Source organism: Hyphomicrobium sp. DY-1 (assembly GCF_047497105.1).
Taxonomy (GTDB): Bacteria; Pseudomonadota; Alphaproteobacteria; order Rhizobiales; family Hyphomicrobiaceae; genus Hyphomicrobium_B.
In genome coordinates this window covers 3,358,631-3,585,607 of record NZ_CP134870.1, presented here as the reverse complement: position 1 = coordinate 3,585,607, position 226,977 = coordinate 3,358,631, and the positions used below count along the sequence as shown (strand labels likewise).

Sequence of the window (226,977 nt, the reverse complement as noted above, 5' to 3'; positions counted from 1 at the left end):
GTCTTTGAGGCCAGGGATGTTGTCCATCAGGATAGGAAGAACGCCGTGTGCGTCTCCCTCAATCACGAGCTGCTGCATCCCTTGGGCCGACAGCAGGTCCCGCGGGGCGCCTGTCAGCGGCCCTGTCGGATCAGAACCGTGCAGAAGCCAGCGATGGACAGCGTCCTGATTTGACATGGCTCGCAAATCCCGCCCTGTTGCGAGTTTTCTCGTAATCTGCGCCGTAAGGCGAGCTGCATCTGATGGCGCGCTCGTCATCCACAATCCTGCGATGAGCTTTCGCGCGGAACGGCGGTCTCGTGAAGATTTTAGCTCATCTTTGACCATGAGACTATCGAACGCATGCAGAAGATAGCTATGCCGTTTCCCAGCCTCATACGAAACCAGCGCGGCTTCGGCCAGATCCGCAAGAACAGAAGAACGTTCCGCAGCCGAAAGATGCAATTCTTCAAGATGCTCCAATTTTAAATTAGAGACGCCCTCGACCGGGTCCGGAAACCCGGCTCGTCGGCGCTTCGCAGAAAATCTGGCGATATGAGCCGCCAGTGCCTGCTCCCAACGTCGCGTGGTCGAGACGTTCTTATCATGCACGCGAAACTCGAGCAGCACGTCCGGCAGATTGCTGATCTGATGGTGCTCGACGAGCCGGAGCCACAAGTCGAAATCTTCCGCAAAATCGAAGAGAGGCCGATATCCCCCAACGGCGAGTGCCGCATCGCGGCGCATCGCAATCGCGGGATGCGCTACAGGCGCGTTTCCCCGATCGAGCGCCACCATCGCCTCATCCGGCGTTGTGGGATATGCGGCGGTCGAAAGCGGATTTCCGTCGATGTCGATAAAGCGAATTGCCGAACCCACGACAGCGATGCCGGGATTGTCTTTCAGAAATGCGACTTGTCGCTCGAGGCGTTGAGGGAAAGACACATCGTCTGCATCCATGCGCAAGATGATCGCGCCTTGCGCAGCCGCGAGCCCCTCGTTCAGACAAGCGACAATACCCCGATGTGGACGACCAATCAAACGGGTGCGCTCATCGCGCCTTTGCCATTCCAGAAGACGTTCGTACGAGCCGTCCGTGGACCCGTCGTCGATGATAAGAAGTTCAAAATCCGAAAATGTCTGGCGCAGAATGCTGTCGATTGCGGCGTCGAGATAACGTGCACCGTTATAAACGGGCATCACGACCGAGACACCGCAAACACTTTGAGTCTGCAAAGCGGCCATGACACCTGTCCCCGTGACCTCGAAACAAACTATTCGCCGCCACCTCCGACTTACGGCTACCCTAAAAGATGGATGTCCGTGACACTACGTCCGCTACAGAAAATTCTGTGCGCAATCGAGACAGACAAGCAAAACAACCGCAGGCCCGACAACGCTTCTAGGGGGACATCGCTGGTCTAAGTCATCTGTACTTGAACATGCTGTCAAAATTGACCTGTTCCAGCGAGAACGCTTGCGGGACTACAGAGCAAGCAGACCCGAGACACGCGGGCACGATTAAAGCGTTCGGCTCCGCTTCGAAGGGGCGACCTGTCCTCACGGACAATTCGTAACCCGGAGCGGTTCGCCTAAGCTCGAGAAAATCAGCGAATTTTTTTAATCAGCTGCAATTGTAAGACTTAGCTTGCTGAATTCACGCGAAATATCTTTGATTGGTGGGTGATGAAGGACTCGAACCTTCGACCCGCTGATTAAGAGTCAGCTGCTCTACCAACTGAGCTAATCACCCGTACCAACACCGCCTGCATATCGGAGGCGCGAGCCTCCAAGGACGGCGAAGGGGCCCGAACGGGCCCCGAGACCGGAGCGCATAGCATCGCTGGCGGGCTCTGTCCACCCCCCTCCCTCACATTCGCCACGCGGTTGAGAAAATGGGGCTTTTTGACCGCCCGCCAGACGACCGGACGGGCAAGGTCTGCCGCTTTCAGCGCCGTCCGTCGCGCCCGTGCACATAGGCCGACATGGCAATGCCGAGCCCGATCATCAGCGTCGTCATCGACGTCCCGCCGTAAGACACGAGCGGCAGTGGAATGCCGACGACCGGCACGAGCCCCGTCACCATCGCCAGATTGATAAAGACGTATATGAAGAACGTCATCGCCGAGCCTGCGATGGCCAAGCGCGCAAAACGGTTATCGCACCGGCGCGCCATCAGCATCATCATCAGAATGAGCGCCGCATAGATGGCGATGAGCAGCATCATGCCCGTGAAACCCCACTCCTCGCCGATGATACTGGCGATGAAATCCGTGTGCTTCTCCGGCACGAAATCGAGCTGACTCTGCGTGCCGTGCATGAAGCCCGAGCCAGCGATCCCGCCTGCGCCAAGTGCGATTTTCGACTGCATGATGTGATAGCCGGCGCCGAGTGGGTCCATGCCTGGATTGAGAAAGACCTCGATGCGACGCTTCTGATAGCCGTGCATGCCCGACCAGATCGCCGGCATCGCCGCAACGGCCAGGATCGCGCCCAGCGCGAAATAGCGCAGCGGCACACCTGCGAGAAACATCAGCGACAGCCCCAGCACCAGAAACAACGCTGCCGAGCCGAGATCCGGCTGCTGCAGCGTCAGCAGCACCGGAATGCCGATCATGGCCAGAGGAATGAGAATATAACGCACGCGGCGCACGTCTTCCTGCGGTAGCCACATGTAGTAGCGCGCCAGCGCCGCCACCAAAGCGAGCTTCATCAACTCGGAGGGTTGAAACGAGATCGCGCCCGCCCCGATCCAACGTTTCGCGCCGAGCGCCTCGACACCGACGAACGGCACGAGGGCCAGCGTCAGCAAGGCCACCGCATAAACCGGATAGGCGAGCTTCATCCAGACTTCGAGGCGCACAGTCGCCATGATGACGACGACGGCGAGCATGACGAGGAAACGCAGCGTGTGCCGCTCCGCCCACGGGACAAACGAGCCGCCCGACACCGAATAAAGCGTCGCCGTTCCGATTCCCGCGAGCAGACACACCGTGGCAATCACGGGCCAATGGATACGCAACAGCTTGGCGCCGATGCGCAGCGGCTGGCCGGTATTCCACGCGGTATAGATCGTCTCCATTACCCCGCCTCCTCCGCGCGCTTACTCAACGGCGGAACCTCGCTGCCATCGGCACCCGATTTGCTGCGATCGTGATCGTCACGGTCAATGACAAGCGCAAGGACATCGCGCGCTAGCACCGCGGCTACCGCGCCGTCACTGGCATGCTCGATGACGGCCGCAAGCGCATAACGCGGCGCATTCTCGGGCTCGTAGCCGACGAACAACGCATGATTTCGTCTCGACCGATCAGCGCTGTCCGTCCCACGCGCGCCGACCTCGGAAACCCCTGACTTACCCGCAACGGGCCCCTTACCCCCACCGAGACGCGCCGCCGTCGCCGAACCCTTCGCGTCGTTGACGGCGGCCGACATGCCGCGGCGCACCGCGTCAAAATCTGCGGATCGGAAAGGCAGGTCGGCCAACGCAACCGCTTGCGTCGTCGCCGGATTGTCAGGCCTGCGCAGAACCGGAACGACGGTGCGTCCGCTCGCCATCCGTGCCGCGACGACGGCAAGTTGCAGCGGCGTGACTTGCAGATAACCGCGACCGATGCCTGTCAGCAACGTCTCACCGCCGAGCCAACCAGCATTGAGATTGCCGCGTTTCCAATCGCGATCCGGAACGATGCCGGGCTTTTCATCCGGCAGTCCGATGTTGTTCGTCGCGCCCAAACCCATCGCACGCGCTGCACGCGCGATGCGCTTGATGCCGAGCCGCGCCGACATCTCGCAAAAGAACACCTCGCACGACGCACTGATGGCCTCCTGCAAGGTGATCTTGCCGTGGCCGTTCGGATTGGAACAACGAAAGATTTGTCCGCCATATTCGTATCGACCGCTGCATGACACGTGCTCGTCGAGTGAAACGACGCCGGCTTCGAGCGCCGCCAAAGCCGTTACGATCAGGAACGTAGAACCCGGCGTATAAAGACCGGCGACCGCCCGGTTGAGCAGCGGCTTGTCGTCCGACGCTGAAAGCTTCGTCCAATCGGCTTCCGAGATGCCGCCTGCGATTTGCGCCGGATCAAAGCCCGGCACCGAGGCCATGATCGGGATCGCACCCGTTGCGATGTCGAGCACGACGACAGAAGCCAGTCCATCGCGCTGCATGCGATCGACGACGCGCCGCTGCAATTCGCTGTCGAGCGTAAGATGCAGATCGCTCCCGGCAACCGGATCGACAGTCTCGATATTCCGCACCACACGCCCGCGCGCATCGACTTCGGATTTCTGCGTACCTGCCGTGCCGCGAAGATCAGCGTCGAAACCAAGCTCTGCGCCGCTCTTGCCGATGCGAATATCCGGAATGCGGATCACGGCGTCATCATCGATGCCGAAGCGCTCGACGCTGCCGACGAAGCCGACGACATGGCTCAGTGCCGCACCGTCGCGATAGCGCCTGCGCCAGGCGAAATCGGTCTTGATGCCGGGAAGGCTCGGCGCATAAAGGTTGATCTTCGCCACCTGATCGAATGACAAATCCGACGCGACGGTTGTCGGCAGATTGCGGTTTTGCTTGCGCGCGCGGGCAATGATCCGCGCGATACGATCGTCCGTCAGCGGCACGATCTGTCCGACGCGCTGCAGGACGGCGCCGACGTCCTTCGCCAGCGCCGGCGTGATCGTCACGCGAAACAGTTCTTCGTTGTCGGCCAGCACGCGTCCGAATGCATCGAGAATACGACCGCGTTTCGGCGTCAGCACCTGCACGTTAAGGCGATTTTCTTCCGCCATCGGCGCGTAGCGGCGCGCATTCGCCACCTGCAAGTCATAGAGACGCCAGCCGATCAACCCAAATCCCGCCGCCTGCCCGCAGCCAAGCAGCACCGACCGCCGCGTGAACTGGTTCTTTCGCCTCAGATCGTCGTCAGGCTTGTCCGCCATCAGTCCCCCCGCGTCAGTCGAACGGGACGGGCGGGTGCTCCGGCGGATCGGGCAACGCGGCGCAACAGCGTGATAAGAGCGGCAGCAAGCACCGCGACACCAGCGCCGCGCACATAGGGTTCAGCATCGAGAAACGCCATGAAATACGCCGACGCGGCAAGCCACGCGAAGAGCGTTACGGTGATGATCGCGCCGGTGAAAAGCGCCAGCCTCTGCGCCGTGGTATCGACCTCGAAGCGCGAGCAGTAAACCGCAATGACATAAGCGACGAGATAGACAAGCGCCCAATAGCCGAGCGGCCCCTGCGTCAACACATCGAGCAGCAGACCTGCCAGGAAGATGCTCCATTCCGGCAGCCATGCGTCGCGATCGAGCGTCCAATAATAAATGGCGACGACGGGCAGCAGCGGCAGCACGAAGCGATCCACCGTCGGCATTCCCCAAGGCAGGATCGCAACGATCGTCAGCGCTGCGACGGAAGCGACCGGCATCAGGAACCGCAGCCACCTCATGGACCCGCTCTCTCGGAAGATTGAGGAGTTGTCCCCGCGGCGTCGCTCGCGCCCTTGCCGCCCATGAGATCGTCGGTCAGATGCGCGGACGGATCATCGTAGAAAAGCACGCTGACGTAATCGAGCCTGTCGAGATTGGCGCGCAGTGCGACTCGCGGCTTCGCACCCTCAGCAACGACGCCGAGACGCAGCCCGATTGGAAATAGCCCGCCCTGCCCCGACGTGGAAACATCATCGCCTGGCGAAATCTTCGCGCCGTCCGGAATGTAGATCAGCCGCGGCCGCGAGCTGTTGTCGCCCGCCATGATCGCGCGCACCGCCTTTGGCCCGACCACAACGGGAATACGGCTGTTGAGATCCGTCGCCAGCAGAACGCGCGCCGCATTGGGGCCGATATCGACGACGCGTCCGATCAGCCCGTCGGCATTGACGACCGGATAGCCGCATTTCACTTTGCGCACGCGCCCGGCGTCGATGGTGACGTTATGCACGAACGCGCCGCTCGAGTCGGCGATCACCCGGCTGGTGATGAAATCGAGCTTCTGCTCCGGGACAACTTTCGCAATGGCTTCGAGACCGGCAAGCTTCGCTTCAAGCTGGCGCGCCCGCCACTCCCAACTGCCGAGTTTCTGGTTGTCTTTCCGCAGCCGGTCGACTTCGTCTTGCAGCGACACTTGCGTCGAGATCGCGTGCCCCATCTCGCGGATCGGCTCGACCGGTATCATCGCGGTCTTGAATACGGGCGTCATCCACGACGCGATCTGCCAGCGCACATCGCCGAGCATGCTGTGATCGAGCCGGCTCAGCAGCATCAATGCCGTTGAAACGAAAACGAGCAAAAGCAGCAGCGGACGCAAACGCCGTCGCGACGCCGTGCCATCGCCGCGCCCGAAGTAAACATGACCTTCCTTGAGGCGCGTCATAAGGGTTTCCGCTGCTCTCAAATTCGAACGTCGATCAAACTCAAGGCTTGATCAAAAGATGCTCGCGCTCCTTGAGCGCTTCCAGAATAGCGGCCGATCCGGAGATCACACACTGCTCCGGCTGTTCGGGTACATGAACTTTGACGCCGATCCGCCGTTCGAGTTCCTGATCGAGCTTTGCAAGCTTCGATCCGCCTCCCGACAGGTGAATGCCGCGCTCGCAAATGTCGGTCGAAATCTCGGGCGGAAGATCCTCGATTGTGTGTTGTATGAACTCGGCAATTTTCTCGATCGGCGGCTCCAGTGCCTCCGCGATATCTTGCGGGCTCAGCGTGACCGTCTTGGGCTTGCCCTCGCGAATCTCGCGGCCGCGAATGACGATCTCCGCTGTCTCGCCGTTGACGACGCGCGACGCCGACCCTGCCTCGATCTTGATGCGCTCAGCGTTCGCTTCGCCGATCAGCAGTTGATGACGGCGACGGACATAGCGCACGATGGCTTCGTCCATCGCATTGCCGCCGCAGCGGATCGAGCTGGCCTGCACGACGCCGCCCAGCGACAGCACCGCGACATCCGTCGTACCGCCGCCGATATCGACGACCATCGAGCCCTTCGGCTCGTCGATCGGCAGCCCAGCGCCGATGGCCGCTGCCACAGGTTCTTCGACCAGGTAGACCTTCCGCGCCCCCGCCAGCATCGCGGTTTCATAGACCGCGCGCCGCTCGACGGGCGTCGCGCCGGCAGGCACGCAGATCAGAATGCGCGGCCGAATGAACTCGACGAGGGATTTCGTGCGGCCGATGAATTGCCGCAGCATTTCTTCCGTGGCGACGAAATCGGCGATGACGCCATCGCGCAGCGGCCGAATCGTCTCGATGCTTTCCGGCGTCCGCCCAAGCATCTGTTTCGCCTTCTCGCCGACTGCCAGAACTTCGCGAACGCCGCCGCGCGAGCGAATGGCGACCACTGACGGCTCGTTCAGGATCACACCGCGTCCGGCAACGAAAACGAGCGTGTTGGCCGTGCCGAGATCGATGGCAATGCTGTCGGAGAAAGCTCTTTTGACACCTAAACCAAACATCCCGTGAATCCGGCCCACTTCATGTCGCCCAGCTTATGGGACGTACGGCGTTTATCAAGGTCACCCGCCATCGAGGCGAGTTGAGTGCCCGAATGGTTACCGGTCACGGCATGTTCATACACAGACAAACGCCGGCGGGGTAGCATGCTACGAATGTGGCACGCTGCCCCGACCAAAGTCCGACGAAATTCGGGCTTTTTACTTAGAACGCCTGCTGTGCCTGCGCCGTTTTCTGGCGTTTGACGACGAGCTTGTTAAGCGCAGCCACGTAAGCCCGCGCCGAGGCGACGAGCGTGTCGGGATCGGCCGACCGCCCCGTTACAGCCCGGCCCTCTTCTTCGAGCCGCACCGAAACTTCAGCTTGGGCGTCCGTGCCCTCGGTCACCGCGTGCACCTGATACAGTGCCAAGCGCGCGTTATTCGGCAACAGTTGCTTGATGGCGTTGAAAGTTGCATCAACAGGTCCATTGCCGACAGCCTGCACCGTCTTCGACTGGCCGTCGATATCGAGCGTCAGCGTCGCCGTCTGGGGTCCCATCGTTCCGGCAATGACCGTCAACGCCGTCACCTTCACGGCATCGTTCATGTGCGCGACGCCCTCATCGACCAGCGCTTCGATATCCTCGTCGTAGATGTGCTTTTTTCGGTCGGCGAGCGCCTTGAAGCGATTGAAGGCGTCTTCCATGGCGTTATCGCCGAGATTGTAGCCCAGTTCCTTGAGCTTCGACTTGAACGCTGCGCGGCCCGAGTGCTTGCCCATGACGAGCGACGACTTCATGACGCCGACGGACTCGGGCGTCATGATTTCATACGTCTCGGTATTTTTCAAAACGCCATCCTGATGGATGCCGCTCTCGTGCGCGAAGGCGTTCCGGCCGACGATGGCCTTGTTGTACTGCACGGGGAAATTCGTGACTGCCGACACGAGCTTCGAGGCCCGCGACAGCATCTCCGACTTGATGCCGGTGTGATAGGAGAGCAGATCGTGGCGCGTGCGGATCGCCATGACGATCTCTTCCAGCGCCGCGTTGCCTGCACGCTCGCCGAGACCGTTGATCGTGCACTCGATCTGTCGCGCACCCGCGCGAATACCTGCCAGCGAGTTCGCCACCGCGAGGCCGAGGTCGTCGTGGCAATGGGTCGAGATCACAACCTTGTCCATGCCCGGAACGCGCGTCTTCAGCATCGTGATGAGGTCGAAATATTCCTCCGGCAGCGCGTAGCCGACAGTGTCGGGAATGTTGATCGTCGTCGCACCGGCTTTGATCGCTGCTTCGACCACACGGCACAGATAATCGTGCTCGGTCCGCGTGGCGTCCATCGCGCTCCACTCGACGTCGTCGGTGTAGCCGCGCGCCCGCGTCACCGAAGCGACGACGCGCTCATAGACCTGTTCTTGGCTGAGCTGGAGTTGGTGCTGGCGATGCAGCGGCGACGTGCCGATGAAGGTGTGAATGCGGCCACGCTTCGCTGGCTTGATCGCTTCGCCCGCCCGATCGATGTCGTTGAAGTTCGCTCGCGCCAGGCCACAGATGACCGACTGCTTGGCAAGCTTGGCGATTTCCGTCACCGCCTCGAAGTCGCCTTCCGACGCGATCGGAAAGCCCGCTTCGATGATGTCGACACCCATGGAATCGAGAAGCTCGGCGACTTGCAGCTTCTCCTCGAACGTCATCGTAGCGCCGGGGCACTGCTCACCGTCGCGCAGAGTTGTATCAAAAATGATGATCTTGTCGTCATCGCGCTGCTGTTCGGGCGCAGCGCCTTTGCTTGGGGACGTCATTGTATTCATCCTTTGCCGGGCGACCTCTGGGGCTCGCCACTGATCGCTCTCAATCTCGAAGTCCTGGCCGTCCAATCCCCTGGGCACCAACCCGGCGGACAGCCGGGCGTCATGCGGCCCAGGGGCCGGTAAGGAGAAGCGAAAGCAGGAGCTTGGGCGCAAAAGATCCGCCGCGCGTGCTCGAAAGCGGCGCAAAAGAAACGGCGATGTCGGTCGCGCAAGCCATAACGGCAATTAATCCAAGAAAACCGGCCAAAGGTCCAGTCCGGCGTCAATAGCCGATCTGCCCCCCGAAAATCAAGCTGCCCTACCGTCGCGCCGCTGAGGCACGCCAAACGGGCGCCGAGACGGATTTTGCCGGCTTTGCCGTTTCATAACCTCAAGCCATCCAATTTTGAAACGTTGCCAACATTGATCAGCCTCAATTCGGCCCGAGCGCTTATATGCCGGTGTAGTCCAACAGGTTTCGTGGAGAATTTTTCGTGACCGTCGCCACAAATTCATCTGTCAACTCTAGCAGCTACCCTCCGACAGCGATCGCACTGCACTGGATCATGGCAGTATTGATCGCGGCTGTATTCACCGCCATCGAACTGAAGGGCTACTATCCGAAGGGCAGCGAGACACGAGCTCTTCTTGCTTCAATTCATATGATGCTAGGCATCACGGTGTTGCTGCTGGTCATCATCCGCATCGGCATTCGCTCGCACAACGGCACGCCGCCGATCATTCCTCGCCCGGCAGTATGGCAGACCGCCATCGCACACCTGACCCATTTGATCCTCTACGCCGCAATGATCGGCATGCCTCTGCTTGGCTGGATTATGGTAAGCGCGGCCGGTCACTCCGTGCCCTTCTACGGGCTTTCACTTCCGCCAATAGTCGGTGAGGATAAAGCCCTCTCCCACAATCTGGAAGAAATCCACGAGTTCATCGGCAACGCTCTTTACTATGTAATCGGCCTCCACGCCGTTGGCGCGCTGTTCCACCACTACGTGCTGAGGGACAACACACTGATCCGCATGGTGCGGACGAGCCGCTGATGTAATCTTCTATCCCGCTGGGGAGAGGAGATTGCGATGGCAGGTATCGCCGCCCATCACTGTCATCCTCGGGCTTGTCCCGAGGATCCCTCGGGCATCGCCACCCCCATCAAAATGGTCCTCGGCATAAAGCCGAGGATGACAAGGCGCTCAGAGCTTGAGCACGCCCTCGGCCACGCGCACCGCGTAGCCGCCAATGCGAACGCCATCGAGCTTGCCACGCGCAATCGACATCGTCAGCGAAATGGCGCTTGGCCGGCCCATCTCGAAGCCCTGCTCGATCGGGCGTTTGTGCATGCCGTCGGGAAGCGCGTCGAAGCCTTGGACAACATAGGCAAAGCTTGCAGCCGCCGACCCCGTCGCCGGATCTTCCGGCACGCCGATGTCCGGCGCGAACATCCGCGCATGAAACGCCGATTGCGTACGCACGCACTGCCGCGTGTAGAGGTAGACGCCCAAAATCCCTCGATCGCCGAACGCCCGCGCCCAGTGTTGCGGCGCGACGCGAACCTTAGCCATTGCTTCGAGATTGGCGACGGGAATGTAGGCAAACGCCGGAACGCCACGGATTAGCGTCGGCTTGTGATTTTCAAACCCGATCTCCGCCGGAATGAGCCCGACCGATGCCGCGATCTGCTCCGGTTCGGAAAGCGACTCGATCGGGTTCGTCATCTTCGGCGCGTCGAACTCGCCGAACGACGCCCCACCGCCCCGCATCCGCACGCCGACGCGAATGCTGCCGACTTCCTCTTCGAGCGCGATGATCGCATCGCCATGGCCGTTGCCGAGCGGCGCACGCAACTCGGCCAACAGGATCGCCGTTCCGATCGTCGGATGACCGGCGAACGGCAGCTCACGCGTCGGCGTAAAGATGCGAATGCGCGCCGTGTGACCGGGACTCGTCGAGCTCAAAACGAAGACCGTTTCGGAGAGATTGAACTCGCGCGCAATGGTCTGCATTTCCGTGGCGCTCAAATGATCGGCGCCAAGAACCACCGCAACCGGATTGCCGCCGAACGGCCGCTCCGTGAAAACATCAAGAACGTGATAGTTAAGCGCCACGCGCCGGTCTCCCCGCTGTCGGCTGCGCAGCCAAACCCCGCGCGAGCGGCGGCACCATGCGGCAAGGTTTTGCCTGCGCCAAGCCCTTTTTTCCCATTCGAAAGCTCTTTAGCGCGCGACCAAAAGTGCTTCGAGTAACGCACGCGCATGCGGAAGAACCTTGAGATTTGCGAGATCGTCGAGGTGGCCGACCGGAATGACGCTCTCGATTTCGGGATCGTCCGTCGTCGCATTGTGGCGCGCAACCTGCGAGACAAACTCTTCCGACGTCATCGGAAGATAGAACGGCACCGCAAAGCACAGGTGTACGCCTGCCCGCGCAACGATGAAGCCTTCTTCGCGCTTCAAGCTGCTTCCGGCTTCCCCGATTTCCTCATCGACCTCGCGCTCGACGCTGCGGCCTATATCAATCGTTCCATCGGGAAGAACGTCGTTCTGATCGATGAAGCCCGACGGCAGATAGGCGAATCCGTGATTGACGTTCCCCGGCCGCTGCATGATCAGCATGAAATTCCCGTCGGACGAGCGAATCAGCGCCGAACCAAAGCCGTCGATAACGCCGGATTCTGGAAATCCCTGCCCGCGCCAATAGAGATAGCTTTTGAAATCGGTCCGAATGAGCGTGGCGTGAATTTCGCTGCCGACAGAGCGAGCGTCTTTCGTCAGGTAGACGATGCCGTTGAAATAATTTGAATTGAAGGCTTTCGCCTTTTCCCAATTGGCCTCGATCTCCGCTGCATACTCTTCGGCAAATGGCCAAGGCGCGTCGATCACCTTCAGCATGCAATTCGATACGACTTTCACGCCATTTTCGTGCGGAAAGCCGCCTTCGGACATATCTTGCATTCTCACCTTCATCATAGGCAGCGCGGAGAAAAATCCCCGCCGCATCAGCCACAATTAAGTCTCGGTTTGATTAAAACCGAAAATCGCCAGCACCGTGCAAATTCAAATGCTCAACATGCCGATATTCGGATCGATTTCGGCTCCGGACTCTTTTCGCAGATTTTCACGTCAGCCTTTTGTTGAGCCAAGTTTGGTCATGACGCGGCCAAGATTCGACAGCCATATACCGTTAACGACAGCGTCGCTGGGGGGCGACAGTCAAGATCTCCCAGCACCTCTGAGCCGGTTTCAAATCCTGGTGTTGCGCCAGGGTTGTAGAGCGCGATGAGGTGCCAATGGGATCATCTGCCGCCCGATGGAAACTCCATCGGGCTCACGCAGCGGTCGCGCTGCGTTAGAGCCCCTTCAAATCCGAAGATGCCGTGTATGCGGCAGTATTCGGAAACGGGCGGCAGAGGTCCCCGCTCCTCTGCCGCCCGCGTTAGTCCCGGCCTGCGCCCGCAAGGGCCAAGGCTGGAAATGACGTGGACCGCCCGCGCTGCCGCACGTAAACCCTCCCCAAGAGCGCGGCAGTGCGGGTTGGTTCCGCGTTATCGCTGACAGTCTCCCTCTATCCCTGTACTTTGGACCTAACGTCATCGGCAGCGCAGCCGGGATGCAGCCGCATGGTAGCTCTCCCGAGATCACGCCGCGGCCCGCCCGACGAATTGCTGGCGGCCGCAAGCTTTGCCGCTCAATGGAAACGGACGCTTGGGCCGAGCCCCAGGATGACACTTTCACCTGAAATCAAATGCACAACAAAAAACGCGGCAGCCGGGATGGCCACCGCGCTTTTTTGAAACTCTCCCCGCGCGCCAAAGCGCGTCGCGGATCAGTTCTTGCCCTTGTCCACAAGCTTGTTCTTGCCGATCCAAGGCAGCATACCGCGCAGCTTTGCGCCGACTTCCTCGATCTGGTGCGCGTCGTGCAAGAGGCAAAACCCGCGATGAATGCTCAATATTTGTAGGTCAAGCTGGTCGTAATCGTACGGGCCTCCCCGATGAAGCAGTCGCCGCGCGCGAGGCACGTGCTGTAATACAGCTTGTTTTCGAGGTTCTTGCCGTTGAGCTGCCAGCGCCAATGTTCGGTTTCATAAGCGATCATGGCATCAAAAAGCGTCACATCCGGAACTTGTATCGTGTTCGTTTCATCCCACGAAGCGCCGATGTAACGAACGCCGCCGCCCATGGACCAGCCTTTAAGACCAGGCTGATCGAAATCCCAGACCGCCCAAAGCGACGCAACGTTTTTGGGGATCGATTCGATCTGGTTGCCCGCGTACTCGTAATCGCCAGCGTATTCAGCTTGCGTATACGAATAGCCAAGAACGCTCTTGAGATTTTTCGTCAGCCTACCAACCAACTCGATTTCGAAGCCTTTGACTTCGGCCTCGCCGATCTGAGCAGAATAGTTCGGATTGATTGGGTCCGCGACCAGACGGCCGGTATCGTTGATGTCGTAGATCGCGCTATTGATGGAAAAATATGAACCGACTGGCTGATACTTGAAGCCGACCTCATATTGGCGGCCCTCTTGCGGATTGAATGCAGCGCCTGTTCGGGCAAAGCCAACGACCGGTATGAATGACTCCGCATAGCTGAAATATGGCGTGAAGCCATTCGAAAACTCATACATCAGCCCGGCACGATATGTCGTCGCCTCGTCCGCTTGGCTTGAGCCGTTTGTCGTGTTGTCCACCCAGTCGTGGCGCAAACCAAGCACCGCGAGCCAGTTACCGAGACGAATTTGGTCCTGACCATAGAGCCCGGTCTGGACAACCGACTGCCGGTCGCAAGCTGGTGTCTTAGGCGCGGCCGTAAAAGCATACGACTGCCCCGCACAATTGTTTCCTACCCAATTCGCGTCTCCGTAGACCGGGTGATAAATATTGAACGGCCTCTGGGAAAAATCGGGATTCGCATCGTACGCATAGTCCCAGCCCTGGGTCGCATGGAAGTGTGTGAAGTCGATGCCAGCCAGCACTTTATGCTCCAGCGGACCGGTTCCGAACTTGGCTTCGAGGTTGGTATCCTGGTTGAAGACCTGAGTATCGGTGATCGACATCCAGCGATACCGCGATAGCTCCTCCTGCGCCGCATCGAGATAATCCCAATTAACGGCGACGGCGCTGTAGTCATTGTGGATATCGGCGTAACGCGAGGCATGCTGCAACTTCAGCCACGAGTTAAACTTGTGCTCGACGAGCACTGTGCCCGCCATAGCGTCGGTGTCGTAGTGATCGCCCGGCTCCCCAGCAAACGTGTCCCACGTGATGCGCTTACCATTCACGTTGGGGAAGATCGTGCCTATATGCGGAAAGAATTGCGCGGTCGAACCCGTGCGATCGCGCTGGAAGTCGCCAATGACCGTGATCGTAGTGTTATTATCCGGACGGTAGCTGATCGCCGGAGCCAGAGCATAGCGGTCGTTAGGAACGTACTTCACCTGGGTATCAGCATCGCGTGCAACGCCGGTTAATCGATACGACCACTTGCCGTCCGTGGTCATTGGTCCGGTCAGATCGAAATTGACCTGCTTGAAGTCGAACGAGCCATATTGCACGCCGATCTCGCCTGCGGTTTCAGACTGCGGTCGCTTCGAGACGGAATTGATGATGCCGCCGACCGCCGCTTGTCCGTAAAGCACGGATGCCGGGCCTCGAAGCACTTCAATGCGTTCGAGGAAATAAGGCTCAAGCCGGTAATTGTAGGTGTAATAGCCGAAGGTGCGGCGCAAGCCATCTAGATATTCGGGAACTTCGGTGCTGCCGCGGATAATGGGACCGTCGGTGCGGCTATCGAGGCCGTAGCCATCTGCCACCACGCCGGGAACATAGCGCAAGGCGCCCTGCACGCTTTGGGCATCCTGATCCCGGATCTGTTCGGCACCCACCACTGAAATCGATTGCGGTATTTCGTTAAGCGGCGTGTCGGTCTTCATGCCGGTTTCGGTAGCCGCAGCAAGATAATCTGTGACAGGGCCGTACGGTGTATTCCGCCCGGCTCTTGAATTGATGATGCCCGCTGGCTTTGGGGCGGCAGATGGCTGTGACGTCGTCACCGCCTGTACCGGCTTGGCCTTCGCTTTGGCTTTCGAAACCTTTTTCTTCTGCACCTTTCCCTCTACGACCATGCTCGGCAGCACGTCCGGGGTCGGAGGCGAATCGGAAGGGGGACTATCAGGCGTGCCGACTGAAGGCGATCCGGCAGCGGCTGAAGGATCGGTTTCCGCAGTCTGTGCAAAGATCGGCGATGAAGACGCGACGGAGCTGAAAACGACGGACGCGGCAACACCCACGTACTTCGATCGAGACATATACGTATCCTGTAGTCTGTAAGTCTGCGGCGTCAGCCGGTGCATCCCCCGCGAAAACAAGCCCGGGACGCGCTATTATATACCAAATCGGTATAGAACAAACCGTCATCGCCGCATCATGGTCACTCCATCGTCACGAAGTGACACATAAGCGACAGTTGTGATGCACGGCATTCGCCTGTTCAGACCATGAGGATCTAAGAACAGCAAAAAAAACGGCGGCCTCGAAAGGCCGCCGTGTGTCTGTCGAACGAAACCTTCTTGCGCGCCAAAGCGCGTCGCGGATCAGTTCTTGCCTTTGTCGACAAGCTTGTTCTTGCCGATCCAAGGCATCATACCGCGCAACTTCGCGCCGACTTCCTCGATCTGGTGCGCGTCATTGATACGGCGCGTCGCCTTGAAGTTCGGCTGGCCTGCCTTGCACTCGAGCATCCAATCGCGTACGAAACGGCCCGTCTGAATGTCGGCGAGCACGCGCTTCATCTCCGCCTTCGTCTCCGGCGTCACGATCCGCGGACCGGTCTTGTATTCACCGTACTCGGCCGTGTTCGAGATCGAGTAGTTCATGTTGGCGATGCCGCCCTCGTAGATGAGGTCGACGATCAGCTTCACTTCATGCAAGCACTCGAAATACGCCATCTCCGGCGCGTAGCCCGCTTCGACCAGCGTTTCGAAACCAGCGCGGATCATCTCGACGAGACCGCCGCAGAGCACGGCCTGCTCGCCGAACAGGTCCGTTTCGCACTCTTCCTTGAAGGTCGTCTCGATCACGCCCGAACGGCCGCCGCCGATCGCCGACGCATACGAGAGGAACAGGTCGAGCGCGTTGCCGCTCTTGTCCTGATGCACCGCGACGAGGCACGGCACGCCGCCGCCCTTCTGGTATTCGCCGCGCACCGTGTGGCCGGGACCCTTCGGCGCGACCATGCCGACATCGAGGTCTTCGCGCGGCTCGATCAGGTTGAAGTGCACGTTGAGGCCGTGGGCGAACAGCAGCGCCGCGCCCTTCTTCATGTTGGCTTCAAGATGCTCTTTGTAGATATCGGCCTGCAGCTCGTCGGGCGTCAGCATCATGATGACGTCTGCCCACTTCGCAGCGTCCGCGACTTCCATGACCTTGAGACCGGCCTGCTCCGCCTTCTTTGCCGAAGGCGAGCCCTTGCGCAGCGCGATGACGATGTCTTTCACGCCGGAGTCTTTGAGGTTCAGCGCGTGCGCATGGCCCTGGCTGCCATAGCCGACAATAGCGACCTTCTTTGATTTGATGAGGTTGATGTCGGCATCACGATCGTAATAGACGCGCATGGGCGGCCTCTCGGGTTCCCCGGTCGAAATCGACGTTCGGGCTGGGTTGAATGCAATGGCGGCCCGGATGGTTCTGAAACCGGGCGCCCTGAAATCTGGGCGGAACCTACAGACATCGGATCGAGGATTCAACGGCCCGCGGACACTGCCGGCAGGCCGAAACTCGGATATTTCACCGCAGCCTTTCGCCCATGCTGCATAGCGAAATTAACCCAAAATGCGTCCTCCAACCTTCAGATCATCTCCTTCACGATAGGCCATAGCGACGCGACGAGCGCGACGGCCATGACGACGTTGAAAATACGCATCGACCGCTCATCCTTGAGAAGCGGACGCAGCGATGTGCCAAAGAACGCCCAGCTCGACGCCGAAACGGTCGACATGATCGTAATGACGGTCGCAAGCGTCGCGATATCCGCCCAAGGGTTATCCGGCGTGATGTAATTGGCCGCAATGCTGAGGCAAACCATCCATCCTTTCGGATTGACCCATTGGAATAAGGCCGCTTCCAGAAAGGTCATAGGCCGCGCATCCTCGCTGGCGATCGGATCGGTCGCGCCGGCGGTTCCAATACGCCAAGCCAGCCAGAGAAGATAAGCAACGCTGACGATGCGAAGAACGGAATAAAGACCGGGAACCAGAACGAGCAACCGCCCCACGCCGAGCGCAATCGCCAACAGCAGAACGGTAAAGCCGATCACGACCCCGAGAATGTGCGCACGCGTTCGGAAAAAACCGAAGTTCACACCGGACGCGAGCAACATCGTATTGTTCGGTCCCGGCGTCATCGCCGATACGAACGCAAACGCAACGAGTGAGAGGAAAAGTTCGTGAGACATGTCTCTTCACCAGCACGGTGAACCGGCTGCGCGTCCCGATCTAGAAAGGAAACTGCCGCCGAAGGAAAGAACTCAGCTTGCGGCGCCCCGGCCGATCGCCGCGATGCCGGTACGGGAAACCTCAACGAGGCCCAGCTCCGACATCAGTTGAATGAACGTCTCGATTTTCGAGGACTTGCCGGTGACCTCGAAAACGAAATGCTCCGTCGATGTATCGACGACCTTCGCCCGGAAAATCTCGGCCAGCCGCAGCGCCTCGATGCGCTTCTCGCCTTTACCGCCGACTTTCACGAGTGCCAGCTCTCGCTCGATCGAAGCGCCCTCTTCCGTCAGATCGCGAACGCGATGCACCGGCACGAGGCGTTCAAGTTGCGTTTTGATCTGCTGAATCACCGCCGGCGTGCCGTTGGTCACGATGGTGATGCGCGACAGATGCCGCTCATGCTCGACCTCGGTCACCGTCAGCGACTCGATATTGTAGCCACGCCCAGCGAACAGACCGATGACGCGCGCCAGCACGCCCGGCTCGTTGTCGACGACGACGGACAGCGTCCGCGACACGATCTCCTGCGAACGGGAGGGGCTCGGATAGTGCGACTGCTTTAAAGGTTCGGACATCGTCGGTCTCAGCGTTCTCAAACAAAACTTTCAACGAGGGTGTGGCCGGCAGCATAATCGGGAATGCTCCACGGCTCGGCGAGGGCTGCGTCGCGCCAAGCAACGAACGACGGATGCGCCAGCATCGCATCCATATACGTTCGCGTCGCTTCGCGGACGGGAATTTGATAGCTATCGAAGCGCGTGACGACCGGCACATACATCGCGTCCGCCGCCGAGAACGCCCCATAAAGGAATGGCTGTCCGCCGCCGAAGCGATTGCGGGCCTCCGACCAAATGTCTTCGACCCGATCAATGTTGGCCTGCAAAGCCTCGGTGATCGGTGGTGTTGCGAAGCGCGCTCCGAGGTGCATCGGGCACGCTTGCCGCAAGGCCTGGAAGCCCGAGTGCATCTCATTGGAAACCGCACGCGCATGCGCCCGCGCGTTGCCGTTCCGCGGCCAGATCGCAAAGTCCGGAAATTTCTCCGCGAGATACTCGATGATTGCGAGGCTTTCCCAGACAGTCACATCGCCGTCGATAAGCGTGGGGACTTTCCCCGAGGGAGAAAACTCCAGCATCCGCCCGCGGCTCTCCGGCATCCGCAGCGGAATGATTTCTTCCTCGAACGGAATGTCAAAGTGGGACAGCACAAGCCACGGCCTGAGCGACCACGACGAATAGAGCTTATTGCCAATGACGAGCTTCAACATCGTTATTTGCCGCTGCCCGTCGTGTCGTCACTATCGGCCTCGCCCGGCTTCCTCGGCGGAAACACAGCCTTCAGAAAGATCGGCATGCCGTCCTTGTCGATCATCTTCTTGAGAGCCTCGGCTTGCTTCGTCGAAATCTTGTATTGCCGGAACGCCGCGACGAAGCGGGCACCCATACCGCGCGCGATATCTTCCGGCGCCGGAGTTCCCATGCGCACGCGGTCTGCTTGTGGAATACGCGCATAGATCTGCGCCAGCACCTGGCTGTGCATGTAGTCCTGCGCCAAGCACGACTCGAGCCCCGGCGAATACTCGCTGGCAAGCATCTGCGTCCGGTAGCAGGCGTCGAGAAACTTCAGAACGCCTGCCGAGCCTTCACGCTGATGCAGCGCCCCAAGCCGCCGCGCTGCATCTTTGATGTTGGCGACGTGGTCCCAGGTTTGTTTGGCGGCCAACGTCCCCGGCATGACGAGGAGTGCCATCGCGAAGACCGCGATGACGGCGCCAAAAATTCCGAAACCTGTTCCCCCGTGCTTTGTCAAACCAGCACCTTTCCTGCTTCGCCGATCGCATTCTCGACTTCGTCATCCGTGATGTTCTCGCCGAGAAGCATTTCGTTGTGGGCCTTCCCCGATGGGATCATCGGGAAACAGTTCGCAAGCTTGGCGACCCGGCAATCGAAGATCACAGGGCCTTTCGTGTTGATCATCTCGTTTATAGCATCATCGAGATCGGCGGGATGCTCGCAACGCATGCCTGTCCACCCGTAGGCTTCGGCAAGCTTCACGAAATCCGGCAAGGCTTCGGTGTAGCTTTCCGAAAGGCGATTGCCGTGCAGAAGCTGCTGCCACTGCCGCACCATGCCCATGTACTCGTTGTTCATGATGAACACCTTGACCGGCAAACGGTACTGCACCGCCGTCGAGCACTCCTGAATGTTCATCAGGATCGACGCATCGCCCGCAACGTCAATGACGAGCGACTTCGGATGCGCAAGCTGTACGCCGATCGCGGCGGGCAATCCATAGCCCATCGTACCGAGGCCTCCCGACGTCATCCAGTGGTTCGGCTCATCGAAGTGGAGGAACTGCGCCGCCCACATCTGATGCTGCCCGACCTCCGTCGTGAAATAGGTGTCGCGATTCTTCGTCAGTTCGTTGAGCCGCTGACACGCATATTGCGGCATGATGATGTCTTTGGAGTTCTTATAAGACAGCGATTTTTTCGTCCGCCACCCGTCGATCTGCTTCCACCACGCCTTGTGCGCAGCCTTGTCGAGGATCGGCGCCTTCGCCTTCCACACGCGCAGCATGTCTTCGAGCACGTAAGCGCAGTCGCCGATGATCGGAATATCGACCATGATGTTCTTGTTGATCGACGACGGATCGATATCGACATGAATCTTCTTCGAGTTCGGCGAAAACGCATCGACGCGTCCCGTGATCCGGTCATCGAAGCGCGCGCCGATGTTGATCATCACGTCGCAATCATGCATCGCGAGGTTGGCTTCGTAGGTGCCGTGCATGCCGAGCATGCCGAGCCACTGCTTATCCGAGGCCGGATAAGCGCCAAGCCCCATCAGCGTCGACGTGATCGGATACCCGGTCAGCCGCACGAACTCGCGCAACAGCTGACTCGCCTTCGGCCCGGAGTTGATAACGCCGCCGCCGGTATAGAACACCGGGCGCTTCGCATTCGCGATCAGATCGACCGCTTCGCGCACCGCCTGCTGCTCCGGCTTCAGCTTCGGCCGATAGGTCTTATGCTGGATGTTGGAGGGCCCAACGTAGTTGCCCGTCGCAAATTGCACATCCTTCGGGATATCGACCACCACCGGACCCGGACGGCCCGTGCGCGCGATGTGGAAGGCTTCGTGCAGAACACGAGCGAGGTCGTTGATGTTCTTCACCAACACGTTGTGCTTCGTGCACGGACGCGTAATGCCGACCGTATCGCATTCCTGGAACGCATCGTTGCCGATAAGGTGCGTCGGCACCTGGCCGGTGATGCAGACGAGTGGAATCGAATCCATCAGCGCATCGGCGAGGCCCGTCACCGCATTGGTTGCGCCGGGACCCGACGTCACGAGGCAGACGCCGACCTTCCCCGTCGAGCGCGCATAGCCTTCAGCCGCATGCAGCGCCCCGCCTTCCTGGCGAACCAGGATGTGCCGAACCTTCTCCTGCTGGAAAAGCTCATCATAAATCGGAAGAACGGCGCCGCCCGGATACCCGAAAACGAACTCGACGCCTTGGTCAGCCAGCGCAGTCAACACCATTTCCGCGCCGGTCATCGTGCGTGCCATCGTCAAACTCCTCTACAGGCTTGCCGCCTGCCAACATTTCGAAATTGCGGGGAACCTAGGCGCACGATCCTAATTGGTCAACGCTAACGGTGAATAAATGCGAAAATTTCACGCAGTGAACTTTCCATATATTTCGTCTGAACTGTCACCCAAGAAATCATATGACTTTTGAGCCAAGTTTCCTGTCGTTTGATGTACTGACGAGTCTCCGCCTGCGAGGCCGCCACCGCCTCCTCGACGCTTATCTCGCCCCGCCAAACTCCGATCAGCGGCCGCACGCCGATTGCCCGCATCGCCGGCAACCCAGCATCGAGTTGCATCTCGGACAAAGCTTTAGCCTCATCGGCCGCCCCTTCGCGCATCATCGCAGCGAAACGCGCATCCGCACGAGAGTGAAGCTCAGCCCGGTCGACACGAACCACCAGACGCACAGTCTCCGCTTCGTTCAAGACGGGCGCGCCCTTCAGGGTTTGCCACTCGGCCAGCGACCGCCCCGTAGACTCCAGAACTTCGAGCGCACGCACGATCCGCTGCGTATCCGCGGATTGAAGCCGCCCCGCCATGACTTCATCCCGCGCCGCAAGCTCTGCATGCATCGCCTCTGCACCGCGCCGTGCCGCCTCCGCTCGCCAATGCGCGCGCACGTCTTCATCGATCTCGGGAACAGGTGAGAGCCCTTCGAGCAGTGCCTTGAAGTAAAGCCCCGTGCCCCCGACGACGATAGGCCGCCGTCCTTGCGCCTGGGCGCCCGCAATCGCCTCTGCCGCATCGCGGACGAAACGGCCGGCCGAATACGCTTCTTGCGCCGGCACGAAGCCATAGAGCGCATGCGGCACCCGCGCTTCGTCAGCCGGCGTCGGACGCGCCGTCAGAATGCGCAGCTCCCGATAGACCTGCATGCTGTCGGCATTGACGATCGTGCCGCCAACCTGCTCCGCAATTGCCATTGCGAGCGCCGACTTGCCGCTGGCCGTCGGGCCTGCAATCAAAATGGGGCGCAGGTCTGTTTCTGTGCTGCTCATGAAAAGGCCTCCTAGCGCTGTGGCACTAGGAGGCGCAAGTCAGACGGTAGAAGTCAGATTAATAATTGAGCGTGGTCCGGACGCCGAACACGGCCGCATCTTTCTCCGGTACGGCCGGATTGTTCTCGCTCGGCACCCGACCGCCGGGGTTCCAGATATACTGGAAATCAGGCGCAACCGAGAAGCCGGGCGAGATCTTCGCAGTATAGTTCAGTTCGACCACCGACTCGTAGTCGGAGATGACCGTCTGGCCATCATCGAGCTGAGCCTGCTGCAGCTTGTCCGAGACATGGCCATAGGCAAAGGCGGCGCCGAATGAATCATCCTTGCGCCCCGGCACGAAGCCAGTGAACACGATGCCGGTATCGACGTAGGTGTTGATCAGGTTCTGCTTATCCGGCGAGCCACCGAGGCGAACGAATGCGCTGACCGCTTCATCATGCGCACCCTTCCAGATCTGCTGGTCGATGATGCCGTAGACGCCGGAGCTGGTATCCAGCTCGTCCGGATTGAGGAATTCCGGCGCGTAGTGGTTGAACTGCTTCCAGCCGCCGAACTTGAACGTGCCGGGCAGGCCGATGTTGTATTTATATTGCGCTTCGACCATCAGCAGCGGCGCATCCTGCAGACGGAAGTTCACGCCATGCGGGTTGTCGGCCTGCGGATCATCCGCAAATGGGTCCGCCGGGCTGCCGTTAAACACGGCAGCGAGAATGTTGAGATTATCCGTCGGCTGATACTGGACACGCACGCCGAGCGACGCCAGCGGATATCCTGGACCACCGGCAGCCATGTTGTTGGCTGTCGCGGCCGACCAGCCGAACGTGCTGTTGAGAAACACAGCAGCGGTATCGCTGATGAAGAATTCGCTATCGGCCGCCAGCGAACCGATACGCACCTTCACCTTGTCATCCAGCAGCGACTGCTCGAACCACAACTCGAACAAGCGCAACCGCTCGTCGCCTTCGATGTTGCTCGGTGGGAAGATATTGCCGATGCGCTGCGTCGCCGGACCGACACCGTTCAGGTAATAGGCGCTGGCGTGAATAGTCCCGCCCTTCCAGCCGAACATCTTGTCGAGATCGAAATCCGTAAACGCGGAAACCAAGCCGTCGTAGTTCGAGCCCTGCGAGTTGCCGCCCTTGGCGACATTCCAGTACTCGCCGATATACCCCACACCGTAGAGGATGCCCTGCTTAGCCAACGAGGCCCGCATCGGATCATCCCAATCGTGAGCAATCGAATCCTCCGGCACGCCATTGGCAGAAGCGTCGTCGGCCTTGGCGGCTACGGTGGACACGAGAGTGCCCAGCGCAAAAATCGGCAAGATGCCGACCACGAGTTTCGATCTCATCGTCATTCCCCCAAACGCCGGACACCGTGCCTCGACGGTCCTGGCTATTGAACCCGTTGCCTCCCGGCCCAATGAAATGAACAGAAGATACTTGACGCGACCAGTCAACATTGGAGTTCAAAAACGGTATCCTTCCCCCGCTGCCTGCTGGGGGATGTTGCCATTTTGCAATCATTGGCAACGCAGATCGGGTCCGACATGTCGCAGAGCGGGAGCTTTTTTGAACCGTCAGCGGGCGTTTCATCTCCCGGTGCGCAGGCGGGGCCCCCGAATCACTTCGAAGAAAGATCGGCACTTTTGCGCGCCGCATCGGAAAAGGGCAGCTCGCGCCCCGTCCATCGCCGCCAGACCGCCGCAACCCGCGGACGTGCTGCGGCCCAGGCCTTCCGGACCTCCGCCATCGCCCGCGCCTTGACGACGCGACCATAGCGCCAGACCCAAGATGCCCGGATCTGCGCATAAAGAGCATCCTTCCACGGCATGAACCAGTTGAAGAGCGCCGCAAACCATCCGATCCGCATCAGCGCCGGTTTCACCAACAGGAAGACGCGCGCGATAAGCGCCGTCGACGCGATCTTGGCCCCGACGAACAGCAAGGTCGCCGACAGAAAATGCTCATTTGCGAGCAGCCAGATCGCCACGAACTTCAGCGGCAGCAACAGGGAAGTTGGTAACGCCAGCGCAATGAGCGCCGCATAAGGCGGCAGACGTGCCAGCAGCCGCTCGATCGCCGCGATCGGCGCGAACGCTGCGAGCCTCCCGAGCAGGTTCGAAAGCGGGCGCCATCCCCACTCTTCGAAAAGGATGATCAGCGCGGCAGTGATATTAAGCGCCGTTATCAGCGGCCCGCGCACGATGCTCCAGGCCGTCCGCAGAAGTTCGCGAAGTGTCCAGATCGCAATGACCGTACCGCGCCAGAGAGCGCCGAGAACCGTCTTAACCGTCTGCCGAAATCGATCCGTACTCAACCGTTTCTCGCTCTTTCAAAACCATGCTGGCGACCGAAGCGAATTGTATCATCCGCTGCTGAACCGGGGATAAGTGTTTCCGCCCCCCCATGCGCCGCGCGTCTTTTTGGCAGCGCCCGATATGCGCGTTCCGGCCGGGAGTCAGACGCGCAAACTAAAGAGCGCGGCAAAACGGCGCTTGAGAAGCCCGCGATCCTATTCTATACGTTTTCAGTAAACAAAAAGCCGGGGCGAGGAAACACATGAAGCTAACCCATCAAATTCTGATGGCGGGGGCCATCACCCTGTCTGCAGTCTCCACTCCGCATGTCGCCAGCGCTGCCGAGCACATCATCGAAATGCGCAACAAGGACGACGCCGGCAATCTCATGGTCTTCGTTCCAGCCTTCGTGAAGGCCGAAGTCGGCGACACCATTAAGTTCGTCCCGACCGACAAAGGCCACAACGCTCAGAGCGTACCGAACATCTGGCCGGCAGACGTACCGGAAGTGAAAGGCCCATTTAGCAAGGAAGTCGTCTTCAAGGCCGAGAAAGATGGCCTCTACGTTTTCAAATGCCTGCCCCACTACGGCATGGGCATGGTCGCCCTCGTCCAGGTCGGCAAGCCCGTCAACCTCGACGCGGTGAAGTCATTCGTCGCAACGGGCAAGGCAAAACAGCGTCTCGACGCCGAAGTCGCGAAGGTGACGCCGTAACGGAATCGAGTAGAGCCCGAGGTTGTCCTGGAAGGGCCGAAGGCTAAGCTCGTGCTAACCCCGAGATGGGTCTCCCGGCCCCAGATCTCGGGGTTAGCTTTTTCATTTCAGGGTCTCGCAATGATCAAACGCAACGCGACTTTTGCAGGCTTTGCGTTATTCTGCCTCTGCTGAAACGCGAGGATGATTGTCCATGGCTTATTTGCTTGAAGAGAAGCGGCGCGACTTGGTCGCGTCGGGCAATCGCCACACCTATCTCGGGAACGGCGACGTCTTCGTTGGCCGCCCGCTCGCCATCCGTTTCGCCACCCGCGACGAAGCCGAAACGAAACGCGCGAAACTTCCAAATCCCGACAACTGGATCGTCGTCGAAGACTGATGATACTTGCGCCGTGATGCCAGTTCGCAGTCCGCGTCATTTAGAACACTGATCAGAATTCATCATGCCCTAAACCGATCGGATTGGATGGTTGCAGATTGCAAACATCTCTGCACAAATTAATTGTGCTCAACCGTGCGTGTCGGGGCCGTCGTGAAAATTGTCCTTGGTTTCTTGGCTATTCTCGCTTCCTGCGGCATTTGCCATGCCGGTCCTGTTTGCACGCCCAAAGACAGCAACGCGCGTATTCTTAGTGCGCCATCGCCGATGGCAATCGATCCGCAATGGACAGGGGAAAGCCACATTGGCGCCGGCTGGTCTTTTGACGTGACCGAACGAGTTAACTCCGCAACCGGCGCTTTCGCTAAGGGCAATTTGCATGGAACGCGAGGCGGCATCGCACAAAGGGACGTCTACGTTTTACTTTCCGAGTGGACCTGCAATGAAGCGCGCGCTGAAGGCATCGAGCGCGTAGATGGAGATGTTCCGGTCGACCCTCTCCCCAAAACTTTCTGGGTGCGAACGGAGAGCGGAAGGCTTGTCAGGCTCGTCATTACGAGTCACGGGCGGATTGTGCCCACGAGCAAAAATTTCACCGGAGTAGAAACAAAAGACACTGAGAACCAGAACGTTCGCAGCTATCACCTCAACTACAAAATAGTGCCAGTCGATAAAGTTGTGAAAGAAGATGGCCTTATCGTCGGATATGAACTGCTTATTCCCCCGCTGCGGCGAAGGGAGGCTCTCATAGTCACCTACGCGACGCAAAGGCCGTTCGAAGTTGCCGAAGGAGGTACGGGCTACGAAGACATAACATTTACCTGGAAATACAATCACGCCGATTCTGGCCGGACACGCGTGCTCTTTTCCGAGTTCAATGGCCCGCAGGAGATGAATCACCTGGGCACATGGCAGACGGATCTAGTGGTGAACGGCAATGTTCTCGTTTCTCGCCACTTCACACTGCTCGACGCTACTGGCAAAGACCATTCGAAGGACGGGCTGGAGAACACCTCCGCAACCGCAAATCCCTTCGAAGATTTTATCGGCACCTGGGCGCACACAGTCGACGATTGCAAAATTCAGTCTGCTGAAGGTCTAGATAATGTCACACGGCGCCAATCCGGAATGGTCGGAATTTGTGGCAACGAGGTCGACCTGCTTTACGAGGCCTTTCGCTGTACGGCTGAAAATATCAATAACAATGGACAGCTCATGGATGTGGACTTCTCCTGCCAAACCAAGGACTACGATCCAGAGAAACAGCACGTTCAGCTGAAGGCCAGCAACACAAACGCGCTACAATTCATGACCCCAAATTTCGGCATTGTTGGCAATTATGTGCGTTGCTCGCAGACTTACTCATGCGATCGGTGAAGGCACCTGAACTTCCAGCGCCCGGCATCGACTTGAAGGCGGCCATCCAAGGAACGAGCGACTACTCCTGCTCGGCGCGCTCCAGCAGCGACGCGTCGCTCGAGCCAATCCGCGGCGGCAGCTCGCCGGCTTCTTCCAGCGCATGCGCGAGATCCTCGCGCGCCTTCTCCGCTTGCCGCTGACGCGCCCAGAGGCTCGCGTAAAGCCCATTCTTCGCAATCAGCTCAGCGTGCGTTCCCTGCTCCGCGACGCGTCCATCTTCGAAGACCAAAATCATGTCCGCATGCACGATGGTCGATAGCCGGTGCGCGATGACGACCGTCGTCCGATCCTTCGACACCCGGTCGAGCGCGTCCTGAATTTCCTTTTCCGTATGACTGTCGAGCGCGCTCGTTGCCTCGTCCAGCAGCAGGATCGGCGGCGACTTCAAAATCGTCCGCGCAATCGCAACACGCTGCTTCTCGCCGCCCGAGAGTTTCAGCCCGCGCTCGCCGACCATCGTGTCGTAGCCGTCGGGGAGCGCCCGCACGAAATCGTCGATCTGCGCTAGCTTCGCCGCTGCGTAAACCTCTTCGTCCGTGGCGTCGGCACGGCCATACTTGATGTTGTAGAAAATCGTATCGTTGAACAACACCGTATCCTGCGGCACCACGCCGATTGCCGCCCGCAGCGAGGCTTGCGTCACATCGCGCAAGTCCTGCCCGTCGATCAGAATGCGCCCGCTCGTGACATCATAGAAACGCAACAGCAGCCGCCCGACCGTCGACTTGCCCGCACCCGACGGCCCAACGATAGCGACCATCTTTCCCGCTGGCACTTCGAACGATATGTCTTTCAGAATAAAGCGCTCAGGATCGTAGCCGAAGCGCACATGATCGAACCGGATCGCGCCGCCCGAAACATCGAGCCGCTTCGCGCCCGGCCGATCCGCAACTTCCGGATTCTGCTCCAGCACCTCCATCATGCGCTCGATGTCGGTCAGACCCTGCTTGATCTCGCGATAGACCATGCCCATGAAGTTCAGCGGCATGAAGAGCTGCAACATCAGCAGGTTCACCATCGCGAAATGCCCGACGGTGTCCTTGCCGGCGACGACATCGTTCGCCGCCATGACGAGGCAGATGGTCAGCGCAATCGTGAAGATCACCGCTTGGCCAGAGTTCAATACCGCGAGCGACGTATAGGTCTTGATGCTCGCCTTCTCGTAAGCCGCCATCGACTTGTCGTAGCGTGCGGCTTCGCGCCCCTCGGCACCGAAGTATTTGACCGTCTCGTAATTCAGCAGACTGTCGATCGCCTTGGTGTTGGCGTCGGTGTCGCTCTCGTTCATCACGCGGCGGATCGACAGCCGCCAATCAGTCGCTCGGATCGTGAACCACAGATACGCAGCGATCATACCGACGATGGTCACGATGTAGCGCCAGTCGAATTCATACGCACACACCGCGATGATCATGAAGAACTCGACGATCGTCGGGATCAGCGTCATCAGCGCCATGCGGCTGATATTTTCGATGCCGGTGCGTCCGCGTTCGAGTACGCGTGTCAGACCGCCCGTCTTGCGTTCGAGATGAAACCGCAGCGACAGCCGGTGCATGTGCTCGAATGTCGACAAGGCGAGCTTGCGTACCGCGTGCATTGCGACGCGCGCGAACATGCCTTCACGGACCTGCACCAACAGCGCCATCACGATACGGGCGATGCCGTAGAACAGCACAGCCAGCACCGGCGCGCCGACGAGCCACGGCAGCGTCTGGCTCGATGCGACATGGCCGCCGGACGCAGCGACCAGAGCGTCCGTCGCCCATTTCAACGTAAACGGTACGCCGACCGTCACCGCTTTTGCGATAACGACGATGACGAACGACCACACCACCGTGCGCCGCAGATCCGGGCGGTCCTGCGGCCAGACATAGGGCCACAAGGCCCTCAAAACCCGAGATGTTTCGGTGGACGGAATAAGGCGCGCCAAAAGCCCGCTTCTGGGCGCGCGCATGCTGACGGAAGTTCTTTGCATTCGGCCTGAAATAGGGTCAACCGGCCGGAAAGTCCATCACCCCCGCTTTCGCGGCAGATAAATGGTCTGGCACGGATAGATCCGGTTCGGATTGCGAATCGTGTCGCGATTGGCGCGATAGACGCGGATGTAATAGAGGCCGTTGCGGTAATGGCGGAGCGCGATCCGCCACAGCGTATCGCCGCGCGCGACGACGTAACGGCCCGGCACGAACGCCTTGCGCCCGGCATATCGGCATTGGCCTTGGGCTGCCGGGCGGATGTGCGCACGACGCACCCAGCGCTTGACGACCGGGCCGTGCGCAACGTGGGCGTTCCGGGCCTCTCGGATGACATGCGCCTTAGGCGTCTTCGCCTCGACGGCGGGCGTTTGGCGGTCGGCGACAGGCGGTGAAGCCGCGGCAGTCTTCGCCTCGGCAGCCTTCGCCGCAGCCACCTTCGCAGCTTCTTCTTCGGCGATACGCTGACGGTCCGCCGCCTCCTTTGCCGCAGCCTCTTGTTTGGCCTTGTCGTCGGCGCGCTTAGCAGCAGCGGCTTTTGCAGCCTCCTCCTCAGCGAGACGCTGCTGTTCGGCCGCAACCTTCGCGGCAGCCGCCTTCGCCGCTTCTTCGTCTGCGAGCCGTTGCTTTTCCGCTTCGGCTTCCTGCCGAGCCTTGACTTCAGCCGCCTTTGCAGCGGCCTCCTGCTGGGCTTTTTCTTCCGCTGCTTTTGCGGCAGCAGCTTTGGCCGCAGCTTCTTCTTGGGCGAGGCGCTGCTTCTCGGCGGCTTCCTTTGCGGCAGCTTCCGCCTGAGCTTTTTCCTCGGCCTCTTTCGCGATGCGCGCTTTCTGCGCTTCCTCTTCCGCAACGCGCTGCCTTTCGGCGGCGGCACGGGCGGCGGCTTCCTGCTTGGCTTTCTCCTCCGCAGCCTTCGCAGACGCGGCCTCGGCCAAAGCACGCTGATGCTCTTCTTCCTCACGACGGCGCTGCTCGTCGGCGAGTTCGCGGGCTTTCGCTTCCTGAGCCTGACGCTCAGCTTCGGCTTTCGCAGCCGCCTCGCGCGCCGCAGCTTCGTCGGCGGCTTTTTCCTCGGCGTCATGCTGCGCCTGCGCCGCCAGACGCGCCGCTTCGAGACGCTTCTGCTCGTCGGCCTTGCGCTGCTCTTCCGCCTGTCGCTGTTGGTCCTCGATACGTTTTGCTTCGGCCTCGAGACGCTCGCTCTCGCGACGCCGCTCCTCGGCCTGCGCCGCCGCTTTGCGTTTCGCTGCCTCGTCCTCGGCCTTCAGTTCAGCCTCGGCTGCGTCAGCCTTGCGTTTCGCTTCGTCCGCCAGCTCCTGGCTATGCTTGATGTCGGCTGCCCGCTTCGCCTGTGCCGCGAGGATGGCCTCCTCTGCATGCTGCCGCGCCGTTTCGGCGTCTTCCTCTTTTACCTGTTCCAGCTTGCGCGCGATGTCGTCGCCGCCCCCGCCCGGAGGCGCGACCGACAATCGCCGGATGATGACGCCCTGAAACTCACGATTGGCACGCGCCAGCCAATCCTGCAGGCGATCGACCAATCCTAGCTCGCGCGTTTGCCACGGCGTTTGCTTGTCGCTCGGATCAGGCTGCGCCGGAGTGTCCGTCTGGGCCTGAGCCTCATCCGGAGCATCCTGCGCCACCACGCGCTGCGCGGCCTGCGCCGCCTCGAGCGTGTCCTCGTCATTAAGAGCGACCACAGCGCGAAAATTTCGGTCGATAACCGGCAGCGATAGCCCCCGCTCCGCGTCGGGCCGGTCACTGGCAGCATCGAGCGGCAACGCCAGCAGCGCCGCCGAGACGAGAAGGCCCGCAGCAGCGCCAGTTCGAGCGTAACGAAACGCCGTTTTCACTGCCGTTTCTGAAGGTTCCCCGTCCTTCATAACATCGCCTTGTAGCCCCTATATTAAGGGACCTAAGCACACGTCTTGTAGCGGCGCCATGCTTCCCGGCTTAAAGACCGTGGATTGATTCGGAAGCGTGACCGGATGCTCACAACGGTCACATGAGACATCTGAGGGTGACACCCTCCGGCGCACCTGGGCAGGGCCGTGCGGCGACACTAAATAATGCAGACAGATCGTCTGAGATCGGAATACTTATGAACGAAATGACAAAAATGCCGGTCACGAAGCCGGCCGAAAGCAAGACCATCCAAAATTCAGCTCTGAAATCAGAAACGCCCGCCAAGATTGAAGGCGTCTGCGTCTACTGCGGCTCGGGCAAGGGCCTCGATACCGCCTACACCATCGCAGCGCGAAAGCTCGGCAAGACGCTCGCCGATAACGGCATCCGCTTGATCTATGGCGGCGGCAGCCTCGGCCTGATGGGCGAAGTCGCGCGCGCCGCGCTCGGAGCGGGCGGCAAGGTGACGGGGATCATCCCGGAATTTCTCGGCAGCCGCGAGCACATGCTGCAGGACGTCGATGAATTGATCGTCGTCGAGAACATGCACGTCCGTAAGCAGCTGATGTTCGACCGCGCAGACGCCTTTGTGGCGCTCCCCGGCGGCGTCGGCACGCTTGAAGAACTCGTCGAGCAATTGACGTGGTCGCAGCTCGGACGCCATTCCAAGCCCATCGTCGTTGCCAACATCAACGGCTTCTGGAACCCATTCCTGAACCTGCTCGATCACATGAAGGCCGAAACCTTCATTCGCGCCGGACTGGATGTTCATTTCTCCGTCGTCGATACGGCAGAAGAGATCCTGCCCACCATCCTCGGCAAGGCTGCCCCGACGTCCGAGAGCAAAGAGCAGGAGGTACTGCGGAAGTTCTAGAGGCGGCGACCGGCCATCTCCGAAGAAAAGGCGCTGTCGACTGTTCGACCAAAGCCCATCGCATCGGGCGCAAAGAGCTTCGGATAGAAGCTCGCAAGCTCAGCGAGCCCGTCGGCGTTGAGGTGATTTGCGTCCCGATAGAGCGGACGTCCTCTCTTGCCGTAGCGGCAGGCCAGTTCATCGCAGAGAAGCAGATGCGGATAGAGGACTCGAACATTCGGCATCGCGTCGAGCTTGGCTAACACCGGCAAAACGTGCCGCTCGCGTTCGAAGAAATCGGATAATGCTGTCTCCTGCGGCAGAGGCTCGTTCCAAGCGCGATGACGAGCAAACGCTAGGCTGGCATTGAAAACATTCTCCGGGACTGGCCCGATAATCACGACTTCGATGCCGATTGCGGTGAGCTCCCTGACCGTCTCCTCCATCTGCGCGGCAAAAATTGCGGCGTTGCGCGATATACCGTCATTGCTCAGATACACTGCGGCACCGCCGTCGTCGTCTCCCCGCAGTCCCTCTGCGTAAAGCCCCCAACGGGCCGCCAGCACGACACGCTTGATATCGCCCGCGCGAGCTCGTCGGATGACCGTGTCGTTGAACTCAGGGCATTTGACGCTCCGGGAACGACCGTAAAGTGTCACGCCGACTAAAGGCGGACATCCACCGTACGTCTCGACCAGAACCGAATGATTATCTGCTTCGCCTGACGCAGCAATTCCTGCAGTCAGTCGTTGAGCATGGCTATCTCCCCAAATGATCGTATCGAGCGATCCGTTGCGGCCGAGGCGGCAGGTCCTGCTGGGCCATCCGATTGGATTGGGTTGCCGCTTGCACTGGTCCAAGCCGCTAGCAGAAGCCGACGCAATGTCGGCAAGAACTTCCGGCGGCCAATGTTGAAACCATCCCGGCTTGTGGCCGGCAGCAAATGACAACAACACCAGAATAGAGACCACAATGCCGCCCGATGCGAACACAAGCCGCGGCGTCTCCGTCCGCAGGCGACGAAAAGGTTGCTCGATAAATCGCCACGACAAAGCGCCGACCCCGATGCTCGCCAACATCAGTAGTGCTCTGATCGCGACCGACTGGACTCCGTCTCCATCCCATAGTTGGGGAAATCGGTACTTAAAAAATACGATCATCGGCCAGTGCCAAAGATAGACCGAGTACGAAATGATCCCTAGCGCGATGACAGCAGGCTGCGAGAGGCAACGCGCGACCACCGTCGGTGCGGATCCTTTCGCAACGCCGGAGTGGATGAGAAAGGCCGCGCCAAGGCAAAACGGCACCGCTGCGATGCCTGGAAACTCCGTTGCATCGCTATAAACGGCATAAGCGCCCGCAATCATGCCCGCGCCGAGGAAACTCACACCCTCTCGCGCAAACCGGCTTCTCAGTTCAGGTACTGCGCCGAAGGCAAGAAGAGCGCCGGTCAGCAATTCCCAGATCCGCCCCGCCGTCGAGAAGAACGCTTGCTGAGGATGCAGCTTCACATCGCGAATACTGTAGGCCAGAGACGAAATGGCGATGGCCAACAACACGGGCACAATAAGCTTTCGGCTTCGCGCGAAGAGAAGCATCAGCAGTAATGGAAATGCCGCGTAGAATTGCTCTTCGACGCCCAACGACCAAGTATGCAGAAGCGGCTTGTCAGTTGCTGGACCTTCGAAATATCCGGTTCCCCTCATGAAGTAGAAGTTTGATGTCGAGGTGGCGACCGCGAATAGGCTCCGAGCAAACCCCTTGAAGTCAATCGGGAACAATAGAAGTGCAGCAAACACGGTTGAAACCAGCGCACACGCCGCCAGCGCCGGCAAAATCCTGCGGATCCGCCGGACATAGAAATTCGCCAGCGAAAAAGTGCCGGCCTCGAGCTCGGCTTTGATGATGCCTGCGATCAGAAAGCCCGAGATCACGAAGAAGACGTCGACGCCACCGTAGCCGCCAGGAACACCCAGGCCGAAATGGTAGGCAAGCACACCCAGAACGGCGACAGCGCGCAATCCGTCGATATCGGCACGATACTGAGATCCCGACCCGGCATGTGCCGGTGCGGCTGCCCGGCTGACGTTTGACACCCGTCTCACTCCCCCATTCCCCTGTTGGAAGGGAACGTTGCATAGGACGTCCGGGAATGCACGCCCCCGCCTGTGGAGGAAGCGCGCTACCGCCCGCCAAAACATCCTAACCGTTGCCTTCCGGCCGCTTCCCTCTTATCAGCGCTTATGGCCAAGACGACCGCAGAACCACCTCCCCCAGCCGCCCGCATCAGGGACGCCGATATCGCCGGTTACGTTAACCGCATGCGGGCCGGCGAGCGCCGCGCCATTGCGGCCGTGATCACCGAGCTCGAACGCCTGTCGGCAGCAGCGCCGGGCTTGCTTCAGGCTTTGCAGCCGCATCTGGGCCACGCCCTCGTCGTCGGCTTCACCGGACCGCCGGGCGCGGGCAAATCGACCCTGGTCAACGCCGTCATCGCGCATCTGAGACAGCAGGGACGTAGCGTCGGCGTCATCGCGGTCGATCCGTCAAGCCCGATCTCGGGTGGCGCCATTCTCGGTGACCGCATCCGCATGACCGCCGCACTCGATGATGACGGCGTCTTCGTCCGCTCGCTCGCCTCACGCGGCTATCTCGGCGGCCTGTCGCCGGCCGCCGTCCGTATCGTCGATGCCCTCGACGGCGCGGGCTTCGACATCGTACTTCTTGAAACCGTCGGCACCGGCCAGAACGAAATTGACGTCGCGGAGGTCGCCGACATTCGCGTCGTCATCGCAGCGCCAGGCCTGGGCGACGATATCCAGGCGATGAAGTCGGGCCTGCTCGAAATCGCCGACATCATCGTCGTCAACAAGGCCGACCGCCCAGGTGCCGAACAGACGATGCAGCAGTTGATCGGCGCGCTGTCGATCCGCGCGATGCAAAACGAGAAGGTGCCGGTGCTGAAAACGAGCGCCATCAACGGCGACGGAGTGGGCCAGCTAGTCGACGCCTTCGATACCATCGGCAAGCGCGTCGTCGCGGGTGGCGCGCTGCATCGCCGCCGCCGCCGCGCGCGCTATCTCATCGCCCGCGCCGCCGCCGACATCGTCGCCGCCCGTATCAAGGCCGGCGGCAAAGACGGCCTCGACCCTCTCGCCGACGCCGTTCTCTCCGGCACCATGTCCCCCGACAAAGCCGCCCGGCGCTTGCTCGAGTCATAGCTCACGCTGCCAGCACGCCCGCGGCCCACTAGTCTACAAACACTCCGTCATCCCAGCGCAGGCCGGGATCCAGCCAACTCTCTACAATGAGAATTTGGATGCTTGTCTGGGTGTCGACCTCCATCGGCATGACGGTGTTGATAATGCTGTGCCCCGATTGGCGGCCGGCGCGCGGAACGCGTGTCGCCGATGCCAATCATCAAAGCCACCTGCGCCGCTTGAAGTAGAGGTATGGCAGGATCGCTGAGACGACCATCATCGCCAGCGCCCACGGATACCCGAACAGCCACTTCAATTCCGGCATGTCCTCGAAGTTCATGCCGTAGATTGACGCGACGAGCGTCGGCGGCAGAAACACGACAGCCGCGACCGAGAAAATCTTGATGATTTGGTTCTGCTGCAGATTGATCAGCCCAAGCGTCGCATCGAGAAGGAAGTTCACCTTGCTCGACAGGAACGTGGCCTGATCGGTCAACGCGACGACGTCGCGATAGAGCACTTTCGTGCGCGCCTTCGCTTCCTTCGTCACCTTCTTGTCGACCTGCTGATCGACATTGGTGTGATACGTCAGCACGCGGTTGATGCTGACGAGACTTTCGCGAACCTTCGTCAGCAGATCGCCGTCCTGTCCGATGCGCTCGATCGCGAGCTGCAGATCGTCGCTCGATGGCGCCGTCTTCATCTTGCCTTTGCGGAAGACCTGCCGCGAAACCTGATCGATATTCGTGCCGACCCGCTCCAGCGCGTCGGCCATACGGTCGAGCAGCGCCTCGATCAGGCCCATCATGATCTGCTCACCGTTGGCGACCGGCACGTTGTTGGGACGCTGCGCGCGTGTCACGAAATTGGCGAACGCCTTGGGCTCGGCGTAGCGCATCGTCACCAGCGTGCTGCCCTTCAGCACGAACGTGATCGGCGATGTCATCGGCTCGTCGGTTTCGAGCTGCGACGCGGCCGTCAGCGTCATGAACTCCGCACCGTCCTCCTGATAGAGCCGCGCCGAAACCTCGATCTCCTGCATCTCCTCGCGCGTCGGCAGATCGATCGATAAAAGCTGCTCGACGAAGCGATTGTCCTGCGGTGCGGGATTGTAAAGATCGATCCAGACCGCTTGCCCTGGAATAGAAGCCACGTTATCGGCCGGAATACCTTCGTGCTGCAGGACGATGTGTGAATTTTCGCGGCGATAGCTGCGCAGCATCGGGCTCTCTTTCGGTTGACGGCCACCGCGCAGCCGACCGAGCCACCTATGCCATCAGGTGCGTCTGGAGGATGCTGGCGAAAGCGAAGCGTCACTGCGACTGTCGCAGTCCATTGTCGATTGTCCTTGGTATCGGCCCGGGGGCAGCGTGAAACGGCCTCCCGGCAGCCGAGTCGCCGCGACCCTACCTCCGGCGCCGACGTTTTTCCAGTCGGCGCCGCCTGCGGCGGAAGGGTTTTTATGTGACTATTCGATGACGCCTTAACCCTATGCGGCCGCGAGGCGGCTGTGTCTGATCGAATAGACGAAGTAGATGATCAGACCCAGCGCCAGCCAAACGATAAAGCGCAGGTGCGTTTCAAACGGCAGGAACGCGATCAGCGCTCCGCATGACAGCACGCCCATGACCGGCAGAATAATGCCGCCCGGCATCTTGAACGGACGATCCAAATCCGGATGCGTCTTTCGCAGCGCGATTACGCCGGCGCATACCAGCACGAAGGCCGCAAGCGTGCCGATATTCACGAGTTCGGCCAGGACACCGAGCGGAATGAAGCCCGACATGATGGCCATGCCCAAGCCTGTAATGACCGTCGTCCGCACGGGCGTGTGGGTCTTCTCGTTGACGACCGAAAAATACGGCGGCAGTAAACCGTCACGCGACACCCCCACAATGATGCGGGTCAGCGCGTAGTAGAGCACCAGCATCACCGTCGTCAGGCCCGCGATCACACCGGCCGCAACCAGCGCCGACGCCCAGTTGAAACCGATCTTCTGCAGCGCGAACGCCACCGGCGAAGACACATTGAGCTCAGTATAGTTGACGATGCCCGTCAGCACGCCAGACACCACGATGTAGATGATGGTGCAGAAGATCAGCGATCCAATCAGCCCGCGCGGGACGTCGCGTTGCGGGTCTCGCGCTTCTTCCACCGCTGTCGATACGGCGTCGAAGCCGACGTAAGCGAAAAACACGAGCGACGCGCCCGCGAGAATGCCGACCGGCTTGCCATCCACATGCTCAAACCAGCCGAACGGCGCAAACGGCGTCCAGTTCGCGGGGTGAATGTTGAACAGCCCGACGGCGAGAAAAACCGCAATCGTCGCGAGCTTCACTGCCACCATGGCGGCGTTGATACGCGCCGTCTCCCGCACGCCCATGATCAGCAGCAGCATCAGAATGATGACGATCCCAAATGCCGGCAGATTGACGATCCCGCCCGCGAATGGCCCCTTCGTTAATTCTTCCGGCAGCCCCAGCCCGATCGCCGTCAGCGCGTTGTTGAAATAGCCCGACCAGCCGTTGGCGACTGCCGCGACCGAGACACCGTATTCCAGGATCAGGTCCCAGGCGATGATCCAGGCAATCAATTCGCCGAACGCCGCATAGCTGTAGCCGTAAGCGCTACCGCAGCCGCCGACGCTCGAGGCCAGCTCGGCATAGGACAGCGCCGCAAAACCGCACGCAAAACCCGCGACGACGAAGGACAGAACGACCGCAGGCCCCGATTGAGTTGCCGCAGCCACGCCCGTCAGCACGAAAATACCGGTACCGATGATCGCACCAATGCCGAGCAGCGTCAGATCGAGCGCGCTCAAGACGCGCTTCAGGCCGAACTCGGCGTCGTCGTAGCCGACAGCTTTCTTCCGGAAGAGATCGGACATGCGAAATGGTCCCCTCATGTGAACGTCCCCCGCGCCAGTCGAGGTCCGGGCTGCAATTGCGTTGCTCCCATCGTGAAAACCCCTCGCCGCCCGCCAAGCTGCCAAGCCGCCCCGCTTGTCCGGTCGAATGAGATCTCCCCGCCGGCGCCGAGCTTCGCCCAGCCATTGACTGTTGTCCACCGCCGGGCTGCCGAATAATTTTGCCCGCCCAGATGATAGGCAGCGCCGACGACCGATGTCAGAAATTCAGCCTATTCCGCGTCCAGCTGTAGCCTTGCCCCGCACGCTCAAACCTTATAGCGAGTCTAAACTTCGAACGAGCCAGGGGGCTTGAGCCCCCGAGCCAATAATGGAGCATGCCATGTCCGACGAGGCCGTCGTCGCCCAAACGAGTCCTTTCCAAGTCGAGCTGACGGAAGGGCAGGAATATTGGTATTGCCGTTGCGGCCGCTCCAAGACGCAGCCGTTCTGCGACGGCTCGCACGAGGGGACATCTTTCGAGCCCTTGCGTTTCGTCCCGGACCGAACCGGCACATTCAATCTCTGCGGCTGCAAGGCCACCGACGACGAACCCTATTGCGACGGCACGCATAACGTCCTGTGATCTCAGCATCTTTTAGCTGACGGGCCGTCTTCTTGCAGGCGCAGACCGCTGCGGTATCACCGCAATCACGGAGGCCTGGTAGTGACGCTCGACGATCTCGGACCCCGCATCTGCATCATGGGTCCGTCCAACAGCGGCAAGTCCTCCCTCACGGCCGCGATCGCGCGAGCGCGCGGCCTTGTCCCCGTCCATCTGGATCAGCTTCGCCATCTGCCCCAAACGGATTGGCAGGAGCGGCCCGACGAGGAATTCAAAGTCCTGCATGACGCCGCCATCCTGCAGGAGCGTTGGGTCGTCGATGGCAACTATTCCCGCTTGCTGCCGCAGCGCCTCGCGCGGGCGACAGGCGTCATCCAGCTCGACGCCTCCACCCTCACGAGCCTGTTTCGCTACTTGCGCCGCTCATGGTTCGAGCGCGAACGCGTGGGAGCGCTGGAGGGCAGCCAGGACAGCGTGAAATGGGAGATGATCCGCCATATCGCGGTCACCACCCGAAAGAACCGCCAACGCAACCGCGCGACGTTCGATGCTATCGACCTGCCGAAGATCAGGCTGGCATCGCCCGAGGGCCTTGCCCACTTTTATCGAACGGAAGGGCTCGGCCACCGTCGGGACCGCGCCGCGGCCAAGGTCAGCCCGCAAAAGGAGCCATAAGAAAAGAGGCCGCCTCACGCGAACACTCGCGCCAGTCAGCCTCGATCATTTCCAAATGTATTGACCAAATGAAATTGAGAGCAGGTTCTCTCGGACCTGCGATGCGACGTCCCTCACCGGCCTTGCGAGGCCAGCATGCATTCCGTCATGAAGCGCCTTTCGAGCTTCTTCAATTCGTCCGGAACGGCACGACCTGAATCCCGGAATTCGCTAATTCTCTCTTTGACAAGCGCATAGCACTGGCGCGGATCGTCTTCCGATTGCTCCATCTGATGGACCAATTCAGCAAGATCCCCGCTGCCCATCTGTTCCGACATATCCGTTTAGTCTCCCGCTTTTGATTCTTTCCGAAGCGCAGGGGGCTTTTCCAATCCGCCTGAAAACGCCTCGACTCATTACTTCCTTGGGCCTTCGAATGTAGGCGCACCCATCTGCGAAAAGAACGGCAGATTCGAACGTGCACCGACGATTTCTGCGAGTGTGACTAATCTGCCCTGAATACAGCCTGAACAAGAAACAGAATTGCCACCCTCGTAATCCGTCGATTAGCCCAGCAATTCGTGGCGGCACGCGGGCGACTTTTGGATAACTCTTCACGAATTGTTGCAAAGCGTTAGCTGCGAAGCAGCACGCGAGATCTCAGCATGAATCGCGCGGCCCTCACCCCCAGACGGCGGCATTGGGCGGCCTTGAGATTGATGCGCCGTTGCACGTCTGCTACGCCTCCCGCGTTGCATCAAGGATTTAGCTCAATGATTCCCCGCTACTCCCGCCCCGAGATGACCCGCATCTGGGAGCCCGAAACCCGTTTCCGTATCTGGTTCGAAATCGAGGCCCACGCCGCGACCGCCAGCGCCAAGCTCGGCATCATTCCCGAGGCCGCGGCAAAAAAAATCTGGGAAAAAGGTTCGGCCGCCGTCTTCGACGTGAAGCGCATCGACGAAATCGAAGCGGTCACGAAACATGACGTGATCGCCTTCCTGACCCACCTCGCCGAGCACGTCGGCCCGGAAGCCCGGTTTGTCCACCAGGGCATGACGTCGTCTGACGTCCTCGATACCTGCCTCAACGTGCAATTGGTCCGCGCCGCCGATCTGCTGCTCGCCGATCTCGACCGGCTGCTCGCTGCGCTGAAGACCCGCGCCTTCGAGCACAAGAACACGATCACGATCGGCCGCAGCCACGGCATCCACGCCGAGCCGACCACATTCGGCATCAAGCTCGCCTTCGCCTATGCGGAATTCCAGCGCGCGCGTGAACGCCTCGTCGCCGCCCGGAAGGAAGTCGCGACCTGCGCCATCTCCGGCGCCGTCGGTACCTTCGCCAACGTCGATCCGCGCATCGAGGAATACGTGGCCGAGCAGATGGGCCTCGTTCCAGAGCCGGTCTCGACGCAGATCATCCCGCGTGACCGCCACGCGATGTATTTCGCCACCCTCGGCGTCATTGCGTCGAGCATGGAGCGCCTCGCAATCGAAATCCGCCACCTGCAGCGTACCGAGGTGCTGGAAGCCGAAGAATATTTCTCGCCGGGCCAGAAGGGGTCGTCGGCCATGCCCCACAAGCGCAATCCGGTGTTGTCGGAAAATCTGACGGGTCTTGCCCGCATGGTCCGCGCCTACGCCATTCCGGCAATGGAGAACGTCGCCCTCTGGCACGAGCGCGACATCTCGCATTCGAGCGTCGAACGTATGATTGGCCCCGACGCAACGGTGACGCTCGACTTCGCGCTCGCCCGTTTGGCCGGCGTCATCGAGAAGCTCGTCGTCTATCCCGAGAACATGAAGAAGAATCTCGACAAGCTCGGCGGCCTACACAATTCGCAGCGCGTGCTGCTGGCCCTGACGCAGGCTGGCCTCAGCCGAGAAGACTCCTACGCCCTCGTTCAGCGCAACGCCATGAAGACCTGGGAGCAGGGCAAGGACTTCCTGGCCGAGTTGAAGGCGGACAAGGACGTGACGGCGAAAATCCCGCCCGCCGACCTCGATGCTATGTTCGACCTCGACTACCACACCGCCCACGTCGACACGATCTTCAAGCGCGTGTTCGGATCGGCTTGAAGTGGCAAGAAAAGCACCTCTCCCTAATAAGGGAGAGGTGACCTGAGATACGGCGAGCCGCGCATTTGCCATTGTCACCAATCCGTAATCAAACCGACATGCCTCTGACACGCCGACTGATAACGGTGCCCGCAGTTTTGGGGGAACGTCAGGACCGTCGGGGATGTGGGCGCCAAATTTTGCGTTCGATTGGCATGAGCGTGGCGATGATAGTGACGAAACCGTTGCCCGGCCGCCCGTAACGGCAACGGCTATGCTCCGCGGCGCGCTGACGATCGGCGCACTCGCGATGATACTGTTCGTATTCGCACCCGATATCGATCTCGTCGTCGCTCGCTTATTCTACGTCGGCGATCGCCACTTCATCGGCAATGAGCTCGACGTGTTTCTGCTACTCCGCATGGGGTTTCAGATCTTCTTCTATCTGGTTTGCACACTGACGGTCGTCGGCCTGGTGATGGCCGCTCGCTATGCCAGACCGTGGCTCGACCTTTCAATGCGGAACTGGCTGTTCGTCGCGCTCTGCCTGGTCTCCGGACCGCTTGTCGTCACCAATCTGGGCTTCAAGGATCATTGGGGCCGCGCCCGCCCGCGCCAGATCATTGAGTTTGCCGGCTCGAAGGCCTTCACGCCGCCGTTCCCGCCCTCTGGTCAATGTGACTATAACTGCTCGTTCGTCTCGGGAGAGGCCTCCGCGATCTACATCGTCATGTTCGCTGCCGCCCTTCTGTTCAAATCGCGTTCGCGAAAATTTGTCACGTTGGGCATCGTCTTTGGCAGTCTCTCCGGCCTGACGCGAATGGCACAAGGCGGCCATTTCCTGTCCGACGTCGTCTTCGCCGGCGTTCTAATGGCGATCACAGCCGCCTGTGTTCAAATCGTTTTTGAGGCGCTCGACGCTGAACGCCTAAGACCGATCGAGCAGGGCACGGCCTAGGCCAATTCGCCTTTGAAACGCTTCCGCGTGACATCTTGAGACCGAAAGTCTAAGCGAACCTCTGACGGAGGGGCGGGGAACCCGATGAGGATCATGACAGCACAATCCGGATTGGGACGACAGGAGCGAGACGCCCACGGCAATATCGTCTCCATCCTGCTCTGGGGTGCGCTGATCGTCGCCATCGTAGCGGGTCTGCTGTTTTGCCTGTACCCGCAGCTCGATCTCGCAACATCCGGATATTTTTACCTCGGCAACGGCGTCTTTTCCGGCAAGGGCGGCGGTGTCTTCGCCGGTGGCGCACCCAGGACTTTGGCCGACTACGTCCGCCTCACCCTCTATTTTTCCTTTATCGCCGTCTGCGTCGTGAACGTGATCGGCTTGATCGCCTCCTCCGTTCTGAAGTCTGACGTGTTTGGCCTCGGCTTCGTGCGATGGCTTTTCCTCGCCGCCTGCCTCGCGCTCGGACCGGGCCTCGTCGGCAATGTAATGCTGAAGGATGGCTGGGGCCGCGCTCGCCCCGTTCAAATCAAAGAGTTCGGCGGCTCGAAAAAGTATTCCCTGCCGATCGTTCGGTCGGATCAATGCCGCCGCAATTGCTCGTTCGTCGCGGGCGAAGCATCGATGATGTACGCAACATTCTTCGCTTCCGCCTTTATTTTTCCTGCTATCGGTGGCGCCCTCGTCGCAGCCGGCGTCGCCTTCGGACTGCTTGCGGGCTTCATTCGCATCTCGCAAGGCGCACATTTTCTGTCCGACGTGATCTTCGCCGGCGTAACGATGGCGCTGACGGTAGCAGCCATTTATCTTGTCTTTCGGACGATCGCACGAAAGCGCGACGCCCGGCGCGGCGAGAAAATACAAGATCCTTTGACGGGACAGCGCCTGTGGTGATGACTGAAGCGCAGACAGAACGCCCACTCCGCGCAGCGAATTTGCCCGCGCGCCTACAGCTGTCGGTCGTTGTGCCGACATACTGCGAAGCCGGCAATATCGCGTCGATGATTTCGGCGCTCGATGCCGCGCTCGCCGGCATCAACTGGGAAGTCATCTTCGTCGACGATGATAGTCCCGACGGTACGATGAGCACCATCCGCTCAATCGGCGCCCACGATGGCCGCGTCCGCGCGCTGCGTCGCGTCGGCCGCCGAGGACTGGCGGGTGCGGTGATCGAAGGCATGCTGGCGTCCGGCGCCGACATCGTAGCCGTGGTCGATGCCGACCTTCAACATGACGAAAAGCTCCTGCCTGAGATGCTGCGCGATATCGAGACGGGCAAATCCGACATCGTCATCGGCACACGCTATGATCAGACCGGCGATGCCAGCGAAGGCTTCTCGGCGACGCGTCGCGTATCGAGCATGCTCGCGACGACGCTGACAAACATGCTGCTCAAGACCAACGTCAGCGACCCGATGAGCGGCTTCTTCATGTTGAAGCGGAGCCTTATCGATACCATCGCCCCTAAACTCTCTCCCGGCGGCTTCAAGCTGCTGCTCGATATTCTGGCGTCCGCTCCCTCAGGCGTGCGCGTCTCCGAAAAGCCCTACGTGTTCCGTCCGCGCAAGGTCGGCCAGTCGAAGCTCGATGGTCTCGTCATCGCCGACTTCCTTGGTCTTCTGCTCACGAAAACGACCGGCAACCTCGTTCCCCCGCGCTTCTTCCTGTTCGCGCTGGTCGGCGCAACGGGCCTCATCATTCATCTCGCGGCGCTGCGCAGCGCCATCGTCTTGGCCCATGCCTCATTCAATGAGGCGCAGATCTTCGCCGCGTTCGTTGCCATGACCTTCAACTTCTTCTTGAACAATGCCCTGACGTTCCGTGATCGCCGCCTTTCAGGTGTCGACATAATAAGCGGCCTGCTGACGTTCTATGTCGTTTGCAGCGTCGGCACGCTGGCGAACATCGGCGTCGCCGATCTCGTCTACAATCACGATCCGAACTGGTGGCGCGCAGGCATCGCCGGCGCACTGATGGCCGCAGTCTTCAATTACGCAGCAAGCTCAGCGCTGACGTGGCGGCGCTGATGGACGTCGCGGCCTCGCCAGCGCCGAGCAGAATTCGTCCGGCCGCAGGACCGCGCAACGGTCTGGCCGCGAACAATGTCTTGCTGGCCGTCCTGCTCGGCTTGACGGCAGTGCGCTTCGCTATCGCAAGCTTCACAGGCCTCGTCGACGATGAGGCCTACTATCGGACTTGGTCGCTCGCCCCGTCGCTCTCTTATCTCGATCACCCGCCGATGATCGCCTGGGTCATCGGGGCCGGACGCGCCATCGCAGGTGACAGCACGTTGGGTATCCGCCTGCTTGCACCGATCATCCTGCTTCTGGGCACCGCGGTTCTCTGGCGAACGGCCTTTCTTCTCTACGGCCCCGACATCGCCCGCCGCGCCGTCTGGTTCCTGCTCGCTATGCCCCTGCTCGCCGTCGGTGGCATCATCGTCACGCCGGATTTGCCCAGCGTCCTTTTCGCCGGTCTCGTCGTCTGGGGGTTAGCCGAACTCGACCGCAGCCGTAACGCCAGGTGGTGGCTTGCCATCGGCCTGTTCGCCGGACTTGGTCTTGTCTCGAAATACACCAACCTCTTTCTCGGCGCGACGATCCTGCTCTGGCTTCTCGCCACGCCCGACAATCGGAAATGGTTTCGTGCGCCCGAACTTTGGATCGGCGGCATCATCGCGGCACTGATCGCGAGCCCGGTCGTGATCTGGAACGCCGAGCACGGCTGGGTCTCCTTCATCAAGCAGTTCGGCCGCGTCGGCCGCGAAGGTAAAGCGGGTGTCGGCTACCTCGTCGAACTGATCGGCGGATTCGCGCTGCTGGAAAGCCCGCTGATCGCTCTTCTCGCGCTCGTCGGCTTCATCGGCGTCATGCGCCGAGCGATATCGGATCGCAGCCGAAGCGATGTTCTGCTGGCCGCGGCCATCCTGCCGATGCTGCTCTATTTTTGTATTCACGCGCTGCACGATCGTGTGCAGGGCAATTGGCCCGGACCGCTCTATCCATCATTCGCCATCTGCGCGGCGCTCGGTGTGGCAGCGCTTCCCGTCGCGTGGCGCCGCACCGCGTTTGTCTCGGCACTCGCGCTCGGTTTTGCGATGACCGCCGTGATCTACGTCCACGCGTTGCACCCGTTATTCAGTTCTCCGAAAGACCCGACGGAACAGATGCGCGGATGGCCCGCGCTCGCTGACACCATCGAAAAGAAACGCGAGGAAACCGGCGCAGCGTGGCTGGCAACATCCAGCTACGCCACGACAGGCCAACTCATGTCCGCCATCAAGAGCCGCAGTCCCGTCGCGCAGCTCGACGAGCGCATCCGCTACGCCTTTCTACCTTCGCTACCCGAAACCGTCGTCAACCGGCCCGCGCTCTACGTCGAGCTTGAACGCCGCGTCGATCTTCCGCTGCTCAAGAGCAAGTTCGGTAAGATCGAGAAGATCGGCACGCTGACCCGCCACAACGGCAGCGGCGGCGCGACCTACGTTCTCTATCTCGTCTCCGACCCCATCGCGCCGCCGCTCGCCATGGACGATAAGTTCTGACCTCTCGCGTTCCATCGCGGTTGGTGTAACGCTATCGCTCCCGTCACGTCAGGAGCACAAATGACTGATCCCCGACAAAACAAGGCAACCGCGATTGCGTTCTATGAATTGATGTTCAACGCGTGCGAGCCGCGCGAAGCGATCGCACGTTTTTCCGGCGCCGAATACATCCAGCACAATCCGCATGTGACTACGGGCAAGCAGGGCTTCATTGATTATTTCGAACGCATGGCGCACGAATGGCCCGGGAAGCACGTTGAGATAAAACGCGCCGTGGCTGAAGGTGATCTCGTCGTCTTGCATTGCTTCCAGCACTGGCCGGGAAGCGCCGACTACGCGGGCATCGACATCTTCCGCTTCGACGCCGACGGTAAAATCGTCGAGCACTGGGACGTGCTCCAGGTCATGCCCGAATTGTCCGCCAATTCCAACGGCATGTTTTGAACTTCGACATCAGCGCCTACGCTTTCGTCTCCGCTCGGGGAACATAAGAAAAGCCTCTCCCCGAAGAGAGAGGCTGATCCAGTACGACGTCGGAAAAGAATTTACGCCGCTTCCTTGTTGAGTTTGCTTTCGGCAAGCTTCGTCAGCTTGTCGTCGGCTGCATATTCTTCCTTCAGCGTTTTTTCGAGAATGGTTGCGAGATCTTTGTGGCCGAGCAGCTTCGCCCACGACACGAGCGTGCCATAGCGCGTGATCTCGTAATGCTCCGCCGCCTGCCCCGCCGCGATCATCGCCGCGTCGCGCGTATCGGCATCCTTGATCTCCGACATCAGCTCCTCGCCCTCCGCCAGAATACCCTTGATCGCCGGACACTCCGTCGCCTTCGGCTTGCGGCCGAGCTTCGTGAACACCTCTTCCAGACGCGTGACATGCTCTTTCGTCTCTTCGAGATGTCCCATGAAGGCTTTGGCAAGCTGCGCCGAATCCGCTGCCTTGGCCATCTTCGGCAGCGCCTTCACCAGCTTCGTTTCGGCGAAGTAAATGTCTTCGAGCGTGTGATTGAATAGGTCTTCGAGGTTTTCGACTTTCATGGGGGGCGTCTCCTCACGGTACGGATTATGTGTCCCCGGGCAACGTCATGCCTGCCGTCCGGTTCCCAGCGCGAGTGCCTTCCGATTGCCCGATCACGCGGAAAAAATTCCGCGCATTCCCGCTGCACCGCGGGAACCCGTTTTCGGCCTCTCCGCCACTCTTCCCTCCGGCGGCGCTCTCGGTTAATCAGAGCCGCCCATGAAAACATCAGAAATCGACATTCTCATCGTACCCGGCTGGCAGGATTCCGGCCCCGATCACTGGCAAAGCCGTTGGGAGCGCAATCTCAAGACGGCGCGACGCGTCATCCAACATGACTGGGAGAACCCGGACGTCGAAAGCTGGGGTGACAGGATCGCGAAATTCGCTGGCGGCGCCACGCAGCCGGTTGTCGTTGTTGCCCATTCCGTGGGTGTGCCGGCCGTCGTCTTTGCAGCCGACAAGCTCAGAAAGAACGGCGTCATCGGCGCCTTTCTGGTGGCGCCCGCCGACATCGATCACGCCGATTTCTGGCCCGACACCGGCGGCAAGCGCTGGCCGCCGGAAAAAGGCACGCGCGGCTTCGAGACGATGCCCGAACGGAAATTACCGTTTCCCGCGCACGTCGTCGTTGCCAACAACGATCTCTATTGCAGCTACGCCCGCGCCGAGCACCTCGCGAACAAATGGGGCGCAACCATCAGCGATGCGGGCGAAAGCGGTCACATCAACATCGCCTCCGGCCATGGCCCCTGGCCGGAAGGTCTTTTGCAGTTCGGACAATTCTTGAAAAAGCTAGGCTAGCATCCGCGCCCGGCGGCCGGCTTCCGGAACGGGAGTCGCCGGGCGCAAACTAAGACTTCAACCCTTCGCCGACTCGAGATCGGAAACAGCTTTCGCCAAAGCTTCCGACATCATCGAGCGAAGCTCTGTGTCGTCGACCGCGATGCCCTTCGCCGTAAGGTCAGCCTTGACCTTGCGGAAGACATCGTCGTCGCCTTTCTCGAGAAGGTCGGCCTTGCGCACCTCTTTGACGTACGCGTCGAGCGCATCACCGGTCAGACCGAGCTTCGCGCCCGCCCATTCAGCGACGGCGCGATTGCGGCGCGCTTCCGCCTTGAAGCGCAGCTCTTCGTCGTAAGCGAATTTGTTCTCGAAGCCCTTTTCGCGCTCGTTGAAGGTCGTCATGTCCGTTTGCTCCCTGATCTCCCGAGCGCCCCGCGGCGCCTGACCCTTGGTTGTATTAACTCTATTTCCACAAGCACTACGAGCATTTCTGCTGCCCGCAAAACGCATATCTACGGCAGCGTTACCGTGCGCCCTGAGCTAAATCAACGGCTTGGCGTTTAGTCACCATAAGCACCGCTGCGGCTCATGGTCTACATTGTGTCGCCCCCCTCGTTCGGCTAGTGTCCGCCCAAGACATCCGAGCGCGAAAAAGGTGCGCCCTTCCTTTCCCGACATGAAGAAAACCCGTTGGAAAATCAAGGCGTCAGCGTCAGCGTACGAACTCGTGAGAAGATCTGTATACCGCAATGAGTGAGAGCAATCTGTTGATCCTCAGAGGTCCAGGAATGAACAAGCGTCGGCGCATCTACGAGGGCAAGGCGAAGGTCCTTTACGAAGGTCCGGAGCCCGGCACCCTTATTCAACATTTCAAGGACGACGCAACGGCCTTCAATGCGAAGAAGCACGCATTGATCGAAGGCAAAGGCGTACTCAACAATCGTATCTCCGAATACATCTTCATGAAGCTCGGTGAGATCGGCGTGCCGACGCATTTCATCAAGCGCCTCAACATGCGCGAGCAGTTGATCCGCGAAGTTGAAATCGTGCCGCTCGAAGTTGTCGTGCGCAACGTTGCAGCCGGTTCGCTGGCAACGCGCCTCGGTCTCGAAGAAGGCACGCAGCTGCCGCGCTCGATCATCGAGTTCTACTTCAAAAAGGACGAATTGAACGACCCGATGGTCTCGGAAGAGCACATCACGGCGTTCGGCTGGGCGACGCCGCAGGAAATCGACGAGATCATGCAGCTCGCGCTGCGCATCAATGATTTCCTCGTCGGCCTCTTCCTCGGCATCGGCATCCGCCTCGTCGACTTCAAGGTTGAGTTCGGCCGCTTCTACGACAACGAGCAGGTGCGGATCGTTCTTGCCGACGAGATCAGTCCCGATTGCTGCCGCCTCTGGGATGCCCAGTCGGGCGACAAGCTCGACAAGGATCGCTTCCGTCGCGATCTCGGCGGCGTTCTCGAAGCCTATCAGGAAGTTGCCCGCCGCCTCGGCGTTCTGACCGAAACGCCGCGTCCGCGTGGTGCAGGTCCCGTGCTTGTCGCCTCGAACGCAACGTCGAACGGCCCGGTCGCGCCCATCAACGGCAAGCCGAACTAAACACCTGTCATCCCGGACGGCCGAAAGGCCGATCCGGGAGCCACGCTCACTCAAAATGTGCGAGAGTTCATCGTCTGGGTCCCGGCTCTTCGCTACGCTCGGCCGGGATGACAATTTGGAACAACGATGAAAGCCAAAATCAAAATCACACTGAAGAACGGCGTGCTCGATCCCCAGGGCAAAGCCATCGAAGGCGCCATCAAGGGCCTCGGCATCTCCGGCGTCGGCGACGTGCGGCAGGGCAAGTATATCGAAGTCGATCTGTCCGAGACCGACCCTGCCAAGGCGAAAGCGCTCGTCGAGCAGATGTGCAAGGACCTGCTCGCCAACACGGTCATCGAAAACTACAGCTACGAAATCGGCTGACGATGCGGGCAACGCTCGTGATCGCGTTGGCCATCGCAGCGCTCGGGTCCAGCCCGGCGCTCGCTCAGCCTGCGGCCGCACCCGATCTCGATTGCCAAATGGGCTTCAAGGCGCTGCGCAACTGGTCAGCATGGCTGCCGGGCGCCAAACAGGAAGCCGCCAATCCGAATGTCGTCACAGTCGAGAACCCGGACGTCTGGCGTGTCGAAATCACCTTCACAGAACCCGGCCAGCCCGCGCACCCCGCCATCGTCCTGCGCAAGTTCGTAAAACAGGTCACCGGCGTCTGGACGGCGCAAAGCAAGGAATGCGGCTACGGCAATCAGGTCGAGTTCATGGCCCTTGTCGATGCGATGAAAGCCGAAGACACGCGGCTGACCAACGCTTCCCGCGCCGAAGTCGAAAAGCAAAAGCGTGAGCAGTCGCCGCTCGGCGGCCCTTAAGCGCCTTAAGGGCTGTGACAGCCCCGCAAGTGGACTTGCGGCCGGAGTCGCATTACTTCACTGCTGTCAATCATTGACACCTATCAGCGATCGAAATCGCCAACCGAGGCTATCCAGGATGCTCCGCGCTTCCGTCATCGTCTTTCCCGGCTCCAACTGCGACCGCGACGTCGAAACCGCGATCACGCGGGTTACGGGCTTTGCGCCGAAGATGGTCTGGCATGGCGACGCCAGCGTGCCCTCATCGGACGTCATCGTGCTGCCGGGCGGCTTCTCTTACGGCGACTACCTACGCTGCGGCGCGATGGCGGCCCACTCTCCAATCATGAAGGACGTCGTCGTGAAAGCGAACGCCGGAACGCCCGTCATCGGCATCTGCAACGGCTTCCAGATCCTGTGCGAGTCGGGCCTGCTTCCTGGCGCCCTCCTGCGCAACGCATCGTTGCACTTCATCTGCCGCGACGTGTTCCTGAAGGTCGAGAACGACACCTCGTTTTTCACCAAGTGCTACCGCAAGGGCGAAGTCATCAAGGTTCCGGTCGCGCACGGCGAGGGCAACTATTTCGCCGACAGCGAGACGCTGGACCGCCTCGAAGGCGAAGGCCGCGTCGCTTTCCGCTATTCCGATGGCGAAGGAACCGTCAGCGCCGAGACCTGCCCGAACGGCGCCCAGCGCAACATCGCCGGCATCACCAACGAAACCGGCCGCGTGCTCGGCATGATGCCCCACCCGGAGCGTCTTTACGAAAGCGCTCTCGGCGGCACCGATGGCCGCCGCGTGTTCGAAAGCATCCTGCTCTCGACCCTCGAAGCCGCGTAATTTTCTGGGTATCATGCTGGGGCTTGTCCCGAGCGTCCACCAATGCACAGAGCTAACTGATGGAGAAGCGCACTCTCCATCCCAAACGTCATCCCGGCGCAGGCCGGGATCCAGCCAAGCTGCAGCACAGAAAATTTTGGACGATGCCGCAGAGGCCGGACAAACTTGAACCGCAGACCTGCGGATTATGAGATCGCAGCTCTAACGGCGCCGACGGAACTGGTAGCCGCGCTACCTTGAGGTGGTAGCGCGGCTACCGTGCGAGCCAACTAATCGCAGACGCGGACGCGCGACCAGCGCCACCTGCCCTCATAGTCATCCCAGTAGCGGCGACCACGTTCCCAATGGCACGGACCGCCATAACCACCACCGTAGTAGTATGCAGGCGGCGGAGGCGGCGGCGGATCGTAGTAATAGGGCCGAGCCGTCGAGCCGATGATAGCTCCGGCTGCGAGACCACCAAAAAGCCCGGCAGCAAAGTCACCACCACCGGCGTGGGCGGGAGCCACCAGCCCCGTCATCGCGACTGCGGCAACAGCCGCGCCAAAAATGCGTTTCATGATCGAAGTTCCCCTTCGTCCCTCGAAGCGCAATTCTGATCTTCGATCAATGAACCGCGCTTGAACGGCTTGTAAGCCAGCTTCGGGGTAATTCTGTGATCCTAAACAATTTGCGAATAAGTTAAAAACTCAACGATTTCTGGCAGCAGGCGAGCTTCAGGCCGACATCGCAAGATATGCTGAAACAGTTAGAACAGAGATCATTGTCGAAACGAGAATCACGCGCGACGTAACGGCCGCCTCGCGCGCATAAAATTCCGCGAGCATGAAAGGCCCGGTTCCCGTCGGCAGCGCAGCGAGCAAAACGACGGTTCGCGTCAGCGTCGGCGACAGATGAAAGACCATGCTCGCCAAGACCCACGCAATGATCGGATGCAGCACAAGCTTCAATCCGACGAGCATTGCGGTCGAGCGCGTTACGTCGGCTTCCTGCTCGGTCTTGGCGGCGAGGAACAAGCCGAGCGCCACCAGCGCACACGGCGACGCCGCGCCTCCGAGCATCTTCAGGAACGTTTCGACGGGCACCGGCACCGTCAATCCGCTCGCGGGAAAAAGCGCGCCGAGCGCCGGCGCCACCAGCAGCGGATTGCGCATCAACGACAGGCCGACCTTGCGCGCAAGATGCAGAGCCCGCGCCTCACTCTGCAGCCCGACCTCGATCAGCACGATCGCAATGGCGAACACCACGCAGACCGTAATGATCGACGCAATCGTCGTCGGCGCCAGCGCCTGCTGGCCGAGCACTGCAAGCGTGATCGGAAAGCCCATGTAGGCCGTATTCGCATATCCGGCATTGAGCCCATCGATCGCGGCGTCGGCCAGATGCCGCGGCGAGCGCAGACGCGCGGCAACCGTCACGGTAAAGATCAGCAGCGTGCTGATCCCGAATACCGCGATGAAACCCGGCTGCCAGAGATCGCTCCAATGCGCGTGGCTCGTGATGTCGAACAACAGGGCCGGTAACGCCAGATAGACGACAAACCTATTGAGCTCCGTCGTCGCGTTGGGCCCGAGCACGCCGATCCGCCGCGCGAGCCACCCGGCAAGCACCAGCGCGAAAATCGGCAACACGACGAGAAACGTGGAAAACATGAAACGCTCACCAAGAAGGATAGGTCGCCATTCCTATGGTTGCGCCGCGACCCAATCCAATGCGGTTTATTGAACCCGTTCCTGGGTTTCGCCGCTGTCGCCGCACAATTGTGATCTTTCGGTGGCATTTGCGGGCGGCCACTTGCGCCCCACACAAGCGCACCTAAATCATTGGGAGATTGCGGGGCCGGGCCCCTCTGGCATGCACCAAAACGGTGCTGCGATGTCGGACCGCATCGGGTGTGCCCGGTGCCGTCTTTTTTTTTTCAACCGGACATACCTCCAACATTCCGAACCGGAGGAAAACTATGTCCCGTCGCTTCTTGGTCCTTCTCGAGCGAGCCGCCCGCATTCGCGAGTTGATCGACCGCGAACAGCAGTCATCGGCGCCAAACGCCATTCGGCTGATGCGTATGAAGCAGGTCTATCTGATGATTTCACGTCGGCTCAGAAGCCTGACGGAGAAACGGATCATCGCGATGGCGTCCGCCCCCCGCCTGCGCCCGGACGTCGTCTTCCGCAACGTCCGCTCCGCCCCCGCCCTCTCGGGCCATTGGTGAGATAGGGGCCTGTGCTTGGCGGCCGGCGCGGAACGCGTGTCGCCGAGCACCTCCGAAAAACTTCGGCCGGCTCCCCGCAGGGGAGTCGCCTGGGCTCAGCAACGGCTTTCGCAACATCCCCGTGCGCGACGGCCGGCTCGCGGAACGCGAGTCGTCGCGCATAAACAAAAAAGGGGCTCTCTGGCCCCTTTTCCGTGCAGTCAAACAGTCCGCTTGATTAGCGGCTGTTCCCGCGCCGCTGGTTTTTGCGCGTCGGCTGAGAGCCGAACGACAGCGAGTTGAACACAGCGAACACGATGGCCTTCATAGTAGCACCTGTTTTGAGCTAGCCAGCGGGAGAACCCCGCCTAACTCCCGGGATTAGCCCCCGGGTCGCTTTCTTCTACAGTGTAGATAGGTGATCCGTGTGCGTTGCGCCAGGGGGGCGCCGAGCAGCTCTATCATGCGCGCCCAGCAGCGCGGCTCTGTCGCGGGGGGTGTCGCAAAAACTCAACGATTACAGTAACTAAAGTGCGAATAAAAAAAGGGAGAGAGTTGTAACTCCCTCCCTTCGCTCGAACGACTTGCAAGCGTGGACTTGGAAGCGTCGAAGCAAACCCGCTGCCGGATTTCGCAACCGCGAAGGCGCTACTCTGCGAACGAACCCTCAATTCCTTCCGACGACCCTGAACTGCGAGTTCGCGGGCCGCCGGCATTGATCGATGTTCAAGTCCGCACTACGGCTGATGGACGTAGCGCCACGTTTCACGGAATTACATAACCATCTGAGCTGATTAGAAAAATACCCTATACCCGCAAGTCCGTGTTGCGCCTTTTGCAGCGCGAAACGGTCACAGTACGAACGGGTAGGACGGAAAGTGCCAACCTGCACCATAACTGGGCAACTGACCTTCGCCGAAGGCTGATTTGCGACGCAAAACCGTCCGCCAGCCCACAAATGCCCCGAGCCGGCAAAACGCCGCACGATTCCACGTGACGAAATCGCTCAAGCGGCCTGACGATAACGCCGGATGTCGGCTGCCCGTCCGGGCTCACCAGCAACACTTGCCTCAGAGGCAAAAGGCTGCCCCGGCGCCGCAAAGCGTGAAGCGTGCGCGATTTCGAGCGCCGACGGATGCTCCCCATGACCGCCGAGTTGGTGATACCTGGCAGCGCGCCAAACATCCGCGAACGAAACACCCGCGAGCAACGATGCGCGCCTCTCGAACTTCCCCGACGACATGAGTGTAGACCTTCTGACCCATCATATGCGCAGCTGAGGGAGATCCAGTCGCTCCCTGCACTGCCGATTTGACGAGCATATAGGATGCAGAATCTGCCAAATAAAATGGCATCTCGCCGCAATGCTGAAATGCGCCGTCAGCAGCGCTGAGCCGCCGCGGCATAGGGTGCAGCCGGTTCATATCGCATTCAGAAATTTTGAAGCGATCCGCACGGAGCATTTCTCGAAGCCGGCGGCCGCGACAACACCGCGATGCGCCGCTATAGAGTGCGTCCGACTACGACAGTTATTTTATCGCCGGGCACGCCCATATTCGGCTCGACCGTCAATCCAAACGAGGAGGACACTTACCCCGTGAAAACCATTGCCGGACTGCTATGCCTCGGTTTCTTCCTCATGACGCCTGCCATGGCGGAAGACATGGACATGAAGTCCATGGATCACATGAACACGGGCGGCCAAATGAAGATGGACATGGGCACGTCCGCCGACGCCGCTCCGTCGTCCAAGGCTTTCGAGGCTGCAATGCAGAAGATGCATCAGGGTATGATGGTCGGCTACACCGGCAACGCCGATGTTGACTTTGTGAAGGGCATGATCCCGCACCACCAGGGTGCCGTCGACATGGCCAAGATTGAGCTTCAGTACGGCAAGGACCCCGAGCTTCGAAAGCTCGCAGGGGACATCATCAAAGCCCAGGAAACCGAAATCGCGTTCATGAAAACCTGGCTCGCCAAGCGCAGCCGGAAGTAGGTCTCAGCACCACTGTAATGCTCAGAAGCTTTTAGCGGAGGATGCAGAAAGGGAAGATACTGGCAAGAGGGCGTGCCAGCACTTGGTCCTTTCCTGTCCTATTTTCTAGGCGCAGGCGTGACTGTGGTCGTCCAATGACCGAGCGCATCTTTCGACTTGCCCCACCAGTTGTATTCGTATTGCAGCACAGCACCGATGGCGGTCACAGTAGCAATAACAATTGCTGCAAACTTTAGACTAAGTACTTGAGCAATCGTATCAAGTACGGTTTTATAGACCAGTTCACCGCAGAATTTCTTCAACACTGGTATGATTGTCGTATAGAGCGCCGATTTAGTCGGCGGCTCAGGCGGCAACACTATTTGTTTAGGCAGCTCTTTCTTACGCGCCTTCTTTGGCGTTTCGATCGGGTTGCCAAAAAGGTCTCGCACGAACTCGTCGCAGGAAACCATGCTTTCCATTTTCGGGACTTCGCTCATTCAAATCATCTCCTTTCTCGAAGGACAGGATGAGTGATTTGGTATGAGGCTCGGAAGGCGGATATCCACAGGGGCCAAAACTATCCCCACAATTCACAAGGATAACTTTTTGGCTTGCGAAGCAGAAAACCGTAGCAAACAGAGCGCACTTCTATTGTGGACAATTGGCTGTCCACAACGGGATGCGCTTATCCACAGATGAGCAACCGACACGGATCTCAGCTTTAACGGCTATGTTTCAAATCCGAAAAACGCGACGTTTGGCCATCGAGCCGATCATCCCCCTGGGGCGACAAAGCGGCCTTGACCCCATATAAGCGGTCGCAAATCAAGCGCCGCAAGACATTTGCCCGAGATCCTGAATGACCGAGACGACCACCGCACGCAAGATCACCCCCCAAGTCGTAGCCGAGCACGGTCTGAAGCCGGACGAGTACGAGCGTCTGCTCGAAATCCTCGGCCGGGAGCCGTCGATCTGCGAGCTGGGCATTTTCTCGGTCATGTGGAGTGAGCACTGCTCCTACAAATCTTCGCGCGTCTGGCTGAAGACGCTGCCGACGTCAGGCCCCCAGGTGATCCAAGGTCCCGGCGAGAACGCAGGCGTAGTCGACCTCGGAGATGGCGATGCCGTCGTCTTCAAAATGGAGAGCCACAATCACCCCTCCTACATCGAACCGTTTCAGGGCGCGGCAACGGGCGTCGGCGGCATCATGCGCGACGTCTTCACGATGGGCGCACGCCCCGTCGCCAACATGAACGCGCTGCGCTTCGGCGCCCCCGATCATGCCAAGACCCGCCACCTGGTTTCAGGCGTCGTCGCCGGCATCGCGCATTACGGGAACTGCACCGGCGTGCCGACCATCGGCGGCGAAACGAATTTTGACGAAGGCTACAACAACAACATCCTCGTTAACGCCATGTGCGTCGGCCTCGCGCGGACGGACAAGATTTTCTATTCCGCCGCCAAGGGCGTCGGCCTCCCCGTCGTCTATGTCGGATCGAAAACGGGCCGCGACGGCATCCACGGCGCAACAATGGCGTCGGCCGAGTTCGACGAGAAGTCCGATGAGAAACGCCCGACCGTGCAGGTCGGCGATCCTTTCACCGAAAAGCTCCTGATCGAAGCCTGCCTCGAACTGATGGCGACGGACTCGATCATCGCCATTCAGGACATGGGCGCGGCGGGCCTCACCTCATCGACCTCGGAAATGGCCGACAAGGGCGGCGTCGGCATCGAACTGAACCTCGACCTCGTGCCCCAGCGCGAAACCGGCATGACCGCTTACGAGATGATGCTCTCGGAAAGCCAGGAACGCATGCTGATGATCCTGAAGCCCGAGCGCGAGGCCGACGCGAAAGCGATCTTCGAGAAATGGGGCCTCGACTTCGCCGTCATCGGTCACACGACCGATACCCAGCGCATGATCATCAAGCACAAGGGTGAGGTCGAAGCCGATCTGCCCGTGCCGGTGCTCGCCAACTCCGCGCCGATGTACACGCGCCCGCATGTCGAGCCGAAGAAGCCCGCGAAGATTTTGCCCGAATGGGTGCCCGCACCGAACGCAATCCTCGGCACGCTGAAGGATCTGATGGCAGGCCATCACCTCGCGTCGCGCCGCTGGATCTGGGAACAATACGATCACATGGTCATGGGCGACACCGTCGGTCGCCCCGGTGGCGACGCGGGCGTCGTGCGCGTCCACGGCACGAAGAAAGCCATTGCGGTTGCCTGCGATGTGACGCCCCGCTACGTCACCGCCGATCCGGAAGAAGGCACCAAGCAGGCCGTCGTCGAAACCTGGCGCAACCTGACCGCCGTCGGCGCCGATCCGCTCGCCATCACTGACAATATGAACTTCGCCAATCCCGAACGCCCCGAGATCATGGGGCAGTTCGTTGCAAGCTGCCGCGGCATGGCGGAAGCCTGCAACGCGCTCAGCTATCCGGTCGTCTCCGGTAACGTCTCGCTTTACAATGAGACGAACGGCGTCGGCATTCCGCCCACGCCTGCTATCGGCGGCGTCGGCCTCGTGCCCGATTCAGCGAAGCTCGCCGATATTCGCCTCAAGAACGAAGGCAACGTGCTGATCGTCATCGGCCGGGAGGAAGGCCACCTCGGTCAGTCGCTCTATCAGCAATACGCGTCTGGCAAGTTCGAAGGCGCGCCCCCGCCGGTCAACCTCGAAGATGAGATTAAGGCCGGACGTTTGATCCGCTCGCTGATCCGCGAAGGCCGCGCACTCGCGGTGCACGACTGCGCCGACGGCGGACTGCTCGTCGCCATCGCCGAAATGGCGCTTGCGGGCGGCAAGAACGGTCTGTCGCGCGAAGCATCAGGCCTCGGCGTCGAACTGTTCGCCTATGAGGGCAAACTTCCCGCGCACGCCGTCTGGTTCGGCGAGGATCAGGGCCGCTACGTTGTCGAGGTTACGCCGCAGAAGGCCGAGGAAGTTCTGGAACGCGCGCGCCTGCTCGAATTGCCGGCCCGCATCATCGGCCGCGTCGGCGGCAACGCCATTGCGCTGAAGGGTGAAGGCGCATTGCCGCTGTCCGAACTCCGCACCGCCAACGAAGGTTTCCTGCCGAAGCTAATGCAGGGTGAGTTGGCTAGCTGACACGGAAGGAAAGTACGGACCATGGCGACCGGCGATAACCCGCAATCCCAGCAGGAACTCAGCGAAATCAAGGGCGCCCTCGACGTACTCTTTACGCTGCGCGAAGAGTTCGCAACATGGGTCGAGGAAGCCCAGGACGGCGTGCGCAAAGAAGAACTCGACAACGTCTATCAGCACGTCCTCGCCATGGAGGAAGAATACCAGCGTCGCCTCGTCGAGCTGCAGAAAAAGGTCGAAGCATCATCCTAATCGGGCAATACTGTCTTCCAAAGCTGACAACGGGGTGAACTCAGCAAATGAAGGACGTCCCGCCAATTTTTGGAATACCAAACTCCGATGGCAAGCGGCTTGCCGTTGATGAGGAAGGCAACACCTGTGAAATTTTAGGGGTTGCCAGGTATCAAGTAAGAGGCTCCGAGGACCTAATTATTCAATCGCCACAATCACTGTTGGATGCTTCCGAGCTCGACATCATCAAAAACATTCTTAGACAAAAAGATATTTTTGCTTGGTTTTTCGATTTCATGCTTGATGCAGCTATCGGGCCTCACCCGCGCAACAGAGAACTCGACATATTATGTGCACTTCCAAGATCAGCAGTTGGCCTTGACCCTAAGGAAAAGCCCGGCGATTTCGATATTGTTATTTTGCCGAGAAGTTCTCGAGGCTACTTTCTCAAAGAGATTATGGCTCTTGAAGTAAAAATCCTTAGATCGCGGCAACACGGACGCGACAACCATCCAAGACCTTCCGGACAAGCCCAAGCAAAAGGATTGTTGCGAGATGGCTTTCCGTTTGTCGGAATGCTCCACATCATCGTCTGTGAACCATCACCTAAAGACAGCTGGCAACCGATGAACAAATTCCAAATTTTAAACGACAGATATGAAGCAGACAAACTGTCCGACGCAGAGCCCATGGACACTATCAACATTGACACCACGGAACGGCATTTTGGAAGAATGCAGCGTTACGTTGACGGAACTTCAATTGGCGCGATGACGATATCTTTGCTGTTGGATCAATCCGGAACGAAGATAATCGGCCGCGATCTATTTTCCCGAGAAATTCGACCGACGAGAAATGAAACAGTCAACTTAGAAATGTTAAAAATTCTCTGTCACATCGCGATGGACACACATGCCGCCACATGAAAAAATTATCAGTTCTTCGGCTCACCGCGCCGGCATTGGTCTGATTGTCGCCCTTGCAATAGCATTTGGCTTTTTCTCTACCGCAATCGCACAAACGCAAGGAACATCCATGACCACCACACCGTCCGGCCTCCAATACGAAGACACCGTCGTCGGCACCGGCGCGACGCCCGAGACCGGGCAGATCTGCGTCATGCACTACACCGGCTGGCTCTATGTCGACGGCAAGAAAGGCTCGAAGTTCGACTCGTCTGTCGATCGCGGCCAGCCGTTCGAATTTCCGATCGGAACCGGCCGTGTCATCAAGGGCTGGGACGAAGGCGTTGCCGGAATGAAAGTCGGCGGCAAGCGCACGCTCATCATTCCGCCGCAGCTCGGCTACGGCGCACGCGGCGCTGGCGGTGTCATCCCTCCGAACGCCACGCTGATCTTCGACGTCGAATTGCTCGGCGTGAAATAACCTTATGCGGCGGAGGTCGCCAACACCGGGGCCTCCGCCGGATATTGATGCCGGGCCACCCGCGAAACGACGCCGGAAAGGTCCGAGCAGCGCGGCCGGTGGAAGCGTTCGATGTTGGTCAGAAAGCGCTCCTGCGTGACCATATTCGGATGCTCTGATCCACGCGCCTGCCGTTCTTCCGGGCTCATCTTGGTCTTGATCTGCATCTTGCGGGAAATGCCCTTCTCGTTGAGCACCGCATAGCCGTAATAGAAGATCGCCAGATCGCCGAGCGTCGGCATCTGATACCAATGCCGCCCGCCCTCGCGCGCATACGCGACGGGGTAATTGTGGATGCTGCGGCTGGCCCGCAGTCCGAAATTCAGCTTATCGCACGGACGCGGATCCGTTTCGTAATAGCCAAAGCGCACCTGCTCGTGCAGCGGCCTGCTGTGATCGAGCGGCGCCGGATAGCCGCCCTGCGGTTGGACGAAAACATAGTTGCCGATGAAGTGCTGCGCCGGCACCGTGATTTTATCGAGCTGCGCCACGTTGCCATAGAGGAATTCGGTTACGTTCAGCGCCATCCGCCAACCGCTGCAGGTCCGCTCGTAGTCTTCCACTTCGCGGTCGATGCAGGCGCTGTCGAAGTAAGCATTCCGCGTCGGATAAATCTCCCACTCCGGACACATCTTCTTGATGATGTCTCGGCTCGCATCTGTCGAATTGTAGTCGATCATGATGCCGTGATCGAAAATCCGCCGATGGTGGGCGAGCCACCAAGGCAGCAGATATTCCTCGTTGAAGAAGTGGCAAACAACCGTCCGCATCTCAGCCCCCAAGCGAACAAGCACCGCCCGCGCTGCGGCATCCACAGCCATCAGGCGCCATGCGTTTGATCCCGGTGGAAAGATATGCTGCGATTCGATCAATCGCTGAAGCAGACAGACTGGCTCACGTTCACTTGATCTAGGCCAACGTCGTCGTCGCAAAGCCCAGCAGGCGCCGTCTCTTGTCGGCGTAGCCGCGATACTTGTAGATCAGCCCCGGCGGGACAATGAATTCGCCGTCCTTCAGGGCCGCATCGTCGAATTGACCGTTGCTGAGGCGCGGCGCAACGCCCGAATAGGCAAAACGCCGCCCGAACTCATCCAACACGAATTCCGAAAAATCGCGCCCATCGAGCCGGCCGATCACCGGACCTTCCGGTGTCGTGTTGTGAAGCACGGAATATTCCAGGATATGCGCGTGATGCCTCATCGCGTGCATGGAACAAGGCCTTCCTGCTAATAGCGAATGCCATCGAGCTGTTGCGTCGGCGCGGCGTTGGAAACGGTCTCGTCAGGTTCGCTGTTGGCAGCGATGATAATTCCGAGCGCCGCACAAGCGCCGATCAGAAGCGCAAGAATAAGCGGTCCTTCGCTTTTTTCGCGCTTCTTGGCCGGGACCGTCTGTACCGCTTGCCCGATGCGCTGTTTGGATTTGAGTAAATCGCTGGACATGGTTCTAACCGTTTCTGTGTGCGTTATCGGCACACAACAGAAACGTAAGCACCTACCCATAAAGTTTCGACGGGAGACCCGGCGCAAAGATATAGCCGTCCCATAAGGACTGCATGGCGCGACGGAAGCTTAAGGTTGTCGCAATCGGCATTCTGCTTTCTGCCGCTTCCGCTTAGCAACCTCAGGCGGCATGCGGCCGAGCCTGTTTACGTATCGCCACCTCCCCCAAAAAAATATTTCGGCCCGCGGGTGGAACATTCAAGATTGCGCGCAATCGTCATGAAACACGCCCGCCCGAAGGCAACCGGAGGTGCACATCAGCGTTTAAAATTTGAGATTACGCTCGCGAACGCGTGAAGATGTCCCCAAACACCCCCGTAAACGGGAACGACGACCGTCAGCACGCAGCTGGGGTCGTCGCTCCCATGGAAATTTGAATGTAGACCGAACGTTATTTATGAGCGCCGGCGTTCTGCTCCATTTCAGCGCCAGCAAGAGAGCCGTCCTCGGGCTTGGCATTCGGCGTCGCCGTCTTGCCGGTTCTATCGCTGTTGACGCCTGGCTGGCGCTGCATCTGGGCTTCGGACAGGCTGCCGGAGTTCGGCTTGGCCGTCGGCGAAGAAGTCGAACCGCCATGCGTGCCGGGAAGATCTTTCATCGCTTTAGTGGTGATATTGCCGTCCTCTGCGAGCGCAACCGAACCGGAAAGGGCCAACAGCAAAGCTGCAAAAATCGTCGTTTTCATCGTACAAGCTCCTGATCTAAAAAGTTAAAAATTGTTCAGTCCAGAGCGCGACCGGAACGCAGTACGGTGTAACGCTCGACCGCCGCATCGAGCTGCGACTGTTTCTCGCTCTTGCATGAACGGTACGTCGGGCTTTTGAGGTTCGTTTCAGGCGCTGGCGGAGAAAGTTTCAGCGAAAGTCTGGGCGAAAGTTTCCGCGGCGGACATTAAGGAATGCGAGGAGCCCACGACCGTGCCGATAGCCGTTTCGATCATTGTGTTCCGGGAGGAACTTCCGGTTCGGATGATCCAGGGCACAACGGCAGCAACATCGGTTATCCAGAGCAAACCTGATCTTACGAAAAGGATCTTGTCATGCGGATCATAAAATTGATTGCCCCTGCCGCGATCGCCCTGTCGCTGGCGCCGGCGACGTTCGTCAACGCATTTGCCGGCTCCGATCCGGTCGGCGTCTGGATGGACGACACCGGCCGCGGCGCCGTCGAGATCAAGCCGTGCGGCAACGCGCTGTGCGGCAACGTCGTTTGGGTGAAATCGTCGACGGATAACGATGGCTGCGGCAAGCAGATCATCGGCAACGTCACGCCCGCGGGCAGCGGCCACTGGGACAACGGCTGGATCTACTCGCCGGAAAAGGGCCGCAAGTACGATGTCGAGCTGACGCCGCTTTCCAACGGCAATCTCAAAGTTGTCGGCTATGCCGGCCTCAAATTCCTGTCGCGGACGATGATCTGGACGCCAGCGCCGACCGACCTTCAGCTTTGTGTCGACACATCGCCGAACAATGCCGACAACGGCGGCGCGACCAACGCATCCGTCCCGCCTACGATCACCCCGAACGCCAATACTTCAGGCAAGAACGCGGTGCCGTCACCAGGCGCAGGCAACGACGCCAACGCCGCTGCTCCGGCGACCAACGCAACAGCCAAGGCAAAAGAACCTTCGGCAACACCCGATCAGGGAAAGACACCGCCCAAGGAAACTGCCAAGGCTGACGAGCCGCCGCCCGCAAGAGACAGCGACACGAGCGGCAGCGACCTGAGCAAAATGAAGATCGGCGGCACGGAGCTGGACAAGGTCTTCACGAAGACGAAGGACGGCAAATGCAAGCTCGACCTTCCGTGGGTGAAGGTCACGCTCGACTGCGACCGCTGATCGAAGAAAGTTCGCTCGCGCCGAGGCCTCCCCCCGTTCTCGGCGTTTCAGAGACGCTCGCTGCACCTGCAGGTGGCGAGCGTCTCACCCCTTTTTGAAAGCCCCGAGAAGCCAACAAAAGAAAACGCGGCGGCAGGGTTTCTGCCACCGCGTCCGAATTCAAATCGCGTCAATCGACTTAGATGAGGTCGATCTCAGCCGGAAGGTACGACGTCACTTCGAGGCCGACTTCCTGCTCGCGAACTTCAGGCTTTGTCCAGGTCTTCATGGTGTCCTCCATTAGACTTTTAGGGAGTTTCTCACTCCACGTAACGTATGAGATAGGCCTGATCTCCGATAACGTCCAATCGCAATCACGTGAGAATTCCATAAGATTGCCTGATCGAAGGCCTTGCCGCAGCTGATCGGAAGCGCCATAGATCAGAAAACCCTCCAGATCATGATCAAAACCGGGAGTTCACCACCAATGCCGATGGCCGCGGCCGATATCGAGAAGATGATCAAAGCCCGTTTTCCCGACGCCGAAATCCACTTGAAGGATCTCGCGGGCGACAACGACCACTGGGCGGCGCACGTCGTCTCGGCGGCCTTTAAGGGCAAGAGTCGCGTCCAGCAGCATCAGATGGTCTACGACGCGCTTGGCGGCCGCATGGGTGGCGTTCTGCATGCCCTGCAGCTGACAACCGCCCTGCCGCCCGAATGACCGGCGCGCCAGCTAAAGCGTCCGATTGACTATCGGACAACTCTCGCCCACATCTCAACCTTTCACGGGTGCGCCGCTACGGCCGCCCCGGCACGATAGGAGCCCCGGAATGGCCTCTGACACCACCACCGCCAATGACGTGATTGCCAAGACGATCGCCGACAACGACGTCGTCCTGTTCATGAAGGGAACGAAACAGTTCCCGCAGTGCGGTTTCTCCGCTACCGCCGTGAAGATCCTTGAGCACCTCGGCGTGCCGTTCAAAGATGTGAACGTGCTCGAAGACCAAGGCATCCGCGAAGGCATCAAGACGTTTTCGAACTGGCCGACGATCCCGCAGCTTTACGTCAAAGGCGAATTCGTCGGCGGTTGCGATATCATGCGCGAGATGTATTCCGCAGGCGAACTGCATGACCTCATCTGCGAAAAAGGCATCGCCCACAGTCACCACCACGGCTGAGTTTCGCAATCAGATATGAAATTCCAAGCGGGGCTGTTTCAGCTCCGCTTTTGTTTTTTGCGGTCCCGTCATCCCCGTCGAACGTCTCCAAAAACAAAACATACACTCCGTCACGCCGGCAGAGGCCGCGCCCAGACAAGTATCGGCACAGAAACTGTTTCTGTCTGACTGGATCCCGGCCTGCGCCGGGATGACGATGCGAGACGAATGAACGCTCGCTCCCCTTACCGCGGCGGGAAGGACTGCGGCTGCGAACAAATTCAAACATCCGTCCATGACGCAAACGTCGCCGCCTGCCCACGATTTGCCCCGTCGGCGTCGATCAACTGCCACACGATCCCGTCGTCGATCCAGAACCGGCGGCCCGACTTTGAAATCCGCACGCCGCGATAGCCGCGCACGAACCCGTCGCGCGCAACAGCTTCCAAAATCCGCGCGCGCTCCTCGCGATTCGGCGCTTCCGCCGACAGCCGCGACGGCAACGTGATGAACTCGTCCCACGGATATTCGAAACACGCCTGCGCCCGCTTGTTTGCATAGACGAAGCGCGGATCGGCATCCGTGTTATGCGCCACGACGACGAATGGCGCGTCCTCGTAAAGCCATTGCGCGTTTGCGCCCTCCGGCACCAGCGGCGCGCCGACGAGCCGCGCATAACTGCCCGTCAGCAGTTCGAAGAACGCTGGATCGCTCCGCAAATCCGAACTCATCCGACGACCAGCGTCTTCAGCTTCTCGGTGTCGATCGCCTTGACGAGACGACCGTGCTTGCCCGTCGTCGTCTCGGCCGCGAGCATCGCATTCAACACCGCTTCCTCCACGCTTTCGACCACGGCCAAATAAACCGTATCGAGATCGTCGTTGCTGACGGCCGTGAACGTCAACGCGGCAGGTTCCGGCAATTGCCCCGGATCGTTCGCCGTCGAAAATGCCATGAAGATATCGCCCGACGAATTGCCCGACGGCGTGCCGCCGCGTCCGATGCCGATCGACGCCCGCCGCGCCAGGCGTTCGAGTTGCCCCGGCAACAGCGGCGCATCCGTCGCGATGATGACGATGATCGAACCCTTCTCCATCGAATAGACGCGCTCGCCCGGCAGCAGATCGCCGACCGGCTTCCCGCACACCGTCAGCCACGGTTTGATGCCGTGGTTCGCCTGCACCAGCACGCCAATGGTGTGTTCGCCGAGCCGCGTCGTCGCGATCCGCGACGCCGTCCCCGTCCCGCCCTTGAATTCATAGGCGATCATGCCCGTGCCGCCGCCGACGCAGCCTTCTGCCACCGGCCCTGGCTGCGCGCCATCAATCGCCGCCATCACATGCGCTTCGGTGACATGAAACCCCGAGATGTCGCTCAGAAATCCGTCGTAGGTTTCGGCTGCGACCGGCAACGCCCAAAGATCCTCCCCCAGCGCCGAGAAGCGCTTGGCCATCCACTTCAGCGTCGCGTGATGCGCAAGCCCGACCGAGAATGTATTCGTGATCGTGATCGGCCCGGTAAACCAGCCCGCATCGCGGATCCAGTGCGCGCCCGTCATCTCTCCGTTGCCATTCATCGAAAACACGCCCGACCACAGCGGATGCGCCAGGTTTTCCGGCGCGCGCGGCAGGATCGCCGTCACACCCGTGTGCACGTTTCCGCCGTCATTGCGGAGCGTCGTGAAGCCGACAGTCACGCCGCCGACGTCTGTGATCGCGTTCAACGGCCCCGTTACACCCGGCATCGGCAATCCGAGCCCCCGCGCCCGCGGCTTGCCTGTGGAACCGAATTTCGCGGGATCGCGCGTCGTGCTGCTGTCCGTCATGCTCTCACCTGTTCTGCTCTCCCCTCCCTAGCCTCCAAATGCGCTTGCGACTTGACCCGCAGTGTCTCAATTTTGCCCTAACCGGATGCTGCCTCGATGGCATGGCAGAGCATGGCCCGCTTCGCCGCGAAAGGAGACCGATCGTGCAGGTCATGTGGCTGAGCGGCAGGCGCTTCTTTCTTTCGCTGACCATCTTGACAGCCAGCGTCTGCCTCGCGCTCGGCATCACGCTGCCGATCCTGAAACTGACGAGCTTCGGCATCTGGACGACCGAGCATTCGCTGCTCTCGACCGTCGACGTGTTGCTGAAGGACAACCAAACCTTCCTCGGCCTCATCGTACTCGTCTTCTCGATCCTCCTGCCCGTCACCAAGTTGCTTTACCTGCTGCTCGTCTCGACATTGCCGCCCGCCGAAATCGTCCGCCACCAGACGCGGCTGCGCGCCCTCGAATGGCTCGGCAAATGGTCGATGCATGACGTGCTCGTGCTGGCGCTGACGATCTTCTTCATCAAGAGCCAGGAGGTTTACGACGCATCGAGCCTCAACGGCGTCTATTTCTTCACCGCCGCCGTCGTGCTGATGATCCTTGCCTATGCCTGGATCAGAACAGACGGCATGGCCGCCGCGCCCGAGCTTGTCCCCGTGCTGCCGCAGCCCGACGTCGGCCAGAAGGAAACGCGGCCCGCGTGGCGCAACTTCGCGCTGAGCTTCCTGATTATTCTCGCGACGGTGTTCTTCGCACTCGGACTGATCATGCCGTCGATCCGCTTCACGACCATCTACGTCTGGACCAACGAGCACTCGATCCTGACGATCATCTACGCGCTGTTCGAGAACAACGAATACTTCCTCTGCTCCGTCGTGTTTGCGGTGTCGGTGTTCTTCCCGTTCCTGAAGCTCTTCTATCTGTTGACGCTCATTACCGCGCACGACATGCCGCAGGAGTTTCGGCGCAAATCGTTCGCGACGATGGAATGGATCGGCCGCTATTCGATGACCGACGTCATGGTGCTGGCGCTGATGATCTTCTACGTGAACTCATCGGGCTACACCGAAGCCCGCGTGCTGCCGGGCGTCTATTTCTTCGCCGCGTCCGCGCTGATGACGATGCTCGCCTACGCCTGGGCCAACGCTGAAACACCGTCACGACGCCGAAGCAAACGCGGCGACGGCGGCGGCCCGGCCATCACGCCCAACCCCGGCATCTCGATCGCCTCGAGCTCTAAAACTCGACGCCATAGAGCCGCTTGATCGTCTCGCTCAATTTGTCAGCCGCGGCGAGCGATTGCTTCCAGCAACTCAGTCGTTGCAAGACGGGCACGGGAATGCATCACCTCTTCTGAAGCGCCAGCAAGCCCCAGTAACACACGAAAAGAATCGACACCGATGAGACGGTCAATAAAATCGCCGGCTAGTTTTCGGCGAAAGACATCGTCGAATCCGGCAAACTCCGGTCTATGAGCGAGAAACTCGTCCAGAACGGCCAAATGCGAGCCAATCAGGCCGCGATAGGCCAACTCGCCCAAATGCGGAAAACGCACGGTCTCCGCCATAACCGCTCGAAACAATGCCGTGGTGGTTTTGTCTGCCACCCTCTGCTGAAACATGATGCCGACGAAGACGAGCAAGTCTGAAAGCGGCTTCTTAAGTGCCTCAGCGATTTCTGCCGTCTTGCTTTCATCCTCAGGGTGACAGGCGCTCTCAATGACGGCGGCAAAAAGATCGTCCTTTCCCTCGGCGTGGCGATAGAGCGTCATGATCGAGACGCCCGCCGCAGCCGCAATCCCTTCCATGCTGGTCCCCTCATAGCCGTGCTGAAGGAATGCATTTCGAGCGGCATCAAGAATAGCCGTCCGCTTGCGCGCCATCAGCTTCGCTTTGGGATGATCGGCGGCCCAGTCTTTCACGTACGCATTGACTCCATATGATAATAACCATTATCGTAGCGAATCGATAGGATAACATCCATTATCGAAACGGACAGAATTTGCCATGTTTCAGCAAACCTTGCCAATCAAGACCTCCTCGCATCGCGCATTGAACATTGTCGTCTGGACCGCCCAGGCACTCTTATTCGCGAGCTTCGTTTGGGCGGCATGGATGAAGATCACAACGCCAATCCCGCAACTCGCCGCCATGTGGAGCTGGACCGGGGATCTGCCGTCGCCATTGGTTCGCATTCTGGGAGTTGTGGATCTGGCAGGCGGCTTAGGAGTGTTGTTGCCATCGCTGACACGCATCAGGCCAAGCCTGACAGTCCTAGCCGCAGCAGGATGCATTTTGCTCCAGGTTTGCGCCATGATCTTCCACATTGCGCGAGGCGAAATCTCCGTCACACCCGTCAACGGAGTGTTTCTGAGCCTTGCGGTTCTCGTCTTCTGGGGACGCCGTAAAATCCCAATCGCATCTCGTTAAATACCAGACCCGTCGTCTTCGACTGCGGCCCGCTCGACCACAATGAGCAACAAAAAAGGCCGCGCGAACGCAGCCTTTTTCGAAATCCCTAACCCATTTCGGCCAAAGGCCAAGAGCCCGACCGGGCGACGGCGCGAGCGCCGCCCTCGCGGAGGTGGCCCGCGCGTTCCGCGCGGAATGGCCACCGTGAGCGACATCGAAATCCGCCAAACAAAAAAAGGCCACCTCGAAAGGCAGCCTTTTTGAAACTCGATCCACTTCGGCCAAGGGCCGTGGTGAAATACGTCCGTCGCTTCCGGCCGGCTCCGCGAAGCGGAGTCGGAAGCGACAAACAAAAAACTACCGCGAATAGAATTCGACGACGAGGTTCGGTTCCATCTGAACCGGATACGGTACGTCCGACAGGGCAGGAACGCGCGTCAGCGACGCCGTCAGCTTGCCATGGTCGGCGTTGACGTAATCGGGAACATCACGCTCAGCGCTCTTGATCGCTTCGAGCACGAGCGTCATCTGCTTCGCCTTCTCGCGAACTTCGATGACGTCGCCAACCTTCAGGCGGTAGCTCGGAACGGTGACGCGCTGGCCGTTGACCGAAACATGGCCGTGGCTGACGAACTGGCGCGCAGCGAACACGGTGGGCACGAACTTCGCGCGATAGACGAGCGCGTCGAGACGGCGCTCAAGGAGGCCGATCAGGTGCTCTGACGTCGAACCCTTGAGGCGCGAAGCTTCATCGTAAGCGGCGCGGAACTGGCGTTCGGAGATCGAAGCGTAATAGCCTTTGAGCTTCTGCTTGGCTTTGAGCTGCTGGCCGAAGTCGGACAGCTTGCCCGAACGGCGCTCGCCGTGCTGGCCCGGACGGCTCTCGCGGCGGTTGAGCGGGCTCTTCGGACGGCCCCAGATGTTCTCGCCGAGGCGGCGGTCGATCTTATGCTTGGCGCGAATGCGCTTCGTCATCTTCTAGCACTCCATGAGTTATGGTCCGGCCGAAGGAGCCGGAGCCGATTGGAGCGCCCCCTCCTCTAACCCCTCTCGGGGTTTGACAGGCATGGACCTTCGACAGTCCCGCCACGGGTGCGCAGAAATCAAACGCGGGCCCGAAGGCCCGCGAAGGTTGTGCTTGATAACGGTCATCGAGAGCCGCGTCAACCGCCCCGAACCGCCTCGAAAGCCTATTTCTTCTCGACCGTCGTCTCGCTGACGGACGTCGACCCGGTCGAAACGGGCGCACCGGCTGCAGGAGGAGCCCCGGCCGGCGGCTTCTGGCCCGCCTGAGCAAAATTCGGCGGCGGACTGCTGGCGACGTACGCCTCGATCAGCTCCTTAACCTTTTCCTTTTGCTCGGGCGTACACGTCTGCGGCGGCGATTTCTTTTCGTCGACAACGACTTGCTTGTCGCCTTCCTGCTCGACCAGCTTGATACGGCCGGTCATCAGCATCAGAGTCGTCAGATGCAACTGGCTGATGTAAACGAGTTGCTGCTGCGTCCACTTCCGTGTCGCCTCTTCCCGGCGCATCAGCGCACGGTGGTTCTGAACCTGCTCGTCGCGCAAGTCGCAAATCTGAGCATGGGCCGAAAGGCGGCCAGCCATAATCACCCGGCGCGCAACATCGAGCGGGACCTCGACCTGCGCCTTCTTATTCTTGTCGATAACGATGACCGATCCGTCCGGCTTGGAGAACTGCTGCGGGGTAAGCGACCACGCATACTCCATGAATGATCTTACGGCATGCTCACTGAGTTCCTGCGCGCCAGCCGACACTGTGGATCCCCACAGCGACAGCGCTGCCACGCCCGCCAACACAACCCCCGCCCTCGTGTTCATCCACATCTCCAGTTGAGCCTCTGCGTTTTTTATCTCGTTGCAAAAATACGTTTCGGGCGCGACCCAATGGGCAGCCGCGTTGCATATCGCGAGTATGCCTCTCGGCTTGGCATCGCTCGGCCCAAAACTTGGCCATATGAAGGCGCTTAATCCCCCCCTTTTCGGGCCTTTCCTTTGCCCTGTGCGAGCGTTGCAACTATGCCACGAAGGGTGCGGACTTCTTGCTCCGTCGCGTTCATTCTGGTCAGCAGTGTGCGAAGATTTTGCGACACGACCGTCTTGCGGTGGGCTGGATTGAAAAAACCGTTCGCTTCCAGCTCCCGTTCTAAATGTTCAAATAGGCCAATGAGTTCCTCTTTCGTCGCCGGCCTGTCCCGGCCCATGTAGAGGCCCTCGGTAAGAGGCTTCTCGTACGTTGTGACACGGCCGAGACTTCGCCCAGAATCCCCCCTCATCCACTCGTATCCCGTTAGCAGCACAGCCTGGGCAAGGTTAAGGGACGCAAACCGGGAATTGACAGGAATCATGATCAGAGCGTCTGCATGGGCAACTTCGCTGGTCTCCAGCCCATTACGCTCACGCCCGAACAAAATCCCGCACCGCTCCCCTCGGCCGATCCGGGTGCGCATCTCGGCGATCGCCTGCTCCGGCGTCAGGACCGGCTTGCGCAGATCGCGTTGCCGCGCCGTCGTCGCCGCGATCCAGTTGAGATCCGAAATGCTCTCGTCGAGACTGGAATAGGCGCGCGCATCGTCAATGATGTAATTGGCGCCTGACGCCGCAATGCGTGCTTTCTCGTTCGGCCAGCCGTCGCGCGGACTGACGAGCCGGAGATCGTCGAGACCGAAATTTGCGCAGGCGCGCGCCACCATGCCGATGTTGTCGGCAAGCTGCGGCTCCATGAGAATGACCGATGGCGTCTCGCCCTCGCCCGCCACCGGCTCGCCGCGCATATTCGCCCGCCGCAAACCGTGACGCAGCTTGCGAATGACACGCCGCGCCCAGAACCAATAATTCTCACCCGACCATTGCTTGGCGAGAGTTTCGAGACACGGCGTCGATACGGTTTCCGTCCCCTCGCCCTTCAGGCGCACGCGCCCATCCCCGACGATCACTTCTTTCTTACTGAGAACGAATTGATCGAGCGTCTCGATGCCCTGAACTTCCGTGCGCCGCTTGCAGCCTGGACACGTCACCTCGTCCGAGATGCACGTGAGGCTGGCGCAGTATTGCAAGACGGGTTCGAGCGTATCGCGCGTCAGCCCTGGAATGGCGAGCTTTTCAAGCCCTTGATCGATCGAGCCGGCGTGACAGGCGTGAACGACCTCGCAAACGCGCGTCGCCCGCGGTCCGAGCACAGGCTCGCCGCTGCCGACCATGATGCGGAGCGCATCGCCTGCCGAAGTCTCAGTCTCGACGTTCAATCGTTTCCTCCAGGTGGGTCTCGGTACCTCGACCGGCGTCCCGCATCGTCTATATGCCAGGACAGGGTGTCATTCCGGAGCGCACGTCAAGGGCCCAGCGCGACACGCCTGCGGACAGGCAAGAACGCTCCGGCGTCCTCCGGCACAAACCACGCCGCGCAGGTGGAACGACCTTGGCGCCGCCGAGCAAGACTTGAAACGCGTCTTGATCTGACGCACCACTTCGCCGAAGGTTCTCTTCGCAAGTGCGTGATGAGCGATTAAGCTTTGCGCACCTGCGTCATAGAACAAGATCCACCGTCCTCAAATCGCTCCGCGAGACATCCAATGCAGAAAATCAAAGTTGAAGGCACCGTCGTTGAACTCGACGGCGACGAGATGACCCGCATCATCTGGAAGCTGATCAAGGACAAGCTGATTCATCCCTACCTCGACGTTAACCTGGAATACTACGACCTGAGCGTCGAAAATCGCGACAAGACCGCGGACCAAGTGACGATCGACGCCGGCAACGCCATCAAGAAGCATGGCGTCGGCATCAAGTGCGCAACGATCACGCCCGACGAAGCGCGCGTCAAAGAATTCAATTTGAAGGAAATGTGGAAAAGCCCGAACGGCACCATCCGCAACATCCTCGGCGGCGTCATCTTCCGCGAACCGATCATTTGCAAAAACGTCCCCCGCCTCGTCCCTGGCTGGACGCAGCCCATCATCGTCGGTCGCCATGCCTTCGGCGACCAGTATAAGGCGACCGATTTCAAGTTCCCCGGCAAGGGCGTGCTGACGATCAAGTTCGTCGGTGAAGACGGCAATGTCATCGAGAAGGAAGTATACAAAGCCCCCGGCGCCGGTGTCGCGATGGCGATGTATAACCTCGATGAATCAATCCGCGAATTCGCACGCGCCTCGCTGAACTACGGCCTTTCGCGCAATTATCCCGTCTATCTCTCCACCAAGAACACGATCCTGAAGGCCTATGACGGCCGCTTTAAGGATCTTTTTCAGAAAGTTTACGACGCTGAGTTCAAGGAAGAATTTCAGAAGCGCAAGCTGACCTACGAGCACCGCTTGATCGACGACATGGTCGCTTCCGCACTCAAATGGTCGGGCGGTTACGTTTGGGCCTGCAAAAACTACGACGGCGACGTGCAGTCGGATACGGTTGCGCAGGGCTTCGGATCCCTTGGCCTGATGACCAGCGTTCTGATGACGCCGGACGGCAAGACGGTTGAAGCCGAAGCCGCGCACGGAACGGTCACGCGCCATTACCGCGAACATCAGAAGGGTAAGGAGACGTCGACGAACTCGATCGCATCGATCTTTGCGTGGACGCGCGGCCTCGGCCATCGCGCCAAGCTTGACGACAACGATGCTCTTCTGAAATTCTGTCAAACGCTCGAGAAGGTCTGCATCGCAACGGTCGAAGCAGGCTACATGACGAAAGACCTGGCGCTTCTCGTCGGACCGGAGCAGAAATGGTTGTCGACCACAGGCTTCCTCGACAAGGTCGATGAAAACCTGAAGGCAGCGATGGCAAAGTCAATATAATCGTAACGCGCGAGATACGATGATGCGTCGAAAAGGAGGAGAGCAAAGTGGCCGGCGTCCGCTCGTTTCTCTCGTCCGTGTTCACGCTGCTCGCCGGACATGGGGCTTCCGCGGCTGTTCCCGACTACGAAGAGGCCTTCACCCGCGCCTTCGACGCGACGTACCGCTTGACGGTCGACGAGGCCGATGAAGGCAAGCCTCCACGTCTTCATCCGACGTCCTTTCGCACCCTCGAACTCGGCAATCTAAAGATCGTGAGCGGCCGGATCGCCGCTTGCGATCCGTTCGTTTCGATCGACGCGCGGCTGCCGTTTTCCGAGCCGGTGCCGAACGGGTCGTTTCCGGTCCGCCTCGCGATTGCGGTCGGCGGCATTAACGATGGCCGCATCGCATTCGCTCGCATCGACTTCGCAGACACTCCGGCAGTGAAATGGAAAATGGCCGTGACCGACGGCCAAGACGCGTCCACGCTCGCTGGCGGCGAAATCTTCGGCTATCCGGTCGATGCCGGAACCGGCGCCTTCTACGATCCAAAAGCCGCCGAGACGCTGACATCCGTCCTTAAAGCGAACCCCGACGCCTGGGAGGAGTGGCAGGACAAGGGCGAGGCCAACGGTAAGGCCGCGCACCTCAAACCGAACTTCTTCCTGATGCTCCCTGCCGGCGAGACGAACGTTGCGATGTTCGCCAGCGGCTGGGGTGACGGCTTTTACGCGTCCTATTTCGGCTACGACAAAGACGGGCGCGTCGTCGCCCTCATCACCGACTTCGCCATCATCGACTGGGAAAAGGTGAAACGCTGACGACGCCCTTGGAGAAACATCAAACGCCATGACGTCGGACGCGGCGAACATCATCGCTCTTTACGAAAGACACGCCCACACCTGGGACGAGGTCCGATCGCGAAGCCTGTTCGAAAAAGAATGGCTCGACCGCTTCCTTGCGTCGATCGCTGCCGGCGGCTCCATTCTCGACATCGGCTGCGGATCAGGCGAACCGATCGCAGGCTTCTTCGTTCGCGCAGGCTATCGCGTTCACGGCGTCGACAGTTCGCAGGCGATGATCGCGCGCTGCAAAGCCCGCTTTCCGCAAAGCGACTGGCTCGTTGCGGACATGCGCACCCTCGCGCTCGGCCAAACGTTCGACGGTATTCTTGCTTGGGACAGTTTTTTCCATCTGACCCAGGACGATCAACGCCGCATGTTCGCGATTTTCCGCGCGCACGCAGCACCGGGTGCGGCTCTGATGTTCACGAGCGGAACGGAGAACGGCGTGGCGATGGGCACATTCGGCGGTGAACCGCTCTATCACGCGAGCCTCGCGCCGGAGGAATACCGTGCTTTACTCGTTGCACAGGGGTTCGAGGTCGTCACTTACGTTGAGAACGACCCGACTGCCGGCGGCCACACGATCTGGCTCGCCCGCAGCAAATAAACACTCACCGCGCTCGGCGGCCGGCTCCCCGCTGGGGAGTCGCCGAGTGCAAACGTAAAAATTTAGCGCGCGCGGAACGCGTGTCGCCAAGCAGAAAAGTAAAACTATTTCTTCTGCCCGGCGATCTGCTGATCGACCTGCGCCTGCATCTGCGCGTTCATCACGTTGAAGTCGTTCTGAAGCTTCGCGCAGGCATCACCGTTGCCATCGCAGACGACTTTCATCGCGATCACGAGGTTGTCGCCCTTGTGTTCGACCTTGCGGCAGACGGCGGCGGGGTAAGCCGGATTCTTCTTGGTCGTAAACGTGTACATCACCGTGGCGTTCTTCGGATCGTCCGAATACGCGAGATACTGATCGCTCTCGTACACTTTCTGCAGGCCAGCCTTCGACGTGTAGCGCGAAATCAGCTCTTCCGCCTTGCCTGACGCGTCGCCGCAGAATTCCTGCGCGGCCGTCATCGTCGGTCCGGCCGAAGGCGCTGGCGTTGCCGGAAGCTTTACGATGGAATCGTCGGCTAAGACCGGAGAAGCAGCGATGAAAAGAGCGGCGAAAGCCAGCGAACCCATGCGAAACATTTCAAAATTCCTCGTTGGCGAAAGCGGGCCGTATATACCCAATTTTCCCGACGGTCATTAGTGAATTGCCTGCAAGGTAACGGGAAAAGGCTTCCGCACCGCAACATGGGCCGACACCGTCATCCCGGCGCAGGCTGGGACCCAGACAAATTTCAACACCTAGAAGTATGGGTGCTCGTCTGAGTGCCGAGCTGCGTCGCCATCGTGGACTTAGGAACGGCCAGAGTAGTTCGCAGTCGTCAGCTCGCGAGCCGTTCTTCGATGGCCTTCAGCGCATCGCCCGCTTTGGCGCCGTCCGGTCCGCCCGCCTGCGCCATGTCGGGACGCCCGCCGCCGCCCTTGCCGCCGAGCGCTTCCGCACCGGCCTTGACGAGATCGACCGCGCTCCACGTCTTGACGAGATCGTCCGTGACGCCGACCGCGAGGCCCGCCTTGCCGTCCTCCGTCACGCCAACGACGGCAACGATGCCCGAGCCGACCTGCTTCTTGCCGTCATCAATGAGGCCGCGCAGGTCCTTCGGATTGAGCCCCTGCACCGTACGCGCGAGCAGCTTGACGTTGCCGACGTTGCGGATCGCTTCGCCATTCGTTGCCGCGCCATCCGCACCCGCACCGCCGCCAAGCGCGATCTGGCGCTTCGCATCGGCAAGCTGCTTTTCGAGATTGCGGCGTTCTTCCACGAGATGCTTCAAGCGATCAACGAGATCTTCCGGCCGCGTCTTGAGCACGCTCGCCGCTTCCTTTACCCGCGCATCCTGCTCGTCGAGATAGGCGCGCGCACCCTCACCCGTCAGCGCTTCGAGACGGCGGACGCCGGCCGAGCTGCCGCTTTCTGCGACGACGCGAATGAGACCGATATCGCCCGTACGCGAAACGTGCGTGCCACCGCACAACTCGACCGACCACGCCTTGTTGGCGCCGGGCCGCGTCGACCCCATCGACACGACGCGCACTTCGTCACCATACTTCTCGCCAAACAGCGCCATTGCGCCCGTCGCACGCGCATCGTCAAGCGCCATCAGCCGCGTGACGACCGGCGTGTTTTCGAGCAGCACGGCGTTCGCTATGTCCTCGACCTGCTTGATCTCGTCCGCCGACATCGGCTTCGTATGTGAGAAGTCGAAGCGCAGACGATCGGGCGAAACGAGCGAGCCCTTCTGCGCGACGTGTGTGCCGAGCACCTGCCGCAGCGCCTCATGCAGAAGATGCGTCGCGGAATGGTTGGCGCGCGTCGCCGAGCGCCGCCCATGATCGACTTCGAGCTCGACCGCTTCGCCGACCTTGAACGCTCCGCTCTCGACCTTGCCGAAATGCACGAACAGATCGCCGAGCTTCTTCTGCGTATCGGTCACGCGGAACAGCGTGCCTTTCGGACCTTTGATGACGCCCTGGTCCCCGACCTGACCGCCGCTCTCGCCGTAAAACGGCGTTTGGTTGACGATTATCGCGCCTTCCTCACCGGCTTTGAGTTCGGAGGCCTCTCTGCCACCCGCCACGACGGCCGTGACGATGCCTTCCGCACTCTCTGTGTCATAGCCGAGGAACTCGGTCGCGCCGGTCTTGTCCTTGATTTCGAACCAGAGGCCTTCTGTTGCCGCTTCACCCGAACCCTTCCAGGCGGCCTTGGCGGCATCCTTCTGCTTCTTCATCGCCGCATCGAACGCGCCGGTATCGACGGTGATGCCGCGCGGCTTCAGCGCGTCTTCCGTGAGATCGAGCGGGAAGCCGTACGTGTCGTAGAGCTTGAACGCGACGTCGCCGGGGAATACCGCGCCCTTCGTGAGACCAGCCGAGCTTTCGCCCAACAGCTTTAGGCCGTTGTCGAGCGTGCGCTTGAACTTGGTCTCCTCAAGCTTCAGCGTCTCCGTGATGAGCGGCTGCGCGCGCACGAGTTCCGGATAGGCGTCACCCATCTCGCGCACGAGCGACGGGACGAGCAGATACATCAGCGGATCGGTGCAGCCCATCTGGTGCGCATAGCGCATGGCGCGGCGCATGATGCGGCGAAGCACGTAGCCGCGGCCTTCGTTCGACGGCAGCACGCCGTCGGCGATCAGGAAGCTCGTCGAGCGCAAATGATCAGCGATGACGCGCCGCGCGACGTGATCGAAATCCTTCGTCGCCGTGCTTTCCTTCGCGCCGACTTTCCCCGCCTCCTGGCGGATCGCCTGGATGAGATGCTGAAACAGATCGATGTCGTAGTTGTCGTGCTTGCCCTGCAGCACCGCCGCGATGCGCTCAAGCCCCATGCCGGTGTCGATCGACGGCCGCGGCAGGTCAACGCGATCCCCCGGAGCGCGTTGCTCGAACTGCATGAACACGAGGTTCCAGATTTCGATGAAGCGGTCGCCGTCCGCATCCGCCGAGCCCGGAGGGCCGCCCGGAATCTTGTCGCCATGATCGTAGAAAATCTCCGAGCATGGACCGCACGGCCCCGTGTCGCCCATCTGCCAGAAGTTATCCGACGTCGCGATGCGAATGATCTTGTCGTCGGAGAAGCCGGAGATCTTCTTCCAGATGCGATAGGCTTCGTCGTCGGTGTGATAGATCGTGACGAGCAGCTTGTCTTTCTGGAGACCGAAGTCCTTCGTCAGCAGGTTCCAGGCCAGCTCAATCGCGCGCTCTTTGAAGTAGTCGCCGAACGAGAAGTTGCCGAGCATCTCAAAGAACGTATGGTGGCGCGCAGTATAGCCGACGTTATCGAGGTCGTTGTGCTTACCGCCCGCGCGGACGCACTTCTGCGACGTCGTCGCCCGCGGAATAGCCCGCGTCTCCTGCCCCGTGAAAACGTTCTTGAACTGCACCATTCCCGCGTTCGTGAACATCAGCGTCGGGTCGTTGCGCGGAACGAGCGGCGACGACGGCACGATCTCGTGTCCGTTCTTGCCAAAGAAATCGAGAAACGAAGCGCGGATTTCGCTGACGCCAGCCATGTGGTGCTTTCGGCCTGATCTGGATAAAAAACATGTTCCGGGACACAGCCCCGAAACGGGTTAAGGCCGCCGTTGTAGCGGCGGCCCTGAGGCATGTCTAGGAAGGGGCGGTCCTTGCAGCAGGCCGTCCGCCTGCGGCGGAACGACAGGCGCTGGCGGCCTCCATCTGCACCATCCGGCCGGCTTCCCGAAGGGAAGTCGGATGGCGCCACTCAAAGCCCTACCGCTTCGCCTTGGCGACTTTCTTCCCCGATTCGTCGGGGAGAACCCCGTCCTCGTCGGGTTCTTCGCCATCATCCTCGCCGGCTTCCGGATTGGCCAGCATCTTCTCGACGATGAGGCCGGCATTGGCCCGGATCGCCCGCTCGATCTCCGCCGCGACGCGGGGATTTTCCTTCAGGTACGTCTTAGCGTTTTCCCGGCCCTGGCCGATGCGGTCGCCATTATAGGACAGCCACGCACCCGACTTCTCGACCAGCCCTGCCTTGACGCCGAGATCGATCAGCTCACCGACCTTCGAGATGCCTTCGCCGTACATAATATCGAATTCGACCTGCTTGAAGGGCGGCGCCACCTTGTTCTTGACGACCTTGACGCGGGTCTGGTTGCCGACCGTCTCTTCGCGCTCCTTGATCTGGCCGATGCGGCGAATATCGAGGCGAACGGAGGCATAGAACTTCAGCGCGTTGCCGCCCGTCGTCGTCTCAGGGTTGCCGAACATGATGCCGATCTTCATGCGGATCTGGTTGATGAAGATCACCATCGTATTGGACTTCGAGATCGAGCCCGTGAGCTTCCGGAGTGCCTGGCTCATCAAGCGGGCCTGCAGGCCCGGCAGACTGTCGCCCATCTCGCCTTCGAGTTCGGCCTTCGGCGTCAGTGCGGCAACCGAGTCAACCACGAGCACATCGACGGCGCCCGAACGCACCAGCGTATCAGCGATTTCCAGCGCCTGTTCGCCGGTATCCGGCTGCGAAATCAGAAGATCCTCGACCTTGACGCCCAGCTTCTTGGCGTAGCCCGGATCGATCGCATGCTCGGCATCGACGAACGCACACGTGCCGCCCTTCTTCTGCGCTTCCGCCACAACTTGTAGCGCCAACGTCGTCTTGCCCGAGGATTCAGGTCCATAGACTTCGATGATGCGTCCCTTCGGCAATCCCCCGATGCCGAGCGCAATATCGAGTCCGAGCGATCCCGTGGAGATCGCTTCGATATCCAGCTTTTCGTTGGCGCCGAGCCGCATGATCGACCCCTTGCCAAAGGTCTTGTCGATCTGCGCGAGTGCCTGCTCCAGCGCCTGCTTCTTGTCCATCTTGCCCCCTTCGAGCACAGTCAAGTCCGGCCGTTCCATGTCGTCACCCTCAATCCCTTATGGCAAGCGCCGCGCGCCATCAATTAAGGATAAACGTACACTTTTTGTTCCGCTTCTGTCAATCACGTTTTGTTCTCGTTGTGGAGTCCCCGCGCCGAATTTTCTCACTCTTGCGCACATGTTTCCTTAGGGACAGCGCGTCGCGGCCTCTCGCGGCACTCTCCTGGCAACCCAAGCCGAAGGAGACAGCCCGTGTCCAAGTTGCTCGCAGTTCTGATTTCCATCGCCGTCGTCGCCGCGTCGTTCACATCAGCCGCCGAAGCCGGCCCCGGCCGCCGCCTCGGATTCTTTCTTGGCGGCATGGCGGCCGCCAGCATGCTCGCGCACGCCGCCGAAGAGCGCCGTCGTGAGGAAGCCTACGAGAGAATGCGCGCCCGCCGGGAAATCGCCGCCCGCGAACGAGCCCGCCAGCGCGCCATCGCCGCCGCGGCCGCCAAACGCGAACGCGCCCGCCAGATCGCGCTGCAGAAGCAGAAAGCGGCCCAGATCGCCGCTGCCGAGACTGCATCCCAATCCACGACGAGCGACGACAAGCCCGCGCTCAAAAAGGGCGACCGGCTGACCTCGGGCGACAGTACGCCTGCATCCACAACGGCCGACAGCTCAGCGCAGACGACGACGGTTGAAAAGACACCGTCGAACGCTATCGAAACGTCATCGACGACACCGAGCGCTCCGGCCGCCACGACCGTCACCTGCCGCAAATATTCGGCAGCTGCCGATAGTGTGATCGAGGCGCCCTGCCAGTAATTCTCATTCGCCCTTCACTCAAAAAACGCGGCTCGCCGTCCTTCGGCCGGGCCGCGTTTTTATGTTCAACACCCCAGCACGATTTGCAGACGTGTTCCGTCCGAAACAGCGGGAAAAATCGCGCTACTCCAAGATGCCTCCATCGCAAATTCGTGGGAGGCACCCATGCTCAAGATCTCGACCCTCATCGCCGTTCTGGTCGTCGCCAGCACCGTCGCATCGAACGCGGAAGCACACGGCATGGGCTCGTTCTACGCCAGCCCGTTCTTCCGCAACCAGGGCCGCCAGCCGGCCCAGCCCTGCGAGAAGGACAAGCGCCGCAATCTCGAAGAAGCCTTTGCGAGAGCGCGTGAAAAGCGGCTCGCCGAATTACGCGCCGAACGCGCACAGGCTGCGGCCCTTGCCTCAAAACGCGCCCGTCTCGCAGCGCTCGCCAAAAAGAAAGCTGCAGCCGCAAAGCAGGCTCAGACGCTTGCAGCCACACGAACGAAAACGATCGCGCAGCAAACGGCATCGACGGGCACCACAAACATCGCCAAGAAAAGCGATCTGCTGCCCGTCTCGACGGCCTCAAACGCAACCGCGACCGCAACGAAAACAGCAGCAGCCGCACCGCAAGTCTGCCGCCGCTATTCCGCCGCCACCGACAGCGTCATCGAAATTCCCTGCGACTAGCGCGTGCGATTGCCCCCCATCGCATCGCGACCGTGAGACGCGCCATAACCAGAACTTATGGCGCGTCTCTGGCCACTCTGGTTTAAGCCCACCCCGTGCGTCGGCTTCGGCGCTCAATTGATAACCGAGCACAAGGTGGTGACATATGAGCATTGCATCGCGCCCGTCGGGGCGTTTTGGCATTCGCGTCGGCGAAGCCCTCGTCGCAGGCGGCCCTCCGGGAACGGCAGCGGAACCCGAAGTCGCGATCGGCGAAATGGACGGCCCCTTCGGCACCGCCTTCGCGACGCTTCTCGGCGACCAGGTAAAGGGCCACAGCCGCGTGCTGTCGCTTCTGAACACCGACGTGATGGTGCGTCCGCCAACGCTGTGCGTCAGCAAGGTGACGGTCGACAACGAGCGCTACACCAACATTCTGATGGGCACAGTGCAATACGCGACCGCGATGGGCGTCCTCGACGCCGTACGCGCCGGCGACCTGCCGAAAGACAAAGTCGATGATCTCGGCATCATCGTTTCGGTGTGGCTGAACCCCGTCGTCTCGACGATCGACAAGCTCGATCACAAGATCCTATTCGACATCCATCGCAAGGCGACCGCGCTCGCCATTCACAAGGCGATGAACTTCAAGCCCGACATCGACTGGCTGCTCGAAAACCAGGACAAGATCATTCACAAATACTTCGAGAAGGGCCTCAAGGGCGAGGTGTGATCCAAGCCTCGCGCCGGGCGGCCGGCTCTCCGGAGGCGAGTCGCCCGGCGCAATCAAAACCTACTTCGCGAGTTCTTCCTTCACCTTCGCGGCGAGCTGCGGCAGCGAGAATGGCTTCGGCAGGAACGCGAAGTCGTCCGAGCCCATCGACTCGCGGAACGCTTCGTTTGGATAGCCGGAAACGAAGATCACCTTGATCGACGGATTGCGCTTGCGCAGCTCCTTGAAGAGCGACGGCCCATCCATCTCCGGCATGACAACATCGGACACCACGATGTCGATCATGCCTTCGTTCTCGGCCATGATCTCCAGCGCCTCGACGCCATCGGTCGCTTCCAGCACCTGATAGCCCTGGCGCCTCAGTGCGCGAACGGCAAACTGGCGAACTTCGACTTCGTCCTCGACGAGCAGCACGCGTCCGGTGCCGGTCAGGTCGGTTGCCTTAAGCTGCTTCTTCGCGGCAGCAATCGACTCCGGCATCGCGTTCGCGACTTCCTCGCCTTCTTCCACGAAATGCCGCGGCAGGAAAATTTTGAAGGCCGTGCCTTTGCCGATCTCGCTTTCCGGTTGGATGAAGCCGCCCGACTGCTTGACGATACCGTAGACCGACGCGAGACCAAGACCCGTGCCCTTGCCGACGCCCTTCGTCGTGAAGAACGGCTCGAAGATCTTGGCCATAACTTCCGGGCTCATGCCAGTGCCGGTATCGGCCACTTCGACCAGCACGTATTCGCCCGGTGTAAAGCCGACGACGTCGCGCATCTTCTGGCTTTCGCGTTCCGTGACGTTACGCGTGTTGATCGTCAGCTTGCCGCCGTTCGGCATCGCGTCGCGCGCGTTGCGAACGAGATTGAGAATGACCTGGTAAAGCTGGTCGCTGTCGGCCCGCACGTACCACAGGTCGCGCTCGGAATGCGTCTTGAGCTCGATCTTCTCGCCGCACTGCGTTTTCAGCACCGGCAGCATGTCGGACGTCAATTCGCCGACATTGAAGACCGAGACCCGCTGCGTCTGCTTGCGCGAGAAACCGAGCAGCCCCTTGACCAGACCAGCCGCGCGATTGGCCGCCGACTGAATGTTCTTGATGTCGCGATAAGCCGGATCGCTCGGGCGATGCGTCTGCAGCAGCAAATCCGAGAACCCGATGATCGCCGTCAGCACGTTGTTGAAGTCGTGCGCGATGCCGCCTGCAAGGTTGCCGACCGCTTCCATCTTCTGCGCTTGCGCCACGCGGCTTTCGAGCGTCTTCTGCTCGGTCGCGTCCATCACATAGAGCGCAGCAGCCGCACCGCCTTGCACCGCTGCCAGCGGCGACATGTAAAGGCGGCGCGTGAACTGTTTGTTGTCGCCCGCCGTGATCTCGATCGGCTGAATGTTGCCGCGTCCGGCGAGAACCTCCGCGAGACCCGCTTCGATCTTGTAGCGCTCATCCGCCTCCGCCGTGCGGCTCAAGGCTTCCGATGCCAGCACGTCCTGCGCCGGCTTGCCGTCGAGCACCATCTGCATGAAGGCGGTGTTGCAGTTGGCGATGCGGCCCTCCGCGTCGAGCGCTGCAATGCCGAACGGAGCCGACTGGAAGAATTGCGATGCTCTGACGTCCTGGTGACCACGCTCGACGAGCCCGGTCGTCTGCCGGTTGATCGCCGTGATCGTAAAGCCCTGCTCAGCGTTTCCAGCGACGGGCTCGACGAGGAGTGTCAGCGCCACAATGCGGCTGTCCTTGCGAGTCAAATCGAGATCGATGATGCGCTGATCGGCTTCAGGAATAGCCGCCATATGCTTCAACAGGCGCAGGCCTTCCGCGCCGGCGAGTTCGGCAAGCCCGAGCGACCGCGCTCTCAACGCGCCGGCCGGATAGCCAAGCCACTGCTCAAACGCGGCGTTGACGTGCACGATCGCGCCCTCGCCCGAGACCCACATGAAACCGGCGGGCATGGCGTCGAATGCGGCAAGCGATGCTTCGAGCCGGCCGATGCGTTCGGCCTCCTGGCTCTTCTCATTCGTAACGTCGACAATCTGCCACGAGACGAGCCGCGATTGTCGCAAGCCACCTTCGAGCAAGCCTTCCGGACCAGCGAACGGCCGCACGGTGATCCGCGCCCAGGAAACGTTGCGATCCGACCCGAGCCGCAACCGCACATCTTCCGATCTCGGCTCGCCGCGCTCGGCCGCCTTCGTCAGGCGGAAGAACGCCTGCGTGCCCTCCGAGTCGCCTGCAAGCGACGCTTCGAGCGCTGAGAACGGCCCCGCCTCGTGCTGGCCCAGAACTTTATCCACAGCCGCATTGGCGTACAAAATCGTGCCGTCATCCTCGGCGATGATTTGCGGCTCATCGTCGGAATCCAGAGACGCCTTGAGAATATCCCCCGGCACCACGCGAGCACCAAAGCGCAAATGTCCGGCAGCAATCGCAAAGAGCATAAAGGCGCCGAACATGGCGAGCAGCGCGATGACGGTCAAAAGCAAGGGTTCGCCGGATCCGCTCGCGAGCAGCCCGAACAAAACTGCGCCGCCCGCAGCCGCGATTATGATCATGGGGAGGAGGCCGCCGAACCCTTCCGCTGAGTTCAGCGGATCGATCGGGGCGGCATCGATCCTCAACGCCTCGCGATCCTTCATGGGCCGAGAATCTAGCTGATTCTCGAAAATCGAAGCGGGGGATTGGGGCATGGATGTGGAACTCAAACGCAACTGCAACTGTGCCGCAACGGTGCGGCGAGACTCGATTGGATAAGACTTCGCTTAAGAGAGTTAACATGCAGTCAACTCGAAGCTATCGATTGGTTGACGTGCGAGAGTTATCGGCACAGCCGGCAAGTCCGGCCGCGGGGAAAACATGGAAAGCTATTTCTTCTGGACCTTCATGCTGGCCGTACTGGCAGTCCTGAGTGCCGGCGCCGTCGTATTCGTGCGGGCCTATTTGACCGGCACGTCACCGTCCGCCCTTCTTTTTAAGCCCAAGGGCGAGCGTCGCCTCGAAGTCATCGACCACGCCAGCATCGATAGCCGCCGAAAACTGATCCTCATCAGACGCGACGACGTCGAGCACCTGCTGCTGACGGGCGGCCCGGTCGATGTCGTGGTCGAAACGGGAATAAAGGCGACCGCCGCGCGCCCAGTCCCTGTAGTGCAGAACGAAGTCCCGCCGCCCGTCCGCCGCGCGCCGGTGTTCGGTCACGGCCCCGAGGTAGCGCCTGCCCTCGTCCCGCGCGAGCGTAACGTTTAAAAGCGCTGCGTTCAGCTCACGCACAAAAACAAATTGGGAAGCTTGCGAGGCTGACCGAGCAAGGCCGCAACGCCTAGCGTTCGACGTCGCCGAAATCGGCCAATGTCAGCTTGCTGAGATCGAGTTGCCGCGTCGCGCTGGCAACCTCAGCCGAAGGCCGTAGCAAACGGCGGCGTTGCGCCGCCGCGGCAGAAGCCGGTTTCGCCTGATTATACGTGAAGCCAGTGTGCACGAAGCCCGCGCGATTGAGCATCTCGGAGCTGCTCTCGCGGCTGCCAAATCCGACGGCAGCGACGGCAATACATGCCAATCCGAAAAAATGTGCTCCAACTCTCACGACGGGACCCTCGTCAGCGACGCCGATAGGCGAACGCACGAGAGTGTCGGAGCAAAATCTTAAGAAGCAATGAAGGGCTGTCCCGGAACGCGCCTAAGGCAACGCATCCCGGAAAGCCAAAGCGTGTCTTACTCCTCGCGATAGACGCGTTCGCGACGCTCGTGACGCTCCTGCGCTTCGACCGACAGGGTTGCGATGGGTCGGGCATCGAGCCGCTTCAGACCGATCGGCTCGCCGGTGTCTTCGCAGTATCCGTAGGAGCCGTCTTCGATCCGGCCCAGCGCCGCGTCGATCTTGGCAATCAACTTGCGCTGACGGTCACGCGTTCTCAGCTCCGTCGCGCGGTCAGTTTCGGACGTCGCACGATCGGCGAGATCGGCATGTTGCGCAGAATCTTCGTGCAGGATCGCCAGCGTCTCACGCGTCTGGCGCAGGATCTCATCCTTCCAATCCAGAAGACGCTTGCGGAAATAAGCCTTGTGCATGTCGTTCATGAAAGGCTCGTTTTCCGAAGGCTTATAATCCGGCGGAAGAACGATATCTGCAATCTTTACGCGGGCAGCCATCTTCTTAATCGTACCCTCTGACTTTTTCGACGCTGTCGACTTTGCAACAGCCAATGTTCGCGCCGGTACTTTCGCCGGAGTAGCTTTCTGCGGCAGTACCTTGCCAACGGCCGCCTTATGAACGATCTGGCCGATCTTCCCCGTCGCGGCTTTCGTCGGCGTACCCTTTGTAGCGGTCTTTGCCACCTTAATTTTTGCTGCAGCCGGCTTTGCGGCCTTGGCAGGCGTGGACACGCCGGCTGGAGAAGCCTTGTTCTTGGCCCCATTCTTGGACGGCCCGCTGCTCTTGGCGGCGGATTTCTTTGCGGCCGCTTTCGACTTCGCGGCCCTCGTTCCGATTGCCTTGCTCATCGTCCGCCTCTCCAGAGGCTGCGTTCGCTCGAGCCGATCATCCTCCGCCGAAGGTCTGACCTGAGTCGGCCTCATCCGGCCGACCCTTATCTATGCGCGAAGGCCTCCGAGTCAAGCACGAGACGAAGCCTTGATAAATTTTGATATGTCCGACTTTTTCAAGTAAAAACATATTGTTACGTCACATCAGTAGACGCCCGACTGTCACCCGCTCCCCACAGTCCGATGCCGAGGAGTGCGCTTCGGTCACCTTGCCCGCGCGCCCGAACCCCGCCAAGACAGGATCATGAACTTCGAAGGCACCTCCGCATACGTCGCAACGCCCGACCTCAAGGTCGCCGTCAACGCCGCCATCCGTCTCGAACGGCCCCTCCTCATCAAGGGCGAACCGGGGACCGGCAAATCGGTGCTCGCCGCCGAAGTCGCGCAGGCGCTCGATGCGCCGCTGATCGAGTGGCACATCAAATCGACGACGAAAGCCCAGCAGGGCCTTTACGAATACGACGCTGTTTCGCGCCTGCGCGATGGTCAGCTCGGTGACGAACGCGTCAAGGACATCGCCAACTACATCAAGCGCGGCAAGCTCTGGGACGCATTCGCTGCGCCGAAGCGGTCCGTGCTGCTGATTGATGAAATCGACAAGGCCGATATCGAGTTCCCTAACGATCTCCTGCAGGAACTCGATCGAATGGAGTTCTTCGTCTACGAGACGGGCCAAACGGTGAAGGCTGAAACCCGCCCGGTCGTGCTCATCACGTCGAACAACGAGAAAGAGCTTCCCGACGCCTTCCTGCGCCGCTGCTTCTTCCACTTCATCAAATTCCCCGACGCCGATACCATGCGCCAGATCGTGGAGGTGCATTTTCCGGGGCTGAAAAACCAACTCGTCAACGATGCGCTACGCGTTTTCTACGAACTGCGCGACGTCCCGGGCCTGAAGAAAAAGCCGTCGACGTCGGAGCTTCTCGACTGGCTGAAGTTGCTTCTGCACGAGGACATTGACCCGTCCCTGCTGCGCGAAAGCGATCCTAGAAAGCTCGTGCCGCCTCTGGCCGGAGCGCTGATAAAGAACGAGCAAGACGCGCACCTGCTTGAACGTCTGGCGTTCATGCCCCGCCGCCGCGGCGAATAACTCCCAATGATCAGAAATTTTTCGGCCATCGCAGCGGTGAACACATAGCGGACAGTGTTTCGTGCAACCCTGACGCGCTCCGGCTAACCATGAACCGCGATCACGGAGCAACATGAACGGACGATAGTTGGAAAAAGCAGTGTATCTGCTGCACAAATCGCGCGGGACAAATTGCAACCGCCGCTTTCTTTCACCCCACGGCCTGTATGCTAACACTTCGCATTAGGCCGCCTAGCCTAGGAAAGTCTCGCGACGCGCGTATTTGTCGCGAATGGTAACCACCATTGCGCACCGGACTGGCAATATAGCTTCCGGCGCGGCAACTGATTAACGTCGGCGCCTTAGAATTGCAGCGCGTCTTCCGATCCGGCGGTTTGGGATAACGCGAAGATCCCTATATCTGCCCGACGGCAGCAGCAAGCCGCCAGACCATCTGCAGGACCTTGGACCATCCCATGTGTGGCATTTTCGGAATTATCGACCTCAAGAGCCGACGCTCGGTACCGCTATCGGTATTGAAGCGCGCCGCCGATGCCATGCTGCATCGTGGCCCGGACGAAGACGGTTATCTTCAGCGCCCCGGCTTCGGGTTCGCCTCGCGCCGCTTGAGCATCGTCGGCCTCGCCGACGGCCAGCAGCCTGTCTTCAACGAAGACAAATCCATCGCTGCCGTCTTCAACGGCGAAATCTTCGACCATGATGATTGGCGCCAGCAGCTTCGCAGTCTCGGCCACACGCTGACGACCCACTGCGATACCGAACTCTTCCCGCACATGTGGGAGCAGTACGGTGAGGACATGTTCGAGAAGTTCAACGGCCAGTTCGCCGTCGCGCTGTTCGACGAGCGAAAGCAGAAGTTTATTCTTGCCCGCGATCGTTTCGGTATTTGCCCACTCTATTGGACACGCACGACGCGCTTCGGCACCGATTGGCTTGTCTTCGGTTCCGAAATCAAAACAATTCTTGCCACCGGCCTCGTCGAGCCGAAGCCCGACCCGCGCGGGATCGATGCCCTTTTCAACTATCTCGCCATCCCGGGACCGGCGAGCTGCTTCGAAGGCATCAACATACTGCCGCCGGGAAAGTTCCTGACAATTTCGCGCGGCCGCGTCGGCGAAGAGTCGACGATTGATGAGCGCACCTACTGGCGGATGGACTTCCCCGACATGGGGAAAGAAACGCGTTTTGCCGATGAGGAAAAGCTCGTCAACGATTTCGAACGCGTCCTCTACGATGCGGTCAAGCGCCGTCTCCGTGCCGATGTTCCGGTCGCCTCGTATCTTTCAGGCGGCGTCGACTCGAGCACTGTCGTCGCGATGGCGAAAGACATTCTCGGCGCCGCACCTACGACGTTCACCGTCAAGATCCGCGACCCGAAGCTCGACGAAACTGAACAAGCCGCCATCATCTCGAAACATCTCTCCGCCGATCCTTACGTCGTCGCCTGCGGATCGGAAGAGATCGTCTCGAACTATCAGCGCCTGCTCGTCGCGACCGAAGCACCGGTCACCGATACGTCGTGCACCGCCCTGATGATGCTCGCAGCGAAAGTGAAAGACACCGGCTTCAAGGTCGCGCTGACGGGCGAAGGCTCCGACGAATGGCTCGCGGGTTACCCATGGTATAAATTCCAGCGCATCATCGAGATGATGGGCAGCGTTTCGGGTGGCAAACTTCCTCCGAAGATGACGCGTTATTTTCATCGTTGGCTCGGCTGCGACGACGATGCTGTCGCCTACCTCGACAAGTGCGCCGAGAGCGCAGGCGGCATGCACGCCTTCCAGCGCTTCTACGATCTCCTTGGAGCGTCGCGTTTCCGCTTCTACAGCCCCGGAATGATGTCCGGTCTCAGCAGCCACGACCCGTATTTGTCGATTGATCCGGACGCCGGCCGCTCGGCCAAATGGCACCCCGTTAATCGCAGTGTGTACTGGGCGGGTAAGATCCATCTTCCCGGCCAGCTCCTGAGCCTCAAGGGCGACCGCATCGCGATGAGCCAGTCGGTCGAAATGCGCTATCCGTTCCTCGACAATAACGTCTTCGACTTCCTTGCGGGCATCGATCCGAAATGGAAGCTCAAAGGCCTGACGGAGAAATATCTGCTCCGCCGAGTCGCTGAGAAGTGGTTGCCGAAGTCCGTCGCATGGCGGCCGAAGGGCATGTTCCGCGCCCCGCTCGATGGGTTCTTCCTGGAACAACGCCTGCCCTACGTCGATGAGCTGCTCAGCGATGAGTCGATCAAGAAGGCCGGATACTTCGATCCGAAAGCCGTCGCGAAGTGGCGCAACGAATACAAGGATCTCTCCTGGTGGGGCTACCAGCGTCAGTCGGGTGAGCTTGGGCTCGTCGCCGTTCTCGCGACCCAGCTTTGGCATCACACCTATATCGACCCGACGCTCGCCAACCTTCCCGATTGGCGCTCGATCGCAGGCGTACCGTCGGAATGGAGCGATCTCGATTTCGCCGAAAAGAGCGGAGTTGAAGAAAGCGTCGCGTGAAGCGGCGGACGCCCCGCCTCTTCCACCGCGGGCCTCAGTCAAATTTAGCTACGCGGCGTTGTTTGCCGCGTAACCCTTCATAAACAGCGTTACACCAGACGCGACGTTCTTCTCGACTTCCTCGATGGCCGGCGGTTCTTTCAGCACGCCATAGAGCCGCGCCTTGAACAGCGAACCTGGGATCACTTCAAGCAGCTGCGCCGCAGCAAGCCGCGTGTCAGGAATGTCCAGATGACCGGCTTTGACGTGATGATCGAGATAATCTGCCAACGCTCCGATGACGCGCACCGGACCGGCCTCATAGAATTCCGATCCAATTTCTGGCATCCGTTCCGCCACGCCGATCACGATACGATGTGCGGCGACGACAAACGGCTGGGACATCGTCGTCAGAATTTCCACGCCAAATCGGTGCAGCACGGCGACGATCGGTAGATTGACGTCAAGCAGAGCGATCTTCTCCGCAATCTTGCGATCACGTTGCTCCGCGCAAATCGCGGTGAAGAGGTGTTCCTTGTCCTGGAAATAGACGTACAGCGTCGCCTTCGACACCTTCGCCTCACGCGCAACGTCGCTCATGCTCGTCGCATCGAACCCGAGTTCCGAAAAGATCCGCCCCGCGCCCTCCAGAATCTGCCGACGCTTTGCCGGATCGGTTCCCGCCGCAGGACGGCCGCCGCGCCGTTCCTCTTTCCGTTCTGACCCTGTGAACTGAGAGCCTTCCATCGCCTTCACCCCTGCCCAAACCGAACCTTAAGTTCAGTAAATTTATATTAACAAACGAACCAAACGGTTCAGTTTCTACTTGCTATCCACATTTGAACGCTGTATGTCAAGCACAAAGTGAACCATACGGTTCAGTATAACGGCAGTTGCTCCTGGAACGAGGCGGGCGTGATGGGCAGGAATAATTTGAACAGTGTTTTGGCTATTCAGCGTGAGTTTCCCGAACACCCGGAGTCCACGACAACCGTTGACGAGCAGAGTCAAACACCGGTGTCTAGCGTTCAGAACCGGACCGCGGCAAAACAGGCGGTCGCAGAAAAATCCGAACAGACGCCATTCGAGCGTTCCGCCGAAGCACCGGCCGCACGCGAGAAAGGCTCTGAGGCCCCTGCCAAAGGCGCAGCCCCCACCAAAAGCTCGCGCCGCAAACCGATCTTCATCGGGCTAGGCGCGGTTGCTCTGCTGGCCGCTGCCTACTTCGCATATCAATACATCACCGTCGGTCGTTTCATGATCTCGACCGACGACGCCTACGTCGGCGCCTACATGTCGATCATTTCGCCGAAGGTCTCCGCCATCGTTACCGAGGTCCCCGTCGTCGACAATGAGGCGGTGAAGGAAGGCCAAGTGCTCGTCCACCTCGATGAAGGTGACTATCAGCTTGCCCTCGATCAGGCGCAATCGAAGCTCGCCACACAGATGGCTGTCATTAAGACTTTCGACGCACAGATCAAAGCAGCCGAAGCCAACGCCGCGCAAGAGCGCGCCCAGCTCGACGCCGCGAAAGCCAACGTCATCAAGACCAAGGCAGACTATGAGCGCACTCAGGCCCTGACCGCCAAGGACTACGCAACGCAAGCCGCACTCGACGCCGCTATCGCATCGCGCGATTCGGCTATCGCACAGGTGAAGGCGAACGAAGCTGCGATCCAGTCGGCGGATGCCAACGTGGCTCTGCTGCACGCCCAGCGCATACAAGCAGAAAAGACGGCGAAAGAACTTCAGGTCGCAGTCGATCAGGCCAAGCGCGATCTCTCGTTCACCACCATCCGCGCCCCGTTTGACGGCGTCATCGGCAATCGCGGCGGCGTACAGGTCGGCGACTACGTCACGCCCGGCAAGCGGCTGATGGCCGTCGTGCCTCTCGACAAGGTCTTCGTTGACGCGAACTACAAAGAAACCCAGTTGCCGCCGATCGCAGCCGGCCAGACGGCGACGATCTCCGTTGATGCGCTCGATGGCGAAGACTTGAAGGGCACGGTGCAAAGCGTGTCGCCCGCATCAGGATCACAGTTCTCTCTGCTCCCCCCGGAGAACGCCACGGGCAACTTCACGAAGATCGTGCAGCGCGTGCCGGTCCGCATCGCGATCCCTGCCTCCGAAGCAAGAGGCAGATTGCGCCCCGGCCTCTCGGTCGTCGTCAGCATCGATGCGCGCACGACACCCAAGACCGAGAAAACGGCGCAGAAATAGCGCCGTCCGCAAACCTATTCGGAAGCAATCCGGCAATCGCTCATGACCGACGCAACCACATTTGCGGATGAACCGCAGAAGCTCGAATGGATCGGCGTTACGCCGCGCCAACTCGCGGGCTTCATCGCCATGGTCTTCGGCATGTTCATGGCGATCCTCGACATTCAGATCGTGTCGGCATCGCTGCAGGAAATCCAGGCCGGCATCTCTGCGAGTTCCGACGAAATCCCGTGGGTTCAGACGTCTTATCTGATCGCCGAAGTCGTGATGATCCCGCTGTCGGGCTTCCTCGGCCGGGTGTTCTCGACGCGTGCGTTGTTTTTCTCAGCAGCCGTCGGCTTCACGGCCGCAAGCGCGCTGTGTGCCACTGCGACGACCATCAACGAGATGATTGTCTACCGCGCCATTCAAGGCTTCATCGGTGGCGGCATGATCCCCAGCGTCTTCGCAGTCGCGTTCTCGCTCTTTCCGCGCTCGAAGCAGAACATCGTCTCGCCGATCATCGGCCTTGTCGCCACGCTCGCGCCGACCATCGGCCCGACCGTGGGCGGGTACCTGACGGACACCTATTCCTGGCACTGGCTGTTCCTGATCAACGTCGTGCCCGGCATCATGGTCGCGACGGCCGTGTTCTTCCTCGTCGATTTCGACAAGCCGAATTACGCCCTGCTCAATCACTTCGATTTCATGGGTCTGTTCGGCATGGCTATGTTCTTGGGCTCGCTCGAATACGTGCTCGAAGAAGGCCCGCGCTACGATTGGCTCGACGACCAGACCATCGCGACGTTCGCCGTGCTGACTGTCGTCGGCGCCGTCATCTTCTTTCTGCGCGCCGCCTTCGCGAAAGAACCAATCGTCCAGCTCCGCGCCTTCAAAGACCGGAACTTCGCATTCGGCTCGGCCTTCAGCTTCACGATGGGCATCGGCCTCTACGGTTTGACCTACGTCTATCCGGTCTACCTCGGACAGGTGCGCGGCTACGACTCCTTGATGATCGGCCAGACGATGTTCGTCACCGGCGTCGCGATGTTCTTGACCGCGCCGATCAGCGGCCGTCTCGCCGGCATTCTCGATCCGCGCGTCATGATGTTCACCGGCTTCATGGGTTTCGCGCTCGGCACCTATATCGCGTCCTATATCACCCCGGATTGGGATTTCTGGGAGCTTCTCGTTCCGCAGATCCTGCGCGGTTCGTCGCTGATGCTGTGCATGATTCCGATTACGAACCTGTCGCTCGGAACGCTCCCCCCGGAGCAGATCAAGAATGCTTCCGGCCTTTTCAATCTCACGCGCAACCTCGGCGGCGCTGTCGGCCTCGCGATGATCAACACGCTGCTGAACAAGCGGCTCGACTTGCATCTCGCACGTTTGCACGAACAGGTCGCCTGGGGGCATCAGGCCGCCGAAGAACAATTGGCGATGATGCAGCAGAGCTTTTCACAGGCCATGCATTCGGACGGCGACATGGCAGCATTGAAAAAGCTGGCGATGATCGTCCGCAATCAAGCGAACGTGCTGTCGTTCGCCGATCTCTTCCTCGCGCTGACGGTGCTGTTCGTCACCGCCGGGTTCTTCACGCTCCTGATGCGCAAGCCCGCTCCCGTTCCTGCTGGTGCCGGCGGCCACTAAACGGCGACGCAAATCGTTCATAAATTTCGCGTCGCAAGTTACGAGACGTTTAGCAAGATCGAACATTCGCCCCCTTGCCTTTGAGGCCAATCTACTGCATTGCAACAAGGCCTGCGGAATACCTGAGGACTCCCCGACCTCTCCGTCTCCTTGCCACCCCCAGCTCGGTAGATTGACAATATGCCCAAAGCCAACGGCAGCGCCGCAAAAGACGCCGAGAAAATTGTCCTCGTCCTCCAAGGCGGCGGCGCACTCGGCGCATACCAGGCCGGTGCATACGAGGCACTTTGCGCGGCTGGGCTCGAACCGGAATGGGTCGCCGGAATTTCCATTGGCGCCATCAACTCGGCAATCATTGCAGGCAATCCGCCCGAACGCCGAACGAAACGGTTGCGCGAATTCTGGGATCGCGTTTCAAGCCACCTTCTTATGCCGCCGCTTGCGACCGACAACGCCTCCCGCAAGATCTTCAACGAGACGGCGGCCGCTCTCGTGGCTTCGACAGGCGCCCCCGGCTTCTTCGACCCGCGCTACCCGCCCGCCGTCCTGATGCCGCCGGGCACAGTGCAGGCGATCAGCATCTATGACACCAGCCCACTGAAAAGCACGCTGCTGGAGCTTGTCGACTTTGACCTGCTGAACTCGGGGAAAATGCGCTTCAGCGTCGGTGCCGTCGAAGTCGCAACCGGCAATCAGATCTATTTCGACAGCGCGACCACGACGATTATCCCAGAACACATCATGGCGAGCGGCGCGCTTCCGCCCGGTTTCCCTCCCGTCGAAATCGACGGCACGCTTTATTGGGATGGCGGCATCGTCTCGAACACACCTCTGCAATACGTGCTCGAAGGCCCGGTTCCACGCTCAGACATGTGCATTTTCCAGGTTGATCTCTTTAGTTCTCAGGGCACCATCCCCGATAACCTCTTCGACGTTCAGACGCGCGAAAAAGAAATTCGCTATTCGAGCCGCACGCGTCTCAACACCGACTACTCGAAGCTTCTTCAGGAACTGCGTCGTGCGGTGCGCCGCCTCGACGGCATTATGCCGGACGAGATCAAATCGAGCTTCGACTGGAAGCTATTATCGACGCACAGCTGCAACGCCGCTATCACGATCGTCCATCTCATCCATCGCCGTGCCGTCTATTCCACGCAGTCAAACGATTACGAGTTTTCGCGCTACACCGTGAACGAGCACTGGCGCGCCGGCGTGGACGACGTCGAGCGAACGCTGAGCCATCCGTCCTGGACCAATCGCAAGAAACCCGAGGACGATGTGATGGTGCTTGATCTCACCAAGGAACTCGCCGCGCCAACGCCCCCGGAGATGCACAAATGAAAATTGCGGACGTCAAGAAACGCGCCTTTGCGATGCCTCTGACCAGTCCAGCCTTTCCACCCGGTCCCTATCGTTTCATCAATCGCGAATATCTCATCATCACCTACCGCACCGACCGCGAAGCCCTCGAAAAGGTCGTACCCGAGCCCCTCACCTTCGACGAACCCATCGTTAAATACGAATTCATCCGCATGCCGGACTCGACCGGCTTCGGCGACTACACCGAATCCGGCCAGGTCATTCCGGTCAAATTCAACGGCGTCGAAGGCGGCTATACGCACGCCATGTTCCTGAACGACGGCCCGCCGATCTATGGCGGCCGCGAGCTGTGGGGCTTCCCGAAGAAATTCGCCAAGCCCACGCTCGGCCCCGACATCGACACGCTCGTCGGCACGCTCGACTACGGCAGCGTTCGCATCGCGACGGGTACGATGGGCTTCAAGCACAAAGCGCTCGATCCCGCCGCCGTCGCCAAATCGCTCGCCGTGCCGAACTATCTTCTGAAAATCATTCCGCACGTCGACGGCAGTCCTCGCATTCTCGAACTCGTCGATTACCGCCTTGAAGACGTGACCATCAAAGGCGCATGGAGCGGCCCCGGCGCGCTCGATCTGCGCCCCCACGCCCTCGCGCCGATTGCGGACCTGCCTGTGCGTGAAATCATATCCGCGACACACATCCTCGCCGACCTGACCCTCGGCCTTGGCAAGGTCGTCTACGACTACCTCGAAGAGAAATAAGGAGACGCCCCCAATGAAACTTGACGGCAAAGTCGCGCTCATCACGGGCGCCGCAAGCGGCATCGGCCATCAGATCGCTCGGCGTTACGTCGAAGCGGGCGGCCGCGTCGCCATCGCTGACTTGAACCTCGATGCTGCCACTGCCGCCGCGAAGGAACTCGGCGGCGAGAAGGAAGCCATCGCCGTCGCCATGGACGTCTCGAACGAAGATCAGGTGAACGCCGGCGCCGAGAAAACGGCGAAAGCCTTCGGCACTATCGACATTCTCGTCTCGAACGCCGGCATCCAGATCGTGCACCCGATCGAGGAATTCCCGTTCGCCGATTGGAAGAAGATCATGGCCATCCACGTCGATGGCGCTTTCCTCACGACTAAAGCCTGCGTGAAATACATGTATCCGCAGAAGTCCGGCGCGCTGATCTACATGGGCTCGGTCCACAGTCACGAGGCCTCGGCCCTGAAGTCGGCCTACGTTGCAGCCAAGCACGCCATCCTCGGCCTCGGCCGCGTCATGGCAAAAGAAGGCGCGCAGCACGGCGTCCGCTCGAACGTCATCTGCCCCGGCTTCGTGCGCACGCCGCTCGTCGACAAGCAGATCCCGCAGCAGGCGCATGAGCTTGGCATCACGGAAGAACGTGTCATCAAGGAAGTGATGCTCGGCGAAACCGTCGACAAGGAATTCACGATGGTGACTGACATCGCTGAGGTCGCCCTCTTCCTCGCCGCCTTCAAGACCAACGCCATGACCGGCGAAAGCATCATCGTCAGCCACGGCTGGCACATGAACTGACCCGACGAAAAAACGCACAATGACGTCATCCCGGCGCAGGCCGGGATCCAGACATTCCGCAACATTGCATGTGTGGATTGTTGTCTGGGTGCCGACCTCCGTCGGCATGACTGTCTTGTGCTACTCCCCTGGCGCGGCCTGGGGTAGATGACGCCGGACGTGCTGACCGTGTTTGGGGTCGGTTACCACCGAAATCACCCAGAACACCATCCCGCCGACGGCAAGCACCGCGCCGACCCAGCCGGTCGAACTCCAGCCGTACCCGTACGAGATCGCCAACCCTCCAAGCCACGGCCCGATCGCATTCGCCGTGTTGAACGCACTGTGATTGAGCGATGCCGCAAGCGTCTGAGCATCGTCGGCGACATCCATCAGCCGCGTCTGCAGCGGAACGCCGAGCGCACCGCCGCAGCCGATCATAAACACGACGAACGAAACGGCGTAGATATTCCCCGTGGCGAACGGAAAGACCGCCAGCCAGAACGCACTCCACACCAGCAGGCCACCCGCCGTCGCCATCAGCGCTCTGTCTGCGAGCCACGCGGCGACGAACGTCCCGATCGTCATACCAAGCCCGAAGACCATCAGCACGATCGGCACGACGCCGGGCTCGACGTGCGTCACGTCAACCAGCGTGGTTGCCAGATACGAGTAGACTGCGAACATGCCGCCAAAGCCAATCGCACCGATCCCGAGCGTCAGCCAGACCTGCGGCCGTTTCAGCGCGCCGAGTTCGCGCATCATGCTTGCCCCCACGATCGGCTCATCGCGCGGTACGAAGATTGAGACGAGCAGCACCGTCAGCAGCGCCAACACACCGACGATCCCGAAGCCAACGCGCCATCCGAGCGCCTGCCCCATCCAGGTCGCAACCGGCACGCCGATGATCGTCGCAATCGTCAGGCCGATCAGCACGCGTGACGCCGCCTGCGCCCGCGCATTGGGCGGCACGAGCGAAGCAGCAACCAGCATCGCCACGCCGAAATAAGCGCCGTGCGGCAGGCCGCTCAGAAAGCGGAATACGACCATCATTCCGTAGTTCGGCGAAAGCGCCGTCATGACATTGAAGACGGCAAAGCAAGCCATCAGCGCCAGCAGCAGTTTCCGCCGCGGCCACTTCGCCGCCAGCACCGCGATCACCGGCGCCCCGACGACAACCCCGAGCGCATAGGAACTGATCGCATGCCCAGCCATCGGTTCGGTAATGCCGAACGTGGCGGCGAAATACGGCAATAGGCTCATCGCCGCGAATTCAGTCGTCCCGATCGCAAAGCCGCCCATCGCCAGCGCGAACAGCACGAGGCGCACCTGTCCGCGCGTCAATGTCGCTGGAGCGGCATTCACATTGTCGAATCCGTTGGCGTTTGCCTCCACGCGGAAGCCTCCCGTCTCGCTTCGCTGCGTCGCGCAACGTGCGCTGCAGCAACTGGAGTAACCGCGTATCTTACGGAAATCGTTCCAAGTCGAGATGTCACGCGCCCGGATTTTGCAAGTGCGAACTGTCTCACGCTCATAGCTCGCGGCTTAGCGCCGATACTTCGGGCTTTTTGCGCGTGCTGCGGCCGAACGCCCCCCTTCGAGCATGCCAGGCTGTTCCCCAGGGAACAGCCGCGATGGACGGCGGGATCGACAAACGCTCACGAACCCGCCGCCGGCCCGGGCTTCTCCTGCCAAAAAGATGGAGACGGTCATGCAAACGAAGCGACCGACGTTTCTCATCCTTCTTTTCGCAATTCTATCGACGGCCGCAATCGTTCAGCCCGCGTGGGCCGATTGCCCGCCGCCGGACATTCAGCGCTCGGCCCTAGCGCCGGCATAGAAAAAGTCTGCTCATGACACTTCTACCAATCAACAAGCCTGAACTCCGCCTCGGCCTCCCGCGCTCTTCCCCAGCCCTGCCCGTCGAGATCCTGTCGATTGCCACGGCCAATCCGTCGCGGCGCTACGCTCAGGAGGATGTACTCGCCAACGCCGCCGAGGTCTTTCCGCAGTTCGCGCGCCTGAACAGCCTCTTCGCTCATACCGGCGTCGCACACCGCTACATGTGCCAGCCGATGTCATGGTATCGCGAGCGGCATTCGTGGGAAGAACGCACCGCCGCTTATCAAAGCAGTGCACTCGACCTCATGGAGCGCGTGGCTCTCGAAGCGATTTCTCGCGCCGGTCTGAAGCTTTCCGACATCGACGCCCTTGTGACCAACACGATCACGGGCCTGGCGATCCCGAGCCTCGACGCATTGCTGATGAACCGGCTGGACTTTTCTCCCGCGGTCGAACGTTTGCCGATCTTCGGTCTTGGCTGCGGCGGTGGTGTCGCCGGACTTTCGCGCGCGGCCCGCCTCGCGCAAGCCCAACCCGGCGGCAACGTCCTTTTCATCACTGTCGATCTCTGCAGCCTGTGCATCCGCCCGAACGACGCCAGCGCGACGATGTTCGTTGCCTCAGCGCTATTCGGCGATGGCGCCGCAGCGGTCGTTTTGCGCGCATCCGCCGACGGAAGTCGCGCACCCTCGGCTCGAACAGGTATGCAGCGACCCACGCTCATTGCATCCGGCGAACATCTCTGGCGCGGCACGCGCCACATCATGGGCTGGGACGTGAAAGAGGATGGTTTCGGCGTGGTGCTGAGCCCCGAACTGCCCGCGCTGATGCGCGCGAACCTCGCGCCCGTCGCGAACGCCTTCCTTGAACGCCACGACCTGAAACTCTCCGATCTCAAAGGCTATCTGTTTCATCCCGGCGGCCGGAAGGTTCTCGAAACGGCGGAAGACGTGCTGAACCTCGACCGATCCGATCTTGCTCATTCCTGGGCCGTGCTCCGCGACTTCGGCAATATGTCGTCGGCAACCGCGCTCTTCATTCTCGCTCGCGCGATCCGCCAGAACGACAAAGGCTTGCATCTTCTCGCCGCGTTCGGACCCGGCTTCTCCGCTTATTTCGCAGCGCTTGACCTCTAGCTTTTCGTTCGGAGAATTTCGTCATGATCATCGACACTCTCGGCTGGCCGCAGATCGCTGCGCTGCTTCTGCTCGCCCAGCGCGGTCTGGAAGAACTTTATTCGCAGCGAAACACCAGCCGATTACTCTCCGCCGGTGCACGCGAAATCGGCCGATCCTATTATCCCGTCGTGGCGACGACGCATTTGGCCTGGATTGCAGCTATATTCTTCCTGATTGCGCCGAACGCGGAAATCCATATCTCGCTCGCAATTCTCTACGGCATTCTGCAAATTATCCGATATTGGGTCATCGGCTCGCTTGGCCGATATTGGACCCACCGAATCATCACGCTCGACAATGCCCCCGTCATCGACCGCGGACCCTACCGGCTGATCCGGCACCCGAATTACGCCGTGACGATCGCCGAGACGTTCCTTTTGCCGATCGTGTTCGACCAATTGGCCTTGGGCGTCATTATCGGCGCGATCTGGTATTCTGTGCTGATTTACAAGATCGAGCTTGAGGAACAGGGCCTGGTCGATCGACGTCGGCAGTCCCGGATGGGTGGCGGCCAAACCCCTATCGCCCGGCTTAGCGCCCCGGTCCGCAGCCATCCCCGCACCGTCCGACTTTCGTGAATCAATTCTTTACTTTTGTCCTGCCGCCGGCACTAACAACTTCTGAATCTGGTAATTTGCGTAAGAACTTTATCCGCACGCGGAATTACAATCCCGCCCTTGACCTAAAATTAATCAAAAAGCCTCAGCCTGACCGCAAGTCGGGTGATAAGGGACGGGATTGTCTTTGTTTTACAGTTGACAACTCTGTCTCCAATGCAATTCCGGAAAAATTGGAAAAACTGGAATAGGCGGACCTTGGTCCGTTGGGGAACGAAAGCATTTCTGATGTCGGTTAGCGGGGTCCGGACATTCTCTCCATTGAGAACTCTGCGTATCGAAGACAGCGAAGGCCTCGTCAACGCCGCTGCCGTAGCTGTCATCTTCGGAATCGTCGCTTATCTTTCGGCTGCCTTCACCCAGGATAGCAATGGCGTCGCCACCATCTGGCCTGCGAACGGCATCGTACTTGCCGCGCTCATTCTTGCGAAACGTCCATGGCGACGCCGCCAGATTTTATCGGCCGTCCTTGTCGCAGATATCATCGCGAACTACTTCGCTCAACGCGGACTCGCGGCCAATATCGGCTTTGCACTGACGAATACCATCGAACTCTGTACGGCTTTCTACGTTCTGCGGCTGCGAGAGGCAGAACCCTTTGAGTTCCGCAGCGTCCGCTTCCTGATCTCCTTCTCGATCGCCACCGCTACAGGCGCGCTGATTTCATCAACCGCAGCCTCAATCGTCGCGACGTTGACGACGGGAACCATAAGCTGGCGCGTCTTCAGCTCCTGGCTGTTTGCCGACCTTCTTGGCCTGCTGCTGGTCACCCCGGCCCTGGTCCGCATGCACCAGAAAAACCACGCGCCTCCGTCTTCCAAAGCCGCATGGGAAACTTACGCTCTGTTTGCTGCGCTTGCCGTGGCAACGATTATCGTCATTGCGGTGAGGCCACTCAGCTTTGTGGTCCTACCCATACTGGTCCTAATCGCCTGCCGACTGGGTGCGAGTGCGACCTCTGCGGCTGCACTGATAATGTCGGCGATACTCTTCGTCGCCACGGCGTCCGGATTTCACGTCGGGATCCGTTTCGAAGGCGTGCCGTGGCTGACCGATGTTCAGCTTATGCAGCTCAGAATGTTGACGGTCTTCATGATCGTGATGCTGCTTTCAGAAGCAATTGAGTCTCATTCGCGCCTGCAGGAACGGCTTTCCGCGGAAATCGCCCTGCGCGACGAACTGAACGACCACCTGCGAGCCCAGGAGCACGCGATGTCGGCCCAAAAGGCCGAACTCGAGAAGGCACACCACCGGCTTAAGGAAGCAATTGATATCCTCCCCGAAGGCATCGTCATCCTGGACGCCGAGAACCGCTACGTCGCCTGGAATAAGCGCTACGCGGAAATTTACCAACGAGCTCGCGACACCATTGCCGTCGGCCGCAGCCTGGAGGAAGCGCTGCGGATCGGCATGGAACGGCAAATGTATCCAGAAGCCTTCGGTCGCGAGGAAGCTTGGCTCGCCGAGCGCATTAAAAATCTCGAAACGCCCGCCGCCTCGCACGAACAGCTGCTGGACAACGGCCGCTGTTATCTGATCGAAGAATGCCGCACGAGCGAAGGCGGCTTAATCAGCTTGCGCATCGACATCACGGAGATGAAGCAGCGCGAGGCCTCGATCCGCCTGTTGTTCGAAAACAACCCGCTCCCGATGTTCGTCGTCAGCCGCGATACCCGGGCGATCCTCGCTGTCAACACCGCCGCCATTGCCCACTACGGATATTCTCGCAAGGATTTCTCGCTGCTATCGCTGCGAGACATCCAAAACGGAGATCTGAACCTGCCGTTTGACCACGGCGACCAGCAAATTTTACCGACGAATGAAGCGCAGCTTTTCAAACACTATCGCCGTGACGGCCGCTCAATCGAAGTTGAGGTCTACGTCCGCCCGCTTATTCACGAAGGCGAAGACGCGCTCCTGATCGCCGCCATCGACGTCACGGAGCGACGCAAAGCCGACCGAAAGGCCGCCTACATGGCGCGCCACGACGCGCTGACGTCGCTTCCCAATCGCCACCTGCTCGCTGAACGCATGCAGCTTGCAATGGCGCGTGCAAAACGCGGCGATCGGATGGCGCTTCTGCTTCTCGATCTTGACAACTTCAAGGTCGTCAACGACACGCTGGGCCACGCGGCGGGTGACGAACTCTTGCAGGTCGTCGCCGACCGCTTGACCGGCGCATTGCGCGAAAGCGATACCGTGGCCCGCCTCGGCGGCGATGAATTTGCCGTCCTCGTTACGGATCTCGACCATCCCGCGAGCGCAACCAAGCTCGCGCAACGCCTGATCTCCATTCTAAACGAACCGGTCAGGCTGGGCCGCAAGGACGTTATCTGCGGCGGCAGCATCGGCATCGCGACGGCTCCCGATGATAGCTGCGATCCCAACGAACTTTTCCGGCTCGCCGACCTTGCGCTCTATGCCGCCAAGGAAGATCAGCGCGGAACTTTTCGCCTGTTCGAGCGAGAACTCGATGCCAAGGTGAAGGCGCGTACGTTGCTGGAGGCCGAGATCCGCGAGGCCATCACCAACGACGAATTCGAGCTGCACTATCAGCCGATCTACGGCTTAGATACGATGACACCAATCGGGGCCGAAGCGCTGCTTCGCTGGCAGCACCCGCGTCTTGGGCTCGCCTCGCCCGCCGACTTCATCCCGATTGCCGAGGAAATCGGCATGATCGCCGATCTCGGCGCGAAAGTGCTACGCCAAGCGTGCATCGAAGCCATGTCCTGGCCCGAGCATATGAGCGTGTCCATCAACATCAGCGCGGTCGAACTCGAAGCCGTAAGCTTCGTCGACACCGTCAAGGCCGCGCTGGCGGAATCCGGGCTGCCCAGCCACCGCCTGACCATCGAAGTCACGGAATCGATGATCATGAAGGATATCCAGCTCGCAACTCACGTCCTCCATCAGGTCTGCGATCTCGGCGTCGAAATCGCGATGGACGATTTCGGCACGGGCTATTCATCTCTCAGTTCGCTAACGAAAGTGCCGTTCCATAAAATTAAGATCGACCGTTCGTTCGTGCGCGACCTCGCCGTCTCGATGGAGGCCCGAGCCATCTTGGGTACGATCGTCGATCTCGCCCGAACGCTCGGCATGCTCACCACCGCCGAAGGCGTCGAAACCAACGAGCAGCTAGACATCGTCAAAGAATACGGCTGCACGTCCGTGCAGGGTTTCCTCTTCAATCGCCCCGAACCTGCCGACGTCATTCGCAAAATCCTGAACGGTCCAGACCACGCCAGCCGTACGGCCGCCTGACCTCCAAGGACGTCACTAAACGGCGATCAAATTCGCACTGCGCACAAAATAAAGACTGCACACTGATTAATTGGTGGACTTCCGGTAACGATCAGACAAAAGTTTCTTTCTCATTATTCAAACGGGTGATGCAGGCCAGCGCAGCACCGTTTGAGAATTGCTGCATTGCAGCCACCTATTGATTTCTAGCGTTTATGTTTTCATTACGGGGGGGGCCTTTGGTAGAGGTCGATTGCGCTACTACTCGCGCCCCCCTCAATTTCCTCAACAACATCTACGATTGTTCGATGGACCCGAGCCGCTGGGCCACCGCCCTCGGCAGCGCCGCGCGATTGATCCGCGGCTGCGCGGCCGCAATCGTCGCCCAAACCCCAGGCGAGAGTGCACGCGTGGAAGCGAGCTGGAAGGTCAGCACAAGTCTTGAACGGGCAATAGTCGCCACGGCGCCCTTGAGCCCTGCGCTTCCCGCCGTCTGGCTGCTTGGCGTCGCCAGGGCATTTACGACGAACGCGCTCTTCGGCAGCAAGGAGGTGCGCAACTCGCTCTGGCACAAAAGAGTCCTTCGACCGGAAGGCCTCGATGATGTCGCTATCCTCACGATCTCGAAGTCCGCCAGATCGTTCTCCATGCTGTTGATTGCGCGTCCGCACACCGCCGGCCCCTACGTCCCGCAGGACATCGCAAAACTGTCCGCCCTCGCGCCGTACATTCGCCGCGCAACCGCAATCGCACAGCTTCTCGATTACATGCCGCTCGCGCACCATTGTACGTCGGCGGCATTCGACCCGATGCGCGTCGGCATCATCCTCACAAACCCCTCCGGCAAAATCCTGCACGCGAACACCGCGGGAGAGAAATTACTCGACGGCTGCGCCCTGCTTTGTCTCGAAGACGAACTCGCCGCCCGCGAAAATCACGGCAACAGCCTGCTGCGCCAAGCCATAGCCGATGCCGGCCGCGGCCGCTCGACCTGTTCGCGCCGCGGGCCTCCGATCATCATCAAGGGGTGCGGAACGAAATCTTTGGCCGTGTGGGTTGCGCATATCGACGAGCGCGTAAGGCTGCCGGTCGGCGTCTCCCGTTGCGCGCGCGTTGCAGTCTTCGTCAAAGCGTTCGATACAGCGGAACGCTCACCAGCCGAAACGCTCCTGCGTCATCATCCGGTGAGCATAGCCGAGAGTTGGCTGCTCTCGTTGCTGGCGCAAGGTCTCTCGCTTGACCGCGCAGCCCAAGCGCTTGCCATCTCGATGCCGGCTGCGCGCGTCGGTCTTGCTCGCATCCTGCGGCGGACGGATATTCACGACGAAGCCGAACTCATTGCGCGCCTAACCGGCAGGCCGGCTTTGATCGCTGCATGAAGCCGACGATCGAGCTCTCACTGCTCGATTGGAGACGCGCTGCTGAGCGTGACGGCGGCAGGATCGACCTCGATCCGGCGCGTGCTGCAGTTGGCCTTCGCGATGTAGACGCTCACACCGTCGGGTCTGATACCGGCTACAGCGTCTCCGGACGCCACCGCCGCCTCGACCTGCTCGCACGCGTTGCGCGACATCCAATGCGTCTGGATTTCGCCGTTCGCTAGCGTCGCGACAAGCAAGGAATTGTTGTCGAGTGCTATCGGGATGTTTTGAGGCTTGAGCGCGTCCGGCGCGGACGTGCTGACTCCCGCGATACCGCTGGCGGACGCCAGAATAACGAACGCGGACGCGACCAACTTCGTGCTAAACATAACGCAACCTCCCACAACTGCGGGCAACCCAGCATAAGGCGGAACCTTAGGCCAACGTCGACAGCCACGAAGTCCACATAAATCGAGTATTGCACAGCCAGGCTGTGCAAAACCCGGCGTCAAGAAGCTGGCTAAAGCGCCTGATGGCAGCAGTCGGGCAAAAAGAAGCCCCGGCCTTGGACGGTCCGGGGCATTACGTCTGAGCGGCAATACCGAGACTTTAGTAGCAGTAGCGGCGGCCGTGACGCCAATAGCAGTCATCATAAGCACTTGCCGCAGCAGCACCGGCAATCGCCGCACCGACGCCGAGTGCAATCCAGCGCCCGTTATGCCAATACCCGCGTCCGCGATGCCAATGGCGGCCATAGCCACGTCCGTAGCGGCCATGCCAGCCGTGGTGATAGCCGCCATGATAATGACGGCCGCCTGCGTCAGCGCTGGTCGCGAACGTCATGAGCGGCAGAGCCGAAACCAACGCGGCGGCAAGCCCGATATATTTTCTCATTTCTTCCTCCTTCGGCGGGTGGCCCGCCGTCTTCTGAACGCAGAACGCAGACACCCCGGAATTTGTTTCACTCGGGCGCCGCGGCGCTTTCATTTCGTAAATTGTGCGGTGTGAATGAAATGCTATGAGACCGTGCGCCGCCGCGGCATGAACCAGTTTCGCTGCCTTACATTCATCGCATGTTCATCGCGGCCGTATTGCGGATTGCCACCTCTCTCGACTTGCCGACACACCGCTTCGAACGTCATCGCGACGCGCAGCTTGCAGCCGACATCCACAAAGGAAAAAGCGCCCGCCGAAGCGAGCGCTCATCATCGAAAGTGCGAGCCGCAAAGGCCAAGCCTCACTCAGCGATAACCTCGCCCGAGCCGCCGAACTCCTTCGGGAAATCCTTGAGCTTGGGAAGCCCGTCCTTCATCGGCAAAACCGTCTCAGCATAGTTCACATGAACTTCGGGTTTGAAAGCCAACGTCGGCAGTATCGCCGCGTAAACGTCGACAAGCCCAAGCGGGGGATGATTAGTCATCACGTGCCCGCCGCATTTCGTACAGTACTGCCGCTGGCTCACCGGTGTCTTCTGATACATGCCGATGAATTCGGCGCCTTCCGTCACCTGGACCGCATCCGGCTTCCACAGCGTGAATGCATTGACAGGCCCCGCCGACCACGCGCGGCACGAATTGCAATGGCAATAGCCCATCGCATCAGGCGCGCCTGTCGCCTCTACCTTTACAGCTCCGCAAAAACACTCACCTTTGTATGTTGGCATTTCCTCAACCTCATTTCCGCTTGGGCAGGACAATGCCGGACATATATCTCAGCGAGGAAAATTCAGTTCGGCTTTTTTGTAGTCCCTAGTTTGCAAGAAGCTGAAGTGCCGCTGCGCCGAAATCGGATTTTAAATCCGCGCCCCTTGCGAGCAAAACCGGGCAGCCCTCGTAAGGTCGCGGCGGCCTCAGCTCGATTGCCCATTACAAAGCCCTATCATCCGGGGACTCCGCGTGGCACCCACTGCCCCCCTTCCTTGACGTACATGCGCTTCACCGCCGCCCAAGCTACGCGGAAAGCCCGCTCCTCATCGCCGCCGTATTCGTCGAAAGCCGAATTGAAAGCGGCGCGAAAAATGTCTTGCGCATGGTCCGGTAGATGATCGCGCACCGACGGCGGCAGATCGTCATTCACGGCATAGGGCATGGGTGCCTCATAAAAATGAAACCGCACCAGAAAGCCTTGCTGGCAGGAAAAGCTTCCCCAGCAAGGCTGACGTCCATTGACGCCTTTCACGCCGTCGGCGCAAGGCGTTCGTTCCGAGTAAGGGCTATGAGAAAATCAAAAAGCCATTAGGCCAACGTATTGCACGTCGCCGGTCACTTCGTGACTAATCCTTTCGCGCAACCCGCCTTGAACTCTTCCCAGTTGATCGCGCCGTTGTGGTCAACGTCAACCTGATCGAAACTTGCGATAAAAGGTTTCGCAGTGTCTGCCGTGAGATCAACTCCGCCTGCTGCCTTCCAAGTCGCTTCGCAATCGGCGTCGCTCAATGGCGTTTGCGCCTGCGCTGAAGCTGCAACGAACAAAGTGGCGAATGACAAAATGAAAATGCTACGACGCATGAAACTCTCTCCCTAGTAAGAAACAAATGCACAGCATGTATATCGACGCACCATTCTTGAGTGGATGTCGTCGATGAATGATCGTGCATTTCGTATGGCAGGGCGCAATCAAGTTTTCGTCGAATACCGGACATTATGCCGGTTCAGCGCAATTTCCTTCGCAAATTTCGATTTTGCATTGCACACAGAGCAAGGGCTGGAACCCCGCCAGCGACGACACGTTGATCCTCCGAATCCAAATAAAAACGATGGAGGAAAACATGGCTCCGTGGTCAGACCCGCGCTTTTCCGACACTGAAAAGCGCAATCAGCAACAGCGAATAGAAGATCCGTTCGATAAGACCGGCATCGGTCCGGGATTCATGATGTTCGCAGGCGCCGCATTCGGCGTGGTCCTTTTGGCAACCCTCATCGGCCTCGGACATCCCGAACGCCCGACGACGCTGGCCGACCGCTCGCTGGATCAGCCGACGCAATCGCAACCGGCGCATCAAGGGCCGCAGGCGCCCCGCGAATGATCCGCGAATGCCACAGGCGCGTTACCTCTACCACGCACCGTGACTGTGACGGCGTTTGAGCCGGGCGACGATCGCGTCGCCCGGCCGCTTTTAATCTACGATTGGGAAATTCGATTTGCGCCGCAGCGCCATCACTAGCGATTTAGGCGGCCTTGCTAAGCACCGACGCCCGCAGCTTTTCCGGGTCGCGCTCGCCGTGATCGGCCAAGTCGAACAGCCGCTCGATGATTTCTTCGACATCAGGGCTGTCAGGCGACGCCTGAGCCTCAGCGATGATCTCCTGGAGGATGCGCTGAACCTCGGCGAGTTCATCGGAACTGTACGTGCAAAGTGCCATAATACTAAACGCGCAGCTCGCGCGGCCTCATGAAATTTAAGCGGCGGGTCATGCAGCGCGGCCCGCAAGTTGTCCATGCACGCGATTGCATGGCTGATCTCACGGGAATGCGGCTCATGACAGGACTGTCGGTACGTTCGTCGGTTCGACCGGCCAAAAACGGACGACAAGCCGAGCGTCGCTTTTCGCAACCCGCAAAAGCTAATTGATTGGTCCACATTGCATTTGCCGGTTGGTCCAAGCCCAACCGGACTGACGACAACTGATTAAAATTGTGCGCTAACCGCTCGCAAACGCGCATGCCCAAACAGGCAGTTTGTCGACCATCGCGGAGCACGCGTGTGCTTTCGCCGCGATGGGAAACTCGCTTCCTTTTCCTTTACCAACGCTCTGAAACGAGCACGTCCGCTGGCGCGCGGCTTCCTTGACTAGCCTGGAAAACCAATCAGACTGCGTCTTTTCAAATAAAAAATATTGGGAGCGATCATGCCAGTACGAAAACCCGGTACAATCTCCGCCAGCCTCATAATTGTTATCCTCGTCGCGACAGCTATCGGCGCGCTCATAGGTTTGGTGCTGAGCGGCACAGAATTGAGTTCCCGCACAATCGCGATCATTGCCGGCTTGGTTGCAACCACGGTGGCCAGCATCATCCGCTATAAAGTGATTTTTCTTGGCGCCGGATTTGGCGCTGACGACACGCGCGTGCCGGGTCTTGTCGTCACGTATTCGGCCATCGCCTCAATTGCCGGAAGCTTGGCGGCACACGACCTTTATGGCGACGTTCTTGGCCAAATGCCCGTTTTGCTCGGCGCGCTGGCGGGGCTCTTCTCGGCCATCATCATGGCTATGCTGATGATCACCTATCATACGAACACGCATTATAACCAATAGGGTGTGAGCGTCATGTCATTCTCAAACAAGGACGAAAGAAGCCTTCTGAGCCACGACGAATACGAAGTCGTTAAGTCGTCGCATCACCCGGCAATTTATGATCTCGACAAAGACGGGCTTCGGAACTTGGCCCAGCGACTTGAAGGATTTCGCGACAAAGAAAAAACCTTCACGCGCCAAAAGCGTCGCGAGACAAAGGGTACCGCGGATAAGCGCGGCAAGAGCTTTCCAGGTACCGCGGAACATCCCGCAAGACGAAAGCAGGTCTTCGCCCATGCTCTGAAGCGCGTGAAAAAAGAGCGCGCCCTTATCTATGCGCTCGAAGTCAAAGCCGACCACGTCGAAGCGGCACATCGGGCGCTGGCGCTTCACCGGGAAAACAAATTTGCTCACCATCCCTCTGGCGGACAAACGGCGGGTGCCGGTCAAAAGGACAAGGGCGGCGCGCCAAAACGTGTTCGCACGCCCGGCGCGAAGATCGGCAGCATCCTCAAAGCGAATGCCAGAGCGCAGGCCAAACGCGACCAACGGCCAAACTAGCAAACGAATGGAGAGCGTCGGCCATTGGTGCATTCGGCCGACGCCTCAACACGTCCTCACCATCCCACATATAGCGAGTCATACGGACGCCCATACCTGACGGCGCCATAGGGTGGGTAGACGGCAGGGCCAGGATAGTAGCGAGGGCCAGGGTAATAGACGACGGGAGGCGCATACGCGACCGGCGGCGGCGGCGCGTAATAGTAGGGCCCGTAAGCAGGATAAGCCGGATAAGATGGATAGTATGCGTAATAGCCGGGATACCAGTAGCGGCGATGGGTGACCTTCATCGCGACACTCTGATGTTTAGGTATCGGCGCTACGAAATTCGCAGCCGCAACAGAACTGACCGAAGCGAAACTTCCAAGAGCAGTAAGGACGCCAGCAAACACACTTGCTGCCAAGATCACTTTACGCATGGAACACTCCCAGACGTTATGGGTCCCCGTCCAGCGCGCACTAACAATCTGCCACTCGCGATTTTCTGTCAAAGGGTTTGCGCGCCGCAAATAGACGAGCGGCGCCTAGGGGCAAAGTGATTGCAATACCGGGGGACTGGGGGGCGTCGGCCTTCGGGGGGACGGCCGACGCCTGAGCTGGTGGCACGGGGGGAGTGCGAAACCAGCTTTCGCGTCTGAGGGAATGGACGAGACGCGCCATCCTATTAATCTTTACACTGAAGACTTCCCTAAAAATTGTCCGATTGCGTCACGCAACATTCCAGCCGCGCCTTCCACGCAAGCAATTCAACCACCGAACTGGCTGAGGTCCGTCAGCACGCACGAAGCCGCGCGCAATGGTGTTCGATCATTCGGATCGACCGGCAACCGGTACTTCTCCGGCAAATTTTCCGAGCGGAAGACGCGTCCGAAACATCACGACCGCGATAACGTATGCGAGCCCCGAGCAACCGATAGCAGCAGCCAGCGCGGCGATGTCCGCGAAATGCCCCGGAACAAGGGTGGCACCAATTCGAGCGCCGAACCACGCGCCTCCTCCGGCCGCCACAGCCGCTAACAGTGCAGGCCCCAGCGCTCTGACGAAAATCTCTTCGATCGCTAACAATGCGCGGCTCCGGCCAAGCCATGTGAGTATGGCGACATTCATCCAAGCGCCTAACGCGGTTCCAAGCGCGACGCCTGCCACGCCGAGATCGAAGCCCCAAACAAACACGACCTTGAGGATGATATTGAGCACGATCGACGTCACGGTTGCCCGCGCAGGAGTAAGCGTGTCGTGACGCGCATAAAAAGTCGAAGACACGATGCGCACGAGTGCCATTGCCGGAAGCCCGGCGCCGTACGCGGCGAGCGCAGATCCCGCAAGCTCGGCCGACCGCGTGTCGAACGCCCCATGCGCGAACACCGCGCGCATGATGGTATCGGGGATCGCGATGAACACAAATGCGAACGGCAAGGTCAGCAGCAACGTTAGCGCTGCAGAACGATTTTGAGCATTGTCGGATCCGGCACGGTCGTTTCGCGCCAATCGCACCGACATTTCGGGCAGCAGGACGGTCCCGAGAGCGATGCCGAGAACACCGAGCGGCAACTGATTGATACGATCCGCATAATAAAGGGCAGTCCGGCTTCCTGTCGCGAGATAGCTGGCGATGACGAAGTCGATAAGCGGCGCCACAACCACGCTGGCCGCCCCGACCGTGACGATCCCGAGAGCCTTGAAGAATTCAGCGACCTCCGGCGTCCATCGCGGTATCGCGAGCTTGACGGAAAGCCCGTCACGTCTCGCCGCCCAGAGAATGAACACGAGCTGGCAAAACCCGCCGATTAGAACGCCCCACGCTGCAGCGTACGCGGCATTAGGAAACCAGCTCGATGCGAGCAGTGTCGCGATCATCGATAGGTTCAGGAAGTTCGACCATGCTGCAGCCGCCCAGAACTTTCCGATCGCGTTGAGCATCGCCGATAGCTGAATCGCGACGACCGTCAGAATGAGGTATGGAAAGGTGATGCGCGCGAGACTGGCCGTCAGCGCAAGCTGTTCGGTTGTATAGCCAGGCACAAGGAAGTGCACGAGCAGTGGCATGGCAACGAGCGCGCCTACCAGCAGCACCGCCTGAGCAGCGATCTGCCACGTGAAGACTTGATTTGCGAAACGCTGAGCCGCGTTCAAGTCGCCTTTTGCGTGAAGCGCTGCATAGCGCGGAAGGAAAGCAGGATTGAGCGTCCCTTCTCCAAAAATGGCGCGGAAATAATTCGGAAAAAGAAACGCGAACAGGAACGCATCCGAGAGCATGCCTTTGCCCAGGATCCACGCCATGAGCACGTCGCGCGCGAACCCGGTCATGCGCGACAGAAGCGTAAACCCGCTGACCGAAAGCAGCTTTCTCAGCATTGTAGCCCGACATGCTGCGAGGCTAGGTTGGGCACAGCCCCGGATTTGCGAAATAAGCGATTACTGTCGCTGAAGCACTCTTGGTACGGCGGCCCCTCGGATCTGCCCCTGGATCGCACCCGCCTCGAAAAGACTAACCCATTGATTCTGGTGGTGAGCCCGGTTGGGATCGAACCAACGACCCTCTGATTAAAAGTCAGATGCTCTACCGCTGAGCTACGGGCCCTTTATCACACCAAATCAATGACTTAGACGGCATACACTGCCAAGCTTGATCCCGGCCCTAAGCCACACCGCATCCACCGGATGGGGATGGGCACGTCGCGCGCCGAAGCGTGCTTATAGAAACGACCTTCGGAACCCGCAACCCTCATTCTATCAGCCCTTCTGGCGGATGGTCGCAGCCCCGCAAGAAACGCGGGTGGCTCCCGCAGTTGCGGCGCGCTATATCACCGACGAACTGGGCGCCTGAGATGCGCGCCACCTCTAACGATTGGAAATGACTATGGCAGACACCGAGACCCTTGCCGAAATTGAGCAGCGCATCGCCATCCTCCGCGACAACCTTCGCGAACTCGTCGAGCAGGCTGCCGGATTCTCTGGAGCGGCCAACGAAGAACTGACTGCCGACCGCATCAATGAGCAGCAAGCCGAACTCGACGAACTGCTCAAAAAACGCGATGCAATGACCAAGTCCTAACGGGCATCGCATAAGCCACGCTTTCCCTGCGTCCGCCAACGCGCTGACGCAGGGCCTCGAACACGGAACCGAATGATGGCGCTCGCCGGTTGCCCGGCGTGGCTGAGCCGCGCACACTTTATCGCAGAAGCAATCTTCCGATGCCCGATCGCCTGAAGGCCATCCTCCTCGTCTGCGCCGGGGTCATCCTGTTCTCGGTTCTCGATACGACCGCGAAGTACCTCGGCACGCGGCTCGGCGTCCCGGTTTCGCAGATCGTATGGATGCGCTTCTTCAGCCAGATCTTCTGGATCACCGCTCTGCTCGGCCCCGCGGGAATGCTGAGCCTCTTCAAAACAGCGAGTGTAAAGCTTCAGCTCACCCGTTCGACCTTGATGGTGCTGACGACGCTTTTGAACTTCGTGGCCGTGAAATACCTGCGCCTCGACCAGACGCTGTCGATCACGTTCCTGACGCCGCTCGTCGTCGCAGCGCTCGCCGTGCCGTTGCTCGGCGAGCATGTTGGCTGGCGCCGCATGATGGCGATTGCCGTTGGCTTCATCGGCGTCCTGATCGTCGTGCACCCCGGCTTCACAGCGATTGAGCCGGCATTCGCTTTCGCGTTCGGATCGATGTTTGCCTATTCGCTGCTCTTGATCGTCACGCGCAAGCTTTCGATGTTCGACCCGCCTCTGGTCACGCTCAACTACGGCTCGATCGTCGGCCTCGTGGCCGCAGCTCCGTTCGCCTTTCACGACTGGATCTGGTTCCCGAGCGTCGAGATATGGACGATGCTGCTCCTGCTCGGCACCCTTGGCGGCGGCGGTCACTTCCTGCTGATCCAAGCCTACCGGTTCGCGCCGGTCTCGGCGGTGACGCCCTTCATCTACGTCGAGCTTATCAGCATGATCGCGCTGAGCTACTTCGTGTTCGGAGACAAGCCCGATGAATGGAGTTTCATCGGCTCGCTCGTCATCGTTGGCTCAGGACTTTACCTGATCCATCGCGAGCGCATCGCGCATAAGGAAAATCTCATGGCGCTGGAGCCGATTGAGGAGAAGCGATGATCCGCGCCTTCGTCTCCGTCGCCCAGTCGTCGAAGCGGCCTTCGGCGATTGCCGCGCGCATCGCAGCCATCAGGTCCTGATAGAACACTGTGTTGACCCATGACAGGATCATCGCGCCAAGAAATTCGCCCGACTTGATCAGATGGTGGACATAGGCACGCGAAAAATCCTTCGCCGCCGGACACGAACTGAATTCATCGAGCGGCGCCATATCCTCCGCAAACTTCGCATTCCGAAGGTTAAGCGGACCGCCCCAGGTGAAGGCGTAGCCGTGCCGCCCGTTCCGCGTCGGCATCACGCAATCGAACATATCAACGCCGAGCCGCACGCTTTCGATCAGATCGAGGGGCGTGCCGACGCCCATCAGGTAGCGCGGCTTCTCAGACGGCAGATGCGGCAGCGTTTCGCCGAGCGTCGCGATCATCGCCTCATGCCCCTCACCGACCGCGAGACCACCGACCGCGTAACCCGGAAAATCCATCGCAACGAGCGCATCGGCCGAGCGATGGCGAAGCGGAATATCGGTGCCGCCCTGCACGATTGCGAACAGCGCCTGCCCCGGCCCCGCACCGCCTGACGCAAGTTGCATCTCGAAGGCGCGCTTTGAGCGCTCGGCCCAGCGCAGCGACAGTTCCATCGCGCGCTCGACTTCTTTGCGCTCGGCCGGAAGTTCGATGCATTCGTCGAACTGCATCTGAATGTCGGAACCGAGCAGACACTGGATCTCGATCGAACGCTCCGGCGACAGCATGTGCCGCGAACCGTCGATATGCGATTGGAACGCCACGCCCTCTTCCGTGATCTTGCGGATCTTGCCGAGGCTCATCACCTGGAAGCCGCCGGAGTCGGTCAGGATCGGCTTATCCCAGCGCATGAACTTGTGCAGTCCGCCGAGCTTCGCCACGCGCTCCGCGCCCGGCCGCAGCATCAGGTGATACGTGTTGCCGAGCAGAATGTCGGCGCCCGCATCGCGCACCTGCTCGGGGTACAGCGCCTTCACAGTCGCGACCGTGCCCACCGGCATGAACGCCGGTGTGCGGATCACACCCCGCGGCGTATGGATCTCACCGAGCCGCGCCTTGCCGTCTTGCGCCAGCTTCCGGAATTCGAAAGCCGAAGGGCCTTCCGACACCTTGGAAGATGGCGTATCAACTTTAGTCGTTTGCATTCAAATCTCTTCATGCGCCGGCTCTCGTCCGGCCGCTTTTATTTTCCGATTTTTTCGACGACGGCCTTGCCCGGCTCAACGACGATAGTGCTGATATTCGGAGCCGCATCGCTGTGTGCAAGGTCCGATGTCGGAGCGCCGATCTTAATGAAAGAATCGATATCCTTCGCCACCGTCTCCGAAGCCGACCATTGAATGTTGTGACCGATGTCGCTCTCCTGCGCCCCTGAAGCAGGCAGCGGCAGCTTACCGTATTCCTTCCAATAGAAGGTCAAACCGGTCTTCGCAGCGGCATCCTTGAGCGACGCTTTGATCTCGTCCTGGTCTTTCGCAAGGTAGATGCTGTCTTGCGTCGCCCACAACACGAGTGTCGGCACCGACATGCTCTTCAGGCGCTCGGTATTGTCCTGGGCCAGAAGCCCGCGCGTTGCACCAATCCACGTCCCCAGACGGGTCTTCGCCGTCTCTGGCGTATAGGGTTTAAGAAACGCGGGCTGAGCCGCCGGATCGAGCGTCCAGTTGGCCGCGATCCATTCCATGGCTTTGGGATCGGCGTCGAGCGGCGTCAACTCGTAGACGCCGGCGGGAAATGCCAATCCTTTCGCTTCCAGAGCTTTTTTCCACGTGCCTTCGACCGTCTGCTTGAGCACGAAATCGCTGAGCGCCGCATTGCCGACGCTCTTCGCTCCGGTCGCGACAAGAATGGCATGCCCCACCATCTCCGGATGGCTGAGCGCGATTTCTTGGACGACGAACGATCCCATCGAATGCCCGGCCATATCGGCCTTGGCAATTCCCTTCGCCTTCATGAAAGCGACGACATCGCCTGCCAGATCCGACATGCGATAGCATTTTTCAGGATCGGGGGCGCACGCTTTGGCGTCCGGCATGCTGCTCTGGCCATGCCCGCGCAAATCGACGGCGATGATGTGAAGGCTCGGGTCGATCTTGTGCAGATCATCCATCGACAGTGACCACGAACGGACACTATCGGTCAGTCCGTGAATGAGAAGAACAGGTTTGCCATCCGCGGGGCCGACTTCGATGTAGGCCATGTCGATCCCCGTCGGCAGCTTCTCGACGCAGCGTGGCGTATCGACGGACGTACATGCCGCGCTTTCCGCCCAAGCGTTTGCGCCCGCGCACAGGAACATGCCCGGCGTCAGAATTGCGATCGCGCTAAGTCGGAGCAGAAGGGCAGGCATATGAGATGTCATCGAGGCTCACAGGAACGAGGCGGATTGCCGGGATTGGCACTCCCAAGCTTAGCAATGCGATTTGTGCAGGAGAAGTAGCGCCGACGATGCAATATTAACCGCCCGTGTCGCGAAACAGCAGGCTCGCGTCGCCATAGGAATAGAACCGGTAGCCAGAGTGGATCGCGTGTCCGTAGGCTGCGCGCATCGTGCCGAGGCCGGAGAATGCCGACACCAGCATGAACAACGTCGAACGCGGCAGATGGAAGTTCGTCATCAGCACGTCGATCGCTTTGAAGCGATAGCCGGGCGTAATGAAAATCGCCGTCTCGCCCGACCACGGCATGATCGTGCCATCCTCGCGCGTCGCGCTTTCGAGCAGCCGAAGCGATGTCGTGCCGACCGCCACTATCCGCCCGCCCCGCGCACGCACTTCATTCAACGCAGCCGCAGTCTCAGGCGAAACCTCGCCCCACTCCGAATGCATCTTATGGCCATCGGTATCGTCCGCCTTCACCGGCAGGAACGTGCCCGCGCCGACATGCAGCGTCACGAAATGGCGCGAGATGCCGCGCGCATCGAGTGCTGCAAAAAGCTCCGGCGTGAAATGCAGACCGGCGGTCGGCGCCGCGACCGCGCCGTCCTTGTCAGCATAGATCGTCTGATAGGTGTCGCGATCGCGCGCATCGGGCTCACGCTTCAGCGCAATGTAGGGCGGCAACGGCATCGCACCGATGGCGGCAATCGCTTCATCGAGTACCGCGCCCGACAGATCGAACGCCAGCTCGACTTCGCCCGCATCGCCTTTCGCTGCAACCGTGGCATCTAACGCACCGAGCATGCACGTATCTTCGCCGTGCCCGAAGCGAACCCGGTCGCCGGCTTCGAGCCGTTTCGCCGGCCGCGCAAACGCACGCCACGTGTTGTCGCTCACACGCTTCGTCAGATTGAAATCGACCTTGGCGCGAACATCACCGCGCACCCGCACCCCTGCCAGCGCCGCCGGGATGACCTTCGTATCGTTGAAGACGAGCGCATCGCCCGGTTGCAACAGGCTGGGCAGATCGCGAATGGTTTTGTCTTCGAGGTCGGCGTCGTCGCGCGCGCAACTGCCCTTCACTGGATGGACGACGAGCAGCCGCGCGCTATCCCGCGGCTCGGCCGGATACAGCGCGATGGAGGCATCTGGTAAGACAAAATCGAAAAGATCGGTACGCATGCGCGCGACTTACCCGATCATCGGCCCTGGCGGAAGGCGCGAAACACCCCACCATTAACGTCAGGACCAGGAAAGCGGCCTTCCACGGCCGTTACCTGCAACGTCATCGGTTGCCCATGGCCCGGGTGCCAACCTTCGTCGACGATGCTAATTCCGCCCGCGGTTGCAAAAGCCCGCAACGGCGACGAGCACCCAGCTCAGGATCATTCCCGAGCCGCCGATTGGCGCCAGGAACCGGAACGACGCGTTATCTGTAAACGTGTGAAACGCGATCTCGCCGGTAAACACCGAGGCCGCAACCAGCATCAACAGCGCCGCCGCCGACCACAGCTTTGGACATGCGCTGCGAATGGCGACCGCAAAAATCCCGACTGCTGCCGCCGCGTGAAGCGTCAGAACCGTCGCGGCCGTCGCCAGCGCAGGGCTATCGACTTTATGCGCCGCCGCGGCCGAAAGCGCGACGCCCGCAGCGCCCGCAAGCCCAGCCCATACCGGAATGAGAAAAGGCGCACCCGCTGGCGCGCCTTTGCCGTTGTCGCCGGGCGCCGCCATCAGGCAGCATCCGCCGCGACGCGGACCTTAATCATCTTGTCCGGGCTCTTGGGCGGCTCGCCCTTGTTGATCTGATCGACATTATCCATGCCCTCGATCACCTTGCCCCAGACGGTGTACTGCTTGTCGAGAAAGCGCGCGTCGTCGAAGCAGATGAAGAACTGGCTGTTGGCCGAATTCGGGTTCGAAGCCCGCGCCATCGAGCAGACACCACGCACATGCGGCTCAGCATTGAACTCTGCGGGCAGATTCTCATACGACGATCCGCCGGTGCCGCGACCCTGCGGGCAACCTGTCTGCGCCATGAACCCATCGATCACGCGATGAAACACGATCCCGTCGTAGAACCCTTCACGCGCCAGCGTCTTGATGCGCTCGACATGCTTCGGCGCCAGGTCCGGAAGAAGCTCGATGACGACAGGCCCCTTGCTCGTCTCGATCAGAAGCGTGTTTTCGGGATCTTTGTATTCGGCCATTTCGGAAAGTTCCTTTCTTTTCTTCCCCTCTCCCGTCCAAGGCGAGAGGGCTAAGCTGAGGGGTGGCAGCGATACGAAATAACGACCCGCCCCTCGTCAATCTGCCAAGTGGCAATAGGGAGAAGGCGATTCAACTACTGAACGTAGACCTTCTGCATCACGTCGGGATTGGTCACTGTGCCCGAGCCGGGCTCACCGCGCTTGATCATGTCGACGTACTGCATGCCCTCGATGACCTGCCCGAAGATCGTATACTGGCCCTTCAGGCCTGCGCAGCCAATGCTGTTGAAGCAGATGAAAAACTGACTGTTTGCAGAGTTCGGGTCCGACGACCGGGCCATCGCAACCGTGCCGCGCTTGAACTCCTCATCGGAAAATTCAGCCGGAAGGTCCGGTAGCTTCGAGCCGCCCATTCCCGTGCCGGTCGGATCGCCGGTCTGCGCCATGAAGTCGTCGATGACGCGATGCCATTTGATGCCGTTATAGAAGCCCTGGTTGGCGAGCGTCTTGATCTGTTCGACCGTCTTGGGCGCAAGATCCGGCCGAAGCTGAATGACCACCTTGCCGTTCTTGAGCTCGATGACGAGCTTGTCGCCGTCGGCGCGTGCCGTCGAGCTTGTAAACACGCTCGCCATCAGCAGCGAAGCGAGAACGAACGATAAAAACCGAACCATGGCGTTCCTCGTGGATGAATGATTTCGCCAGGCTTTTTCCGGGCCAATCCCGGCCGCCTAGCGCCGCGGCGGGCAGTGTTGCCGCCCTTATGGCGATTTGACGGCTAAGCCGCAACCCACAAGGCGGAATTACGTATTCGACGCCTCTCCAACAAGGCGAAGGCCGGGATGCTGGTAAACCGAAATATCGGTCATGTTGGCCGTTGTCTGGGTGCCGACCTCCGTCGGCATGACGGTGGTTGGGAGCAACCGCGCTTTTCCCGTCATCCTCGGGACGAGCCCGAGAACGATAAATTTGCGCAATACACCAAACGTCATCCCGGCGCAGGCCGGGATCCAGACAAGCTTCCGCAGAGCATTCTTACGCTGCTTGGGTGCCGGCGCCGGTGCCTAGCCTTAAGGCCGATCTTTCATGCCGCGCGAACGCCCGCCCATCTTCGACGGCTCTTCAGGTGCCTTTGCAAGCAAAGACTCGTCGTCGAACCCCGAGATCATGTGCCGTTCGAGATCCTGGACTATTCCGGCCGGCGAAACCGTCACGCCCTCTCGCACCAGCCGCGCAAACTGCTGATCGCGATGCGGTCCGCGCCCGATGGCGCCGCCTTTGGCGACCACGCGATGCCAAGGCACAAGATCGCGTTCGTCTTCGGAAAGCTGCCCCATGAGCGTGACGACGAGTGGTGCGGGAACTCCGAGTTCACTCGCAAGCCTGTCGGATGAGGCAACTAGGCCAAGCGGAATTTTTCGCAACAATTTCAAAAGTTCGGCTTTAACGGGGAGCACCATATGAGTGCCTTAGCGAGGTTTGGCGGCCTTCGCCTTGAGGCGCTTCAGCACGCCTTTCGAAACGAACGGCGAGGGATCGCCGCCCATCGTCGCCACAGCCCGCACGAGGTTCGCCGCGATGTGCCGCACGGCAGGAGACGCCGCAACATAGACCGTCTGGATTTCCGGCGCCATTTCGCCGTTCATCCCAGCCATCTGCATTTCATAATCGAAGTCGGTGCCGTCGCGCAGACCGCGAATGATGATCGATGCCTTGTGCGTCCGCGCCGCATCGACCGCCAGCCCCGAAAACGTCACGACCACAATCTCGGTCTTAGTCGCCTCGACGATTGGCTGCACTTCTTCTTCCAGCATCGCAACGCGTTCGCTGTCGTCAAACATCGGCGCTTTGCCCGGATTGACGCCGATGCCGATGACGAGCCTGTCGAGCAACCCCGCGGCCCGCCGGATGACGTCAGTATGCCCAAGCGTCACGGGATCAAACGAGCCGGAATAAAAACCAATGCGAGCCATATGCGCCTTCACCATTCAGGAATGTCCTGAATAGCCTCTGCCCCTCCCCTTGCCCAGAGGGCCAGACGACGTTTCACCAATAGGATGAATAAATCCGCGTGGCATTTCGCAGGACTTAAACGGCGGAGGTGGCCCCGCGATCACATTCGCGCGGAGCCACATCGCCAAAGGACCGGCACGTTCGAAAACGCGCCGGCCAAGTTGCTCGCAGCCTATGACGTTTCTGTCACGGAGGAAGCGCTAAGGCAGCGAGAAGACAGTCAGAGAACCGCCGAGGTTGGTGTAATCCGACAGGCCCGAGTAGCCACCGACGGCACCGAGGCCATCGGTCGGGTTCGTCAAGCCGGCAGCGAGACCGATACCGGCCCAGCCACCAACGCCCGAAAGCACAGCAACGTACTGCTTGCCATCGTGCATGTAGGTCATCGCGTTACCGATGATGCCCGACGGCGTCTTGAACTTGTAAAGCAGCTTGCCGGTCTTCTGGTCGACGGCCTTGAAGTAGCCTTCGAGCGTGCCGTAGAAGGCAACGCCGCCGGCCGTCGTCAGAGCACCTGACCACACCGAGAACTGCTCCGGATCCGACCAGACGATCTTACCCTTAGCGCCATCCCACGCGATGAAGTTACCCATGCGCTCCGGCTTATCCGGACCGGGGAACATCGAAAGCGTGGCGCCGACGTAAGGCTGACCGGCCGTGTACGAGACCTTGAACGGTTCGTAGTCCATGCAGACGTGGTTCGTCGGCACGTAGAACAGGTGAGTCAGCTCCGAATAGGAAGCCGGTTGCTGATCTTTCGTTCCGAGAGCCGCAGGGCAGATGCCCTTCGTGTTAAAATCCGTACCGTTCGCGAACGTCGAGTACTTCTTCACGCGGATCGGACGGCCGTAGTTCGGGCTCGACTTGTCGAGATCGATGCCGGTCGCCCAGTTGACGATCGGATCATACTTCTCGGCAACGAGCGGCTCACCCGTGACGCGATCGATCGTATAAGCAAAGCCGTTACGGTCGAAGTGCGTCAGCGTCTTGTGCTCCTTGCCCTTGATGTTCATCGTCGCGAGCAGAGACTCGTTGATGCCGTCATAGTCCCACTCGTCGAACGGCGTCATCTGGTAGGCCCACTTGGCGATACCGGTGTCGACGTCACGCGCGAAGTAGGTCATCGACCACTTCTGATCGATGGGCTTGCCATCCGGTCCCGCACGCTGAGCCGCGTTCCAGGTCGAGGGATTGCCCGTGCCGTAGTAGATCAGGTTGAGCGCCGGATCGTAGGACATGTAGCCCCAGGTCGAACCGCCACCGATCTTCCACTCATCGCCGTTCCAGGTCTTGAGCGAGGAGTCTTTGCCGACCGGCTTGCCGAGCGACATGGTCTTCTCCGGATCGACGAGGATGTCGGAGTCGGGACCCATCGAGTAGGCGCGCCACACCTTCTTACCGGTGTTGATGTCGTAAGCGGTCAGATGGCAGCGAACGCCGAATTCGGCGCCCGAGATGCCGATGATGACCTTATCCTTGACGACAAGCGGAGCACCCGTGCCCGTCTCGCCCTTCTTCGGATCGCCGTCGACGACCTTCCACAGTTCCTTACCCGTCTTCGCGTCGAGAGCGACGAGGGCGGTGTCGGCCTGATGGAGGAAGATCTTGCCTTCAGCGTATTGCACGCCACGGTTGACCGTGTCGCAGCACATGACCGGAATAACCGACGGGTCCTGCTTCGGCACGTACTTCCAGATGATCTTCTGTTCGTGCGCGAGATCCAAGGCATAGACGATGTTCGGAAATGCCGTGTGGACGTACATGACGTCGCCGACGACGAGCGGGCCGCCTTCATGGCCGCGAAGAACGCCCGTCGAGAACGTCCAAGCCACTTTCAGCTGACCGACGTTTTCGGTGTTGATCTGGTCAAGCTTGGAATAGCGATGACCACTATAATCGCCCGACTGAATGGCCCAGTTATTGGGGTCTTGCGATAGTTTAATCACGTCCTCATTGGCCCAGGCCGGCGACGAAATTGCCAGCAGAGCAACGGCGGCCGTGGAGCTAGCCCACTTCCTCATTACTTCCTCCATGTGCTAGCGTCGCTTATCGCGACGCAGCTGAGCCCACTCGGCCGTCGCCGGGAGGATGAAGGAGTTTCAGAAGAGAGGGGTTGCAAGCGTGGAAAGCTCAACCACTCGACTGTCTCCTCCATCCCCCCGACTTCTGAGTTGATGAAAGAGACACGCCTCTCCCGTGGCAGGAAAATAGAAACGATCCTACCGCGGCCTCACTCGAAGAATGAGGACATCAACGCAGTAGGAATCATCAGCCATCGGGGCGGTTTTACGGGAGATTCCATTCCCAGGCCGGGAACATTGAGCAATGCAATCACGAAGTCAATGCAAATTGTCACGTCTGCGCGAACATTCGTGATTGACAGTGAGGCCGGCTGGGCCACAGCGCAAATACGACTGGGCGCAAATCAGATGCTGCGGACCGCAAGAATTAAGCAGGCCGAATTCACCGCCCACGGTAAATTCATTCTCCCCGCGCGCAAATTCACTTCGGATTGCTCTTCAGAAAATCGATGATCTGCTTGCGCGTCGCCGCGTCGCCGACGCCGCTGAACGGCTTCATGTTGTTATTGGGAACGACCGCATTCGGGTTGGTGATGAACTTATCGAGCGTCGCCTCATCCCACGTGATGCCTGACGACTTCATCGCATTCGAATAATTGAACCCCTCAGCCGTTCCCGCTTTGCGACCGATAATGCCGTGCAAGGTCGGGCCGAGGCGATTGTCGCCCTCCTTCCACGAATGGCAGGTCCGGCAATTGTTATTGAACGCTTCCGGCCCAACCTCTTCCGCCGCAAACGCCATCTCGATCAGCATCGGCGACAATGCAATTGCACAGCCAGCGAATATCGCGCGCATAACAGTCCTCTCTCCGACGCTGTGCGCCGGATGTTTTGCTTTTTGCAACTTGTTCCTGCTTCGCCAACGCAGTGAACGAAATGCCGTTCCGCGTGAAAAGCCGAGGCCGTCAGCCATCGCGAAAACGCCCGCGGGCGGCCCGTGGAGGCATGCGCCGCGCAGTCTTCAGCGCACCGATTCTGCCACCATTCCACGCCGTTCGCCGCGATCTCGCCGGCGCTTCACGGCGGCAATCGCAACACGCCCAAACATGACTCAATAACCGTTTGATATGAAAGAGATTTTCTAAATTCTGTGGAGCCGTGGCACGACGCCGCGCAGGTGGCATTCGGTTTCCGTTTCGGCTACAGTATAAGCACTGGTTTCCCGTCGGCCGCTGGTGCGTATCACCCCCGCCGATCTCATCCCGGAAAGAGCTGACTTTGACCGACAATAACGACGAAGAAAATCCGTCCGGCCGCGAGCCGAGCGACATCCGCCCGATCTCCATCTCGGACGAGATGAAACGCTCCTATCTCGACTACGCGATGAGCGTCATCATTTCCCGCGCGCTCCCTGACGTGCGCGATGGCTTAAAGCCCGTCCACCGCCGCATTCTCTTCGCGATGAACGAACTCGGGCTCGACTGGAACAAAAAATACGTCAAGTCGGCGCGCATCGTCGGCGAAGTGATGGGCAAATATCACCCGCACGGCAACCTTGCGATCTACGACGCGCTCGTGCGCCTCGCGCAGGATTTCTCTATGCGCGTGCCCCTCGTCGACGGCCAAGGCAACTTCGGCTCCATCGACGGCGATCCGCCTGCAGCCGAACGCTACACGGAATCGCGTCTCGCCAAAGTCGCGGGCTTCATGCTCGATGACCTCGACAACGACACCGTCGATTATCGCGACAACTACGACGGTACGATTCAAGAGCCAACCGTCCTGCCCTCGAAATTCCCGAACCTGCTCGTCAACGGCGCAGGCGGCATCGCGGTCGGCATGGCAACCAACATCCCGCCGCACAACCTCGGCGAAGTCATCGATGCCTGTATCGCCGACCTCGACAATCCCGAGGTCAGTCTCGAAGACCTGACCCAGATCATCCAGGGCCCGGACTTCCCGACGGCTGGCATCATCCTCGGCCGCGGCGGCATTCTCAATGCCTACCACAAGGGCCGCGGCTCGATCATCATGCGCGCACGCGTCAAGGTCGAGAACATCCGCAAGGATCGTGAGGCGCTCGTCGTCACCGAGATCCCCTATCAGGTCAACAAGCGCACGCTGATCGAAAAGATTGCCGATCTCGTGCGCGACAAGAAGATCGAAGGCATCTCCGACCTTTGGGATGAATCAAACCGCGAAGGCATCCGCATCGTCATCGAATTGAAACGCGATGCCGTCGCCGACGTGGTGCTCAACAACCTCTACAAATATTCCGACCTGCAGACGACGTTCGGCGCCAACATGCTGGCGATCAACGGTGGCCGCCCGGAAAGCCTGAACCTCAAGGACTTCATCTCGGCCTTCACGAGCTTCCGCCAGGAAGTCGTGACGCGCCGCATCAAGCACTTGTTGAACAAGGCCCGCGCCCGCGCTCACGTCCTCGTCGGCCTGGCCATCGCCGTCGCCAACATCGACGAAGTCATCAAGCTCATCCGTTATTCGGCATCTCCCGCCGAAGCCAAAGAGCAGTTGATGGCGCGCGACTGGCCCGCGAAAGATATGACGCCGCTGATCGAGTTGATCGCTGATCCGCGCCACAAGGTTTCGGCCGAAGGCACGTATCGCCTCTCGGAAGAGCAGGCCAAGTCGATCCTCGAACTGCGCCTCGCCCGCCTCACCGCCCTCGGCAGAGACGAAATTTCCGACGAGTTGAACAAGATCGCGACCGAGATCAAAGAATACCTCACGATCCTCGCTTCGCGCGCCCGCGTCGTCGACATCGTCAAGGGCGAGCTGCAGTCGATCAAGGACGAATTCGCGACACCGCGCAAAACCGAGATCATGGATTTCGACGGCGACGTCGAAGACGAAGACCTCATTCAGCGCGAAGACTGCGTCGTGACTGTCAGCCACAAGGGGTACATCAAGCGGGTGCCGCTCGCCGCCTATCGCGCCCAGCGCCGCGGCGGCAAAGGCCGCTCCGGCATGTCGACGCGCGACGAGGATTTCGTCACGCAGTTGTTCGTTACCTCGACGCACACGCCCGTGCTGTTCTTCTCCTCGCGCGGCATGTGCTATCGCATGAAGGTTTGGCGCCTGCCGGCTGCATCGCCGCAATCTCCGGGCAAGGCGCTCGTCAACCTGCTGCCGCTGGAAGAAGGCGAAGCCATCACCTCGATCCTGCCTCTGCCGGAGGATTCTTCCACCTGGGGCGACCTTGAGCTGATCTTCGCCACCCGCTCCGGCAACGTCCGCCGCAACGCTCTGGCCGACTTCGAGAACATCAATCGAAACGGCAAGATCGCGATGAAGCTCGACGAGGGCGACCGCATCGTGCAGGTCGCCATCTCGACACCGAACCAGGACGTGCTGCTGACCAGCGCGGAAGGCCAGTGCATCCGCTTCCTGATCTCGGACGAGATCCGCCTCTTCAAAGGGCGTGACTCGACCGGCGTTCGCGGCATCAGGCTCGACGACGGCGACGAAGTGATCTCGATGGCGATCCTCAATCATTTTGAGGCGCCCGCCGAAGAACGCGCCGCTTATTTGAAGCAGGCGAACGCACTTCGCCGCTCGGAAGATGCCGAGGATGCCGAAACCGTTCCGGCAGAGAGCGACGGCGAGGAAGCCAGCGGCGACGCCATCACACTCACGCCGGAGCGCTTCGCCGAAATGCAGGCTGCCGAGCAGTTCGTGTTGACGGTGTCGAACAGGGGCTTCGGCAAGCGCTCCTCGTCATACGAATTCCGCACCTCCGGCCGCGGCGGCAAAGGCATCGTCGCGATGGTCGCGAACGAGCGCAATGGCCGCCTGCTCGCCTCCTTCCCGATCGGCGAGAACGACCAGATCATGCTGGTGACGGACGGCGGCCAGCTGATCCGCTGCCCGGTGCACGACATCCGCATCGCCGGCCGCAACACGCAGGGCGTCCGCATCTTCAAGACCGACGCGGATGAAAAGGTCGTCTCGGTCGAGCGCATCACCGAGGAAGAGGCCGAAGAATCGCAGGAAGCCGTCAGCGAGTAATCGCTTCACGCCACAAATGTCATGCTCGGGCTTGTCCCGAGCATGACTGAGCGGAAGCGCAACGACACCTCAGGCACGACGTCGCCCCGGCGAAGTCCGTCGTAGACGGCCGCCTCCGCGGCCATGACGATTTTGGAAGTGGAACGCCTTCCACATCGGTCATCTCAGCCAGCAACCAAAGACGACAATCATCGCGTTGCTGAAAGAAAGCCCGTCAGCGGATAACCGGCAACCGTCCGTTGCCATGAGCAGCGACGATGGCTTCGCTCATCGGGCAGCGTTCCATCAGCGCCCGCCAGTCGCGCACGACGATCTGGAAGCGTCCACGGCGCTCGATGATCCGCGCCGTGTTGAAAGCCGAGAACGTCCGCGAAATCGTATCGGCATTGAGCGACAGGTAGTCGGCGATGCTATAACGCGACAGCGGCAGCTCATACGCGATCATACCACCCGACGAAATACCCAGCCGCGTCCCCGCCTCGATCAGAAACGCCGCGACGCGCTCTTCTGAATTGAGAATAGACATCTCCGCAGCGTGCATCTGCGCCCGCGCATTCTGATCGTTGATGCGCGCAAAGATCGTCTGCCAAAGCTGACTGTCGCGCGCCGCCTCCTCGGCGAATGCCGATGCCGTCAGCTTCCAGAACTCCGCCGGCCGCTGCGAGACCAGCGCCAAATTCGACAACGGCGGCTGCAGCTCGGGAACGAGAACGTCCCCCGGATAAAGTAACGCGGTAATGACGCGTACATCCGATCCTGGCGCACCGCCTTCCATGCCGGCAACACCTTTCGCCGCCACGTAGACATTTCCAGATCCGAGAGAGGAAAGCGCATATCGATTGCCAAGGCGAACGAACTGCGCGCGGCTTCGAAGCCTGCCAATCCCCGCTAATCCCGGTTCCAACTGCACGCGGTCTTCACTGCGTGGCGTCAATCGTGAGGCAACGTCATATGTCATGGGAGCATGTGGCCCGACTCGCGCCGGCATATCCGGCCATTCGGTTAGTGTTATCCAACCGTCACGAGACGTAGCATTTGATGTGAATCAATAAATGCCGTGTCGCTCGTGTCACAGCGAACCCAATCACGCCGCCGCTCTGACTCCCATCAGGAGAGAGGCTTAGAGCGCTCTGTGCCTTCCTCCGCAACGCAACGATAACTCGAAAGGGAGCCATCGAGTCGAACGCGACTTTGCGATGGCAGGAAAATTTGAAGAAGGGGAATTGAGAATGCGGCGGCTTGGGATAGGGACGTTGACGGTGCTTGCGTTGATATCGGCGTCGGCATCGGCGCGGGCTGGCGACTACAGCGGCGACACTTTGGTTCGTGTCGAGGGCTCTGTTGTCGTTCCGGACTCCGGCGCGCACGTCTATAGCGGCGGCACCACATTGTCGGGCGCCGACGCCGAGATCAGCACGGAAACGATCCCGTCACTCACGATCACCCATTTCTTTACCAAGAACATCGCGGCTGAACTTTTCTGTTGCTTCGCCAAGTTCAGCGCCGAGGGCAAGGGCGCCATCAACGGCACCAACCTCGGAAACTTCTGGGCTTTCCCGCCAGTGGTCACGCTGCAATACCATATGGACCCGATCATGGGCTTCAAGCCGTATGGTGGCGTTGGTTTTCAATACATCCATTACTTCAATACCAATAGTGGCGAGCTCGGCGGCAATCTACACCTGAGCGACTCCTTCGGCTTCGCCCTCCAGGGCGGCGTCGACTATGAAATCGGAAACGGCTGGTATTTAAACGCCGACGTCAAAAAGATCTGGCTGGATACCGATGCAAATTGGCGCGGAACGGGCATCACCGCCAAGGTCGACGTCGATCCCCTCATCGTCTCGGCCGGCGTTGGCTATCGCTTCAACCTTGCCGATCTCCTCAGCGGCCGCAGCAGCGAACCCGTGCCGCTGAAATAAACGCCCGACCAGAACCGGCAGCGAGACCAACAAAGGCCCGGAGTTTTCCGGGCCTTTGAGCATCAAGGCTGACATATCTTAAAGAATATCCAGCCGCCACCATAAGGGCCCTTCTGCATTCTCTTCCCCCGCAACCGATCCGGACACGACGCTCAGGCTTGCACGGTTAATCGGCAACCACAAACGCGTACGCGGCGAGCAATCACATCACAGAACGGAAACTGCGGCGGTCTAATTAGAGCCGGTAGCGCCCACCTGCACGCTCAAAAATACGTTCGATTTTATTAATTGCTTCGTTCCGGCGTATCTGCGTTTAACGCGACTTTTATATTTTTGCCTGTATAGAGCGCGTTTCCGAGCGATACGTTACTTGCTGAGCTGATGATGGTCAATTCATTGCGCATTTCCGCAGCAGCTCGCCCTTTGAAACAAGGCATTCCCGGACTTCGTCCCTCCGCTAGCAAAGTATGGGCGCGCGCCATGCGCCCAGCCTGGATCTTGATAGCTCTAAGTGCCGCACTTCTTGCGCTGCTCTGCTCCATTACGGATTTCGCGTTCCCGCCTCCGGCCTTTTTTCTTCGCCAAGGGGCGTGTTTGGCGGCAATGGCTGCGGCCACGGCCTATCTCATACACTGCGGCCACCTGCGGGCCGCTATAGCGGTTGAAGCGACCGCGCTTTCAATTTCAACCGTTCTTATCATGCCGCCGTTAGAAGCCATTTTTGCCTCGGCAGCATTTCCGTTTCAGGACAAGATTCTTGTCGCTGCCGACGCCGGTCTCGGAATAGACTGGGTGGCGCTGGCATTCTGGTTCCGTGACCATCCCGAACTGACCAGAATTTTGAGCCACGCTTACGCAAGCATCGAATGGCAGCCGATCATTCTGGTGCTGACGCTCGCCTGGGCTGATCCGGAGCGTCTCCGCAGCGTCATGACAACATCCACCGTGGTACTCGCCGCAACCATCGCCATCTTTCTCGTTGCTCCCGCGATCGGCCCCTATGCACATTTCAATTTCAAATCATCCGATTTTCCGAGCGTCATTGTGCCTGCCGCATGGGTCGCCCCGGGCATTACGGACGGGCTGCGCAACGGCGATCATCAACTGCACTTTGCCGGACTGGTGACGTTCCCAAGCTATCACGCCGTTGTGGCTGTGCTGCTCGCGTATGGTTGGATGGCGGTCCCGATTTTACGCTGGCTCTTCGTGCCGCTTAATCTGCTGATGCTCGTCTCGTGCGTCCCAATCGGCTCGCATTACGTGACGGACGTGATCGTAGGTGTCGCGATGGCGTGGGCCATTTACCCGCTTATCAGCCGCTACTATGTGGCGACCGATCGTAGCGCTCCGCTTCTCCCATGGTCTCAGACACGCTTCGGTTGCGCTGTCAAAGATCGTTTGAAACAGGCCGTTTTTCTTTGGAATAAGCGCAACGTCCTCAGCCGCTGACGACGTTTCGGCTGACCGTTATTGCTCGCGTGGCGCGGCCTTCAATGCGCGCGGGTGGACGCATTCCCCTACTATCGGGTACGCATGAGGTTGCCATAGAGGGAGACAACAACCGTGGACACCGGCGGATCGAAAGCCGTTATCGTCGTTGCATTTGCCTGTAACCTAGGCATTGCCGCCGCAAAATTCGTGGCGGCGGCGTGGACGCAATCTTCTGCGATGCTCTCAGAAGCCATTCACTCGCTCGTCGATACGTCCAACCAGCTTCTGCTGTTTCTAGGGATCAAGCGCGCCGCAATGCCTGCCGACGCTCAACATCCATTCGGTTACGGCAAGGAAATCTATTTCTGGAGCTTCATCGTCGCGATGGTGCTGTTCGCGCTCGGCGCCGGCGTTGCGATCTACGAAGGCATCGAAAAGATGCTCCATCCGCACCCGATACACGACGTCTACGTCGTCTACATCGTGCTGCTCGTCGCGATGGCCCTCGAAGGTTTTTCGACGTGGAAGGCCGTCGGAGAATTCAATACGCGACGCGGCCCGTCGGGCCTCGGGTTCATCGCAGCGCTCAGGGCATCGAAAGACCCTTCGCTGTTTGCGATCGTGCTTGAAGATAGCGCCGCGATGGTCGGCCTGACGATTGCGTTGATCGGCACATTCGCGGCTGACTTCGGCGGCTACGAGCAGGCTGACGGCATCGCCTCGATTTTGATCGGCTGCGTGCTGGGCTTCGTTGCCATTTTCATGTCGGGCGAAATTCGCTCGTTAATCGTCGGGGAGTCGGCGTCGCGCGCAGTCCAAGCCGGGTTGAATGAAATCATCGCCAAGGAAATCGGACGTGACAAACCGATCCGCACCATCAACGAAATCCGCACGATGCATCTGGGACCGCAAGACGTGCTGGTCACGGCCAGCGTCGACTTCGAAGACTGGGTGAGTGCCCGAACCGTCGAAGACGTGACCGGCCGTTTGCAGACCGCGATCAAGGCCCGTTACCCGGAAGTGCAGCACCTCTTCATCGAGGTGCAGTCGGAGAAAGCCTTCCAGTTCAACAAGACCAAGGCGCCAATCGCAGCGGGCGTAGCTCATTAGGCGCTTTCTGCTTTCTGGGGGCTTAGCAGTTCCGCGCCATCCGGTCGGCTCCCTGGAGAGAGTTGGCAGACGCGTCGAACTAGGGTCATCCTCGGGCCGGGGCCGTGGATGACCGTGTTTGGCGCGATACCATCCCCAAACGTCATCCCGGCGAAGGCCGGGATCCAGCCATGCCTCGACACCGAACATATTGATATCTGCCTGGGTGCCGACCTCCGTCGGCATGACGGTGGTGATGGGACCGCGCGACCACAACGGAAAAGCTATCAGTCTTCTTCAGAAAACGCGGGCCGGTGTTCTCACCTCCGACGTCATCCCGGCCCCCTTGCGCGGCCAGCGGCGCCAAGGCGTCGGAAACGACAACTCAGGAACTTCCGTGCGTGGCGGGCAGCTCGCGGAACGCGTGGCGCCACGACGTCCGAAGACTGCCTCACCAAGCCCATTGCTTCCGGGCGGCTCCGCCAAGCGGAGTCGGAAGCGACCATCAGAAGGGTATCTCATCGTCGAGCGCTTTGTCGAAGCTCGGCTTCGAACCGCCGCTCCTGGAACCCGACGCGCGCCGGGGTTCACCACCCGAACTCGAACCGAAACCGCCGTCTGACGCGTAATCCGGACCGCTCTCTTGCATACCAATCGACGCGCCGCGTCCGCCGCCTGCGCCATCAAGCATCGTCAGCGTGCCGTTGTAGCCCTGGATGACGACCTCGGTCGAATACTTCTCCGCGCCAGACTGATCCGTCCACTTACGCGTCTGCAGTGCGCCTTCGATGTAGAGCTTCGCGCCCTTCTTCACGTACTGCTCGATGATCTTGCACAACGGCTCACTGAAGACGACGACGCGATGCCACTCGGTCTTTTCCTTGCGCTCACCCGTCTGCTTGTCGCGCCAGGTATCGCTCGTCGCGATGCTCAAATTGGCGATCGGGCGGCCATCCTGCGTGCGGCGGATCTCCGGATCCTTGCCGACATTGCCGACCAGAATAACTTTGTTGACCGACCCTGCCATTTCACTCGTCTCCTTGACTGAACGTGACTGAACGCGAGGAACGCAACCGCGTTCCCTCGCGACGACCGGCGGCATGCTCGCCAGCCGGCATGAATAGTTGCATAGACGCGCCATTCGGATAGCGCGGAATCGTTCTGACTTTAAAGGCTCTCCCCGCCACCTTCTTCACTTCATTTATCGTTCTCCACGGCCTAATCGACCGGGCGGGGACAGCAATGTTCTCTCATTGTTCTATATAGCGCCCGCCCCACTAGGCGCAAGCAAATTAACTCATCGCGCCACGGTCTCACCGGAATGTCGCGTTCGCCGCGAATGCCGTCTTGACTGCCGCGCCGCATGATCTAAGGCCGTTACCCAGAGGATGGCGTGCGCACGCGGGAGCACCAAAGCCGCAATGGCTCAGTACAATTGTTTGAATTGCCCAGGATACTGCTGTTCGTATCCGGTCATTGCGCTGAACAAGCGCGACGTGGAACGCCTCGCCAAGCATTTCGACCTCAAATATGAAACCGCGAAGCGCCGCTTTACCCGTGCAGCCCACGGCCACAAGTACATCATGCGCCGCCAGCGCGATAAGCACTACGGCCGCATCTGCCAGTTCTTCGACACCAAGAAGCGCTGCTGCACGATCTATAAGGCGCGCCCCGCCGCCTGCCGCGCATACCCGGGCTCCGGTCGCTGCGGCTACTACGACTTCCTGATGCACGAACGCCGTGCCCAGAACGACGACAAATTCGTCGCGATCACGAACCACAAGGACTGATGAGTCTGGTCATCCACGGCCAAGCGCAGCGCAATCTACTGTCATCCTCGGGCTCGTCCCGGGGATTCATAGCTCATCTCGCATAGCTGCCTGATAGATCCTCGGCCTGAAGCCAAGGATGACAGTAGTGACGTGTCGCCGTGAAGTGCGAAGACTGTTTCGCCAAGCCCGTCGCTTCCGGCCGGCTCCGCGAAGCGGAGTCGGGAGCGACAACAAAAAACTTCACCAAGCACAAACAAAAACTAACCCCGCCGAATCCTCGGATTCGCGCGGGGCTGTGTTTTTTACCTTCGATGGTTCGCCCAGACTAAAACCGGGCCTTTGAATGCGAGGCTCTAGCGGCCGCACGGACCGCCTCCCTCGTGTGAGATATCCAAATTGTAGCAGCGAGTGCAGCTGAGCCAAGCGTGGCCACAATCTCGAGAGCGCTTGTCAAGCTGCTGACCCCGTGAACAAGTCTCGAGGTCCTGATTGATAACCCGGTGGAGTCATCTCCTCTCCTCGATCTGTTTCAACGTCACGCCTACCACGTTCCACATGCGCCTCACGGGACCCATACGCACCACGTGAAGCCCTTGCGGCTCGCGTCTCCATTCCGCAGCTCATCGACCCCTCGGCCGAGACGCAATTACCGGAACAGCTAGCGAGAGCGGCACCGTCACAAAGAGAAATGTGTGCCTCAAAACCCCGGTCGTCAAGTTGTCATCAGGAAGAAAGCGATCACAATTCTCATCGGTAATGTTTGAAATACGCGCAATATCAGTGATCTTACTGCGAGCCGCATCGCCGTTCGAAGGATATTCGTTGCTAATGACCGTTCACGCCACAGGAAGCTGCCATTGCCGAGGTGTCCGCTATGAAATCGGCGGCGAACTCAACCCGATCCTCGCGTGTCACTGTTCGATATGCGCGAAGACGAGTGGAAATTACGCTGCGATGACGAGCTGCGCCGCCGCAGACATAAAATTGCTGAATGACGAGACGCTGCGCTGGTATCCGTCGTCGGATGCCGGCAACCGCGGCTTCTGCATGCGCTGCGGTAGCAATCTCTTTTGGCAGTCCCCCGGCAGCGAAGAAATCTATGTCACCGCCGGAACGCTCGACAGACCGACGGGCCTCAAGATCAAGGAGCACATCTTTGTCGGCTCGAAGTCCGATTACTACGACATCGCCGACGGCCTGCCGCAGAAGGACGAATGGTGAAACATCCGTCGCTTCCGGCCGGCTCCGCGAAGCGGAGTTCGAAGCGACAATCAAAAACTGCCGTGCTCGGCGGTCAGCGCGCGGAACGCGTGTCGCCGAGCACTATCAAAAAACTCTCCGCGCCTTCCTGCCGGCTCCCCGGAGGGGAGTCGGAAGTCGCTACTTTATAGGACACGCCTTATCGCAAGGCACACTCGCGCTTTTCTCGACGGAGCCGCGGAAAATCGAAACGGTTTCGCGCGTGCACTGTCCGCCGGATTGCACGACGCGAATGATGTTGTCGCCCGACTTCGCCTGGCACAGCACCGTCACATCCTGCGCAACATTGAACGGCACGTCCCGCCGTGCGGCTTCATCCGCCATCGCGCGCGATACGATCAAGTCCCACAAGCTTGCAGTTTTCGAAACAGGCTTCGGCAACTGATCGAATGCAATCCATTCGTAGTTGACCTGACCGTCCGCGCTCTTCACGCGGATCGAGATGTCACCGGTCTTCGCACACGATCCGACCTCAACCTGCGCATTGCCCTGCGTCGTCAGCGAACGATACGCGATCCGGCAGTCGAAATTCTTCTCCAGCAACGCTGCCTGCGCCAGGCGATGATCGACCTGACTGAACGGCACGTCGTTCTTCCAGGAGAAATACAAGTTGCGCGCGGTCGGCACGGCCGCGGCGACGGATACCGCAAGCACCAGCAGCTTGACCACCGTCAGCGTCCGGTTCACCGGATGAGCCGGATGTGAAAAGTTGAGAAGAGACGGCGCGTCGCTCACGTGATGCCCCCATCGATAACGATCCGCGGTTCATTTCCGCGACGCTTACCCTGCCGTCAAGGCTGAATGCTGACGGCATCCTGACAACCACGTGAATATCACCGCATGAACACCGTTCCCCGCGAGGGTGGATGTCCTCATTGTATCGCGCGGCCTTATCAACCACCGTCATGCCGACGGAGGTCGGCACCCAGGCAAGTATCCATATCTTCGGTGTCGAGGCTTGACTGGATCCAGGCTTGCGCCGGGATGACGTGGAGATGATATCGCACAAACATTGTCATCCTCGGGCTTGTCCCGAGGAACCACAGATGAACAAGGGAACCCACGAAGCCGCACCCTTGGCACCAGAACCTGGTCCCTAAAACCAACTCCCTCATCTTTGAAATCTGCCGCCTAAATTCCCGCGGGGCTTGATTGTTTCGCCTTGAGCCGGGCAAACTGGAGGAACGGCCTTCAGGAGGTGCCGCATCGGGAATGGCGCACGATACTCCGCTCATCGCTACCATCGTCGTCGGCCTATCGCTGGCCTTCATTTTCGGCGCCATCGCCCAGAGATTTCGCATCTCTCCTATCGTCGGCTATCTGCTCGCCGGAGTTGCCGTCGGCCCTTTCACGCCGGGTTTTGTGGCCGACCAGGGCCTCGCTAACGAACTCGCGGAAATCGGCATCATCCTTTTGATGTTCGGCGTCGGGCTGCATTTCTCCATGTCGGAGCTGCTGGCGGTGCGCGCCATCGCCGTGCCCGGCGCCCTCGTCCAGATCGCCGTCGCGACCGCGATGGGCGTCGGCCTCGCGACGACATTCGGATGGTCGTTGGGCGCAGGCCTCGTCTTCGGTCTCGCACTCTCCGTCGCCAGCACGGTCGTCCTGCTGCGTGCACTCCAGGAACGACGTCTCGTCAAATCCGATCAGGGCCGCATCGCGGTCGGCTGGCTGATCGTCGAGGACCTCGTCATGGTCCTGACACTCGTGATCCTGCCCGCGATTGCCCCGCTGCTGAGCACCGAGAGCGCCAACGCGGCGGGAGCTCACTCGCCGAACGAATTGGCGATGACGCTCGCCGTCACGCTTTTGAAAGTCGCGGCATTCGTCGCCGTCATGCTGCTCGGCGGCCGCAGGCTCATTCCGGCGATCCTGCACCACATCGCGCACACAGGTTCGCGCGAACTGTTCCGCCTCGGCGTGCTGACGATCGCGCTCGGCGTCGCTTTTGCAGCGGCCAAGCTGTTCGGGGTCTCGCTGGCGCTCGGCGCCTTCTTCGCCGGCATGATCTTGAGTGAATCCGAATTGAGCCAGCGCGCCGCCAACGAAACGCTGCCGCTGCGCGACGCCTTCGCGGTGCTGTTCTTCGTGTCGGTCGGGATGCTGTTCTATCCCAATATCATCGTCGAAAATCCGCTGCGCGTCATGGCTGTCCTCGCGATTATCATTGTCGGTAAATCACTTGCCGCATGGCTGATCGTCCTCGCCTTCGGCCACGGCATGCGCACCGCGCTGCTGATTGCCGCCAGCCTCGCCCAGATCGGCGAATTCTCGTTCATTCTCGCCGGACTCGGCGTGACGCTGAAGTTGCTCCCTGTCGAGGGGCGTGAGCTGATCCTGGCGGGCGCGCTGCTTTCGATCATGCTCAACCCGCTGCTGTTCCTGGCCGTCGAACGCTACGGGCCAGCCCTCGCGGCCGAACCTCCGAAGCCGAAAGAACCGGCGCCCGCAGGGCAAGCTCCAGGACAAGTTCCCGGTCAGGCGCCCAGCGCCGCCGCTGAGCCTCAGACAGCCAAACCGGCATCCGAGCTGGCCCACGTTACGTCGAAAACCGGCCACACCGTCCTGGTCGGCTTCGGCCGGGTCGGAAGCGTGATCGGCGAGAACCTGATCGAACGCGGCATCCCGCTGTTCGTCCTGGACGACCGCGACGACACCGCCGAAACGCTGAAATCTCGCGGTCTCGATGCCGTCGCGGCCAACGCCGTCACCGATCTGGCGTCGGCCAACCTGAAGGACGCCCGGGCACTGATCGTCGCCATCCCCGACTGCTTCGAGGCTGGCCAGATCGTCGCCCAGGGCCGCGCCGCCAATCCCGGCCTGCAGATCATCGCCCGCGCCCATTCGGACGCCGAGGAAGCCTACCTGAAGCAATACGGAGCCTCCGACGTCGTCCAGGGCTCACGGGAAACGGCTGGAGCCATGATCGTCGCTCTCGACACGCCCTCGCCTGCCCCTATCGTCGACCCGGACCCGGCCCGCACGCCGGACAATCCCCCAGACGCCGGCTAGGACGCCACCTAATAACCAGCCGGACAGCCAAGCGTCACGGTCGCGGGACTGTTTTATGCCGCACCCCGCCCCCATATTGCCCCCGCGCCGTCGGGTTCCATTGCCAGTCCCGCCACCCCTCGGCTAGACGGTTCTCATGGCCAAATCGACAAAACCCAATTCCCGCCCCGCCTCCGAGCTGATGAAGACCATCCACGTCCGGGGTGCGCGCGAACACAACCTCAAAAACGTCGACATCGAAATCCCGCGCGACGCGCTCGTCGTGTTCACGGGATTGTCGGGGTCCGGCAAATCGTCCCTCGCCTTCGACACGATCTACGCCGAAGGCCAGCGCCGCTACGTCGAGAGCTTGTCGGCATACGCCCGCCAGTTCCTGGAGATGATGCAAAAGCCGGACGTCGATCACATCGACGGCCTGTCGCCCGCCATCTCCATCGAACAAAAGACGACGAGCAAGAACCCGCGCTCCACCGTCGGCACCGTGACGGAGATCTACGACTATCTCCGCCTGCTGTTCGCCCGCGTCGGCGTTCCTTATTCGCCCGCGACCGGCCTGCCGATCGAAAGCCAGACCGTCGCGCAGATGGTCGATCGCGTGCTTGCGCTGCCCGACGGCACGCGCCTTCTGCTTCTCGCGCCCGTCGTTCGCGGCCGCAAAGGCGAATACCGCAAGGAAATCGCCGAGTGGCAGAAGAAGGGCTACCAGCGCCTCAAGATCAACGGCACCGTCTACGCGATTGAGGACGCGCCGAAACTCGACAAGAAATACAAGCACGACATCGACGTCGTCATCGACCGCATCGTCGTCAAGAAAGACATCGGCACCCGCCTCGCGGACTCATTCGAGCAGGCGCTGAAACTGTCCGACGGCCTCGCCATCGCCGAATACGTCGACAAACCGCTGCCGAAATCCGAAACCGAAGGCGCCAACAAGTCGAAGAACGACACACACGAGCGCATCCTATTCTCGTCCCGCTTCGCCTGCCCTGTCTCCGGCTTCACGATCGACGAAATCGAGCCGCGCCTGTTCTCGTTCAACGCCCCCGCCGGCGCCTGCCCGGTCTGCGACGGCCTCGGCTCGGAACTGCGCTTCGAGCCCGACCTCGTCGTGCCCGACGGCTCGCTCTCGCTCGAAAAAGGCGCGATCTACCCCTGGGCTAAAACCGGCGTCTCATCGCCCTATTACGAGCAGACGCTCGAAAGCCTCGCCAAGCACTACAAGATCTCGATGAAGACGCCGTGGGAGAAACTGCCGAAGCACGTCCAGCTCGCGCTCCTGTTCGGCTCCGGCGACGAGGACGTGACGTTCACCTACTGGGACGGCACGCGCAATTATTCCACCGAAAAGCCGTTCGAAGGCGTCATCGGCAACATCGCCCGCCGCTTCAAGGAAACCGACAGCGATTGGGTCCGCGAGGAACTCTCGCGCTATCAGGCGGCGCATCCGTGCGAAGCCTGCCACGGCTATCGCCTGAAACCGCAGGCCCTCGCCGTCAAAGTCGGCGGCAAGCACATCGGCGAGGTCGGCGACCTGTCGATCAAGGCCGCCAACATCTGGTTCGGCGAGATCCCGAAAACCTTCACCAAGCAGCAGTCCGAAATCGCGACGCGCATCCTGAAGGAAATCCGCGACCGCCTGAAATTCCTGAATGACGTCGGCCTCGAATACCTCACCCTCTCGCGCTCGTCCGGCACGCTGTCGGGCGGCGAATCCCAGCGCATTCGCCTCGCCTCGCAGATCGGCTCAGGGCTAACGGGCGTGCTCTACGTGCTCGATGAGCCGTCCATCGGCCTGCACCAGAAGGACAACGACCGTCTGCTCGGCACGCTAAAACACCTGCGCGACATCGGCAACACCGTCATCGTCGTCGAACACGACGAGGACGCGATCATGACGGCCGACCACGTCGTCGACATCGGTCCCGGCGCGGGCGTCCACGGCGGCAAGGTCATCGCGCAAGGCACGCCAGCCGACATCATGGACAGCCCGCAAAGCATCACCGGCGAATACCTCTCCGGCGTCCGCTACGTGCCGATCCCGAAAAACCGCCGCGCGCCCGACCCCAAACGCATGCTCACCGTCACCGGCGCGCGCGAGAACAACCTGAAGAACGTCACCGCGTCCGTCCCCGTCGGCCTCTTCACCTGCATCACGGGTGTCAGCGGCGGCGGAAAATCGACGCTGCTGATCGACACGCTCTTCAAGGCCGTCGCGCGCAAGCTGAACAACGCGAAAGACCACCCCGGCGAGCACGACAAGATCACCGGCATCGAGCACTTCGACAAGATCATCGACATCGACCAGTCGCCGATCGGCCGCACGCCGCGCTCCAACCCCGCGACTTACACCGGCGCCTTCACACCGATCCGCGAATGGTTCGCAGGCCTGCCCGAAGCCAAAACGCGCGGCTACGAACCGGGGCGCTTTTCGTTCAACGTGAAAGGCGGCCGCTGCGAGGTCTGCCAGGGCGACGGCGTCATCAAGATCGAGATGCACTTCCTGCCCGACGTCTACGTCACGTGCGAGGAATGCAAGGGCAAGCGCTACAATCGCGAGACGCTCGCCGTCACCTTCAAGGAGAAGTCGATCGCCGACGTTCTCGACATGACGGTCGAGGAAGGCGCCGAGTTCTTCAAGGCCGTGCCGTCGATCCGCGACAAGCTCGAAACGCTGGCGCGCGTCGGCTTGGGCTACATCCACATCGGCCAGCAGGCGACGACGCTCTCGGGCGGCGAGGCGCAGCGCATCAAGCTGTCGAAGGAATTGTCACGCCGCGCCACCGGCCGCACGCTCTACATCTTGGATGAGCCGACGACGGGCCTGCACTTCCACGACGTCGCCAAGCTGCTCGAGGTGCTGCACGAGCTGGCGGACGCGGGCAACACCGTCGTCGTCATCGAGCACAATCTCGAAGTCATCAAGACCGCCGACTGGATCATCGACCTCGGCCCCGAAGGCGGCGACGGCGGCGGCACGATCGTTGCGGCCGGCACGCCCGAGGACATCGTGAAGGTCAAGGAAAGCTACACCGGGCAGTATCTAAAGCCGGTGCTTGCGCGAAGCGCGGCTTCCGGCCGGCGCGCCGGAGGCGTGTCGGAAGCCGCAAACAAAAGAGCGAAGAAGCAGGCGGCGGAGTAACTCTCTTCCCTCTCCCCGCGCGCGGGGAGAGGGTTGGGGTGAGGGGCGGCATCCCCACAATTCCCCTCCCCCTTGTGGGGAGGGGTTAGGGGTGGGGGTCACCCGGAGCAAACAAAAGAGCGAAACCCACCTTGTCCATCACCCTGATCAACGTCTTCACCGTCGCGCCTGAGAACCAACAGCGGCTTCTCGACCTGCTCACGCGCGCAACCGACGAGTTCGTCTGCCACGCGCCAGGCTTTCTGGCTTCCACGCTCCATCGCAGCCTCGACGGCACGAAAGTCACCATGTACGCCCAGTGGCGGAGCATCGAGGACTACGAGGCGATGCGGCGCGATCCCGGCCCGCTCCCGCTCTTTCAGGAAGCGCTTTCGTTCGCCAAATTCGATCCCGGCATCTACGAAATCGTGAGAACGTTCTCCGCGCCGGAGTAAACGGGAGCGGCGGCACGATCGTTGCGGCCGGCACGCCCGAGGACATCGTGAAGGTCAAGGAAAGCTACACTGGGCAGTACCTGAAGCCGGTGCTGGCGCGCAAACCCAAGCCCGCGAGCAAGAAGCAGGCGGCGGAATAGCTTACCCTCCCCCTCGCGGGGAGGGTGGCGCGCAGCGCCGGGTGGGGGCAGTGTTCCGTGCAAGCTTCGATGACGGAGATGACCTGTGGCTGCCGATGACGATGCCCGCCCGCCGCTCGCGATCAAAGCCGAGGACGCGCCGCTTCGCACAAAACCGTCGAACTATCCGGAGCCCTTCTTCAGCCGCATGGGCAAGCGCGAGAAGCGCCCGCTCGGTGACATCTTCGGACTGAAGAACTTCGGCGTGAACCTGACGCGGCTTCTGCCGGGCGGCGAGTCCGCGCTGCTGCACCGACACAGCAAGCAGGATGAGTTCGTCTATATTCTCGAAGGCACGCCGACGCTCGTCACCGACACGGGCGAGATCGACATGGAGCCCGGGATGTGCGCGGGCTTCCCCGCGGCGGGCATCGCCCATCACCTTGTGAACCGGACGACGCGTGACGTCGTCTATCTCGAGATCGGCGACCGCACGCCCGGCGACGAAGGCAGCTATCCGAGCGACGACCTCAAAGCCTCACTCGGCCCCGACGGGAAGTGGAGTTTTACGCGGAAGGATGGGAGTGGGTATTGAGAGCCTGAGTGAGAGTTTCGCCCGGCAGCAATCTGGAGCAAGCGTCGCGAAAAAAACCACGCCTAAAAGCAAAATTTTGTCAGAACAGCTTGAGCGCATCAAAGCTTCGATGCTGAAGGAGGTTTATACTCAACCAAAACAGTCTTACTTGTTAATTTGTATTTCAATTTCTTACCAAGATCGTTCGCGCGATTTTGCGCATCCTTCACTTTGCCTAATTCGTCAGAATCGAATGCAATAATAAGGAACTTTCCCACTCTCACGCCTTCCGCTTCTAGATATTTGGGCAATTGTCGCTCTAACCCATTCCAAAATTTTGTATTGCTCACCAACTTCATTTCAATCAGGGCTCTCAACTCGATGCCCCGTGAGAGCTTAAAATCAACTGGGCCTCGGCCTATGTTAGCTTCCTTGGATACATCGATATTGTTTTGATGACATATGTGTTTGACGATACCCAGGAAAGCCAACTGGCATATCTCTTCAGATCGTGGAGCGCCGTCATCTGAGAACATAAGCTTCCACCCCCCATTATCCTCGACAAACGTTTGGAAGGCTTGAATAATCTCGTCGATAAATTTTTCTAAATCAGCGTCGTCTCTAATTTTCGCGCGCACAGGATGCGAAGCAATATAATCCCGCGTCGCATGATACCATCTAATAAGACCATTTGGATCGCCATCAATATCATATGGCGCAACCCCTGCGGCTTCAAGAAAAGCCACAAACGATTCCACGGAATCGAAATGCTTCAGCGCATTCTCTATTATGATCTCCTTTTTGACGCTCCGAGTTATTTCCTCTCCAAATTCCCGGCGCAAATCGTCCGGATCTTCATCGAAGCAATAGCCCCAATAATCTTTTGCATTGATTGTCGGGAGCGGCTTCAAATATGCTTTTGGGCACAAAAGGACTTGCTTGTGATTAAACGGATTAATAGGGGCACTTATATTTGCCGCTTGCCATCGACCCCGCACCAAATCGAATTTCGCGCGCGGATGCAAAACTGTGTTTGTATCAAGTTTAAGTTTCTTACAGATGCGTTCTGTGTACTTTGCGAATCTCACTCTCAGTATATTTGCGGTCGCGTCAGAAATGGTGTCCCGGCCGATTTTCTCGCGAAACAACTGGACAGTCTCAAAGTGCTCTGGCGAGCTTAAGCCAAATGCGATAGCCTTTTCTAGGCCTTCGGCCAGCAACCTCGCCTTTCCGCTGGCAGCACCCGCACCATCTGTTCCGCGAGCGGTGAAACCTAAGCAAAATTCTGCGGCTTCGGGTGTCTTTAAGATGCTGAGAGCTTTGAGCCAATGTGGCGACTCGCGTTTCCCAGCGGCTTTAGCTACGCAATTGAAAGCATATTCATAAAAATCGATTATCTCCCTATGCGCACCTTTGAATGGGCCAAATTCGTTCTGGAAAATCAAAAAAGGGTCGATAAATAGCTTTATATCGCTAGATAATAACGGGTCGAACCAGTCTTCTGATCCGTCCATATCGACATTAAATTGATCTGAAAAAAGCATTCAGCGCTACCATCAATATCAAAGTATCGCAGACCGACGAACACGCTCAGATTGAGCACAATAAAGTGATTCGCGAGGAGCGGCGCTTCGCGCAGTGGCCGATACAGGCAATGTGCTACGCACGCTCAAAAAAAATTAGGCCGCCCTCTCTTACTATTGCGCCCACCGCTCGCCCACCAAAAAACTTATCCCCGCCCTCTCAACCTCACCGATAATCCCCTCACCCATCCGGCAAGGGCATCGCGCGAGGCGTCGCGCGGCGCTCGGGTGGGGCAGCCTCACCCGCTCGCGTCACGCGCGCGATGCGGTCAAGGCGGAAAGCAGGTCCGCACGGCATGAGAGAAACCGTGTGCGGAATATCCCGCTTCATTAAGTGGCCTGCCGGAACCCTGATCTCTGGCTGTCACGGAGCGGACCGGTTCCGAGACCAACATTGCGAAGACCCTACGCCGCGGAACCCGTCCGCTTCGTGCTTTTTGATTGGCGCCAAACGACTCCGCTCCGCGGAGCCGGCCGTTGGCGCATGCCCGGAGTTTCTTCCATCGCGACGCGCCGGGCGGCCGGCGCGCCGAAAAATTCGCGCATGGCGGCCGGCTACCCGCAGGGGAGTCGCCATGCGCAAATCAAAAACTGTCGCACCGGCGCAATCAAAAAAAGCGCATCTATGATGTCGGAACGGGACTGCCGAGACCGTCTTAAGAAAGCACCGGTCGCGCAGCATCAGTTGCGGCTTCCGGCCGGCTCCGCGGAGCGAAGTCGGAAGCCGCAAACAAAAAGGAGCCCTAGTCATGTCCAAGAGCCGGATCTGCGTCTGGTACGACAAGGAGGCCGAAGCCGCCGCCCGCTTCTACGCGAGCGTGTTCCCGGACAGCTCCCTCGACGCCGTCATCCGCGCGCCGGGCGACTATCCCTCAGGCCACGAGGGCGACGTCATCGTCGTCGAATTCACCGTCGTCGGCATTCCATGCATGGGCCTCAACGGCGGACCGGGGATCAAGCACAGCGAAGCGTTCTCGTTCTCCATCTCGACCGACGATCAGGAAGAAACCGACCGCTATTGGAATGCCATCGTCGGCAACGGCGGCCGCGAGAGCGAATGCGGCTGGTGCAAGGACAAATGGGGCGTCAACTGGCAGATCACCCCGCGCGTGCTGACCGACGCGCTCGCGGCCGGCGGCGATGAGGCCAAGCGCGCATTCTCAGCCATGATGACGATGAAGAAGATCGACGTCGCGGCAATCGAGAAAGCGCGACGGGGGTAACTCCGCGCAGGCTGCCGCTCGACGAAGGAGCGTCGGCCAGCGCCAAACATCCCCGCCCTTTGCGGCCGGCGCGCGGAACGCGTGTCGCAAAGCGCCAACAAAAAGAGTGTCGCCGGGCGCCTACCACGTCAGCGACATTGCCACCTCGCCGGGCATCCCGCCGGGAAAACTTATGATTTCCGCACGGAGCTTGTACCCCAGGGGGCGTAGCTCCGTATCGTAGAATTCATACGCATCTTTTGCGAAACCCGTAAGCGTCGTCGGCCATTCCGGATCGGCAATATTGATGCGGCGGCCGCCGTCGCTGCAGTAGCTCGACGGGAACGTGATAACCTGCAGATGGTGCTGGCCATTTTGAGCGGCAATTCGAATGGCATTGTTGACGCGATCAATCGCCAAGGCTTTTTCTGCGACTTTGCGCGACATGAACGCTTCGCGCAGCTCCTTATCCTGCTGCGCTTTCTTTTTCTTGAGGTCTCGCTCTCGATTGTATTCTTCCGTTTCCGCATCGAGCGAAATCATCTTCAGGTCTTCGGGTCGCAAGAGCCCAGGCATTGTTTTTCTCCTTGGATCTTTTCAATTCCCCCCGACTTCAATGGCGTTTCGAACATCCGGTGCTTTTCTGGATTCATGCTCGTGTACCGAGCGCTTCTTTGACTGAGAACGTCAAGAAATATGCGGCAACTCAGGAAAAGATCAGCCTGCACACTATGTTCATTCAGAATATTCCGACGCCGAAGAAAATCAAGATTGGAAACCGGAGCAGCATACGGATCGCCCGCTCGCTGCAAGAAACTTTTAACGCCAATCTATCATCGCGCACTTGACGGCAATCAAGGACTTCGCAACGGCACAGCACACCTATTGCAGCAAAATTTGAGCGGCGTACCTTATCCCGGGAGCGCATGCTCAGTCTGCATATGGGGCCTTGAATGACCGTTGACCCCACGGCGACACGAAGCCCGACCCAACGCCCGGCCTTGCGCCCCCAAATGGCAGGTGATCGCGGCGCAGCGGAGCGTTGGCTTCCGGGCCTGAATACGCTTAAGCACTATCAGCCTAGCTGGATAAAGCATGATGTGGTTGCGGGCTTGGTTCTTGCGACGATGCTTGTACCGGCGGGGATCGCATATGCAGTCGCGTCGGGTTTGCCGGGGATTTACGGCCTCTACGCGACGATTGTGCCGTTGATCGTCTATGCCCTTTTTGGTCCGAGCCGCATCCTCGTTCTTGGTCCGGATTCATCCCTTGCTGCCGTCATCCTCGCTGTAGTGTTGCCCCTCTCGGGCGGCGATCCAATGCGGGCAGTGGCGCTCGCAGGAGCAATGGCGATCGTATCCGGCGTCGTCTGCGTCGCGGCAGGTCTTGCGAAGTTAGGCTTCGTCACCGAACTTTTGTCGAAGCCCATCCGCTATGGCTACATGAACGGCATCGCCCTGACGGTATTGCTCAGCCAAGTGCCGAAGCTGCTCGGATTTTCGATTGAGAGCCAGGGCCCCCTGCGCGACATCATTGCGATCGGTAATGGTGTTACCAGCGGCAAGACGAATTGGACCGCGTTCGCGATCGGCGCTGCAACGTTGGCTGTCATCCTGCTTCTCAAGCGCAGCAAAGTTGTCCCGGGCATCTTGATAGCAGTCATTGGGGCGACCGCCGTCGTCGGCATGCTGGATCTGGCGAAGGGTGCCGGCGTTTCAGTCCTCGGGCCGCTACCCCAGGGCTTGCCGTCGTTTCGCATTCCCTGGCTTTTTTCGACGGATTTCGCGACAGTCCTGTCGGGTGGCCTCGCCGTGGCATTGATCTCCTTCGCCGACACGAGTGTTCTTTCGCGGGCATACGCTGCCCGAACGAGGACATATGTCGATCCTAACCAAGAACTTGTCGGATTAGGCGCGGCCAATCTCGCGGCGGGATTTTTTCAGGGCTTTCCGATCAGCAGTAGCTCATCGCGGACCCCCGTCGCGGAGGCCGCGGGCGCAATGACCCAGATGACGGGCATCACTGGCGCGCTTGCAGTTGCCTTACTTATCATCGCCGCACCCAATTTATTGCAGAACTTGCCCACGAGCACGCTTGCGGCCGTCGTCATAGCTTCGGCAATCGGGCTGTTTGAAATTCAAGACCTGATGCGCATCTATCGGATGCAGAAGTGGGAATTCTGGCTTTCTATCGTATGCTTCGCCGGTGTCGCCGTGTTTGGCGCAATTCAGGGCATCGCGCTCGCGGTCATCATCGCCCTCGGGCAATTCCTCTGGGATGCATGGCGGCCTCATTATGCGGTTCTCGGCCGCGCCGAAGGCATCAAAGGCTATCACGACATCAGCCGATATCCCGATGCGCGCCGCATTCCGGGGCTTGTGCTTTTCCGTTGGGACGCGCCTCTTTTTTTTGCGAATGCAGAGCTGTTCCAGGACTGCGTGATCACGGCGGTTGAAACCGCACCAACGCCAGCGCGATGGGTTGTCGTCGCCTCCGAACCTATAACGAACGTCGACGTCACCGCAGCCGACACGGTGGCGGAACTCGACCGCACGCTACAGAAAGCAGGAATCGCACTGTGCTTCGCCGAGTTGAAAGACCCGGTAAAAGATAAGTTGAAGCGCTTCGGTCTGGTGAAACAACTCGGCGAACAAGCGTTTTTTCCGACGATCGGCGCAGCCGTCAGCGCCTATCTGAAAGAAATCCCGGTCGATTGGGTCGACTGGGAAGATAGGCTGCCATAGCGCGCGCGGCATCAGGAGAAAGCGATGTGGAATTGGCTGCTGTGCTTCGCCCCTGTCGCTGTGGCGCTTGAGTATCTCGCCCCAAATCAGCACACATATATATTTCTCGCGTCCGCCGTCGCCATTCTGCCGCTAGCAGCCTGGCTCGGACGAGCGACAGAACAACTCGCAGACCGCGCCGGCGAAGGTGTCGGCGGCCTGCTCAATGCGACTTTCGGCAACGCCGCGGAACTGATCATCGCCCTCGCAGCGTTGCGCGCCGGATTGCACGATATCGTAAAAGCCACCATCGTCGGCTCGATCGTCGGCAACATTCTTCTCGTGCTCGGCGCCGCTATGCTGGCCGGCGGTTTGCGCCATCATGAGCAGCACTTCAACGCTACGGGAGCGCGAGCGCAAGCGACCATGCTGACACTGGCGGCTATTGCGCTCGTCATTCCCGCTGCTTACGGCGCGCTTGTCGGTGAACGCTATAGCGGAGGCGAGAGCACACTGAGCATCGCTATTTCTATTGTACTTCTCGTTCTCTATGGGCTTTTTCTCATATTTTCCGTGCGTACTCACCCCAACTTCTTTCTGGCCTTGACCGCACCAAACAATAGCGAACACAGAAAAAACTGGCCGCTCGGCCAGGCGATTGGGGTTCTTGCAGCGTGTACCGTGGCAATTGCCTGGCTCAGCGAAATCCTGGTCGGCGCGATCGAGCCAACGGCACATGCGTTCGGTTTCAGCGATCTCTTCGTCGGCGTGTTCGTGGTCGCCATTCTGGGCAATGCTGCCGAGCACGCGACTGCGGTGACGGCCGCCTTGAAGGACAGAATGGATCTCAGCCTATCGATTGCCATCGGGTCGAGCGTTCAGGTCGCGTTGTTTGTCGCTCCCGTCCTGGTTCTTTTAAGCTTTTTCGTCGGCGCCTCCCCTATGAACTTGCTGTTCGGAAAGGGCTTGGTGCTCGCGGTGTTCCTCGCAGTCGTCGTAACAGGGCAAGTTGCCGGAGACGGCCGCTCGGATTGGTTGAAGGGCGTTCAACTTTTAGCCGTCTACTTCATACTGGGGATCGCTTTCTTCCTGACTCCGCAAGTCTAGTTTGCGCTTCCGCGGCGTTCAGTCGTTCGCATCGCAATAACGAATTTACTCAGATAGACCGTATTCGGATCTTTCTAACGCAGGCAATATCGGCAACAGTGGGCGGCACATTGCATTAAGGACGGCGGGGCACGCGGTTTGCTGAGGCAATGACATGGAAGACAGTAAGAGCGCTGACGCTCCCACCTTGGAAAGCGAACGACCCCGCAATCACCTCAAGCTGAAACGCAAGGATTACGAGCGCGAACTGAAGCGTCTGCATACCGAACTCGTCAAACTACAGGAATGGGTTCGCCACGAGCAGAAAAAAATTTGCATCGTATTCGAAGGCAGGGACGGTGCCGGGAAAGGCGGCACGATCAAAGCCATTACGGCGCGTGTCAGCCCGCGCATCTTCCGCGTCATTGCGCTTCCGGCTCCGACCGAACGCGAAAAATCTCAAATGTATATTCAGCGCTATCTGCCCCATCTTCCGGCGGGCGGCGAGATCGTGATCTTCGATCGCAGCTGGTACAATCGTGCAGGCGTCGAGCGCGTCATGGGCTTTTGCTCGGAAAAGCAGGTCGAACGCTTTCTCAGAATCGTGCCTTCGGTTGAGAAGGCCATCATCGATTCCGGCGTAATTCTGATCAAATACTGGCTCGAGGTCAGTCCCGATGAGCAAACGCGTCGCCTTGAGGCGCGCATCGACGATGGCCGTAAGATCTGGAAGCTCTCGAATATGGATCTGAAGTCCTACACCCGCTGGGATGACTATACGCACGCGCGCGACGAGATGTTTTCAGCCTCCGACACCGCATGGGCGCCCTGGTATGTGGCGTACTCAGACGACAAGCGGAAGGCGCGGCTCAATATCATCGAGCACCTTCTCAGTCTTATTCCCTACGAGGACATCAAGCGCGACAGGATCAAGCTGCCGAAAAGGGAAGTCAGCAAACCCAAGAAGCATAGCGCCCCCGCGTTCAAGCTCGTCCCTGAACCGCATTGACGACATGAACCAGGAGGCCGAAATGCGCCTTGCTTCGTTCACCATCCTTGCGCTCTTCTTTGCACCGCCTCTGGCACTCGCTCAACAGGCTGAGGCGCCGAAAATTTCCGTCGGCGTCGTTCGTGCCGATCTTAAGCCGATCTCCAATGCTCTCGATTTCGTCGGCCGAGTGGAGGCGATCGAACGGGTTGACGTCCGCGCCCGGGTCACGGGCTTTCTGGACGCGATCGAATTCAAGGAAGGCGAGATGGTCCCCGCCGGCGCTCCGCTCTTTCGAATAGAAGACGGCCTCTTCAAAGCAGCCGTCAGCGAAGCGCAAGGCGCATTGGAGCGCAGCAAATCCGCGAAAGTGCTGACCGAGGTCCAGCTCGATCGCGCAAAAGATCTGCTTGAACGCAACGTGGGTACCGCTGTCGCCCGCGATCAGGCTCTTGCCGCGGATGAGCAAGCCAAAGGCACGATACTCATCAACGAAGCCAACCTGCAGACGGCAAAGATCAACCTCGGATATACCGTTATTACTGCTCCGATAGCAGGAAAGGTCGGGCGGTCGACTATCACTAAAGGCAATGTCGTCGGTCCAGACACCGGGCCGCTGACCGTTATCGTTAGCCAGGACCCGATGTACGTGACATTTCCCGTCAGCCAGCGGGAATTTCTGCGTCTGCAAAAAAGCGGGCAATCTCTTGACCTAACGAAACTCAAGGCGACGCTGCGATTTGCGGATCAGAGCGTCTACGATCAAATCGGTACGATCAACTTCGTCGACGTCACGGTCAACCGATCGACCGATACCGTTCTTGTGCGCGCGAGTTTCCCCAATCCGAATGGTGCTTTGATCGACGGGCAATTCGTGCGCGTTGGCGTCGAGACTGGAACGCCCCAAGATAAAGTCGTCGTTCCGCAAGCTGCGCTCATTGCCGATCAGGAGGGCGTTTACGTCTTCGTCGTCGATGATGGAAAGGCAGCGGTTCGAAGGATCAAAACCGGCGGAGATTTCGGAAACGGCGTCGTCGTCGAAGATGGCCTTTCCGCAGGCGAACAGGTCATCGTCGAAGGATTGCAGGGGGTCCGGCCGGGAGCTCCGGTGATCGCAACGCCCGTGCCGTCCACGACGGATCGGAGCTGATCAATGCTCTCAGCCATTTTCGTCGACCGGCCGAGGCTCGCAATCGTCATCGCCATCGTCACGACGATTGCGGGTGCGCTCGCGCTCTATGCGATCCCGTTGGCGCAATACCCCGACATCGTTCCCCCGCAGGTGCAGGTTACGACGACCTATCCCGGTGCGAATTCCGCGGTCGTCGATGCGACCGTCGCGCAGCCCATCGAGGCGCAGGTCGTCGGCGTCGACAAGATGATCTACATGAAGAGCGTCAGCGGCGACGATGGCAGCTATACGCTCATCTGCTCGTTCGAACTCGGCACAAATCCTGACATTAACACGGTCAACGTCAACAACAGAGTCCAGGTCGCATTGTCGAGCCTGCCGCCGGAAGTGCAGCGACAGGGCGTATCGGTGAAGAAGAAGTCGTCGGCCCTGCTCGGCGTCGTTGCGCTTTATTCTCCCAAGCACACGTACGATCCGCTCTTTCTCTCCAACTATGTGACGATCAACCTGCTCGATCAGATCAAAAGCACGCCAGGCGTCGGCGATGCGACGCTGTGGGGACCGCAAGATTATGCGATGCGCGCCTGGATCCGCACGGACCGTCTAACGGGGCTCAATCTCACGGCCGGTGACATCATCAATGCGATCCAGGCTCAGAATATTCAGGCGGCTGTCGGGCGCATCGGTGCTCGTCCGATTTCGAATGAGCAGCAGCTGCAGCTCAATCTCACGACGAAGGGCCGTCTCAACACCGTTGCCGATTTCGAAAAGATCGTTCTGCGGACGAACTCCGATGGTTCGATTCTGCGGCTCGGCGACGTCGCGCGTCTTGAGCTTGGCGCCGCCAATCTTGACCGCGAAACGCTTTTTAATGGCGGCCCTGCAGCTGTCGTAGCGATCTATCAGGCTCCCGGCGCCAACGCGATCGCGACTTTGAACGAAGTGAAAGCCAAGCTCGAAGCGGCAGAGAAGCGGTTCCCAAAGGATCTCGCCTGGAAGGTGACCTACGATCCGACCGAGTTCGTCACCGACACCATTCACGAAGTACAAAAGACGCTCATCGAGGCCTTCATTCTCGTCGTCATTGTTGTCTATCTTTTCCTTGGCAGCGTTCGTGCGACATTGATCCCGACGCTTGCAGTGCCCGTCAGCCTTATCGGTACATTCATCGTTCTTCTGGCCATCGGCTATTCGGCGAATACAGTATCGCTACTCGCAATCGTTTTGGCGATCGGCATCGTGGTCGACGACGCCATCGTCGTGGTCGAAAATGTCGAGCGCGTGATGGAGGAGCGGCCGGACCTATCTCCCGCCGAGGCGACCAAACTCGCCATGCAGGAAATTACCGCGCCGATCATCGCCATTACCCTGGTTCTTCTCTCTGTGTTCGTGCCGGTCGCGTTTATCCCTGGAATTTCGGGAGAACTGTTTCGCCAGTTTGCCGTTACCATCGCAGTGTCGATGTTCCTCTCTGCCATCAACGCGCTTACGCTTTCCCCTGCTCTGTGCGGCATTTTTCTGAAACCGCACCATGGACCGCGCAGAGGATTGATTGGCATCATTATGAGAAGCATCGATTACATTCGGGACGCCTACGGCGCCGCGGTGGCGCGGATGCTTCGGTTCTCGTTGGTCGGCCTCGCTCTCGTGGCGATCTCCGGCGTCGGAATCTATGCGCTGTCAAAAGTCACGCCGACTGGTTTCCTACCGGAAGACGATCAGGGCGCGCTGTTCGTTATCGCGCAGCTTCCGGGAGGTGCATCCGTCGTGCGCACCACCAATGTCGTGAAGCAGGCCGAGGAAATTTTGAAAGGCGAGTCTGCCGTCCAGGATGTTACGTCCGTCATCGGCCTCAATTTCATCGATAACTATTCCCAGGCCAACGGCGCGTTCATGGTTGTGACGCTGAAACCTTTCGCGGAGAGGAAGGACCGCTCGCAAGGTGTCAATGCATTGATCTCGCGGCTGGGGCCAAAGTTCCGCGAAATCGTGGGCGGAATTGTCGTACCGTTGGCGCCACCGCCGATCATCGGTCTCGGATCGGGTGGCGGTTTCGCATACGTTCTGAAAGATCTCCGCGGCGGCGATCCAAAAGCCCTGGCACAGGTATTACGAGGGCTTCTCGTTGCCGCCAACCAGGACCCGAAGCTCTCGCGCGTCTTCAGCACGTATTCCGCGACGAATCCATCGATCTACCTCGATATCGATCGCGATAAAGTTCAAGTTCAGGGCGTAAAACTTAGCGACGTCTTTCAAGCCCTACAGGCGTCCCTTGGCGGCTACTTCGTCAATAACATGAACCTTTTCGGCCGAACGTGGCAGGTCCAGGTGCAGGCCGACGCTGCCGATCGCACGAGCGTGGACGATATCTTTCGGATCAATGTGCGAAACGACAAAGGCGAGATGATTTCGTTGCGGAGCTTGGTGGAAGTGCGACCCGTCATCGGTCCATCGGCGATCATTCGCTATAACAATCTCCGCGCGGTGACCATTCAAGGCAGCCCGGCGCCCGGTGTGTCCTCCGGTCAAGCTCTCAACTCGATGGAAGCCGTCGCCGCACGCACGCTGCCTGACGGATACGCAGGCGAATGGACGGATACGGCTTTCCAGGAAAAGCGCGCCGAAGGCAAGACGGCGATCATCTTGGGATTTGCCCTGCTCTTCGCCTATCTGTTCCTCGTCGCACTCTATGAGAGCTGGACCATTCCGGTCCCCGTTCTGTTATCGGTCAGCGTCGGCGTGTTCGGCGCATTCGCGGCCATCGTGTTGGGCGGCCTGACGCTCGACCTTTATGGCCAAATCGGCATGGTCGTGCTGATCGGTCTCGCGGCGAAGAACGGCATTCTCATTGTCGAATTTGCCAAAGAGCAGCGTGAGCGCGGTATCGAATTGCATGAAGCAGCGACCGAAGGCAGCCGATTGCGGTTCCGGCCGGTGATGATGACGTCATTCGCTTTCATCCTTGGATTGCTGCCGCTTGTCATTGCCGTTGGAGCTGCCGAACTCGCGCGCCGGAATGTCGGCACGCCTGTATTCGGCGGAATGATTTTCGCGTCGTTCATCGGGATATTCGCAATCCCGTCACTATACGTGACGTTCCAGGCGCTTCGCGAACGCTTGAGACCATCCGTCAGGCGGCGGGCGAACGCTATATCTGGCAGCCAGAGCCCTACGGCATCGAAAAGCTAAGCATCGCCATGAGGCTTGGTTGTCGCCAACCGACATTTCCGAGCCCACGCGCATGGCGGCCTGCTCCCTGCTGGGGACTTGTTGTGCGCCATCAAAAGACGCCGACGAAAGACAAATCCCGCCCACTCGCACTCAGCGACAATACGCAGCCGGTGCTGTCACGGTCCGTACGCAAAACCCTGCAAGTGATGCGCGATTGACTCCCTCTCCGTTCCGAGACAGGGTCGGAGCTAGAGGAGCCGTCATTAGCACATGCGCTATTCGCTGGTTATTTTCGATCTCGACGGCACCCTCGCCGACAGCTTTCCCTGGTTCATCGGCAGCCTGAACGACGTGGCGGATGCGTTCCGCCTGCGCCGCGTCAGCGAAGACGAGATCGAACCGTTGCGCCGTGCCGACGTCCCCGAGATTCTGAAACACCTCGGCGTACCGCGCTGGAAATTACCGATGATCGCCCGCTACATGCGCAAGCTGAAATCGACGCAGCTCGAGACTATCTCGCTCTTTCCCGGCGCAGGCGACATGCTGCGCACGCTGAAGAGCGGAGGCGTCACGCTGACGCTCGTCTCATCCGACAACGAGGAGAACGCGAAAGTCGTTCTCGGTCCCGAGAACACTGCCCTCTTCTCAGATTACAATTGCAGCGCGGCCCTCTTCGGCAAGTCCGGAAAATTCCGCCGCGTGATGAAACGCGCGGGTGTCGCCCCGCATCAGGTTCTGGCGATCGGCGATGAAGCCCGCGACCTTAATGCCGCCCGCGCTGCCGGCATTGACTTCGCCGCCGTGACCTGGGGCTACACCGCACCCGAAAAACTACGCACGCTCCAACCTGATATGATATTCGAGCGTATCGAGGACATCGGTGCGCACCTGCTCACGAGCTAGACCAATCCAAAATGTCATCCGCGCTCGGCTCTCCGCCTCCCGGGCACGGAAGGCGCCGAGAGAACTCGCATAAAAAAAAGAGCCGGACGGACGCCCGGCTCTTCCACAAAAAAACGCAGTCGATCATAGAGACGCAAACGTCTCTTATGGGCACATCCAAACCGGTCCGATGATCACACAACCGCGCGAACGCCAGTTCCACGGACGGCGATGATAGCGATGCCAACCACGATAGCGATTGTGCCGCCAGTGACGCCGATGATGCCAATTCTTGTGGCGATAATGGCGATTGCGTTTCCAATGTCCGCGTTTATGCCGAACAAGCTCTACGCCGCTCTGCGCTTTTCCGACGCCGGCAAGGCTGGTCGATGCAGGCGCGGCTGATACTGCCGTGCCGCCGATGGTCGTTCCGATTGCCATTAAACAAATAAGTGCGAAACGTTTCATCCCGAAGTCTCTCCTTTGTTTTGATTGCGAATGACGCGGCTTGACACCCACCAAGCCGCTGCAATTGCACGGCGATACAGAGATACTCGCCGCATACGTTTTGAAACGATCTCACAGGAAATATCCGCCGCAAGAAAACAGCCTCAAAAGCCTATATTTTAAGTGCTGTGGGCGGAACTTTTTGGGGACGTGCTTGCAGGCAGGCGCCGGTTGGCTCCATCAACGGTTGCCCCCGCATTTTGCAAATGCGTGCAAGGCGTCGCAGGATTATCCACCCGCTCGCCTCGCGCGCTTAGAGATTCGATCGTCAGCGATCAGTAACCGTAAACGCCGACGCCACCAGGGCCAACATAAACACTCACGCCACCGGGGCCATCATCGTAATAGCCATCATCGTAATAGCGATAGCGTCCACGCCAACCGTAGTCATCGTTGCTACCGTAACGGCGAAGATGCTCGCGGTCGCTGCGATTGAGATAGCGGCCCTGGCGCTCTTTGGCGCGGGCGCCTTCGACACCACTAATGGAATCCGCGTGCGCAATCGGCGCCGCGAACGCCGCGATGGAAACCGCGCCGATGATAGCGACAAATGTCCTCTTCATCGAAGTCCTCCATGTCCTGGGCGCGCTGGCAGTTTTTTTGCGCGTCCTCAACTACAAAGGGCAACGCGTCCACATGCGGGGCTGTTCCACGCCGATCGGCGACCCAAGGCCACGGCCGCCTTCTGCTTACGGATGAAGCGCTAAAAAAAAACGTCGTCTAGTTACCTTTTTTCGTTGGCTTTTAGGCTATTGAGGTAGGCGATGATCCACCCAATCTGGTCCGGATCGAAGGTGAACTCGGGCATATCGGGATGACCCGACATAATGCCTTCCGCCAGCGATTCCTCGAGATCCTCGACAGGATAGCGATGGACGATATCGCGAAACGGCGGCGCTTGAGCGTGCGGGCTGTTTTCCGTCAATCCCAGCGCATGACAACGCGCGCAGTTCTTTTGTAGGATCGCCAAGCCCTTAGCCGCTTCGTGCTCATCCCCGTTTGCGCTTGCGTTACTCGACACTACGAAGACGAAGCCTAGCGCCAGCATCAATGCACGACAATCTACGCTCAAATAAATCATCTCTGCCACCCGGCCAATTTGCGCTTCGTCAATTCATGACCTAGCGCACCGATGTCACAATTGTATTGATTTCGAACAATGGATTTTGAGGGGTTAGATGACGGCAAAATTGGCGATACGTGCGACGTGTACGTTTGCGACGAATGCTTTGGCATTTGCGGTCATTGCATTTGGCTGTACGGCTCCGCTGCCGGTTTCAGCTTTGGCGCAGCAGATGGATGCGCCGCCGAACTTGAAAGAAGAGCCGGGCAAAGCAGAATCTAAACATCCTGACCTCGAGAACGGAAACAATCTCGCACGCAAGCTGTGCACGTCCTGTCATCTGATTGGAGAACCGGCGAACGCTCCGGTCCCTAGCGATGTTCCGACGTTTGCCGGCATCGCCAACCAACCGGGACAAACACTGGACCATCTCGCTACGTGGCTTACGCGACCACACCCGCCGATGCCCAATCTTAATTTGACGCGCATCGAGATCCGAGATCTGACCGGCTACATTATGTCACTTCGAACCGAGAAATAAGAGAACATGGACGGAGTAGAATCCGCATGCATCAGTTGCATTCCAAAACGATGCGAGGGCTCGCCACGGCTGCAATGCTCGCCGCCGTCTCAACGCCATCGGCCGTCGACAGCCAGGAGATTGGCGACGCACGACAGGGATACAATTTCGCCGCGAAACACTGCGCTGAGTGTCATGCGATAGACTTCGGAAATCCGAAATCACCCAATGCCGATGCTCCCTCCTTCACAAGTGTCGCTCAAACGTCTGGCATGAGCGGACGTGCACTCGCTGTGTGGCTGGACACATCTCATCCCACGATGCCGAATTTCGTGCTGCATGCGGACGACCGTAACGACGTTATCGCCTACATCATGAGTCTCAAAAATCGCCCGCCGCCTAAATAGAGATCGGACAGCGATCTTGATACTATGTCTGCATTCGGTGAGACGTATCGGCGCAACGCACGTCATCACGCCCGCGCAAGACCGCGGACAAGGCTGAAACGCGAATAGATCAAATACGCGATGATGAAGGCCAACCACGACACGATCGCGAGCCAATCGTGCCATGCCTGCTTCTCGGTGGATATCGTCATCCACACGCCGAAAATGCAGAACGAAAGCATGGCAATCCACGAGGCGATAATCTGTACGCGCAGTGCCCGGCGGACGCCGGTTTCTTTGTCTGCAGGTAATAAATAGCCGCGCCCTCTTCGAGCAAAGGGAAATACCAGGGTGTCGCCAGATGCATCATTGGCAAAATGCCGATCCAAACAAAGGCGATCGAAAAATTCTGTTATTGCAATCATCCGCATTCCAAAATCATGTCGCCGAACTGAGGCAACTGAAACCATCGGCGAATTAGAGTTGTACCATCCGCCCGGTAAGTACGTGGGCGGCCAAAAATTTAACGGCAGCTCAACCAAATCCGTCACTAACAGCCGGCCGTTGAGACACTTCGTCCTGAAACGGGCTATGCTTCACCGAAAGCTGGAGTGCCCTAATGCGTATGCCGTTCGTCTTTCTCGCTGCCTCCCTTCTGTTTGCAGCAACCGCCCGCGCCGAGATTTCACTCAATACGCTGCTAGACCCGATCCGTACAAAACATGCACTCCCGTCGCTCGCGGCGGCGGTCGTTAAAGATGGAAAGCTCGTAGCAGTTGGCGCGGTAGGCGTGCGTGTGGCGGGAACGACAATTCCGGTCACGGTCGATGACCGCTATCACCTCGGATCCGACACCAAGGCCATGACCGCAACCCTCGCGGCGATGATGGTAGAAGAAGGCAAACTGAGTTGGAATTCGACCATTGGAGAGGTTTTGGGCTCCGATCTTCCCAATCTCAGGCCGAAGTTCGCCGCCATCACGCTGAAAGAGTTGCTCTCGCATACGAGCGGCATACCGACCGACAATGAAGAAATTGGCAAACTTTATTTCAGCGCTGACGCCTACGAGCATACGCTCAAGGACTGGCGTCTACACATGATCGACGCCTGGGGTTCGAAGCACGACCCGAGCTTTCCGGCATCCGGCAAGTTTCAATATTCGAACCTCGGCTACATCACCGCCGGAGCGATGATCGAAAAAGCGGCGGACAAACCTTGGGAGCGTCTGATGTATGAGCGGATTTACGAACCGCTCGGGCTGGCGACGGCGGGCCTCGGCGCTCAAGCAACATTTGGTCTCTACGACGCACCGGTTGGCCATCGCATCGAGGCTGATGGCAAGATCACACCGATGGCATGGGGCGAAAGCGCAGATCTGCCGGCTTCCCTCGGTCCAGCCGGGCTGGCACATATGAGCATCAAGGACTTCGCGACCTGGGCTGGATGGATTGCAGGCGGCGGCAAGCGCGGCCCGGCCCTGGTGACACCCGAGACGCTGAAAATCTTGGAGGCGCCGGCCGTTTCGATGGAGATAAAGAATCCAAAGCCCGGCACGCCGAAATCTGGAGCCTACGCGCTCGGCTGGGGACTTTCAAAATTCAACTGGACGGAAAAACCGATCCTCACGCACAATGGCTCGAACGGTCTGAACTTCGCGTCCATCGCAGTCGACCCAGATCACGATCTCGCCATCGTGGTGACGAGCAATATCGGCGGCCAGAAAGTGGACGAGGCCACGCTGGAAGTCATGAAAGCACTTTACGAAGAATTCGAGAAATAGCGATCCGCAGCAGTTTGAGAACCGCCCATGTCTCTCTTTCTTCCCTTCTGGCAACGCCTGCTCGTCACGATCGTCGCCATGCTGGTGGCGAGTTGGGTCGCCGGTTTGATCTGGCAAGCCGTCTTCCGCTTCCCGCTGCCGAGCTATGTCGGCGGCATGGTCGGGGGGCTAGCGGCGCTCCCGCTTTGGGATCTCCTGAAACGCATCCGTCCGAGCAGCGGACCCTGACACCGTGTCAGGTCGCGCGACACTCGACAGCGTCAGAAAAATTTGTCAGCGCGCGGCGGCTGGGGCGTAGGCCGCATGTCACCGCGCGCCAATGAAGCTAGATCGGCAGAACCGAACGGATCTGGTCTTCGTACTGCTTGACCGCTTCCAGCGCCCGCTTCTTCATCGCCGGATCGACGTCTACATGCGATGTAAAGCCCTCGATTGCCTCGCGGGCGTTGCCGACGATCTGCGTCGCAGCATTCTGCGGACTCATCTCGCGGCTCACGATCTTCTGCAGAAGCTGCGTAAGAATAACGCCCGTGGCGAGCGACAATCCCGAAAGCTCGGCGATTTCGCGTTTCAGTTCGGCGATTGCCGCGTTCGTATCCGTCGTCTCCGCCATTAGCCCATTCTCCCTTCGAGCGCCGACTTTACGGCCGTTTGCTAATACCGCATCGGAAAGAGCGCAAGAGGACGTCGGTGGCAACGCCGCGCGCTGCCACATGAGTTGCCGCCGCCGCGGACGCAAGACACCTTTGCCCGGTGCGAAAAAGCCTGAAATTCGCCGAAAATATCCGTCAGGCTGATGCCAGCGGGAGTTGTGTCGGCTACGGACGGGTACAAGTTTTATGCGTGAGCTCAAGACGACCACCAGCGTCGGCCGCACACTCACTATTCCGCGCACCGCCACCATCGAAGGTGGCATCGACTATCCCGGCCCCCTCGTCATCGAGGGCACGGTCCTGGGCGAAGTCAATTGCCTCTCTCTCACGGTCGCCGCGCGCGGCGTGATCGAAGGCCGGATCAAATCGGAAACCGTCACTGTCGTGGGCGAAGTCACCGGCGAGATTTTCGCCAACGATTTGACGCTGAAATCCGCCTGCGTGGTCAACGCCAACATCGTTCATAAGAAACTGCTGCTCGAAACTGGCTCCTTTTTTGAAGGCAAATCCCGCAGACATCCTAATCCGCTGGAATTGGCTTAGACGCGAGACTAAAGTCCCATAAAAACAGAGAAGCTGCCTCAAATCGCCGATAATAAACGAGAATTTGCTCTTGTTTTGGACGTGTCCATTTAAGCATTCCCCAGTTAGATTCGATCGTCGATATCTGGGAGGCTTTGATGCTGTCGCGCCGTCATTTTTGTTGCAGTAGCGCCTTAGCCGCCGGTCTGCTGGCGGTCGATCGGGCTTTCGCCGCCGATCAGTGCTCCGTCATGACCTCCGAGCGCCAGTCCGCGACCAGCCCGGACGACGCTTTGGCTAAGCTCAAGGCCGGAAACGAACGCTTCGCCACACAGAACATGCGCAATTGCGATCTGATCGAACAGGTCCGCGCGACAGCGGGCGGCCAGTTTCCCTCGGCGGTCGTGATCGGGTGCATTGACGCCCGCGTGCCGCCCGAACTCGTTTTCGATCAACGTATCGGCGACATATTCAGCGCCCGCGTGGCCGGCAACGTCATCAACGACGATATTGCCGGGAGCGCTGAATTCGCAACGAAGCTGGCAGGCGCCAAGCTTATCGTGGTGCTCGGCCATAGCGAATGCGGCGCTATCAAAGGCGCCGTCGACGATGTCGAGTTCGGTCTGCTGACCGGCGTCCTGGCGCGGATCAAGCCCGCTGTGGCCGAAGCAAGCAAAGACTTTCCGGACGATCGCACGTCGAAGAACAAGGCTTTCGTCCAGGCCGTCGCAACAGCCAATGCCCACCTAGGCGCGGAGCGGCTGACCGCCCTCAGCAGCGTCCTCCGCGATCTCGTCTCAGCCCAACAGCTGAAGATCGTCTCGGCTATGCACGACGTCGCGACCGGACGCGTTACCTTCCTCGACTAGTTCCAGCCCAATCGCAACCGCCTCAGGGAGTCGGCCGCATCACGACGCCCCTGTGAGCCGGCGGGAACACAGGACTTGTCGTTTCGCGGCCGACACCGCGAGGCGGCGTCGTGGGGAATAGAATAACCGGCGCCGCTCCCACCTCGCTGTTCCCCAGGGAACAGCCCGGCCTCGATTCAACGCCGGCAGTCGCGTAAAACGCCGACAACAACAATTCGCGGAGCCCCTGCCCCATGCCAAGAGTTCTCGTCACCGGGACGTCGTCCGGCTTCGGACTAGCCATAACGGTCGAACTCGCAAAGCAGGGCTGGGACGTCGTCGCCACGATGCGCGACCTCACCAAGCGCGGAGAACTCGACCGGGCGCTAGTCGCGGCAGGCGTGCACCAAGCGGTAACGGTCGGACAGCTCGACGTAACCGATCCAACGTCGATCGAACGCGCCGTCGCCGAATTGGATCTTCCCAATCGGCAACTCGATGCCGTCGTGCACAATGCGGGCGTCGCGGCAGGCGGTGCCTTCGAAGATCTCCCCGAGACAGACGTCCGCCGGATCATGGAGGTCAATTACTTCGGCGTCTTGGCGCTGACGAAATGCCTGCTGCCGACTTTTCGCGCGCAGCGCCGAGGACGTATCGTCATCATCTCAAGCGAATCGGCATTTGCTGGCCAGCCCGCCAATTCGCCTTACTGCGCCTCGAAATGGGCCGTGGAAGGATGGGCCGAATCACTCGCCTACGAGGTCGAGCACTTCGGCATCGACATTATCCTAATCGAACCCGGCCCCTACCGCACGAGCATCTGGGAGAACTCGCCGCGCATCCTCCCGAAAGATAGCGTCTACCTGCCGCTACTGAGGCATCTCGAGGTGACGGTCGAGGCCCTTGTCGCCAAGTCAGCGGGCGATCCTGCAGACGTCGGCAAGGCCGTCGCGAAAGCCCTGGCGGCGCGGCGCCCTCGGTTCCGCTATGCAGTTGGCCCGACGGCCAAGTTCAACCACTTCGCGCGCGGCAAGCTGCCAAGCACCGTCGTCAGAAAGCTGATCGGCCGGTATCTGGGACTTAGCCGCGTCCGCTGGTGACGAAGCGGCGGACCAAAAGAAAACCCGCCACCGCAAGATGCAGCGACGGGCGCAAAGCTTGTTCGAAAGACGCCCGCAGCGCGAGCAAAATTACTTGCCATGCTCGCGGTGATATTGGTCGATATCAGCCTGCGTAACTTCGCTTGAATGTCCAAGCGCATGGATGCACGAGTCGGTCAACATCTTGCGATGCTCGCGCATGCAGGACCTTGCTGCCTGCGTACCGACTTTGTGCTGACTGCAATACGCAGCGTAATCGGCGCTGCATGCATCTTTCACGGCCTGACTGACCGCGAATGCACAACCCGACGAAAAGGCAAGCGCCACCGCAGCCAAAACCGCGACCCTCTTCATATCCGTGTTCCTTCTAAGTGATATCCCGTCCCCAAACGCAAATGCAGCGGCGTTGTTCCCTGGTCAAGAGCGACAAACACAAACGCAACATGGCAAGAGAGATGTCGCACGAACCTCGTGCCAGCCTTGCATATCAGGAAGCTGATCGTGCATGAGCTCGAAGATGCCTAATCCGTGCATTTTCGAAATGCTCTTGCCGACAACTTTAGTGCGCGAAGAGCCCGCGCTCAGCCATTCCGACGAATTCGACGAACTGCATCCGCGGCGCCACTTGGTTGCGACCGTTTCGCTTCGCCGAATAAAGCGCCGCATCTGCCGCAGCGATTACCTGACCCACGCGAATATCTCGACTCAGGACCACCGACGCGACACCCATACTGACCGTCACGACCTCTCCTAGGTCAAGCGCCGGATGCGGGATCGATGCATCCTCCACTGCTTTTCGAATCCGCTCCGAAATCCTGATCGCCCTCGGCAGATCGACGCCATGCAACAGGACGACGAACTCCTCGCCGCCGAAGCGGAAAACATCGTCGGAATAGTCCCGCAACTCGCTCTGCACGATCCCCGCAACGCGCTTCAGGCAGACGTCTCCGGCCTGATGACCGGCCGTATCGTTGAACGATTTGAAATGATCGATATCGAGCAGAATGACCGCCAGCTCTTTGTCAACGCCATCCGCACGGTCACAGTCCTCGATCGCTTCGTCGAGAGAGAGCCGGTTGCGAAGCCCTGTCAGCGCGTCCCGGCGGCTCTTGGCATCGAGATCCTGGCGCTGCAATCGCCCTCTGAGCGACAACAGATAATTCATCCGCGTTTCGCGCTCCAGCACATATGAGGCGAAAAGGGTCAGAACGACGGCGCATCCAAACACGGTGTTGGCCGAAACCTGGAACTCGAACGTGGATGCGGGTAGCAACGACAATCCGACGGCGTGCATCGCAAAACAAGCCAGACACGCGGCCATGGCCCACCAAAACCGCACCCGCTGCACCATCGTTATGAAGAGTATGATGAGAATGAGCGACTGGTGCTGCGCGTCCCCTGGCCCACCTTCGCCGACGAGCATGAGATAGAGAATGCTGCCTGCGCCGAGCACAACGCCACCGGCCGCCACCAGGAATTCGCGGATCGCCACCGGCGGATTGAGGTAGAGCGACGCGATCATAAGCAACGCGATTGGCGTCACCACACCGAGGCGCACCCAGAGGGACGTTACAAACATCTGCGGGGAAACCAGCCAGTCGGGGATGAGAAACAAGTCGTAAAGCAAGATCCCAAACAACCCGCCAAACGCGAGCTGTCGGCACCGCTGAACCGCAACTTCTTGTTCAAAGGCCGCTTCGAGCTGCTGAGGAAATTTCAGCAGCGGAAAGCCAGACGCAATTGCATTTTCAAGCGTCGAGCGTTCGACGCCGGCCGGAATGGATTCGCCCGTCACTCGTTCCATCACAAGCATTTACCCCGCTCCTCATGAGCGGAGGCTACGGCCCGGACGCTACTATCGGCCTCCTTAATGCGAGGTACACAGACCGCGTGAAGATAAAAGCAATTATTCTCGTCTAGAAAATAATCAGCTGTTTTCCATCTGCGCCGCGCAGACCGCGGGCAACTCGGCACGCAAAAAATATCCAAAGCAGATCAGCACTTTACCAAACAGCCAATTAGCAGCCTTAGCGCGTCGCTTAAGGTGCACGATCATACTTTGTGAGAATCCCAATTAAATTTGAAAGCATGCTTGCCTGAACATTAAGATTTGCCCGTTTCAAATCATGCCGGTCAAAGCGGCTTCCGGACGGGCTGAGATTCGCGAGGCTTTTTTGCACCATCCGCGTCAAGCCCAACACGGAACAAGCTCGACGTTTCCGGCGTTGCTCCCGCGTTCACATGCGTATCCAGACAATCGCAATCGACCACGGGAGATGATCATGAAAGTCGTCGCGCTTGGAATATGCATCGCCGCTCTCGCGCTCGGCGCTTGCCGCAGGGAAACGCCGGAATATGCGCCAATGAAGCTCGGAGGCACGAATACGGCTTCCGATGCCGTGCAGCAGCAATAAGTGTCCGTCCCCTCCTCCGAAACACGTAACGAAAAAAAGCTCTGCAGCGTCACGGCCACTCTCAGCGGGTGTCGGTGACGCTGCTTCACTTTGGCTATTGTGGCCGAGCCTGAGTCGAACTTAGCCTGTTGACAACGTCATAAGAAACTTCTTCGGGATCGCCCAGGACCGCACGATTGGCAGTTTGTCTGCCATCGCAACAACCTGTTGGAGCGATCATGAGCGAGAAGACCGACGTGACCTTCCTCTTAGCTCTCCTCATCCTGACGGTCGTCGGACTTGTCATTTCATCGGCTACGCACGCCGAAGAGCTGCTTGCCGCGACGCTGCCTGCCTGATTTCGCGTAATACCAAGGCAGCGGACAAATTCCGCAGGTCTGTCGCGAAGTCGAGTTCGGCGACCTCAATCGTAGATGTAAGTCACGATGAAGGTGCGGTCGGCCTCATTAGAGCCCGCCGGCGGAATAGGATAGCTCGTCTGCTTGGCTGCAAAGACCACATCCTGATTAAGCGATGGATCCTTGGATCCAGCGAGCATTTTTACGAAAATCACGTTGCCGCTGTCGGACAGAAAAATTCGAACGGTCACACGGCCGAGCGTATTCGAGAGCTGCGGCATGGTCTGCTGAAGCGCCCTGATCACCGCCCTCGCGAAAGCATCGTTGAGGCCCGAGCGCGTGATGCCCGGAGGGCGCTGGAATGCAGCCGCGCCACCGCCGCCGCTAAAACTCGGAGCCAGGGCCTGCGTCGATAAATCGAGCGCAGCCACCTTCTTCTGAGCCTTCGAAGAAGACTTTTTCGCTGCCTTACTCGTACTCGGCTTCTTGTTGGCGCGCTTCGTATCTTCTTTGGGTTGCGGTTTCGGCTTCGGCTCGTTCGCGCTTTGCAGTTTCGACGGATCCTGATCGTCGAGCGAGAAGAGGTCCGGCGGCTGGCTATCCGGGCTCGTATCGTCCTGCTTGGCGACCTGGTCTGGCTTGGCCGGGTCCGTATCCTGAGGAACGTCCGGTTGCGGCTGATCCGGCGGCTGCGGCGTATCTTGAGCCTGCGGCTCCGGCGGAGGCTGCTGCGGTTCGGGTGGCTGCGGCTCTTGCTTAGCCTGCTCCTGCTGAGGCGGTGTCGGTTGTTGTTGCTTCTCCGGCGGCTGCTGAGGCTCAGGCTTGGCCTTCTGCTCCTGCTGCGTCGGCGCAATCGGCCCCGGCGGCGGCGAAACTTCGTCCGCGACCGTCGCCCGGCTCTTGAGATCTTGCTCGGTGACCAGAGAAACGCTGATCGCGTCATCAGCTCCATTTTCAGCGCCAAGACGCTTGGCGCCTCCGCTGCTAACCGCGCTGATCAAAAACGAAGCGTGCAGCAGAAGCGCAACGCCCAGCGCAATATAAAAATTCCGCTCACGCTTCGACGCGCCCGCACCCCAAGGTACGAAGCCCGCAATGGAAAGACCGGCCGTTTGCCCCACGTTCTCGGCAGTCATGTGCCTAATGCTGATCCCAACGGCGCAAGATTACAACGCTTGCCCCAAGCGCTGTCACCAATGATAAATGATCGGCGAAAAAACGCCGAGATGCCGTGCCCGCGATTATCCGTGCATGCGCCCCGAGGTCGCGGGAAAAACAAGAACTTGCCCAGAATTATGGCGATTCGCTGAACACGGCGATTCCGTCCTCGATATATGGAAGACCTGCCATGGCGCGCAAAGCCGAAACAGCCCGCAACGGCACGATCCGGGCCGGTATCGGAGGCTGGACATTCGAGCCCTGGCGCGGCGTTTTCTATCCCGAAGGCTTGGCGCACGCGAAAGAACTGGAATACGCCAGCCGCCATCTCGCCACCATTGAAGTGAACGGCACATACTATCGGACGCAAAAACCCTCGACGTTCGCAAGCTGGGCAAAGGCGACGCCACCCGACTTCATTTTCACATTGAAGGGTCCGCGTTACGCCACGAACCGGCGCATTCTTGCGGAAGCTGGAGATTCGGTTTCTCGTTTCATCGATTCTGGCGTCGCCGAGCTGGGAGATAAGCTCGGGCCGCTCCTTTGGCAGTTTGCGCCGACAAAAAAATTCGATGAAAGCGACTTCGGCGCCTTCCTCGAGCTTTTACCGAAAAAAGTCGGCAAGCGACCACTAAAGCACGCCGTCGAAGTGCGGCATGCATCGTTTTGCACGCCGTCGTTCGTTACCTTGACCCGCGAGCATGCGGTCGGCATCGTCTTCGCCGATCACGCGATTTATCCGGCCATCGCCGACGTGACGGCCGACTTCGTTTATGCGCGGCTTCAGACGGGACAAGACACGGTGCCCACCGCCTATAAGCCGAAAGCTCTCGATCAGTGGGCGGCCCGCGCAAAAATATGGGCCGACGGTGGCACACCCGACGACCTGCCGGTCATGGCGCCAAAGGATAAGGCTCCGAAAACGCCACGCGACGTGTTTGTCTATTTCATTCACGAGGGAAAGATACGCGCTCCCGCTGCCGCGATGGCTTTTCAGAAGCGCGTGACGCCGGACGGCAAGTCCTGACAGCCTGTCTAGCACGCGAGTCGTCTTAAAAAAGGCTCACTACTTACTTTCGGGCTTGGGTGCCTCTTCATCGAGATTGAGGCAAACCGAATTGATGCAATAGCGCTTGCCGCTATCCGTCGGACCGTCATCGAAAACGTGACCAAGGTGCGATCCGCACCGCGCACATGTGATCTCGGTGCGCACCATCCCGTGAGATGTATCGGTGTGATATTCGATAGCGCCCGGCAGCGCCTCATCAAACGAAGGCCAGCCTGAACCGGAATCGAACTTGGCATCGGAGGAAAATAGCGGATTGCCGCAAGCCGCGCAGGTGAACGTTCCATCGCTCTCGGAATGCAGGTACTCACCGGTGAAGGGCGGTTCAGTGCCCTTTTCACGCAAGATCCGATATTGCTCCGGCGTCAAGAGTTTCCGCCACTCGGCCTCGTCGGCGGGCATCGATTTTTTATCCATGCCGCATATATCGGCCAACTGCGGCCGCCCTTCAAGACCACCGCTCAGTCGTAATAGCGATCGCGATAGCGTTCTCGTAACCAGAGCCGGCGCAGATCAATCCGGCGGGGCGGCGGCGGCCCGTACTGTGGGTAAAAGCCGCTGGGCGCACCGTAGCGTCTCAACTGCTCCATATCGTACCGGCTGGCGACTCCGGCACGGTACATGGCGCGCGCATGTTCGACATCGAAGATCGATTGCGCTTTCGCCTCGGTGGCGACGAATGCCAATGGCGACAGAGCGATAAGAACAGCACGCGCAAGCGGTTTCATGTAACTTCTAAATGCTCCTGCGGTCGGCAGTTAAGCCGCCGACTCATTCGGACAATTTGGGCACCACGGCCTGAAGTATCAATAACCTGGACAGATGCGCGCGCGATACCTGCGGCTGTAGTAGCAGGTCGGATAATCCGGATAGTAGTAATCATCGTAATAATAGTCGTCATAATACGGGTAATAGCCGCCATAGTAGGGATACCCGCCGTAGAAGCCGTAACCCCAGCCCCTACCGCGCCAGTATCCACCGTGCCAGTGGCGGCCGCCGCCGCCCCAGTGGCCTCCACCACCCCAATGACCGCCTCCCCCCCAATGGCCGCCACCTCCGCCCCAGTGACCTCCGCCGCCACCGCCCCAGTGGCCGCCACCTCCGCCGTGCGTAAGGACAAGAGCGCTAGGCTTGCCAAACACGACCGTACCTAACCCGCCAGGCGCCGCGGTCGCGGCACCCGACATACCGACGATTGCCACCAGCAAAGCGCTAGCCAGCAGATGTAAGAAGCGAAGCATGAACGCTCTCCGATCTGGAACCGCGCACTAAATCCGCCGGTCCTGTTCGTCGCTAGCCGCAGCATGAGCGACGTCCCTCATTATAATCCGGCTTTACTGAACGATGTTGCCGAAGCTGCGAACATAGTGATCAACTTGCTTCGAGGATCGGGCATTAGAAAACCTCGTTTCGTTGATAAGCCAACGATGCGCGAACGCCTCGCCCCTGCCACGTTGCCGATGCGAATCTGATAGAAAGGGAGAATAAATCCGGGGCTCCGTGGCGATCGCCGTGCCCCTTCGCCTAATCAATACGGGAGCAAACCATGTCGGACCGGACGCAACTCGCTATTGGCCGCAATTCCATATCCGTACCACGGCTAACCAAACGGCTGGTCGAAGCCGTTATCGCCACCGCCTTGACGTCGCTCGTCGCGTTCGTGGTTCTCGTTCTCAATAACGTCCTGACGAACCGCGGCGGATGGATTGAAGGCTTCAACGTCTGGCAGTCCTTCATGCGCCAGCCCGCTATTCTCGGCACCATGCTGCTGACGTCGCTCGTAACGGTGCTGTTTCTGTCGTGGCAGCGCGAGCGCGAAATGAAACGCTGAGACGGGGCTCTCCGAAACGAAAAACGGCGAGATGAAAATCTCGCCGTTGTCAGGTCTGCAGCAGATCAGGCAAAGTTACTTCTTCAGGGCCGCATTGCACTGGCTGTAGTAACCGCCGCCCTTTTGAATCCACTTGAGGCCGCCGTTGCCGCCGTTCGCCTTGTTGGCCTTGTACTGATCGAGGCACGTATGCATCCGAGCACGGCCCGCGCTCTCCTTGGCATACTTCGTATCGACCGCCTTCGGGAAAATGGCGCCGGAAGCAGCTTTCGTCGTCTCGACTTTTGCGGCCGGCTTTTCTTCCGTCGTCGTCGCAGCTCCAGCGCATTCCGTTTTGCGGAATTCCGCCCAGGTTTGTCCGTTCAACGTTCCAGCGGACTTCGCAGCCTGATATTTCACGCTGCATTCCTTGGTCGAAAGAGCGAAGCTTGGGCTGGCGCCGGTGACAGCGAGAGCGGCAAACGCAGCCGCATATAAAGCAATGCGTGAGGTCATGTGATGTCTCTCTCCTAGGGACGGCGCACGGGCAAGCTCAACCCATAATACGATGATATCGCCGCCAGCCGGCAAGCTCAAAGACAGGATAGCGCCTTCGATCGCCAATTGCGAAGATAGGGTATATGAGGTTGATGGATTTGCTGAAATGCAAATCGCTTCGACTTACAAAAAAGTATATGCATTTGATGGCATTCTTCGCATCGTTGCCAGCGTAGACTTACATCCGGCACCATCAGCACGCGCTGCAATTCGGACGATAAGTTGCTGAAGCAATCAACACAACCTAGGAGTACCCCGATGGGCTTGAGGCGGCCAAAAAGCCTTTCTATGCTGCCCTTTCTGGCTCTGGCCGGACTGCTGGCCGACGATAACGCTGCCACGGCAGCTGATCCGCCCAAGGATCTTCTGACGGCCACGCGCACCGCCATCGCCGCCACCAATCTGACGCCTTACGACATCGGTTCCCGCTATGCCCAGGCCCGAGGCGCATCTGAAACCTGCCCCGGCGGCAAGCTGACGGACAAAGCGGCCGTTCTTCCGTCGGTTTACAAGGGCCCCGAACTCGATGTTTTCAACGCCCAGGAAAAGAAGATTTACGACGCCTGGATGCGTGCCAAGCACTGCGCCCAAGATGATCCCTCGAACCAATGCAAGCTGGTCATCGACGAAAGCTGCGCCGCTGCGGTTTCCGAAATCGGCCCATCGGGATCAGCCTTCCCTGGCCTGTTCGAAATCACCCATCCCTAGCGCCTAACCGCCGCGCCGCGTTCCCGCTGCCACGTCCGTGCCAGCAGGGCGAAGACTTCGACTACGGCCCAGACGATCAGCACGGCCGTCAGGATCAGGAATGCGATCTGCCCTAGGCTCGCGGTCAGCAACAGATCCGTGAGCAGCGGACCAAAGTCAATGCCATACGCTGTGCAGGGTTCCATCGCAGCATCATTGATCTCGCAGCCGAGCGTCGAGGCCAAAAGCGCCGCCGCCGCAATTCCTGAAAACGGCGCAAGAGCGAGAACAATTGAAAACGCGATCATGAACGAGCGAAAGCGAAGCAGCACGCAGCCATCCTGAATATCGTCTGAATGACTCTACGGAGTCGAACGTCATAATCAGCTAGACGTGCTCCTGCGTCTTTGGGCAGCGCGTTCCGAAAAGCTGGTTAATGCTAGCCCTGTTTACGAGTTGCACCAATCCTATTGATCATTCGAGCGACGCCCCTTAATGGCCGTTCCAGACGAGAAGGAGCGTAACGGATGGCCGATCTTTCGCAGTTGCGCGCTGGACTAAGCGGTACGGCAAGCATGCTTGTCACTGATGAGCGCCTCGCAACGCGTGTCGGAAGTGGAAATGTGCCTGTCTTCGCGAGCCCGATGCTGATCGCCGCGATCGAAGCGGCAGCGGTCGACTGCCTTGATGGTTTCCTGCCGCAAGGCCACGAAAGCCTCGGCGTGCACCTGGATGTGACACACACTTCGCCGACGCCGATTGGCTATACGGTAACCGCGACCGCAACGGTCAAATCTATCGATGGCCGAAAAATCACGTTCGACGTTTCGGCAACCGATGGCATTGATCGAATAGGATCGGGAACGCACACTCGGATTATCGTTGACACCGCCCGGTTCATGGCGCGCATTGCCGCAAAATCCGCGTCACGACCGTAACAAAGGCTTCTGCTCGTTTGCGCAAGACCGACGATCGCCCGGCACTGGCGACTGATATTGGAGCTGCAAAGCCATGCGATCGACGCTTGCATTCATTGCCATGATGGCGGCATTGCTGACAACCGCGCCGCGCGCAGTGGCCGCAACCTGCACGGCAAATGACTTCGCTGCAGCCGTCGATCAGTCGGGCGCAAGTCTGCGAACTTTGACGCTCGAAGTGCAACCCAAGCTGCAGGAGCGCCTCAAACGCTATAAGCAGGCGTTGCAGTTGCCCGACACCGATGACGAGGATCTGGCTCTCAACGCCATCGACGACCCGAAGCTCGAAGAATTCGACAAGAAGAGCAGCCAGCTGCTGCTTACCGTAGACTCTCTCGGCCGCATACCCGACGGCGAAGAACCCGACTGCGCCAAGCTCGAAGAACTGAAAATGGCGGCGGCCGAACTCAATACCGTCATCAAGGCGAAATCGGATTATATGCTGAAGCGCCTCGATGAGAAGATCGCCGCAGCAAAGCGCAACGCTCCGCCACCGGCGACAGCGCAGGCCGCCCCTCCCGTTCCAGCGCCCTCTCCCGCAACGCCGCCGGCGGCATCCGCCGCAAAGAAACCGTCCCCGCCTGCCGTTGTGGCGGCCAAGAAGCCGGCCACCAAAGCCACGCCACACCCATCTCAAGGCTGGGCCACGCGCACACACCCGGATGAGGCTGCGCCGCCGCCGGCTGTTGCAATGCGAGAGCCGCCCCCCATTCCCAATCTACCGCCACCGGAAGAGGAAGGCTATTCGATCGAAGAAATCCGCGACGTCACGCGCGGGTTCTTCGGATCGATTTCGACAAACTTGGCAGCCGTCATCGAGCATGCCTTCAAACAGTCGGGACGCCCGACGGCCTACGTCCTCGGCGTCGAAGGCGGCGGCGCGTTTCTCGCAGGTCTTCGCTTCGGCAAAGGCACTTTGTTTATGCGTTCCCAGCCTGGAACGCGGGAAGTTTATTGGCACGGGCCTTCGGTGGGCACCGATTTAGGCGCCTCTGGCTCGCGCACACTTTTCCTCATCTACCGCATGGATAATGCGAACGATATCTATCGCAATTTCACAGGCATCGACGGATCTGCATATTTTGTCGGCGGGGTCGGCGTGACCTTGCTGAAGGGCGGCCCCGTTATCATGGCACCAATTCGATCAGGAGTTGGCATGCGTCTGGGCGCCAATATAGGCTACCTCCGGTTCACCGAACAGCCGACTTGGAACCCGTTCTGATCGCCGGCAACAAAAAAGGCCCGAAAATCGCGGGCCTTTTCAATTATGGAACAGGTTGACGTATCAGTTTGCGCCGTAGGCGTAGCCCGAATACTTCTTCCCTTTCGGCCTCTTGTAGTAATACGTGCCGTCCTTCGCTTGGTAGACCTTCGTGCGAACGCCATCGATATAGACATAGCGTGTTTTCTTGCCGTTCGCCTTGGCCGACTGCGGACCGCCAAAGATGTTTCCCCAGAACGAGCTGCCGCCATTGCTCGCGTAATCATCGTCATCGCGCGAGTCGCGACGCGCGACAGCGCTATCACCCCAATTCGGGCGTCCATGCACGCTGACGCGCGTGCGCATCATTCCGTGGCGCTGAACAAGATCGTAGAAAATTTTGGCATTCGACGGCGCTAAGCGAATGCAGCCGTGCGACGCCGGACGGCCGAGCGCAGCCATATGATATGTTCCATGAACGGCAACGCCGCCATTGATAAAAACAGCGTTCGGCATGGGCGCATTGTCGTATTTCTTCGAATACCACATTCGCGACGTCCATTGCGGGTAGAAGTTACCCGTCGGCGTCGCATACTGCTGTGTCCCGGAAGAGATACGCCAGCGATAGCGCAGCTCGCCATTGACCGAAACGCTCATCGTCTGCCGAGAAAGATCAATGGATGCGGTGAGTGTCGGCGGAAGCGGCCGCGGCTTGGCGACCGGCTCCTTCTTCGCCTCGACGGTCACAGGCTCTTTCGCTCCTTCGGCCTTGCCAAAGTATGTCGTCGTGCCCGACTGCGTCTCGGTGGTCGTCGATGCCCCGTTCGCCGGTGCTTCGCTCGGCTCGGCCATAGCCGCAACCGACGGAGCGGCAAACAAAATTGCCGCCAACATCATCCTACGCAACATGATAGCTCCCTACGCAATACGCTTATTGCCCGCATAGTACGGCGAAAACGCCCCAACGTTAATGGGAATTACCAATAAATCGCCCCCCGTACAGGACTGCGGCTCATCTAGCTTACGAAACGGTTTCGAGGTTCGTCGTGAGCATTTCAAAATCACGCACCTGCAAAGCTTCTCTTCAAGGATTCATGTGCAACGACGTTAAATGTCGGAAGTCGCCTCGTATTTTCAACCTCGCTTGCCCGATTTCACGCGGTCATACGCCGTCAGCGCGCGAGCGCGCGCCTCTTTATGGTCCACGATCGGAAACGGATAATTTTTCCCGATAACGACTCCCGCGCGTTTCAGCGTCGTCGCATCGGCCGCCCATGGCTTGTGAATATCGGCAGACGGTAAGCGTTGAAGCTCCGGAACCCAGCGGCGAACATAGTCGCCATCAGGATCGAATTTCTCGCCCTGCAAGACAGGATTGAAAATACGGAAGTAAGGCGCGGCATCTGCACCGCAACCGGCAACCCACTGCCAATTCGCTGCGTTGTTTGCGAGATCGGCGTCGACGAGGGTGTCCCAGAACCACGCCTCGCCTGATGTCCACGGCAGAAGCAGATGCTTCGTCAAAAAAGAGGCCGCAATCATGCGCGCGCGGTTGTGCATATATCCAGTGGCCCAGAGTTCGCGCATTCCGGCATCGACGACGGGATATCCCGTTAAACCGCGCTGCCACTCCTTGAGGTTAGCCGACGACTTCGCCCAGGGAAACGCCGCAAACTCATCGCGCAATGGTTCATCCGGCATCTGCGGAAATTGAAAGAGCAGCGCGTAACTGAACTCGCGCCATGCAAGCTCTTTGAGAAATGTTTCGACGGCGCCATCGCCGCCGTGAGTTTGATGCGATGCCTCCGCTGCTGCGCGCCAGCACGCCGCCGGAGAAATTTCACCGAATGCAAGATGCGGCGAAAGTCGCGACGTCCCCTCCGCATAGAGCCGATCGCGTCCGTCATCGTAATTTGCAAGACCCTCGCTTACGAAATTTTTTAGACGCAACTGCGCGCCACGCTCGCCCGGCCGCCACGCCTCAGCCAAACCTCCCGACCAATCCGGTTTCGTCGGCGCGAGCTTCCAGTCGGAAATATCGTCCGATGCAATCGCGTCCGGCACCGAGCCAAGATGACGTGGCGCCGCCAGTGCTTTCGGCGCTGAAAACTCTTTCCTGAAGGCGCGCCAGAACGGCGTGAAGACCTGATATGCAGCGCCGGACGATGTGCGCAAATCTTCCGGTTCCCTCAGCAAGCGACCGCCGAAGCGTTTGAAGACCACACCCGATCCACCGAACGACTTATGGAGCTTTTCCTCCATCCCCGTGGCCCAGGGCTCATAACTGCGAGTGACGTAAATTGCCGTTACACCGCTCTCATCGACGAGACGTTTCAAAATACTTTCCGTATCGCCTCGACGCAAAATCAGGCGTGCGCCACGCTGCGCAATGTCGTGGCTCAATGCTTCCAGACTTTTCGTCAGCCACCACCGCGATGCACCCCCCAGCTTCCAACGCCCCGCAGCCGCATCATCGAGAATGAACAGTGCAATGACCGGTCCACCCCGCTTTACCGCAGCGGTCAACGCGGGGTGATCATGAAGCCGGAGATCATTGCGAAACCAGACGATCGTCGCGCTCTCGGTCATCACCAGCATTCCGATTGCGTCGCCGTCATTGCGGCGACGCGCTGAATATTAGAACCCGAAGAGCAACTGGAAGAAAGATTTCGGCTTGGAGCGTCGCTGCTGCCGCTCCGCTCGCGCCCCGTCTGCGTACGTCTGATCGCGATTGCCGACGACCGCAACATTCACCGGATGAAGTTGATATTCGTCGGTGACTCCATCCACGCTTGCGATCTGCAGACGATCGCCATCCCACGTCCACGACGCGACGCGCTGACCCTGCCGATGCGGCTCGATTGCCAAAACCTTGCCGCCGCCGATATAGATGATCGCGGCAAGCTCGGTGTCTTCCGGGCCGTTTTTCCCGTGAACCGTGCCGCCTGAAAAACGCAGGATGCCGTAACCCGCGTAAGGCGGCTTTTGCACTTCCCACGACAACAGCTTCGGCAGCCCTTCGCCTGTCATCTCCAGCGGCACGCGTATTTGCGGATAGTCGACGCTGGTTGCGAAATAATCTTTGCCGTGCAGCACGACATGCCATTTATCGATATCCAGCGATGGCACCGGCTTGTCCTCGACATCGTCCGGCGCCGCACCTAGTCGCTGCAGCGCATCCGACGCGAATTGCCAGCTCGGACGAAGCTGCAAGGCGTGGCGCAAATCCGTAATGGCCGTATCGGCCTGGCCATTGGCTTCTTCGATTTCGCCACGCGCCCACAGCGCTTCAGGCGAATTGGGATCGAGTTTGATTGCCGTCTCGACGTCCTTGGCGCCGATATCCGGCTGGCCGTTCTGCTTATAGATGTACGCCCGGAACGCGAACGCCACCGGCGAGCGCGGATCGAGTTCGATCGCGCGATTGAGGTCAGAATTCGCGTCGTCAAAGGCTTCCGCCACACCATTGGCAAGCCCGCGCCCTTCGTATCCCGCGCTCGATTTGGGATCGAGTTCGATGGCGCGCGAAAAATCCTTGATGGCCGACGCCGGATTGCCGCTGATCAGATAAGCGTATCCGCGCACCACATAAAGCTCGCCATTATTAGGATCGAAGGCGATGGCACGGGACAGATCTTCGATCGCATCGTCACGTTGCCCAACGGCCATGCGCGCCTCTGCCCGATTGCGATAGGCCGACGCAAAACGCGCATCGGCGCTGACGGCGCGCGAAAAATCACGAATGGCAGCGTGTGGCTTGCCGACAGAGAGATAGGCAAGTCCGCGTCCCGATAGCGGCGGCGCGCTCGCGGGCATCAGTTCGATCGCCTTGGTGAAATCCGCCAGCGCTGCAGCCGACTGGCCGAGCTTCATCTTCGCATTGCCGCGGTTCGAATAGGCGGCGGCAAAGCTCGGCGCCAGAAGCAGAGCGCGATCGAAATCCTTCATCGCTTCTTTCAACTGGCCGAGCGCCAGAAGAAGATTGCCTCGGTTGTTGTATGCAACCGGATACTCGGGAAAAAGCTCAACGGCGCGATTGTAGTCCTCAAGCGCCGCCTTGGTCTCGCCAAGACGCACGTTGGCGACAGCGCGATCATTGAGAATCGTCGCGCGCCGGTCGTTGGGCAGCCCCGTGTCCTTGAGCGCTGCCGTATAAGTTGCAACAGCCTTCTCCGCGTCGCCCCGAATGAGCAACGTCGCGCCTTCCTCGACCGGCGAAGGCGCGGTGATGGCATCAGCCGCGAGCGCAGGCGCCCCCGCCAGAGGCGAAGCCATGAGCAGCCACACCGGAAATGCCCGAAAGCTTTTCATGCGCCGAGCCAAACCCTCTTTGGTTCGTCAGATTCGCGATTCATAATTGCACAGGCGATATCGTGCCATTGTGGCCCGCCGACGGGCAATCGCCAAATGAGATCGCGGCAGACCGCGCAATTGACGTATAGGTAAAGGCTGCTTAGGTCTCAATGCCTACATTTCGGAAAACCGGCGCATGAACCTTTGGTTCAGACTGATATGGGTCCTAATGACGGCACGCCGCCGAGGACCTCTCTCGCTGCCCAGCGAAACATCCAAGTTGTGGTTTCGCGTCTGGCCGCACGATCTCGATATTTCGATCCATATGAACAACGGCCGCTATCTGACGCTGATGGATCTCGGTCGCCTTGATGTGCTCGTCCGGTCCGGCCTTTGGCGGCTGGTTTTGCGCCATCGTTGGACCCCGATCGCCAGCGCGATCACCATCCGCTTTCAACGCGAGCTGCGGCCTTTTCAAAAATTCCGCCTCGAAACGCGGCTTCTCTGCTGGGACGCGGCGCTTGTCGTCATGGAGCAGGTCTTCGTCATCCATGGCGGCCCGCGCGACGGACAGCCCGCAACGCGCGCCTTATTCAAAGGCGGCCTTTACGACCGCAAAGAAAAGAAGTTCGTCGAGATCTCCCGGCTGATGTCCCTCCTCGGCGTCTCGGAGGTCAGCCCACCCGCAACGCCGGAAGTCGAAGCATTCCTACATGCCGACGATCAGCTCAAGCAGGCCGGACGAACCGCCATGAGTTCCAGCGCCTGACGCAACCGATCCGGTCAGACGCGCTCCGTAAACAATCGCTGCAGCACCTTCGGCAGAACGTCGGGCAAGTCCTCAGCGATCAAGCCCATGCCAAACGCATTGGCTGCCTCTCCGTGCAGCCAGACGGCAGCACAGGCGGCTTCGAAAGGTGGCATGTGCTGTGCCAAAAGCCCCGTCACGAGGCCACCGAGAACGTCACCGGATCCGGCCGTGGCGAGCCAAGGCGGCGCGTTGGAATTGACGGCGGCGCGACCGTCCGGCGCGGCGATGACGGTATCGGCGCCTTTCAGAATGATGAACGCGCCTGAGAGCTTCGCCGCTTCGCGAGCGCGATCGATCTTCGAACCAGGTAGCTCTCCGAACAAACGCTTGAATTCACCCTCATGCGGCGTCATCGCGACAGGCGCCGGCCGCTTCTTGATTGCGGCAAACAGCGTCTCACGACCATGCGGATTATCGCCGTTCCGTGCCAGAAATCCCATGCTGGCTTCGCTGCGCGGCTTTTCTCCTGTATCCGAGAATGAGGTCAGCGCGTCCGCATCGAGCACGACTGAAGCCGATGATCGAAGCACGGCCAAAACGTCATCTGCCGTCTCTGGCCCAACAGACGCGCCTGGACCGATCAACGCCGCGTTGCGACGCGTATCGCGAAGAAATTCCGACAAAGCCGTGGCGCCTGAAACCGATCGCACCATGATCGAGGTGATCTGCGTCGCGATGATTGCCGTTGCGGCAGCGTTGCCGACGAGCGTGACGAGCCCAGCGCCGACCCGCAGCGCCGCGCGCGCACCAAGACGCGCTGCTCCCGTTTGCAACGCCGGTCCCGAGACGACGACCGCATGTCCACGGTCGTACTTATGGCCGCCATCCTTCGGCCAGTTGAAATGATCGACCCAAAGCGGCAGGCCGTTCTCGTGCAGCTTCGGCTTCAACGTTTCGAGCACGCGCTCCGGAATGCCGATATCCGCGACGATAACCTCACCGCAGAGCTGCCGCCCCGGCATCAGCACATGCCCCGGCTTCTTGCGGAAGAACGTCACAGTCCGGCGCGCTTGAACAGCAACGCCGCGCACCTCACCGCTCGTCCCTTCGAGCCCGCTCGGTACGTCGACGGAAAGGACAGGCAGACCGCTGGCGTTGACGGCGCGCACGAGTTCCGCCGCCTCCCCTTCAAGAGGCCTCGACAGGCCCGCACCAAAAAGGGCGTCGATGACCAGATGCATGCTTTGCAGGGCATCCGGGGTTGCCGGGTGAACGACGAGCGGCCAACGCCGAGCCATCTCGGCCGCGTCACCTTTGAGCGCATCTCTGTCCCCGAGCAGAAAAAGCCGGACGTCCCAACCCTTGTCACGTAGGTGCCGGGCCGCAACGAACCCGTCACCGCCATTGTTTCCCGGGCCGCAAAGCACCGCCACGCGCCGGTCCGGACCCCAGACCATGTCAAGCGCCGCCTCGGCCACCGCCTGCCCTGCACGCTCCATGAGGCTGATCGTGGCGACACCGGCCTCGGCCGCCAGACGGTCGGCTAGTCCCGCCTCCGACGTCGTCAGCAATTCATTCATATCCGCTACCTGAACCCCTACTGTTGCTCCGCCTCCGGCGACTGCCTGGAAATTCAGCGCCTAAAAGCCACTCACCGTCGTTGAGAAAAATCAGCATAAAAAATGTGCAACCGGCATGCATTTAAGGCTTACTAAACAGCGGCCGACCATCTAAGAAGCCATCACGACACGCTAAGCCAATGACATATGTAATGTTTCTCGCGAACGTCGCAGGTGGCACGGCCTCTGCTAGCCTTCGGGCCGCTGGGCAAGCGTGGGGTACGACCGACATGCTGTCCAAGATCTAAGGGGCGAAAATGAAAAAGATTGAAGCGATTATAAAGCCCTTCAAGCTCGATGAAGTAAAAGAAGCGCTACAAGAAATCGGCTTGCAAGGCATCACAGTTATCGAGGCGAAGGGCTTCGGACGGCAGAAGGGTCACACCGAGCTGTATCGAGGGGCGGAATACGTGGTCGACTTCCTGCCCAAAGTGAAGATCGAAGTCGTCTTGAGCGACGACATGCTGGAAAAGGCCATCGAGTCCATTCAAAAGGCCGCGAAGACCGGCCGGATCGGTGACGGCAAGATCTTTATCTCGTCCATCGAAGACGCTATTCGCATCCGCACCGGGGAATCCGGTCGCGATGCCATTTGATCGATAAAACGAACTATAAAAAGACTGTCACGCTTGAACCGGCCTAAACCGGCTAAATGACTTGGCACGCGTGAACTTTAACGGAATGCCTAGGCATGGGAGTGTCTATGAAAAATGCAAATGACGTCCTGAAATTCATCAAGGACAAGGAAGCCAAGTTCGTGGATTTCCGATTCACGGACACCAAGGGCAAGATGCAGCACGTCACGGCCGACGTCAGCTGCGTTGACGAAGCCGTCTTCTCCGACGGCTACGCCTTCGACGGGTCTTCGATCGCCGGGTGGAAATCGATCGAAGCCTCCGACATGACACTGATGCCGGATCCGGTAACAGCCCACGTCGACCCGTTCTTCGCCCAGACGACCGTCGCGATCTTCTGCGACGTTCTCGAACCCTCGACCGGCCAACCCTACGAGCGCGACCCGCGTTCGGTCGCCAAGAAGGCCGAGGCCTACATGATGTCGCTCGGCATCGGCGACAAAGTCTATTTCGGGCCGGAAGCCGAATTCTTTATCTTCGACGATGTCCGCTTCACCACTGACATGTATTCGATGGGCTATCAGATCGACTCCAGCGAGCTGCCCTCGAACACCGGTACGATTGTTGAATCCGGCAACCTCGGCCATCGTCCGCGCGTGAAGGGCGGCTATTTCCCGGTCCCGCCGATCGACAGCGCTCAAGACATCCGTTCCGAGATGCTCTCAGTCCTTTCGGAAATGGGCGTCACCGTCGAAAAGCACCACCACGAAGTCGCTGCTGCCCAGCATGAGCTCGGCGTGAAGTTCGGCCCGATGATCACGATGGCCGATCACATGCAGATCTATAAGTACGTCGTGCACAACGTCGCCCAGGCCTACGGCAAAACGGCGACGTTCATGCCGAAGCCGGTCTTCGGCGACAACGGCTCGGGCATGCACGTTCACCAGTCGATCTGGAAGGGCGGCCAGCCGATGTTCGCCGGCGACAAGTACGCCGACCTCTCGCAGATGTGCCTCAACTACATCGGCGGTATCCTGAAGCACGCGAAGGCGATCAACGCTTTCACCAATCCGCTGACCAACTCATACAAGCGCTTGGTGCCGGGCTTCGAGGCGCCTGTGTTGCTGGCCTATTCGGCCCGCAACCGTTCGGCTTCGTGCCGCATTCCGCACGTTTCAAGCCCCAAGGCCAAGCGCATCGAAATCCGCTTCCCGGATCCCGGCGCCAATCCTTACCTTGCCTTTACGGCGATGCTGATGGCTGGCCTCGACGGCATCCAGAACAAGATCGATCCGGGTCCCGCCATGGACAAGAACCTCTACGATCTGCCGCCGGCTGAGCTGGCGAAGATCCCGACAGTATCGGCTTCGCTCCGCGAAGCGCTCGACAGCCTCGACAAGGACCGCGACTTCCTGAAAGCGGGCGGGGTCATGAACGACGACATGATCGACGCCTACATCGCGCTGCGCATGGAAGAGAATATGCGTTACGAGATGACGCCGCATCCGGTCGAGTTCGACATGTACTACTCGGTCTGAGGATCGAGCCACATTTCAATGCTTCGAGAGGCGGTCCGTCGGGCCGCCTCTTTGCATTTTGAACTCAATAGAAAACCAGAACGCCCGCGCAGATCGCGATGAGCGCATAGTAGAAGAACTTCTGCTCGCGGATCAAAAACCATGTCACGATCCGGCGCGGGATATCCGACCAGTTGAAGCGGCCGATAGCGCCGAGCGTCAATCCTAGACCCAGACCGACGGCCAAAGATCCAAATTGCAGACCTTCGGTCAGCGAACGCACGCTGTCGGGAACATGGGCCGACAGCCAAGGCGTCAACGCAAAAAAGGCCGCCGCGGCCATGACGCCGAAGGCAAGCACGGAAAAGAACGACAGGACGGATCGCACGAACATGGGCAATCTCGCTAAAAACGCATGATTGTGAAGCTTGAGCGAGAATAGCGTCAGTACGCAAACAAACAATTAACCATGATCGCGGGTGCGTCGCTCATCGCGCTCGCCGCTGCTCCCATCGATCAAATACGACTACCAGTGCACCAGAGACAACCGTCAGACCAACAACCGTCGCGACGAAGCCGTGGACCGGCTTCTCCGTCATCGCGATCCCGGAAATGATCGGCCCCACAAGCGCCCCGGCCTGATACATCACGATGAAGGCCGCGTTGACGGCCGCGAGATCCGCAGGACCGATCCGCTCGCCGACGATGGCGAGACCCAGCGCATAAAAGCCCAGGATCATCCCACCAATAAGAAACATCACGATCATCGACGCGACCGCATCTCCGAGCGCCCATGGCAGCATCAAAGAGAACAATATGAAAAGGAAACCGGTGCAGATGACCAAATTGATGCGACACATCTTATCGGATAGCCACCCCAGCGGGTATTGAAGCAAAATCCCGCCTATCGTCATGACTGTCAGAAGTCCGAGCGCGGCGTCTTGCGACCAGCCAGCCGCCAACGCGACGTTGGGGATAAGTGAAAGATTGGTGATCTCGGCGAAGCCGCCCATAAAGGCAGCCATCATCGCCGCCGGGGCAAGCCGCATCGCCCAAAGGAAGCTCTGCGTTCCGTCATGATGCAGCGGAGGCGCCAAGTGCCGACCCAGCACGATGGGTACTCCCGAAAGCACGGTAATGGCCGCTGCCGCACCAAACGGCGCTAATCCCGATATTCCGAGCTGGCGCAACAACATCGGTCCAACAGCGTAGCCAGAGAAAAAGGCAATCGCGTAGACAGCGATAACGCGCCCGCGCATATCTTCACGGGCAACCGCATTGATCCAGGTCTCGCCTGCCAACCAAGGTAATGCAAATCCGGCGCTCATCAGCAGTCGAATGACGACCCACGCATTTGGCGATGGAAACATATAGAGTGCCAAGAAGCCGATCGAGCCAATGACACAACCGCTTCCGATCGCACGCACTGCGCCGACTTTCGTCATCAATCGCGAAAGCAGGGGCAAAGCGATAAACACGGCAAGTGCCGGCGCGGCGCCCGCCAGCCCGATCATCCATTTCGGTTGGTGCCAGTCTTCGAAGGTCAGCGCGGTGAGCGGAAAGCCGATACCGAAAGAAATCCCCACGCCGAAAGACGTCGAGATGACCGCAGCCAGACTGAGCATCCTTTCGCGCTCGTTGAACTCGCGCTCAGCCATGACCGCCATGTTCGTCCCTCGTTATTTCAACAGTGTTGGAATAGCGCTTGACGACCGCATTCGCAAGGGGCAATTTCAACACTGATGAAAACAAGGCATACCCGCGGGCAAAGAGGGCTCATCGCAGCCGATTTGGTCCAAGCTGCGCTTTTAGAAATCGAGCGAGCTGGTCTTGAGGGCTTCAGCCTTCGCTGCGCCGCGCGTGCAGTAGGCTGCGACGTCGCGACCTTGAGCTACCATTTCGGCTCCAAGGAAGGTCTCGAACGCGCCGTCGCCGACCGCCTTCAAGGCAGTGTCGAGGCACCAGAACGAGAACTCCCCTGGCAAACCCGCTTCATCGAAACGGCAAAGGCCTATCGCAAACTTGCGCGACAATATCCAAATGCGTTCCCCCTGCTTTTGAGATTTTGGACCAGTGGGCCGATCGATCTGCAATTGGCCGAGGAATGTTACCAAATCCTCCTCGATGCCGGCGTCCCTGAAGCAGAAATTCCGGCCCTAAGCTTCGCCACCTACGCCGCAATTCTCGGCATTTGCGCCGGCGAGATCGGAGGTCTTTTGCAAAAGCCTAGCGCCGAGGCGCTGCGCGAAGTCGAAGAGCAAAGTGGTTTGCCGTTAACGAAAAAACTGCTGCCCATATTCGCGCGTTTGAAAGACGACGATGTCTTCGATGCAGCTATATCCAATTTAATATTTGGCATCGAAGCGCAGGTCGCAAAACAATGGACACCGTCATCCGCAGTCCCCCAGGATTAAGGGCAGCGCTCGTCCCTATGCGTGCACACCCATGAGCACATCAGCGAGGGCACCTGCAAAAATATCGAGATCTTCGTCTGGCCCGCACGAAACGCGGATGAACGGATCGAGCCCCTTCGCGACAGGTTTGCGAACGAAGACGTCTCGCTCCAGAAGTCCGTTCAAGACGCGCGTCGCGAAGGCGCCATCGCCGCCACAGTCGATGGCGACGAAGCTCGCCGCCGACGCCAGCGGTCTCAAACCATTTTCGATAGCGATCGCGGCGATCCGCTCCCGGGCCGTAGCAATCCGCGAGACCGCTGTCCTGAGATAGTCCTGATCGAGCAGTGCAGCCCGCGCGCCAAGCTGTCCGACGCGATTGATACCGTAGTGATTGCGCACTTTGTCGAACGCTTCGATGGTGCTGCGCTCACCGAGGGCATACCCGATCCGCGCACCTGCAAGCCCGTACGCCTTCGAAAACGTCCGATACCGCACGACCTGCGGATTGGAGACATCGATGGCCGGTGCTGTTCCGATCGGCGCGGTATCGCAATAAGCTTCATCAAGAACGAGCAACGTCCGTGGCGGCAACTCCTTGATAAACGCGTCGATCTGATCCGCCGTCCACCATGTTCCCATCGGACTATTCGGATTGGACACATAAATCAGCGGCGCCGCGATCTCCGCCGCCGTCTCGATCAGGCGCGGAACATCTTCGCGAAAGTCGCGCATGGGAAGAACGTGCACGTTGCCGCCATGTGCTTTGACATGAAAGTTGAACGTCGGATACGCACCATCAGTCGTAACGACATTGCTGCCGGGCGTCAGGAACAGCGAACATGTCAGGCCAAGCAGCCCGTCGATGCCCTCACCGACCACGACAGACTCGATCGGGACGCAGTGATACGCCGCAATGGCGGCACGTAATTCGTAGTTCTCGGGATCGGCATACATCCAGTTGCCTGCCGCCGCCTCGCGCATGACGGCAATGGCCTTTGGCGACGGCCCAAAAATGCTCTCATTCGCACCGAGGCGCGCCTTGAACGGCCGCCCGCGCGCACGCTCCATCGCTTCCGGCCCGACGAATGGCACGAGCTTCGGCAAGGCTTCGATTGTCGGCGTAAACGGAGGACGGGACATGGATCGCTCGAATAAGTTCCGCGTTCAAATCAATCCGAGATCGGCAAGCTTTTTGCGCATCTCGGCAGGCATCGCCGCAATCTGATCCTTCTTGCCTTTGCGAAGATCAGGTGGAGCATCTGCAGTATCAAGATAACGCCAACCTTGAAATGGGCGCCGTGGCGTGGGGCGCACCGGAACCAGCGTCCGGTCCAGCATCAAGGTACAGCATGCCGATCCGTCCTCCTTCGTTCCTTCTTCGAAACCGACGAGCTTCTGGCGAACCATGATGATGCCGCGGATAACCCAATAGATCGAACCGCCGTCGAGCAGCTCGGCCTGCCTCTTCGGCGTTTGGAATGTCCGGTGATAGGCGCAATCGACGCCGTCCTGACTCTTGCGCCGCCGGTGCTCGGTCTGCCAGGCCGCGAGATCTTCGATCGTCGAAACGCCGACACACAGCTTGACGAGGTTCAATGTCATGGCGAGCCTTTTGCCTTAGCCGAACGGCGAGAGCAACTGAGCCGTCCACATGGCTCAGGGCTTAGGAACACATTCACCGGCATACTGTGCAAACACAGGCTGCCCGAAGAGCCCGAAATGCCGCGAATGTATGGCCGGATATTTGCCCGTCGCCGGATCCAGATCGTAGATCGTCGTGAGGTTCAGAAACCCCTCGTTGACGACTTCGATGAAATGGTTGGCGTTGATCGCGCGCACGACTTTCAGGTCTTTGGCGGGCTTACCACCGAGAATGAGCGACGCCGTCTGATGTTCGAGGTCGATACGCGCGACTTCGAAAGCGAGATCGGCGGGCGGCGCGGCTTTGTATTTTCCGGCTTCATACGTCCACGCATAACCTTGGTTGAAATCGCAGGCGAAATGCGTCGGAAAATCCTCCTGGGCCAGGGCCGCTTGCCCACCAACAACAGCGGCAATGAGCACAACCGATTTTCGAATATCCAGCATTGCAACGCCCCGCCTCGGACGGAGGCGCCCGCGCCCCCAACACCGACCAGCGAAGCAACACGACGCCCCGGCCGCCGTCAATGCCGCCCGTTCGTCTGGGTACCTGGAGTTTGCCTTGAGGCTGCCCAGGAAATGATGTGGTTTCACATTGAACCCCTGCGAGGCACGATGCGATCTTTTGTTCTCCCCCTCCTTATCGGCCTGGCCGTCGCCGTGCCGTCCGCTGCCGACGCCAAGAAAAAGAAGCCGGACACGCCCGAGGATAAGTTGAACTGCAAGCAGCTAACCGGCCGCATACAGATAAAGATCATGGAAATGCGCGGCTTCAGCGACCGCAAACAAGCATCGGCGCTGGCACGCGGCATTCAATCGGGCTTTTCGGCGACGCTCGGCAACCTCTCGCACGGTGTCGATCCCAATGGCGAATATCAGGCCGAGCTCAACATGCTGCACCAGTACAATCAGCGACTGGTGACGCTGGGCTGCAAGAGCTACGACCTCGAGGCCGAGCTTAACAAACGCGACATCGACGACGTCCCGGCCCCAACGATACTGCCGCCGAAAAAAGCCAAGACAAAGAACTGATCGACCGAGCTGACCGCCTCGCCATTTGGCGATAATCTCCCCGAATGATCGACGAGACGCCCAACTCCCTCCCCTCGACGCCAGCGACACGGTTCCCATGGCCGCCGGTACTGTTCGCACTCGCCATTGCGGCCGCTTGGCTACTGACGGTATTCGCCCCCATTCCCTGGCCGGGCCTTGACGATAAGGCAGGCCATTGGGTGGGCGTCGCATTCGGCGTCTTCGGCCTGCTGTTGATCGTGTCAGGCTTCGCTACGCTTGCCCGGCACCGGACGACCTACCTGCCGCACAAAGCCTCGACCAAACTCGTGACGTCAGGACCGTTCATCCGCTTCCGAAACCCGATTTACCTTGGCGAAGTCATGCTTCTTCTCTATGGAGCGGAAATCACCAAGTCGGTCTGGTTCGTTGCGGCAGCATTGCTTTTTGGCCTTCTTGTCACAGTTCTGCAGATCATCCCCGAGGAGCAGCACCTCGAAGCGGTCTTCGGCGAAGAATATCTGGCTTACAAGGCTCGCTCACGCCGCTGGATCTGATATCAGATCGCCATGAGTTCCGCTTACGCCGAAAAAGAACGCGAATTCGTCGCCAATCTCGCCGAAGACACGGGCCGCGATCTCGCGGGCTGGATGACCGCAATCGCCCGGAGCGGACACACCGAGCGCAACGACATCATCGACTGGCTGCGCCTGCAAGGCTTCCAGTTCGCGTGGGCGTCCTGGCTTGAACGCATCCATCATAACGGCGGCCGCCTCATTTACGCTGGCAATCTTACCGCCGCACAGACCGACGAGCCACCTCCGCGCGCGCCGAAGCTCCGTCCGCCGATTCAACCGCCGGCCAAGACGTCCGCAACCGACATTCAGTCTCTGCTGCGTGAAGCCAAGGGGCTGCGACCGCTGGCCGAGCACATTCTCCGCGAAGTCGGCCGCGCCGTACCGGCGACCGTGTTTGCAACCTCCGGACAGCTGGTTACGATGTCCGCGCCGCAGCCCTACGCTGCACTCCACCCTTCGCCGAGAAAGTTACGGCTTTACGCCAATTTCGGAATGGCCGGCGGCAATCGCAGCAAGCCGGCAGAGGCGATAAACAAAAGCGCGCCGCCGTTCGCCGAGATGCTCGTCCTCGATGACGCCCGCAGCATCGACGAAGACTTTTACCGCCTGATCCGCGCCGCAGCCGCCCGCTAACCCCGCGATAACCTCCTGTCGGCATAGATTGCATCAACCACATCAGCCCAGCACCATTGATTTGCCGGATTTTTCATCGCCATTGTCGCGCCGGAGGCGCTATGTCGGTTGAGCGGAGGCCTAGTTTCGTTGTGAAATCGGCCCGGTATCTTGCACTCGTTGTTCTGCTGGGATTTTCCAGCGGCGCTCACGCGCAAGCGGCCAAACGCGACGCGATCGCCGACTGGCTGAAATCCGTCGAAGGCAAGACCGCCGCCGAGGGCGCCACGGACGCTCTCGATCCAACGAAAAAGCCATCGAAGCCTAGCGCCGCTGAAGAAGCTGCCAAGGCCGCTGCCTCCGACCCGCGCGATGGCGATCCGCAATACGAGCAGGCCAAATCGCTGATGGCCGCCATCGACAACGTCTTGCGCGATGCAGCCGACACGCGCGCAGGCGCCGAAAAGCTGCCGAGCCGCGACGACTACATCATTCCCCCGTTCTGGAAAGAAACCCGCGAGGACCGCAACACCAAGGTCCGCGGCCTGCTCGACGCCGCGCTCGGCATCGTAACGAATGCGCCGGTCGTTGAAATGCAGAAGCGGGTCGAACTTCTCCGCCACAACATTCGCGAGCTTGAAGACGCGAACGTAAAGCTCAAGGAAAAGCAGCTCCTCGCACCGAAAGACGCGGACTTCCCCGGCATCCTGACCGATACCGTCTCGTCGCTCCAGGATCAGATCACCGAGAACAACAAGCGCATCGAGGCGAACCGCACCGAAATCAAAAGCGTGAAGGCCGAAATCGCAGCCGCGTTGAAAGCCGCAGGGGTGGAGCTGTCGCAAGAACAGGTCGATCTGCTTCTCGATAGCGTGCTCTCCGGCGATCTCGTCCGGCTCGTTGCCGTGTTCAATGCCGCCAAGTTGATTGACGGCCAGCTTGCCAAGCTCATTGGCACCACGGGCGACAACATGGAAGCTGCGCGCCGCTACTTCGCGATGCATGCGGCGCTGTTTGCGATGCTGGTGCAGGCCCAGGATGCGACCATCGCCAAGATCGATACGCAATACGTGCCGAAACTCGACGCCATCATCGCCGACATCGCCGCCGCCCGTAAGCGCACGTCCGAACTGCTCAAGGCCGACAATCGGCCCGATCAGACACGCGCGCTGCAATCGAATCGCGACAGCCAGCAGGTCGCCGACGAAGCAGCAAAGGCGTATCGCCGCTATCTCCAGCAACAGCGTGAACAGATCGCCGGCGCCCGTCTCAAAGCGACTCACGATCTGAAGATTGCGGACAACACTTACGAGACGGTCGAAGCCAGCGTCCAGCTTCGCAATTTGATTCGCGAAAGCTCGACATCCTTCGAAGCGATCCAGAAACTCGAAGCACCGAGCTTCGAGCAGATCTTCAAAAGCGATGAGTTGCGTAGAGAATTCGAAGATCTCACCAGGAAACTTGATGTTCCTGCCGGCTGATCGCGTGTGTGACATCTGTGCAAGGCTTCTGTTTCCTTGCCGCATCGACTATGTTTCTGCTCGGACTATTAACGTAGTCCCATGAGCAGGTTTTCGATGGTATTTTCGGGACGTATCAGAGAGAGCGCAGCTGCGACCAAAACTTTCGGTTCGCTGCGCATTGACCGCCGCGTGCTATCGACGCCGACGCGCACGATCGCCATCGCCAATATCGCGACGGTCAGCACGGGCACGCATGTCGCGCACCGGCCGACCGCAATCTATTGGCTGTTGACGCTTCTATTTGTGCTGATGGCGTTGGGTTCCATGCGGCCGGACTTCACATGGGGGCCGCTGGCTCCTAATGGCGGCACGGTCTTGCTCGGCTTTCTGGCCGTCGTCTTTGCCGCGCTTGCGCTGCGCCCCGACGACAAGACGCATTACCTGCTGATCTCTTCGACAGATGGCGTGTTGTCTCGCTTCTCCGCTCCGGACCGAACGATTCTCGAAGAGGTCCGCACGATTCTCACCGACAAGATCAATCGCGGCGACGAGTCGATGACGTTCAACGTCAACTTCGATCGTGGGCACATCGAGAATCTCGGCGGCGCGATGCAGCCAGCAGCTCTCCCAGCCCCCGATCATACCTCGCAACACGCCGGCCCATCCGCTCGCCCCGCCAATGTCGGCGCGTCCGATCGCAGTCCTCAGACGGCAGGCGGCAGGCCGCGCCAAAACCCAGCCGAAAACACCGTGCCGCCATCACGCCAACATCCACAGCAACGCATGCCGCCGACGTTGTCGGGAGCGATGAATGGCGGCGCTTCAGCCAGTCCGGTACCGACCGAAAGCTTTGTCGATTATAGCGGCGTGCTACCGGCCATCGTCGAAATGCATCGGTTCTATGCGCGCCAATCCGGCACGCAGCATTTGGAGCAACGGTTGTCTGAACTCGAACTTCTGATGCGCGCCGGGACGCCCACGATCTCGCAAAAGACCCGCTTGCGCGAACTCTCCGGCGAAATGTCCCAGATCCTCGGAGCCTATCCGCAGGCGGTCGAGCTTTTCGATCACATCAACAGTCTGGTCTAGACGCGCGGTTTCCTGCCTGCTTGGAGAGCGGCACAGGAGCGAACACGCGCCGATCGACAGCTCATCGCCGATACTGCACGAACTCCGTGAGCGTTCCGATGCGATCGTAGAGTTTACGTGCCGTCGCATTGTGATCCTGCGTCGCCCAATAGGTCCGCCCAGCGTCGCGACGATCCGCTTCCGCGTAGACGGCTTCAATGAGCGCCCGCCCGACGCCCAGTCCGCGCGCCTCCGGTGCGACGAATAGGTCTTCAAGATAACAATACCAGCTCGATGCCCATGTCGAACGGTGGAAGACCAGCGTGGCGATTCCGAGCATGTTTCCGCTATCGTCGACGGCAGCCAGCGCCATCATGTTGTCTTCCTGATTAAGAAGTCGGCGCCACGTCAGTGCGATGATCTCGTCCGGCACGCTGGCTTTGTAGAAAACGATATAATCCCGAAAGAGTTTGAGCCACGCATCTTCGTCGCTCGCAACCACCGGCCTGACACTGACCATCGATCGTTCCACCTCCCGATCTTGAAAGGGTTGCTCTATGACGCAATTCACGGGGGTTGTCAGCGGTCTCCAACGCATCGCCCCTCAGCCCGAAATCGCGCTCGCAAGGTCAGATCGTCAGCATTCGTTCATATTTGGCTTTACAAAAACGTAAGAAATACAGCCAAAAGCGGCACTTCAGTAACAGCGCGCCGAGGATCGGCGGAGGATAATCGCCGTTGCTTGATCATTCATATTCGCCCTCATAATAGTCCGCTTCGGCTCCCTGAACGAAGCGAGAGAGATGCGGTACGTTTCCGTCTATATCCTGGCTGTTGCGTCGCTGTTGGCATTTGCTACGCACGATCCGCTGTCGGCCGAAATCGAGCCCGGCGCCGCCGTCAAGGCTGACGCATGCGCAGGCGACACCACCAAGCTTGGCGTGTCGCGTATCGTCGAAATCGATACCGCGGGTGGCGGTGACATCGGCGGCGATAAATCCGGCGCTAAGCAATTTCTCAACGATGGCGAAGTCGTCCTGACGTTCGACGACGGCCCGCTAAAGTCTGTCACCGGACCAATTCTCAAGGCACTTGCCGATCAATGCACGAAGGCGACGTTCTTCATGGTCGGTCAGATGGCGCTTGCCAACCCCGATATGGTGAAGGAAGTCGCGGCGGGCGGCAACACCGTCGGCACGCACACGTGGTCTCACAAGAACATCCGCGCCATCTCGTTTGAAAAGGCGAAGCAGGAGATCGAAGCTGCGGTCTCGACCGTCTCGAAAGCCAACGGAACCCCGGCCGCGCCGCTTTTTCGCTTTCCCTATCTCAACGCCACCAAACAGACGGAAGCCTATCTGAAATCGCGCAATATCGGCGCGGTCTGGATCGACGTCGACTCCAAAGACTATCGGACGCGCAGCCCAAAGGTCGTCGAACAGAACATTCTTTCGCAGCTCGCCAAGCAGAAGAAGGGCATCATCCTGATGCACGACATTCATCCCTGGACGGCGGCACAGCTTCCTGACCTGCTGAAAGAACTGCACGACCGCGGGTATAAGGTCGTTCACCTCGTGCCGAAGAGTCAGGTCGACACAATCGCCTCCTATGACGCCGCGGCCGAGAAGGCGCTGGCCGCCAAAGCCGCAGCAAAAGCGGCCAACCCCATGGTCGCCCGCTCGATCGTGTGGCCGATGGCAACTGCACCGGGAACGGGAAATGCAAACGCTTCGGCAGCAGCGCCGCGCCGCAAATCGCCCTCCCGCTATAAAAGGGTCGCAACCAAACCGACGCTTATCGATGGCGTGGTGGAGGATAGCCGGCCCGTTAAAATCCCGGCATCGAAATATAGGAAAGGCGCCAAACCCAAGGATGAGGACGTCACCTCGCCCTGGAGCATCTTCAATTAGGAAGTCTGCCCACTCCTCGTGGTACGTCAGCCACTCCGCGTAAACACATACGCCGCCCGAAGAGACCCGGACGGCGCATCATGAATTTATGCTAACCAGGATGCCAGCAATGCAGGCGCACCCCGGCTGGTCAGGCTGCGGGAGACTGCGCTGCTGCCATCGCCGGAGCGTGCGTTGCGATCGCATCGCGCAGGGCCTGTTCCTTTGTATGATCTAGAGACGTCTTGAGTACGACGCCGCCAGTGCCCTTGATCGCTTCGAACACCTTGTCTTCCGTCATCTTCTTGATCTCGACGAACAGCGCAGCGCTTCCAGGCTGCAGGCTTTCCGAGAGGTCCTTCATGAAATCATCGTTGATGCCGTAATCCGAAAGTGCGCCGCCGAGCGCGCCAGACGCCGCGCCCACAGCAGCACCAAGCAGCGGCATCAGGAAAATCATGCCGACCAGCGTGCCCCAGAAGCCGCCCGAAAGCGCACCGGCCGCGGTCGTGTTGATGAGCTGATTGAGCTTCACCTTGCCGTCGTCGTGCTTGACCGCAATCACGGCATCCTTGATCTCGATCAGATACTCTTTTTGAAGATCGAACAGCTTCGTGCGCATTTCCTCGGCCTTTGCCTCGGACGGATAGACGATGACAACGAGATCAGACATGGGGGCTCACTCCACCTGTGGGGTTCCTGGCAGCCCTTCATCGGGCATCGCAGCATATTTGCCAATGAAATAGATCAAATTGACGAATGCTCGAGCGCGGGAAATCTCGAAGCGGTAAATGCCCGGTTAGAACCACCGCTTCGACCACAAACGGATTAGTGCGACGACCGCTTGGATGTGCGAGCCTTGCGCGGCTTATCCGCCATCAGCCGGCGAATTTTAGTGGCGTCGCCTTGCAGCGTGATACGTAGATAGGTCGGCAATCCACCATGTCCATCCGCACCGTCTGCGATCGAGCTGACGAAATCCCCGATCGTCAACGGCCTGTCGAAATGGCGCGTAACGATGTCGTGATCCGGATAAACCGCCGCCGCTTCGTCGACGTCAGCCAGAATGATCGGATCGTGCTCGGCTGCTTCGTTGTACGAATAAACTCGATTTGCCATTGCCGTCTCTCCTGAGCGTCCGCCGCTGCGGACGACGCCTGTATGGGTTTGAAACTAGCGGCTCTGCAGGGTCGCCTTCTTTCTCAAACGATCTGAAATTGTCCGATTGCACGATATAGAGCGCATTTTGCCGGAACAATTGCGCCGAATGGAATAGGGCTTTTACTTTCTGATTTTTAAGCCATTGGACGGATTCCGGAAAGCTTGGCTTTGGCACATTCGCGTCAACCCCAGCCCGGGGCCAGTGCCGATCCCGCGCACTGCACCTCGTAAAATCAGGAAGACTACGAATGGATGAGACCAACATGAACGCGCCGCAACATTCGGGTGCCGGCCGCGTGATTGCGCGCCACAAAGCGAAATTGGCAGCCTGCGCCGCAATGATTGCCGTTCTCGGCGCCGGCGCTGTTTTCGCGGCAGAGAAACCCGCCCCGAATTCTTTGCTGACGCCGGTCGCAGACGTCAGCACATCAAATGCGCCGCAACAGGCCGTTCCGAGCTTTGCGAATCTGGTCGAGCGCGTGAAACCAGCCGTTGTTTCCGTATTCGTGAAAGCTGAAGAAGTCGATCAGGTCGCCGACTCCGGCCAGCCCGGACAAGGCCAGAACCCCTTTGAAGGCACGCCTTTCCAGGGCCTTCCGTTCCAGTTCGGACCGCAGTCTCAAGATAGCGGAAAACCACACCTGATGCAGGCACAGGGTTCAGGCTTCTTTATCTCGGCAGACGGCTACCTGATCACCAACAACCACGTTGTTGATCACGCCAAGAGCGTCGAGATCATGACCACGGACGGCAAGCGCTACAAAGCCAAGGTCGCCGGCACGGATCCCAAGACCGACCTCGCGCTTCTCAAGGTCGATAGCTCCGGAGACTTCCCCTACGTCCGCCTCGCGACGCAATCTCCGCGAATCGGCGACTGGGTCGTCGCGATGGGCAACCCGTTCGGCCTCGGCGGCACGGTCACGGCGGGTATCGTCTCGGCAAACGGACGTGACATCGGCTCCGGCCCTTACGACGATTTCATTCAGATCGACGCCCCTATCAACAAGGGCAACTCTGGCGGCCCGACGTTCAATCAGAACGGCGAAGTCGTCGGCGTGAACACGGCGATCTTTTCGCCGTCCGGCGGGTCGGTCGGCATCGCATTCGACATTCCCGCCGACACGGTGAAATACGTTGCCGAGCAACTTCGCTCGAGCGGTCACGTTACACGCGGCTGGATCGGCGTCTCCATTCAGCCTGTAACGGCCGATATAGCCGACAGTTTGGGCCTGAAGGAAGCCAAAGGTGCCCTCGTCGATGAACCGCAGGATGGCGGCCCAGCGGCTCGCGCCGGATTGAAGTCGCAAGACGTGATTGTTTCCGTCAACGATCACGAGATCAAAGATGGCCGCGATCTCGCTCGGACCATCGCTGCGGTATCGCCAGGCTCGCAGATCAAGATCGCCTACATCCGAAACGGCGAAAAGCACAGCGTCGACCTGCACGTCGGCAAGTACCCGGATGGCAAGACCGCCAAGAACGACCAAGGCTCCGAGAGCGACTTCAAACTCGGCATGACGCTGGCTCCGGCCGATCAGGTGGACGGCGCCGGTACGCATGGTGCGGTCGTGATGAATGTCGATCCGGAAGGCAAGGCCGCCGAGAAAGGCATCCAGCAGGGTGACGTCATCCTGTCCGTTGGGGGCAAGTCGGTCTCCGGGCCGGCCGATGTCAAGGAAGCCCTGCGTGCGGCTAGGAACGCCAACAAGCGCGCCGTTCTCATGCAGTTAAAGACGGCACAGGGCGATCGCTTCGTCGCCGTTCCGACCACAAGCCAGGGCTAAGAGCTCAAAATGCAATCGGCAGCGGATAGAGATATCCGCTGCCGATTGAGCATGAAGCATCAGGAGTGACGTACAATCAGTGGCGCGTGGGTTCGCTGTCCCGCCCGAGGGCCTTATCGATGCATTGAATCATAGCGCCACCGTCAAATGGCTTGCTTAAAAAGCCGATCGCGCCGGCAGCATTTACGCGCTGCCGTGTCCGCTCTTCCGGAAAGGCCGTAATAAAGATCATCGGCACATTATGGCCCTGCGCCTGAAGATGCGACTGTAATTCCACGCCGGTCATGCCCGGCATGTTGACATCGGTGATGACGCACGAAATTTCCGGCAATCGGGCCGAGTTCAAGAATTCTTCCGCTGAAGCGAACGTAGTTGCCCCGAAGCCGAGAGACCGCACAAGGCTCTCGGTTGCCACGCGAACCGCCTCATCGTCATCGATGATGCTGATCAGGGGATTTTTGGACACTTCGGCAGTCCTTTCGAAAGATTAACGCGGATTGAACCGCATTTGCCAACTCAACCTGCCGCTTTTGCGCTCGGTTTTAAATTATACGCTGGTTTGTAACGGATCGGCCTTTCGGACTGCGCCCTCGAAACGAAAAGCGCGCCGGCTGCGTTCAGGCCGGCGCGCTTGGGCGTCAGAACATCTTCCGGGGGGGTGGGGACAGCCCCGTGGGGGAAACGGGGCAGAGATGCTTCTGACAAACCCTCTAATTAAGCGGTTAACGAGAATTGGGGCCCAGGGCGACCCTGACGCGACCAACATTGCCATCGTCGCGACAAAAAATATTCCCTCTCCGCACAATAGATTCCTAAAATGCACGACCCCGCCTCGACGCTAAAAGCCTTTGCCCCAACAAAAGCGCGAGGAAGCTCCAGCATGCGGCGAGCGCGGTTCGCACTAAACTCCCAACCGCAATATCCATACGAAAGTATGAGCCGACTAATCTGACGATGTAGGATCCCAAACGCTCGTAGAATGGAGCGCCACAGCTCGCTTCCGTACCTTCCCATCACGCTAGGCCAGACACGGATCAGCATTGATCCAAGTCACGCCGGCCACCGAAGCGGTTAGAAAATGGGAAGGTCTCACGCGATGTCGCTCCAATTGACCTCACACTTCCACGGCAACACAGCACAGCATCACCACGTCGACCCGGCCATTTTGGATCGCTTGGCCAAGGCATTGGTGGAAGCCGGCGTCAATCCCGAGAAGCTCGACCGTCACGCCGAAAATGAAAAGCGCCTGGCGATCGTCGCGCGCCTCTTCGAACTTCCGATCTCGCCTATCGCCAAATCAGAGCAGGAACAGCCAACTCGTAGGGCGCCGTCGGCACTCCCGAAGTGGCGCATGAAGCGTGTGGTTGAGTACGTCGACTCGCACATCTCGGAGCAGATCACGCTGGCCGACCTCGCCTCGGCGGCGGGGATGAGCCGCATGTACTTTGCCAGCCAGTTCCGCGTCGCAACCGGCATGCGACCGCACGACTACGTGCTGCACAAGCGCATCGAACGTGCGCAGCACCTGTTGTGCACAACATCAGAATCGCTCGTCGAAATCGCTCTCAGCGTCGGCTTCCAGACGCAGGCGCATTTCACGACGATCTTCAAGAAAATCGCTGGCAACACGCCGCTTCGCTGGCGGCGCGAACAGCAGGCCTGAGCGGTGATCCCGCTCAGGTAGTCCTCATGGCGCGGTTCAGAAAACCCATCGACTTATCCGAGTTAAACCGCGAGATCTTTCCTCGCAGCTAGCCGGAGCACATTGGGCCGATTGGCCCACCCGCGCGGATTACCCATTTCTATTTCTGATTTTGAGTACCGGCACCCTGGTCGGGCACACGTGTGCTCATATTCCCTGTCGCAGGCAGTTTGCCTTCATCGCCCATCGTGTGAGAGCCGGACGTTCCGCTGCTCGCTCCGGTTCCTGCGCCCATTTCTGGAACGCGGGTCGTTGCGGAGTTGGTCGCTGGAAGTTTTCCTTCATCGCCCATTCTGTGTCGCGTAGGATCGTTTGAAGGCTGCTGATCTTCGGAGAATGCAGGAAGAGGGGCGAGAGCGAGGACGAAAGCGGAAAAAGCCGCTGCCAAAATAACTTTCATCACATTGAACTCCTTGGTTACAGCCGTTTTTGCCCCCAAAGTGTCCCAGACCCGTATGCGGACTATAGCAAGAGTTCATGTCGAATGCACAAAATGGCAGGCGATTTTTTCGATAGCAATTTGAACGCGTCGATTGAAGATGAGACTTTCCTTCACAAATTCTGCGTCTTTTCCAGCGGCGCCAAGCCTTTGGCGACGCAAAATTTGGCGAAATAATCAATTAAATTGCGGTGTTCGATCCGCGAATGCGACGAGATGCAATCGGCCTCAAGAAGCACCCCACCATCCGTAGACTGAATGAAATTCTGAGGCAGGTCGCTCCTGCTTACTTGCGAAGCGATATCGCTTTCAAGAATCTCGCTCCATCCATTCCTGTCGATGACATGATCGTTGACCAGGAGGCTGCCTTCCGCACAAGCTTCAACGAAAGCTAGCAACTCATTCACGTTAACTGCCGAACGCCTCGGCTTCGGCACGAGAATTGTGGGACGAATTAAAACCGGTTCACCACTTACGACCATGGTGGGGTGCAATGCCGACCAGCAATGTTTTCGAACGTGATCCGGTGCTTGTAGATCTTGCGCTTCAGGGCGGCGGATCCCATGGCGCATTCACTTGGGGCGTTCTCGATCGCTTACTGGAAGAGCCCTGGCTCCGGATCGATGGCGTGTCGGGCACATCGGCTGGCGCAATGAACGCCGCCATTCTCGTCTATGGTCATCATAAAGGCGGCGCGCTCGGCGCACGTGAAGCACTTGCACAGTTTTGGCGGCGCGTGGCCGAGGCAGCGCGCTTCAGCCCATTTCAACGAGGACCGCTTGACGTTCTCCTCGGCCGCTGGACGCTCGATTCCTCGCCCATGTACATCGCCATGGATCTGATGTCGCGGCTTGTATCACCTTATGACGTTAATCCGCACGGCGCCAATCCGCTTCGCGACATCCTTGCCGAGGTCATCGATTTTGATGTGCTGGCAGAGGCGCCGATTCATCTTTTCGTCACCGCAACCAACGTGCGCACCGGCCGCGGCAAGGTTTTCAAGAATGCCGCTGTGACACCCGACGTTCTACTCGCCTCTGCCTGTCTGCCAACGTTGTTTCAAGCGATTGAAATAGATGGTGAAGCCTATTGGGACGGCGGCTACTCAGGCAACCCGACGCTCTCGACGTTGGTGCAAGAGTGCGAATCCGAGGACACGATCCTTGTCCCGATCAACCCTATCGAACGTCCTGGAGTGCCCCGCTCGGCCAGCGACATTCTTAACCGTTTGAACGAAATTTCATTCAATTCGGCGGCGCTCAAGGAGTTGAAGATGATGGCGCTCCTCCGCAAGGTTGCCGATCCTGGTGAAGGGGAGGGCCAGCGATGGGCGCGCATGCGGCTGCACGTTGTCCGCAATGACATCATGGCTGAGCTGGGTGCCTCTTCCAAACTCAACGCCGAATGGGCTTTCTTCGAATATCTTCGCGAGGAAGGACGCAAAGCGGCGCAAACCTTCCTTGAAGCCCATGTGCACGATCTCGGTCGTCGCTCGACGCTCAACCTCGACATCCTGCTCGAAGGAATTTGAAACATGGGGCTGCTTGGCATCCTGATCGCGCTAGGGCTACTGATCTACCTCGCCTATCGCGGCTGGAGCATCTTGCTGCTTGCCCCCGCTGCCGCAATCATTGCTGCCGGCCTTTCCGGAGAACCGCTGTTGGCGCACTGGACGCAGACCTTTATGCGCAGCGCAGCACAGTTCGTAATGCAGTTCTTTCCAATTTTTCTTCTCGGCGCCTTATTCGGAAAATTGATGGAAGATAGCGGTTCGGTATCCGCAATTGCGGACTTTATGACGGAACGATTGGGTGCCAAACGGGCCATCCTCGCCGTCGTTCTGGCGGGCGCGCTCGTCACCTACGGCGGCGTCAGCCTGTTCGTTGCTTTCTTCGTGCTCGCGCCGATGGCGCACGCTCTTTTTCGCGCCGCCGCCATCCCGAAGCGGCTCATGCCCGCCGCGATCGCGCTCGGAACGTCCACGTTCACCATGTCGATGCTGCCCGGAACGCCCGCCATCCAGAACGCCATTCCTATGCCGTTCTTTGGCACAACGCCGTTCGCTGCGCCTGGACTTGGAATCCTCGCCTCGGCGATCACGCTCGGCTTCGGCTTATGGTGGCTCGCTTTGGTCGAAGCCCGCGCGCGCAAGAACGGCGAAGATTATGAAGGTAATGCGGTGGCGGCAACGGTAGCAGCAAACGACGAGAAGATCCGCGAACGCGCTACGACTTCGGGCACTTTCGATCCCGTCGAGGTCGAGCACGGCGCGCAAAGCGCCGATGCGCCGCCGATTACCATCGCGGTCTTACCGTTGGCCATCGTCGTCGGCGTCAATCTTCTGATGTCGACGCTTGTGCTGCCGCGCCTCGACACCTCCTATCTCGCCGAACCCGGGTGGGGGTCGACCTCGTTATCCGCAGTAGGTGGCATTTGGGCCGTCGTTACCGCACTCACCGTCGCCATCGCGGTTCTCATAGCCCTGAATCTGAAACGTTTGCCGAAGCTGCGCGAAACCATGGACGCCGGCGCGAATGCCTCAGCGCTGCCCGTACTCAGCGTCGCCAGTTTGGTCGGCTTTGGCGCCGTTGTTGCGGCGCTGCCTGCTTTCGCGGTGGTGCGCGACTGGGTGCTCGGGATCGAAGGCGGCCCCCTCGTCTCGCTTGCTGTAGCGACCAACGTCCTGGCCTCGCTGACCGGATCAGCATCGGGCGGCCTCACCATCGCGCTCGACGCCTTAGGGACGACATATCTCAAGATCGCTCATGAGCAAGGCATCAACCCGGACCTTCTGCATCGTGTCGCCGTCATCGGCGCCGGCACACTCGACAGCCTGCCCCACAACGGCGCAGTCGTCACGTTGCTCGCCGTTTGCGGATCGACGCATAAGGAAAGCTATCTGGATATCGTGATGGTAGCGATTGTCGGCGCGCTCATTGCGTTGGTGGCCGTGATTGTTCTCGGCACGGCGTTCGGATCTTTCTAGACCGCGGCCTCACGCTCGGGCTCTTTGATGCCGAACCAAGCAACGTAGAGCGCCGGCAAAACGATCAATGTGAGCATTGTCGCCACAAACAAACCGCCCATGATCGCAAAAGCCATTGGGCCCCAGAAAACGGTCGGCGCAATCGGTATGAAACCGAGAACCGTGGAAATCGCTGTCAACATGATGGGGCGGAAGCGGGAGACCGTCCCCAGCACGACCGCGTCCCAGGTGTCGCGCCCGCCCGCACGTTCCGTTTCGATTTGCTCGATCAGGATGACGGCATTGCGAGCGATCATGCCCATCAACGCCAAGATCCCGAGGATCGCGACAAAGCCGAGCGGCCTCCCCGACATGAGAAGCGCGGCGACGATGCCGATCAGCCCCATCGGGACAATGCACAAAACCAGAATCAGGCGACTGAAACTATATAGCTGCGCCATTAAGAACAACAGCATCAGGAACAGCATCAACGGCACCTTGGCAAAGACCGAGGCTTGCGAGTTCGCGCTTTCCTCTACAGTGCCGCCCACATCGACCCGATATCCCCTCGGAAGGGCCTCACTAAGTTTTTTGACGGCCGGAGCCAAAGCCGCAACGGCCGCTTCCGGTGTCGCGCTTGACGCCACATCCGCCTGAACTGTGAGCGTCGGCAGACGCTGTCGCCGCCAGATCAAGGGATATTCTTGCTCGAAATCAAAAGTAGCGACCTGTCCAAGCGGCACGGTTCTCCCGTTGGCGACCGGCAACTGCAATGCGCGCAATGTTGATAGCGACACCCGTTGCTCATCAATGGCTCGAGTGACGACGTTGACGAGATATATGTCGTCTCGCAGCTGGGTGATCGGCGTGCCGGTCGTGACCGTATTCAAGACTTCAGCCAAAGTCTGCGAGCTGAGACCCAGAAGCCGGGCTTGATCCTGATCGATCTGGATGCGCACCTTTCTCGCAGGCTCCATCCAATCGAAATTGATGTGCCGCACATTCGGGGCGTCTCCCATGATCTCGCCGAGTTGCAAAGCAGCCGTGCGAACCTTTTCGACGTCGGGACCGGTCACGCGATATTGAACCGGCCAGCCGACGGGCGGCCCCAGTTCCAGCGGCGAGACGCGAGCCAGCACACTCGGCAATTGTTCCGCGAGTTTCTTTTCGAGCATGGCCTGGAGACGCTCCCTCGCCGGCACATCTTTGGCGATGACGACAGCCTGAGAAAAGAAGTCGTTGGCCAATTGCACGTCGAGCGGCAGATAGAAGCGGACGGCTCCGCGCCCGATATAGAGGCTCCAACTCGCGACGTCCGGATCGCCTTTGAGGATCGCCTCCAGTTTCGTCGCAGCCTGCTCGCTGGCGAATATCGACGCGTTTTGCGGGAGTGCCAGATCGACGACAAGTTCCGGCCGGTCCGATGCCGGAAAGAACTGTCGAGGTACCAGCGGAAGCGCCAGCAGGGAGAGGACAAAGCATACCAGCGTCGCCCCGATCGTCAGCCAGCGTCTGCGCATAGCGCCGATGAGGACGTCGTGGAAAATGCGAAGAACCATGCTTTGCTTTTTGGAGGCATTCGGATCTGGCTTTTTCAAAAGCCAGACGCCAAGCAATGGCGCAAACAGAACCGCGACGAACCATGATACGATAAGCGCGATCGTCACGACCGCGAAGATCGAAAACGTATATTCTCCTGCCGCGCTTTGAGCGAAGCCGATCGGCACGAACCCCGCAGCCGTGACGAACGAGCCTGTCAGCATTGGAAATGCCAGCGACTTGTACGCAAACGTTGCAGACTGCTCTTTACTGTCCCCGGCAGCCAGACGGGAAGTCATGACGTCGACCGTCGTCATCGCATCGTCGACGAGAAGACCCAAAGCAATGATCAGAGCACCCAGCGAAATTCGTTGCAGATCAATGCTCAGCCATTCCATGATCGGAAAGACGATTGCCATGGTCAAGGGTATCGACAGCGCGACGACCGCGCCGGGTCGAAAGCCGAGGCTGATAATGCTGACCGCCATAATGATGGCGATGGCCTGCCACAGTGATTCCGTGAATTCGTTGATGGCCGTTTTCACCACCATCGGCTGATCGGAAACAAGCGTCGCATCGATCCCGATCGGCAGATCGGCCATGCTCTCTGCGACCGCCTTTTTCACGTTTGTTCCGAGGTTCAGAATATCGCCGCCATCGCGCATGGCGATCGCAAGCCCGATCGCAGGCTTGCCGTTGACGCGAAACATCGGCTGCGGCGGATCGGAATAGGCGCGCCGCACTTCCGCAATGTCGCGCAACCGGATCAGCCGCCCGTTGGCGTAGAAATTGACGTTCAGAATGTCCTTTTCCGACCGGAAAGACCCTGACACCCGTAAAATGAGCTTCTCGTTTCCGGTTTGAAGAACGCCCGCCGGACTGACCGAATTTTGTGCTTGCAGAGCCGCGATCAGAGCCGCCCTGTCGATCCCGAGCCCTGCGAGTTGCTGCGTTGAAAACTCGACATAGATCTGCTCGTCCTGCGCACCGAGGACGTCGATTTTCGAGACATCCGGAACCTGCAGCAAGCGCGAGCGGATATCTTCGACGTAATCGCGCAACTCGCGGTGACTGAACCCCTCGGCCGTGAAGCCGTAGATCAGTCCGAAAGTGTCGCCGAAATCATCATTGAATCCAGGCCCGACGACCCCCGCCGGCAACGTATGGCGAATATCACCAATGTTCTTTCTCACCTGATACCAGATGTCAGGAACGTCCGCGGGCTTCGTCGAGCCTTTCAGCGTAACGAAAATCGTCGTTACGCCGGGCTTTGTGTAGCTACGAAGAAAATCGAGGTCGCGCGTCTCTTGAAGCTTGCGTTCGAGACGTTCGGTAATCTGTTGTAGCGTGTCCTCCATCGTGGCGCCGGGCCATGACGCCTGTACGATCATCGTCCTGAAAGTAAAAGGCGGGTCCTCGGCCCGCCCCAACCGGAGATACGACGAAAGGCCCGCGAACGTCACCGCAATCATGATGAATACGGTGAAGGAGCGATGCTTCAGTGCCCATTCGGACAGGTTGAGTCCACTCACGAAGATGCTCCGAGCAGCCTGACCTTTTGGTCGGGGTGCAACGCCTGAACACCCGCCGTCACCACGATGTCACCCGCACTCAGTCCATTCGATACGACCACTGTTGCAGGATCGAAGCGCTGAACCTCGATATTCCGCAGCGATACAGTAAATTTCGCAGGATCGACGATCCAGACCGCAGGCTGGCCATTGCTGCGGGTCAGCGCACTCGCCGGTATCGTCATACCGGGAGAAGCCTTCTGGCGCATGCTCCCCGTGACGGTTGCACCGAGGCGCATCGTGGCCGGAGGATCGACGAGACTGACTCTGACCCGAAACGTGCGCGTCACCGGATCGGCCTGCGGATCGACTTGCCGCACCCATCCTTTCACTTTCACAGACGGGTTGTCCGTCAACCCCACCGTAATCTCGGGATCGGGCGGCGCAGAGTGAATGACTTGCGCCGGAACATCGAAAACAGCGTCCCGACCCTCGATGCGCGCAACTTGAAAGACCGCTTGGCCGGGCTGTACGACCTCACCCGCTTCGGCAGACCGCGAGGTAATAGTCCCCGTGACATTCGCCTTGAGTTGAGTGAAGCTGACGCGATCCTGGGCGATTTCCAACTGCGCCTGGGCGTCGTCCTCTCGCGACTGTGCGGTGCGTAAATTCTGCTGCGCCTGATCGAATAGCACCCGCGTGGTATGCCCGCGGGTTAAAAGCTGAGTCTGACGATCATAATTGTTCCGCGCCTCAACGAGTTGGCCCTCGGCCGCGGAAAGAGCGGCCCTCGCCGATCTAAGTGCGTTGAGTTCGTCCTGAGGATCGAGCTTTGCCAGGACCTGATCAGGCACGACATGGTCGCCCACGCCGGCCAACCTCTCGATAATCCTGCCGCCGATCCGAAAGGAAAGAGCAGCCTCGTTTTCGGCCTGAACCTGGCCGGTCAACGTAACAAGTTCACCCAGTTCACTCTTTTCAACGGTCACTGTTCGAACGGGGCGTGGCTGCTGATCTTCAACCTTCGCCTGTTCCCCACACCCGGTAACCAGAACAGCACACGCTGACAGACAGATCATCATGCCGAGCAAGCTGCGTCGTGCTGCATCCATGGCAATGACCCCGGGGATCTAAATGTTCGTCCCTCAGCGAAATCGATATAGTCGAAAAGCAAATGCGCGAATTAAATCGCCACGAAGAATTTCAGCATACATACTACTCAACGAAGTCAAAATTGAACAAATCGACGAAAAAGGGAGATGGCTAATGCAAAGGAAATGGCTTCTTGCAATTTCATTGTGCATTGCGATGACCGGGCTCATCGGCATTGCGACGCCACGGGCAAACGCTGGCGCGCTCGTTTCCAGCGTTCAGATTATCAAGCCCTCAAAATCGAGCATCGTTGAGAATGCGCGTTATCGGTGCTGGTGGCGCAACGGACGCAGACACTGCCGTTGGGTCGGCGGATGGCGCGGTCCCCGCCACTGCTGGTGGCGGAATGGTCGTCGCGTTTGCCGTTGGTAGGCACTGCGACGCCTCGCGTCTTTTCTCCACAAGAATGACGAATGCGCCGGGGCCGTTGCTCCGGCGTAGAGGACAGCAATAGCGCTTCGTCCTCATCTCGATGGTTGACGATCGAAAAATACGACGCAGAGTTTCAAATCGCCAAGGAGCGAAACTCGCCCTGACCAGCGCTCAAGCTCAAGGCCGCTCAGAAGCGGAAATAGTTGAACTTCATTGGCGCAGCTTCAGAGCGATCAAACTCGAACCGGAAATCGCCGCACCGGGGTGACGTGCCCGCTTCACGCAAACAAAAATGGTGTAGGTTCGAGGACTTCCTCGAACCGGAACCCGCGCGATGGGTTGGCGGGCAGCATCGCGCAAATAAAAATGGTGCGGTTGAGAGGACTCGAACCTCCACGCCGTTTCCAGCGCTACCACCTCAAGGTAGTGCGTCTACCAATTCCGCCACAACCGCAGTCCAGACCTGAAATCTGGGAAATCGCGAAAGGCATTGGCGCTGCCCAAATCCGCGAAGACGCCGACGTATCAGAGCCCCTGCCGGAACGCAAGCGGCAGATTGGCCTGAAAAGCACTGAAGGCGCAAATGTCGAGACTCATTATTATATATGCGGCATGGCGAACAGAATGCCGCAAGGTTGCTGGACCTACTTGAAAGCCTAGCGCGGCACGCACGACTTGACGGTCACAGGCGGGCAACGGTGAAGATGCTCACATCGAAACTTCCGAACGCCGGCACGCCTGCCCCAGTCGAGTGGGCCATCAGCGAAGGCTACGTCGATTACGATTTCGCGCTGGAGGTCATGCGCCGACGCACGAGCGAAATCCGCGATGGAACAGCTAGGGAGCTTGTTTGGCTTCTTGAGCATCCCCCGCTCTACACCGCCGGCACCAGCGCCAAAGATGAAGACCTGCTGAACCCGAATGCTTTGCCGGTGTTCCGCACCGCCCGAGGTGGCCAGTTCACGTATCACGGACCAGGCCAGCGCGTGGCTTACGTCATGCTCGACCTCGAAACGCGCGGTCGCGACATTCGCGATTTCATCACCCGCCTGGAATTGTGGCTGATCAACGCCCTCGCGGAATTCAACGTCACCGGCGAAATTCGGCGCGATCGAGTCGGGATCTGGGTTCGCCGATCGTCGAAAGGGGAACAGGTCGAGGACAAGATCGCCGCCATGGGTCTTCGCGTCAGCCGTTGGGTGTCGAGCCATGGCGTCGCCCTCAACGTCGACCCCGACCTCTCGCAGTTCGGCGGCATCGTCCCGTGCGGCATCCGCGATCACGGCGTGACGAGCCTCGCTGACTTGGGCCTTCCGGTCTCCATGTACGATGTGGACGTCGCGCTTCGAACCAGTTTTCAGAAAATCTTCGGACCGACGAAGGTCATCGATCTGCCTGTCATCTCAACCCAGCCCGGGACCGGCACAAACGTCGGCTGAACGTCCGGCAAACTAAAAAGGCGCCTGCATCCGAGGGGGATACAAGCGCCCGATTACCGTTGCCGCAACCTTATCTCTACGTCATTTTCCTTGCCGCTCGTCCGAGGCGCTGCCAACCGGCGGCGCGCCCCCATGTGCGGGTGAATCGTAGTAGAGAAGACCCCCTTCGACAGAAACGCTTTCCGAACCATCGAGTTCGTACTCGTCATTCGCATTGTCGTTGAGGCGGATGATACAGCTCTTCTGACAGACCCCGCCGACCACCTTACCTACTGGGAGAACTTCGTCCTTGATCGACGTGTCCTCGGTGATGGTGAGCTTGACCTCTCTGTCACCTCGGTTGGCAATCGTGGCTGCTGGAGCAGCCGAGGTCATAAGAAGAACTGCGATCGCGCCTGCCGCTATAACCAAAAGGTCGAAACGGCCGCTCCTGCGATCGCGGCAGAAAGTCATTACTTCTTCTTCTTCGCTGCCTTTTTGGCAGGGGCCTTCTTGGCGGCTTTCTTTGCAGCTTTAGCCATTTTCGATCGTCCTTCCGTTTGAACGTTGACAGACACAAGAATCTGTCGACCAGACTTCAAGTCAGGTCGTTTTCGACATTGATGAAATTCAAAGCGATGCACAAACGAAATTTGATGTTTGGTGATATCGGAAATTTCGATAGATGAGTTTCACACCTCATCGATGAGGATCTCAACGGATGGACGTCAATCTCGCGCGTACTTTCCTCGTTGTGGCCGAGACGGGAAGCTTCGTCGACACGGCTCGCAAGCTCAACATCACCCAATCGACGGTCTCCGCACGCATCAAAGGCCTCGAAGATTTGCTCGGCCGACCGCTCTTCACGCGTTCGAAATCAGGAGCAGAATTGACGGGAGCGGGCGAACTCTTCCAGAAACACGCCCTCGCCATGGTGCGCGTCTGGCAACAAGCGCAGCTCCAGGTTTCGCTCGCCGATCAGCATCCCGAACACATTTCTGTTGGTGCGCCGCTCAGTCTTTGGAGCGGTTTTCTGCTGAAATGGGCCGCCGGTCTGCGCGTTCAGATCCCGGGAATCGCCGTCTCGGCAACAGCTGGAGCTTCCCCAGTGTTGGGCCAGCGGCTGATCGAAGGCACGCTCGATCTTGCAATCATGTATCGCCCCTCCCCGCCTCCGGGCCTGACGATCGAACATTTGTTCGACGAAGAGTTCGTGCTCGTTTCCTCAGCCAAGCCCTCAGCCAGGCGTGGCGTGAACGATTATCTGCTCATCGATTGGGGGACGGATTTTGTTCAGGATCACGCCGCCGCGTTTCCCGAGCACGCCAATCCGGCGCTCAGTCTCGACCTTGGCCCGATGGGCCTCGACTATCTTCTGGCAAACGAATGCTCCGGCTATTTCCCCGCGCGTATGGTGCGGGGACTGATCAGCCGTGGGCGGGTGAGAGAGCCGAAGCGGGCGCGGAAATTCGTCTATCCGGTCTATATGGTCTATCCGGAGACGCGCAACGAAGAGGCTTACGAGCCAATTCTGCGAGGTCTGAGGCGGGCGGCGGCGAAGCTCGGCTGAGGCCGGTTCACAAACGTAACGGCTTATTTCAGCGCCGCCCGCGTCTTTGATCTTAAGCGAACTCGATGATCACTGCGTCGACGGCGAGGCTATCGCCGGGCTTGGCCGCGATCTTCTTGACCTTGCCGTCACGCTCGGCTCGCAAGATGTTTTCCATCTTCATGGCTTCGACGACCGCCAAGTTATCTCCGGCTTTGACGTCCTGCCCCTCGGTCACGTTCACTGCCTTGACCAGCCCCGGCATCGGGCAAAGCAGGAACTTCGACATGTCGGCCGGAACCTTCACAGGCATCAGCGCCGCAAGCTCAGCCTCCCGCTGCGTGTAAACATACGTCGGGGCCTGGATACCGCGATACGACAGCGTCATGCCATTCGGAATTGGACGGACCTGGACCGCAACGTCGGCTCCATCGACCGTTCCGATCCAAACCGGCTCGCCCGGCCACCATTCAGATGTGATCTCCATCGTCTTCGAGGGATGTCCGTCCTTGTCGAGGATTGACACGTAATAGGGTCCGGGAATGACGCCCAGCGCCTCCAACTCCACTGTCGCCGAGCCGATTTTAACGATTCGCCGCTTGGCAAAGCTCACGGCCTGCCCCGACATCTGATGGGTGATGTCCCGACGGCGCGCATTGCTCAGATGGTCGATGGCGCCGGCCACGGCGGCCAACGTGATGAGATCCTTCCCCTCGGGTTCGCGTGGGACGAAACCTTCGGGGAACTCTTCCTTGATGAAGCCGGTCGAAAGGTTGCCTTCCCGCCAGCGCGGATGCTGCATTACGGCCGAAACGAACGGCACGTTGTGTTGAATGCCGTCGATATAGAACGCGTCGAGCGCCGTCGACTGTGCGTCGATGGCTTCGAGACGGGTCGGCGCATGAGTGACGAGCTTGGCGATCATCGGATCGTAATACATCGAGATCTCGCCGCCTTCGAAGACGCCGGTATCGTTGCGCACCGTCACGCCGTCCTTCGTGCCTTCCTCTGGCGGGCGATACTTAACGAGACGGCCGATCGACGGCAGGAAGTTCCGGTACGGATCTTCGGCATAGACGCGGCTTTCGACCGACCATCCCGTCAGCTTGATGTCCGACTGCTTGAACGGCAGCTTCTCGCCCGCCGCTACGCGGATCATCTGTTCGACAAGGTCGATGCCGGTCACGAGTTCCGTCACCGGATGCTCGACCTGCAGACGCGTGTTCATTTCGAGGAAGTAGAACGAGCGGTCCTGTCCGGCAACGAATTCCACCGTGCCGGCGCTGTCGTAACCAACCGCCTTGGCCAACGCGACCGACTGCTCACCCATCGCCTTGCGGGTCTTCTCATCGAGCAGCGGCGACGGCGCTTCTTCCAGAACCTTCTGGTTGCGCCGCTGAATGGAGCATTCGCGCTCGCCGAGATAGACGACGTTGCCATGCTTGTCGCCCAACACCTGGATTTCGATGTGACGCGGATTTTCGATGAACTTTTCGACGAAGCAGCGGTCGTCGCCGAACGACGACTTGGCTTCCGAGCGGGCAAGCTCGAAGCCCTCGGCCGCTTCCCTGGCGTTATAGGCAATGCGCATGCCCTTGCCGCCGCCACCGGCCGACGCCTTGATCATGACCGGATAGCCGATCTCGTCGGCGATCTTGACGGCATGCTTGGCGTCGCTGATTTCACCCATGTAGCCCGGAACGGTCGAAACCTTCGCCGCAGCTGCCGCCTTCTTGCTCTCGATCTTGTCGCCCATGGCGGCAATCGCCTTGGGATTGGGACCAATGAAGACGATGCCGTTCTTCTGGAGCGCCAGCGGGAACGCCTCGCGCTCGGACAGGAAGCCATACCCCGGATGGACCGCCTCGGCGCCCGTCGCCTTGCAGGCCTCGATGATCTTATCCATAACCAGATAGGACTCAGCCGCCGGCGCTGCGCCGATGTAGACAGCCTCATCCGCCATCTCGACGTGGAGCGCATCCCGGTCGGCGTCGGAATAGACGGCAACGGTCTTGATGCCCATCTTGCGAGCCGTCTTGATCACGCGGCACGCGATTTCACCGCGGTTGGCAATCAGAATTTTCTTGAACATCAGCGCTTCCCGGTCCTTCCCGTGAATATTTTGGCTGCCTCAGCTTGTCGCAAGACAACACGCCGTTCTAGAGCGTGTGCAACGCCGCGTAAACACGCCGTTGGCACCCCGAATGCCAGGACCTGTGCGATCCGCTGCCGCATAGCAAAACCGCCGGCGAGAGGGCTCACCGGCGGTCCCGAAGTAACTATAGGGGACCGGGCTGTTAGGCGGCCTCCCCCAACCGGCAGACGGCTTCGGTAAAGGTCGGGTGGATCCGCGGACTTTCGTGATTAAGGTAGGAGACGAGCGCCCGCTCGCTCGGCGTCAGGCGACCGTCGCGGCCGAGGCGACCCACGAGCCACGACGGATCGGCTTCTGCGATCTTCTCGTTGGTAATGATCTCGATGCGCTGATGCTCCAGCCGCGCAAGCGCCCGCTCTTCGACGCTCTGGTCGTGATAGGAATCCTGCATCGACGACAGATTCGCATGCACCATCGACAGCAGCGAAAACAGAATCGACGTCTGCTCGTCGTCATCTTCGTCGAGCTTCGCCTCCTGCCGCAGCGCCTCCTCACGTGATGGGACCGCGTAACCGGATGCCGACATCATCACATTGGCGATGGCTTTGACGAAAAGGTCCGTCCAGACCGCATTCGGCGGCGAACACGCGACCGCTTCGTCGATATCGAACAGAATGTCGGCCTCGGCGCGCGTCACAGCCACATGCCCATCGCCGCCAAAGGCATAAAGAATGCGGCGAAGGAGATCGACTTCGCTCTCGCTGATCTTGCCCGCAGCCAGCGACTTGCCTCGACGCAGCGGGCCGCCACCGGTCAGCACCGCGTGCTTGACCTGTTCGAGTGCAAACTTGGAAAGGCTTGCAGGCGCCCAGCGGGCCTTTTCGAGCACGTTCAGAACAAGATCGAGTTCCGTCTTGGACCGGATCTTGCCGTCACGCGAAACCCTGCTTATCAGCCAATTCGCGTTGGCGGCCGTCAGATAGCCGCGCGGCTGTTCCTGAATGATGAGGTAATCGGCAATGGCCTCGACAAAAAAATCCGGCCAATCGGCATGCTGCACCGAGCATCCCTGCTGCAGCGAAAACAACAGATTTGCTTCATCCGACGAGACGACGCCGTCCTCATAGAAGACGCGCTTCAAAAGGAGAATGTCGTCAAACTCGATCGTTTGCCGCTCCAGAATGTCGTCAATCGGCAGCGACCTTAACCCACCCATCGAAAGCCCCCACGCCACGACCTATGCTCATGAAGCGTAAGCAACGATGTTTAATCGCGTCTTAAGCGGCGTCGGAAAATGGAAGGGAAATGCCTGCGATTTCTGCGGCGTGGGCTCCGCGCGCCGCATCAGGCTGTCATAAAACTATCGGGACCGCAGTTCGCACTGCGGTCCCGTTAATTCCCACCGTACTCCCGCATGCACAGTGAGAAAGACAATAACGCTTTTAATAGTTGTCTACGCATCAGCATGAACGGTTGCTGAAGAAAAGGGTTTTTCTCTCCTGAACGGCAGCAAGTCCGAAACTTTCCGAATCCTGGTGCAAGAGAGCCCGTTCGGAGGGGGGATCCGAACGGGCGGTCGCGAGCCGGGCGGGCGGTGTGGGTCGCACGCGAGGCCAGTTGCAGGGCACCCCGGGCTGACCAATGGAGAAAGAAGCCCGACGGTGCACTCATGGCTGGGGGTCAAAACGAAAGCTCTTCCATTTGCCCGCAGTCGATAAGAGGAACGACCACACTGCAGGCATTCCGTCGCTCCCACCGCGCAAATCCGCATTAAAAAACCGAAGGATTTCGAATTCTAGGCCGCGAGCTGCGCCACAAGCCGCATGCGCGACGCTGGCAATGTCTGTCCCTTCGGCAGCAACAGATGCTTTTCTATGAAATGCCCAGTCAGCGCAAAACCGCGATGGACGTCTTGCGCCGTTACCGGGCTTGATCGCTGCTTCGTCAAAAATTGCGGCAGCGCCAGCAGCTTGTCGCGATAAGGCTCACCCGCCGACGCCGAAACGGCGCGACCCGATTTCGGCGACACGTAAATCAACTGATCGTTCGCGCCCGTCGCCGCACACTGGCTAAGATCCAAACCGAAACCGAGTTCATCGAGCAGCGCCAGCTCCCACCTGACGAGCAGAGCCGGCCATACCGTCGGATCGTCCAGGAAGCCGAGAACGAACAGCGTGATCTCATAGAGATTGGGATGCGGATCGCGCTCGGGCAGCAGCGCTGTCAGCGTCGTGATAGATGATAGCGCCATCAGCGCTTGGCTGTCGTCCATCGTCTCCGCCGCAAAGGCGCGCCGCATCTCGACGCTCATCGAGCCGAGCTGATCGGCAAGCCGCGCCTTCCAAATGGCATCGACGTGATTGCCGGGTTGAAGAATGGGACGCAGCCGCCGCGAACGGCCGCCATGGACCAGCCCCATATGCCGTCCGTGGGCACGCGTCCAAAGATCGACGACCGCCGCCGTTTCGCCATGCGGCCTTACCGATAGAACAATGCCTTCATCCGTCCACTGCATCGGGCTTCATAGCAGGCTGCTCAGGATTTGGGAAAAGGCAGGCCCATTTCCCGGTAGCGCTCCGGATCGCTTTCCCAGTTCTCGCGCACCTTGACGAACAGGAACAAATGAATGCGATGCCCAGCCATTTCCTCGATTCCGTGCCGCGCTGCGCTCGAAATCTTCTTGATCGTCTCGCCGCCCTTGCCGAGCACAATCTTTTTCTGCCCATCGCGCTCGACGTAGATCGTCTGCTCGACGCGCGCCGAACCGTCCTTCAGCGTCTTCCAATCCGTCGTTTCAACGGTCGTCGTGTAGGGCAGTTCCTGATGCAGGAAGCGGTAGATACTCTCGCGCGTCATCTCGGCGGCCTGCGTCCGCATCGGCACGTCGGTCACATCGTCTTCCGAGTAATGCCAAGGCCCTTCCGGCACGAGGCCTGCGAGATACGTCAGCAGATCCTTAACGCCCTTCCCTTCGAGCGCAGAAATCATAAAGATCCGATCCGGCGACAAACGCTCGTCGAGCGTTTTTGCAAGCTCCAGCAGCTTCGGCTTGTCCTCGACCCGGTCGATCTTGTTCAACACGACGATCTTTGGCATCCGCACGGACTTGAGCCGCTCGACGATGCCTTCAACGTCCTCTCCGAGACTCGCCGCGGCGTCGAGCACCAGAAGCACCGCATCGGCGTCTTCGAGACCGCCCCACGCTGCGTCAACCATGGCACGGTCGAGCCGCCGCTTCGGGTTGAAGATGCCCGCCGTATCTATGAAGACGATCTGGCTGTCGCCTTCCATCGCGATGCCACGGATCGGGGCGCGCGTGGTTTGCACCTTGTGTGAGACGATGGCGACCTTCGCCCCCACCAATGCATTGACGAGGGTCGACTTGCCCGCGTTCGTCGGACCGATGATGGCAACAAAGCCGCACCGCCGACCGGCCTCTGTCGATACGTTGTTCTCAGACATCTCCGACACGCGCTCCCACGCCTTCGCGCGTCAGAAGCGCGCTGGCAGCCGCCTGCTCCGCAATTCGCTTAGACGCGCCCTCACCCTGCGCCGGAGCGCGCCCTGCAATCAAGACCTCAGCTGTGAAACGCGGCGCGTGATCCGGACCGTTGCGCGCCACCACGGTGTAACGCGGCAGCGCAAGCCCCTGCCCCTGCGCCCATTCCTGCAGAGCAGACTTGGCATCTACCGTCACTTCCGGCACCGGCTCGGATTGATCCTGCCAGAGCTTGGTGACGACGGCACGCGCCTTGTCAAAACCACCGTCAATAAAGACTGCGCCGAGCAGCGCCTCGGCCGCATCGGCCAAAATCGTTGTCTTGTTGCGACCACCGCTATCGGCCTCGCTCTCGGACAGAATGAGATGAACGCCGAGATCGATGCTGCGTGCGACCTTGGCGCAAGCCTCGCCGCGAACGAGCCGGTTGTAGCGACGGGCAAGCTCGCCTTCGTTCGCATCCGGATATTGCTTATTCAGGGCTTCCGCGATGGCAAGACCGAGTACCCGGTCACCGATGAATTCCAGGCGCTCGTTATCGGAGCGGGCGACCTTGCCGCCACGCACGCTGGCATGTGTAAGTGCGCGCTCAAGAAGGCCGGGGTCCTTGAATTTATACCCCAGCTTCGTTTCCAGTTCTTTGAACTTGCGTGGTCTCAACATGGCGCAAATGCCGCTTCGCGGTCACCGCACGAGAGTGAAGAACCTGTTCCAGCGAATGTCAAACGGCCAGTTCCAGGGTGCCCACCAATGCATTGCGTCCGGCCCGTCGACCTTCGCAGAGAAGAAAATGATCTCGGCGCGCCCAATGAAATTCTCATAGGGAACAAAGCCGACGGCGCTCCGGACGCGACTGTCCGTAGAGTTGTCGCGATTATCGCCCATCATGAAATAATGACCCGGCGGAACTTTATAGACCCCGGTATTGTCGTACGGGCCATCCGGATCGCTATCGAGGACCTTGTACTTCACCCCGTTGGGAAGCGTTTCCTGAAAGACTGAGATTGTCCGTTCCCGGCCATCTTCCCAAGTCGTGAAAGATCCGGCAGGCTCCTTGGGCACACCCTGCCCGTTGATGAAAACCTGCCCGTTCCGCATCTGGATTTCGTCGCCCGGCAGACCGATCACGCGTTTGATGTAGTCGGTCGAGTTATCACGCGGCAGCTTGAACACTGCGACGTCGCCGCGCTTCGGCTCAGCGCCCCAAATGCGACCTGAAAAGAGGTTCGGGCTGAAGGGGAACGAGAAGCGGCTGTATCCGTACGAAAGCTTCGAGACGAACAGATAGTCGCCGATCAGAAGCGTCTCTTTCATCGAGCCGGACGGAATGTTGAAGGGCTGATAAAAGAAAATCCGCACGAACATCGCAATAGCGAGTGCTTCGACGACGATGATGAGGGTTTCCGACCAGCTCGATCTCGACGTCTTCGTACCAACGCTCATTCAAAGAGCTCCCTTTGCGCCGCCGAGCGGCATTGGCCGGGGCTCGCTTCGTTTTAGCGGACCGCTATAGCGAGTTTGGTCTAACGCCGCAATGACGGGCGCTAATCTGACTAAAAGGTAAGGAAAACAGCGACTCGATGTCGTTTGGCATCAGCAAAATCGCCGTTGGAGAACCAATCTGCCGCAACCCAAAAGCTCAGCCTGGAAGATCGATACCTTCCGGCACAGCCGAAATGATGACGATCGCCTCCGCCATCGGATACTCGTCGGTGAGCGTAACGTCGATCCGGGCCTTGAAACCGGCCGGAATGAGATGGGCCAGACGGCGCGCCGCTCCGCCCGTCAGCGCCAGCGTCGGGCGTCCCGACGGAGCATTCACGACCCCGATATCTTTAAGGTAGACCCCGGCGCGAAACCCCGTGCCGAGCGCCTTGCTGGCCGCTTCCTTGGCCGCAAAGCGTTTGGCGAACGTACGCGCGGCATGTGCCCGCGAAAAAGCTTTGCGACGCTCTTCCGCCGTGAAGACCCGCTCAATGAAACGGTCGCCGAAACGCGCGAGCGTCTTCTCGACCCGACGAATGTTACAAAGATCGTTGCCGATGCCGATAATCATTTCGCGCGCCGTGCTTGGGGCGCTGTTGTCATCGCCTCTCGTGCCTCGTCCATCAGCACGCGCATTCGCCGGACTGCCATCGACAGGCCGCCAAAGATGGCTTCCCCGATCAGGAAGTGACCGATATTGAGCTCGACGATCTCAGGCAGCGCCGCAATCGGCTTGACGGTGTTGTAGGTCAGTCCGTGTCCGGCATGCACTTCAAGACCGGCTGCAGAAGCCGCAGCGGCGGCTTTCCGGTGACGCTCCAATTCGCGCGCCATACCGGTCGCATCGTGATCGAGCGCCAGATGGCAATATCGGCCGGTGTGCAACTCAACGATATCGGCACCGACGCTCGCCGCGGACTCGATCGTCTTCAAGTCGGGCTCAATAAACAGGGAGACCCGGATACCTGCATCCTTGAGCTTGGCGATAAACGGCTTCAGCGTCTTCGCCGCTCCGACGACATCCAATCCACCCTCGGTCGTGCGCTCTTCGCGCCGCTCAGGCACGAGACAGCACGCGTTCGGCACGTGCCGCAACGCAATCTGCTGCATTTCTTTCGTCGCGGCCATTTCGAGATTGAGCGGTCGCGTCAGCTCGTTCTTGAGCCGCGTGATATCGGAATCGGAGATATGGCGGCGGTCTTCCCGCAAATGCGCAGTGATACCGTCGGCACCACCTTCGATCGCCAGATGAGCGGCGCGCAAGGGATCAGGATGGATGCCGCCACGTGCATTCCTGAGCGTCGCGACGTGATCGATATTGACGCCCAGGCGCAGGGCGCGGACCGGCATCATAGCTTTATTGGTGTCAGAGGCTTTGCGTGTCGTTGCCACGGGCTGTGCCACCGATTGTTGGGAATTGGCCTAGGACCGGAAGAAGAGCTGCGATCCACCTAACTGACGCTGCGATGACGCTGAAAAACGCGGACCGCGCGACGCGTAGGGTAATAGCTGAAGATAGCTGCAATCAAGCCGACGAGAAGTCCCCCGACTACCATCGGCTCCGCGATCGGCAAGAGATTATCGATGGCGGCGTCAAACGTCTGCAGCGAAGGCGTCATCAAGGTGGCGCCGAGCACGTTGGCCGTTTCACCCAGATGGTTGGCGGCATAGGTCGGATCTTGTCCCAGAAGCAGAGCGCCTGAGACATACGAGGCGGTCCAGATTGCCGGCCAGCTTAGCGGATTGCCGACGAACGTCCCAAGGAGTGCCGCCGGCATGCTGACGCGCAGCACCAACGCCAGAGCGCAGGCAAGAATCGTTTGGACGCCAAGGAACGGCGTGCATGCTGTGAATACGCCGATGGCAAATCCCAGCGCCACTTCATGTGGCGTTGCGCGCAGTCGAAGAACCTGTCGCCAGAAATAACGCAGACGCGACCAGAGCCGCGTGGAATTCCACCACGACGTTGCGCGGTCCACCAATGCCAGTTGCTTTGCGTTCAAACGATTATGTTCCTAGGCGCCATTATGCGACCCATTCCGTGCGCACATTAGCTCACTCGAAAAGCCGTTCCACCTTTGCGACGGATGACTTCGCTCTGAGCCCGGCAATGATGTGGTTTAAATGCACCAAATCAAAAACCTCAAGCTCGATGTGCATCACCGTAAAGTCTGCCGCGCGGCGAGCCATTTTGATATTGTCGATATTGCCGCCCGTCTCGCCGATTACCTTGGCAATCTCGGCAAGCGACCCGGGAGCATTAACCGCTGTAACGCTGATTCGCGCGGGAAAACGTTGCGGCCGATCAGGATCGACGTCCCATGTGACATCAATCCAGTGCTCTTCCTCGTATTCCTTAAGACGAGGCGAATGGATCTGAAAAACGCGAATCCCCTCGCCTGGCGCCATCACACCGACAATCCGGTCACCGGGCACCGCGCCGCCCGGCTCGAATGCGACCGGCAGCTCCTGGCTCGGCCCTCCGATCGAAATAGCCGTCATGCTGTCGATTTCTGTCGTTCGGAACTTGAGGCTGTTTACCTTGTCGATATTGAACCAGCCGTCCTGCTCACGGGCGCGTCCAAACCGCCGCGTTGGTTTATAGCCATCGCCGAGGGTCTGGCCTTGCGGGAGCACGGCCGAAAGAACATCGGGCAATTGCACATCGTTGCGCCCGACGGCAGCAAGCAGTTCGTCTGCAGTCTTGAAGCCGATTTTCGGAGCGGCCGCCCTGACTTTCTCATCCGAATAATCGACCTCGACACCGGCCAGCGTCGATTGCACGAGCTGCCGCCCGAGTTCGACGAAACGCTTGCGCTCCGCTTCACGCGCCGCTCGCCTTATCGCAGCCCGCGCCCGTCCGGTGACGGCAAACGCTTCCCACGCCGCAGGGCGAACATGCCCCTTCTGAGTCTCGATCACGACTTCGTCGCCGTTGCGCAGGTGCGTATCAATCGGAACATGCCGCCCGTTGATATAGGCGGCGACCGCTTCATTACCGATATCCGTGTGAACGGCATAAGCGAAGTCGAGCGGCGTCGCCCCACGCGGTAGAGCAATGAGACGCCCCTTCGGCGTGAAGCAAAAGACCTGATCGTGAAACAACTCGAGCTTGGTATGCTCAAGAAACTCTTCCGGATTTGCCGCTTCGAGAAGCGACGTAATCATCGTCCGCAGCCGTCCATACGGGCTGTCGTCGACTTCTTCGCCCTCACCGACGGCATGCCCATTCATGTGGCCACTCTGCTGAGCCTTGTAGAGCGCATGAGCCGCAATGCCGTATTCGGCGATATGCTGCATCTCGCGCGTCCGGATCTGCAGTTCCACGCGCTGGTGCCGCGGTCCGTAAACCGTGGTGTGAATGGACTGATAGTTGTTTCGCTTCGGAGCTGAAATGTAGTCCTTGAAACGTCCAGGCACCGTGCTCCAAGTCGTATGCACTATGCCAAGCACGCGGTAGCAGTCCTCGATCGTGTCGACCATCACGCGGAATGCGTATATGTCGGAAAGCTGTTCGAGGCTGATCTGCTTGTGCTCCATCTTGCTCCAGATGGAATACGGCTTCTTCTCGCGTCCGAACGTGTCCGCCTTGATCCCGGCATCCGCGCATTTTCGTGCGATGGCCTGCCGAATTTCTTCGACAAGACCCTCGTTTCGCTCGCGCATATCTGCGAGCCGCTCCGTCAGCGCTTCGTACGCTTCCGGATGCAGCCAGCGAAAAGCATGATCTTCCAGTTCTTCGCGAAGCGCCTGCATGCCCATCATGCCGGCCAGAGGCGCATAAATATCGAGCGTTTCTTCCGAGTTCCGCTTGCGGCTCTCTGGCTTCATGTGCTCCAGCGTCCGCATGTTGTGTAAGCGGTCGGCGAGCTTGACGAGCAGCACCCGGATGTCGCTGGAAATGGCGATCAGAAGTTTGCGGAAATTTTCCGCCTGCTCGGCTTTCTTGGAAACGAGGTCGAGCCGCTTGATCTTCGTCAGCCCGTCGACGAGACCGCCGATTTCCGGCCCGAACATCTGGTCGATCTCGGAGCGTGTCGCATCCGTATCCTCAATCACGTCATGCAGCAGCGCAGTCGCGATCGTAGCGTCGTCGAGCTTGAGATCGGTGAGAATGGCCGCGACTTCCAGCGGATGCGAGAAATATGGCGCACCCGACGCACGTTTCTGGTTGCCGTGCGCCTTCATCGCATAGACGTAGGCGCGATTGAGCAGAGCCTCGTCCGCACTAGGATCGTATTTGAGAACCCGCTCGACGAGTTCGTACTGCCGCATCATGACCCGCCGCACTCCTTCTGGGCGCAAGCGTAACCGAAGACGCAGGACGGATTAAAGTTGAATGACGCTAGCCTGTTGTCGCGAGCAGGCTTTCCTGGCCGGCTCAGCGGCCGCGGTCGCGCGGATCGCGATCCCGCTCGCGCGGCCCCGAACCCGAGCCGATGTTGGCCGACGGCTCGAGCGGCGTCATGCTTTCCAGGCCGCGGAGAAGCTGCTCTTCCGTCATGACGTCGACTTGTGTGTCGGACGAAAGGTCATCGCGACCGAGCATCGGCGCGCGGCGCTCCGGCGGGAGCAACGGTGCTGCGACCGCTTCCGGCTCGTCGACTTCGGTATTCTTCTGGATTGAAGAGATCAGCGTCTCGCGCATGTCGTCGGGAGAAAGCGTGCGCTCTGCAATCTCACGCAGGGCAATGACCGGGTTCTTGTCATCATCGGGTGCAATCGTAATCGCGCTTCCGTTCGTGATCGCGCGAGCCCGGTGAGCGGCGAGAAGCACCAGCTCAAATCGGTTAGGAATTTTGTCGACGCAATCTTCGACGGTGACGCGAGCCATGGGGCAAACCTTCCCTTGGTGAAATTCAGCCGCACTCTTTCGGGCGTTAATGGGCGCAAACAGCCGTTCGAGACAGCCTTCCGGCGCCACGCTGATGCCTCTGTGCCACGTCGAAAAGAATTAATCAAGCGCTGACGAAGAAAAAACCGCTGCCGAACGTTCTATAGGCACGTCAAATGAAATACGTGCTCTTTAATAGACTATTTGTCACAATTGTTGACTGCGGCGCACTTCTGTTAGTCCTAGCGACGATAGTATTCTACGCCGTAGAAACTTGTGGACTTCGAGCCTTCGGTCAAGTCCCGATGCTCCACAGTCAAGTCCCTGTAGCCTATAGCGAAGTAGAAAATCCCAACGTTATTTTTTAACATTGTTTAGTTGGGAATTTTACTCAGGATTCGCCAATGCATTTTTACCCCACCGAACGTATCGCTCTTTTCATTGATGGCGCAAATCTTTACGCCACTGCAAAGTCACTGGGGTTCGACATCGACTACAAGCGTTTGCTGGGATTTTTCCGGCAAAAAGGACACCTTGTCCGTGCACTCTATTATACGGCCCTGGCCGAGGAGCAGGAATACTCTTCGATCCGGCCGCTCATCGACTGGCTTGACTATAACGGCTTCTCGATGGTGACGAAGCCGACCAAAGAATTCACCGACGCGACCGGCCGCCGTAAAGTCAAAGGCAACATGGACATCGAGCTGGCCGTCGACGCTATGCGTCTGGCCGATAACCTCGATCACATCGTCATTTTCTCAGGCGACGGTGATTTCCGCAGTCTCGTTGCTGCTCTTCAGCAGAAGGGTAAGCGCGTCAGCGTCGTGTCGACGCTGCAGACCCAGCCGCCGATGGTCGCCGACGAATTGCGCCGTCAGGCCGATCAATTTATTGACCTCGCCGACCTCGAAGAACAGGTCGGCCGCTCACAGACCGGTGGCGGCTCCAACGGCGGCCGTACGCCTCGCGAAGGCGGACGTAGCCCGTCTGCACGCGGACAGGCTTCGTCTCCGCGCGACACCAATTACCTGGGCGACGACGACTTCGCTGAAGAGGAAGTCTAAGCGACAGACGATAATTGAGCGAAGGTAAGATGGGCGCGGCCTTAGTCGAAACGGCATTGGGCCCCGAAGCTCCGCCTAAATGCACGCGCTGCCCGCGCCTCGTTGCCTACAGAGCTGAAAACGAGCGCCAGGAGCCGAACTGGTTCAACGGCGCGGTCGCTTCATTCGGAACGCCAAACTGCAGCCTCCTGATCGTCGGCCTGGCGCCAGGTCGCAACGGCGCCAATCGCACAGGACGGCCGTTTACCGGCGATTATGCCGGCGATCTGCTTTATGGCACGCTGATCCGCTATGGCTTCGCGACCGGCGAGTATCACGCTCGCGTCGATGACGGTCTTCGCCTGCGCAACTGCATGATCACCAACGCCGTACGCTGCGTGCCACCCCAGAACAAGCCTGAGCCGTTAGAAATTGCAAACTGCCGTCCCTACTTTGCAGCGCGGCTTGAAAGTCTGCCGAAACTGAAAGTCATCCTCGCCCTAGGCCGGATCGCGCACGATCAGACACTCACCACGCTTGCAAAAAGAAAGGCGCTTTTTCCGTTCGCACACGGCGCCCGCCACGAACTCGCGCCGGGCCTCGCCCTTTACGACAGCTTCCACTGCTCACGCTACAATACCAACACCGGCCGGCTAACGACGGAGATGTTTCACGCTGTCTTCGATGCAATCAGGCACGAACTGCCGTAAGAGACAGTAGCGTCCGCGCGTGCCCGGCGGGGTTGGTGACCGGATAGATCACTCGATAAATGATGCCGTCACGGACGATCATCGTCAGCCGCGAAAGATAAACGACGCCGCCGGTTTCAAAGCGTGGCAGATCGAGCGCATCGGCAAACGCCAGCTTCTCATCGCTCAGCAGCAGATACGGAATACCGGCGCGCGCAGCGAAAGCGTGCTGCGCCTCCGAAGATTGCCCGCTCACGCCGAACACCTCGTAACCGGCCAGCTCGAATTCTGCATAAGCGTCACGAAACCCTTCGGCTTCAGGTGTCGAACCGTGCGCACCGGGAATCGTATCCCAGTCCGGCGGATTGGGAACGCCCGGCGTCCCCGTCATCGGATAGACGAATACAATCGCTTTCTCTTGAAAGCGCGCGAGATTGACCATCGCACCACGCGTGGCAGGCAGTGCCACATCCGGAAGGCGCGTTCCCGCGATCAGATGTTTCGCCGCGCCATCATCGACCGGCGTGGGCCAGGGTGAATGTGTTTCCATAACGCGTTTCCCCTTCGCTAGCGCGAGCGAAGCGGCCCGCATTCCAGCCGCTCACACGATCAGCCCTTTTCGCGCATGAGGCGCGCTTTTTGCCGGTTCCAATCGCGTTTCGCAGCGTCCTGCCGCTTGTCCGCGTGGTTCTTGCCCTGCGCTAAGCCCAGCTTGATCTTGGCGCGGCCTTTCTCGTTGAAATAAAGCTCCAAGGGCACCAGCGTCATGCCCTTGCGCTCGATCGCAATGCCGATCTTATGAATTTCGGTGGCATGCATCAGCAGTCGGCGCTTGCGCCGTGGCTCATGCGGGAACAGCGCTGCGCCCGGATATTCAGCGATATAGCTGTTGATCAGCCAGATCCCACCGTCCTCGACCGAGGCATAGCTTTCCGCGATATTCGATTGACCACGCCGCAGAGACTTCACCTCGGAGCCGAGAAGCTCGATACCCGCTTCCCAGCTATCGGTGATGAAGTACTCATGCCGCGCCTTGCGATTTTCGGCGACAAGCGTGGTGCCGTCGTCGCGTTTGGATGCCATGACTTAGCGCTTTCCGACAGTCGTCACTCGGCCGCTTTCGCGCTCACGAGGTCGAGGTCGCTCAGCACCTGATCGATCGCCCGCTTCGACGCGTCGGTGAGCGGCACCATCGGCAAACGCATGTCCGCCGTGCCGAAACCGAGCCGCGAGACAGCATATTTGACCGGCGCCGGATTGGTCTCGATGAACATCACTTCGTGCAGCGGCGTAAGCCGGTCCTGGATGGCAAGAGCCTTCTTGAAGTCGCCCGCCATGCACGCGTTCTGGAGATCCGCGCATAGCCGCGGCGCCACGTTCGACGCGACCGAGATGCAGCCCGCGCCGCCATGAGCCATGAAGCCCAGCGCCGTCGCGTCTTCGCCCGAGAGCTGACAGAAATCCGGCCCAAGCACTGACCGCACCTGCGAGGGACGCGCAAGATTGGCAGTCGCATCCTTGACGCCGACGACATTCTTCAACTCGTAGCAGCGCGCCATCGTCGCGACCGACATGTCGACGACCGAACGGCCCGGAATGTTGTAGATAACGATCGGAATATTGATGGCGTCGTTGATCGCCTTGAAGTGCTGATAAAGCCCTTCCTGGTTCGGCTTGTTGTAATACGGTGTCACGATCAGCACCGCATCCGCACCGATTTTCTCAGCGTATAGCGACAGCTCGACCGCTTCATCGGTCGAATTCGAACCCGTGCCTGCGATCACAGGAACGCGCTTCTTGGCGGTCCCGACCGCAAGCTCGATGACGCGCTTGTGTTCGTCATAGTCGAGGGTCGGGCTCTCGCCCGTCGTTCCGACGGGGACCAGACCATGCGTGCCTTCGGAAATCTGCCACTCGATGAACCGCGTAAAGGCGGCTTCATCCACCTTGCCATTGCGGAACGGCGTAACGAGCGCCGTAATTGAACCTCTGAACATGCGTTCGCCTTAGATTGAAAAAACCGAGACCGGCACCCTGCGGTGCAGCACCCCTGTCTCGATCAGGAATTCAACGTCATTAGAGACTCGAGCCATACGGCCAGGGGCCACGGTCTTGCCGTACGTATGTGCCATGCGTCCGGCCTGAACCGCTTGCCTCAGCATGCATAATTCCGCTTAATACGGTGTATCGTTGCTAGCGACGCAAGCGCTGTAACATTAGGCGCTCGTAAAGCTTGCCGCAAGGTCGGGGCGAGTAGGGCGTTTTACCCAATGGGGAGCAATGCGACTAAGCCTCAATTCCAGAACGCGAATTCGCTCCCTCACCCGCGTTCTCTGCGGTCTGTCGCCGTCCCTTTTCTTGGTTGGCGTCACGTTAACGGGCGCGCCTTCCCCCGCCGAATCTGCGGTGAAGGCGGTTCCCGCGCCGCAACTGCTGCCGTCCGAGAAGGCGCAAGAGCGCAAACTCGATTCGGCGCTGAGCCCTTTGCTGTCGCTCTCGCCTGATCCTGGCGACCTGTCCGCCCTACGCGATGCGGCCTCGGCCATCCGGTCGAAGAACCTCGACGACCTTGCGACGGCGAAAAGCAAGATCAGCGATCCCATCGGCCGAACGCTTGTCGTCTGGATGCGCCTGCGCGCCGGTCTTGGCGACCCGCAGGAATTTCGCGATTTCCTCCGCGAGCATCCCAATTGGCCGGATCGCTCTACGATCCGGGAGGGCTTCGAAGAAGCCGTGTTCATGAATGGCGGCAGCGCCGACGCCATCAAGGCCTATTTCGCCAACAACCCACCCGAAACCGGCGCAGGCTATGCCGCTCTCGCCTCGGCCGAGTTGGCCGAGGGCAACACGACGGCGGCGCGCAAGTACGCCTCCAAAGCCTGGCGCGAGATGTCCATTCCGCCGACGCTCGAAAATGGCTTTCTCGATCGCTTCGGCAACCTGCTGACGCCAGCCGATCACAAATGGCGCTTCGACCGCCTCATCACCGATGACGTGCGCTACGCCGGAAACCGCAAGGACCGCGCCGCGCTGGCGAAGCGTCTCATCCCGCTTCTACCAGCAAGCGAACGCAAGAGAGCCGTCGCGCGTCTCGCCGTCTTCAACAAGGCCTCTAACGCCCAGGCCCTGATGAGCGCGCTCGCACCGGGCGGCCGCGACGACGTCGGCCTCGCTTTTCATCGTGAGCAGCTGCTGCGCAAAGCCGGAAAGATCGAGCAGGCCGCCGACATCATTCTGTCCATCCCGCCCGATCCGAAGAAGGTCGCGGCGCTGGACGAGTGGTGGGCAGAGCGACGCGAACTGGCCTACGGAGCACTCAAGCTCGATAAGCCGAAGCTTGCCTACGAACTCGTCAAGGACGCCGGTCCCCTCTCCGTCAATCCGCGCAAAGACCAGACGTTCATGGCCGGATGGATCGCATTCCGATATCTCAAAAAGACCACCGCCGCCGAACGCCACTTCCGCGATATGATCGCCGCTTCGGACGGGCCGTTGAGCAGCGCCAAGGCACATTATTGGCTGGGACGCGTCCTGGCTGCGCGTGGGGACAAGGCGGCCGCGGCCCAGCAGTACCGTGAGGCAGCCAAGTATTCCGATACGTTCCATGGTCTCCTGGCAATGCAGACGCTGGACCCCGGCCGCACCCATCTCGAAATCACCCCGCCCGCTTATCCGACAGCCGCGCAAATTCGCAAGCTGAACGCCTCCGATCAGGCGCATGCGCTGGTGCTTGCGCAAAAGGCGGGCCTCTCTCGCGAAATTACCCGCACGCTCCTGGCAGGCTTGAGAAACGCTGCGCCGTCCGAGGCGGAAGTCGGTATGGTCGCCTTTCTCGCGGAAGAACTGGGCGACCCACAAATGTCCCTGCGCATCGCCAAGATCGCCATCGCGCGTGGACAGAACTTGCTGATCTATGCCTATCCGCTGAAGCCGTTCCCCGGCTACACACCGCTGCGCGCCCCGCCCGAGCTTCCGCTCCTTCTTGGCCTCGCGCGGCAAGAGACGGAATTCAACGCTCAGATCGTCTCGGGCGCCGGCGCCAAAGGTCTGCTGCAAGTCATGACTGGAACCGCGCGCCACGTATGCCGCGACTACAAGATTAAATGCCAGATTGATCGTTTACTCTCCGATCCTCGCTATAACGCGATGATCGGTTCGGCCTACGTCGCCGACCGGATGGATGACTTCAACGGCTCCTATGTGCTTGGACTTGCCGGCTACAACGCCGGCCCGGGCCGGGCACGCCAGTGGATGAACGAGTTCGGCGACCCGAGAGACGCAAACGTCGATCCGATCGACTGGATCGAACGCATCCCGATCCCTGAAACCCGCAATTACGTCACCAAGGTTCTGTCGAACATCCAGATCTATCGCGCGCGCATGGGCATGAAAAACCCGCTGCGTCTTCGACAAGACCTCTGGCGCGGCCGTAGCGATACGCGGATGCCGAAAGACGACGATTCAGGTAGCGGCATCGCCGACAACAACAGCGACGGTTGAGCAAACCCAAAACGAGGCGCGATATCCCAATGGTGGCGGTGCAGGAATTCGAAGACATTCACTTCACCAGCCGCGATGGGCTGCGCCTCTACGGCCGCCATTATCGGCCCAAGGTCGCGTCCGACGCGCGGCCGGTCGTTTGCCTCGCCGGATTGACGCGCAATAGCCGCGACTTCCACGACGTCGCGGTGGCATTGAGCCAGGGCGCGAAGGCGCGCGACGTGTTCACGCTCGATACGCGCGGCCGCGGCCTGTCCGAATACGATTCTGACTGGAAGAACTACGCCGTGCCGATCGAAATGCAGGACGCGATCGACTTCATGATGATGCTCGGGCTGCGCAACGCCGGCATCATCGGAACGTCTCGCGGCGGCCTCATCTCAATGGTTCTGGCAGCTGCGCAACCCTCACTGATGGGAGCGGTGGTTCTGAACGACATCGGTCCGGTGATCGAACAAGACGGGCTCGCACGCATCGCGGGCTATGTCGGTCGCATTCCCCAGCCGAAGAACTGGGCCGACGCGGCGCGCATCATCGGCGATCTCTTCCGCCGCGATTTTCCGCAAATGACTGATGACGATTTTGCCGCCATCGCCCGCCAGATGTTCAATGACAAGGACGGCAAGCCGGTCGGCGCTTACGACCCGAAGCTGGCGAGATGCTTGTCCGTCCTCGATGGCCCGATCCCGAAACTCTGGCCGCAGTTTGAAGCTATGAAACGCATTCCGGTGCTCGTGCTGCGCGGCGAGAACTCTGACCTTCTATCGGAGAAGACCGTCGAGGAAATGCGCCAGCGCCATCCGAAACTGTCGTCATTCACGGTGTCCGCCCAAGGGCACGCGCCGCTGCTACGTGACGAGCAGACGATCTCAGCAGTCGCCTCGTTCTTTGCCGAAACCGACGAGCAGAATGACGGTACGCGCTACGGAATCCTGTCCCGCAGCGATTTCGGTCACGTCTCGCGGCTGGTATCGACCTCGCCCCTGTCGACCCGGCGCGAAAACTCCGTATAGCCGCCGCTCGCCAGAATGCGCGCCTGCTCAACCCAGCTCTCGCGCTCGATCCGGCCCTTGAATTCCAGCATGCGGCTGACACGGTCGATGTCGCCGCTGGTCCAGTTCGCGATCTGATCGTAGCGGCGAACGCCCATGGCATTGAGGCGCTTCTCGATCAGGACACCTATACCGCGAATGCGCTTTAAATCGTCGGAAGGACCTTCGGCCGTGGCCTCCGGCAATGGCGCATTGTCTTTCGTGATTTCGACGGTCGCCGTGCCCGTTCCCTTTTCCCGGATCGCGTCCGTGATCCGCGCCGGCATCGAAATCTTCGGATCGACCTTCGACAACGGCGAAATCGGCTCGATCGGTTTGAGCCCGCGCGTCACGCTTGCCGACGAAGCAGCAATCGCCGCTGCAGCCGCCGCCGCCATTTCGGCAACCGAACGTCCCTGACTTGCAGCCGCGACGCCGGAAAGCCCCTCGCGCTGCGAGGTTGTCCCTGTGACGAACTGCAACGGCGCCGGCGCTGCTGAATCGTCCCGTGACGTCGTCTGTCCCCCAGTCGGACTTGGCTCCGTTTTCGCTTCGCTTGCGGTCTCTGCTTTGGCCTTAAGCATCGCCTTGCGGTTTCGCGAGTAATAAGTCTCGCCACCTTTCGCCAGGATCTGCGCCTGCTCGACCCACTGCTCTCTATCGATCCGGCCGGGCATTTCGAGTTCCTGGCCGATCCGCCGGACATCGGATGCGCTCCAGCCCGCGATGTGCTCGAAATATACGACGCCGCGCGTCTTGAGCTTCTGCTCGATATCGCTGTCGATGGCACGAATACGTTGAAAATCGTCGCCGTCTTCGATCAGCGCCGCAGGCACGACGGGCGCAGGCACCACAGGTTCCGGCTCGGGCTCACGCGTCGGTTCTTGTTCAAGCTCAGGCTCCGGTTCAAGCGCGGGTTCGATCTCCGGCTCAAGCTCCGATGGCGTTTCGTCATCTGATTGTGATTGAGAATCGGCCTCCGGCTCGGCCTCAGACGCTGGCTCCGGCGCCTGTTCCTCTTCAGCCGCAAACGTCTCTTCCTCTGCCACAACAGACGGCGGCTCGGCTGCGGCAGCCACGATCTCTTCCGAGGGTTCCACCGCTTCATCGCGATCCGCGTCCGGAGCTTCAGCCTGCGCCGGTTCCGTCATCACCGGTTCCGCACTCGCCTCCTCGATGGGAGGCCGCGTTTCCTCAACGGGCGGTTCTTTCACCGGTTCGCGCCGCGACAACCCCATGCCCGGCATCGCGACCGACGCTGCAGCCGCGGCTTTGGCGGCTGCAACGGCCCCGGCGGCCGCCGCAGTGGTCGCATCACGCAACCGCGCAGCCAACCCGCCCGTACGCGGCTCCCGCTCAGGCATGGGTTGAGGCGCTGGTTCTGGCTCCGGAATCGGCTCC

The 226,977-nt window shown here is 59.7% G+C and carries 223 protein-coding genes, 3 tRNA genes and 1 riboswitch (2 of these 227 only partly in view); of the genes, 105 read left to right on the top strand and 121 right to left on the bottom strand.

Annotated features, from left to right (window positions below):
- The 8 genes from RLW41_RS17345 to RLW41_RS17310 all read right to left on the bottom strand — a co-directional run.
- On the bottom strand, positions 1-1,224 hold the 5' portion of the coding sequence (locus RLW41_RS17345; RefSeq protein ID WP_414462260.1) for a glycosyltransferase. Its footprint begins 873 nt before the window's first position; only the first 1,224 of its 2,097 coding nucleotides appear in the window; its start codon is at positions 1,222-1,224; its stop codon lies off the left edge, out of view.
- A 432-nt stretch (positions 1,225-1,656) separates the two neighbouring features.
- Positions 1,657-1,732: transfer RNA gene (locus RLW41_RS17340), tRNA-Lys, on the bottom strand.
- A gap of 195 nt (positions 1,733-1,927) precedes the next feature.
- The gene (rodA, locus tag RLW41_RS17335; protein WP_409562932.1) at positions 1,928-3,061 is read right to left on the bottom strand and encodes a rod shape-determining protein RodA; all 1,134 of its coding nucleotides are present in this window, start codon (positions 3,059-3,061) and stop codon (positions 1,928-1,930) included.
- Positions 3,061-4,926, bottom strand: coding sequence for a penicillin-binding protein 2 (mrdA, locus tag RLW41_RS17330; RefSeq protein ID WP_414462259.1), 1,866 nt, complete (start codon positions 4,924-4,926; stop codon positions 3,061-3,063). Before mrdA ends, rodA begins: the two co-directional genes overlap by 1 nt.
- Positions 4,926-5,438, bottom strand: coding sequence for a rod shape-determining protein MreD (mreD, locus tag RLW41_RS17325; protein ID WP_409562930.1), 513 nt, complete (start codon positions 5,436-5,438; stop codon positions 4,926-4,928). The genes mrdA and mreD overlap by 1 nt, the downstream gene beginning before the upstream one ends.
- Positions 5,435-6,361, bottom strand: a complete 927-nt coding sequence (gene mreC / locus RLW41_RS17320) for a rod shape-determining protein MreC (RefSeq protein ID WP_409562929.1) — start codon at positions 6,359-6,361, stop codon at positions 5,435-5,437. Before mreC ends, mreD begins: the two co-directional genes overlap by 4 nt.
- Before the next feature lie 40 nt (positions 6,362-6,401).
- Positions 6,402-7,442, bottom strand: coding sequence for a rod shape-determining protein (locus RLW41_RS17315; protein ID WP_013947109.1), 1,041 nt, complete (start codon positions 7,440-7,442; stop codon positions 6,402-6,404).
- 202 nt (positions 7,443-7,644) lie between these two features.
- A complete protein-coding gene (locus RLW41_RS17310; protein WP_013947108.1) occupies positions 7,645-9,225 on the bottom strand; it encodes a 2-isopropylmalate synthase in 1,581 nt (526 codons plus the stop codon).
- 482 nt (positions 9,226-9,707) lie between these two features.
- On the opposite strand from RLW41_RS17310, the gene RLW41_RS17305 reads away from it, so the two are divergent.
- Entirely contained in the window at positions 9,708-10,268 is a 561-nt protein-coding gene (locus RLW41_RS17305; RefSeq protein ID WP_409562928.1) for a cytochrome b, read from the top strand.
- Positions 10,269-10,418: 150 nt separating this feature from the next.
- Here the strand turns inward: RLW41_RS17305 and RLW41_RS17300 are convergent, their stop codons facing one another.
- The 12 genes from RLW41_RS17300 to RLW41_RS17245 all read right to left on the bottom strand — a co-directional run bounded on the left by RLW41_RS17300 (position 10,419) and on the right by RLW41_RS17245 (position 24,633).
- Positions 10,419-11,330, bottom strand: coding sequence for a PhzF family phenazine biosynthesis protein (locus tag RLW41_RS17300; RefSeq protein WP_409562927.1), 912 nt, complete (start codon positions 11,328-11,330; stop codon positions 10,419-10,421).
- A gap of 108 nt (positions 11,331-11,438) precedes the next feature.
- Entirely contained in the window at positions 11,439-12,176 is a 738-nt protein-coding gene (locus RLW41_RS17295) for an NUDIX hydrolase (RefSeq protein ID WP_409562926.1), read from the bottom strand.
- 993 nt (positions 12,177-13,169) lie between these two features.
- Positions 13,170-15,530, bottom strand: a complete 2,361-nt coding sequence (locus RLW41_RS17290; protein ID WP_414462258.1) for a TonB-dependent siderophore receptor — start codon at positions 15,528-15,530, stop codon at positions 13,170-13,172.
- A gap of 285 nt (positions 15,531-15,815) precedes the next feature.
- Entirely contained in the window at positions 15,816-16,835 is a 1,020-nt protein-coding gene (gene ilvC, locus RLW41_RS17285; protein WP_414462257.1) for a ketol-acid reductoisomerase, read from the bottom strand.
- A 233-nt stretch (positions 16,836-17,068) separates the two neighbouring features.
- Entirely contained in the window at positions 17,069-17,674 is a 606-nt protein-coding gene (locus tag RLW41_RS17280; RefSeq protein WP_013947099.1) for a LysE family translocator, read from the bottom strand.
- Between the two features lie 72 nt (positions 17,675-17,746).
- Positions 17,747-18,292 carry an acetolactate synthase small subunit gene (gene ilvN / locus RLW41_RS17275; protein WP_024275653.1) on the bottom strand — a complete coding sequence of 182 codons (546 nt, stop codon included), beginning with the start codon at positions 18,290-18,292 and terminating at the stop codon, positions 17,747-17,749.
- A gap of 17 nt (positions 18,293-18,309) precedes the next feature.
- A complete protein-coding gene (locus RLW41_RS17270) occupies positions 18,310-18,984 on the bottom strand; it encodes a glutathione S-transferase family protein (RefSeq protein WP_414462256.1) in 675 nt (224 codons plus the stop codon).
- A gap of 2 nt (positions 18,985-18,986) precedes the next feature.
- Positions 18,987-19,526 (bottom strand): hypothetical protein, encoded by a 540-nt coding sequence (locus RLW41_RS17265; protein WP_013947096.1) that lies wholly within the window; start codon positions 19,524-19,526, stop codon positions 18,987-18,989.
- Positions 19,523-21,289 carry an acetolactate synthase 3 large subunit gene (locus tag RLW41_RS17260; protein ID WP_409562920.1) on the bottom strand — a complete coding sequence of 589 codons (1,767 nt, stop codon included), beginning with the start codon at positions 21,287-21,289 and terminating at the stop codon, positions 19,523-19,525. The genes RLW41_RS17265 and RLW41_RS17260 overlap by 4 nt, the downstream gene beginning before the upstream one ends.
- Positions 21,290-21,372: 83 nt before the next feature.
- Positions 21,373-22,311, bottom strand: coding sequence for a tRNA (adenosine(37)-N6)-dimethylallyltransferase MiaA (gene miaA, locus RLW41_RS17255; RefSeq protein ID WP_414462255.1), 939 nt, complete (start codon positions 22,309-22,311; stop codon positions 21,373-21,375).
- A 58-nt stretch (positions 22,312-22,369) separates the two neighbouring features.
- Positions 22,370-23,665: a carbohydrate porin gene (locus RLW41_RS17250; RefSeq protein WP_414462254.1), complete on the bottom strand. Its 1,296-nt coding sequence runs from the start codon at positions 23,663-23,665 to the stop codon at positions 22,370-22,372.
- 272 nt (positions 23,666-23,937) lie between these two features.
- Positions 23,938-24,633: a hypothetical protein gene (locus RLW41_RS17245; RefSeq protein ID WP_414462253.1), complete on the bottom strand. Its 696-nt coding sequence runs from the start codon at positions 24,631-24,633 to the stop codon at positions 23,938-23,940.
- Between the two features lie 242 nt (positions 24,634-24,875).
- Between RLW41_RS17245 and RLW41_RS17240 the strand changes: the two genes are divergently transcribed.
- The 3 genes from RLW41_RS17240 to RLW41_RS17230 all read left to right on the top strand — a co-directional run bounded on the left by RLW41_RS17240 (position 24,876) and on the right by RLW41_RS17230 (position 27,084).
- Positions 24,876-25,328: a pseudoazurin gene (locus RLW41_RS17240; protein ID WP_414462252.1), complete on the top strand. Its 453-nt coding sequence runs from the start codon at positions 24,876-24,878 to the stop codon at positions 25,326-25,328.
- A 193-nt stretch (positions 25,329-25,521) separates the two neighbouring features.
- Complete coding sequence (locus RLW41_RS17235) at positions 25,522-25,707, top strand: hypothetical protein (protein WP_414462251.1); 186 nt, start codon at positions 25,522-25,524, stop codon at positions 25,705-25,707.
- Between the two features lie 153 nt (positions 25,708-25,860).
- Positions 25,861-27,084, top strand: coding sequence for a hypothetical protein (locus RLW41_RS17230; protein WP_414462250.1), 1,224 nt, complete (start codon positions 25,861-25,863; stop codon positions 27,082-27,084).
- Positions 27,085-27,145: 61 nt separating this feature from the next.
- Here RLW41_RS17230 and RLW41_RS17225 read toward each other — a convergent pair whose 3' ends face one another.
- Entirely contained in the window at positions 27,146-29,101 is a 1,956-nt protein-coding gene (locus tag RLW41_RS17225) for an ABCB family ABC transporter ATP-binding protein/permease (protein WP_414462249.1), read from the bottom strand.
- A 36-nt stretch (positions 29,102-29,137) separates the two neighbouring features.
- A complete protein-coding gene (locus RLW41_RS17220; protein WP_414462248.1) occupies positions 29,138-30,946 on the bottom strand; it encodes a LysM peptidoglycan-binding domain-containing protein in 1,809 nt (602 codons plus the stop codon).
- 248 nt (positions 30,947-31,194) lie between these two features.
- Between RLW41_RS17220 and RLW41_RS17215 the strand changes: the two genes are divergently transcribed.
- Positions 31,195-31,872 carry a TIGR00730 family Rossman fold protein gene (locus RLW41_RS17215; protein WP_414462247.1) on the top strand — a complete coding sequence of 226 codons (678 nt, stop codon included), beginning with the start codon at positions 31,195-31,197 and terminating at the stop codon, positions 31,870-31,872.
- Here RLW41_RS17215 and RLW41_RS17210 read toward each other — a convergent pair.
- Positions 31,869-33,956 carry an acyltransferase family protein gene (locus RLW41_RS17210; protein ID WP_414462246.1) on the bottom strand — a complete coding sequence of 696 codons (2,088 nt, stop codon included), beginning with the start codon at positions 33,954-33,956 and terminating at the stop codon, positions 31,869-31,871. The two genes, RLW41_RS17215 and RLW41_RS17210, sit on opposite strands and share 4 nt — an antisense overlap.
- 138 nt (positions 33,957-34,094) lie before the next feature.
- Between RLW41_RS17210 and meaB the strand changes: the two genes are divergently transcribed.
- Positions 34,095-35,072: a methylmalonyl Co-A mutase-associated GTPase MeaB gene (meaB, locus tag RLW41_RS17205; protein WP_414462245.1), complete on the top strand. Its 978-nt coding sequence runs from the start codon at positions 34,095-34,097 to the stop codon at positions 35,070-35,072.
- A 199-nt stretch (positions 35,073-35,271) separates the two neighbouring features.
- Here the strand turns inward: meaB and corA are convergent, their stop codons facing one another.
- Both corA and RLW41_RS17195 read right to left on the bottom strand, forming a co-directional pair.
- Entirely contained in the window at positions 35,272-36,273 is a 1,002-nt protein-coding gene (gene corA, locus RLW41_RS17200; protein WP_414462244.1) for a magnesium/cobalt transporter CorA, read from the bottom strand.
- 267 nt (positions 36,274-36,540) lie between these two features.
- Positions 36,541-37,938: an APC family permease gene (locus RLW41_RS17195; RefSeq protein WP_414462243.1), complete on the bottom strand. Its 1,398-nt coding sequence runs from the start codon at positions 37,936-37,938 to the stop codon at positions 36,541-36,543.
- Between the two features lie 361 nt (positions 37,939-38,299).
- Between RLW41_RS17195 and RLW41_RS17190 the strand changes: the two genes are divergently transcribed.
- Both RLW41_RS17190 and RLW41_RS17185 read left to right on the top strand, forming a co-directional pair.
- Complete coding sequence (locus RLW41_RS17190; RefSeq protein ID WP_013947083.1) at positions 38,300-38,542, top strand: CDGSH iron-sulfur domain-containing protein; 243 nt, start codon at positions 38,300-38,302, stop codon at positions 38,540-38,542.
- Positions 38,543-38,623: 81 nt separating this feature from the next.
- Positions 38,624-39,196, top strand: coding sequence for an AAA family ATPase (locus RLW41_RS17185; RefSeq protein ID WP_409562906.1), 573 nt, complete (start codon positions 38,624-38,626; stop codon positions 39,194-39,196).
- A gap of 113 nt (positions 39,197-39,309) precedes the next feature.
- On the opposite strand, the gene RLW41_RS17180 is transcribed toward RLW41_RS17185, so the two are convergent.
- Positions 39,310-39,513, bottom strand: a complete 204-nt coding sequence (locus RLW41_RS17180) for a hypothetical protein (protein ID WP_013947081.1) — start codon at positions 39,511-39,513, stop codon at positions 39,310-39,312.
- Positions 39,514-39,948: 435 nt separating this feature from the next.
- Here RLW41_RS17180 and purB point away from each other — a divergent pair, with 435 nt between their 5' ends.
- The 6 genes from purB to RLW41_RS17150 all read left to right on the top strand — a co-directional run bounded on the left by purB (position 39,949) and on the right by RLW41_RS17150 (position 46,181).
- Positions 39,949-41,256, top strand: a complete 1,308-nt coding sequence (purB, locus tag RLW41_RS17175) for an adenylosuccinate lyase (protein ID WP_414462242.1) — start codon at positions 39,949-39,951, stop codon at positions 41,254-41,256.
- Between the two features lie 163 nt (positions 41,257-41,419).
- Positions 41,420-42,193, top strand: a complete 774-nt coding sequence (locus tag RLW41_RS17170; protein ID WP_414462241.1) for a phosphatase PAP2 family protein — start codon at positions 41,420-41,422, stop codon at positions 42,191-42,193.
- Positions 42,194-42,286: 93 nt separating this feature from the next.
- On the top strand, positions 42,287-43,087 hold the full coding sequence (locus RLW41_RS17165) for a phosphatase PAP2 family protein (RefSeq protein ID WP_414462240.1): 801 nt from the start codon (positions 42,287-42,289) through the stop codon (positions 43,085-43,087).
- Positions 43,087-44,220: a glycosyltransferase family 2 protein gene (locus RLW41_RS17160; protein ID WP_409562902.1), complete on the top strand. Its 1,134-nt coding sequence runs from the start codon at positions 43,087-43,089 to the stop codon at positions 44,218-44,220. Before RLW41_RS17165 ends, RLW41_RS17160 begins: the two co-directional genes overlap by 1 nt.
- Positions 44,220-45,737, top strand: coding sequence for an ArnT family glycosyltransferase (locus RLW41_RS17155; protein ID WP_414462239.1), 1,518 nt, complete (start codon positions 44,220-44,222; stop codon positions 45,735-45,737). Before RLW41_RS17160 ends, RLW41_RS17155 begins: the two co-directional genes overlap by 1 nt.
- A 60-nt stretch (positions 45,738-45,797) precedes the next feature.
- A complete protein-coding gene (locus RLW41_RS17150; protein WP_409562900.1) occupies positions 45,798-46,181 on the top strand; it encodes a nuclear transport factor 2 family protein in 384 nt (127 codons plus the stop codon).
- A gap of 101 nt (positions 46,182-46,282) precedes the next feature.
- On the opposite strand, the gene RLW41_RS17145 is transcribed toward RLW41_RS17150, so the two are convergent.
- The gene (locus RLW41_RS17145; protein WP_409562899.1) at positions 46,283-46,771 is read right to left on the bottom strand and encodes a ferritin-like domain-containing protein; all 489 of its coding nucleotides are present in this window, start codon (positions 46,769-46,771) and stop codon (positions 46,283-46,285) included.
- A 199-nt stretch (positions 46,772-46,970) separates the two neighbouring features.
- Here RLW41_RS17145 and RLW41_RS17140 point away from each other — a divergent pair, with 199 nt between their 5' ends.
- Positions 46,971-47,555, top strand: coding sequence for an RBBP9/YdeN family alpha/beta hydrolase (locus RLW41_RS17140; RefSeq protein WP_414462238.1), 585 nt, complete (start codon positions 46,971-46,973; stop codon positions 47,553-47,555).
- Between the two features lie 57 nt (positions 47,556-47,612).
- Here RLW41_RS17140 and RLW41_RS17135 read toward each other — a convergent pair whose 3' ends face one another.
- Positions 47,613-47,939: a DUF1476 domain-containing protein gene (locus tag RLW41_RS17135; protein ID WP_013947072.1), complete on the bottom strand. Its 327-nt coding sequence runs from the start codon at positions 47,937-47,939 to the stop codon at positions 47,613-47,615.
- Between the two features lie 386 nt (positions 47,940-48,325).
- Here RLW41_RS17135 and purC point away from each other — a divergent pair, with 386 nt between their 5' ends.
- The 4 genes from purC to purQ all read left to right on the top strand — a co-directional run bounded on the left by purC (position 48,326) and on the right by purQ (position 50,770).
- The gene (purC, locus tag RLW41_RS17130; protein WP_013947070.1) at positions 48,326-49,141 is read left to right on the top strand and encodes a phosphoribosylaminoimidazolesuccinocarboxamide synthase; all 816 of its coding nucleotides are present in this window, start codon (positions 48,326-48,328) and stop codon (positions 49,139-49,141) included.
- Positions 49,142-49,267: 126 nt separating this feature from the next.
- Positions 49,268-49,507 carry a phosphoribosylformylglycinamidine synthase subunit PurS gene (gene purS, locus RLW41_RS17125; RefSeq protein WP_024275646.1) on the top strand — a complete coding sequence of 80 codons (240 nt, stop codon included), beginning with the start codon at positions 49,268-49,270 and terminating at the stop codon, positions 49,505-49,507.
- A gap of 2 nt (positions 49,508-49,509) precedes the next feature.
- On the top strand, positions 49,510-49,950 hold the full coding sequence (locus RLW41_RS17120; protein ID WP_414462237.1) for a hypothetical protein: 441 nt from the start codon (positions 49,510-49,512) through the stop codon (positions 49,948-49,950).
- A gap of 118 nt (positions 49,951-50,068) precedes the next feature.
- Positions 50,069-50,770, top strand: coding sequence for a phosphoribosylformylglycinamidine synthase subunit PurQ (gene purQ / locus RLW41_RS17115; RefSeq protein WP_414462236.1), 702 nt, complete (start codon positions 50,069-50,071; stop codon positions 50,768-50,770).
- Between the two features lie 269 nt (positions 50,771-51,039).
- Here the strand turns inward: purQ and RLW41_RS17110 are convergent, their stop codons facing one another.
- Together RLW41_RS17110 and RLW41_RS17105 are read right to left on the bottom strand one after the other, a co-directional pair.
- Positions 51,040-51,330 carry a hypothetical protein gene (locus RLW41_RS17110; protein ID WP_013947066.1) on the bottom strand — a complete coding sequence of 97 codons (291 nt, stop codon included), beginning with the start codon at positions 51,328-51,330 and terminating at the stop codon, positions 51,040-51,042.
- A gap of 156 nt (positions 51,331-51,486) precedes the next feature.
- Positions 51,487-52,422, bottom strand: coding sequence for an AEC family transporter (locus RLW41_RS17105; protein ID WP_414462235.1), 936 nt, complete (start codon positions 52,420-52,422; stop codon positions 51,487-51,489).
- 308 nt (positions 52,423-52,730) lie between these two features.
- Between RLW41_RS17105 and RLW41_RS17100 the strand changes: the two genes are divergently transcribed.
- Both RLW41_RS17100 and RLW41_RS17095 read left to right on the top strand, forming a co-directional pair.
- The gene (locus RLW41_RS17100) at positions 52,731-52,982 is read left to right on the top strand and encodes a hypothetical protein (protein WP_013947063.1); all 252 of its coding nucleotides are present in this window, start codon (positions 52,731-52,733) and stop codon (positions 52,980-52,982) included.
- Positions 52,983-54,600: 1,618 nt separating this feature from the next.
- Complete coding sequence (locus tag RLW41_RS17095; protein ID WP_414464604.1) at positions 54,601-54,957, top strand: DUF305 domain-containing protein; 357 nt, start codon at positions 54,601-54,603, stop codon at positions 54,955-54,957.
- 98 nt (positions 54,958-55,055) lie between these two features.
- Here the strand turns inward: RLW41_RS17095 and RLW41_RS17090 are convergent, their stop codons facing one another.
- Positions 55,056-55,436, bottom strand: coding sequence for a hypothetical protein (locus RLW41_RS17090; RefSeq protein WP_414462234.1), 381 nt, complete (start codon positions 55,434-55,436; stop codon positions 55,056-55,058).
- 362 nt (positions 55,437-55,798) lie between these two features.
- Between RLW41_RS17090 and purL the strand changes: the two genes are divergently transcribed.
- Genes purL through RLW41_RS17070 form a run of 4 tightly spaced genes read left to right on the top strand, consistent with a single transcriptional unit; the run spans position 55,799 to position 59,665 of the window.
- A complete protein-coding gene (gene purL, locus RLW41_RS17085; protein ID WP_414462233.1) occupies positions 55,799-58,051 on the top strand; it encodes a phosphoribosylformylglycinamidine synthase subunit PurL in 2,253 nt (750 codons plus the stop codon).
- 21 nt (positions 58,052-58,072) lie between these two features.
- The gene (locus RLW41_RS17080) at positions 58,073-58,300 is read left to right on the top strand and encodes a hypothetical protein (RefSeq protein ID WP_414462232.1); all 228 of its coding nucleotides are present in this window, start codon (positions 58,073-58,075) and stop codon (positions 58,298-58,300) included.
- A gap of 47 nt (positions 58,301-58,347) precedes the next feature.
- Complete coding sequence (locus RLW41_RS17075) at positions 58,348-59,205, top strand: hypothetical protein (RefSeq protein WP_414462231.1); 858 nt, start codon at positions 58,348-58,350, stop codon at positions 59,203-59,205.
- On the top strand, positions 59,192-59,665 hold the full coding sequence (locus tag RLW41_RS17070; protein ID WP_414462230.1) for an FKBP-type peptidyl-prolyl cis-trans isomerase: 474 nt from the start codon (positions 59,192-59,194) through the stop codon (positions 59,663-59,665). Before RLW41_RS17075 ends, RLW41_RS17070 begins: the two co-directional genes overlap by 14 nt.
- Positions 59,666-59,667: 2 nt before the next feature.
- Here RLW41_RS17070 and RLW41_RS17065 read toward each other — a convergent pair whose 3' ends face one another.
- The 4 genes from RLW41_RS17065 to RLW41_RS17050 all read right to left on the bottom strand — a co-directional run bounded on the left by RLW41_RS17065 (position 59,668) and on the right by RLW41_RS17050 (position 61,891).
- A complete protein-coding gene (locus RLW41_RS17065) occupies positions 59,668-60,474 on the bottom strand; it encodes a glycosyltransferase family 2 protein (RefSeq protein WP_409562890.1) in 807 nt (268 codons plus the stop codon).
- A 139-nt stretch (positions 60,475-60,613) separates the two neighbouring features.
- Positions 60,614-60,913, bottom strand: a complete 300-nt coding sequence (locus RLW41_RS17060) for a hypothetical protein (RefSeq protein ID WP_409562889.1) — start codon at positions 60,911-60,913, stop codon at positions 60,614-60,616.
- A gap of 17 nt (positions 60,914-60,930) precedes the next feature.
- Positions 60,931-61,146 carry a hypothetical protein gene (locus RLW41_RS17055; RefSeq protein WP_409562888.1) on the bottom strand — a complete coding sequence of 72 codons (216 nt, stop codon included), beginning with the start codon at positions 61,144-61,146 and terminating at the stop codon, positions 60,931-60,933.
- Positions 61,147-61,597: 451 nt separating this feature from the next.
- Complete coding sequence (locus RLW41_RS17050; protein ID WP_414462229.1) at positions 61,598-61,891, bottom strand: hypothetical protein; 294 nt, start codon at positions 61,889-61,891, stop codon at positions 61,598-61,600.
- 354 nt (positions 61,892-62,245) lie between these two features.
- On the opposite strand from RLW41_RS17050, the gene RLW41_RS17045 reads away from it, so the two are divergent.
- Entirely contained in the window at positions 62,246-63,046 is an 801-nt protein-coding gene (locus tag RLW41_RS17045) for a DUF2147 domain-containing protein (protein WP_414462228.1), read from the top strand.
- 178 nt (positions 63,047-63,224) lie between these two features.
- Here the strand turns inward: RLW41_RS17045 and pqqA are convergent, their stop codons facing one another.
- Positions 63,225-63,314, bottom strand: coding sequence for a pyrroloquinoline quinone precursor peptide PqqA (pqqA, locus tag RLW41_RS17040; protein ID WP_013947273.1), 90 nt, complete (start codon positions 63,312-63,314; stop codon positions 63,225-63,227).
- A 198-nt stretch (positions 63,315-63,512) separates the two neighbouring features.
- Between pqqA and RLW41_RS17035 the strand changes: the two genes are divergently transcribed.
- Together RLW41_RS17035 and grxD are read left to right on the top strand one after the other, a co-directional pair.
- On the top strand, positions 63,513-63,749 hold the full coding sequence (locus tag RLW41_RS17035) for a BolA/IbaG family iron-sulfur metabolism protein (protein WP_414462227.1): 237 nt from the start codon (positions 63,513-63,515) through the stop codon (positions 63,747-63,749).
- A 109-nt stretch (positions 63,750-63,858) separates the two neighbouring features.
- Positions 63,859-64,209 (top strand): Grx4 family monothiol glutaredoxin, encoded by a 351-nt coding sequence (gene grxD, locus RLW41_RS17030; protein WP_013947049.1) that lies wholly within the window; start codon positions 63,859-63,861, stop codon positions 64,207-64,209.
- 260 nt (positions 64,210-64,469) lie between these two features.
- On the opposite strand, the gene RLW41_RS17025 is transcribed toward grxD, so the two are convergent.
- Together RLW41_RS17025 and RLW41_RS17020 are read right to left on the bottom strand one after the other, a co-directional pair.
- On the bottom strand, positions 64,470-64,919 hold the full coding sequence (locus RLW41_RS17025) for an MEKHLA domain-containing protein (RefSeq protein ID WP_409562885.1): 450 nt from the start codon (positions 64,917-64,919) through the stop codon (positions 64,470-64,472).
- Positions 64,916-66,013: a P1 family peptidase gene (locus tag RLW41_RS17020; protein WP_414462226.1), complete on the bottom strand. Its 1,098-nt coding sequence runs from the start codon at positions 66,011-66,013 to the stop codon at positions 64,916-64,918. The genes RLW41_RS17025 and RLW41_RS17020 overlap by 4 nt, the downstream gene beginning before the upstream one ends.
- A 152-nt stretch (positions 66,014-66,165) precedes the next feature.
- Between RLW41_RS17020 and RLW41_RS17015 the strand changes: the two genes are divergently transcribed.
- Entirely contained in the window at positions 66,166-67,266 is a 1,101-nt protein-coding gene (locus tag RLW41_RS17015; RefSeq protein ID WP_414464603.1) for a paraquat-inducible protein A, read from the top strand.
- Between the two features lie 17 nt (positions 67,267-67,283).
- On the opposite strand, the gene RLW41_RS17010 is transcribed toward RLW41_RS17015, so the two are convergent.
- Positions 67,284-67,883, bottom strand: a complete 600-nt coding sequence (locus RLW41_RS17010; RefSeq protein ID WP_414462225.1) for a TetR/AcrR family transcriptional regulator — start codon at positions 67,881-67,883, stop codon at positions 67,284-67,286.
- 124 nt (positions 67,884-68,007) lie between these two features.
- On the opposite strand from RLW41_RS17010, the gene RLW41_RS17005 reads away from it, so the two are divergent.
- On the top strand, positions 68,008-68,430 hold the full coding sequence (locus tag RLW41_RS17005; RefSeq protein ID WP_414462224.1) for a DoxX family protein: 423 nt from the start codon (positions 68,008-68,010) through the stop codon (positions 68,428-68,430).
- 339 nt (positions 68,431-68,769) lie between these two features.
- Here the strand turns inward: RLW41_RS17005 and rpsD are convergent, their stop codons facing one another.
- From rpsD to RLW41_RS16990, 3 genes are all read right to left on the bottom strand, one after another.
- Complete coding sequence (rpsD, locus tag RLW41_RS17000) at positions 68,770-69,387, bottom strand: 30S ribosomal protein S4 (RefSeq protein WP_409562882.1); 618 nt, start codon at positions 69,385-69,387, stop codon at positions 68,770-68,772.
- A gap of 215 nt (positions 69,388-69,602) precedes the next feature.
- Positions 69,603-70,256: a hypothetical protein gene (locus tag RLW41_RS16995; RefSeq protein ID WP_409562881.1), complete on the bottom strand. Its 654-nt coding sequence runs from the start codon at positions 70,254-70,256 to the stop codon at positions 69,603-69,605.
- Positions 70,257-70,402: 146 nt separating this feature from the next.
- Positions 70,403-71,680 carry an RNA methyltransferase gene (locus tag RLW41_RS16990; protein ID WP_414462223.1) on the bottom strand — a complete coding sequence of 426 codons (1,278 nt, stop codon included), beginning with the start codon at positions 71,678-71,680 and terminating at the stop codon, positions 70,403-70,405.
- A gap of 327 nt (positions 71,681-72,007) precedes the next feature.
- On the opposite strand from RLW41_RS16990, the gene RLW41_RS16985 reads away from it, so the two are divergent.
- From RLW41_RS16985 to RLW41_RS16975, 3 genes are read left to right on the top strand one after another with little or no spacing between them, the layout of a single operon-like run.
- A complete protein-coding gene (locus tag RLW41_RS16985) occupies positions 72,008-73,228 on the top strand; it encodes an NADP-dependent isocitrate dehydrogenase (RefSeq protein WP_414462222.1) in 1,221 nt (406 codons plus the stop codon).
- Between the two features lie 47 nt (positions 73,229-73,275).
- Entirely contained in the window at positions 73,276-74,031 is a 756-nt protein-coding gene (locus RLW41_RS16980) for a DUF4241 domain-containing protein (protein WP_414462221.1), read from the top strand.
- A 28-nt stretch (positions 74,032-74,059) separates the two neighbouring features.
- Complete coding sequence (locus RLW41_RS16975; protein WP_414462220.1) at positions 74,060-74,662, top strand: class I SAM-dependent DNA methyltransferase; 603 nt, start codon at positions 74,060-74,062, stop codon at positions 74,660-74,662.
- 104 nt (positions 74,663-74,766) lie between these two features.
- Here the strand turns inward: RLW41_RS16975 and RLW41_RS16970 are convergent, their stop codons facing one another.
- From RLW41_RS16970 to recA, 3 genes are all read right to left on the bottom strand, one after another.
- Entirely contained in the window at positions 74,767-75,240 is a 474-nt protein-coding gene (locus RLW41_RS16970) for a hypothetical protein (protein ID WP_409562877.1), read from the bottom strand.
- Positions 75,241-75,479: 239 nt separating this feature from the next.
- The gene (alaS, locus tag RLW41_RS16965) at positions 75,480-78,173 is read right to left on the bottom strand and encodes an alanine--tRNA ligase (protein WP_414462219.1); all 2,694 of its coding nucleotides are present in this window, start codon (positions 78,171-78,173) and stop codon (positions 75,480-75,482) included.
- A gap of 220 nt (positions 78,174-78,393) precedes the next feature.
- Positions 78,394-79,527, bottom strand: coding sequence for a recombinase RecA (gene recA / locus RLW41_RS16960; protein WP_024275633.1), 1,134 nt, complete (start codon positions 79,525-79,527; stop codon positions 78,394-78,396).
- Between the two features lie 213 nt (positions 79,528-79,740).
- Between recA and RLW41_RS16955 the strand changes: the two genes are divergently transcribed.
- The 3 genes from RLW41_RS16955 (at position 79,741) to RLW41_RS16945 (ending at position 81,685) form a co-directional block, all read left to right on the top strand.
- Complete coding sequence (locus RLW41_RS16955; RefSeq protein WP_409562875.1) at positions 79,741-80,298, top strand: hypothetical protein; 558 nt, start codon at positions 79,741-79,743, stop codon at positions 80,296-80,298.
- Between the two features lie 165 nt (positions 80,299-80,463).
- Entirely contained in the window at positions 80,464-80,973 is a 510-nt protein-coding gene (locus RLW41_RS16950) for a hypothetical protein (RefSeq protein WP_409562874.1), read from the top strand.
- Between the two features lie 145 nt (positions 80,974-81,118).
- Positions 81,119-81,685, top strand: a complete 567-nt coding sequence (locus RLW41_RS16945; protein ID WP_013947033.1) for a formaldehyde-activating enzyme — start codon at positions 81,119-81,121, stop codon at positions 81,683-81,685.
- Between the two features lie 60 nt (positions 81,686-81,745).
- On the opposite strand, the gene RLW41_RS16940 is transcribed toward RLW41_RS16945, so the two are convergent.
- Positions 81,746-84,304: a response regulator gene (locus RLW41_RS16940; RefSeq protein ID WP_414462218.1), complete on the bottom strand. Its 2,559-nt coding sequence runs from the start codon at positions 84,302-84,304 to the stop codon at positions 81,746-81,748.
- Between the two features lie 217 nt (positions 84,305-84,521).
- Here RLW41_RS16940 and RLW41_RS16935 point away from each other — a divergent pair, with 217 nt between their 5' ends.
- Positions 84,522-84,911 carry a hypothetical protein gene (locus RLW41_RS16935; protein ID WP_409562872.1) on the top strand — a complete coding sequence of 130 codons (390 nt, stop codon included), beginning with the start codon at positions 84,522-84,524 and terminating at the stop codon, positions 84,909-84,911.
- Positions 84,912-84,984: 73 nt separating this feature from the next.
- Here RLW41_RS16935 and RLW41_RS16930 read toward each other — a convergent pair whose 3' ends face one another.
- Entirely contained in the window at positions 84,985-85,248 is a 264-nt protein-coding gene (locus RLW41_RS16930; protein ID WP_409562871.1) for a hypothetical protein, read from the bottom strand.
- A gap of 128 nt (positions 85,249-85,376) precedes the next feature.
- Positions 85,377-85,814 (bottom strand): RNA polymerase-binding protein DksA, encoded by a 438-nt coding sequence (gene dksA, locus RLW41_RS16925; protein WP_050976864.1) that lies wholly within the window; start codon positions 85,812-85,814, stop codon positions 85,377-85,379.
- A 637-nt stretch (positions 85,815-86,451) separates the two neighbouring features.
- Here dksA and RLW41_RS16920 point away from each other — a divergent pair.
- Together RLW41_RS16920 and asnB are read left to right on the top strand one after the other, a co-directional pair.
- The gene (locus RLW41_RS16920; protein ID WP_409562870.1) at positions 86,452-87,297 is read left to right on the top strand and encodes an AAA family ATPase; all 846 of its coding nucleotides are present in this window, start codon (positions 86,452-86,454) and stop codon (positions 87,295-87,297) included.
- Positions 87,298-87,752: 455 nt separating this feature from the next.
- A complete protein-coding gene (gene asnB, locus RLW41_RS16915; protein WP_414462217.1) occupies positions 87,753-89,795 on the top strand; it encodes an asparagine synthase (glutamine-hydrolyzing) in 2,043 nt (680 codons plus the stop codon).
- 48 nt (positions 89,796-89,843) lie between these two features.
- Here the strand turns inward: asnB and RLW41_RS16910 are convergent, their stop codons facing one another.
- On the bottom strand, positions 89,844-90,521 hold the full coding sequence (locus RLW41_RS16910) for a TetR/AcrR family transcriptional regulator (protein ID WP_414462216.1): 678 nt from the start codon (positions 90,519-90,521) through the stop codon (positions 89,844-89,846).
- A 171-nt stretch (positions 90,522-90,692) separates the two neighbouring features.
- On the opposite strand from RLW41_RS16910, the gene RLW41_RS16905 reads away from it, so the two are divergent.
- The 5 genes from RLW41_RS16905 (at position 90,693) to RLW41_RS16885 (ending at position 96,494) form a co-directional block, all read left to right on the top strand.
- Positions 90,693-91,994, top strand: a complete 1,302-nt coding sequence (locus RLW41_RS16905; protein WP_414464602.1) for an HlyD family secretion protein — start codon at positions 90,693-90,695, stop codon at positions 91,992-91,994.
- Positions 91,995-92,036: 42 nt separating this feature from the next.
- A complete protein-coding gene (locus RLW41_RS16900; RefSeq protein ID WP_409562866.1) occupies positions 92,037-93,623 on the top strand; it encodes a DHA2 family efflux MFS transporter permease subunit in 1,587 nt (528 codons plus the stop codon).
- Between the two features lie 180 nt (positions 93,624-93,803).
- Positions 93,804-94,964 (top strand): DUF3734 domain-containing protein, encoded by a 1,161-nt coding sequence (locus RLW41_RS16895; protein ID WP_414462215.1) that lies wholly within the window; start codon positions 93,804-93,806, stop codon positions 94,962-94,964.
- Positions 94,961-95,704, top strand: coding sequence for an acetoacetate decarboxylase (locus tag RLW41_RS16890; RefSeq protein WP_409562864.1), 744 nt, complete (start codon positions 94,961-94,963; stop codon positions 95,702-95,704). Before RLW41_RS16895 ends, RLW41_RS16890 begins: the two co-directional genes overlap by 4 nt.
- Before the next feature lie 13 nt (positions 95,705-95,717).
- Positions 95,718-96,494, top strand: coding sequence for a 3-hydroxybutyrate dehydrogenase (locus tag RLW41_RS16885; protein ID WP_414462214.1), 777 nt, complete (start codon positions 95,718-95,720; stop codon positions 96,492-96,494).
- A gap of 120 nt (positions 96,495-96,614) precedes the next feature.
- Here RLW41_RS16885 and RLW41_RS16880 read toward each other — a convergent pair whose 3' ends face one another.
- Positions 96,615-97,868: an MFS transporter gene (locus RLW41_RS16880; RefSeq protein WP_414462213.1), complete on the bottom strand. Its 1,254-nt coding sequence runs from the start codon at positions 97,866-97,868 to the stop codon at positions 96,615-96,617.
- A gap of 316 nt (positions 97,869-98,184) precedes the next feature.
- Between RLW41_RS16880 and RLW41_RS16875 the strand changes: the two genes are divergently transcribed.
- From RLW41_RS16875 to RLW41_RS16855, 5 genes are all read left to right on the top strand, one after another.
- Entirely contained in the window at positions 98,185-98,313 is a 129-nt protein-coding gene (locus RLW41_RS16875) for a hypothetical protein (RefSeq protein ID WP_414462212.1), read from the top strand.
- A 13-nt stretch (positions 98,314-98,326) separates the two neighbouring features.
- Positions 98,327-99,451: a type III polyketide synthase gene (locus RLW41_RS16870; protein ID WP_414462211.1), complete on the top strand. Its 1,125-nt coding sequence runs from the start codon at positions 98,327-98,329 to the stop codon at positions 99,449-99,451.
- 23 nt (positions 99,452-99,474) lie between these two features.
- On the top strand, positions 99,475-100,071 hold the full coding sequence (locus RLW41_RS16865) for an isoprenylcysteine carboxyl methyltransferase family protein (RefSeq protein ID WP_409562859.1): 597 nt from the start codon (positions 99,475-99,477) through the stop codon (positions 100,069-100,071).
- A 300-nt stretch (positions 100,072-100,371) separates the two neighbouring features.
- A complete protein-coding gene (locus RLW41_RS16860) occupies positions 100,372-103,377 on the top strand; it encodes an EAL domain-containing protein (protein WP_414462210.1) in 3,006 nt (1,001 codons plus the stop codon).
- Positions 103,378-103,664: 287 nt separating this feature from the next.
- Entirely contained in the window at positions 103,665-104,735 is a 1,071-nt protein-coding gene (locus RLW41_RS16855; RefSeq protein WP_414462209.1) for a hypothetical protein, read from the top strand.
- A 17-nt stretch (positions 104,736-104,752) separates the two neighbouring features.
- On the opposite strand, the gene RLW41_RS16850 is transcribed toward RLW41_RS16855, so the two are convergent.
- The 5 genes from RLW41_RS16850 to RLW41_RS16830 all read right to left on the bottom strand — a co-directional run bounded on the left by RLW41_RS16850 (position 104,753) and on the right by RLW41_RS16830 (position 107,224).
- Positions 104,753-105,106, bottom strand: coding sequence for a hypothetical protein (locus RLW41_RS16850; RefSeq protein WP_414462208.1), 354 nt, complete (start codon positions 105,104-105,106; stop codon positions 104,753-104,755).
- A gap of 220 nt (positions 105,107-105,326) precedes the next feature.
- A complete protein-coding gene (locus tag RLW41_RS16845; RefSeq protein ID WP_409562855.1) occupies positions 105,327-105,611 on the bottom strand; it encodes a hypothetical protein in 285 nt (94 codons plus the stop codon).
- Between the two features lie 343 nt (positions 105,612-105,954).
- Positions 105,955-106,380: a GFA family protein gene (locus RLW41_RS16840; protein ID WP_409562854.1), complete on the bottom strand. Its 426-nt coding sequence runs from the start codon at positions 106,378-106,380 to the stop codon at positions 105,955-105,957.
- 215 nt (positions 106,381-106,595) lie between these two features.
- Positions 106,596-106,805 carry a ChaB family protein gene (locus RLW41_RS16835; RefSeq protein ID WP_409562853.1) on the bottom strand — a complete coding sequence of 70 codons (210 nt, stop codon included), beginning with the start codon at positions 106,803-106,805 and terminating at the stop codon, positions 106,596-106,598.
- Between the two features lie 173 nt (positions 106,806-106,978).
- The gene (locus tag RLW41_RS16830; RefSeq protein ID WP_409562852.1) at positions 106,979-107,224 is read right to left on the bottom strand and encodes an EF-hand domain-containing protein; all 246 of its coding nucleotides are present in this window, start codon (positions 107,222-107,224) and stop codon (positions 106,979-106,981) included.
- A 260-nt stretch (positions 107,225-107,484) separates the two neighbouring features.
- On the opposite strand from RLW41_RS16830, the gene RLW41_RS16825 reads away from it, so the two are divergent.
- Positions 107,485-107,742 carry a hypothetical protein gene (locus RLW41_RS16825; RefSeq protein WP_414462207.1) on the top strand — a complete coding sequence of 86 codons (258 nt, stop codon included), beginning with the start codon at positions 107,485-107,487 and terminating at the stop codon, positions 107,740-107,742.
- 142 nt (positions 107,743-107,884) lie between these two features.
- Here the strand turns inward: RLW41_RS16825 and RLW41_RS16820 are convergent, their stop codons facing one another.
- A complete protein-coding gene (locus RLW41_RS16820) occupies positions 107,885-108,079 on the bottom strand; it encodes a hypothetical protein (protein WP_414462206.1) in 195 nt (64 codons plus the stop codon).
- A gap of 486 nt (positions 108,080-108,565) precedes the next feature.
- On the opposite strand from RLW41_RS16820, the gene RLW41_RS16815 reads away from it, so the two are divergent.
- Positions 108,566-108,973 carry a hypothetical protein gene (locus tag RLW41_RS16815; protein WP_013947007.1) on the top strand — a complete coding sequence of 136 codons (408 nt, stop codon included), beginning with the start codon at positions 108,566-108,568 and terminating at the stop codon, positions 108,971-108,973.
- Between the two features lie 12 nt (positions 108,974-108,985).
- Positions 108,986-109,513, top strand: a complete 528-nt coding sequence (locus tag RLW41_RS16810; RefSeq protein ID WP_013947006.1) for a hypothetical protein — start codon at positions 108,986-108,988, stop codon at positions 109,511-109,513.
- A 56-nt stretch (positions 109,514-109,569) separates the two neighbouring features.
- Here RLW41_RS16810 and RLW41_RS16805 read toward each other — a convergent pair whose 3' ends face one another.
- From RLW41_RS16805 to RLW41_RS16795, 3 genes are all read right to left on the bottom strand, one after another.
- Complete coding sequence (locus tag RLW41_RS16805) at positions 109,570-109,932, bottom strand: hypothetical protein (RefSeq protein ID WP_013947005.1); 363 nt, start codon at positions 109,930-109,932, stop codon at positions 109,570-109,572.
- Between the two features lie 388 nt (positions 109,933-110,320).
- A complete protein-coding gene (gene murJ / locus RLW41_RS16800) occupies positions 110,321-111,868 on the bottom strand; it encodes a murein biosynthesis integral membrane protein MurJ (RefSeq protein ID WP_414462205.1) in 1,548 nt (515 codons plus the stop codon).
- 151 nt (positions 111,869-112,019) lie between these two features.
- Positions 112,020-112,094 (bottom strand) — tRNA-Lys (locus RLW41_RS16795).
- Positions 112,095-112,373: 279 nt separating this feature from the next.
- Between RLW41_RS16795 and RLW41_RS16790 the strand changes: the two genes are divergently transcribed.
- Both RLW41_RS16790 and RLW41_RS16785 read left to right on the top strand, forming a co-directional pair.
- Positions 112,374-112,568, top strand: coding sequence for a hypothetical protein (locus RLW41_RS16790; protein ID WP_024275621.1), 195 nt, complete (start codon positions 112,374-112,376; stop codon positions 112,566-112,568).
- A gap of 140 nt (positions 112,569-112,708) precedes the next feature.
- Complete coding sequence (locus RLW41_RS16785; RefSeq protein ID WP_414462204.1) at positions 112,709-113,614, top strand: DMT family transporter; 906 nt, start codon at positions 112,709-112,711, stop codon at positions 113,612-113,614.
- Here the strand turns inward: RLW41_RS16785 and tgt are convergent.
- From tgt to RLW41_RS16735, 10 genes are all read right to left on the bottom strand, one after another.
- Positions 113,580-114,782: a tRNA guanosine(34) transglycosylase Tgt gene (gene tgt, locus RLW41_RS16780; RefSeq protein WP_414462203.1), complete on the bottom strand. Its 1,203-nt coding sequence runs from the start codon at positions 114,780-114,782 to the stop codon at positions 113,580-113,582. The genes RLW41_RS16785 and tgt overlap by 35 nt on opposite strands.
- 38 nt (positions 114,783-114,820) lie before the next feature.
- The gene (locus tag RLW41_RS16775) at positions 114,821-115,999 is read right to left on the bottom strand and encodes an alpha/beta fold hydrolase (protein WP_414462202.1); all 1,179 of its coding nucleotides are present in this window, start codon (positions 115,997-115,999) and stop codon (positions 114,821-114,823) included.
- 94 nt (positions 116,000-116,093) lie between these two features.
- Complete coding sequence (queA, locus tag RLW41_RS16770) at positions 116,094-117,197, bottom strand: tRNA preQ1(34) S-adenosylmethionine ribosyltransferase-isomerase QueA (RefSeq protein ID WP_414462201.1); 1,104 nt, start codon at positions 117,195-117,197, stop codon at positions 116,094-116,096.
- A gap of 147 nt (positions 117,198-117,344) precedes the next feature.
- Positions 117,345-117,749 (bottom strand): DUF423 domain-containing protein, encoded by a 405-nt coding sequence (locus tag RLW41_RS16765; protein ID WP_414462200.1) that lies wholly within the window; start codon positions 117,747-117,749, stop codon positions 117,345-117,347.
- Positions 117,749-118,225 (bottom strand): peptidylprolyl isomerase, encoded by a 477-nt coding sequence (locus RLW41_RS16760; RefSeq protein ID WP_414462199.1) that lies wholly within the window; start codon positions 118,223-118,225, stop codon positions 117,749-117,751. The genes RLW41_RS16765 and RLW41_RS16760 overlap by 1 nt, the downstream gene beginning before the upstream one ends.
- A 134-nt stretch (positions 118,226-118,359) precedes the next feature.
- Positions 118,360-118,899: a peptidylprolyl isomerase gene (locus RLW41_RS16755; protein WP_414462198.1), complete on the bottom strand. Its 540-nt coding sequence runs from the start codon at positions 118,897-118,899 to the stop codon at positions 118,360-118,362.
- A 396-nt stretch (positions 118,900-119,295) separates the two neighbouring features.
- Positions 119,296-119,685, bottom strand: a complete 390-nt coding sequence (locus RLW41_RS16750; protein ID WP_414462197.1) for an MGMT family protein — start codon at positions 119,683-119,685, stop codon at positions 119,296-119,298.
- Positions 119,686-119,694: 9 nt separating this feature from the next.
- Positions 119,695-120,198, bottom strand: a complete 504-nt coding sequence (gene coaD, locus RLW41_RS16745) for a pantetheine-phosphate adenylyltransferase (protein WP_409563242.1) — start codon at positions 120,196-120,198, stop codon at positions 119,695-119,697.
- 240 nt (positions 120,199-120,438) lie between these two features.
- On the bottom strand, positions 120,439-122,259 hold the full coding sequence (locus RLW41_RS16740) for a methanol/ethanol family PQQ-dependent dehydrogenase (RefSeq protein ID WP_414462196.1): 1,821 nt from the start codon (positions 122,257-122,259) through the stop codon (positions 120,439-120,441).
- Positions 122,260-122,490: 231 nt separating this feature from the next.
- Positions 122,491-122,553, bottom strand: a riboswitch (Fluoride riboswitch).
- A 187-nt stretch (positions 122,554-122,740) separates the two neighbouring features.
- Positions 122,741-123,115, bottom strand: coding sequence for a c-type cytochrome (locus tag RLW41_RS16735; RefSeq protein ID WP_414462195.1), 375 nt, complete (start codon positions 123,113-123,115; stop codon positions 122,741-122,743).
- Positions 123,116-123,537: 422 nt separating this feature from the next.
- Between RLW41_RS16735 and gyrA the strand changes: the two genes are divergently transcribed.
- A complete protein-coding gene (gene gyrA, locus RLW41_RS16730) occupies positions 123,538-126,288 on the top strand; it encodes a DNA gyrase subunit A (protein ID WP_414462194.1) in 2,751 nt (916 codons plus the stop codon).
- A 214-nt stretch (positions 126,289-126,502) separates the two neighbouring features.
- Here the strand turns inward: gyrA and RLW41_RS16725 are convergent, their stop codons facing one another.
- Positions 126,503-127,087, bottom strand: coding sequence for a Crp/Fnr family transcriptional regulator (locus RLW41_RS16725; protein ID WP_414462193.1), 585 nt, complete (start codon positions 127,085-127,087; stop codon positions 126,503-126,505).
- A 430-nt stretch (positions 127,088-127,517) separates the two neighbouring features.
- Here RLW41_RS16725 and RLW41_RS16720 point away from each other — a divergent pair, with 430 nt between their 5' ends.
- Entirely contained in the window at positions 127,518-128,210 is a 693-nt protein-coding gene (locus tag RLW41_RS16720; RefSeq protein WP_414462192.1) for an OmpW/AlkL family protein, read from the top strand.
- A 284-nt stretch (positions 128,211-128,494) separates the two neighbouring features.
- Here the strand turns inward: RLW41_RS16720 and RLW41_RS16715 are convergent, their stop codons facing one another.
- The gene (locus tag RLW41_RS16715; protein ID WP_414462191.1) at positions 128,495-128,827 is read right to left on the bottom strand and encodes a hypothetical protein; all 333 of its coding nucleotides are present in this window, start codon (positions 128,825-128,827) and stop codon (positions 128,495-128,497) included.
- Here RLW41_RS16715 and RLW41_RS16710 point away from each other — a divergent pair.
- Both RLW41_RS16710 and RLW41_RS16705 read left to right on the top strand, forming a co-directional pair.
- Complete coding sequence (locus RLW41_RS16710) at positions 128,814-129,659, top strand: phosphatase PAP2 family protein (protein ID WP_414462190.1); 846 nt, start codon at positions 128,814-128,816, stop codon at positions 129,657-129,659. The two genes, RLW41_RS16715 and RLW41_RS16710, sit on opposite strands and share 14 nt — an antisense overlap.
- A 114-nt stretch (positions 129,660-129,773) precedes the next feature.
- Positions 129,774-130,751 (top strand): cation diffusion facilitator family transporter, encoded by a 978-nt coding sequence (locus tag RLW41_RS16705; protein ID WP_409562833.1) that lies wholly within the window; start codon positions 129,774-129,776, stop codon positions 130,749-130,751.
- Between the two features lie 484 nt (positions 130,752-131,235).
- Here the strand turns inward: RLW41_RS16705 and RLW41_RS16700 are convergent, their stop codons facing one another.
- Positions 131,236-131,757, bottom strand: coding sequence for a single-stranded DNA-binding protein (locus RLW41_RS16700; protein WP_409562832.1), 522 nt, complete (start codon positions 131,755-131,757; stop codon positions 131,236-131,238).
- Positions 131,758-132,151: 394 nt separating this feature from the next.
- Here RLW41_RS16700 and RLW41_RS16695 point away from each other — a divergent pair, with 394 nt between their 5' ends.
- Both RLW41_RS16695 and RLW41_RS16690 read left to right on the top strand, forming a co-directional pair.
- Positions 132,152-132,520 carry a YkgJ family cysteine cluster protein gene (locus tag RLW41_RS16695; RefSeq protein WP_414462189.1) on the top strand — a complete coding sequence of 123 codons (369 nt, stop codon included), beginning with the start codon at positions 132,152-132,154 and terminating at the stop codon, positions 132,518-132,520.
- A gap of 810 nt (positions 132,521-133,330) precedes the next feature.
- Positions 133,331-133,723 carry a GFA family protein gene (locus tag RLW41_RS16690; RefSeq protein ID WP_409562830.1) on the top strand — a complete coding sequence of 131 codons (393 nt, stop codon included), beginning with the start codon at positions 133,331-133,333 and terminating at the stop codon, positions 133,721-133,723.
- Between the two features lie 159 nt (positions 133,724-133,882).
- Here RLW41_RS16690 and RLW41_RS16685 read toward each other — a convergent pair whose 3' ends face one another.
- On the bottom strand, positions 133,883-134,497 hold the full coding sequence (locus RLW41_RS16685) for a hypothetical protein (protein WP_409562829.1): 615 nt from the start codon (positions 134,495-134,497) through the stop codon (positions 133,883-133,885).
- A 477-nt stretch (positions 134,498-134,974) separates the two neighbouring features.
- Between RLW41_RS16685 and RLW41_RS16680 the strand changes: the two genes are divergently transcribed.
- The 4 genes from RLW41_RS16680 to RLW41_RS16665 all read left to right on the top strand — a co-directional run bounded on the left by RLW41_RS16680 (position 134,975) and on the right by RLW41_RS16665 (position 141,061).
- Positions 134,975-136,774 (top strand): cation:proton antiporter, encoded by a 1,800-nt coding sequence (locus tag RLW41_RS16680; protein WP_414462188.1) that lies wholly within the window; start codon positions 134,975-134,977, stop codon positions 136,772-136,774.
- A gap of 136 nt (positions 136,775-136,910) precedes the next feature.
- A complete protein-coding gene (gene uvrA / locus RLW41_RS16675) occupies positions 136,911-139,913 on the top strand; it encodes an excinuclease ABC subunit UvrA (protein ID WP_414462187.1) in 3,003 nt (1,000 codons plus the stop codon).
- A gap of 131 nt (positions 139,914-140,044) precedes the next feature.
- Entirely contained in the window at positions 140,045-140,347 is a 303-nt protein-coding gene (locus tag RLW41_RS16670; protein ID WP_414462186.1) for an antibiotic biosynthesis monooxygenase family protein, read from the top strand.
- A gap of 225 nt (positions 140,348-140,572) precedes the next feature.
- On the top strand, positions 140,573-141,061 hold the full coding sequence (locus RLW41_RS16665; protein ID WP_414462185.1) for a cupin domain-containing protein: 489 nt from the start codon (positions 140,573-140,575) through the stop codon (positions 141,059-141,061).
- A 98-nt stretch (positions 141,062-141,159) separates the two neighbouring features.
- Here RLW41_RS16665 and RLW41_RS16660 read toward each other — a convergent pair whose 3' ends face one another.
- Positions 141,160-142,584 carry a hypothetical protein gene (locus tag RLW41_RS16660; RefSeq protein WP_414462184.1) on the bottom strand — a complete coding sequence of 475 codons (1,425 nt, stop codon included), beginning with the start codon at positions 142,582-142,584 and terminating at the stop codon, positions 141,160-141,162.
- 788 nt (positions 142,585-143,372) lie between these two features.
- Between RLW41_RS16660 and RLW41_RS16655 the strand changes: the two genes are divergently transcribed.
- Positions 143,373-143,846: a VOC family protein gene (locus RLW41_RS16655; RefSeq protein WP_414462183.1), complete on the top strand. Its 474-nt coding sequence runs from the start codon at positions 143,373-143,375 to the stop codon at positions 143,844-143,846.
- 120 nt (positions 143,847-143,966) lie between these two features.
- Here the strand turns inward: RLW41_RS16655 and RLW41_RS16650 are convergent, their stop codons facing one another.
- Positions 143,967-144,401, bottom strand: a complete 435-nt coding sequence (locus tag RLW41_RS16650) for a hypothetical protein (protein WP_414462182.1) — start codon at positions 144,399-144,401, stop codon at positions 143,967-143,969.
- Between RLW41_RS16650 and RLW41_RS16645 the strand changes: the two genes are divergently transcribed.
- From RLW41_RS16645 to RLW41_RS16615, 7 genes are all read left to right on the top strand, one after another.
- Positions 144,401-144,673: a hypothetical protein gene (locus tag RLW41_RS16645; RefSeq protein ID WP_414462181.1), complete on the top strand. Its 273-nt coding sequence runs from the start codon at positions 144,401-144,403 to the stop codon at positions 144,671-144,673. The two genes, RLW41_RS16650 and RLW41_RS16645, sit on opposite strands and share 1 nt — an antisense overlap.
- 105 nt (positions 144,674-144,778) lie before the next feature.
- Complete coding sequence (locus tag RLW41_RS16640) at positions 144,779-146,569, top strand: SulP family inorganic anion transporter (protein WP_414462180.1); 1,791 nt, start codon at positions 144,779-144,781, stop codon at positions 146,567-146,569.
- 24 nt (positions 146,570-146,593) lie between these two features.
- Positions 146,594-147,655 (top strand): calcium/proton exchanger, encoded by a 1,062-nt coding sequence (gene cax, locus RLW41_RS16635; RefSeq protein WP_414462179.1) that lies wholly within the window; start codon positions 146,594-146,596, stop codon positions 147,653-147,655.
- 154 nt (positions 147,656-147,809) lie between these two features.
- Complete coding sequence (ppk2, locus tag RLW41_RS16630; protein ID WP_414462178.1) at positions 147,810-148,643, top strand: polyphosphate kinase 2; 834 nt, start codon at positions 147,810-147,812, stop codon at positions 148,641-148,643.
- Between the two features lie 22 nt (positions 148,644-148,665).
- Entirely contained in the window at positions 148,666-149,772 is a 1,107-nt protein-coding gene (locus tag RLW41_RS16625) for an efflux RND transporter periplasmic adaptor subunit (protein ID WP_414462177.1), read from the top strand.
- A gap of 3 nt (positions 149,773-149,775) precedes the next feature.
- Positions 149,776-152,943, top strand: coding sequence for an efflux RND transporter permease subunit (locus RLW41_RS16620; RefSeq protein ID WP_414462176.1), 3,168 nt, complete (start codon positions 149,776-149,778; stop codon positions 152,941-152,943).
- A 252-nt stretch (positions 152,944-153,195) separates the two neighbouring features.
- The gene (locus tag RLW41_RS16615) at positions 153,196-153,828 is read left to right on the top strand and encodes an HAD hydrolase-like protein (RefSeq protein WP_414462175.1); all 633 of its coding nucleotides are present in this window, start codon (positions 153,196-153,198) and stop codon (positions 153,826-153,828) included.
- 761 nt (positions 153,829-154,589) lie between these two features.
- Here the strand turns inward: RLW41_RS16615 and RLW41_RS16610 are convergent.
- The gene (locus RLW41_RS16610; protein WP_409562817.1) at positions 154,590-154,877 is read right to left on the bottom strand and encodes a hypothetical protein; all 288 of its coding nucleotides are present in this window, start codon (positions 154,875-154,877) and stop codon (positions 154,590-154,592) included.
- A 161-nt stretch (positions 154,878-155,038) separates the two neighbouring features.
- On the bottom strand, positions 155,039-155,395 hold the full coding sequence (locus RLW41_RS16605; RefSeq protein ID WP_414464601.1) for a c-type cytochrome: 357 nt from the start codon (positions 155,393-155,395) through the stop codon (positions 155,039-155,041).
- A gap of 97 nt (positions 155,396-155,492) precedes the next feature.
- Between RLW41_RS16605 and RLW41_RS16600 the strand changes: the two genes are divergently transcribed.
- A complete protein-coding gene (locus RLW41_RS16600; protein WP_414462174.1) occupies positions 155,493-155,918 on the top strand; it encodes a hypothetical protein in 426 nt (141 codons plus the stop codon).
- Between the two features lie 26 nt (positions 155,919-155,944).
- Positions 155,945-156,304, top strand: a complete 360-nt coding sequence (locus tag RLW41_RS16595) for a c-type cytochrome (protein WP_409562815.1) — start codon at positions 155,945-155,947, stop codon at positions 156,302-156,304.
- Positions 156,305-156,369: 65 nt separating this feature from the next.
- Here RLW41_RS16595 and RLW41_RS16590 read toward each other — a convergent pair whose 3' ends face one another.
- The gene (locus RLW41_RS16590; protein ID WP_409562814.1) at positions 156,370-156,714 is read right to left on the bottom strand and encodes a hypothetical protein; all 345 of its coding nucleotides are present in this window, start codon (positions 156,712-156,714) and stop codon (positions 156,370-156,372) included.
- A 188-nt stretch (positions 156,715-156,902) separates the two neighbouring features.
- Here RLW41_RS16590 and RLW41_RS16585 point away from each other — a divergent pair, with 188 nt between their 5' ends.
- Positions 156,903-158,063, top strand: a complete 1,161-nt coding sequence (locus RLW41_RS16585) for a serine hydrolase domain-containing protein (RefSeq protein ID WP_414462173.1) — start codon at positions 156,903-156,905, stop codon at positions 158,061-158,063.
- Between the two features lie 27 nt (positions 158,064-158,090).
- On the top strand, positions 158,091-158,291 hold the full coding sequence (locus RLW41_RS16580) for a hypothetical protein (RefSeq protein ID WP_414462172.1): 201 nt from the start codon (positions 158,091-158,093) through the stop codon (positions 158,289-158,291).
- 97 nt (positions 158,292-158,388) lie between these two features.
- Here RLW41_RS16580 and RLW41_RS16575 read toward each other — a convergent pair whose 3' ends face one another.
- Positions 158,389-158,676: a hypothetical protein gene (locus tag RLW41_RS16575; protein ID WP_409562811.1), complete on the bottom strand. Its 288-nt coding sequence runs from the start codon at positions 158,674-158,676 to the stop codon at positions 158,389-158,391.
- Positions 158,677-158,902: 226 nt separating this feature from the next.
- On the opposite strand from RLW41_RS16575, the gene RLW41_RS16570 reads away from it, so the two are divergent.
- From RLW41_RS16570 to RLW41_RS16560, 3 genes are all read left to right on the top strand, one after another.
- Positions 158,903-159,259, top strand: a complete 357-nt coding sequence (locus RLW41_RS16570) for a bactofilin family protein (protein WP_013946954.1) — start codon at positions 158,903-158,905, stop codon at positions 159,257-159,259.
- 137 nt (positions 159,260-159,396) lie between these two features.
- Positions 159,397-160,107 (top strand): carbonic anhydrase family protein, encoded by a 711-nt coding sequence (locus tag RLW41_RS16565; RefSeq protein WP_013946953.1) that lies wholly within the window; start codon positions 159,397-159,399, stop codon positions 160,105-160,107.
- 233 nt (positions 160,108-160,340) lie between these two features.
- The gene (locus RLW41_RS16560; protein ID WP_414462171.1) at positions 160,341-161,186 is read left to right on the top strand and encodes an SDR family NAD(P)-dependent oxidoreductase; all 846 of its coding nucleotides are present in this window, start codon (positions 160,341-160,343) and stop codon (positions 161,184-161,186) included.
- A 90-nt stretch (positions 161,187-161,276) separates the two neighbouring features.
- Here the strand turns inward: RLW41_RS16560 and RLW41_RS16555 are convergent, their stop codons facing one another.
- Both RLW41_RS16555 and RLW41_RS16550 read right to left on the bottom strand, forming a co-directional pair.
- The gene (locus tag RLW41_RS16555; RefSeq protein ID WP_409562808.1) at positions 161,277-161,540 is read right to left on the bottom strand and encodes a hypothetical protein; all 264 of its coding nucleotides are present in this window, start codon (positions 161,538-161,540) and stop codon (positions 161,277-161,279) included.
- 205 nt (positions 161,541-161,745) lie between these two features.
- The gene (locus tag RLW41_RS16550) at positions 161,746-162,999 is read right to left on the bottom strand and encodes a diguanylate cyclase (protein ID WP_414462170.1); all 1,254 of its coding nucleotides are present in this window, start codon (positions 162,997-162,999) and stop codon (positions 161,746-161,748) included.
- A gap of 469 nt (positions 163,000-163,468) precedes the next feature.
- On the opposite strand from RLW41_RS16550, the gene RLW41_RS16545 reads away from it, so the two are divergent.
- Entirely contained in the window at positions 163,469-163,600 is a 132-nt protein-coding gene (locus tag RLW41_RS16545) for a hypothetical protein (RefSeq protein ID WP_409562806.1), read from the top strand.
- 403 nt (positions 163,601-164,003) lie between these two features.
- On the opposite strand, the gene RLW41_RS16540 is transcribed toward RLW41_RS16545, so the two are convergent.
- Positions 164,004-165,074, bottom strand: a complete 1,071-nt coding sequence (locus RLW41_RS16540; RefSeq protein WP_414462169.1) for an energy transducer TonB — start codon at positions 165,072-165,074, stop codon at positions 164,004-164,006.
- Positions 165,075-165,286: 212 nt separating this feature from the next.
- Here RLW41_RS16540 and RLW41_RS16535 point away from each other — a divergent pair, with 212 nt between their 5' ends.
- Positions 165,287-166,123: a DUF72 domain-containing protein gene (locus tag RLW41_RS16535; RefSeq protein ID WP_414462168.1), complete on the top strand. Its 837-nt coding sequence runs from the start codon at positions 165,287-165,289 to the stop codon at positions 166,121-166,123.
- A gap of 39 nt (positions 166,124-166,162) precedes the next feature.
- Here the strand turns inward: RLW41_RS16535 and msrB are convergent, their stop codons facing one another.
- The 3 genes from msrB to RLW41_RS16520 form a co-directional block, all read right to left on the bottom strand.
- A complete protein-coding gene (gene msrB, locus RLW41_RS16530) occupies positions 166,163-166,579 on the bottom strand; it encodes a peptide-methionine (R)-S-oxide reductase MsrB (RefSeq protein WP_024275596.1) in 417 nt (138 codons plus the stop codon).
- 44 nt (positions 166,580-166,623) lie between these two features.
- Complete coding sequence (locus tag RLW41_RS16525; protein ID WP_409562803.1) at positions 166,624-166,890, bottom strand: hypothetical protein; 267 nt, start codon at positions 166,888-166,890, stop codon at positions 166,624-166,626.
- Between the two features lie 78 nt (positions 166,891-166,968).
- A complete protein-coding gene (locus RLW41_RS16520) occupies positions 166,969-167,403 on the bottom strand; it encodes a hypothetical protein (protein ID WP_414462167.1) in 435 nt (144 codons plus the stop codon).
- A gap of 305 nt (positions 167,404-167,708) precedes the next feature.
- Here RLW41_RS16520 and RLW41_RS16515 point away from each other — a divergent pair, with 305 nt between their 5' ends.
- Positions 167,709-167,993, top strand: a complete 285-nt coding sequence (locus RLW41_RS16515) for a hypothetical protein (RefSeq protein ID WP_013946941.1) — start codon at positions 167,709-167,711, stop codon at positions 167,991-167,993.
- A 75-nt stretch (positions 167,994-168,068) separates the two neighbouring features.
- On the opposite strand, the gene RLW41_RS16510 is transcribed toward RLW41_RS16515, so the two are convergent.
- Positions 168,069-168,488 carry a hypothetical protein gene (locus RLW41_RS16510; RefSeq protein WP_409562801.1) on the bottom strand — a complete coding sequence of 140 codons (420 nt, stop codon included), beginning with the start codon at positions 168,486-168,488 and terminating at the stop codon, positions 168,069-168,071.
- A 330-nt stretch (positions 168,489-168,818) separates the two neighbouring features.
- On the opposite strand from RLW41_RS16510, the gene RLW41_RS16505 reads away from it, so the two are divergent.
- Complete coding sequence (locus RLW41_RS16505) at positions 168,819-169,238, top strand: hypothetical protein (RefSeq protein ID WP_409562800.1); 420 nt, start codon at positions 168,819-168,821, stop codon at positions 169,236-169,238.
- Here the strand turns inward: RLW41_RS16505 and RLW41_RS16500 are convergent.
- Positions 169,235-169,549, bottom strand: a complete 315-nt coding sequence (locus RLW41_RS16500; protein ID WP_414462166.1) for a hypothetical protein — start codon at positions 169,547-169,549, stop codon at positions 169,235-169,237. The genes RLW41_RS16505 and RLW41_RS16500 overlap by 4 nt on opposite strands.
- A 195-nt stretch (positions 169,550-169,744) precedes the next feature.
- Here RLW41_RS16500 and RLW41_RS16495 point away from each other — a divergent pair, with 195 nt between their 5' ends.
- Both RLW41_RS16495 and RLW41_RS16490 read left to right on the top strand, forming a co-directional pair.
- Complete coding sequence (locus RLW41_RS16495; protein WP_409562798.1) at positions 169,745-170,155, top strand: thioesterase family protein; 411 nt, start codon at positions 169,745-169,747, stop codon at positions 170,153-170,155.
- Between the two features lie 73 nt (positions 170,156-170,228).
- On the top strand, positions 170,229-171,416 hold the full coding sequence (locus tag RLW41_RS16490; RefSeq protein WP_414462165.1) for a DUF1134 domain-containing protein: 1,188 nt from the start codon (positions 170,229-170,231) through the stop codon (positions 171,414-171,416).
- 63 nt (positions 171,417-171,479) lie between these two features.
- On the opposite strand, the gene RLW41_RS16485 is transcribed toward RLW41_RS16490, so the two are convergent.
- From RLW41_RS16485 to RLW41_RS16475, 3 genes are all read right to left on the bottom strand, one after another.
- Positions 171,480-172,304 carry a L,D-transpeptidase gene (locus RLW41_RS16485; RefSeq protein WP_414462164.1) on the bottom strand — a complete coding sequence of 275 codons (825 nt, stop codon included), beginning with the start codon at positions 172,302-172,304 and terminating at the stop codon, positions 171,480-171,482.
- A gap of 225 nt (positions 172,305-172,529) precedes the next feature.
- Positions 172,530-173,984, bottom strand: a complete 1,455-nt coding sequence (locus tag RLW41_RS16480) for a cryptochrome/photolyase family protein (RefSeq protein ID WP_414462163.1) — start codon at positions 173,982-173,984, stop codon at positions 172,530-172,532.
- A 48-nt stretch (positions 173,985-174,032) separates the two neighbouring features.
- Positions 174,033-175,706, bottom strand: a complete 1,674-nt coding sequence (locus RLW41_RS16475) for a tetratricopeptide repeat protein (protein ID WP_414462162.1) — start codon at positions 175,704-175,706, stop codon at positions 174,033-174,035.
- Between the two features lie 178 nt (positions 175,707-175,884).
- Here RLW41_RS16475 and RLW41_RS16470 point away from each other — a divergent pair, with 178 nt between their 5' ends.
- Complete coding sequence (locus RLW41_RS16470; RefSeq protein ID WP_013946932.1) at positions 175,885-176,457, top strand: thioesterase family protein; 573 nt, start codon at positions 175,885-175,887, stop codon at positions 176,455-176,457.
- A gap of 14 nt (positions 176,458-176,471) precedes the next feature.
- Here RLW41_RS16470 and RLW41_RS16465 read toward each other — a convergent pair whose 3' ends face one another.
- The gene (locus RLW41_RS16465) at positions 176,472-178,019 is read right to left on the bottom strand and encodes an NAD(P)H-hydrate dehydratase (protein WP_414462161.1); all 1,548 of its coding nucleotides are present in this window, start codon (positions 178,017-178,019) and stop codon (positions 176,472-176,474) included.
- A 296-nt stretch (positions 178,020-178,315) separates the two neighbouring features.
- Here RLW41_RS16465 and RLW41_RS16460 point away from each other — a divergent pair, with 296 nt between their 5' ends.
- Both RLW41_RS16460 and glnA read left to right on the top strand, forming a co-directional pair.
- Positions 178,316-178,654 (top strand): P-II family nitrogen regulator, encoded by a 339-nt coding sequence (locus tag RLW41_RS16460; protein WP_013946929.1) that lies wholly within the window; start codon positions 178,316-178,318, stop codon positions 178,652-178,654.
- A 107-nt stretch (positions 178,655-178,761) separates the two neighbouring features.
- Positions 178,762-180,171 carry a type I glutamate--ammonia ligase gene (gene glnA / locus RLW41_RS16455; RefSeq protein WP_409562791.1) on the top strand — a complete coding sequence of 470 codons (1,410 nt, stop codon included), beginning with the start codon at positions 178,762-178,764 and terminating at the stop codon, positions 180,169-180,171.
- 64 nt (positions 180,172-180,235) lie between these two features.
- Here glnA and RLW41_RS16450 read toward each other — a convergent pair whose 3' ends face one another.
- Complete coding sequence (locus RLW41_RS16450) at positions 180,236-180,544, bottom strand: hypothetical protein (RefSeq protein ID WP_013946927.1); 309 nt, start codon at positions 180,542-180,544, stop codon at positions 180,236-180,238.
- A gap of 94 nt (positions 180,545-180,638) precedes the next feature.
- Complete coding sequence (locus RLW41_RS16445; protein WP_414462160.1) at positions 180,639-181,817, bottom strand: MFS transporter; 1,179 nt, start codon at positions 181,815-181,817, stop codon at positions 180,639-180,641.
- Between the two features lie 75 nt (positions 181,818-181,892).
- Here RLW41_RS16445 and RLW41_RS16440 point away from each other — a divergent pair, with 75 nt between their 5' ends.
- Positions 181,893-182,564, top strand: coding sequence for a TetR/AcrR family transcriptional regulator (locus RLW41_RS16440; protein ID WP_409562789.1), 672 nt, complete (start codon positions 181,893-181,895; stop codon positions 182,562-182,564).
- A 15-nt stretch (positions 182,565-182,579) separates the two neighbouring features.
- Here the strand turns inward: RLW41_RS16440 and RLW41_RS16435 are convergent, their stop codons facing one another.
- The 3 genes from RLW41_RS16435 to RLW41_RS16425 are packed head-to-tail and all read right to left on the bottom strand — an operon-like array spanning position 182,580 to position 184,634.
- On the bottom strand, positions 182,580-183,686 hold the full coding sequence (locus RLW41_RS16435; protein WP_414462159.1) for a pyridoxal phosphate-dependent aminotransferase: 1,107 nt from the start codon (positions 183,684-183,686) through the stop codon (positions 182,580-182,582).
- Positions 183,687-183,710: 24 nt separating this feature from the next.
- A complete protein-coding gene (locus tag RLW41_RS16430; protein ID WP_414462158.1) occupies positions 183,711-184,148 on the bottom strand; it encodes a DUF1489 family protein in 438 nt (145 codons plus the stop codon).
- A 54-nt stretch (positions 184,149-184,202) separates the two neighbouring features.
- Entirely contained in the window at positions 184,203-184,634 is a 432-nt protein-coding gene (locus RLW41_RS16425) for a hypothetical protein (protein WP_414462157.1), read from the bottom strand.
- Between the two features lie 168 nt (positions 184,635-184,802).
- Here RLW41_RS16425 and RLW41_RS16420 point away from each other — a divergent pair, with 168 nt between their 5' ends.
- From RLW41_RS16420 to RLW41_RS16400, 5 genes are all read left to right on the top strand, one after another.
- On the top strand, positions 184,803-185,219 hold the full coding sequence (locus tag RLW41_RS16420) for a hypothetical protein (RefSeq protein ID WP_414462156.1): 417 nt from the start codon (positions 184,803-184,805) through the stop codon (positions 185,217-185,219).
- A 44-nt stretch (positions 185,220-185,263) separates the two neighbouring features.
- Entirely contained in the window at positions 185,264-185,755 is a 492-nt protein-coding gene (locus tag RLW41_RS16415) for a methyltransferase family protein (protein ID WP_414462155.1), read from the top strand.
- 12 nt (positions 185,756-185,767) lie between these two features.
- Complete coding sequence (locus tag RLW41_RS16410; protein WP_414462154.1) at positions 185,768-186,409, top strand: hypothetical protein; 642 nt, start codon at positions 185,768-185,770, stop codon at positions 186,407-186,409.
- 131 nt (positions 186,410-186,540) lie between these two features.
- Entirely contained in the window at positions 186,541-187,869 is a 1,329-nt protein-coding gene (locus tag RLW41_RS16405; protein ID WP_414462153.1) for a hypothetical protein, read from the top strand.
- A gap of 81 nt (positions 187,870-187,950) precedes the next feature.
- Positions 187,951-188,940 carry a DUF6232 family protein gene (locus RLW41_RS16400; protein WP_414462152.1) on the top strand — a complete coding sequence of 330 codons (990 nt, stop codon included), beginning with the start codon at positions 187,951-187,953 and terminating at the stop codon, positions 188,938-188,940.
- Between the two features lie 61 nt (positions 188,941-189,001).
- On the opposite strand, the gene RLW41_RS16395 is transcribed toward RLW41_RS16400, so the two are convergent.
- The gene (locus tag RLW41_RS16395; RefSeq protein WP_409562780.1) at positions 189,002-189,439 is read right to left on the bottom strand and encodes an N-acetyltransferase family protein; all 438 of its coding nucleotides are present in this window, start codon (positions 189,437-189,439) and stop codon (positions 189,002-189,004) included.
- A gap of 283 nt (positions 189,440-189,722) precedes the next feature.
- On the opposite strand from RLW41_RS16395, the gene RLW41_RS16390 reads away from it, so the two are divergent.
- Positions 189,723-190,829, top strand: a complete 1,107-nt coding sequence (locus tag RLW41_RS16390) for a polysaccharide deacetylase family protein (protein ID WP_414462151.1) — start codon at positions 189,723-189,725, stop codon at positions 190,827-190,829.
- A gap of 130 nt (positions 190,830-190,959) precedes the next feature.
- On the opposite strand, the gene RLW41_RS16385 is transcribed toward RLW41_RS16390, so the two are convergent.
- On the bottom strand, positions 190,960-191,481 hold the full coding sequence (locus RLW41_RS16385; protein ID WP_414462150.1) for a DUF1269 domain-containing protein: 522 nt from the start codon (positions 191,479-191,481) through the stop codon (positions 190,960-190,962).
- A 155-nt stretch (positions 191,482-191,636) separates the two neighbouring features.
- Complete coding sequence (locus RLW41_RS16380) at positions 191,637-191,927, bottom strand: hypothetical protein (RefSeq protein WP_409562777.1); 291 nt, start codon at positions 191,925-191,927, stop codon at positions 191,637-191,639.
- A 290-nt stretch (positions 191,928-192,217) separates the two neighbouring features.
- Here RLW41_RS16380 and RLW41_RS16375 point away from each other — a divergent pair, with 290 nt between their 5' ends.
- The gene (locus tag RLW41_RS16375; RefSeq protein WP_409562776.1) at positions 192,218-193,753 is read left to right on the top strand and encodes a Do family serine endopeptidase; all 1,536 of its coding nucleotides are present in this window, start codon (positions 192,218-192,220) and stop codon (positions 193,751-193,753) included.
- A gap of 76 nt (positions 193,754-193,829) precedes the next feature.
- On the opposite strand, the gene RLW41_RS16370 is transcribed toward RLW41_RS16375, so the two are convergent.
- Positions 193,830-194,219, bottom strand: coding sequence for a response regulator transcription factor (locus RLW41_RS16370; RefSeq protein WP_409562775.1), 390 nt, complete (start codon positions 194,217-194,219; stop codon positions 193,830-193,832).
- A gap of 630 nt (positions 194,220-194,849) precedes the next feature.
- Between RLW41_RS16370 and RLW41_RS16365 the strand changes: the two genes are divergently transcribed.
- The gene (locus tag RLW41_RS16365) at positions 194,850-195,416 is read left to right on the top strand and encodes a helix-turn-helix domain-containing protein (RefSeq protein WP_409562774.1); all 567 of its coding nucleotides are present in this window, start codon (positions 194,850-194,852) and stop codon (positions 195,414-195,416) included.
- A 139-nt stretch (positions 195,417-195,555) separates the two neighbouring features.
- On the opposite strand, the gene RLW41_RS16360 is transcribed toward RLW41_RS16365, so the two are convergent.
- Complete coding sequence (locus RLW41_RS16360) at positions 195,556-195,894, bottom strand: hypothetical protein (protein WP_414462149.1); 339 nt, start codon at positions 195,892-195,894, stop codon at positions 195,556-195,558.
- Positions 195,895-196,007: 113 nt separating this feature from the next.
- Positions 196,008-196,388 carry a hypothetical protein gene (locus RLW41_RS16355; protein ID WP_414462148.1) on the bottom strand — a complete coding sequence of 127 codons (381 nt, stop codon included), beginning with the start codon at positions 196,386-196,388 and terminating at the stop codon, positions 196,008-196,010.
- On the opposite strand from RLW41_RS16355, the gene RLW41_RS16350 reads away from it, so the two are divergent.
- Both RLW41_RS16350 and RLW41_RS16345 read left to right on the top strand, forming a co-directional pair.
- Positions 196,388-197,425 (top strand): patatin-like phospholipase family protein, encoded by a 1,038-nt coding sequence (locus RLW41_RS16350; protein WP_414462147.1) that lies wholly within the window; start codon positions 196,388-196,390, stop codon positions 197,423-197,425. The genes RLW41_RS16355 and RLW41_RS16350 overlap by 1 nt on opposite strands.
- A gap of 3 nt (positions 197,426-197,428) precedes the next feature.
- The gene (locus RLW41_RS16345) at positions 197,429-198,880 is read left to right on the top strand and encodes a GntP family permease (protein ID WP_414462146.1); all 1,452 of its coding nucleotides are present in this window, start codon (positions 197,429-197,431) and stop codon (positions 198,878-198,880) included.
- Here RLW41_RS16345 and RLW41_RS16340 read toward each other — a convergent pair.
- The 3 genes from RLW41_RS16340 to RLW41_RS16330 all read right to left on the bottom strand — a co-directional run bounded on the left by RLW41_RS16340 (position 198,877) and on the right by RLW41_RS16330 (position 203,887).
- Complete coding sequence (locus RLW41_RS16340; RefSeq protein WP_414462145.1) at positions 198,877-201,930, bottom strand: efflux RND transporter permease subunit; 3,054 nt, start codon at positions 201,928-201,930, stop codon at positions 198,877-198,879. The two genes, RLW41_RS16345 and RLW41_RS16340, sit on opposite strands and share 4 nt — an antisense overlap.
- On the bottom strand, positions 201,927-203,021 hold the full coding sequence (locus RLW41_RS16335) for an efflux RND transporter periplasmic adaptor subunit (RefSeq protein ID WP_414462144.1): 1,095 nt from the start codon (positions 203,019-203,021) through the stop codon (positions 201,927-201,929). The genes RLW41_RS16340 and RLW41_RS16335 overlap by 4 nt, the downstream gene beginning before the upstream one ends.
- A gap of 779 nt (positions 203,022-203,800) precedes the next feature.
- Positions 203,801-203,887 (bottom strand) — tRNA-Leu (locus RLW41_RS16330).
- 250 nt (positions 203,888-204,137) lie between these two features.
- Here RLW41_RS16330 and lipB point away from each other — a divergent pair.
- Positions 204,138-204,872, top strand: coding sequence for a lipoyl(octanoyl) transferase LipB (lipB, locus tag RLW41_RS16325; RefSeq protein ID WP_414464600.1), 735 nt, complete (start codon positions 204,138-204,140; stop codon positions 204,870-204,872).
- A gap of 81 nt (positions 204,873-204,953) precedes the next feature.
- On the opposite strand, the gene RLW41_RS16320 is transcribed toward lipB, so the two are convergent.
- Positions 204,954-205,325: a hypothetical protein gene (locus RLW41_RS16320; protein WP_414462143.1), complete on the bottom strand. Its 372-nt coding sequence runs from the start codon at positions 205,323-205,325 to the stop codon at positions 204,954-204,956.
- A 247-nt stretch (positions 205,326-205,572) separates the two neighbouring features.
- On the opposite strand from RLW41_RS16320, the gene RLW41_RS16315 reads away from it, so the two are divergent.
- Complete coding sequence (locus RLW41_RS16315) at positions 205,573-206,421, top strand: LysR family transcriptional regulator (RefSeq protein WP_409562766.1); 849 nt, start codon at positions 205,573-205,575, stop codon at positions 206,419-206,421.
- Between the two features lie 52 nt (positions 206,422-206,473).
- Here RLW41_RS16315 and RLW41_RS16310 read toward each other — a convergent pair whose 3' ends face one another.
- From RLW41_RS16310 to rpoZ, 11 genes are all read right to left on the bottom strand, one after another.
- Positions 206,474-208,492: an acetyl-CoA carboxylase biotin carboxylase subunit gene (locus tag RLW41_RS16310; protein ID WP_414462142.1), complete on the bottom strand. Its 2,019-nt coding sequence runs from the start codon at positions 208,490-208,492 to the stop codon at positions 206,474-206,476.
- Positions 208,493-208,697: 205 nt separating this feature from the next.
- Positions 208,698-209,711, bottom strand: a complete 1,014-nt coding sequence (locus RLW41_RS16305; RefSeq protein ID WP_414462141.1) for a hypothetical protein — start codon at positions 209,709-209,711, stop codon at positions 208,698-208,700.
- 579 nt (positions 209,712-210,290) lie between these two features.
- The gene (recO, locus tag RLW41_RS16300; RefSeq protein WP_414462140.1) at positions 210,291-211,010 is read right to left on the bottom strand and encodes a DNA repair protein RecO; all 720 of its coding nucleotides are present in this window, start codon (positions 211,008-211,010) and stop codon (positions 210,291-210,293) included.
- A gap of 20 nt (positions 211,011-211,030) precedes the next feature.
- On the bottom strand, positions 211,031-211,957 hold the full coding sequence (era, locus tag RLW41_RS16295) for a GTPase Era (protein WP_414462139.1): 927 nt from the start codon (positions 211,955-211,957) through the stop codon (positions 211,031-211,033).
- Positions 211,950-212,657 (bottom strand): ribonuclease III, encoded by a 708-nt coding sequence (gene rnc / locus RLW41_RS16290; protein WP_414462138.1) that lies wholly within the window; start codon positions 212,655-212,657, stop codon positions 211,950-211,952. Before rnc ends, era begins: the two co-directional genes overlap by 8 nt.
- Before the next feature lie 21 nt (positions 212,658-212,678).
- A complete protein-coding gene (gene lepB, locus RLW41_RS16285; protein WP_409562760.1) occupies positions 212,679-213,437 on the bottom strand; it encodes a signal peptidase I in 759 nt (252 codons plus the stop codon).
- Between the two features lie 196 nt (positions 213,438-213,633).
- The gene (gene acpS, locus RLW41_RS16280) at positions 213,634-214,050 is read right to left on the bottom strand and encodes a holo-ACP synthase (RefSeq protein WP_414462137.1); all 417 of its coding nucleotides are present in this window, start codon (positions 214,048-214,050) and stop codon (positions 213,634-213,636) included.
- On the bottom strand, positions 214,047-214,829 hold the full coding sequence (locus tag RLW41_RS16275; RefSeq protein WP_024275576.1) for a pyridoxine 5'-phosphate synthase: 783 nt from the start codon (positions 214,827-214,829) through the stop codon (positions 214,047-214,049). Before RLW41_RS16275 ends, acpS begins: the two co-directional genes overlap by 4 nt.
- A 101-nt stretch (positions 214,830-214,930) precedes the next feature.
- Positions 214,931-215,482: a DUF2062 domain-containing protein gene (locus RLW41_RS16270; RefSeq protein ID WP_414462136.1), complete on the bottom strand. Its 552-nt coding sequence runs from the start codon at positions 215,480-215,482 to the stop codon at positions 214,931-214,933.
- 52 nt (positions 215,483-215,534) lie between these two features.
- Positions 215,535-217,757: a RelA/SpoT family protein gene (locus tag RLW41_RS16265; RefSeq protein WP_409562757.1), complete on the bottom strand. Its 2,223-nt coding sequence runs from the start codon at positions 217,755-217,757 to the stop codon at positions 215,535-215,537.
- A 103-nt stretch (positions 217,758-217,860) separates the two neighbouring features.
- Positions 217,861-218,313: a DNA-directed RNA polymerase subunit omega gene (gene rpoZ / locus RLW41_RS16260; protein WP_013946810.1), complete on the bottom strand. Its 453-nt coding sequence runs from the start codon at positions 218,311-218,313 to the stop codon at positions 217,861-217,863.
- A 404-nt stretch (positions 218,314-218,717) separates the two neighbouring features.
- Between rpoZ and RLW41_RS16255 the strand changes: the two genes are divergently transcribed.
- Positions 218,718-219,377: an NYN domain-containing protein gene (locus tag RLW41_RS16255; RefSeq protein ID WP_409562756.1), complete on the top strand. Its 660-nt coding sequence runs from the start codon at positions 218,718-218,720 to the stop codon at positions 219,375-219,377.
- 29 nt (positions 219,378-219,406) lie between these two features.
- Positions 219,407-220,066 carry a uracil-DNA glycosylase gene (locus RLW41_RS16250; protein ID WP_414462135.1) on the top strand — a complete coding sequence of 220 codons (660 nt, stop codon included), beginning with the start codon at positions 219,407-219,409 and terminating at the stop codon, positions 220,064-220,066.
- Here the strand turns inward: RLW41_RS16250 and RLW41_RS16245 are convergent.
- The 3 genes from RLW41_RS16245 to dapA are packed head-to-tail and all read right to left on the bottom strand — an operon-like array spanning position 220,047 to position 222,042.
- Entirely contained in the window at positions 220,047-220,595 is a 549-nt protein-coding gene (locus tag RLW41_RS16245; protein ID WP_414462134.1) for a peroxiredoxin, read from the bottom strand. The genes RLW41_RS16250 and RLW41_RS16245 overlap by 20 nt on opposite strands.
- Before the next feature lie 59 nt (positions 220,596-220,654).
- A complete protein-coding gene (gene smpB, locus RLW41_RS16240) occupies positions 220,655-221,128 on the bottom strand; it encodes an SsrA-binding protein SmpB (protein WP_409562753.1) in 474 nt (157 codons plus the stop codon).
- 23 nt (positions 221,129-221,151) lie between these two features.
- The gene (gene dapA / locus RLW41_RS16235; protein WP_414462133.1) at positions 221,152-222,042 is read right to left on the bottom strand and encodes a 4-hydroxy-tetrahydrodipicolinate synthase; all 891 of its coding nucleotides are present in this window, start codon (positions 222,040-222,042) and stop codon (positions 221,152-221,154) included.
- Between the two features lie 409 nt (positions 222,043-222,451).
- Here dapA and RLW41_RS16230 point away from each other — a divergent pair, with 409 nt between their 5' ends.
- Together RLW41_RS16230 and RLW41_RS16225 are read left to right on the top strand one after the other, a co-directional pair.
- Entirely contained in the window at positions 222,452-224,545 is a 2,094-nt protein-coding gene (locus RLW41_RS16230; protein ID WP_414462132.1) for a lytic transglycosylase domain-containing protein, read from the top strand.
- Positions 224,542-225,558 carry an alpha/beta fold hydrolase gene (locus RLW41_RS16225; RefSeq protein WP_409562750.1) on the top strand — a complete coding sequence of 339 codons (1,017 nt, stop codon included), beginning with the start codon at positions 224,542-224,544 and terminating at the stop codon, positions 225,556-225,558. Before RLW41_RS16230 ends, RLW41_RS16225 begins: the two co-directional genes overlap by 4 nt.
- Here the strand turns inward: RLW41_RS16225 and RLW41_RS16220 are convergent.
- Positions 225,498-226,977: the 3' portion of a hypothetical protein gene (locus tag RLW41_RS16220; protein ID WP_414462131.1), read on the bottom strand. The gene runs 518 nt beyond the window's last position; only the last 1,480 of its 1,998 coding nucleotides appear in the window; its start codon lies beyond the right edge, outside the window; the stop codon is at positions 225,498-225,500. The two genes, RLW41_RS16225 and RLW41_RS16220, sit on opposite strands and share 61 nt — an antisense overlap.

Excerpts from the sequence above, each read along its gene's own strand:
- rodA (WP_409562932.1), bottom strand. The coding sequence starts at position 3,061 with ATGGAGACGATCTATACCGCGTGGAATACCGGCCAGCCGCTGCGCATC.
- mrdA (WP_414462259.1), bottom strand. The coding sequence starts at position 4,926 with ATGGCGGACAAGCCTGACGACGATCTGAGGCGAAAGAACCAGTTCACG.
- mreD (WP_409562930.1), bottom strand. The coding sequence starts at position 5,438 with ATGAGGTGGCTGCGGTTCCTGATGCCGGTCGCTTCCGTCGCAGCGCTG.
- mreC (WP_409562929.1), bottom strand. The coding sequence starts at position 6,361 with ATGACGCGCCTCAAGGAAGGTCATGTTTACTTCGGGCGCGGCGATGGC.
- RLW41_RS17315 (WP_013947109.1), bottom strand. The coding sequence starts at position 7,442 with ATGTTTGGTTTAGGTGTCAAAAGAGCTTTCTCCGACAGCATTGCCATC.
- RLW41_RS17310 (WP_013947108.1), bottom strand. The coding sequence starts at position 9,225 with ATGACGTCCCCAAGCAAAGGCGCTGCGCCCGAACAGCAGCGCGATGAC.
- RLW41_RS17295 (WP_409562926.1), bottom strand. The coding sequence starts at position 12,176 with ATGCAAGATATGTCCGAAGGCGGCTTTCCGCACGAAAATGGCGTGAAA.
- RLW41_RS17290 (WP_414462258.1), bottom strand. The coding sequence starts at position 15,530 with ATGTCTCGATCGAAGTACGTGGGTGTTGCCGCGTCCGTCGTTTTCAGC.
- ilvC (WP_414462257.1), bottom strand. The coding sequence starts at position 16,835 with ATGCGCGTCTATTACGATCGTGATGCCGACATCAACCTCATCAAATCA.
- RLW41_RS17280 (WP_013947099.1), bottom strand. The coding sequence starts at position 17,674 with ATGTCTCACGAACTTTTCCTCTCACTCGTTGCGTTTGCGTTCGTATCG.
- ilvN (WP_024275653.1), bottom strand. The coding sequence starts at position 18,292 with ATGTCCGAACCTTTAAAGCAGTCGCACTATCCGAGCCCCTCCCGTTCG.
- RLW41_RS17270 (WP_414462256.1), bottom strand. The coding sequence starts at position 18,984 with ATGTTGAAGCTCGTCATTGGCAATAAGCTCTATTCGTCGTGGTCGCTC.
- RLW41_RS17260 (WP_409562920.1), bottom strand. The coding sequence starts at position 21,289 with ATGGCACGCACGATGACCGGCGCGGAAATGGTGTTGACTGCGCTGGCT.
- miaA (WP_414462255.1), bottom strand. The coding sequence starts at position 22,311 with ATGAGCAGCACAGAAACAGACCTGCGCCCCATTTTGATTGCAGGCCCG.
- RLW41_RS17250 (WP_414462254.1), bottom strand. The coding sequence starts at position 23,665 with ATGAGATCGAAACTCGTGGTCGGCATCTTGCCGATTTTTGCGCTGGGC.
- RLW41_RS17240 (WP_414462252.1), top strand. The coding sequence starts at position 24,876 with ATGAAGCTAACCCATCAAATTCTGATGGCGGGGGCCATCACCCTGTCT.
- RLW41_RS17235 (WP_414462251.1), top strand. The coding sequence starts at position 25,522 with ATGGCTTATTTGCTTGAAGAGAAGCGGCGCGACTTGGTCGCGTCGGGC.
- RLW41_RS17225 (WP_414462249.1), bottom strand. The coding sequence starts at position 29,101 with ATGCAAAGAACTTCCGTCAGCATGCGCGCGCCCAGAAGCGGGCTTTTG.
- RLW41_RS17215 (WP_414462247.1), top strand. The coding sequence starts at position 31,195 with ATGAACGAAATGACAAAAATGCCGGTCACGAAGCCGGCCGAAAGCAAG.
- meaB (WP_414462245.1), top strand. The coding sequence starts at position 34,095 with ATGGCCAAGACGACCGCAGAACCACCTCCCCCAGCCGCCCGCATCAGG.
- corA (WP_414462244.1), bottom strand. The coding sequence starts at position 36,273 with ATGCTGCGCAGCTATCGCCGCGAAAATTCACACATCGTCCTGCAGCAC.
- RLW41_RS17195 (WP_414462243.1), bottom strand. The coding sequence starts at position 37,938 with ATGTCCGATCTCTTCCGGAAGAAAGCTGTCGGCTACGACGACGCCGAG.
- RLW41_RS17190 (WP_013947083.1), top strand. The coding sequence starts at position 38,300 with ATGTCCGACGAGGCCGTCGTCGCCCAAACGAGTCCTTTCCAAGTCGAG.
- RLW41_RS17180 (WP_013947081.1), bottom strand. The coding sequence starts at position 39,513 with ATGTCGGAACAGATGGGCAGCGGGGATCTTGCTGAATTGGTCCATCAG.
- purB (WP_414462242.1), top strand. The coding sequence starts at position 39,949 with ATGATTCCCCGCTACTCCCGCCCCGAGATGACCCGCATCTGGGAGCCC.
- RLW41_RS17170 (WP_414462241.1), top strand. The coding sequence starts at position 41,420 with ATGTGGGCGCCAAATTTTGCGTTCGATTGGCATGAGCGTGGCGATGAT.
- RLW41_RS17165 (WP_414462240.1), top strand. The coding sequence starts at position 42,287 with ATGACAGCACAATCCGGATTGGGACGACAGGAGCGAGACGCCCACGGC.
- RLW41_RS17160 (WP_409562902.1), top strand. The coding sequence starts at position 43,087 with ATGACTGAAGCGCAGACAGAACGCCCACTCCGCGCAGCGAATTTGCCC.
- RLW41_RS17155 (WP_414462239.1), top strand. The coding sequence starts at position 44,220 with ATGGACGTCGCGGCCTCGCCAGCGCCGAGCAGAATTCGTCCGGCCGCA.
- RLW41_RS17150 (WP_409562900.1), top strand. The coding sequence starts at position 45,798 with ATGACTGATCCCCGACAAAACAAGGCAACCGCGATTGCGTTCTATGAA.
- RLW41_RS17145 (WP_409562899.1), bottom strand. The coding sequence starts at position 46,771 with ATGAAAGTCGAAAACCTCGAAGACCTATTCAATCACACGCTCGAAGAC.
- RLW41_RS17140 (WP_414462238.1), top strand. The coding sequence starts at position 46,971 with ATGAAAACATCAGAAATCGACATTCTCATCGTACCCGGCTGGCAGGAT.
- RLW41_RS17135 (WP_013947072.1), bottom strand. The coding sequence starts at position 47,939 with ATGACGACCTTCAACGAGCGCGAAAAGGGCTTCGAGAACAAATTCGCT.
- purC (WP_013947070.1), top strand. The coding sequence starts at position 48,326 with ATGAACAAGCGTCGGCGCATCTACGAGGGCAAGGCGAAGGTCCTTTAC.
- purS (WP_024275646.1), top strand. The coding sequence starts at position 49,268 with ATGAAAGCCAAAATCAAAATCACACTGAAGAACGGCGTGCTCGATCCC.
- RLW41_RS17120 (WP_414462237.1), top strand. The coding sequence starts at position 49,510 with ATGCGGGCAACGCTCGTGATCGCGTTGGCCATCGCAGCGCTCGGGTCC.
- purQ (WP_414462236.1), top strand. The coding sequence starts at position 50,069 with ATGCTCCGCGCTTCCGTCATCGTCTTTCCCGGCTCCAACTGCGACCGC.
- RLW41_RS17110 (WP_013947066.1), bottom strand. The coding sequence starts at position 51,330 with ATGAAACGCATTTTTGGCGCGGCTGTTGCCGCAGTCGCGATGACGGGG.
- RLW41_RS17105 (WP_414462235.1), bottom strand. The coding sequence starts at position 52,422 with ATGTTTTCCACGTTTCTCGTCGTGTTGCCGATTTTCGCGCTGGTGCTT.
- RLW41_RS17100 (WP_013947063.1), top strand. The coding sequence starts at position 52,731 with ATGTCCCGTCGCTTCTTGGTCCTTCTCGAGCGAGCCGCCCGCATTCGC.
- RLW41_RS17095 (WP_414464604.1), top strand. The coding sequence starts at position 54,601 with ATGACGCCTGCCATGGCGGAAGACATGGACATGAAGTCCATGGATCAC.
- RLW41_RS17090 (WP_414462234.1), bottom strand. The coding sequence starts at position 55,436 with ATGAGCGAAGTCCCGAAAATGGAAAGCATGGTTTCCTGCGACGAGTTC.
- purL (WP_414462233.1), top strand. The coding sequence starts at position 55,799 with ATGACCGAGACGACCACCGCACGCAAGATCACCCCCCAAGTCGTAGCC.
- RLW41_RS17080 (WP_414462232.1), top strand. The coding sequence starts at position 58,073 with ATGGCGACCGGCGATAACCCGCAATCCCAGCAGGAACTCAGCGAAATC.
- RLW41_RS17075 (WP_414462231.1), top strand. The coding sequence starts at position 58,348 with ATGAAGGACGTCCCGCCAATTTTTGGAATACCAAACTCCGATGGCAAG.
- RLW41_RS17070 (WP_414462230.1), top strand. The coding sequence starts at position 59,192 with ATGCCGCCACATGAAAAAATTATCAGTTCTTCGGCTCACCGCGCCGGC.
- RLW41_RS17065 (WP_409562890.1), bottom strand. The coding sequence starts at position 60,474 with ATGCGGACGGTTGTTTGCCACTTCTTCAACGAGGAATATCTGCTGCCT.
- RLW41_RS17060 (WP_409562889.1), bottom strand. The coding sequence starts at position 60,913 with ATGCACGCGATGAGGCATCACGCGCATATCCTGGAATATTCCGTGCTT.
- RLW41_RS17055 (WP_409562888.1), bottom strand. The coding sequence starts at position 61,146 with ATGTCCAGCGATTTACTCAAATCCAAACAGCGCATCGGGCAAGCGGTA.
- RLW41_RS17050 (WP_414462229.1), bottom strand. The coding sequence starts at position 61,891 with ATGAAAACGACGATTTTTGCAGCTTTGCTGTTGGCCCTTTCCGGTTCG.
- RLW41_RS17045 (WP_414462228.1), top strand. The coding sequence starts at position 62,246 with ATGCGGATCATAAAATTGATTGCCCCTGCCGCGATCGCCCTGTCGCTG.
- pqqA (WP_013947273.1), bottom strand. The coding sequence starts at position 63,314 with ATGAAGACCTGGACAAAGCCTGAAGTTCGCGAGCAGGAAGTCGGCCTC.
- RLW41_RS17035 (WP_414462227.1), top strand. The coding sequence starts at position 63,513 with ATGCCGATGGCCGCGGCCGATATCGAGAAGATGATCAAAGCCCGTTTT.
- grxD (WP_013947049.1), top strand. The coding sequence starts at position 63,859 with ATGGCCTCTGACACCACCACCGCCAATGACGTGATTGCCAAGACGATC.
- RLW41_RS17025 (WP_409562885.1), bottom strand. The coding sequence starts at position 64,919 with ATGAGTTCGGATTTGCGGAGCGATCCAGCGTTCTTCGAACTGCTGACG.
- RLW41_RS17020 (WP_414462226.1), bottom strand. The coding sequence starts at position 66,013 with ATGACGGACAGCAGCACGACGCGCGATCCCGCGAAATTCGGTTCCACA.
- RLW41_RS17015 (WP_414464603.1), top strand. The coding sequence starts at position 66,166 with ATGTGGCTGAGCGGCAGGCGCTTCTTTCTTTCGCTGACCATCTTGACA.
- RLW41_RS17010 (WP_414462225.1), bottom strand. The coding sequence starts at position 67,883 with ATGGCGCGCAAGCGGACGGCTATTCTTGATGCCGCTCGAAATGCATTC.
- RLW41_RS17005 (WP_414462224.1), top strand. The coding sequence starts at position 68,008 with ATGTTTCAGCAAACCTTGCCAATCAAGACCTCCTCGCATCGCGCATTG.
- rpsD (WP_409562882.1), bottom strand. The coding sequence starts at position 69,387 with ATGACGAAGCGCATTCGCGCCAAGCATAAGATCGACCGCCGCCTCGGC.
- RLW41_RS16995 (WP_409562881.1), bottom strand. The coding sequence starts at position 70,256 with ATGAACACGAGGGCGGGGGTTGTGTTGGCGGGCGTGGCAGCGCTGTCG.
- RLW41_RS16985 (WP_414462222.1), top strand. The coding sequence starts at position 72,008 with ATGCAGAAAATCAAAGTTGAAGGCACCGTCGTTGAACTCGACGGCGAC.
- RLW41_RS16975 (WP_414462220.1), top strand. The coding sequence starts at position 74,060 with ATGACGTCGGACGCGGCGAACATCATCGCTCTTTACGAAAGACACGCC.
- RLW41_RS16970 (WP_409562877.1), bottom strand. The coding sequence starts at position 75,240 with ATGTTTCGCATGGGTTCGCTGGCTTTCGCCGCTCTTTTCATCGCTGCT.
- alaS (WP_414462219.1), bottom strand. The coding sequence starts at position 78,173 with ATGGCTGGCGTCAGCGAAATCCGCGCTTCGTTTCTCGATTTCTTTGGC.
- recA (WP_024275633.1), bottom strand. The coding sequence starts at position 79,527 with ATGGAACGGCCGGACTTGACTGTGCTCGAAGGGGGCAAGATGGACAAG.
- RLW41_RS16950 (WP_409562874.1), top strand. The coding sequence starts at position 80,464 with ATGCTCAAGATCTCGACCCTCATCGCCGTTCTGGTCGTCGCCAGCACC.
- RLW41_RS16945 (WP_013947033.1), top strand. The coding sequence starts at position 81,119 with ATGAGCATTGCATCGCGCCCGTCGGGGCGTTTTGGCATTCGCGTCGGC.
- RLW41_RS16940 (WP_414462218.1), bottom strand. The coding sequence starts at position 84,304 with ATGAAGGATCGCGAGGCGTTGAGGATCGATGCCGCCCCGATCGATCCG.
- RLW41_RS16935 (WP_409562872.1), top strand. The coding sequence starts at position 84,522 with ATGGAAAGCTATTTCTTCTGGACCTTCATGCTGGCCGTACTGGCAGTC.
- dksA (WP_050976864.1), bottom strand. The coding sequence starts at position 85,814 with ATGGCTGCCCGCGTAAAGATTGCAGATATCGTTCTTCCGCCGGATTAT.
- RLW41_RS16920 (WP_409562870.1), top strand. The coding sequence starts at position 86,452 with ATGAACTTCGAAGGCACCTCCGCATACGTCGCAACGCCCGACCTCAAG.
- asnB (WP_414462217.1), top strand. The coding sequence starts at position 87,753 with ATGTGTGGCATTTTCGGAATTATCGACCTCAAGAGCCGACGCTCGGTA.
- RLW41_RS16910 (WP_414462216.1), bottom strand. The coding sequence starts at position 90,521 with ATGGAAGGCTCTCAGTTCACAGGGTCAGAACGGAAAGAGGAACGGCGC.
- RLW41_RS16905 (WP_414464602.1), top strand. The coding sequence starts at position 90,693 with ATGGGCAGGAATAATTTGAACAGTGTTTTGGCTATTCAGCGTGAGTTT.
- RLW41_RS16900 (WP_409562866.1), top strand. The coding sequence starts at position 92,037 with ATGACCGACGCAACCACATTTGCGGATGAACCGCAGAAGCTCGAATGG.
- RLW41_RS16895 (WP_414462215.1), top strand. The coding sequence starts at position 93,804 with ATGCCCAAAGCCAACGGCAGCGCCGCAAAAGACGCCGAGAAAATTGTC.
- RLW41_RS16890 (WP_409562864.1), top strand. The coding sequence starts at position 94,961 with ATGAAAATTGCGGACGTCAAGAAACGCGCCTTTGCGATGCCTCTGACC.
- RLW41_RS16885 (WP_414462214.1), top strand. The coding sequence starts at position 95,718 with ATGAAACTTGACGGCAAAGTCGCGCTCATCACGGGCGCCGCAAGCGGC.
- RLW41_RS16875 (WP_414462212.1), top strand. The coding sequence starts at position 98,185 with ATGCAAACGAAGCGACCGACGTTTCTCATCCTTCTTTTCGCAATTCTA.
- RLW41_RS16870 (WP_414462211.1), top strand. The coding sequence starts at position 98,327 with ATGACACTTCTACCAATCAACAAGCCTGAACTCCGCCTCGGCCTCCCG.
- RLW41_RS16865 (WP_409562859.1), top strand. The coding sequence starts at position 99,475 with ATGATCATCGACACTCTCGGCTGGCCGCAGATCGCTGCGCTGCTTCTG.
- RLW41_RS16855 (WP_414462209.1), top strand. The coding sequence starts at position 103,665 with ATGGACCCGAGCCGCTGGGCCACCGCCCTCGGCAGCGCCGCGCGATTG.
- RLW41_RS16850 (WP_414462208.1), bottom strand. The coding sequence starts at position 105,106 with ATGTTTAGCACGAAGTTGGTCGCGTCCGCGTTCGTTATTCTGGCGTCC.
- RLW41_RS16845 (WP_409562855.1), bottom strand. The coding sequence starts at position 105,611 with ATGAGAAAATATATCGGGCTTGCCGCCGCGTTGGTTTCGGCTCTGCCG.
- RLW41_RS16840 (WP_409562854.1), bottom strand. The coding sequence starts at position 106,380 with ATGCCAACATACAAAGGTGAGTGTTTTTGCGGAGCTGTAAAGGTAGAG.
- RLW41_RS16835 (WP_409562853.1), bottom strand. The coding sequence starts at position 106,805 with ATGCCCTATGCCGTGAATGACGATCTGCCGCCGTCGGTGCGCGATCAT.
- RLW41_RS16830 (WP_409562852.1), bottom strand. The coding sequence starts at position 107,224 with ATGCGTCGTAGCATTTTCATTTTGTCATTCGCCACTTTGTTCGTTGCA.
- RLW41_RS16825 (WP_414462207.1), top strand. The coding sequence starts at position 107,485 with ATGGCTCCGTGGTCAGACCCGCGCTTTTCCGACACTGAAAAGCGCAAT.
- RLW41_RS16820 (WP_414462206.1), bottom strand. The coding sequence starts at position 108,079 with ATGGCACTTTGCACGTACAGTTCCGATGAACTCGCCGAGGTTCAGCGC.
- RLW41_RS16815 (WP_013947007.1), top strand. The coding sequence starts at position 108,566 with ATGCCAGTACGAAAACCCGGTACAATCTCCGCCAGCCTCATAATTGTT.
- RLW41_RS16810 (WP_013947006.1), top strand. The coding sequence starts at position 108,986 with ATGTCATTCTCAAACAAGGACGAAAGAAGCCTTCTGAGCCACGACGAA.
- RLW41_RS16805 (WP_013947005.1), bottom strand. The coding sequence starts at position 109,932 with ATGCGTAAAGTGATCTTGGCAGCAAGTGTGTTTGCTGGCGTCCTTACT.
- murJ (WP_414462205.1), bottom strand. The coding sequence starts at position 111,868 with ATGCTGAGAAAGCTGCTTTCGGTCAGCGGGTTTACGCTTCTGTCGCGC.
- RLW41_RS16790 (WP_024275621.1), top strand. The coding sequence starts at position 112,374 with ATGGCAGACACCGAGACCCTTGCCGAAATTGAGCAGCGCATCGCCATC.
- RLW41_RS16785 (WP_414462204.1), top strand. The coding sequence starts at position 112,709 with ATGCCCGATCGCCTGAAGGCCATCCTCCTCGTCTGCGCCGGGGTCATC.
- tgt (WP_414462203.1), bottom strand. The coding sequence starts at position 114,782 with ATGCAAACGACTAAAGTTGATACGCCATCTTCCAAGGTGTCGGAAGGC.
- RLW41_RS16775 (WP_414462202.1), bottom strand. The coding sequence starts at position 115,999 with ATGACATCTCATATGCCTGCCCTTCTGCTCCGACTTAGCGCGATCGCA.
- queA (WP_414462201.1), bottom strand. The coding sequence starts at position 117,197 with ATGCGTACCGATCTTTTCGATTTTGTCTTACCAGATGCCTCCATCGCG.
- RLW41_RS16765 (WP_414462200.1), bottom strand. The coding sequence starts at position 117,749 with ATGGCGGCGCCCGGCGACAACGGCAAAGGCGCGCCAGCGGGTGCGCCT.
- RLW41_RS16760 (WP_414462199.1), bottom strand. The coding sequence starts at position 118,225 with ATGGCCGAATACAAAGATCCCGAAAACACGCTTCTGATCGAGACGAGC.
- RLW41_RS16755 (WP_414462198.1), bottom strand. The coding sequence starts at position 118,899 with ATGGTTCGGTTTTTATCGTTCGTTCTCGCTTCGCTGCTGATGGCGAGC.
- RLW41_RS16750 (WP_414462197.1), bottom strand. The coding sequence starts at position 119,685 with ATGGTGCTCCCCGTTAAAGCCGAACTTTTGAAATTGTTGCGAAAAATT.
- coaD (WP_409563242.1), bottom strand. The coding sequence starts at position 120,198 with ATGGCTCGCATTGGTTTTTATTCCGGCTCGTTTGATCCCGTGACGCTT.
- RLW41_RS16740 (WP_414462196.1), bottom strand. The coding sequence starts at position 122,259 with ATGAGGAAGTGGGCTAGCTCCACGGCCGCCGTTGCTCTGCTGGCAATT.
- RLW41_RS16735 (WP_414462195.1), bottom strand. The coding sequence starts at position 123,115 with ATGCGCGCGATATTCGCTGGCTGTGCAATTGCATTGTCGCCGATGCTG.
- RLW41_RS16720 (WP_414462192.1), top strand. The coding sequence starts at position 127,518 with ATGCGGCGGCTTGGGATAGGGACGTTGACGGTGCTTGCGTTGATATCG.
- RLW41_RS16710 (WP_414462190.1), top strand. The coding sequence starts at position 128,814 with ATGGCTGCGGCCACGGCCTATCTCATACACTGCGGCCACCTGCGGGCC.
- RLW41_RS16700 (WP_409562832.1), bottom strand. The coding sequence starts at position 131,757 with ATGGCAGGGTCGGTCAACAAAGTTATTCTGGTCGGCAATGTCGGCAAG.
- RLW41_RS16695 (WP_414462189.1), top strand. The coding sequence starts at position 132,152 with ATGGCTCAGTACAATTGTTTGAATTGCCCAGGATACTGCTGTTCGTAT.
- RLW41_RS16690 (WP_409562830.1), top strand. The coding sequence starts at position 133,331 with ATGACCGTTCACGCCACAGGAAGCTGCCATTGCCGAGGTGTCCGCTAT.
- RLW41_RS16680 (WP_414462188.1), top strand. The coding sequence starts at position 134,975 with ATGGCGCACGATACTCCGCTCATCGCTACCATCGTCGTCGGCCTATCG.
- uvrA (WP_414462187.1), top strand. The coding sequence starts at position 136,911 with ATGGCCAAATCGACAAAACCCAATTCCCGCCCCGCCTCCGAGCTGATG.
- RLW41_RS16660 (WP_414462184.1), bottom strand. The coding sequence starts at position 142,584 with ATGCTTTTTTCAGATCAATTTAATGTCGATATGGACGGATCAGAAGAC.
- RLW41_RS16655 (WP_414462183.1), top strand. The coding sequence starts at position 143,373 with ATGTCCAAGAGCCGGATCTGCGTCTGGTACGACAAGGAGGCCGAAGCC.
- RLW41_RS16650 (WP_414462182.1), bottom strand. The coding sequence starts at position 144,401 with ATGCCTGGGCTCTTGCGACCCGAAGACCTGAAGATGATTTCGCTCGAT.
- RLW41_RS16640 (WP_414462180.1), top strand. The coding sequence starts at position 144,779 with ATGACCGTTGACCCCACGGCGACACGAAGCCCGACCCAACGCCCGGCC.
- cax (WP_414462179.1), top strand. The coding sequence starts at position 146,594 with ATGTGGAATTGGCTGCTGTGCTTCGCCCCTGTCGCTGTGGCGCTTGAG.
- ppk2 (WP_414462178.1), top strand. The coding sequence starts at position 147,810 with ATGGAAGACAGTAAGAGCGCTGACGCTCCCACCTTGGAAAGCGAACGA.
- RLW41_RS16625 (WP_414462177.1), top strand. The coding sequence starts at position 148,666 with ATGCGCCTTGCTTCGTTCACCATCCTTGCGCTCTTCTTTGCACCGCCT.
- RLW41_RS16620 (WP_414462176.1), top strand. The coding sequence starts at position 149,776 with ATGCTCTCAGCCATTTTCGTCGACCGGCCGAGGCTCGCAATCGTCATC.
- RLW41_RS16615 (WP_414462175.1), top strand. The coding sequence starts at position 153,196 with ATGCGCTATTCGCTGGTTATTTTCGATCTCGACGGCACCCTCGCCGAC.
- RLW41_RS16610 (WP_409562817.1), bottom strand. The coding sequence starts at position 154,877 with ATGAAGAGGACATTTGTCGCTATCATCGGCGCGGTTTCCATCGCGGCG.
- RLW41_RS16605 (WP_414464601.1), bottom strand. The coding sequence starts at position 155,395 with ATGATTTATTTGAGCGTAGATTGTCGTGCATTGATGCTGGCGCTAGGC.
- RLW41_RS16600 (WP_414462174.1), top strand. The coding sequence starts at position 155,493 with ATGACGGCAAAATTGGCGATACGTGCGACGTGTACGTTTGCGACGAAT.
- RLW41_RS16595 (WP_409562815.1), top strand. The coding sequence starts at position 155,945 with ATGCATCAGTTGCATTCCAAAACGATGCGAGGGCTCGCCACGGCTGCA.
- RLW41_RS16590 (WP_409562814.1), bottom strand. The coding sequence starts at position 156,714 with ATGCGGATGATTGCAATAACAGAATTTTTCGATCGCCTTTGTTTGGAT.
- RLW41_RS16585 (WP_414462173.1), top strand. The coding sequence starts at position 156,903 with ATGCGTATGCCGTTCGTCTTTCTCGCTGCCTCCCTTCTGTTTGCAGCA.
- RLW41_RS16580 (WP_414462172.1), top strand. The coding sequence starts at position 158,091 with ATGTCTCTCTTTCTTCCCTTCTGGCAACGCCTGCTCGTCACGATCGTC.
- RLW41_RS16575 (WP_409562811.1), bottom strand. The coding sequence starts at position 158,676 with ATGGCGGAGACGACGGATACGAACGCGGCAATCGCCGAACTGAAACGC.
- RLW41_RS16570 (WP_013946954.1), top strand. The coding sequence starts at position 158,903 with ATGCGTGAGCTCAAGACGACCACCAGCGTCGGCCGCACACTCACTATT.
- RLW41_RS16565 (WP_013946953.1), top strand. The coding sequence starts at position 159,397 with ATGCTGTCGCGCCGTCATTTTTGTTGCAGTAGCGCCTTAGCCGCCGGT.
- RLW41_RS16560 (WP_414462171.1), top strand. The coding sequence starts at position 160,341 with ATGCCAAGAGTTCTCGTCACCGGGACGTCGTCCGGCTTCGGACTAGCC.
- RLW41_RS16555 (WP_409562808.1), bottom strand. The coding sequence starts at position 161,540 with ATGAAGAGGGTCGCGGTTTTGGCTGCGGTGGCGCTTGCCTTTTCGTCG.
- RLW41_RS16550 (WP_414462170.1), bottom strand. The coding sequence starts at position 162,999 with ATGCTTGTGATGGAACGAGTGACGGGCGAATCCATTCCGGCCGGCGTC.
- RLW41_RS16545 (WP_409562806.1), top strand. The coding sequence starts at position 163,469 with ATGAAAGTCGTCGCGCTTGGAATATGCATCGCCGCTCTCGCGCTCGGC.
- RLW41_RS16540 (WP_414462169.1), bottom strand. The coding sequence starts at position 165,074 with ATGACTGCCGAGAACGTGGGGCAAACGGCCGGTCTTTCCATTGCGGGC.
- RLW41_RS16535 (WP_414462168.1), top strand. The coding sequence starts at position 165,287 with ATGGCGCGCAAAGCCGAAACAGCCCGCAACGGCACGATCCGGGCCGGT.
- msrB (WP_024275596.1), bottom strand. The coding sequence starts at position 166,579 with ATGGATAAAAAATCGATGCCCGCCGACGAGGCCGAGTGGCGGAAACTC.
- RLW41_RS16525 (WP_409562803.1), bottom strand. The coding sequence starts at position 166,890 with ATGAAACCGCTTGCGCGTGCTGTTCTTATCGCTCTGTCGCCATTGGCA.
- RLW41_RS16520 (WP_414462167.1), bottom strand. The coding sequence starts at position 167,403 with ATGCTTCGCTTCTTACATCTGCTGGCTAGCGCTTTGCTGGTGGCAATC.
- RLW41_RS16515 (WP_013946941.1), top strand. The coding sequence starts at position 167,709 with ATGTCGGACCGGACGCAACTCGCTATTGGCCGCAATTCCATATCCGTA.
- RLW41_RS16510 (WP_409562801.1), bottom strand. The coding sequence starts at position 168,488 with ATGACCTCACGCATTGCTTTATATGCGGCTGCGTTTGCCGCTCTCGCT.
- RLW41_RS16505 (WP_409562800.1), top strand. The coding sequence starts at position 168,819 with ATGCTGCCCTTTCTGGCTCTGGCCGGACTGCTGGCCGACGATAACGCT.
- RLW41_RS16495 (WP_409562798.1), top strand. The coding sequence starts at position 169,745 with ATGGCCGATCTTTCGCAGTTGCGCGCTGGACTAAGCGGTACGGCAAGC.
- RLW41_RS16490 (WP_414462165.1), top strand. The coding sequence starts at position 170,229 with ATGCGATCGACGCTTGCATTCATTGCCATGATGGCGGCATTGCTGACA.
- RLW41_RS16485 (WP_414462164.1), bottom strand. The coding sequence starts at position 172,304 with ATGTTGCGTAGGATGATGTTGGCGGCAATTTTGTTTGCCGCTCCGTCG.
- RLW41_RS16480 (WP_414462163.1), bottom strand. The coding sequence starts at position 173,984 with ATGACCGAGAGCGCGACGATCGTCTGGTTTCGCAATGATCTCCGGCTT.
- RLW41_RS16475 (WP_414462162.1), bottom strand. The coding sequence starts at position 175,706 with ATGAAAAGCTTTCGGGCATTTCCGGTGTGGCTGCTCATGGCTTCGCCT.
- RLW41_RS16470 (WP_013946932.1), top strand. The coding sequence starts at position 175,885 with ATGAACCTTTGGTTCAGACTGATATGGGTCCTAATGACGGCACGCCGC.
- RLW41_RS16465 (WP_414462161.1), bottom strand. The coding sequence starts at position 178,019 with ATGAATGAATTGCTGACGACGTCGGAGGCGGGACTAGCCGACCGTCTG.
- RLW41_RS16460 (WP_013946929.1), top strand. The coding sequence starts at position 178,316 with ATGAAAAAGATTGAAGCGATTATAAAGCCCTTCAAGCTCGATGAAGTA.
- glnA (WP_409562791.1), top strand. The coding sequence starts at position 178,762 with ATGAAAAATGCAAATGACGTCCTGAAATTCATCAAGGACAAGGAAGCC.
- RLW41_RS16450 (WP_013946927.1), bottom strand. The coding sequence starts at position 180,544 with ATGTTCGTGCGATCCGTCCTGTCGTTCTTTTCCGTGCTTGCCTTCGGC.
- RLW41_RS16445 (WP_414462160.1), bottom strand. The coding sequence starts at position 181,817 with ATGGCGGTCATGGCTGAGCGCGAGTTCAACGAGCGCGAAAGGATGCTC.
- RLW41_RS16440 (WP_409562789.1), top strand. The coding sequence starts at position 181,893 with ATGAAAACAAGGCATACCCGCGGGCAAAGAGGGCTCATCGCAGCCGAT.
- RLW41_RS16435 (WP_414462159.1), bottom strand. The coding sequence starts at position 183,686 with ATGTCCCGTCCTCCGTTTACGCCGACAATCGAAGCCTTGCCGAAGCTC.
- RLW41_RS16430 (WP_414462158.1), bottom strand. The coding sequence starts at position 184,148 with ATGACATTGAACCTCGTCAAGCTGTGTGTCGGCGTTTCGACGATCGAA.
- RLW41_RS16425 (WP_414462157.1), bottom strand. The coding sequence starts at position 184,634 with ATGCTGGATATTCGAAAATCGGTTGTGCTCATTGCCGCTGTTGTTGGT.
- RLW41_RS16420 (WP_414462156.1), top strand. The coding sequence starts at position 184,803 with ATGCGATCTTTTGTTCTCCCCCTCCTTATCGGCCTGGCCGTCGCCGTG.
- RLW41_RS16415 (WP_414462155.1), top strand. The coding sequence starts at position 185,264 with ATGATCGACGAGACGCCCAACTCCCTCCCCTCGACGCCAGCGACACGG.
- RLW41_RS16410 (WP_414462154.1), top strand. The coding sequence starts at position 185,768 with ATGAGTTCCGCTTACGCCGAAAAAGAACGCGAATTCGTCGCCAATCTC.
- RLW41_RS16400 (WP_414462152.1), top strand. The coding sequence starts at position 187,951 with ATGAGCAGGTTTTCGATGGTATTTTCGGGACGTATCAGAGAGAGCGCA.
- RLW41_RS16395 (WP_409562780.1), bottom strand. The coding sequence starts at position 189,439 with ATGGTCAGTGTCAGGCCGGTGGTTGCGAGCGACGAAGATGCGTGGCTC.
- RLW41_RS16390 (WP_414462151.1), top strand. The coding sequence starts at position 189,723 with ATGCGGTACGTTTCCGTCTATATCCTGGCTGTTGCGTCGCTGTTGGCA.
- RLW41_RS16385 (WP_414462150.1), bottom strand. The coding sequence starts at position 191,481 with ATGTCTGATCTCGTTGTCATCGTCTATCCGTCCGAGGCAAAGGCCGAG.
- RLW41_RS16380 (WP_409562777.1), bottom strand. The coding sequence starts at position 191,927 with ATGGCAAATCGAGTTTATTCGTACAACGAAGCAGCCGAGCACGATCCG.
- RLW41_RS16375 (WP_409562776.1), top strand. The coding sequence starts at position 192,218 with ATGGATGAGACCAACATGAACGCGCCGCAACATTCGGGTGCCGGCCGC.
- RLW41_RS16365 (WP_409562774.1), top strand. The coding sequence starts at position 194,850 with ATGTCGCTCCAATTGACCTCACACTTCCACGGCAACACAGCACAGCAT.
- RLW41_RS16350 (WP_414462147.1), top strand. The coding sequence starts at position 196,388 with ATGCCGACCAGCAATGTTTTCGAACGTGATCCGGTGCTTGTAGATCTT.
- RLW41_RS16345 (WP_414462146.1), top strand. The coding sequence starts at position 197,429 with ATGGGGCTGCTTGGCATCCTGATCGCGCTAGGGCTACTGATCTACCTC.
- RLW41_RS16335 (WP_414462144.1), bottom strand. The coding sequence starts at position 203,021 with ATGGATGCAGCACGACGCAGCTTGCTCGGCATGATGATCTGTCTGTCA.
- lipB (WP_414464600.1), top strand. The coding sequence starts at position 204,138 with ATGCTCACATCGAAACTTCCGAACGCCGGCACGCCTGCCCCAGTCGAG.
- RLW41_RS16320 (WP_414462143.1), bottom strand. The coding sequence starts at position 205,325 with ATGACTTTCTGCCGCGATCGCAGGAGCGGCCGTTTCGACCTTTTGGTT.
- RLW41_RS16315 (WP_409562766.1), top strand. The coding sequence starts at position 205,573 with ATGGACGTCAATCTCGCGCGTACTTTCCTCGTTGTGGCCGAGACGGGA.
- RLW41_RS16310 (WP_414462142.1), bottom strand. The coding sequence starts at position 208,492 with ATGTTCAAGAAAATTCTGATTGCCAACCGCGGTGAAATCGCGTGCCGC.
- RLW41_RS16305 (WP_414462141.1), bottom strand. The coding sequence starts at position 209,711 with ATGGGTGGGTTAAGGTCGCTGCCGATTGACGACATTCTGGAGCGGCAA.
- recO (WP_414462140.1), bottom strand. The coding sequence starts at position 211,010 with ATGCAGTGGACGGATGAAGGCATTGTTCTATCGGTAAGGCCGCATGGC.
- era (WP_414462139.1), bottom strand. The coding sequence starts at position 211,957 with ATGTCTGAGAACAACGTATCGACAGAGGCCGGTCGGCGGTGCGGCTTT.
- rnc (WP_414462138.1), bottom strand. The coding sequence starts at position 212,657 with ATGTTGAGACCACGCAAGTTCAAAGAACTGGAAACGAAGCTGGGGTAT.
- lepB (WP_409562760.1), bottom strand. The coding sequence starts at position 213,437 with ATGAGCGTTGGTACGAAGACGTCGAGATCGAGCTGGTCGGAAACCCTC.
- acpS (WP_414462137.1), bottom strand. The coding sequence starts at position 214,050 with ATGATTATCGGCATCGGCAACGATCTTTGTAACATTCGTCGGGTCGAG.
- RLW41_RS16275 (WP_024275576.1), bottom strand. The coding sequence starts at position 214,829 with ATGCCGGTCCGCGCCCTGCGCCTGGGCGTCAATATCGATCACGTCGCG.
- RLW41_RS16265 (WP_409562757.1), bottom strand. The coding sequence starts at position 217,757 with ATGATGCGGCAGTACGAACTCGTCGAGCGGGTTCTCAAATACGATCCT.
- rpoZ (WP_013946810.1), bottom strand. The coding sequence starts at position 218,313 with ATGGCTCGCGTCACCGTCGAAGATTGCGTCGACAAAATTCCTAACCGA.
- RLW41_RS16255 (WP_409562756.1), top strand. The coding sequence starts at position 218,718 with ATGCATTTTTACCCCACCGAACGTATCGCTCTTTTCATTGATGGCGCA.
- RLW41_RS16250 (WP_414462135.1), top strand. The coding sequence starts at position 219,407 with ATGGGCGCGGCCTTAGTCGAAACGGCATTGGGCCCCGAAGCTCCGCCT.
- RLW41_RS16245 (WP_414462134.1), bottom strand. The coding sequence starts at position 220,595 with ATGGAAACACATTCACCCTGGCCCACGCCGGTCGATGATGGCGCGGCG.
- smpB (WP_409562753.1), bottom strand. The coding sequence starts at position 221,128 with ATGGCATCCAAACGCGACGACGGCACCACGCTTGTCGCCGAAAATCGC.
- dapA (WP_414462133.1), bottom strand. The coding sequence starts at position 222,042 with ATGTTCAGAGGTTCAATTACGGCGCTCGTTACGCCGTTCCGCAATGGC.